The sequence below is a fragment of the Streptomyces sp. Q6 genome, assembly GCF_036967205.1.
GTDB classification, from domain to species: domain Bacteria; phylum Actinomycetota; class Actinomycetes; order Streptomycetales; family Streptomycetaceae; genus Streptomyces; species Streptomyces citrinus.
Genome location: NZ_CP146022.1, coordinates 4,657,778 through 4,884,379, shown reverse-complemented (window position 1 = coordinate 4,884,379; position 226,602 = coordinate 4,657,778). Strand labels below are relative to the sequence as shown.

214 protein-coding genes, 1 tRNA gene, 3 rRNA genes and 8 pseudogenes (2 of these 226 only partly in view) are annotated in these 226,602 nt (G+C 71.0%); 77 read left to right on the top strand and 149 right to left on the bottom strand.

Features of this window, described 5'->3' with window-relative positions:
- Positions 1–634, bottom strand: the 5' portion of a protein-coding gene (gene galU / locus V2W30_RS22945) for a UTP--glucose-1-phosphate uridylyltransferase GalU (protein WP_338699286.1). It extends 269 nt beyond the left edge of the window; the window shows 634 of its 903 coding nt (coding positions 1–634); the start codon lies at positions 632–634; the stop codon falls past the left edge of the window.
- A 93-nt stretch (positions 635–727) separates the two neighbouring features.
- Between galU and V2W30_RS22940 the strand changes: the two genes are divergently transcribed.
- Complete coding sequence (locus V2W30_RS22940) at positions 728–1,351, top strand: 5-formyltetrahydrofolate cyclo-ligase (protein WP_338699284.1); 624 nt, start codon at positions 728–730, stop codon at positions 1,349–1,351.
- A gap of 58 nt (positions 1,352–1,409) precedes the next feature.
- On the opposite strand, the gene V2W30_RS22935 is transcribed toward V2W30_RS22940, so the two are convergent.
- Positions 1,410–4,175 (bottom strand): penicillin acylase family protein, encoded by a 2,766-nt coding sequence (locus V2W30_RS22935; protein WP_338699282.1) that lies wholly within the window; start codon positions 4,173–4,175, stop codon positions 1,410–1,412.
- 297 nt (positions 4,176–4,472) lie between these two features.
- Here V2W30_RS22935 and V2W30_RS22930 point away from each other — a divergent pair, with 297 nt between their 5' ends.
- The 6 genes from V2W30_RS22930 (at position 4,473) to mscL (ending at position 10,303) form a co-directional block, all read left to right on the top strand.
- Positions 4,473–5,942 carry a potassium/proton antiporter gene (locus V2W30_RS22930; protein WP_338699280.1) on the top strand — a complete coding sequence of 490 codons (1,470 nt, stop codon included), beginning with the start codon at positions 4,473–4,475 and terminating at the stop codon, positions 5,940–5,942.
- A gap of 266 nt (positions 5,943–6,208) precedes the next feature.
- Positions 6,209–7,495, top strand: coding sequence for an MFS transporter (locus tag V2W30_RS22925; protein ID WP_338699278.1), 1,287 nt, complete (start codon positions 6,209–6,211; stop codon positions 7,493–7,495).
- A 69-nt stretch (positions 7,496–7,564) separates the two neighbouring features.
- Complete coding sequence (locus V2W30_RS22920) at positions 7,565–7,903, top strand: FmdB family zinc ribbon protein (protein WP_338699275.1); 339 nt, start codon at positions 7,565–7,567, stop codon at positions 7,901–7,903.
- Positions 7,904–7,991: 88 nt separating this feature from the next.
- Positions 7,992–8,846: an S-methyl-5'-thioadenosine phosphorylase gene (locus tag V2W30_RS22915; RefSeq protein ID WP_338699273.1), complete on the top strand. Its 855-nt coding sequence runs from the start codon at positions 7,992–7,994 to the stop codon at positions 8,844–8,846.
- A 425-nt stretch (positions 8,847–9,271) separates the two neighbouring features.
- Positions 9,272–9,709: an RcpC/CpaB family pilus assembly protein gene (locus V2W30_RS22910; protein ID WP_338699271.1), complete on the top strand. Its 438-nt coding sequence runs from the start codon at positions 9,272–9,274 to the stop codon at positions 9,707–9,709.
- Between the two features lie 114 nt (positions 9,710–9,823).
- Complete coding sequence (mscL, locus tag V2W30_RS22905; RefSeq protein ID WP_338703728.1) at positions 9,824–10,303, top strand: large conductance mechanosensitive channel protein MscL; 480 nt, start codon at positions 9,824–9,826, stop codon at positions 10,301–10,303.
- Between the two features lie 19 nt (positions 10,304–10,322).
- Here mscL and V2W30_RS22900 read toward each other — a convergent pair whose 3' ends face one another.
- From V2W30_RS22900 to V2W30_RS22885, 4 genes are all read right to left on the bottom strand, one after another.
- The gene (locus V2W30_RS22900; protein WP_338699269.1) at positions 10,323–10,520 is read right to left on the bottom strand and encodes a hypothetical protein; all 198 of its coding nucleotides are present in this window, start codon (positions 10,518–10,520) and stop codon (positions 10,323–10,325) included.
- Positions 10,521–10,545: 25 nt separating this feature from the next.
- Positions 10,546–11,349, bottom strand: coding sequence for a pyruvate formate-lyase-activating protein (gene pflA / locus V2W30_RS22895; protein WP_338699267.1), 804 nt, complete (start codon positions 11,347–11,349; stop codon positions 10,546–10,548).
- 48 nt (positions 11,350–11,397) lie between these two features.
- Positions 11,398–13,668 carry a formate C-acetyltransferase gene (gene pflB, locus V2W30_RS22890; protein ID WP_338699265.1) on the bottom strand — a complete coding sequence of 757 codons (2,271 nt, stop codon included), beginning with the start codon at positions 13,666–13,668 and terminating at the stop codon, positions 11,398–11,400.
- Positions 13,669–13,896: 228 nt separating this feature from the next.
- Positions 13,897–15,330 (bottom strand): NarK family nitrate/nitrite MFS transporter, encoded by a 1,434-nt coding sequence (locus V2W30_RS22885; RefSeq protein WP_338699264.1) that lies wholly within the window; start codon positions 15,328–15,330, stop codon positions 13,897–13,899.
- Positions 15,331–15,604: 274 nt separating this feature from the next.
- Between V2W30_RS22885 and V2W30_RS22880 the strand changes: the two genes are divergently transcribed.
- The 5 genes and pseudogenes from V2W30_RS22880 to V2W30_RS22860 all read left to right on the top strand — a co-directional run bounded on the left by V2W30_RS22880 (position 15,605) and on the right by V2W30_RS22860 (position 20,819).
- Complete coding sequence (locus tag V2W30_RS22880; protein WP_425244585.1) at positions 15,605–16,849, top strand: low temperature requirement protein A; 1,245 nt, start codon at positions 15,605–15,607, stop codon at positions 16,847–16,849.
- Positions 16,850–17,092: 243 nt separating this feature from the next.
- A pseudogene (locus tag V2W30_RS22875) lies at positions 17,093–17,622 on the top strand (P1 family peptidase); the annotation flags it as partial.
- A 3-nt stretch (positions 17,623–17,625) separates the two neighbouring features.
- Positions 17,626–18,570, top strand: a complete 945-nt coding sequence (locus V2W30_RS22870; protein ID WP_338699260.1) for a P1 family peptidase — start codon at positions 17,626–17,628, stop codon at positions 18,568–18,570.
- Positions 18,571–18,657: 87 nt separating this feature from the next.
- Complete coding sequence (locus V2W30_RS22865; RefSeq protein ID WP_338699258.1) at positions 18,658–19,878, top strand: L,D-transpeptidase; 1,221 nt, start codon at positions 18,658–18,660, stop codon at positions 19,876–19,878.
- A 176-nt stretch (positions 19,879–20,054) separates the two neighbouring features.
- On the top strand, positions 20,055–20,819 hold the full coding sequence (locus tag V2W30_RS22860) for a DUF6227 family protein (protein ID WP_338699256.1): 765 nt from the start codon (positions 20,055–20,057) through the stop codon (positions 20,817–20,819).
- A 99-nt stretch (positions 20,820–20,918) separates the two neighbouring features.
- Here the strand turns inward: V2W30_RS22860 and V2W30_RS22855 are convergent, their stop codons facing one another.
- The 6 genes and pseudogenes from V2W30_RS22855 to V2W30_RS22830 form a co-directional block, all read right to left on the bottom strand.
- Positions 20,919–21,176, bottom strand: coding sequence for a hypothetical protein (locus V2W30_RS22855; RefSeq protein ID WP_338699254.1), 258 nt, complete (start codon positions 21,174–21,176; stop codon positions 20,919–20,921).
- 130 nt (positions 21,177–21,306) lie between these two features.
- Complete coding sequence (locus tag V2W30_RS22850) at positions 21,307–23,418, bottom strand: fructose-specific PTS transporter subunit EIIC (protein ID WP_338699252.1); 2,112 nt, start codon at positions 23,416–23,418, stop codon at positions 21,307–21,309.
- Positions 23,419–23,761: 343 nt separating this feature from the next.
- Entirely contained in the window at positions 23,762–24,709 is a 948-nt protein-coding gene (pfkB, locus tag V2W30_RS22845; protein WP_338703726.1) for a 1-phosphofructokinase, read from the bottom strand.
- A gap of 68 nt (positions 24,710–24,777) precedes the next feature.
- Positions 24,778–25,539 (bottom strand): DeoR/GlpR family DNA-binding transcription regulator, encoded by a 762-nt coding sequence (locus V2W30_RS22840; RefSeq protein WP_338699250.1) that lies wholly within the window; start codon positions 25,537–25,539, stop codon positions 24,778–24,780.
- A 282-nt stretch (positions 25,540–25,821) separates the two neighbouring features.
- On the bottom strand, positions 25,822–26,586 hold the full coding sequence (locus tag V2W30_RS22835) for a glucose 1-dehydrogenase (RefSeq protein WP_338699248.1): 765 nt from the start codon (positions 26,584–26,586) through the stop codon (positions 25,822–25,824).
- Positions 26,587–26,903: 317 nt separating this feature from the next.
- A pseudogene (locus V2W30_RS22830) lies at positions 26,904–27,481 on the bottom strand (TetR family transcriptional regulator).
- A gap of 232 nt (positions 27,482–27,713) precedes the next feature.
- Here V2W30_RS22830 and V2W30_RS22825 point away from each other — a divergent pair.
- Positions 27,714–28,913 (top strand): extracellular solute-binding protein, encoded by a 1,200-nt coding sequence (locus V2W30_RS22825; protein WP_338699246.1) that lies wholly within the window; start codon positions 27,714–27,716, stop codon positions 28,911–28,913.
- Positions 28,914–29,046: 133 nt separating this feature from the next.
- On the opposite strand, the gene V2W30_RS22820 is transcribed toward V2W30_RS22825, so the two are convergent.
- Positions 29,047–30,555 (bottom strand): MFS transporter, encoded by a 1,509-nt coding sequence (locus tag V2W30_RS22820; RefSeq protein WP_338699244.1) that lies wholly within the window; start codon positions 30,553–30,555, stop codon positions 29,047–29,049.
- A 62-nt stretch (positions 30,556–30,617) separates the two neighbouring features.
- On the opposite strand from V2W30_RS22820, the gene V2W30_RS22815 reads away from it, so the two are divergent.
- Complete coding sequence (locus V2W30_RS22815) at positions 30,618–31,604, top strand: YafY family protein (RefSeq protein ID WP_338699242.1); 987 nt, start codon at positions 30,618–30,620, stop codon at positions 31,602–31,604.
- Between the two features lie 216 nt (positions 31,605–31,820).
- Here V2W30_RS22815 and V2W30_RS22810 read toward each other — a convergent pair whose 3' ends face one another.
- On the bottom strand, positions 31,821–32,831 hold the full coding sequence (locus V2W30_RS22810; protein WP_338699240.1) for a sigma-70 family RNA polymerase sigma factor: 1,011 nt from the start codon (positions 32,829–32,831) through the stop codon (positions 31,821–31,823).
- 163 nt (positions 32,832–32,994) lie between these two features.
- Between V2W30_RS22810 and V2W30_RS22805 the strand changes: the two genes are divergently transcribed.
- Positions 32,995–33,561: an N-acetyltransferase family protein gene (locus V2W30_RS22805; protein WP_338699238.1), complete on the top strand. Its 567-nt coding sequence runs from the start codon at positions 32,995–32,997 to the stop codon at positions 33,559–33,561.
- Positions 33,562–33,579: 18 nt separating this feature from the next.
- Here the strand turns inward: V2W30_RS22805 and V2W30_RS22800 are convergent, their stop codons facing one another.
- Positions 33,580–34,341 carry a class III extradiol ring-cleavage dioxygenase gene (locus tag V2W30_RS22800; RefSeq protein ID WP_338703725.1) on the bottom strand — a complete coding sequence of 254 codons (762 nt, stop codon included), beginning with the start codon at positions 34,339–34,341 and terminating at the stop codon, positions 33,580–33,582.
- A gap of 122 nt (positions 34,342–34,463) precedes the next feature.
- Between V2W30_RS22800 and V2W30_RS22795 the strand changes: the two genes are divergently transcribed.
- Positions 34,464–34,970, top strand: a complete 507-nt coding sequence (locus V2W30_RS22795) for a MarR family winged helix-turn-helix transcriptional regulator (RefSeq protein WP_338699236.1) — start codon at positions 34,464–34,466, stop codon at positions 34,968–34,970.
- A 38-nt stretch (positions 34,971–35,008) separates the two neighbouring features.
- Here the strand turns inward: V2W30_RS22795 and V2W30_RS22790 are convergent, their stop codons facing one another.
- Complete coding sequence (locus tag V2W30_RS22790) at positions 35,009–36,538, bottom strand: MFS transporter (RefSeq protein ID WP_338699234.1); 1,530 nt, start codon at positions 36,536–36,538, stop codon at positions 35,009–35,011.
- A 200-nt stretch (positions 36,539–36,738) separates the two neighbouring features.
- Positions 36,739–37,404 carry a TetR/AcrR family transcriptional regulator gene (locus V2W30_RS22785; protein ID WP_338699233.1) on the bottom strand — a complete coding sequence of 222 codons (666 nt, stop codon included), beginning with the start codon at positions 37,402–37,404 and terminating at the stop codon, positions 36,739–36,741.
- A gap of 237 nt (positions 37,405–37,641) precedes the next feature.
- On the opposite strand from V2W30_RS22785, the gene V2W30_RS22780 reads away from it, so the two are divergent.
- Entirely contained in the window at positions 37,642–38,916 is a 1,275-nt protein-coding gene (locus V2W30_RS22780; protein ID WP_338699232.1) for a M6 family metalloprotease domain-containing protein, read from the top strand.
- 18 nt (positions 38,917–38,934) lie between these two features.
- Here V2W30_RS22780 and V2W30_RS22775 read toward each other — a convergent pair whose 3' ends face one another.
- The gene (locus V2W30_RS22775; protein WP_338699231.1) at positions 38,935–40,659 is read right to left on the bottom strand and encodes a class I adenylate-forming enzyme family protein; all 1,725 of its coding nucleotides are present in this window, start codon (positions 40,657–40,659) and stop codon (positions 38,935–38,937) included.
- A gap of 262 nt (positions 40,660–40,921) precedes the next feature.
- Between V2W30_RS22775 and V2W30_RS22770 the strand changes: the two genes are divergently transcribed.
- A tRNA-Arg gene (locus V2W30_RS22770) sits at positions 40,922–40,994 on the top strand.
- Positions 40,995–41,650: 656 nt separating this feature from the next.
- Positions 41,651–41,884 (top strand): helix-turn-helix transcriptional regulator, encoded by a 234-nt coding sequence (locus V2W30_RS22765; RefSeq protein ID WP_338699230.1) that lies wholly within the window; start codon positions 41,651–41,653, stop codon positions 41,882–41,884.
- A gap of 81 nt (positions 41,885–41,965) precedes the next feature.
- On the opposite strand, the gene V2W30_RS22760 is transcribed toward V2W30_RS22765, so the two are convergent.
- Together V2W30_RS22760 and V2W30_RS22755 are read right to left on the bottom strand one after the other, a co-directional pair.
- Positions 41,966–42,124, bottom strand: a complete 159-nt coding sequence (locus V2W30_RS22760; RefSeq protein WP_338699228.1) for a hypothetical protein — start codon at positions 42,122–42,124, stop codon at positions 41,966–41,968.
- Positions 42,105–42,299, bottom strand: a complete 195-nt coding sequence (locus tag V2W30_RS22755) for a hypothetical protein (protein WP_338699226.1) — start codon at positions 42,297–42,299, stop codon at positions 42,105–42,107. The genes V2W30_RS22760 and V2W30_RS22755 overlap by 20 nt, the downstream gene beginning before the upstream one ends.
- Before the next feature lie 352 nt (positions 42,300–42,651).
- Here V2W30_RS22755 and V2W30_RS22750 point away from each other — a divergent pair, with 352 nt between their 5' ends.
- Positions 42,652–43,860 (top strand): helix-turn-helix transcriptional regulator, encoded by a 1,209-nt coding sequence (locus V2W30_RS22750; RefSeq protein ID WP_338699224.1) that lies wholly within the window; start codon positions 42,652–42,654, stop codon positions 43,858–43,860.
- A complete protein-coding gene (locus V2W30_RS22745; RefSeq protein ID WP_338699222.1) occupies positions 43,832–44,269 on the top strand; it encodes a GNAT family N-acetyltransferase in 438 nt (145 codons plus the stop codon). The genes V2W30_RS22750 and V2W30_RS22745 overlap by 29 nt, the downstream gene beginning before the upstream one ends.
- Before the next feature lie 40 nt (positions 44,270–44,309).
- Here V2W30_RS22745 and V2W30_RS22740 read toward each other — a convergent pair whose 3' ends face one another.
- The 28 genes from V2W30_RS22740 to V2W30_RS22600 all read right to left on the bottom strand — a co-directional run bounded on the left by V2W30_RS22740 (position 44,310) and on the right by V2W30_RS22600 (position 64,455).
- On the bottom strand, positions 44,310–44,675 hold the full coding sequence (locus V2W30_RS22740; RefSeq protein WP_338699220.1) for a hypothetical protein: 366 nt from the start codon (positions 44,673–44,675) through the stop codon (positions 44,310–44,312).
- A 1-nt stretch (position 44,676) separates the two neighbouring features.
- Positions 44,677–45,102, bottom strand: a complete 426-nt coding sequence (locus V2W30_RS22735) for a hypothetical protein (RefSeq protein ID WP_338699218.1) — start codon at positions 45,100–45,102, stop codon at positions 44,677–44,679.
- Entirely contained in the window at positions 45,102–45,329 is a 228-nt protein-coding gene (locus V2W30_RS22730) for a holin (protein ID WP_338699216.1), read from the bottom strand. The genes V2W30_RS22735 and V2W30_RS22730 overlap by 1 nt, the downstream gene beginning before the upstream one ends.
- Before the next feature lie 8 nt (positions 45,330–45,337).
- Positions 45,338–46,075 carry a LysM peptidoglycan-binding domain-containing protein gene (locus tag V2W30_RS22720; RefSeq protein WP_425244692.1) on the bottom strand — a complete coding sequence of 246 codons (738 nt, stop codon included), beginning with the start codon at positions 46,073–46,075 and terminating at the stop codon, positions 45,338–45,340.
- 14 nt (positions 46,076–46,089) lie between these two features.
- Positions 46,090–46,614, bottom strand: a complete 525-nt coding sequence (locus V2W30_RS22715; protein WP_425244584.1) for a hypothetical protein — start codon at positions 46,612–46,614, stop codon at positions 46,090–46,092.
- A 30-nt stretch (positions 46,615–46,644) separates the two neighbouring features.
- On the bottom strand, positions 46,645–47,178 hold the full coding sequence (locus V2W30_RS22710) for a hypothetical protein (RefSeq protein ID WP_338699212.1): 534 nt from the start codon (positions 47,176–47,178) through the stop codon (positions 46,645–46,647).
- Positions 47,175–47,636: a hypothetical protein gene (locus V2W30_RS22705; protein WP_338699211.1), complete on the bottom strand. Its 462-nt coding sequence runs from the start codon at positions 47,634–47,636 to the stop codon at positions 47,175–47,177. The genes V2W30_RS22710 and V2W30_RS22705 overlap by 4 nt, the downstream gene beginning before the upstream one ends.
- Before the next feature lie 12 nt (positions 47,637–47,648).
- On the bottom strand, positions 47,649–50,093 hold the full coding sequence (locus V2W30_RS22700; protein WP_338699209.1) for a LamG-like jellyroll fold domain-containing protein: 2,445 nt from the start codon (positions 50,091–50,093) through the stop codon (positions 47,649–47,651).
- Positions 50,094–50,103: 10 nt separating this feature from the next.
- Positions 50,104–53,331 carry a hypothetical protein gene (locus V2W30_RS22695; protein ID WP_338699207.1) on the bottom strand — a complete coding sequence of 1,076 codons (3,228 nt, stop codon included), beginning with the start codon at positions 53,329–53,331 and terminating at the stop codon, positions 50,104–50,106.
- A gap of 36 nt (positions 53,332–53,367) precedes the next feature.
- Positions 53,368–53,505 (bottom strand): hypothetical protein, encoded by a 138-nt coding sequence (locus V2W30_RS22690; RefSeq protein ID WP_338699205.1) that lies wholly within the window; start codon positions 53,503–53,505, stop codon positions 53,368–53,370.
- Between the two features lie 2 nt (positions 53,506–53,507).
- Positions 53,508–53,966, bottom strand: a complete 459-nt coding sequence (locus V2W30_RS22685; protein ID WP_338699203.1) for a hypothetical protein — start codon at positions 53,964–53,966, stop codon at positions 53,508–53,510.
- A gap of 13 nt (positions 53,967–53,979) precedes the next feature.
- Positions 53,980–54,486, bottom strand: a complete 507-nt coding sequence (locus V2W30_RS22680) for a hypothetical protein (RefSeq protein ID WP_338699201.1) — start codon at positions 54,484–54,486, stop codon at positions 53,980–53,982.
- A 7-nt stretch (positions 54,487–54,493) separates the two neighbouring features.
- Positions 54,494–55,480 (bottom strand): phage tail tube protein, encoded by a 987-nt coding sequence (locus V2W30_RS22675; protein WP_338699199.1) that lies wholly within the window; start codon positions 55,478–55,480, stop codon positions 54,494–54,496.
- 1 nt (position 55,481) lies between these two features.
- Complete coding sequence (locus V2W30_RS22670; protein ID WP_338699197.1) at positions 55,482–55,688, bottom strand: hypothetical protein; 207 nt, start codon at positions 55,686–55,688, stop codon at positions 55,482–55,484.
- Between the two features lie 30 nt (positions 55,689–55,718).
- Positions 55,719–56,186, bottom strand: coding sequence for a hypothetical protein (locus V2W30_RS22665; protein ID WP_338699196.1), 468 nt, complete (start codon positions 56,184–56,186; stop codon positions 55,719–55,721).
- On the bottom strand, positions 56,186–56,734 hold the full coding sequence (locus V2W30_RS22660) for a head-tail connector protein (RefSeq protein WP_338699195.1): 549 nt from the start codon (positions 56,732–56,734) through the stop codon (positions 56,186–56,188). Before V2W30_RS22660 ends, V2W30_RS22665 begins: the two co-directional genes overlap by 1 nt.
- A 12-nt stretch (positions 56,735–56,746) precedes the next feature.
- Entirely contained in the window at positions 56,747–57,211 is a 465-nt protein-coding gene (locus tag V2W30_RS22655; protein ID WP_338699194.1) for a hypothetical protein, read from the bottom strand.
- A 59-nt stretch (positions 57,212–57,270) separates the two neighbouring features.
- Entirely contained in the window at positions 57,271–58,515 is a 1,245-nt protein-coding gene (locus V2W30_RS22650) for a phage major capsid protein (RefSeq protein WP_338699193.1), read from the bottom strand.
- A 76-nt stretch (positions 58,516–58,591) separates the two neighbouring features.
- On the bottom strand, positions 58,592–59,359 hold the full coding sequence (locus V2W30_RS22645) for an HK97 family phage prohead protease (protein WP_338699192.1): 768 nt from the start codon (positions 59,357–59,359) through the stop codon (positions 58,592–58,594).
- Entirely contained in the window at positions 59,346–60,662 is a 1,317-nt protein-coding gene (locus V2W30_RS22640; protein ID WP_338699190.1) for a phage portal protein, read from the bottom strand. The genes V2W30_RS22645 and V2W30_RS22640 overlap by 14 nt, the downstream gene beginning before the upstream one ends.
- Positions 60,659–60,820 (bottom strand): hypothetical protein, encoded by a 162-nt coding sequence (locus V2W30_RS22635; RefSeq protein WP_338699188.1) that lies wholly within the window; start codon positions 60,818–60,820, stop codon positions 60,659–60,661. Before V2W30_RS22635 ends, V2W30_RS22640 begins: the two co-directional genes overlap by 4 nt.
- A gap of 11 nt (positions 60,821–60,831) precedes the next feature.
- Entirely contained in the window at positions 60,832–62,322 is a 1,491-nt protein-coding gene (locus tag V2W30_RS22630; protein WP_338699186.1) for a terminase, read from the bottom strand.
- The gene (locus V2W30_RS22625; RefSeq protein WP_338699184.1) at positions 62,300–62,566 is read right to left on the bottom strand and encodes a hypothetical protein; all 267 of its coding nucleotides are present in this window, start codon (positions 62,564–62,566) and stop codon (positions 62,300–62,302) included. Before V2W30_RS22625 ends, V2W30_RS22630 begins: the two co-directional genes overlap by 23 nt.
- A 271-nt stretch (positions 62,567–62,837) precedes the next feature.
- A complete protein-coding gene (locus tag V2W30_RS22620) occupies positions 62,838–63,275 on the bottom strand; it encodes an AAA family ATPase (protein WP_338699182.1) in 438 nt (145 codons plus the stop codon).
- Positions 63,276–63,281: 6 nt separating this feature from the next.
- On the bottom strand, positions 63,282–63,428 hold the full coding sequence (locus V2W30_RS22615; protein WP_338699181.1) for a hypothetical protein: 147 nt from the start codon (positions 63,426–63,428) through the stop codon (positions 63,282–63,284).
- Positions 63,429–63,432: 4 nt separating this feature from the next.
- Entirely contained in the window at positions 63,433–63,708 is a 276-nt protein-coding gene (locus V2W30_RS22610) for an HNH endonuclease (RefSeq protein WP_338699180.1), read from the bottom strand.
- A gap of 12 nt (positions 63,709–63,720) precedes the next feature.
- On the bottom strand, positions 63,721–64,059 hold the full coding sequence (locus V2W30_RS22605; protein WP_338699178.1) for a hypothetical protein: 339 nt from the start codon (positions 64,057–64,059) through the stop codon (positions 63,721–63,723).
- Between the two features lie 192 nt (positions 64,060–64,251).
- A complete protein-coding gene (locus V2W30_RS22600) occupies positions 64,252–64,455 on the bottom strand; it encodes a hypothetical protein (protein ID WP_338699176.1) in 204 nt (67 codons plus the stop codon).
- 57 nt (positions 64,456–64,512) lie between these two features.
- Here V2W30_RS22600 and V2W30_RS22595 point away from each other — a divergent pair, with 57 nt between their 5' ends.
- Entirely contained in the window at positions 64,513–64,740 is a 228-nt protein-coding gene (locus V2W30_RS22595; RefSeq protein ID WP_338699174.1) for a hypothetical protein, read from the top strand.
- Positions 64,741–64,746: 6 nt separating this feature from the next.
- Here the strand turns inward: V2W30_RS22595 and V2W30_RS22590 are convergent, their stop codons facing one another.
- The 21 genes and pseudogenes from V2W30_RS22590 to V2W30_RS41635 form a co-directional block, all read right to left on the bottom strand.
- The gene (locus V2W30_RS22590; RefSeq protein ID WP_338699172.1) at positions 64,747–65,142 is read right to left on the bottom strand and encodes a hypothetical protein; all 396 of its coding nucleotides are present in this window, start codon (positions 65,140–65,142) and stop codon (positions 64,747–64,749) included.
- The gene (locus V2W30_RS22585; protein WP_338699170.1) at positions 65,139–65,552 is read right to left on the bottom strand and encodes a DUF6221 family protein; all 414 of its coding nucleotides are present in this window, start codon (positions 65,550–65,552) and stop codon (positions 65,139–65,141) included. Before V2W30_RS22585 ends, V2W30_RS22590 begins: the two co-directional genes overlap by 4 nt.
- A gap of 107 nt (positions 65,553–65,659) precedes the next feature.
- Entirely contained in the window at positions 65,660–65,992 is a 333-nt protein-coding gene (locus tag V2W30_RS22580; protein WP_338699168.1) for a hypothetical protein, read from the bottom strand.
- Positions 65,989–66,498 (bottom strand): hypothetical protein, encoded by a 510-nt coding sequence (locus V2W30_RS22575; RefSeq protein WP_338699167.1) that lies wholly within the window; start codon positions 66,496–66,498, stop codon positions 65,989–65,991. The genes V2W30_RS22580 and V2W30_RS22575 overlap by 4 nt, the downstream gene beginning before the upstream one ends.
- 9 nt (positions 66,499–66,507) lie before the next feature.
- On the bottom strand, positions 66,508–66,651 hold the full coding sequence (locus V2W30_RS22570; RefSeq protein WP_338699165.1) for a hypothetical protein: 144 nt from the start codon (positions 66,649–66,651) through the stop codon (positions 66,508–66,510).
- A 5-nt stretch (positions 66,652–66,656) separates the two neighbouring features.
- Positions 66,657–66,791, bottom strand: a complete 135-nt coding sequence (locus tag V2W30_RS22565; RefSeq protein WP_338699163.1) for a hypothetical protein — start codon at positions 66,789–66,791, stop codon at positions 66,657–66,659.
- Positions 66,788–67,600 (bottom strand): hypothetical protein, encoded by an 813-nt coding sequence (locus V2W30_RS22560; protein WP_338699161.1) that lies wholly within the window; start codon positions 67,598–67,600, stop codon positions 66,788–66,790. The genes V2W30_RS22565 and V2W30_RS22560 overlap by 4 nt, the downstream gene beginning before the upstream one ends.
- 146 nt (positions 67,601–67,746) lie before the next feature.
- A complete protein-coding gene (locus V2W30_RS22555; RefSeq protein ID WP_338699159.1) occupies positions 67,747–68,406 on the bottom strand; it encodes a hypothetical protein in 660 nt (219 codons plus the stop codon).
- A 6-nt stretch (positions 68,407–68,412) separates the two neighbouring features.
- A complete protein-coding gene (locus V2W30_RS22550) occupies positions 68,413–68,658 on the bottom strand; it encodes a hypothetical protein (RefSeq protein WP_338699157.1) in 246 nt (81 codons plus the stop codon).
- Positions 68,655–69,008 (bottom strand): hypothetical protein, encoded by a 354-nt coding sequence (locus tag V2W30_RS22545; protein WP_338699155.1) that lies wholly within the window; start codon positions 69,006–69,008, stop codon positions 68,655–68,657. The genes V2W30_RS22550 and V2W30_RS22545 overlap by 4 nt, the downstream gene beginning before the upstream one ends.
- Positions 69,005–69,145, bottom strand: a complete 141-nt coding sequence (locus V2W30_RS22540; RefSeq protein ID WP_338699153.1) for a hypothetical protein — start codon at positions 69,143–69,145, stop codon at positions 69,005–69,007. The genes V2W30_RS22545 and V2W30_RS22540 overlap by 4 nt, the downstream gene beginning before the upstream one ends.
- Complete coding sequence (locus tag V2W30_RS22535; protein ID WP_338699151.1) at positions 69,142–70,095, bottom strand: hypothetical protein; 954 nt, start codon at positions 70,093–70,095, stop codon at positions 69,142–69,144. Before V2W30_RS22535 ends, V2W30_RS22540 begins: the two co-directional genes overlap by 4 nt.
- A 77-nt stretch (positions 70,096–70,172) precedes the next feature.
- On the bottom strand, positions 70,173–70,601 hold the full coding sequence (locus V2W30_RS22530) for a hypothetical protein (protein WP_338699149.1): 429 nt from the start codon (positions 70,599–70,601) through the stop codon (positions 70,173–70,175).
- Complete coding sequence (locus tag V2W30_RS22525) at positions 70,601–70,909, bottom strand: DUF6011 domain-containing protein (RefSeq protein ID WP_338699147.1); 309 nt, start codon at positions 70,907–70,909, stop codon at positions 70,601–70,603. Before V2W30_RS22525 ends, V2W30_RS22530 begins: the two co-directional genes overlap by 1 nt.
- Positions 70,909–71,115: a hypothetical protein gene (locus V2W30_RS22520; protein WP_338699145.1), complete on the bottom strand. Its 207-nt coding sequence runs from the start codon at positions 71,113–71,115 to the stop codon at positions 70,909–70,911. Before V2W30_RS22520 ends, V2W30_RS22525 begins: the two co-directional genes overlap by 1 nt.
- On the bottom strand, positions 71,112–71,318 hold the full coding sequence (locus V2W30_RS22515) for a hypothetical protein (RefSeq protein ID WP_338699143.1): 207 nt from the start codon (positions 71,316–71,318) through the stop codon (positions 71,112–71,114). Before V2W30_RS22515 ends, V2W30_RS22520 begins: the two co-directional genes overlap by 4 nt.
- A 956-nt stretch (positions 71,319–72,274) precedes the next feature.
- A complete protein-coding gene (locus tag V2W30_RS22510) occupies positions 72,275–72,844 on the bottom strand; it encodes an HNH endonuclease signature motif containing protein (RefSeq protein ID WP_338699141.1) in 570 nt (189 codons plus the stop codon).
- Positions 72,845–72,935: 91 nt separating this feature from the next.
- Positions 72,936–73,784, bottom strand: a complete 849-nt coding sequence (locus V2W30_RS22505) for a hypothetical protein (RefSeq protein ID WP_338699140.1) — start codon at positions 73,782–73,784, stop codon at positions 72,936–72,938.
- Positions 73,781–74,206, bottom strand: a complete 426-nt coding sequence (locus V2W30_RS22500; RefSeq protein WP_338699137.1) for a hypothetical protein — start codon at positions 74,204–74,206, stop codon at positions 73,781–73,783. The genes V2W30_RS22505 and V2W30_RS22500 overlap by 4 nt, the downstream gene beginning before the upstream one ends.
- 87 nt (positions 74,207–74,293) lie before the next feature.
- The gene (locus V2W30_RS22495; protein ID WP_338699135.1) at positions 74,294–74,524 is read right to left on the bottom strand and encodes a hypothetical protein; all 231 of its coding nucleotides are present in this window, start codon (positions 74,522–74,524) and stop codon (positions 74,294–74,296) included.
- 30 nt (positions 74,525–74,554) lie between these two features.
- Positions 74,555–74,731: pseudogene (locus V2W30_RS41635) on the bottom strand (helix-turn-helix domain-containing protein); the annotation flags it as partial.
- A gap of 214 nt (positions 74,732–74,945) precedes the next feature.
- On the opposite strand from V2W30_RS41635, the gene V2W30_RS22490 reads away from it, so the two are divergent.
- The 3 genes from V2W30_RS22490 (at position 74,946) to V2W30_RS22480 (ending at position 77,148) form a co-directional block, all read left to right on the top strand.
- Positions 74,946–75,464: a helix-turn-helix transcriptional regulator gene (locus V2W30_RS22490; RefSeq protein WP_338699133.1), complete on the top strand. Its 519-nt coding sequence runs from the start codon at positions 74,946–74,948 to the stop codon at positions 75,462–75,464.
- Positions 75,465–75,613: 149 nt separating this feature from the next.
- Entirely contained in the window at positions 75,614–75,814 is a 201-nt protein-coding gene (locus tag V2W30_RS22485) for a hypothetical protein (protein WP_338699131.1), read from the top strand.
- 38 nt (positions 75,815–75,852) lie between these two features.
- A complete protein-coding gene (locus tag V2W30_RS22480; RefSeq protein WP_338699129.1) occupies positions 75,853–77,148 on the top strand; it encodes a hypothetical protein in 1,296 nt (431 codons plus the stop codon).
- A gap of 439 nt (positions 77,149–77,587) precedes the next feature.
- Here the strand turns inward: V2W30_RS22480 and V2W30_RS22475 are convergent, their stop codons facing one another.
- Positions 77,588–78,664: a GNAT family N-acetyltransferase gene (locus V2W30_RS22475; RefSeq protein ID WP_338699127.1), complete on the bottom strand. Its 1,077-nt coding sequence runs from the start codon at positions 78,662–78,664 to the stop codon at positions 77,588–77,590.
- A 285-nt stretch (positions 78,665–78,949) separates the two neighbouring features.
- Here V2W30_RS22475 and V2W30_RS22470 point away from each other — a divergent pair, with 285 nt between their 5' ends.
- Positions 78,950–79,288, top strand: a complete 339-nt coding sequence (locus V2W30_RS22470) for a DoxX family protein (RefSeq protein ID WP_338699125.1) — start codon at positions 78,950–78,952, stop codon at positions 79,286–79,288.
- A 19-nt stretch (positions 79,289–79,307) separates the two neighbouring features.
- Here V2W30_RS22470 and V2W30_RS22465 read toward each other — a convergent pair whose 3' ends face one another.
- On the bottom strand, positions 79,308–79,889 hold the full coding sequence (locus V2W30_RS22465) for a GNAT family N-acetyltransferase (protein WP_338699123.1): 582 nt from the start codon (positions 79,887–79,889) through the stop codon (positions 79,308–79,310).
- 126 nt (positions 79,890–80,015) lie between these two features.
- On the opposite strand from V2W30_RS22465, the gene V2W30_RS22460 reads away from it, so the two are divergent.
- The 5 genes from V2W30_RS22460 (at position 80,016) to V2W30_RS22440 (ending at position 84,818) form a co-directional block, all read left to right on the top strand.
- Complete coding sequence (locus V2W30_RS22460; RefSeq protein ID WP_338699121.1) at positions 80,016–80,951, top strand: sugar kinase; 936 nt, start codon at positions 80,016–80,018, stop codon at positions 80,949–80,951.
- Between the two features lie 4 nt (positions 80,952–80,955).
- On the top strand, positions 80,956–81,702 hold the full coding sequence (locus V2W30_RS22455; RefSeq protein WP_338699119.1) for an IclR family transcriptional regulator: 747 nt from the start codon (positions 80,956–80,958) through the stop codon (positions 81,700–81,702).
- 50 nt (positions 81,703–81,752) lie between these two features.
- Positions 81,753–82,370, top strand: a complete 618-nt coding sequence (locus V2W30_RS22450; protein ID WP_338699117.1) for a bifunctional 4-hydroxy-2-oxoglutarate aldolase/2-dehydro-3-deoxy-phosphogluconate aldolase — start codon at positions 81,753–81,755, stop codon at positions 82,368–82,370.
- A 133-nt stretch (positions 82,371–82,503) separates the two neighbouring features.
- The gene (locus V2W30_RS22445; RefSeq protein WP_338699115.1) at positions 82,504–83,862 is read left to right on the top strand and encodes a serine/threonine-protein kinase; all 1,359 of its coding nucleotides are present in this window, start codon (positions 82,504–82,506) and stop codon (positions 83,860–83,862) included.
- Positions 83,838–84,818, top strand: coding sequence for a tetratricopeptide repeat protein (locus V2W30_RS22440; RefSeq protein WP_338699113.1), 981 nt, complete (start codon positions 83,838–83,840; stop codon positions 84,816–84,818). The genes V2W30_RS22445 and V2W30_RS22440 overlap by 25 nt, the downstream gene beginning before the upstream one ends.
- 448 nt (positions 84,819–85,266) lie before the next feature.
- Here the strand turns inward: V2W30_RS22440 and V2W30_RS22435 are convergent, their stop codons facing one another.
- On the bottom strand, positions 85,267–85,482 hold the full coding sequence (locus V2W30_RS22435; protein ID WP_338699111.1) for a hypothetical protein: 216 nt from the start codon (positions 85,480–85,482) through the stop codon (positions 85,267–85,269).
- Between the two features lie 35 nt (positions 85,483–85,517).
- On the opposite strand from V2W30_RS22435, the gene V2W30_RS22430 reads away from it, so the two are divergent.
- The gene (locus V2W30_RS22430) at positions 85,518–85,988 is read left to right on the top strand and encodes a hypothetical protein (protein WP_338699110.1); all 471 of its coding nucleotides are present in this window, start codon (positions 85,518–85,520) and stop codon (positions 85,986–85,988) included.
- Positions 85,985–87,304 carry an extracellular solute-binding protein gene (locus V2W30_RS22425; RefSeq protein ID WP_338699109.1) on the top strand — a complete coding sequence of 440 codons (1,320 nt, stop codon included), beginning with the start codon at positions 85,985–85,987 and terminating at the stop codon, positions 87,302–87,304. Before V2W30_RS22430 ends, V2W30_RS22425 begins: the two co-directional genes overlap by 4 nt.
- Before the next feature lie 10 nt (positions 87,305–87,314).
- On the opposite strand, the gene V2W30_RS22420 is transcribed toward V2W30_RS22425, so the two are convergent.
- Both V2W30_RS22420 and V2W30_RS22415 read right to left on the bottom strand, forming a co-directional pair.
- On the bottom strand, positions 87,315–89,165 hold the full coding sequence (locus V2W30_RS22420; RefSeq protein WP_338699107.1) for an MFS transporter: 1,851 nt from the start codon (positions 89,163–89,165) through the stop codon (positions 87,315–87,317).
- 134 nt (positions 89,166–89,299) lie between these two features.
- Complete coding sequence (locus V2W30_RS22415; RefSeq protein WP_338699105.1) at positions 89,300–90,790, bottom strand: D-alanyl-D-alanine carboxypeptidase; 1,491 nt, start codon at positions 90,788–90,790, stop codon at positions 89,300–89,302.
- Positions 90,791–92,029: 1,239 nt separating this feature from the next.
- Between V2W30_RS22415 and V2W30_RS22410 the strand changes: the two genes are divergently transcribed.
- The 3 genes from V2W30_RS22410 to V2W30_RS22400 all read left to right on the top strand — a co-directional run bounded on the left by V2W30_RS22410 (position 92,030) and on the right by V2W30_RS22400 (position 94,403).
- Positions 92,030–92,767: a GOLPH3/VPS74 family protein gene (locus V2W30_RS22410; protein ID WP_338699103.1), complete on the top strand. Its 738-nt coding sequence runs from the start codon at positions 92,030–92,032 to the stop codon at positions 92,765–92,767.
- 317 nt (positions 92,768–93,084) lie between these two features.
- Positions 93,085–93,942 carry a helix-turn-helix transcriptional regulator gene (locus V2W30_RS22405; RefSeq protein ID WP_338699101.1) on the top strand — a complete coding sequence of 286 codons (858 nt, stop codon included), beginning with the start codon at positions 93,085–93,087 and terminating at the stop codon, positions 93,940–93,942.
- A gap of 260 nt (positions 93,943–94,202) precedes the next feature.
- Entirely contained in the window at positions 94,203–94,403 is a 201-nt protein-coding gene (locus tag V2W30_RS22400; protein ID WP_338699099.1) for a DUF397 domain-containing protein, read from the top strand.
- Between the two features lie 110 nt (positions 94,404–94,513).
- Here the strand turns inward: V2W30_RS22400 and V2W30_RS22395 are convergent, their stop codons facing one another.
- Positions 94,514–95,359 carry a hypothetical protein gene (locus tag V2W30_RS22395; protein ID WP_425244582.1) on the bottom strand — a complete coding sequence of 282 codons (846 nt, stop codon included), beginning with the start codon at positions 95,357–95,359 and terminating at the stop codon, positions 94,514–94,516.
- An 83-nt stretch (positions 95,360–95,442) separates the two neighbouring features.
- On the opposite strand from V2W30_RS22395, the gene V2W30_RS22390 reads away from it, so the two are divergent.
- Positions 95,443–96,237, top strand: coding sequence for an SDR family oxidoreductase (locus V2W30_RS22390; RefSeq protein ID WP_338699097.1), 795 nt, complete (start codon positions 95,443–95,445; stop codon positions 96,235–96,237).
- 340 nt (positions 96,238–96,577) lie between these two features.
- Positions 96,578–98,149, top strand: a complete 1,572-nt coding sequence (locus V2W30_RS22385; protein WP_338699095.1) for a sodium:solute symporter family protein — start codon at positions 96,578–96,580, stop codon at positions 98,147–98,149.
- 106 nt (positions 98,150–98,255) lie between these two features.
- On the opposite strand, the gene V2W30_RS22380 is transcribed toward V2W30_RS22385, so the two are convergent.
- On the bottom strand, positions 98,256–99,386 hold the full coding sequence (locus V2W30_RS22380) for an ADP-ribosylglycohydrolase family protein (RefSeq protein WP_338699093.1): 1,131 nt from the start codon (positions 99,384–99,386) through the stop codon (positions 98,256–98,258).
- Positions 99,387–99,732: 346 nt separating this feature from the next.
- Here V2W30_RS22380 and V2W30_RS22375 point away from each other — a divergent pair, with 346 nt between their 5' ends.
- Positions 99,733–100,845 (top strand): tyrosine-protein phosphatase, encoded by a 1,113-nt coding sequence (locus tag V2W30_RS22375; protein ID WP_338699091.1) that lies wholly within the window; start codon positions 99,733–99,735, stop codon positions 100,843–100,845.
- Between the two features lie 13 nt (positions 100,846–100,858).
- On the opposite strand, the gene V2W30_RS22370 is transcribed toward V2W30_RS22375, so the two are convergent.
- Positions 100,859–101,374, bottom strand: coding sequence for an ATP-binding protein (locus tag V2W30_RS22370; protein WP_338699089.1), 516 nt, complete (start codon positions 101,372–101,374; stop codon positions 100,859–100,861).
- Between the two features lie 95 nt (positions 101,375–101,469).
- Between V2W30_RS22370 and V2W30_RS22365 the strand changes: the two genes are divergently transcribed.
- Together V2W30_RS22365 and V2W30_RS22360 are read left to right on the top strand one after the other, a co-directional pair.
- Entirely contained in the window at positions 101,470–102,279 is an 810-nt protein-coding gene (locus V2W30_RS22365; protein WP_338699087.1) for a helix-turn-helix transcriptional regulator, read from the top strand.
- Positions 102,276–102,512, top strand: a complete 237-nt coding sequence (locus V2W30_RS22360) for a DUF397 domain-containing protein (protein ID WP_338699085.1) — start codon at positions 102,276–102,278, stop codon at positions 102,510–102,512. Before V2W30_RS22365 ends, V2W30_RS22360 begins: the two co-directional genes overlap by 4 nt.
- A 14-nt stretch (positions 102,513–102,526) precedes the next feature.
- On the opposite strand, the gene V2W30_RS22355 is transcribed toward V2W30_RS22360, so the two are convergent.
- Positions 102,527–103,426, bottom strand: a complete 900-nt coding sequence (locus V2W30_RS22355) for an RNA polymerase sigma factor (protein WP_338699083.1) — start codon at positions 103,424–103,426, stop codon at positions 102,527–102,529.
- Entirely contained in the window at positions 103,423–104,349 is a 927-nt protein-coding gene (locus V2W30_RS22350) for a haloalkane dehalogenase (protein ID WP_338699081.1), read from the bottom strand. Before V2W30_RS22350 ends, V2W30_RS22355 begins: the two co-directional genes overlap by 4 nt.
- 247 nt (positions 104,350–104,596) lie before the next feature.
- On the opposite strand from V2W30_RS22350, the gene V2W30_RS22345 reads away from it, so the two are divergent.
- Complete coding sequence (locus V2W30_RS22345; RefSeq protein ID WP_338699079.1) at positions 104,597–105,607, top strand: AraC family transcriptional regulator; 1,011 nt, start codon at positions 104,597–104,599, stop codon at positions 105,605–105,607.
- A 231-nt stretch (positions 105,608–105,838) separates the two neighbouring features.
- On the opposite strand, the gene V2W30_RS22340 is transcribed toward V2W30_RS22345, so the two are convergent.
- Positions 105,839–108,448 carry a bifunctional FO biosynthesis protein CofGH gene (locus V2W30_RS22340; RefSeq protein ID WP_338699077.1) on the bottom strand — a complete coding sequence of 870 codons (2,610 nt, stop codon included), beginning with the start codon at positions 108,446–108,448 and terminating at the stop codon, positions 105,839–105,841.
- Between the two features lie 115 nt (positions 108,449–108,563).
- Between V2W30_RS22340 and V2W30_RS22335 the strand changes: the two genes are divergently transcribed.
- Together V2W30_RS22335 and V2W30_RS22330 are read left to right on the top strand one after the other, a co-directional pair.
- Positions 108,564–108,872: a hypothetical protein gene (locus V2W30_RS22335; RefSeq protein ID WP_338699075.1), complete on the top strand. Its 309-nt coding sequence runs from the start codon at positions 108,564–108,566 to the stop codon at positions 108,870–108,872.
- Positions 108,873–108,959: 87 nt separating this feature from the next.
- Positions 108,960–110,465 (top strand): CehA/McbA family metallohydrolase, encoded by a 1,506-nt coding sequence (locus V2W30_RS22330; RefSeq protein ID WP_338699073.1) that lies wholly within the window; start codon positions 108,960–108,962, stop codon positions 110,463–110,465.
- Positions 110,466–110,502: 37 nt separating this feature from the next.
- Here V2W30_RS22330 and V2W30_RS22325 read toward each other — a convergent pair whose 3' ends face one another.
- The 7 genes from V2W30_RS22325 to V2W30_RS22295 all read right to left on the bottom strand — a co-directional run bounded on the left by V2W30_RS22325 (position 110,503) and on the right by V2W30_RS22295 (position 120,066).
- Positions 110,503–112,038, bottom strand: a complete 1,536-nt coding sequence (locus V2W30_RS22325; protein WP_338699071.1) for an APC family permease — start codon at positions 112,036–112,038, stop codon at positions 110,503–110,505.
- A 282-nt stretch (positions 112,039–112,320) separates the two neighbouring features.
- The gene (locus V2W30_RS22320; protein ID WP_338699069.1) at positions 112,321–113,784 is read right to left on the bottom strand and encodes an aldehyde dehydrogenase family protein; all 1,464 of its coding nucleotides are present in this window, start codon (positions 113,782–113,784) and stop codon (positions 112,321–112,323) included.
- Positions 113,781–115,520 carry a D-aminoacylase gene (locus tag V2W30_RS22315; RefSeq protein ID WP_338699067.1) on the bottom strand — a complete coding sequence of 580 codons (1,740 nt, stop codon included), beginning with the start codon at positions 115,518–115,520 and terminating at the stop codon, positions 113,781–113,783. Before V2W30_RS22315 ends, V2W30_RS22320 begins: the two co-directional genes overlap by 4 nt.
- Before the next feature lie 170 nt (positions 115,521–115,690).
- Positions 115,691–116,815, bottom strand: coding sequence for an LLM class flavin-dependent oxidoreductase (locus V2W30_RS22310; RefSeq protein WP_338699065.1), 1,125 nt, complete (start codon positions 116,813–116,815; stop codon positions 115,691–115,693).
- A gap of 125 nt (positions 116,816–116,940) precedes the next feature.
- Positions 116,941–117,729, bottom strand: coding sequence for an SDR family NAD(P)-dependent oxidoreductase (locus tag V2W30_RS22305; protein WP_338699063.1), 789 nt, complete (start codon positions 117,727–117,729; stop codon positions 116,941–116,943).
- Positions 117,730–117,751: 22 nt separating this feature from the next.
- Positions 117,752–118,681, bottom strand: a complete 930-nt coding sequence (locus V2W30_RS22300) for a TIGR03619 family F420-dependent LLM class oxidoreductase (RefSeq protein WP_338699061.1) — start codon at positions 118,679–118,681, stop codon at positions 117,752–117,754.
- A 125-nt stretch (positions 118,682–118,806) separates the two neighbouring features.
- Positions 118,807–120,066 carry an amidohydrolase family protein gene (locus V2W30_RS22295; RefSeq protein WP_338699060.1) on the bottom strand — a complete coding sequence of 420 codons (1,260 nt, stop codon included), beginning with the start codon at positions 120,064–120,066 and terminating at the stop codon, positions 118,807–118,809.
- A 251-nt stretch (positions 120,067–120,317) separates the two neighbouring features.
- On the opposite strand from V2W30_RS22295, the pseudogene V2W30_RS22290 reads away from it, so the two are divergent.
- The 4 genes and pseudogenes from V2W30_RS22290 (at position 120,318) to V2W30_RS22275 (ending at position 125,665) form a co-directional block, all read left to right on the top strand.
- Positions 120,318–123,298: pseudogene (locus V2W30_RS22290) on the top strand (BTAD domain-containing putative transcriptional regulator).
- Between the two features lie 203 nt (positions 123,299–123,501).
- Entirely contained in the window at positions 123,502–123,678 is a 177-nt protein-coding gene (locus tag V2W30_RS22285; protein WP_338699059.1) for a hypothetical protein, read from the top strand.
- 680 nt (positions 123,679–124,358) lie between these two features.
- Positions 124,359–125,024, top strand: coding sequence for a DUF4232 domain-containing protein (locus tag V2W30_RS22280; protein WP_338699057.1), 666 nt, complete (start codon positions 124,359–124,361; stop codon positions 125,022–125,024).
- A 98-nt stretch (positions 125,025–125,122) separates the two neighbouring features.
- Entirely contained in the window at positions 125,123–125,665 is a 543-nt protein-coding gene (locus V2W30_RS22275; RefSeq protein WP_338699055.1) for a hypothetical protein, read from the top strand.
- A 1-nt stretch (position 125,666) separates the two neighbouring features.
- On the opposite strand, the gene V2W30_RS22270 is transcribed toward V2W30_RS22275, so the two are convergent.
- The 7 genes and pseudogenes from V2W30_RS22270 to V2W30_RS22240 form a co-directional block, all read right to left on the bottom strand.
- The gene (locus V2W30_RS22270) at positions 125,667–126,821 is read right to left on the bottom strand and encodes a winged helix DNA-binding domain-containing protein (protein WP_338699053.1); all 1,155 of its coding nucleotides are present in this window, start codon (positions 126,819–126,821) and stop codon (positions 125,667–125,669) included.
- Between the two features lie 24 nt (positions 126,822–126,845).
- Entirely contained in the window at positions 126,846–127,835 is a 990-nt protein-coding gene (gene hemB / locus V2W30_RS22265; protein WP_338699051.1) for a porphobilinogen synthase, read from the bottom strand.
- 88 nt (positions 127,836–127,923) lie between these two features.
- On the bottom strand, positions 127,924–129,600 hold the full coding sequence (locus tag V2W30_RS22260) for a bifunctional uroporphyrinogen-III C-methyltransferase/uroporphyrinogen-III synthase (protein WP_338699049.1): 1,677 nt from the start codon (positions 129,598–129,600) through the stop codon (positions 127,924–127,926).
- Positions 129,597–130,574, bottom strand: coding sequence for a hydroxymethylbilane synthase (hemC, locus tag V2W30_RS22255; RefSeq protein WP_338699047.1), 978 nt, complete (start codon positions 130,572–130,574; stop codon positions 129,597–129,599). The genes V2W30_RS22260 and hemC overlap by 4 nt, the downstream gene beginning before the upstream one ends.
- Positions 130,571–132,248: pseudogene (locus V2W30_RS22250) on the bottom strand (glutamyl-tRNA reductase). The gene hemC and the pseudogene V2W30_RS22250 overlap by 4 nt, the downstream one beginning before the upstream one ends.
- On the bottom strand, positions 132,245–133,039 hold the full coding sequence (locus tag V2W30_RS22245) for a redox-sensing transcriptional repressor Rex (RefSeq protein WP_338699045.1): 795 nt from the start codon (positions 133,037–133,039) through the stop codon (positions 132,245–132,247). The pseudogene V2W30_RS22250 and the gene V2W30_RS22245 overlap by 4 nt, the downstream one beginning before the upstream one ends.
- Before the next feature lie 310 nt (positions 133,040–133,349).
- The gene (locus V2W30_RS22240; protein WP_338699043.1) at positions 133,350–133,628 is read right to left on the bottom strand and encodes a glutaredoxin family protein; all 279 of its coding nucleotides are present in this window, start codon (positions 133,626–133,628) and stop codon (positions 133,350–133,352) included.
- Positions 133,629–133,755: 127 nt separating this feature from the next.
- On the opposite strand from V2W30_RS22240, the gene V2W30_RS22235 reads away from it, so the two are divergent.
- The 3 genes from V2W30_RS22235 (at position 133,756) to V2W30_RS22225 (ending at position 137,268) form a co-directional block, all read left to right on the top strand.
- On the top strand, positions 133,756–134,691 hold the full coding sequence (locus V2W30_RS22235; RefSeq protein WP_338699042.1) for an HAD-IB family hydrolase: 936 nt from the start codon (positions 133,756–133,758) through the stop codon (positions 134,689–134,691).
- A 310-nt stretch (positions 134,692–135,001) separates the two neighbouring features.
- On the top strand, positions 135,002–135,805 hold the full coding sequence (locus V2W30_RS22230) for an ECF subfamily RNA polymerase sigma factor, BldN family (RefSeq protein ID WP_338699041.1): 804 nt from the start codon (positions 135,002–135,004) through the stop codon (positions 135,803–135,805).
- Positions 135,806–136,059: 254 nt separating this feature from the next.
- Complete coding sequence (locus V2W30_RS22225) at positions 136,060–137,268, top strand: DUF5667 domain-containing protein (protein WP_338699040.1); 1,209 nt, start codon at positions 136,060–136,062, stop codon at positions 137,266–137,268.
- Positions 137,269–137,370: 102 nt separating this feature from the next.
- Here the strand turns inward: V2W30_RS22225 and V2W30_RS22220 are convergent, their stop codons facing one another.
- The 14 genes from V2W30_RS22220 to V2W30_RS22155 all read right to left on the bottom strand — a co-directional run bounded on the left by V2W30_RS22220 (position 137,371) and on the right by V2W30_RS22155 (position 152,782).
- The gene (locus tag V2W30_RS22220) at positions 137,371–138,417 is read right to left on the bottom strand and encodes a lysophospholipid acyltransferase family protein (protein ID WP_338699038.1); all 1,047 of its coding nucleotides are present in this window, start codon (positions 138,415–138,417) and stop codon (positions 137,371–137,373) included.
- Positions 138,418–138,431: 14 nt separating this feature from the next.
- The gene (locus V2W30_RS22215) at positions 138,432–139,505 is read right to left on the bottom strand and encodes an NAD-dependent epimerase/dehydratase family protein (RefSeq protein WP_338699036.1); all 1,074 of its coding nucleotides are present in this window, start codon (positions 139,503–139,505) and stop codon (positions 138,432–138,434) included.
- 257 nt (positions 139,506–139,762) lie between these two features.
- Entirely contained in the window at positions 139,763–139,861 is a 99-nt protein-coding gene (locus V2W30_RS22210; RefSeq protein WP_003948845.1) for a 30S ribosomal protein bS22, read from the bottom strand.
- 172 nt (positions 139,862–140,033) lie between these two features.
- Positions 140,034–140,246, bottom strand: coding sequence for a helix-turn-helix domain-containing protein (locus tag V2W30_RS22205; protein ID WP_338699034.1), 213 nt, complete (start codon positions 140,244–140,246; stop codon positions 140,034–140,036).
- 129 nt (positions 140,247–140,375) lie between these two features.
- On the bottom strand, positions 140,376–141,191 hold the full coding sequence (locus tag V2W30_RS22200; RefSeq protein ID WP_338699033.1) for a phosphatase: 816 nt from the start codon (positions 141,189–141,191) through the stop codon (positions 140,376–140,378).
- Positions 141,192–141,279: 88 nt separating this feature from the next.
- On the bottom strand, positions 141,280–142,455 hold the full coding sequence (locus tag V2W30_RS22195; RefSeq protein ID WP_338699031.1) for an acetoin utilization protein AcuC: 1,176 nt from the start codon (positions 142,453–142,455) through the stop codon (positions 141,280–141,282).
- Positions 142,406–143,641 (bottom strand): MFS transporter, encoded by a 1,236-nt coding sequence (locus V2W30_RS22190; protein WP_425244581.1) that lies wholly within the window; start codon positions 143,639–143,641, stop codon positions 142,406–142,408. The genes V2W30_RS22195 and V2W30_RS22190 overlap by 50 nt, the downstream gene beginning before the upstream one ends.
- Positions 143,642–143,697: 56 nt before the next feature.
- Entirely contained in the window at positions 143,698–144,345 is a 648-nt protein-coding gene (locus V2W30_RS22185) for an HAD family hydrolase (protein ID WP_338699029.1), read from the bottom strand.
- A gap of 82 nt (positions 144,346–144,427) precedes the next feature.
- Positions 144,428–144,544, bottom strand: a 5S ribosomal RNA gene (gene rrf / locus V2W30_RS22180).
- Positions 144,545–144,632: 88 nt separating this feature from the next.
- A 23S ribosomal RNA gene (locus V2W30_RS22175) occupies positions 144,633–147,755 on the bottom strand.
- Positions 147,756–148,058: 303 nt separating this feature from the next.
- Positions 148,059–149,584: ribosomal RNA gene (locus V2W30_RS22170) — 16S ribosomal RNA — on the bottom strand.
- Together the 16S, 23S and 5S rRNA genes form the textbook arrangement of a ribosomal RNA operon.
- A gap of 697 nt (positions 149,585–150,281) precedes the next feature.
- Positions 150,282–151,106, bottom strand: coding sequence for a pyrroline-5-carboxylate reductase (proC, locus tag V2W30_RS22165; protein ID WP_338699027.1), 825 nt, complete (start codon positions 151,104–151,106; stop codon positions 150,282–150,284).
- 102 nt (positions 151,107–151,208) lie between these two features.
- On the bottom strand, positions 151,209–151,952 hold the full coding sequence (locus tag V2W30_RS22160) for an ABC transporter permease (RefSeq protein WP_338699025.1): 744 nt from the start codon (positions 151,950–151,952) through the stop codon (positions 151,209–151,211).
- Between the two features lie 17 nt (positions 151,953–151,969).
- Positions 151,970–152,782 carry an ABC transporter ATP-binding protein gene (locus tag V2W30_RS22155; protein WP_338699024.1) on the bottom strand — a complete coding sequence of 271 codons (813 nt, stop codon included), beginning with the start codon at positions 152,780–152,782 and terminating at the stop codon, positions 151,970–151,972.
- Positions 152,783–153,004: 222 nt separating this feature from the next.
- Between V2W30_RS22155 and V2W30_RS22150 the strand changes: the two genes are divergently transcribed.
- Positions 153,005–154,465 carry a SulP family inorganic anion transporter gene (locus V2W30_RS22150; protein WP_338699022.1) on the top strand — a complete coding sequence of 487 codons (1,461 nt, stop codon included), beginning with the start codon at positions 153,005–153,007 and terminating at the stop codon, positions 154,463–154,465.
- Here the strand turns inward: V2W30_RS22150 and V2W30_RS22145 are convergent.
- The 3 genes from V2W30_RS22145 to V2W30_RS22135 all read right to left on the bottom strand — a co-directional run bounded on the left by V2W30_RS22145 (position 154,443) and on the right by V2W30_RS22135 (position 156,308).
- Positions 154,443–155,237 carry a class I SAM-dependent methyltransferase gene (locus V2W30_RS22145; RefSeq protein ID WP_338699020.1) on the bottom strand — a complete coding sequence of 265 codons (795 nt, stop codon included), beginning with the start codon at positions 155,235–155,237 and terminating at the stop codon, positions 154,443–154,445. The two genes, V2W30_RS22150 and V2W30_RS22145, sit on opposite strands and share 23 nt — an antisense overlap.
- A 112-nt stretch (positions 155,238–155,349) precedes the next feature.
- A complete protein-coding gene (locus V2W30_RS22140; RefSeq protein ID WP_338699018.1) occupies positions 155,350–155,865 on the bottom strand; it encodes an EamA/RhaT family transporter in 516 nt (171 codons plus the stop codon).
- Between the two features lie 56 nt (positions 155,866–155,921).
- On the bottom strand, positions 155,922–156,308 hold the full coding sequence (locus tag V2W30_RS22135) for a peptidase (protein ID WP_425244580.1): 387 nt from the start codon (positions 156,306–156,308) through the stop codon (positions 155,922–155,924).
- A 172-nt stretch (positions 156,309–156,480) separates the two neighbouring features.
- Between V2W30_RS22135 and V2W30_RS22130 the strand changes: the two genes are divergently transcribed.
- On the top strand, positions 156,481–158,652 hold the full coding sequence (locus V2W30_RS22130) for a serine/threonine-protein kinase (protein ID WP_338699017.1): 2,172 nt from the start codon (positions 156,481–156,483) through the stop codon (positions 158,650–158,652).
- 7 nt (positions 158,653–158,659) lie between these two features.
- Here the strand turns inward: V2W30_RS22130 and ilvD are convergent, their stop codons facing one another.
- The 4 genes from ilvD to V2W30_RS22110 all read right to left on the bottom strand — a co-directional run bounded on the left by ilvD (position 158,660) and on the right by V2W30_RS22110 (position 163,393).
- Positions 158,660–160,513: a dihydroxy-acid dehydratase gene (gene ilvD, locus V2W30_RS22125; protein ID WP_338699016.1), complete on the bottom strand. Its 1,854-nt coding sequence runs from the start codon at positions 160,511–160,513 to the stop codon at positions 158,660–158,662.
- 141 nt (positions 160,514–160,654) lie between these two features.
- Complete coding sequence (locus V2W30_RS22120; RefSeq protein WP_338699015.1) at positions 160,655–161,275, bottom strand: TetR family transcriptional regulator; 621 nt, start codon at positions 161,273–161,275, stop codon at positions 160,655–160,657.
- The gene (locus tag V2W30_RS22115) at positions 161,272–162,096 is read right to left on the bottom strand and encodes a sugar phosphate isomerase/epimerase family protein (RefSeq protein WP_338699013.1); all 825 of its coding nucleotides are present in this window, start codon (positions 162,094–162,096) and stop codon (positions 161,272–161,274) included. The genes V2W30_RS22120 and V2W30_RS22115 overlap by 4 nt, the downstream gene beginning before the upstream one ends.
- 364 nt (positions 162,097–162,460) lie before the next feature.
- The gene (locus V2W30_RS22110) at positions 162,461–163,393 is read right to left on the bottom strand and encodes a Ppx/GppA phosphatase family protein (RefSeq protein WP_338699011.1); all 933 of its coding nucleotides are present in this window, start codon (positions 163,391–163,393) and stop codon (positions 162,461–162,463) included.
- An 80-nt stretch (positions 163,394–163,473) separates the two neighbouring features.
- Between V2W30_RS22110 and V2W30_RS22105 the strand changes: the two genes are divergently transcribed.
- A complete protein-coding gene (locus V2W30_RS22105) occupies positions 163,474–164,337 on the top strand; it encodes a hypothetical protein (protein ID WP_338699009.1) in 864 nt (287 codons plus the stop codon).
- Positions 164,338–164,349: 12 nt separating this feature from the next.
- Here the strand turns inward: V2W30_RS22105 and V2W30_RS22100 are convergent.
- Positions 164,350–166,064: pseudogene (locus V2W30_RS22100) on the bottom strand (BACON domain-containing protein).
- A 221-nt stretch (positions 166,065–166,285) separates the two neighbouring features.
- Between V2W30_RS22100 and radA the strand changes: the two are divergent.
- Positions 166,286–167,695, top strand: coding sequence for a DNA repair protein RadA (radA, locus tag V2W30_RS22095; RefSeq protein ID WP_338699007.1), 1,410 nt, complete (start codon positions 166,286–166,288; stop codon positions 167,693–167,695).
- Between the two features lie 91 nt (positions 167,696–167,786).
- A complete protein-coding gene (gene disA / locus V2W30_RS22090; protein ID WP_338699005.1) occupies positions 167,787–168,908 on the top strand; it encodes a DNA integrity scanning diadenylate cyclase DisA in 1,122 nt (373 codons plus the stop codon).
- Between the two features lie 440 nt (positions 168,909–169,348).
- On the opposite strand, the gene V2W30_RS22085 is transcribed toward disA, so the two are convergent.
- Entirely contained in the window at positions 169,349–170,170 is an 822-nt protein-coding gene (locus tag V2W30_RS22085) for a hypothetical protein (protein ID WP_338699003.1), read from the bottom strand.
- Positions 170,171–170,358: 188 nt separating this feature from the next.
- Between V2W30_RS22085 and V2W30_RS22080 the strand changes: the two genes are divergently transcribed.
- Positions 170,359–171,021: a phosphatase PAP2 family protein gene (locus V2W30_RS22080; protein ID WP_338699001.1), complete on the top strand. Its 663-nt coding sequence runs from the start codon at positions 170,359–170,361 to the stop codon at positions 171,019–171,021.
- Between the two features lie 43 nt (positions 171,022–171,064).
- Here V2W30_RS22080 and V2W30_RS22075 read toward each other — a convergent pair whose 3' ends face one another.
- Positions 171,065–171,745, bottom strand: coding sequence for a response regulator transcription factor (locus tag V2W30_RS22075; protein ID WP_338698999.1), 681 nt, complete (start codon positions 171,743–171,745; stop codon positions 171,065–171,067).
- Positions 171,733–173,541 (bottom strand): sensor histidine kinase, encoded by a 1,809-nt coding sequence (locus tag V2W30_RS22070; protein ID WP_338698997.1) that lies wholly within the window; start codon positions 173,539–173,541, stop codon positions 171,733–171,735. Before V2W30_RS22070 ends, V2W30_RS22075 begins: the two co-directional genes overlap by 13 nt.
- A gap of 111 nt (positions 173,542–173,652) precedes the next feature.
- Between V2W30_RS22070 and V2W30_RS22065 the strand changes: the two genes are divergently transcribed.
- The 5 genes from V2W30_RS22065 to cseC all read left to right on the top strand — a co-directional run bounded on the left by V2W30_RS22065 (position 173,653) and on the right by cseC (position 178,205).
- Positions 173,653–174,552 carry an A/G-specific adenine glycosylase gene (locus tag V2W30_RS22065; protein WP_338698995.1) on the top strand — a complete coding sequence of 300 codons (900 nt, stop codon included), beginning with the start codon at positions 173,653–173,655 and terminating at the stop codon, positions 174,550–174,552.
- Positions 174,553–174,773: 221 nt separating this feature from the next.
- The gene (locus tag V2W30_RS22060; RefSeq protein ID WP_338698993.1) at positions 174,774–175,325 is read left to right on the top strand and encodes a SigE family RNA polymerase sigma factor; all 552 of its coding nucleotides are present in this window, start codon (positions 174,774–174,776) and stop codon (positions 175,323–175,325) included.
- A gap of 47 nt (positions 175,326–175,372) precedes the next feature.
- Positions 175,373–176,014 carry a hypothetical protein gene (locus V2W30_RS22055; RefSeq protein ID WP_338698991.1) on the top strand — a complete coding sequence of 214 codons (642 nt, stop codon included), beginning with the start codon at positions 175,373–175,375 and terminating at the stop codon, positions 176,012–176,014.
- 27 nt (positions 176,015–176,041) lie between these two features.
- Complete coding sequence (cseB, locus tag V2W30_RS22050; protein ID WP_338698989.1) at positions 176,042–176,782, top strand: two-component system response regulator CseB; 741 nt, start codon at positions 176,042–176,044, stop codon at positions 176,780–176,782.
- 82 nt (positions 176,783–176,864) lie between these two features.
- Positions 176,865–178,205 (top strand): two-component system sensor histidine kinase CseC, encoded by a 1,341-nt coding sequence (gene cseC, locus V2W30_RS22045; protein WP_338703721.1) that lies wholly within the window; start codon positions 176,865–176,867, stop codon positions 178,203–178,205.
- A 570-nt stretch (positions 178,206–178,775) separates the two neighbouring features.
- On the opposite strand, the gene V2W30_RS22040 is transcribed toward cseC, so the two are convergent.
- The gene (locus V2W30_RS22040) at positions 178,776–180,512 is read right to left on the bottom strand and encodes an MDR family MFS transporter (protein ID WP_338698987.1); all 1,737 of its coding nucleotides are present in this window, start codon (positions 180,510–180,512) and stop codon (positions 178,776–178,778) included.
- Between the two features lie 129 nt (positions 180,513–180,641).
- Here V2W30_RS22040 and V2W30_RS22035 point away from each other — a divergent pair, with 129 nt between their 5' ends.
- Positions 180,642–181,223, top strand: coding sequence for a helix-turn-helix domain-containing protein (locus tag V2W30_RS22035; RefSeq protein ID WP_338698985.1), 582 nt, complete (start codon positions 180,642–180,644; stop codon positions 181,221–181,223).
- A 21-nt stretch (positions 181,224–181,244) separates the two neighbouring features.
- On the opposite strand, the gene V2W30_RS22030 is transcribed toward V2W30_RS22035, so the two are convergent.
- A complete protein-coding gene (locus V2W30_RS22030) occupies positions 181,245–181,901 on the bottom strand; it encodes a M23 family metallopeptidase (protein WP_338698983.1) in 657 nt (218 codons plus the stop codon).
- A gap of 479 nt (positions 181,902–182,380) precedes the next feature.
- Between V2W30_RS22030 and V2W30_RS22025 the strand changes: the two genes are divergently transcribed.
- Positions 182,381–185,386 carry an NACHT domain-containing protein gene (locus V2W30_RS22025; RefSeq protein WP_338698981.1) on the top strand — a complete coding sequence of 1,002 codons (3,006 nt, stop codon included), beginning with the start codon at positions 182,381–182,383 and terminating at the stop codon, positions 185,384–185,386.
- A 99-nt stretch (positions 185,387–185,485) separates the two neighbouring features.
- On the opposite strand, the gene V2W30_RS22020 is transcribed toward V2W30_RS22025, so the two are convergent.
- On the bottom strand, positions 185,486–188,017 hold the full coding sequence (locus tag V2W30_RS22020; RefSeq protein WP_338698979.1) for an ATP-dependent Clp protease ATP-binding subunit: 2,532 nt from the start codon (positions 188,015–188,017) through the stop codon (positions 185,486–185,488).
- 430 nt (positions 188,018–188,447) lie between these two features.
- Here V2W30_RS22020 and V2W30_RS22015 point away from each other — a divergent pair, with 430 nt between their 5' ends.
- Positions 188,448–189,074 (top strand): SCO3374 family protein, encoded by a 627-nt coding sequence (locus V2W30_RS22015; protein WP_338698977.1) that lies wholly within the window; start codon positions 188,448–188,450, stop codon positions 189,072–189,074.
- Here V2W30_RS22015 and V2W30_RS22010 read toward each other — a convergent pair.
- The 11 genes and pseudogenes from V2W30_RS22010 to V2W30_RS21960 form a co-directional block, all read right to left on the bottom strand.
- Positions 189,053–189,388: an Lsr2 family protein gene (locus V2W30_RS22010; protein ID WP_338698975.1), complete on the bottom strand. Its 336-nt coding sequence runs from the start codon at positions 189,386–189,388 to the stop codon at positions 189,053–189,055. The genes V2W30_RS22015 and V2W30_RS22010 overlap by 22 nt on opposite strands.
- A 252-nt stretch (positions 189,389–189,640) precedes the next feature.
- On the bottom strand, positions 189,641–190,201 hold the full coding sequence (locus V2W30_RS22005; protein ID WP_338698973.1) for an amino-acid N-acetyltransferase: 561 nt from the start codon (positions 190,199–190,201) through the stop codon (positions 189,641–189,643).
- A 9-nt stretch (positions 190,202–190,210) separates the two neighbouring features.
- Complete coding sequence (locus V2W30_RS22000) at positions 190,211–190,615, bottom strand: BlaI/MecI/CopY family transcriptional regulator (protein ID WP_338698971.1); 405 nt, start codon at positions 190,613–190,615, stop codon at positions 190,211–190,213.
- A 124-nt stretch (positions 190,616–190,739) separates the two neighbouring features.
- A complete protein-coding gene (locus V2W30_RS21995; protein WP_338698970.1) occupies positions 190,740–190,928 on the bottom strand; it encodes a hypothetical protein in 189 nt (62 codons plus the stop codon).
- Positions 190,929–190,941: 13 nt separating this feature from the next.
- Positions 190,942–191,538, bottom strand: a complete 597-nt coding sequence (locus tag V2W30_RS21990; protein WP_338698969.1) for a hypothetical protein — start codon at positions 191,536–191,538, stop codon at positions 190,942–190,944.
- Between the two features lie 16 nt (positions 191,539–191,554).
- The gene (locus tag V2W30_RS21985; protein WP_338698967.1) at positions 191,555–193,120 is read right to left on the bottom strand and encodes a hypothetical protein; all 1,566 of its coding nucleotides are present in this window, start codon (positions 193,118–193,120) and stop codon (positions 191,555–191,557) included.
- A 26-nt stretch (positions 193,121–193,146) separates the two neighbouring features.
- Positions 193,147–193,944, bottom strand: a complete 798-nt coding sequence (locus V2W30_RS21980; protein WP_338698965.1) for a type III pantothenate kinase — start codon at positions 193,942–193,944, stop codon at positions 193,147–193,149.
- Positions 193,944–194,930, bottom strand: a complete 987-nt coding sequence (nadC, locus tag V2W30_RS21975) for a carboxylating nicotinate-nucleotide diphosphorylase (RefSeq protein ID WP_338698964.1) — start codon at positions 194,928–194,930, stop codon at positions 193,944–193,946. Before nadC ends, V2W30_RS21980 begins: the two co-directional genes overlap by 1 nt.
- Complete coding sequence (locus V2W30_RS21970; RefSeq protein ID WP_425244579.1) at positions 194,927–196,690, bottom strand: L-aspartate oxidase; 1,764 nt, start codon at positions 196,688–196,690, stop codon at positions 194,927–194,929. Before V2W30_RS21970 ends, nadC begins: the two co-directional genes overlap by 4 nt.
- Positions 196,687–197,675: pseudogene (gene panC / locus V2W30_RS21965) on the bottom strand (pantoate--beta-alanine ligase). The gene V2W30_RS21970 and the pseudogene panC overlap by 4 nt, the downstream one beginning before the upstream one ends.
- Positions 197,672–198,616: a Rossmann-like and DUF2520 domain-containing protein gene (locus V2W30_RS21960; RefSeq protein WP_425244578.1), complete on the bottom strand. Its 945-nt coding sequence runs from the start codon at positions 198,614–198,616 to the stop codon at positions 197,672–197,674. Before V2W30_RS21960 ends, panC begins: the two are co-directional and overlap by 4 nt.
- Before the next feature lie 134 nt (positions 198,617–198,750).
- Between V2W30_RS21960 and V2W30_RS21955 the strand changes: the two genes are divergently transcribed.
- Positions 198,751–199,902, top strand: a complete 1,152-nt coding sequence (locus V2W30_RS21955) for a threonine aldolase family protein (RefSeq protein ID WP_338698962.1) — start codon at positions 198,751–198,753, stop codon at positions 199,900–199,902.
- 67 nt (positions 199,903–199,969) lie between these two features.
- Here V2W30_RS21955 and V2W30_RS21950 read toward each other — a convergent pair whose 3' ends face one another.
- Positions 199,970–200,182, bottom strand: a complete 213-nt coding sequence (locus V2W30_RS21950) for a hypothetical protein (RefSeq protein ID WP_338698961.1) — start codon at positions 200,180–200,182, stop codon at positions 199,970–199,972.
- 189 nt (positions 200,183–200,371) lie between these two features.
- Between V2W30_RS21950 and V2W30_RS21945 the strand changes: the two genes are divergently transcribed.
- Positions 200,372–201,478, top strand: coding sequence for a DUF5937 family protein (locus V2W30_RS21945; protein WP_338698960.1), 1,107 nt, complete (start codon positions 200,372–200,374; stop codon positions 201,476–201,478).
- 44 nt (positions 201,479–201,522) lie between these two features.
- On the opposite strand, the gene V2W30_RS21940 is transcribed toward V2W30_RS21945, so the two are convergent.
- Genes V2W30_RS21940 through V2W30_RS21930 form a run of 3 tightly spaced genes read right to left on the bottom strand, consistent with a single transcriptional unit; the run spans position 201,523 to position 204,099 of the window.
- Positions 201,523–202,152, bottom strand: a complete 630-nt coding sequence (locus tag V2W30_RS21940; protein ID WP_338698958.1) for an AAA family ATPase — start codon at positions 202,150–202,152, stop codon at positions 201,523–201,525.
- A gap of 23 nt (positions 202,153–202,175) precedes the next feature.
- Complete coding sequence (locus V2W30_RS21935; RefSeq protein WP_338698956.1) at positions 202,176–202,847, bottom strand: response regulator transcription factor; 672 nt, start codon at positions 202,845–202,847, stop codon at positions 202,176–202,178.
- A gap of 55 nt (positions 202,848–202,902) precedes the next feature.
- Positions 202,903–204,099 (bottom strand): sensor histidine kinase, encoded by a 1,197-nt coding sequence (locus tag V2W30_RS21930; protein ID WP_338698954.1) that lies wholly within the window; start codon positions 204,097–204,099, stop codon positions 202,903–202,905.
- 163 nt (positions 204,100–204,262) lie between these two features.
- Between V2W30_RS21930 and V2W30_RS21925 the strand changes: the two genes are divergently transcribed.
- Positions 204,263–205,264, top strand: a complete 1,002-nt coding sequence (locus tag V2W30_RS21925) for an SAM-dependent methyltransferase (RefSeq protein WP_338703719.1) — start codon at positions 204,263–204,265, stop codon at positions 205,262–205,264.
- Here V2W30_RS21925 and V2W30_RS21920 read toward each other — a convergent pair.
- Positions 205,229–206,380, bottom strand: a complete 1,152-nt coding sequence (locus tag V2W30_RS21920; protein ID WP_338698952.1) for an NADH-quinone oxidoreductase subunit D — start codon at positions 206,378–206,380, stop codon at positions 205,229–205,231. The genes V2W30_RS21925 and V2W30_RS21920 overlap by 36 nt on opposite strands.
- A 31-nt stretch (positions 206,381–206,411) precedes the next feature.
- On the opposite strand from V2W30_RS21920, the gene V2W30_RS21915 reads away from it, so the two are divergent.
- On the top strand, positions 206,412–206,945 hold the full coding sequence (locus tag V2W30_RS21915; RefSeq protein WP_338698950.1) for a PH domain-containing protein: 534 nt from the start codon (positions 206,412–206,414) through the stop codon (positions 206,943–206,945).
- Positions 206,942–208,291 carry a PH domain-containing protein gene (locus V2W30_RS21910; RefSeq protein ID WP_338698948.1) on the top strand — a complete coding sequence of 450 codons (1,350 nt, stop codon included), beginning with the start codon at positions 206,942–206,944 and terminating at the stop codon, positions 208,289–208,291. Before V2W30_RS21915 ends, V2W30_RS21910 begins: the two co-directional genes overlap by 4 nt.
- A 49-nt stretch (positions 208,292–208,340) precedes the next feature.
- Here V2W30_RS21910 and V2W30_RS21905 read toward each other — a convergent pair.
- From V2W30_RS21905 to V2W30_RS21890, 4 genes and pseudogenes are all read right to left on the bottom strand, one after another.
- Positions 208,341–209,431: pseudogene (locus tag V2W30_RS21905) on the bottom strand (hypothetical protein).
- A 146-nt stretch (positions 209,432–209,577) separates the two neighbouring features.
- Positions 209,578–210,546 (bottom strand): ABC transporter substrate-binding protein, encoded by a 969-nt coding sequence (locus tag V2W30_RS21900; RefSeq protein ID WP_338698946.1) that lies wholly within the window; start codon positions 210,544–210,546, stop codon positions 209,578–209,580.
- A 131-nt stretch (positions 210,547–210,677) separates the two neighbouring features.
- The gene (locus V2W30_RS21895; RefSeq protein WP_338698944.1) at positions 210,678–211,346 is read right to left on the bottom strand and encodes an ABC transporter permease; all 669 of its coding nucleotides are present in this window, start codon (positions 211,344–211,346) and stop codon (positions 210,678–210,680) included.
- Positions 211,343–212,092, bottom strand: coding sequence for an ABC transporter permease (locus tag V2W30_RS21890; protein ID WP_338698943.1), 750 nt, complete (start codon positions 212,090–212,092; stop codon positions 211,343–211,345). The genes V2W30_RS21895 and V2W30_RS21890 overlap by 4 nt, the downstream gene beginning before the upstream one ends.
- Positions 212,093–212,288: 196 nt before the next feature.
- On the opposite strand from V2W30_RS21890, the gene V2W30_RS21885 reads away from it, so the two are divergent.
- Positions 212,289–213,452, top strand: coding sequence for a betaine/proline/choline family ABC transporter ATP-binding protein (locus V2W30_RS21885; protein ID WP_338698941.1), 1,164 nt, complete (start codon positions 212,289–212,291; stop codon positions 213,450–213,452).
- Here the strand turns inward: V2W30_RS21885 and V2W30_RS21880 are convergent.
- Complete coding sequence (locus V2W30_RS21880; RefSeq protein ID WP_338698939.1) at positions 213,445–214,548, bottom strand: alpha/beta hydrolase; 1,104 nt, start codon at positions 214,546–214,548, stop codon at positions 213,445–213,447. The genes V2W30_RS21885 and V2W30_RS21880 overlap by 8 nt on opposite strands.
- Positions 214,549–214,747: 199 nt before the next feature.
- On the opposite strand from V2W30_RS21880, the gene V2W30_RS21875 reads away from it, so the two are divergent.
- The 6 genes from V2W30_RS21875 (at position 214,748) to V2W30_RS21850 (ending at position 219,767) form a co-directional block, all read left to right on the top strand.
- Positions 214,748–216,634 carry a phosphatidylglycerol lysyltransferase domain-containing protein gene (locus V2W30_RS21875; RefSeq protein WP_425244577.1) on the top strand — a complete coding sequence of 629 codons (1,887 nt, stop codon included), beginning with the start codon at positions 214,748–214,750 and terminating at the stop codon, positions 216,632–216,634.
- Positions 216,635–216,683: 49 nt separating this feature from the next.
- Positions 216,684–217,547 carry a dihydropteroate synthase gene (gene folP, locus V2W30_RS21870; protein ID WP_338698935.1) on the top strand — a complete coding sequence of 288 codons (864 nt, stop codon included), beginning with the start codon at positions 216,684–216,686 and terminating at the stop codon, positions 217,545–217,547.
- Positions 217,544–218,065 carry a nuclear transport factor 2 family protein gene (locus tag V2W30_RS21865; RefSeq protein WP_425244576.1) on the top strand — a complete coding sequence of 174 codons (522 nt, stop codon included), beginning with the start codon at positions 217,544–217,546 and terminating at the stop codon, positions 218,063–218,065. Before folP ends, V2W30_RS21865 begins: the two co-directional genes overlap by 4 nt.
- 212 nt (positions 218,066–218,277) lie before the next feature.
- Positions 218,278–218,637, top strand: a complete 360-nt coding sequence (gene folB / locus V2W30_RS21860) for a dihydroneopterin aldolase (protein ID WP_338698934.1) — start codon at positions 218,278–218,280, stop codon at positions 218,635–218,637.
- Positions 218,634–219,233, top strand: coding sequence for a 2-amino-4-hydroxy-6-hydroxymethyldihydropteridine diphosphokinase (folK, locus tag V2W30_RS21855; protein ID WP_338698932.1), 600 nt, complete (start codon positions 218,634–218,636; stop codon positions 219,231–219,233). The genes folB and folK overlap by 4 nt, the downstream gene beginning before the upstream one ends.
- A 54-nt stretch (positions 219,234–219,287) precedes the next feature.
- Positions 219,288–219,767, top strand: coding sequence for a DUF3180 domain-containing protein (locus V2W30_RS21850; protein WP_338698930.1), 480 nt, complete (start codon positions 219,288–219,290; stop codon positions 219,765–219,767).
- A gap of 11 nt (positions 219,768–219,778) precedes the next feature.
- Here V2W30_RS21850 and folE read toward each other — a convergent pair whose 3' ends face one another.
- The 6 genes from folE to dacB all read right to left on the bottom strand — a co-directional run.
- Positions 219,779–220,384 carry a GTP cyclohydrolase I FolE gene (gene folE / locus V2W30_RS21845; protein WP_338698928.1) on the bottom strand — a complete coding sequence of 202 codons (606 nt, stop codon included), beginning with the start codon at positions 220,382–220,384 and terminating at the stop codon, positions 219,779–219,781.
- Between the two features lie 113 nt (positions 220,385–220,497).
- Positions 220,498–222,513: an ATP-dependent zinc metalloprotease FtsH gene (ftsH, locus tag V2W30_RS21840; RefSeq protein WP_338698926.1), complete on the bottom strand. Its 2,016-nt coding sequence runs from the start codon at positions 222,511–222,513 to the stop codon at positions 220,498–220,500.
- Positions 222,514–222,718: 205 nt separating this feature from the next.
- A complete protein-coding gene (gene hpt / locus V2W30_RS21835; protein ID WP_338698924.1) occupies positions 222,719–223,279 on the bottom strand; it encodes a hypoxanthine phosphoribosyltransferase in 561 nt (186 codons plus the stop codon).
- 44 nt (positions 223,280–223,323) lie between these two features.
- Positions 223,324–224,322 carry a tRNA lysidine(34) synthetase TilS gene (tilS, locus tag V2W30_RS21830; protein ID WP_338698922.1) on the bottom strand — a complete coding sequence of 333 codons (999 nt, stop codon included), beginning with the start codon at positions 224,320–224,322 and terminating at the stop codon, positions 223,324–223,326.
- A 207-nt stretch (positions 224,323–224,529) separates the two neighbouring features.
- Positions 224,530–225,678, bottom strand: coding sequence for a zinc-dependent metalloprotease (locus V2W30_RS21825; protein WP_338698921.1), 1,149 nt, complete (start codon positions 225,676–225,678; stop codon positions 224,530–224,532).
- A 64-nt stretch (positions 225,679–225,742) separates the two neighbouring features.
- Positions 225,743–226,602: the 3' portion of a D-alanyl-D-alanine carboxypeptidase/D-alanyl-D-alanine endopeptidase gene (gene dacB, locus V2W30_RS21820; protein ID WP_338698919.1), read on the bottom strand. It continues 631 nt past the right edge of the window; only the last 860 of its 1,491 coding nucleotides appear in the window; the start codon falls outside the window, past its right edge; it ends in the stop codon at positions 225,743–225,745.

The window sequence follows — 226,602 nt, the reverse complement described above, 5'->3', positions numbered from 1 at the left end:
AGCGGCCGATGATCGCGTAGTTCGACGGGGCGTCGGCCGGGTCCGGCTTCTCGACGAGGTCGGTGACCTTGACGACGTCGCTGTCGTCGGTGGTCTGCACCGCCGCGCATCCGTAGAGGTGGATCTGCGAGGGCTCGACCTCCATGAGCGCGACGACGCTGCCGCCGTGCCGCTCCTGGACCTCGACCATGCGCGCGAGCAGCGGGTCGCGCGGGTCGATCAGGTCGTCGCCGAGCAGGACCGCGAAGGGCTCGTCGCCCACGTGCGGGGCGGCGCACAGGACCGCGTGGCCCAGGCCCTTGGGGTCGCCCTGGCGGACGTAGTGCATGGTCGCGAGGTCGCTGGACTCCTGGACCTTCGCGAGCCGGTCGGCGTCGCCCTTCTTCTGAAGGGCCGACTCCAGCTCGTAGTTGCGGTCGAAGTGGTCTTCCAGCGGGCGCTTGTTGCGTCCCGTGATCATTAGTACGTCGTCGAGACCCGCGGAGGCGGCCTCTTCGACCACGTACTGGATCGCCGGCTTGTCGACGACCGGAAGCATCTCCTTGGGAGTCGCCTTCGTGGCCGGCAGGAACCGGGTGCCGAGGCCTGCGGCCGGAATGACAGCCTTGGTGATCCTGGTGTGCGAGTCAGTCATGCCCGTCACCTTATCCGGCGGCTATGGGCGGAATCTGTGGGTCCGCTTTGATCGCACATATATGTACGCACAAGAGAGGTTTGTGAGCCAGCCATGAGCCCGCACACAAGCGACCCGCACCACGCACACCCTGACAAGCGCACGTTGCGACGAGAGTTCCTCGCGGTGAGGAACACGTTGCTACACGATGACGTGCGGGCGACGGAAAAGGTTGTGGCGGAGCGGGCACTGGATCTTGCCGAGTTCGCGGACGCACGCACGGTCGCCGCGTACGTCTCTGTAGGCGGCGAGCCGGGAACGGGCGCCCTCCTGGACACCCTCCGCGCGCGCGGGACCCGGGTACTGCTGCCGGTGCTGCTGCCCGACAACGACCTCGACTGGGGGGCGTACGAGGGCGCAGCCTCGCTCGTCCGCGTGCAACACCCGGGGAAGATGGCCCTGTTGGAGCCCGGTGGACGGCGGCTCGGGCCCGACGCCGTCCTGGAGGCGGACGTCGTGCTGCTGCCGGGGCTCGCCGTGGACGCGCGCGGGATGCGGCTCGGCCGGGGCGGAGGCTCGTACGACAGAGTGCTGGCCCGCCTGGAGGCGGCCGGCGCGCACCCGGCCCGGGTGGTGCTGCTGTACGACAGCGAAGTCGTCGCGCACCTGCCGGAGGAGGCGCACGACAAGCCGGTGGACGCGGTCGTGACGCCGTCGGGCGTACGGCGCTTCGGATAGCCCAGAGGGCCCCACGCGCGCGTGGGGCCCCTCTGCGGTACTGCGCTGCGGTACTCCGCTACGGCTTCAGCTCCAGCGTGTCCGACGTGCTGTCGTCGACGGCCTTCTTACTGAAGTGCCACGACAGCAGCTCGCCGTTGACCCACTTGTCGGTCTGGTCCGTGTAGTGGGAGCTGTAGGTGTGGCCCGAGGCGCCGGTCAGGTTGATCCACTTGGACTTGTCGAGGTCCGCCAGGTTGACCACCATGCGCATCGACGGGACCCAGTCCACGCCGTAGCCGCCCGCCGCGTTCCAGCCGGTCGCGTTGACGGCCGCCTCGCCGCCGCCGAGCTTCCAGGGACCGCGGTTGAGGATGTACTGGAGCCAGCCGGGACCCTCGGTGCCGAGGGTCTGGTTCTTCAGCTCCAGCTTGTGCAGCCGACCCCAGGACCAGGTGTCGATGTCCTTGCCGAGCTTGGCGGTGAGGTCCCAGCGGGCGTCGTCCATGGCCCGCGCGAACAGCTGGTCGCGCGTGGTCGTGGCCTTGTCCGTGCGGGTCTTCGGCGCCTGCCACCAGGCGTTGTCCTCGTCGTCGATGATGTTGCGGACGACCTCGAACCAGCGGTCGCCGCCGTCCGGCTGCGCCGAGTGCGCGTCCCGCTCGCCGCACTCGCGCACCTTGCGGTCCTCGTCGGCGGGGCCGGTGTTGTCCACCGGCTCGACGTACAGGCACTGACCCTCGACGCGCAGCTCCTTGGGGAGCTTGTTGCCGAAGGCGAGCTTCAGGATGTTGCGCCACACGGAGTTGAAGTACGCGGCCGCGGCCGAGTCCGGGTTCTGCGTGTAGTCCCAGTTCTCCAGGAGCTGCTGCGCCTCACGGACGTACGAGTCCTTGGCGTCGATCTTCAGCAGCTTGGGCACGAGCAGCTTGGCGATCTCGCTGCTGTTGTCCATCTGCATGGTGCGCATGTCGTCGGTGGAGATCTTGCCGCCACCGTCGATCTTCGACTTGATCAGATCGGTGATGCGCTGGCTGCGGGTGCCGTAGCCCCAGTCCGTGGTGAGCGTGTACGGGTACTTGTCCTCGTCGATCACGGCCTGGTTGGCGGTGACGATGTAGCCGCGCTTCGGGTTGTACTCGTAGGGCAGTTCGGACGACTTGATGTAGCCGGTCCACTTGTACTTCGAGTCCCAGCCCGGCGACGGCAGCGAGCCGTCGCCCTCGCCGCGGATCGGGATGCGGCCGGGCAGCTGGTAGCCGATGTTGCCCTCGGTGTCGGCGTACGTGAGGTTCTGCGAGGGGACCTGGAAGTCCTCGGCGGCCTTGCGGAACTCGGTCCAGTTCTTCGCCTTGTCGATCTCGAAGACGGCGTCCATGGTCTTGCCGGGCGTCAGCGCGGTCCAGCGCAGCGCGACGCCGTAGCCGTCGCCGCGGTCGGGCGCCGTCGTGGTGCCTACAGGTGCCTTCTTGCCGACCTTGACGAGCTCGTCGTTGCGGTCGGACAGCAGCGGACCGTTGTTCGTCTCGCGGATCGTGATCGTCTTGTCGTCACCGCCGGCGACCTTGATGACTTCCTTGCGGGTCTTGAACGGCACCGTCTTGTCGTCGTACAGGTAACCGTCACCGCTGAACTTCTCCAGGTAGAGGTCCGTGACGTCGGCGCCGGAGTTCGTCAGGCCCCAGGAGATGTCCTGGTTGTGGCCGATGACGACGCCGGGCATGCCCGCGAAGGTGTAGCCCGTCACGTCGTACTGGCAGTCGCTGGAGACCGTCGTGCAGTGCAGGCCCATCTGGTACCAGACGGACGGCAGCTGCGGCGCCAGGTGCGGGTCGTTGGCGAGGAGCGGCTTGCTGGTGATGGTGTGGTCGCCGGAGACGACCCAGGAGTTGGAGCCGATGCCGTTTCCGTTGGGCCCGAGGCCCGCGGAGTCGGGGATCTGGTCCAGGACCTCGGCGAGGCCGCCGAGCTGGCTCTGAAGGCTGCTGGGGGCCTGTGCATCGCCCGTCAGGCCGGTGCCCGCCGCACCGCCGGTGCCCGACTGCGTCTGCGTGCTGCCCGAGGCCGAGGTGTCGTACGTCTTCGTGGCGCTGTTGTAGGCGCCCTCCTGCACGATCGCCTTGTTCCGGTCGTACGGGTAGTCCGGGTACAGGTCGGCGATCTGCTTCGGGCCGAGGCGGCTCGTCATCAGCGAGCGGTCGATCTCGTCCTGCATGTTGCCGCGCAGGTCCCAGGCCATCGCCTTCAGCCAGGCCACGGAGTCGACCGGAGTCCACTTCTGCGGCGTGTAGTCGTTCTCGAAGCCGAGCGCGACGTACTCGGCGGAGATCTCCTTGCCGCTCTTGCCCGCAAGGTAGGCGTTGACTCCCTTGGCGTACGCCTGGAGGTACTTCTTCGTCGCCGGCGAGAGCTTGGTGTCGTACTCCTGCTGCGCCACCCGGTGCCAGCCCAGGGTGCGCAGGAACTCATCGGTCTTGACCTGGCTCTTGCCGAACATCTCGGAGAGCCGCCCGGAGGTCGTATGGCGGCGCACGTCCATCTCGTAGAACCGGTCCTGCGCCTGCACATAGCCCTGCGCCATGAACAGGTCCTCGTCGGAGGACGCGTAGACCTGCGGGATCCCGTAGGAGTCCCGCTTGACCTGCACCTGGCCGTCGAGGCCGTCGATCCGCACGGAACCCGTGGTCTGCGGCAAGGAGGCGCGGACGCTGTCGACGCCCCAATAGGCGCCGTATCCGAGGCCCGCGACGACGGCAAGGACGAGGACGATCACGAGCAGTCGGGCTCTGCGCCCCTTCTTCTTACCGGGCTGGCTACCGGAAGAGGCGTTCGTAGTGGAGGGCATCGCGATCCTTGCTGTCCTTCGCAGACGACTCGGCGGGCTTGGAGGGCCCTCGTTCAAGAGAGGTGGTGGGCGACGGGCGGGAGGGCGAGAGCAACCATACGAGCAGTGCGGTGCGGCCCCGGACGCGGAGTCAGGAAGCGGCCCCCTACGGGGGTTGGCGAAATGGTCCGGCCGTCAAGAAAGCGTTAACCATTAGGTAAGGTAACGAAGTACCTCGGTGACGTACCTCGGTGAGGTACGTCCGCAACGCGGAAGGAACAGCCCCTGACTGTCCACCACCTCAACCAGCTCCTGCTCGTGAGCGCTCTTGTGCTGCTCATCGCGGTCGCCGCGGTGCGCGTCTCCTCGCGCAGCGGACTGCCCAGCCTGCTCCTGTACCTCGGCATCGGCGTCGCCATGGGCCAGGACGGCATCGGCAACGTCTCCTTCAGCAACGCCGAACTGACCCAGGTCATCGGGTACGCGGCCCTTGTCGTGATCCTGGCCGAGGGCGGTCTGGGCACGAAATGGAAGGAGATCAAACCCGCTCTGCCCGCGGCGGCCGCGCTGTCGCTGGTGGGTGTCGCGGTGAGCGTGGGCGTGACGGCGGCGGGTGCGCACTACTTGGTGGGCCTTGAATGGCGGCAGGCCCTCATCATCGGAGCGGTGGTGTCCTCCACGGACGCGGCGGCGGTCTTCTCCGTCCTGCGCAAGGTGCCGCTCCCGTCGCGCGTGACCGGCGTCCTGGAGGCGGAGTCCGGCTTCAACGACGCTCCGGTCGTCATCCTTGTCGTCGCGTTCTCCACGGCGGGCCCTGTGGACGCCTGGTACCTCCTCGTCGGCGAGATCGCCCTGGAGCTCGCCATCGGAGCCGCGATCGGGCTCGCGGTCGGCTGGCTCGGCTCCTTCGGGCTGCGGCACGTGGCACTGCCCGCCTCCGGCCTCTACCCGATCGCCGTGATGGCCATCGCCACCGTCGCCTACGCCGCGGGCGCCATGGCCCACGGCAGCGGGTTCCTCGCCGTCTACCTGGCCGCCATGGTCATGGGCAACGCGAAACTGCCGCACTGGCCCGCCACCCGCGGCTTCGCCGAAGGGCTCGGCTGGATCGCGCAGATCGGCATGTTCGTGCTGCTCGGCCTGCTCGTCACCCCGCACGACCTGGGCAACGACATCGTGCCCGCGCTGATCATCGGGCTCGTCCTGACGATGATCGCGCGCCCCCTGGAAGTCGTCATCAGCCTGGTGCCCTTCCGGATGCCGTGGCAGGAGAAGGCACTCATGTCGTGGGCGGGGCTGCGCGGCGCCGTGCCCATCATCCTGGCGACGATCCCGATGGTGACCGGCATCGAAGGCAGCCAGCGGATCTTCAATATCGTCTTCGTCCTGGTCGTCGTCTACACGCTCATCCAGGGCCCGACCCTGCCGTGGCTCGCCAGAAAGCTGCGCCTGGGCGGCCCCTCGGACGCCGCCGACCTCGGCATCGAGTCGGCGCCCCTGGAGCGGCTGCGCGGGCACCTGCTGTCCGTCTCCGTCCCGCAGGCCTCCCGTATGCACGGCGTGGAGGTCGGCGAGCTGCGGCTGCCCAAGGGCGCCGCCGTGACGCTCGTCGTCCGCGACGGGACGTCCTTCGTGCCCGGCCCCACGACCGTGCTGCGCCGCGGCGACGAACTCCTGGTCGTCGCCACCGACCCGGTGCGCGACGCCGCCGAGGCACGCCTGCGGGCCGTCGCCCTGGGCGGAAAGCTCGCCGGCTGGCTGGGCACGGGGAACGAAACCGCCCGTTAACATGGGTGGGTGCACCTGATTTCTCAGGTCCACCGATCCACTGACTCACCGATCCACTGATTCACCGTTTCACCGACTCTGCCTGACGTAGAGCCGGCGCGACCGCAAAGCGGCCGCGGTCCCCTTGCAGCACTTCTGCTTGGCCCAGGGCCTCTCCTGGCGCGGACCGTAGGTATCACTCGGTTCCCGGCGCATGAGGACGGCTCTCGGCGCGCTCCCCTCGACCAGGAGGCGGCGCGCTACCAGGCGGCAGAAAGGCGAGGGCCGTGCCAGACAAGGCCACGGTCACCGACACCCCCGGCGACAAGCGTCCCGGCTACGGGCAGCTCCTGCGCACCCGCGGGGCCTGGACGTTCCTGCTTCCCGGCTTCGCGGCGCGCCAGCCGTTCGCGATGCTGACCATCTCCATCGTGCTGCTCGTGCAGCACACCACGGGCTCCTACGGCACCGCCGGCGCGGTCTCCGCGGCGACCGGTGTCTCCATGGCGCTGTTCGCGCCCTACAGCGGCAAACTGGCCGACCGGTTCGGGCAGCGCGCCGTGCTGCTGCCGGGCGTCCTCGTGCACGCGGCCTCCGGGATCGCGCTGACCACGCTCGCGCTCTCCGGGGCACCTACCTGGACGCTGTTCGTCGCGGCCGTGCCGACGGGTGCCTCCACGCCCCAGATCGGGCCCATGGTGCGGGCGCGCTGGGGTGTGAAGCTCCAGGGTTCGCCGCTGATGCAGACCGCGGCCGCCTTCGAGTCGGTCACCGACGAGTTCACGTTCGTGCTCGGCCCGCTCTTCGCGACCGCGCTGTGCACCGGCGTCGACCCGGCCGCCGGTCTGATCACCGAGGCCGCGCTGACCCTCGTCGGCGGTCTGCTGTTCGCCGCGCAGAAGGGCACCCAGCCCTCGGTGCGCCCTGTCGACGGGCACGCGCGCGTGGAGCACGTCTCCGCGCTGCGGGTCCCCGGCGTACGGGTCCTGATCGTGACGTTCCTCGGCATCGGCTCGGTCTTCGGCGGCATGCAGGTCTCGCTGGCCGCGTACACCGAGGCGATCGGCGAGCCCGGCCTGAACGGCGTCCTGTACGGCGTCTTCGCCGCGGGCAACATGCTCTCGGGCATCGTCTGCGGCGCCATCGCCTGGAAGGTCGCCCCGCAGCGCCGCCTGCTCGTCGCCTACACGGCGCTGGCCCTGACCGCGTCGGGCCTGTGGGCGGCGCAGTCCGTGCCGCTGCTCGCCGGGCTCGGGCTGCTGGTCGGCGTGTGCATCGCGCCGGCCCTGATCACGGGCTACACGCTCGTCGAGTCGATCGTCCCCGCGCACTCCCGCACGGAGGCCTTCACGTGGCTCACCGGCGCGGTCGCGCTGGGCCAGGCGGCCGCCGTGACGGTGGCCGGACAGTTGGAGGACCGGTTCTGGGACGGCGCCGGATTCCTGGTGCCGATGGGCGGCACGGTGCTCGCCCTGGGAGTCATGTTCCTGATGCGTTCGCGGCTCGTTCCGCCCTCCCAGGGACGGACCGTGGCACGTGGCGTGGGTCACCGAGTGCCGGTGGCAGTGGACTGATCCCGTGGAATAGGCCACTATGGAGCGTCGTTAGCACTCATTGAGTGAGAGTGCCAGGAGGAAGACACAGTGCCGACTTACCAGTACCAGTGCACCGAGTGCGGCGAGGGCCTCGAGGCGGTGCAGAAGTTCACCGACGATGCCCTGACCGAGTGCCCGAACTGCGGTGGCCGCCTGAAGAAGGTGTTCTCGGCCGTCGGCATCGTGTTCAAGGGCTCCGGCTTCTACCGCAACGACAGCCGTGGTTCGTCGTCGAGCAGCAGCCCCGCTTCGACGCCGGCCGCCAAGTCGTCCTCGGACGCCAAGCCTTCCACCTCGTCGACCTCGTCGTCGTCGGACTCGAAGTCCTCGAGCTCGTCGACCTCGTCGTCCTCGACGTCGTCCTCCAGCTCCTCGTCCGCCGCATAGGCGCGAGCTGCCACGAGAGTCTTACGAGACCCTGTCGTCCCCGGACGACAGGGTCTTCGGCGTTCTCGCCTTGACTACTGTGTCGACCATGGCGACGAACACGAACACACGTCCTGACGCCGAGATCGGCGTGATCGGCGGCTCCGGTTTCTACTCGTTCCTCGACGACGTGACCGAGGTCCAGGTGGAGACCCCCTACGGGCCGCCGAGCGACTCGCTCTTCCTGGGCGAGGTCGCGGGGCGCCGGGTCGCCTTCCTGCCGCGGCACGGCCGCGGCCACCACCTGCCGCCGCACCGCATCAACTACCGCGCGAATCTGTGGGCGCTGCGGTCGGTGGGTGTACGCCAGGTCCTCGGGCCGTGCGCCGTGGGCGGGCTGCGGCCCGAGTACGGGCCGGGGACGCTGTTGGTCCCCGACCAGTTCGTCGACCGGACGAAGGCGCGGGCGCAGACCTACTTCGACGGGCATCCGCTGCCGGACGGTTCCGTGCCGAACGTCGTGCACGTCTCGCCCGCCGACCCGTACTGCCCGGTGGGGCGCAAGGTCGCGGTGGCGGCGGCGCGCGGCAAGGACTGGGAGCCGGTGGACGGCGGGACGCTCGTCGTCGTCGAGGGCCCGCGCTTCTCGACCCGCGCCGAGTCGCGGTGGCACCAGTCCATGGGCTGGTCGGTGGTCGGTATGACCGGGCACCCGGAGGCGATGCTCGCCCGTGAACTGGAGCTCTGCTACACGTCGTTGACCCTGGTCACGGACCTGGACGCGGGCGCGGAGAGCGGGGAGGGAGTCTCGCACGAGGAGGTCCTGAAGGTGTTCGCGGCGAACGTGGACCGGCTGCGGACGGTGCTGTTCGACGCGGTCGCGGGGCTGCCGGCGAGCGGCGAGCGGGACTGCCTGTGCGCGGGGGCGCTCGGCGGGATGGACCCGGGGATCCGGCTGCCCTGACGCGGGCTGCCGCGACGCGGCTGGGCAGGGGGCTCAAAGATCGGCTGAGCAGGGGGCTCAAAGGGGGGAGCTGCCCCTTCGGGTGAGGGAGTTGTCCACAACCGCTCGGTAGTACACGGGGCTCAGCACGATCGTGCGCGGAGGCGGATCGTGGTCGACGAGACGGGCGCGCTGCCCGGCTCGACCGATCGCAGGTCCCCTCCGAACCGCAGGCGGTGACGGCCATGCCCTCCTCCCCCTCCCCTTTCCCCTTCCCCTCACCCTCGCCCACCTCTTCCCCCTCTTCTCCCCCCTCTCCCCCCTCTCCCCCGGACCGGCTCAGCACGCCTCCGACGTCCGAGGTGCCGCCCTTCGCTCCCGTACGCGTGCGGGGCGGGCGTCTGCGGTCCGCGGGCCGGGGCGGTCGGCACCGGGGCCGGCCGACCGTGGCCGCCGGGCTCGCCCTGACCGCGGCGGCGCTGGTCGCCGCCGTTCCCTCGCCCGGCGCGGGGCATGGACACGGACACGAGCGGGCACCGGCCCCACCGGGGCAGCGGGCGCGCGGGCCCGCCGTGACGGTGTCGGCGCCGGTGCGGATCGCGGACGCGGGAGCGGTGCGGCTGCTGCGCCCCGGTGACCGGGTCGACGTGGTGGCGGGCCGGACCGACGGAAAGCCCGGGGCGCGGGTGCTCGCGTCGGGGGCGCGGGTCGCGTCCGTACCGAAGCGGGCGGCGGCCGCAGAGGGGCTTGGTGAGACCTTTGACGGGGGCGGCGAAACCCCGGACCTGGGCGGGGCGTTGGTGGTCCTGAGGGTGGAGCGCCGGACGGCCGCGCGCCTCGCGGGTGCGGGGGCCACGTCCAGGCTGGCGGTGACGCTGTGGTGACGTACGGCGCGTCAAGTCCCTCGTTCGAGTTACCTAATTGGACAGGTCTGACCCGAACTGTCGTAAGTTGCGGGGGCGTTTGCTCTGCAACCTGGACATGTGAAGAGAGGCCTTCTGGTGAGCGAGAAGAGTCAGCCGAGTCTGTGGGAGGGCTTCAAGGCCTTCCTGATGCGCGGCAATGTGATCGACCTGGCGGTCGCGGTGGTCATCGGCGCCGCGTTCACGAACATCGTGAACGCGGTGGTCAAGGGGGTCATCAACCCGCTGGTCGGCGCCCTCGGCACCAAGGACCTCGAGAGCTACAGCTCCTGCCTCAAGGGCCCGTGCGAGACGAACGACGCGGGCGATGTCGTCAGCGGCGTGCCGATCATGTGGGGCTCGGTGCTGAGCGCGATCCTCAGCTTCGTGATCACCGCGGCGGTCGTGTACTTCCTGATGGTGTTGCCGATGGCGAAGTACCTCGCCAAGAAGGCGGCCAGGGAGGCGGCGAAGGAAGGCGTCCAGGAGACGCTGGAGATCTCCGAGCTGGAGGTCCTCAAGGAGATCCGCGACGCGCTCGTGGCGCAGCGCGGCTCGGGTCACACCGAGTCGTAGCCGCGCTCTCCGCGGCGCTTCACAGGTGGTGGGGCGGCTTCTCGTCGAGGAAGCGGGCCAGGTCGGCGGCGCTGTTGTCACTCGCCGCCGGGCGGTCGCCCCAGCCACGGTCGCTGTCGTCCGCGGACTGCGCCGTCAGCGGGTCGTCGAAGATCAGCGCGGCCTTGGGGTCACGCGCTCGCGGCTCCCCGGGTTCCGGGTCAGGGGCGGTACTCATGCGTCCAGAGTACGTCGCCGGGCGGTCAGACGGCCTTGAGGCCGTGGGCCTCGAAGATCGACTTGGCGGTGGCGACCTGCTCGGGGGTGGGCGAGGGGGTGTCGTGCAGCGTGAAGGTCTTGCCGAGCGCCTGCCACTTCGCCTCGCCGAGCTTGTGGAAGGGCAGGACGTCGACCCGCGAGACGTTGCCCAGGGAGCCGGCGAAGGCGGCGACGCCCTCGATGTTGGCGGGGTCGTCGGTCAGGCCGGGGACGAGCACGAAGCGCACCCACACGTCCTTGCCGAGGTCGGCGAGGCGGTGCGCGAAGTCCAGCGTGGGCTGGAGCGGGCGTCCGGTGACCTTCTTGTAGGTGGCGCGGTCCCAGGACTTGATGTCGAGCAGGACCAGGTCGGCGTCGCGCAGCAGGGCGTCGGTGGCGCGCACCCCGAGGAAGCCCGAGGTGTCCAGCGCGGTGTGCAGGCCCAGCTCGTGCTTGAAGCGGTGCAGCAGTTCACCGGTGAAGACGGGCTGGAGGAGCGGTTCGCCGCCGCTGATGGTGGCGCCGCCGCCCGCGGCCTCGATGAACCGGGTGTACTTGGCCGCCTCCGCGACGATGTCGTCGGCCGAGGTCCGCTTGCCGTTGCGCATCCGCCAGGTGTCGGGGTTGTGGCAGTACAGGCAGGTGAGGGGGCAGCCCGAGAGGAACGTCACGAACCGTGTGCCCGGCCCGTCGACGCCGGTCGACAGGTCCCAGGAGTGCACCGAGCCCTCGGTGGGGCGGTGCGTCGCGGCGGCGGCCGGGGTGGCGGCGTCGTTCGCTGCGAGGTTCTGGGTGAGCATGACGGTCATGACGTTCCTCCTCGTGTCCTTCGGGCTGTCTCGGTCAGGAGGACCGGCTCACAGGGAGCCGTGGAAGGTGCGGTTGATGACGTCCAGCTGCTGCTCGCGCGTCAGACGGACGAAGTTCACCGCGTAGCCGGAGACCCTGATGGTCAACTGCCGGTAGTTCTCCGGGTGTTCCATGGCGTCCTCGAGGGTCGCCTTGTTCAGGACGTTCACGTTCATGTGGAAGCCGTCGCTGGCCATGAAGCCGTCGAGCACGCCGGAGAGGTTGCCGACGCGCTCCTCGGGGGTGCGGCCCAGCGCGTCCGGAGTGATCGTGTTGGTCAGCGAGATGCCGTCCTCGGCGTCGTCGTAGGGCAGCTTCGCGACCGACAGGGCGGAGGCGATGTAGCCGTGCTCGTCGCGCCCGTTCATCGGGTTGGCGCCGGGGGCGAAGGGGGCACCGGAGCGGCGGCCGTCCGGGGTGTTGCCGGTCTTCTTGCCGTAGACGACGTTCGAGGTGATGGTCAGCACCGACTGGGTGTGGACCGCGTCGCGGTACGTGGGGTGCTTGCGGACCTTCTCCATGAAGCCGTGCACGATCGACCTGGCGATGTCGTCGGCGCGGTCGTCGTTGTTGCCGTAGGCCGGGTAGTCGCCGTCGATCTCGTAGTCGACGGCCAGGCCGGTCTCGTCGCGGACGACCTTGACCTTCGCGTGCTTGATGGCCGAGAGGGAGTCGGCGGCCACCGACAGACCCGCGATGCCGCAGGCCATGGTGCGCAGGATGTCCCGGTCGTGCAGGGCCATCTCGATGCGCTCGTAGGCGTACTTGTCGTGCATGTAGTGGATGACGTTGAGCGCGTGGACGTACGTCTTGGCCAGCCAGTCGAGCATCGCGTCGTAGCGTGCGGCGACGGTCTCGTAGTCGAGGATGTCGCCCTCGATGGGCTCGAAGCCCTCGACGACCTGCTTGCCGGTCTTCTCGTCGCGGCCGCCGTTGATCGCGTAGAGGAGCGCCTTGGCGACGTTGACGCGGGCGCCGAAGAACTGCATCTGCTTGCCGACGGCCATCGCGGAGACGCAGCAGGCGATGGCGGTGTCGTCGCCGTACTTGGGGCGCATCAGCTCGTCGGACTCGAACTGGATGGCCGAGGTGTCGATGGCGACCTGGGAGGCGAAGTCCTTGAAGCCCTTGGGGAGATCGCGCGACCAGAAGACCGTGAGGTTCGGCTCGGGGGCCGGGCCGAGGTTGTAGAGGGTCTGGAGGGCGCGGAAGGTGGTGCGCGAGACGAGCGGGCGGCCGTCCTCGCCGATGCCGGCCATCGACCAGGTGACCCACGTCGGGTCGCCGGAGTAGAGGTCGTTGTACTCGGGGGTGCGCAGGAAGCGGACGATGCGGAGCTTGATGACGAAGTCGTCGATGAACTCCTGGGCCTCGGACTCGGTGATGCGGCCGGCCTCGATGTCGCGCTGGAGGTAGATGTCGAGGAAGTTGTCGATGCGGCCGATCGACATGGCCGCGCCGTTCTGCTCCTTCACGGCGGCGAGGTAGGCGAAGTACAGCCACTGGACGGCCTCGCGGCCGGTGGTGGCCGGGGCGGAGATGTCGTAGCCGTACGACAGGGCCATCGCCTTGAGCTCGTTCAGGGCCTTGATCTGCTCGGAGATCTCCTCGCGGTCCCTGATGACGTGCTCGGTGGGCCACTCGGCGGCCAGCGCGTCCTTGTCGGCCTGCTTGGCGGCGATCAGGTGGTCGACGCCGTAGAGGGCGACGCGGCGGTAGTCGCCGATGATGCGGCCGCGGCCGTAGGCGTCGGGCAGGCCGGTGATGATGCCGGAGGAGCGGCAGGCGCGGATCTCGGGGGTGTACGCGTCGAAGACGCCCTCGTTGTGGGTCTTGCGCAGGTGGGTGTAGATCTCGCGGACCTCGGGGTCGGCCTCGTAGCCGTAGGCGTTGAGGGCGCCCTCGACCATCCGCCAGCCGCCGTTCGGCATGATCGCGCGCTTGAGCGCGGCGTCCGTCTGGAGGCCGACGATGAGGTCCTTGTGGTCCTTGGCGTCACCGTCGATGTAGCCGGGCCTGAACGCGTCGATGCGGGACGGGGTCTTCACGTCCACGTCGTGGATGCCGCGCTCGATCTCCGTCGGGAACATCGAGAGGAGCTTGTCCCAGACGGCGGTGGTGCGCTCGGTCGGTCCGGCGAGGAAGGAGCCGTCGCCCTCGTAGGGCGTGTAGTTCTGCTGCACGAAGTCGCGGACGTCGATGGCGTCGCGCCACAGGCCTCCCTTGAAGCCGTTCCAGGCCTGGCCGTGCGTCGTCTTCTCCGCGGGCGTGGCAGTCATCTGCGGCACCTTCCCCATCTCTTCGAGCGGTTCGCTGCGTTCTTTGCTGCGTATTCATTGGACTCCCGTGAGGGCGGTCCGGCGGGCCGCAATGGTCCTGAGTTCAGGACCAAAGGACCCACTTTCACGCCGCCCTCGCCGGGCATTTCCCAGGTGACCTGGGGTTTTCTGCGGGACTTTCGACCCAAGTTCGCTTGTGAACGTATTCACAAGAAAGGGCTGCGAACGTCAGCTCGGGGACTCGGCGTTCTTGCGGGCGTAGAACCACCAGCAGACGACGACGCACGTCGCGTAGAAGCCGACGAAGCACCACAGGGCGCTGGTGACCGCGAAGTTGGCGAACATCGCCGGGATGAAGAAGAAGCCGTAGGCCGCGATCGCCGACGTGAAGCCGGTGACGGCACCGGACTCCATCTCCGCCTGCTTCAGCGCCTTCGTGTACGCGGGCGTGCCTTCGGTGAGGCCCTTCAGGTGCTGGCTGCGGAAGATCACGGGGATCTGGCGGAACGTGGAGCCGTTGCCGATGCCGCTGAAGAAGAACGCCAGGTAGAAGCAGGCGAGGAAGCCCCAGAAGTTGCCGCCGGCCCCGTTCGAGGGCATGAAGGCGATGACGCCGATGATCGAGGCGGCCATGCCGACGAACGAGAGGATCGTGACGCGGGCGCCGCCGAGCTTGTCGGCGATCCAGCCGCCGCCCCAGCGGGCGAGCGCGCCGATGGCCGGGCCGATCCAGGCGTATGTGGCGGCCGTGTAGGCGGCGTCGATCGGGGTCCAGGTGGTCTTGATCAGCATCGGCAGAGCGGCGGCGAAGCCGATGAAGGAGCCGAAGGTACCGACGTACAGCCAGGTCATCAGCCAGTTGTGCTTGCGCTTGAAGATGACCTTCTGCTGCTTGAAGGGGGTGGAGGCGACCTTGAGGTCGTTCTGGCCGAACCAGGCGACGGCGGCCAGGATCACCAGGACGGGCACCCAGATGAACGCGGCGTTCTGAAGGTAGACGGGGGTGCCGTCGGCCTTGTGCTGGGCGGAGCCGAGCGCGATGACCGAGCTGGTGATGACGATCGGGGTGAGCAGCTGGACGACGGAGACGCCGAGGTTGCCGAGGCCGCCGTTGATGCCGGTCGCGTTGCCCTTCTCGCGCTTGGGGAAGAAGAAGCCGATGTTCGCCAGCGAGGACGCGAAGTTGGCGCCGCCGAAGCCGCAGAGCGCGGCGATGGCGACCATCACGGCGTACGGGGTGCTGGTGTCCTGGACGGCGAAGCCGAGCCAGATCAGCGGGATCACCAGGACCAGCGTCGACAGCGCGGTGAAGCGGCGCTGTCCGATGCGCGGGCCGAGGAAGGTGTAGAAGATCCGGGCCGTGCCGCCGGTCAGACCCGGGACGGCGGTCAGCCAGAACAGCTGCGAGGTGCTGAAGCTGAAGCCGACGTCGGCGAGGTTCGTCGCGGTGACGCTCCACACCTGCCACACCACGAAGGCGACCAGGAGGGCGGGGACGGCGATCCACAGGTTGCGGGCGGCGACGCGCTTGCCGACCGACTTCCAGAAGAGCTCGTTCTCGGGCTCCCAGTCGGAGATGGTGCGACCCGGCCGGTACTGCTGGGGGTCGTAGGAACGGGTGACGTCGTCGACCGCGGCGGCGTCCCTGACGGCAGGACTCATGACGTGTTCCTGGTGGTGAGGAGGGTTTCCCTGGCCTCTCCAGATTCGCGCCGGGCTAAAAGGGGCGTAAGAGGACTTGGTCGCCCCGGGGGCGCGCCGAAGGGTCCCGATCCGGGGAGACCAAAGTCCCTGCGGGCGGCTCCCGTTGGGCGTCCGGCGGGTCGCGAGCCGGACGGGCGGGCCGCCCCGGCCTCGCCCGCACCGCCCGGGAGAGCACCGGCCGGTGGACGCGTGCCGGTTCGCCCGCCGTGGGCCGATCTGCTGTCCTGTGCGCATGACCTCCACGCCAGACACGCCCCACCCGCCCGGCGGACCCGGCTCGCCCGGCGCTCCTGCGGTTGCTCACCACCGCTCCCCCGTGCGCCGCATGGTCGAGCGCGGGCGCGACGAGGAGCATCGGGTCGCGTCGCCGCTGGAGCTCTTCTTCGACCTGTGTTTCGTCGTCGCCGTGGCGCAGGGCGGGGTGCAGTTGGTGCACGCCGTCGCCGAGGGGCACGCGGGCAGTGGGGTGATCGACTACGCGCGGATCTTCTTCGCGGTGTGGTGGGCGTGGATGAACTTCACGTGGTTCGCCTCCGCGTACGACAACGACGACGCGCTCTACCGAGTCGTCACGCTCGTGCAGATCGCGGGCGTGCTCGTCCTGGCGGCCGGGATCACGCAGGCCTTCGAGCACGACAACTTCACGGTCGTCTGGCTCGGTTACCTGATCATGCGGGTCGCGATGGCGGCGCACTGGCTGCGGGCCGCGGCGGCCTCCAGCGGCGCCGAGCGCAGGGTCGCGCTGCGGTACGCGGGCGGAGTGCTGGCGTGCCAGGTCGGCTGGCTGGCCCTGATGCTCGTGCCGACGGGCGCCGCGCAGAACTGGGTGTTCCTGGCGATGGCGGTCCTGGAGATGTGCGTTCCGGTGTACGCGGAGCGGGACCGGCAGACGTCCTGGCACGCGCACCACATCGCCGAGCGCTACGGCCTGTTCACGATCATCGTGCTCGGCGAGTCGATCGCCGCGGCGACGGTCGCGGTGAAGTCGGGCATCGAGGAGAACGACGCGCTGGGCGAGCTGCTGCCGATCGCGGCGGGCGGCCTGCTGATCGTGTTCGCGGCCTGGTGGATCTACTTCGCGGTGCCGATCCACGACCGGTTGCAGGACAACCGGCAGGCGTTCGTGTGGGGATACGGCCACTACTTCATCTTCGCGTCGGCGGCGGCGATCGGCGCGGGCATCGAGGTCGCCGTCGAGCAGTCGGTCGGCGAGGCCCACCTCTCGACGACGGCGGCGTCGGCGGCCGTGACGGTGCCGACGGCGGTGTTCCTGCTGATGGTGTGGGCGCTGCACGCGCGGTTCTTCAAGGCGGGCGTGGCGCAGCAGCTGACGTTGCCGGTGTGCGCGGTGCTGGTGCTCGCGACCACGTTCGCCGGGCACTGGGCGGTGCTCACGGCGGGGATCGTGATGGCGCTCGCGGTGGTGACCGGGGTGACGCTCTCCGCGCGTGAGGTGCGGGGGGCGCGGACGGCTTAGCGCTCCTGGTACGCGGGGCGCGGGCGGCTTAGCTCCACTGGTGTGGGCGGCATAGCTCCATCGGTGCGGGCGGCGCGGACGGCTTAGTTCCACCGGTGTGGGCGGCATAGCTCCATCGGTGCGGGCGGTGCGGACGGCTCAGCGCCCCTGGTGGAGGCCGCGCGGACGCGTAGTCCCCTGGTACGGGCGGCGCGGACGCCGTAGCCCCCGGGTGCGGGTCAACTGCCGTGGTACGCATGGGCCATGACAGCGACCTCCCCGCACCGCAACGACGCCCTCACCGACGTGGCCGGCCTGCGCGTCGGTCACGCCACCCGCACCGGCGACGGTCGGCTGACCGGCACCACGGTGGTGCTCGCCCCGCCGGGCGGCATCGTCACCGCCGTCGACGTGCGCGGCGGCGGCCCCGGCACCCGGGAGACCGACGCGCTCGATCCGCGCAATCTGGTGCAGCGCGTCGAGGCGGTCGTATTGACGGGCGGCAGCGCGTACGGGCTCGACGCGGCGTCGGGCGTGATGGCGTGGCTGGAGGAGCAGGGCCGGGGCGTCCCGGTGGGCGGCCCCGGGCAGGTCGTCCCGGTGGTGCCCGCGGCCTGCGTCTTCGACCTCGGCAGGGGCGGCGACTGGCGGGCCCGCCCCGACGCGTCGACGGGCCGCGCCGCGGTCGAGGCCGCGGCGGCGACCGGCCTGGGCGCCCCCGTCCAGGAGGGCAACACGGGCGCGGGCACCGGCGCCCTCGTAGGCCCCTGCGCGGCGGCATCGGCACCGCGTCCACCGTGCTCCCCTCCGGCATCACGGTCGCCGCGCTGGTCGTCGCCAACGCGGCGGGCTCGGTGGTGGACCCGGCGACCGGGGCGCTGTACGGGGAGTTCTTCGCGGGCACGGGACCGGTGACGTACCCCGCCCCCGAGGTGCACGAGGCGGCCCGCGCGCGACTGGCGGCGGCAGCGGCGACGAACGGGGTGGGACCGCTCGGTACGGATGCCGGGTACGCGGATGCCCCTCCCGGGGACGGCGGACACGCGGCCGCCCCGACCATCGACGTCCCGACCATCGACGCCCCGACCATCGATGCCCCGACCACCGACGCCCCGCGCACGGACACCGGGCGCGCGGATGCCCCGACCACGGACGCCCCTCCCGCGAACGCCGGGCGCGCGGATACCCCGACCACGGACGCCCCTCCCGCGAACGCCGGGCACGCGGATACCCCGCCCACGGACGCCCCTCCCGCGAACGCCGGGCACGCGGATACCCCGCCCACGGACGCCCCGACCACGGGCCCCCGGCCGCCGCACACCCCGACCACGAACGCCCCGCTCAACACCACCCTCGCCGTCGTCGCCACCGACGCCGAGCTCAGCCGTGCTCAGGCGCAGAAGGTCGCGGGGACCGCGCACGACGGCATCGCGCGCGCCGTCCGTCCCGTACATCTGCTGAACGACGGCGACACGGTCTTCGCACTCGCCACCGGCGACCGGCCGCTCGACGCCGCGGATCCGCTCGCGCTCAACGAGATCCTCGCGGCCGGCGCGGATCTGGTGACGCGGGCGATCGTCCGGGCCGTACGGGCGGCGCAGTCGCTGCACGGCCCCGCCGGGACGTATCCGGCGTACGGCGACCTCTACGGCCCGCCCAGCCCACATGACACACACGACACACAAGGCGCGCAGGACGCACCAGGCGCGCAGGATGCGCAGGAACGCCCCACAGGCGCGTAACAGGCGTCACGGAACTGTCCCTGTGTCTGCCTTCACATCAACCGGACGGAACCTCTCCGTCCCGCTCGGGCTCTCTCCCCGTACCGGATGATTCACGCGGAACAGGAGCAGACCGTGCGGAAGCAGAACATAGCCGTCGCGTGGGCCGCGCTCGCCATCGGCGCGCTCACCCTCACGGCCTGCGGCGGCGACGCGAGCGCCGAGGGGAACAAGGGCGGCAAGGACGGCGGCGGCAAGGACGCCCCGCGGATCACCATCTCCGCGAAGGACGGCTCGACCGGCGCGTCCATCAACGCCACGGGGGTCGAGGTCAGCGACGGCAAGCTGACCTCCGTGAAGATGACCGAGCCCGCCTCCGGCGAGCAGATCGCGGGCAGCATCACCGCGAACGGCGCGTCCTGGAAGCCCGCGAAGCAGCTGGAGCGCGGCACCAAGTACCGCATCTCCGCGACCGCCAAGGACGGCGAGGGCCACACGGCGGCCGCCAACTCCGTCTTCACGACCGTGTCGAGCGCGAACAGCTTCATCGGCACGTACACGCCGGACGGCGGCTCGACGGTCGGCGTCGGGATGCCGGTCTCCTTCACCTTCGACAAGGCGATCACGGACAAGAAGGCCGTCCAGTCGCACATCGCGGTCTCGTCCGACAGCGGTCAGCCGATCGTCGGCCACTGGTTCGGCTCGCAGCGCCTCGACTTCCGGCCCGAGCAGTACTGGAAGGCCGGATCCAAGGTCACGATGAAGATCGACCTCGACGGCGTCGAAGGGGCGAAGGGCGTGCACGGCGTGCAGAAGAAGACGGTCACCTTCACCGTCGGCCGCGCGCAGGTCTCCACCGTCGACGCGAACACGCAGCAGATGACGGTCGTGCGCGACGGGCAGACGATCAAGACCGTCCCGGTGTCGACGGGCAGCGACCAACACCCCACGTACAACGGCCAGATGGTGATCTCGGAGAAGTTCGTGCAGACGCGGATGAACGGCTCGACGGTCGGCTTCGGCGGCGAGTACGACATCGCGGACGTGCCGCACGCGATGCGCCTGTCGCAGTCCGGCACGTTCATCCACGGCAACTACTGGAGCTCCCCCGGCATCTTCGGCAGCCAGGGCACCAGCCACGGCTGCGTCGGCATGCGGGACGTGAAGGGCGCGGGCGGCGACACGACCGCCAAGTGGTTCTACGACCACTCGCTCGTCGGGGACGTCGTGGTCATGAAGAACTCGCACGACAAGACGATCGCCCCGGACAACGGCCTCAATGGCTGGAACATGTCATGGAGTCAGTGGACCGCTGGCAGCGCCGCCTGACCTGCGCGCCACCGCACGACGCACCGGCCGTGCGGGAACCTCCCGCGCGGCCGACGCGTTGTGCAGGCACGTTGCCCAATTGCCCTTCCCCGTTTGCGATTTCGAGGACATGATGTCGGACCCAGGGGCTACGGTATGCACCCACAAGGTGACATGCAGCGATGCCGGGAGGTGCCTTGAGCGTTCCGTACGACTTCGAGCCGACCACAGCTCCCGAAGCCGCGCCCGACGATGAACTCGCCCGTCTGCTCGGTCGTGCGCTGAACTCCTTCGAGCTGCCCGAGGAGACTCTGCGGCTGCTCGACACGGCACTCGCCTACGACACGTCGCTGCACTCGGCGCACCACAGCGCCGGCCTGCACCGCGAGACGTACCGGCACACCTGGCTGCTCGCCGACGGCAGTTCGCGCACGCTGTGGGAGCTCGTGCACAACACGGGACGCGACGGCCTGCCCCAGCACGAGGTGTACGTCACCGAGGACGAGCTCCATCTGGCGACGGGACGGCTGCCGCTGCCCCCGGAGGCGGCGCCCGCGTTCGACCTCCAGGCCCCGATCGCCCCGGTGCAGTTGGCGCCGGTCCCGCCACAGCGCCGCACGTTCGGCCCCGCCGACCCGGACAGCTCCGTCGACCACGCGCGCAGGCTGCTGCGCCGCGCGGAGAACCCGGACGCGACGACCCGCCCCGGGCCGGGCACGGCACGGCTGCTGCGGGAGGCGTGCGCACACCAGATCACGCAGGCGTTCGGCCGCCGTATAAGTCATGGCTTCGCGCTGTACGAGCACGCGTTCCTGCTGCGCGACGGGTGCGAGGTCAGCCTCTGGGAGGTCGAGCACACGGCGACACCGGACGGCCGGCACATGTGCGAGGTCTACCTGACGCAGCAGGCGGCACGCGCGGCGATCGAGCGCCGCACCGGATGCAGCCAGGGCCACCAGTAGGAGCCACCGGCCATCGACTACCGGTATGGCTACTGGCTAGCGGCTACCGGCTACCGGCTACCGGCCATTCGCTAGCGGCTACTGGCTATTCGCTACCGGCTACCGGCGGCTGAACTGCCGTACCAGGCCCGCGAAAGCGTCCTGTTCGTCGGCCGACAGCGGCACCGACTCCACGGCGGGAGCCTGCGATTGTCCGGGCAGCAGGCCCAGTGGCAGGGAGCGGGAGCGCGGCAGCGGCTCCGGCGGCGTGGCGGCGACGGCGCGCACCAGGCGGACGAGGCCGACCACCCATGCCACAGTGGCGACCGCGAGAATCGCCAGGCCTATCTGCTGAAGGATCGACACGTGCTCAGGCATGCGATCCAGTGAACACCACAGTCCGGGACTTTGGTCCCGGACCGTGACGTATATCGCAGGAACGGACAGTTCCCGTCATGCACGGCGTATAGGTGCCGTACGGGTGCCGGACAGATGCCGTACGAGGCTTTCAGGCGGCGGCCGTGACCTTCGACTCCCGTGCGGCGGGCGCCTCTTCGCCGGTGACCAGGGCCTCCGGAGCCGACTTGCGCATTCCCTTCAGTACGACGACCAGGGCGGCCGAGACGCAGACGCCCACCGCGATGGCGATCAGGTAGAGGAACGCGTTGCCGATCAGCGGGACCACGAAGATGCCGCCGTGCGGGGCGCGCAGGGTGCAGCCGAAGGCCATCGACAGGGCGCCGGTGACCGCACCGCCCGCCATGGAGGCGGGGATGACGCGCAGCGGGTCGGCCGCGGCGAACGGGATCGCGCCCTCGGTGATGAAGGACGCGCCGAGCACCCAGGCGGCCTTGCCGTTCTCCCGCTCGGCCTTGGTGAAGAGGCGGCCGCGCACGGTGGTGGCGAGGGCCATCGCCAGCGGCGGGACCATGCCGGCGGCCATCACGGCCGCCATGACCTTGAGCGAACCGTCGGTCGGATCGGCCAGCCCGCCGACCGCGAAGGCGTACGCGACCTTGTTGAGCGGACCGCCCAGGTCGAAGCACATCATCAGGCCGAGGATGACGCCGAGGATGACCGCGTTGGCGCCGGAGAGGGAGTTGAGCCAGTCCGTCAGCGCGCTCTGGAGCGAGGCGATGGGCTTGCCGATGACGACGAACATCAGGAAGCCGACGACGATCGAGGAGAGCAGCGGGATCACGACGACGGGCATGATGCCGCGCAGCACCGCCGGCACGTTCACCCGCTGGATCGCCATGACCACCGCGCCCGCGATGAGACCGGCGACGAGACCGCCGAGGAAGCCCGCGTTGACCGTCAGCGCGATCGAACCGCCGACGAATCCCGGCACGAGACCGGGCCGGTCCGCCATGCCGTACGCGATGTATCCGGCGAGCACCGGGACGAGGAAGGCGAACGCCGCCTGACCCGTGTAGAACAGCAGCGCCGCCCAACTGGTCGTGGAGCCCCAGTCGAAGCTGTTGAGGAGGGTCTCGACCTTGACGTCCGCGACCTCGTAGCCACCGATCGCGAAACCGAGCGCGATGAGCAGGCCACCGGCCGCGACGAAGGGCACCATGTAGCTGACGCCCGACATGAGCCACTTACGCAGCTTTGTCCCGTAACCGTCCTCGGATTCCCCGGAGTTGTCCACAGCTGTGGATGACGGCGAGGCGGCGGACACCTCGCCGCGGGCGGCCTTCTCGCGGACCTCGGCGATGAGTTCGGCGGGGCGGTTGATGCCCGCCTTCACGCCGACATCCACCGTCGGCTTTCCGGCGAAGCGTTCCTTCTCCCGTACGGGGACGTCGTGGGCGAAGATCACGGCGTCGGCGGCGGCGATCACGGCCGGGTCGAGGCGGGTGAAGCCCGAGGAGCCCTGGGTCTCGACGGTGAGCTCGACGCCGTCGGTGTCCCGGGCCGTGTTCTCCAGGGACTCGGCGGCCATGTAGGTGTGGGCGATGCCTGTGGGGCAGGACGTGACCGCGACGATCTTGAACGTGCCCTGATCGCCGGAGCGCTCAGTGAGCTCAGTGGATTGCTCGGCGGGCTGTTCGGTGGACTGTCCGGCGGGCTGTTCGGTGGACTGTCCGGCGGGCTGTTCGGTGGACTGTCCGGCGGGCTGTCCGGGCTCGGGAACGGCCGCCTCAGCCGCCGGGGCGGAGTCGGCGGGCTGCTCGTCGCCCCGGATGAGCGCGGCCGTCTGCTCGGCGTCGGTCGCCGCGCGCAGGGCCGCCTTGAAGTCCTCGTCCATCAACTGGCGGGCCAGGGCGGACAGGATCGTGAGGTGGGCGTCGTCCGCGCCCGCCGGGGCCGCGATCAGGAAGATCAGGTCGGCGGGTCCGTCCGGCGCACCGAAGTCGACGCCGTGCGCCGCGCGCCCGAACGCGAGGGTGGGCTCGGTGACGTGGGTGCTGCGGCAGTGCGGGATGCCGATGCCGCCGTCGAGGCCGGTCGGCATCTGGGCCTCCCTGGCCGCGACGTCCGCCAGGAAGCCCTCCAGGTCCGTCACTCGGCCCTGGGCGACCATGCGTGCGGCCAGCGAGCGGGCCGCCGCCTCTTTGGTGTCGGCGGACAGGTCGAGATCGACCAGGTCCGCGGTGATCATCTGGCCGGTCATCGCGGGCTCCTTTGCCTGTGCGTCTGGTGCTTGTGCGTCTGGTGCTCGTGCGTCTGGTGCTTGTGCGTCTGGTGCTCGTGCGTCTGGTGCTCGTGCCGCTGGTGCTCGTGCCGCTGGTGCTTGTGGGGCTGCTGCGTGCACGTCTGATGCCTGTGCGGCTGCTGCGTGTACGACTGCCGCGTGTACGTCTGATGCCTGTGCGGCTGCTGCGGGTGCGGCTGCGGGATCCGTCGTTCGTCTACGGGTGCGGGTGCGGGTGCGGGTGCGGGTGCGGGGCGTGGTGGGGTGCTCGCGCCCCGCGGCGGAGCCGCTGGAGGGCGCAGCGCCGGGCCCCTGGCGGCGGTCACCCGACCGGCTCCTTCAAGGCGCGGTCCAGCGGGATCTCGGCCGTCAGCGTCACCGCGTCGGGGCGGAGGTCCTGGGGCGTCGGCATCGCGCTGCCCGGGAGCTGGACGGCCGCGGCCCCATGGGCCACCGCCGAGGCGAGGGCCTTCGGTCCCGCGCCGCCCGCGATCAGGAATCCGGCGAGGGAGGAGTCCCCGGCGCCGACGTTCGAGCGGACGGTCTCCACGGGGGCCGAGGCGAACCACGAGCCCGTCGCGTCGACCAGGAGCTGGCCGTCCGCGCCGAGCGAGGCGAGGACGGACACCGCGCCCGCCTCCCGCAGCTCCTCGGCGGCCTTGACCGCGTCGCCGACCGTGGCGAGCGGGCGGCCGACGGCCTCGGCGAGCTCCTCGGCGTTCGGCTTGACGACGTCGGGGCGCATCCGCAGGGCCGCCAGGAGCGCGGGCCCCGAGGTATCGAGGGCGATCCGGGCCCCGGCCGCGTGCGCGCGGGCCACCAACTCGGCGTACCAGGAGGACGCGAGACCGCGCGGGAGGCTGCCGCAGCAGGCGATCCAGTCGGCGCCCGCCGACTGCGCGCCGACCGTCGAGAGCAGCGACTCCGCTTCCGCGGCCGAGAGTTCGGGGCCGGGGGCGTTGATCTTCGTCAGCGTTCCGTCGGGCTCCGCGAGGGCGATGTTCGAACGGGTCTGGCCCGCGACCGGGACCGGCGCGACCTCGATGCCCTGGGCGTCGAGGAGTTCGGCGACGAGCGCGCCGGGGGCGCCGCCGAGCGGGAGCACGGCCAGCGTGGGGGCGCCGGCCGCGGCGACGGCCCGCGAGACGTTGACACCCTTGCCGCCCGGGTCCATGCGCTCGCCACTGGCGCGCACGACCTCGCCGCGGTCGAGTCCGGGAACCTCGTAGGTGCGGTCGAGGGAGGGGTTGGGAGTGACGGTGAGGATCATGCCGCGGATCGCCGCTTTCGTGCTCGGGGTGGTGCCAGAGAGGCCAGGGGGCCGGTGGGGGTGGCTGGTCATGCGCGGATCACCTCCGTGCCGCTCGCCTCGATCGCCGCCGCGTCCTCGGGGTCGAATCCGGTGTCCGTGATCAGCAGATCGACGTCGTCGAGGTCGCCGAAGCGGGCGAAGTGCTCCTGGCCGTGCTTGCCGGAGTCGGCGAGCAGGACGACCCGGCGGGCGGCGGCGACGGCGGCCCGCTTCACGGCGGCCTCGGCGAGATCGGGGGTGGTCAGCCCCGCCTCGGCCGAGAATCCGTTGGCCGCGAGGAAGACGACGTCCGCGCGGATCTCGGCGTAGGCGCGCAGGGCCCAGGCGTCGACGGCGGCGCGGGTGCGGTGGCGGACCCGGCCGCCGACGAGGTGCAGTTGGACGCCGGGGTGGTCGGCGAGCCGGGCCGCGATGGGCAGCGAGTGGGTGACGACGGTCAGCTCGGACTCCAGCGGCAGCGCGGCCGCGAGCCGGGCGACCGTCGAACCGGCGTCGAGGACGACGCTGCCCTCGGCCGGCAGTTCGGCGAGGGCTGCACGGGCGATGCGGTCCTTCTCGTCGGCTGCGGTGGACTCGCGCTCGGCGAGGTCGGGCTCGAAGTCGAGCCGCCCGACCGGGATGGCGCCGCCGTGCACGCGCCGGACGAGCCCGGCCCGGTCCAGGGCCTTCAGGTCGCGCCGGATCGTCTCGGCGGTGACCTGGAACTCCTCGGCCAGCGACAGCACGTCGACCCGGCCGCCGTCGCGGGCGAGGCGGAGGATCTCCTGCTGGCGCTCTGGTGCGTACATGCCCGTTTACCTGTGCCTTCTTCGCCGCGCGTGCCCGAATGTGTTGCTCTATCGTGAGGCTACGACTGGATTTCCAGAAAGTAAACAGATTCAGGCACGCGACAGACACAAACGGGCATTGGTCCCTGCGCGCGCACGCCGAAGGGCCCGACCTCCGAAAAGGAGGCCGGGCCCTTCACCGCACATCTCGCCGGAGGTGGGCATCCCGCGCCGCGGATGCGTGTCCCGCCGGATCACGTCCCGCCGGATCACGTCACCCCGGATCACGTCGCGCCGGGCGGATCACTGCCCCATGACGTACCTCACCGTCGGACCCGTGGTCCAGCCGCCGTCGACCGCCAGTTCCGCACCGGTCACGTACGAGGAGTCGTCGGAGAGCAGGAAGACCACGGCCTTCGCGATCTCGTCGGCCTCGCCGACGCGGCCCATCGGGGTGTTCGGGTAGTTGCCGTCGCCCTGCTGGATACCGACCTGGGCGGTCATCGGGGTGTACGTCATGCCGGGGTGCACGGAGTTCACGCGGACCTTCGCCGTGCCCTGCTCCACCGCCGCGATCTTCGTCAGTCCGCGCACGCCCCACTTCGAGGCGCCGTACGAGGAGGTGAGCGCGAGGCCCATCAGTCCGGCCGCGGAGGAGATGTTGACGATGGAGCCGCCGCCGGCCTCCCGCATCGCGGGGACGACGGTCTTCATGCCGGCGAAGACGCCGACCAGGTTGACGTCGAGGACCTTGCGGAACCGCTCGACGCTCTCCGTCTCGAACGGCATGCCGGTGGAGATGCCGGCGTTGTTGACCAGGCCGTCGATCCGGCCGAACTCGGCGGTGGCGTACGCGGCCGCGGCCTGCCACTCCTCCTCGTCCGTGACGTCGAGGTGGACGTAGCGGGCGCGCTCGCCCAGCTCGCCGGCGAGGGCCTTGCCGTCGTCGTCCAGGACGTCGCCGATGACGACGTTCGCGCCGGCGGCGATGGCGGTACGGGCGACTTCGCCGCCGATCCCGCGCGCTCCGCCGGTGATCAGGACGGTCTTGCCGGTGAGGTCGTTCATGAGGGGGCTCCGCTTCATCGGGGATTCACAAGATGCAGAAGTCAAGATCAAGAAGCCCGGACCGGAAGGCCAGGACCGGAAGGTCAAGGCCAGGGAGTCCGGACCGGGAGGTCAGGACCGGAAGGCCAAGGCCAGGAGGTCAAGACCGGGAGGTCAGGACCGGAAGGCCAAGGCCAGGAGGTCAAGACCGGAAGATCAGGACCGGAAGGTCAAGACCGGAAGATCAGGACCGGGAGGTCACGGCCACGAGGTCGAGACCGGAAGATCAGGACCGGGAAGTCGGGACCTCCCGGAGAGCAGGATTCGGAAAGGCGGGTTCAGGAGGTCCGGGCGTTCTCCAGGCATCGGAGTGCCAGGGCCGCGGGTCCGCCGGGGCCCGCCGCCGGGGCATCGGAGGCGGCCCACGTCTCCACCGCCACCCGCACCGCCGTCGACGCGACGCCCGCCGTCAGCCGCAGGGCGAGCGAGCCGGGGTCGGCGGCAGCGGTGCCGTCGGCGGCCTGCCGGTCCGCGAGGATGCGCGCCAGCGTCGACTCCGAGACCCGGCACGTGTCCGCCCAGACGGCCCGCAGCGCCGGGGACTCGTGCGTCAGGCGCAGCAGGGCGCGCACCCACTCCAGGGAGGCCGCGTTCGCCGGGTCGTCCGCGGTGAGTGCGCGCCGGACGGCGTGCCGCAGCGCGTCCGGTACGGCGAGCTCGGCGGGAGCCTCGCGGACGGCCTCGGCCCACTCCTGCGCGCCGGCGGCGAAGAGGGCGCGACGGCCTCCTCCTTGGTCGCGAAGTAGCGGTAGAAGGTGCGCGGGGCGATACCCGCTGCCCGCGCGATGTCCTCGGCGCGGGTGGGCCGCAGCCCGTCCTCGGTGAAGAGCTGGGCCGCGGTGCGCGCGATGTCCAGACGGGTCGCGGCCTTGCGCCGCTCCGTCAGCGTCGCCGCCGCCCCTGCCCCACGTCGCTCGCCCGCACCTGCTGCGTCCGCTACCCCTGCCATGAAGTCAGAGTATGCCCATGTGGCACAATCTGCCACCGCCAGGCAATGATCATGTCAACGGGTGAGCGGGGCGAGCACGGTGCGGCGGCGACGGTTCCTACTTCGGACAGCGGGCCTGACGGGGGCGGGGGCCCTCGCGATGAGCGGCTGCGGCTCCGGCTCCGGTGACGGCGACAAGGTCACGCTGCGGCTCCTCGTCGCGAGCTACGACAAGAGCGTCGGCGCCGCCATCGGCGACCGGTGGGGCGACGCCGTGAAGGCGTTCGAGAAGAAGCACCCGAACATCACCGTCGAGGTGGAGCGGGTCCCGTTCCTCAAGATCGACGCGACGCTCGCGCGGCGGGTCAGGGACGGCCGCGCGCCGGACATCGCGCAGAGCAACATCTTCGCGCCGTACGCGGAGGCCGGCGAGCTCTATCCGGTCGACGAGCTCTTCGAGATCCCCACGCAGGCGGACTTCATCACGTCGTTCGCCGACGCGGGCCGGGCCGACTACGTCCAGTACGGCGTCCCGATCCTGGCCAGCACCCCGCGCCTGTTCTGGAACAAGGCGCTCTTCCGGGAGGCCGGTCTCGGCGGAGCGCCCACGTCGTGGGCCGAACTCCGTTCCTGCGCGCAGGCGTTGAAGGAGGCCGGGGTCCCCACCCCGTACGCGCTCCAGTTCGGCCCCGAGGCCGCCGAGGACGAACTCCTCGCCTGGCTCCTGGCCGGCGGTGGCGGCTACTCCGACGTCGGCGGCTACGACTTCGCCTCCACCGAGAACGTGGCCACCCTGACCTGGCTGCGCGACGAGCTCGTCGCCCCCGGGCTCGCGGGCGCCGACCCGTCGACGCTCACCAGGACGGAGGCGTACGCCCAGTTCCTCAAGGGCCGGGTCGGCATGCTCATCGCCCACCCGGTGCTGCTCGGCGCCGCCGACCAGGCGCGGATCTCGTACGGCCACGCGCCCTTCCCGCAGCGGGAGGGGGGCGCCGCGGCGCCGCCGGTCGGGCTCAACGACTGGATGATGGCGTTCCGCTCGGGCGGCCATGTCGAGGAGGCGGGCGCGTTCCTGACGTTCCTGTTCAGCACCGGGTCCGCGAAGACGTACGGCGGCGGGCAGGCCACGCTGCCGGTGACGATGTCGGCGTCGGACCAGTTGCGGGCGGACCGTTCGCAACGGCAGCTGTGGGAGTTCGTCGACCAGATGCCGAGTGCCGAGTTCCACCCGGTGGGGCTGAAGTCGTGGCCCACCGTGCGGAGCGCCGTGCGCCAGCGGATCGGCCGGGCGGTGGTCCGCGGCGGGCGGCCCGCGGACGTGCTTCAGGCGCTGGACGAAGTGGGACAGTCCAGCGCCTGAGGCACCCGCTCCTGGTCACCTGCTCAGGAGCACCCGCGCGTGAGCAGGTGACCAGGGCCCGCTCAAGAACAACCGCTCACGAGCACCCGCTCAAGAACAACCCCTGAGGAGCACCCGCTCCCGGGCCGACGGATCAGCCGACGAGTTCACGCTCCCGCTCGGTGGCGTCCTGCGCGGGGGCGTCGTCCCCGGGCTGGGAGACCACCGGGTGCTTCGGCAGCGCGAACATCAGCAGGAAGATGCCGACCAGGACCGCCGCCGCCCAGAGCAGCGCGTGGCGGAAGCCGTCGATGAAGGCGGCGCTGCCCGCGCCCTGGCGCAGGTGGTCCTCGACGACGTTGAAGAAGACGACCGAGACGAGGCTGAGGCCGAGCGCGTTGCCCATCTGCATCACGGTGTTGATCAGCCCCGAGGCCGAGCCCGCGTGCTCACGCGGCACCTCGGAGAGGATCGCGTCGGTCAGCGGAGCGACGATCAGGCCCATCCCGAGGCCCATCACGACCAGCGGGAGCGCCATCTGCCAGGAGGTGATGCCGAGGCCGTAGTGGCCCGCCTCCCACACGTAGATCAGCACGCCCGCCGCCAGGAGCAGCGCGCCCGCCTGGAGGACCTTGCGGCCGAAGACCGGCACCAGCTTCTGCACGGAGATTCCGGCGGCGACCGAGACGGCGATGGAGAACGGGACGCCCGTCAGACCCGCCCGCAGCGCGCTCCAGCCGAGGCCGAGCTGCATGTACAGCGTCCACGTGAGGAAGAAGATGCCCATCGCGAGGCCGAAGACGGTCTGCACGGCGATGCCGCCCGCGAAGCTCTTCACCTTGAACAGGGACAGCTCGATCAGCGGGGAGCCGTCGCGGCGGGCCTTCGACCTCTCGTACGCGACGAGGACGGCGACGATCACGACGGAGGCCGCCATCATCACGAAGCCCCAGACCGGCCAGCCGTTCTCGCGGCCCTGGGTCAGGGGGTAGACGAGCGCCAGCATGGCGAGGGTGACCAGGACGACGCCGACGAGGTCGAGCTTCAGGGCCTTGGGCGCCTTGGACTCGGTGATGACGCGCGAGCCGAGGACGAGCGCGGCGATGCCGACGGGCAGGTTGATGAGGAAGATCGGGCGCCATTCGAGGCCCGCGATGTTCCACTCGGTGAGCAGCGCTCCGAGCAGCGGCCCCGTCACCGCGCCGAGCCCGACGATCGCGCCGAAGAGGCCGAAGACCTTGCCGCGCTCGTGCGCGGGGAAGGTGGCGTGCACGATCGACAGGACCTGCGGCACCATCAGGGCCGCCATGCCGCCCTGGAGGATCCGGGACGCGACGAGCATCTCGGGGTTCGCCGCGAGACCGCACAGCGCGGACGCGATCGTGAACCCGGTGATGCCGAGGAGGAAGAGCCGCTTGCGGCCGAAGATGTCGCCGAGCCGGCCGCCGGTGATGAGCAGCGCGGCGAAGGCCAGCGCGTATCCGGCGGTGATCCACTGGATCTGACCGTCCGTCGCGCCCTCGTCGTGCCGGATGGTCGGCAGGGCGATGTTGACGATGGTGACGTCGACGAGGTCCATGAACGCGGCCGTCATCACGATGGCGAGGGCGAACCAGCGTCGCCGGTCGGCGACGTCCACTGACGGTGCTGCTGTTGAGGTCATACGGAAAAGCTAAAAGCCATCTAGGTCAGTTCATGTCCTAGATGGACGGCATCCTGGAAAACATGACGACGACCTCCGACACGACCCCGGGCAGGTTGCTCCAACTCCTCTCGCTCCTCCAGACGCCGCGGGAATGGCCGGGCGGCGAACTCGCCGACCGGCTCGGTGTCTCGCGCCGCACGGTCCGCAGGGACATCGACCGCCTGCGTGACCTGGGCTATCCCGTGCAGGCCACGCTGGGCACCGACGGCGGCTACCGCCTCGTCGCGGGCAAGGCACTGCCGCCGCTCGTCCTGGACGACGAGGAGGCGGTCGCGATCGCGGTGGGGCTGCGCGCCGGGGCCGGGCACGCGGTCGAGGGCGTGGAGGAGGCGTCGCTGCGGGCCCTGACCAAGCTGGAGCAGGTCCTGCCGTCGCGCCTGCGCCACCGCGTCGCGACGCTTCAGGCCGCGACGATCCCGCTGACGTCGGGCGACGGCGCCACGATCGCGACGGAGACGCTCACCGTGATCGCGTCCGCCACGGCGGGCACGGAGCGGCTGCGCTTCCACTACCAGGCCGCCGACGGCGCGGCCACGCGCCGCCTGGTGGAGCCGTGCCGGCTGGTGTCGACGGGGCGCCGCTGGTACCTCGTCGCGTACGACATCGATCGCGACGACTGGCGCACGTTCCGGGTCGACCGGGTGTCGGAGCCGTTCGCGACGGGGGCGCGGTTCGCGCCGCGAGAGGTGCCGGGCGGGGACGCGGCGGAGTACGTGCGGCACGCGGTGGCCACGCGGGGCGCGGCGACGTACGAGATGGACGTGGAGTTCGCGGCGCCGGTCGACGAGGTCACCGCGCGGGTGCCGGCGGTGGTGGGGGTCCCGGTGGCCCTGCCGTCGGGCGACGGCTGCCGGCTCCGGGCGACGGTGTCCCAGCCGGTGGAGTGGACGGCGGTCCGCCTGGCGATGACGGGCCTCGACTTCCGCGTGCGCGGTCCCGAGGAACTGGTCGTGGCGGTGCGGGAGCTGGGGGCGCGCCTGTCGGCGGCGGCGACGACGCGGGCGTAGAGCGGGCGTCCCGTCGCCGGGCCGGGTGGGTGGTCGCTCGCGCCCGTGAAACGCGAGCGCCGCGCCCCTGAAGGCTCAGCGGCGGGGCCGCAGGCTTTCAGGGGCGCGGCGAACCGCGCGCGGACGGACCACCGGCCCGCGGCCGCGAACGCGCAGGACCGGGGCGGACGCCGGGGCGCAGAACACCCCGGCCCTCTACCGCCCGGTCCGAGCCGGTCAGGCAGCCGCGTCGAAGCCCGTGTCCCGCGCCAGCTTCTTCAGCTCGAGGAGCGCGTGCTTCTCGATCTGCCGGATCCGCTCGCGGGTCAGACCGTGCTCCTTGCCGACCTCCGTGAGCGTCCGCTCCCGGCCGTCGACGATGCCGTAGCGCATCTTGATGATGGAGGCGGTGCGCTGGTCGAGCCGGCCGATCAGATCGTCCAGCTCCTCGCTGCGCAGCAGCGTCAGGACGGACTGCTCCGGGGACACCGCCGACGTGTCCTCCAGGAGGTCGCCGAACTGGGTGTCGCCGTCGTCGTCCACCGACATGTTCAGCGAGACCGGGTCACGGGCCCAGTCCAGGACGTCGACGACACGCTCCGGCGTCGTCTTGTCGAGCTGGGCGGCGATCTCCGCGGGCTCCGGGTCCCGCCCGTTCTCCCGGTTGAACTCGCGCTGGACGCGGCGGATGCGGCCCAGCTCCTCCACCAGGTGGACGGGGAGCCGGATGGTGCGGGACTGGTCGGCTATGGAGCGGGTGATGGCCTGGCGGATCCACCAGGTCGCGTACGTGGAGAACTTGAAGCCCTTGCGGTAGTCGAACTTCTCGACGGCGCGCACCAGGCCCGCGTTCCCCTCCTGGATCAGGTCGAGCAGGGGGAGGCCGGCGCGCGGGTAGCGGCGGGCGACCGCCACGACCAGGCGCAGGTTGGACTTGATGAAGATGTCCTTGGCCTTCTCGGACGCCTCGACCAGCGCTTCCAGCTCCTCGCGGGTCGCCTGACCCGCCGCGGTGCTGTCGGACACCTCACCGTCGAGGATCTGCCGGGCGTACACGCCCGCCTCGATGGTCTGGGACAGCTCGACTTCCTTGGCGGCGTCGAGCAGCGGTGTGCGCGCGATCTCGTCGAGGTACATGCCGACCAGGTCGCGGTCGGCGATCTCCCCGCCTACGGCGCGAACACTGCGTGCCGCGACAGTCTCGCCGGAGGTGGCGGACTTACGACGGGCTACGGCACGGGTTGCCATGCGTGCTCCCTTGCGGTGGTAGGTCGGCTCGTACACCCTCTCGGGTGCCCTGCTTCCGAAGGAAACAACGACTGGAATCCGGACAGAATTCCCAAGCCGCCCCATCTTTTTTGTGATCATGCAGTACCCTGTCGCGCCACGCCGCGCGAAGAAGGGGGACAGGATGCCGTCGGAGTTCACTGCGGTGCAGGTCAGGCCGGGAGTCGAGGGGGACCTCGTCGCACTCACGGACCTCTACAACCACTACGTCCGTGAGACGCCGATCACTTTCGACACGGCCGTCTTCACTCCCGAAGAGCGACGTCCTTGGCTGCTCTCCCATCCGGAAGACGGCCGGCACCGCCTCCTGGTTGCGCAGGAACGCGAGGACGGGACGTCCGGCCCGATCCTCGGGTACGCCACGTCCAGCCCGTTCCGCGCGAAGGCGGCGTACGACACGTCGGTCGAGGTCACCGTCTACTGCGCGCCCGGCGCGGGTGGGCGCGGTATCGGCACGCTCCTCTACAAGGCGCTCTTCGAGGCGCTCGCCGACGAGGACATCCACCGCGCCTACGCCGGCGTCACCCAGCCCAACGAGGCCTCCGTCCGCCTGCACGAACGCTTCGGCTTCAGCCACGTCGGCACGTACAGGGAAGTCGGCAGGAAGTTCGGGTCGTACTGGGACGTCGCCTGGTACGAGAAGTCCCTCGGCCAGGACGGTCCCGGCCGCGCAGCCGTCCAGTACCCCTAGGACCGCTCGGTACTCCGCTCAGCCGAACTGCACCGAGCGCTTGGCGAGCCCCATCCAGAACCCGTCGATCACCGACCGCTGGTTGTCCAGCTCACCGGCGGCGTCCGCCGCGCCCATCGTGACGAACAGCGGGGCGAAGTGCTCCGTGCGCGGGTGGGCGAGGGCGCCCGCCGGGGACTTGTGCGTGAAGTCGAGCAGTCCGTCCACGTCGCCCGCGTCCAGCGCCCGGTGTCCCCAGTCGTCGAACTCCGCCGACCACGCCGGGATGCCGCCCTGCCGGAGCGCGGCGAGGTTGTGCGTGAAGAAGCCGGAGCCGACGATCAGGACGCCCTCGTCCCGCAGCGGTGCGAGGCGGCGCCCGATGTCCATCAGCTTCTGCGGGTCGAGCGTCGGCATGGAGACCTGGAGGACCGGGATGTCGGCGCCCGGGTACATCTCGACGAGGGGGACGTACGCGCCGTGGTCGAGGCCGCGGTCCGGCACGTCCTGCACCGGCACGCCCGGGGCGCGCAGCAGCTTGCGTACGGAATCGGCGAGCTCGGGCGCGCCCGGGGCGGCGTACGTCACCTGGTAGTAGTGCTCGGGGAAGCCCCAGAAGTCGTAGACGAGCGGGATCGTGCGGGTGGCGCCGAGGGCGAGCGGGGCCTCCTCCCAGTGCGCGGAGACCATCAGGATCGCCTTCGGCCGGGGCAGGTCGGCGGACCAGGCGGCGAGCTGGCCGGGCCACAGGGCGTCGTCGGCGAGCGGCGGGGCACCGTGGGAGAGGTAGAGCGCGGGCATGCGCTCCGGCGCGGGTGCGGTGGACACGGTGACCAGCCTCCTTGAAGTTTCAAGTGTAAGTACTGACGAACGTACAACCGGTTTGTTTAATATTCAAGGAGGAGGTCTTTACGATGGTTGCCATGGAGCCCGAACACACCCCCGACGAGCCGCACTGGCTCACCGACGACGAGCAGCTGACCTGGCGCGCGTACCTCCACGCCACCACGCTGCTGGAGGATCACCTCGACCGCCAGTTGCAGCGCGACGCGAAGATGCCGCACGTCTACTTCGGGCTCCTGGTCGCACTCAGCGAGGCGCCGCGGCGGCGGCTGCGGATGACGGAGCTGGCGATCAACGCGAAGATCACCCGTTCCCGGCTGTCGCACGCGATCGCGCGCCTGGAGAAGAGCGGCTGGGTGCGGCGCGAGGACTGCCCCTCGGACAAGCGCGGGCAGTTCGCGGTCCTGACCGACGCCGGCCTCGACGTCCTGAAGCGGTCCGCGCCCGGCCATGTCACGGCCGTCCGCCAGGCCCTGTTCGACCGGCTCACCCCGGAACAGCAGAAGTCCCTCGGCGAGATCATGCGGATCGTCGCCGAGGGACTTCAGCCCAAGGAGGCCGGGGCGGACCTCCCCTGGCTCAGGTGAGAGCGGGGGCACGGCCGCCGTCACGGCCGTGCGCCGGATCAGTGCGCGATCACCGGGATCGGCACCTCGTCCTCGACACCCTCGGTGCTGCCGGACGCGGCGGCCGGACCGGAGCCCGGGACGCCGGTGTTGATGAGCGCGAACGCGATCGTCGCCGAGACGGCGAGGATGCCGACCGCCCACCAGATGGCGTGCGTGTAGCCGTCCACCATGGCCTGCGCCTGGAGCAGCTGCTGGTTCACGCTGCCGCCCGCGTGGTCCACCAGGTACGCGGTCGTGGCCGAGGCCGCGATCGTGTTCAGGAGGGCCGTGCCGATGGCGCCGCCGACCTGCTGCGAGGTGTTGACCATCGCGGAGGCGACACCCGCGTCCCGCGCCTCGACACCGATCGTGGCGAGCGACATGGCGGGCATGAACGCCGTACCCATGCCGAGGCCGAGCAGCAGCTGGGCGGGCAGGATCAGACCGGCGTACGAGGAGTCCACCTGGAGCTGCGTGAGGATCAGCATGCCGAAGGCGGCGAGCAGGAAGCCCGGACCCATCAGGAGGCGCGGGGGGACCCGCGTCATCAGGCGGGCGCCGATCTGGGTCGAGCCCGTGATCATGCCCGCGATCATCGGCAGGAACGCGAAGCCGGTCTTGACCGGCGAGAAGCCCTTCACGATCTGCAGGTAGTAGGTCAGGAAGAGGAACAGGCCGAACATGCTGATCACGGCGAGGCCGAGCGAGGCGTAGACACCGCCGCGGTTGCGGTCGGCGACGACGCGCAGCGGCAGCAGCGGGTGCTTCACCTTGGCCTCGGTGGCGACGAAGGCGAGGAGCAGGACCGCGGACGCGACGAACATGCCGATGGTGGTCGGGTCCGACCAGCCCTCGGACTCGGCGCGCGTGAAGCCGTAGACCAGGGAGACCAGGCCGAGGGTGGAGAGGACGACGCCGGGGATGTCGAGCGGCGAGCGGTTGCGGCCGCCGGCCGGCTCACGGATGACGAAGTACGCACCGGCGGCGGCGATGATCGCGAACGGGATGTTCACGAAGAACGTCCAGCGCCAGTTCAGGTACTCGGTGAGGAAACCGCCGAGGATCAGGCCCACGGCGCCACCGCCACCGGCGATCGCACCGTAGATGCCGAACGCCTTCGCGCGCTCCTTGGCGTCGGTGAACATGACGGCCAGCAGCGAGAGGGCGGCCGGGGCGAGCAGCGCCCCGAAGAGGCCCTGGAGCGCACGGGCGCCGAACATCATGGCCTCGTTCTGCGCGGCGCCGCCGAGCGCCGAGGCGAAGGCGAAGCCGAGCAGGCCGGTCACGAAGGTCTGCTTGCGGCCCCACAGGTCGGCGATGCGTCCGCCGAACAGGAGCAGGCCGCCGAAGGCGAGCGCGTAGGCCGTGATGACCCACTGCTTGTTGCCGTCGGAGATGCCGAGGTCGGTCTGGGCGGCGGGCAGGGCGATGTTCACGATGGTGGCGTCGAGGACGACCATCAGCTGAGCGAGCGCGATGAAGACCAGGGCCTTCCAGCGGCGCGCGTCGCCGTCGAGAGAAGCCGTTTCCGGCAAGGGGGTACCCACAGCGGGACTCCAAGTCGTGGTTAAGCGTGAGAAATCGGTTCTGTATGGATCCGCACGGACGCCGCGGGTGCGCCGCGTCGCGTGTTCCATGTCGTGGTCGTGCGAGGTCGGGGTCGTACGAGGTCGAGGTCGTCGTACGGGTTCGTGGTCGTACGAGGAGGTCGAGGTCGTACGAGGCGTGGTGGTACGAGGGCGGGGCCTCAGTCCTGGCGGAGGTCCTCCAAGGTCGCGGCCTCGCCCGGGAGTTCCGAGCGGGCGGGTGTCATCAGGCCGTCGAGGAACAGCTGGAGATGACGGTGTACGAAGCGGTCGAAGTCCAGGCACGCGGTGCCGGGCAGCGGCCGGGTGAGCTGGGAGAGGGCGACCATCAGGTCCCCGACGCCGACGTCGGTGCGCAGCTGGCCCGCCGTACGGGCCCGTCCGATGAGCTCCTCGATGCCGGCGGTGAGCCGGTCGAGCGCGGCGACGACGTCCGGGTGGTCCTTGTCGAAGGTGGCGTTCAGCATCGGGCAGAGCGCGCCGATGCGCTCGTCGGCGGCCAGGTGCACGAAGGTGCGCAGCGCCTCGAACGCGGTCTTCTCGCCGGCTTCCTCGGCGGCGAGCGCCTGCTCCGCGTGCTCGGTGACGTGATCGGTGACCGTGAGAACGACGTGGTGCATCAGTTCGCCGCGGTCCTTGAAGTTCCGGTACAGCGTGGCGTTGCCGACGCCGGCCCGGCGGGCGACCTCGTCGAGCGGGAGGTCGGTCCCGTGCTCGACGAGCAGCTCGCGTGCCGCCGCCACGATCCGCTCCCGGTTGCGCACGGCGTCGGCCCGCGGACGCGGGGCACGGCACTGCGGCTGCTCGGTGGCGGTGGCGGTGACCACGGCGGTCTCCTTCGGTCTCGGTTCACTGGGGTGCCGGCGCGTAACCGGGGAGCGAGTCCCCGCTTCACGCGGACACACGACTAAACGGGGAGAACGTCCCCGGTTATTTCCCGGCGCGCATGTGACCTGGCTCACACCCCCCGTGCGGCAGAAACCCACGATCGGCGCACCCAGCGCGCGGCCCGCCGCACCTCGACACAGGGTGATCGAAAAGGAGCCGAGCGTGAGGCGGGTCGAATGCGGCAGCAGCGGATACGCAGGGGCCGACGGGGCGCGATGCTCGCCGGAGCCACGGCGGTGGCCCTCGCGCTGACCATGACGGCGAGCACCGGCCGCCTCCTCGACGGCTCGACGAGCGCGGCGGGCCCCGTGGCCCAGGCGCGGGCGACGTCGCTCGGGCCCTGCATGATCCGCGGCGCGCTCGGCGTGCAGATGTCGGAGGGCGTGCCCACCTCTCCCGGCTACGCCCGGTCCACCGGCACCGTCCGCGCCCTGAACCTCATGATCGACTTCCCGGACGCGCCCGGTGAGGGCACGGCGATGGACCGGCTCGGCGAGTTCTTCCCGAAGACCCAGAAGTGGTTCGAGACCGGCTCGTACGGGCGCCTCGACTACCGGCCCGAGGCTCCCGTCCAGCACTGGCTGCGGATGCCGAAGCCGTTCGCCGCGTACGGGATAGAGCGCGGCGCCCCCTTCGAGCCCGGCTACCGCGAACTGGTCGACGACATCGTGGCGGCGGCCGACCAGGACGTGGACTTCCGCCAGTACGACCTGGTGAACATCCTGACCACGCCGAACGCGGGGCCGTCCGCCCTGGACACCGTGCTGTCCGTGACGTTCGCCGGGAACCACGAGGCGCCGGTCGCCGACGGCGCCCCGCTGTCGAACGTGTCGTTCGTGTACTCCCGCCAGGACGACGGCTCCGGCAGCTACGCGGAGACCGGCTACCGGGTCCTTCCGCACGAGAACGGGCACGTCTTCGGGCTGCCCGACCTCTACACCCAGGACGGCGGCGGGGCCGTCGGGCACTGGGACATCATGAGCGAGGACTGGGGTGTCGGGAACGACCTCCTCGGCTGGCACAAGTGGAAGCTGGGCTGGCTCGACGACTCCCAGATCGGCTGCGCCGCGCAGCCCGGCACCACCGAGCACCTGCTGACGCCGCTCGGGCGGGCCGGCGGGACGAAGATGGCGTTCGTGCCGCTGACCGAGAAGACCGGGTACGCGATCGAGGTGCGGACGCAGGAGGGCAACGACGAGGCGGTGTGCCGGCCCGGCGTGCTCGTCTACAAGGTCGACGCGGACGTGGACACCGGGCACGGCCCCGTCACCGTGGAGGACTCCACGCCGGACAGCGGCGGGTGCACGCGGCGGCCCAACGTGCACGCGGAGCTCTCCGACGCGCCGTTCCGCCCCGGGGAGGTCTTCCGGGACCGGAAGTCGGGCGTGCGGATCTCCGTGGGCGGGGCGGACTCGTCCGGGAACTACCGGGTGTACGTCACCCGCCGCTGAGGTCTTCGGGCTCCGCTCTCAATCGCCGGAGGGGCTCGGCCGAGGTCGCGCTCGCGTCACCGATGCGCGCACGTCCCGCTTGAGGACCTTCCCCGTCGCGTTGCGGGGGAGCTCCGTCTCCTGGAGGAGTACGTGGGCCGGGACCTTGAAGGCCGCCAGGGTCTTCGCCGCGAACGCGCGGACCGCCTCCGCGGTGAGGTCCGAGCCGGGGCGGGTGCGGATCAGGGCCGCCACCTCCTCGCCGAGCTCCGGGTGCGGGACGCCCACGACCGCGGCCTCCAGGACGTCCGGGTGGTCGTGGAGGCAGGACTCGACCTCGACGCAGTAGACGTTCTCGCCGCCCCTGATCACCATGTCCTTGATCCGGTCCACGACGCTGATCCGGCCGTCCGCCGAGGTCGCGAGATCGCCGGTGCGGAACCAGCCGTCCGGGGTGAACGCCGCCTCGGTCGCCGCCGGGTCCCGCCAGTAGCCGCGCACCAGGCACTGGCCGCGCAGCCACAGCTCGCCGATCTCCCCGTCGGGCAGGGGCGTGCCGTCCGGCCCGGCGATCCGGGTCTCCACGGCGGGCGCGGGCCGCCCCACGCTCGCGGGCCAACGGCGGTACTGGTCGCCGAAGTTGGCGGTGACGCCGCCGAGGGTCTCGGTCAGCCCGTAGCCGTTGCGGGGTTCGATGCGTTCGCCGTAGTGGTCGGTGAGCCGGCCGACGAGGTGGGCGGGGGCCGCGGCCCCGCCGGTGTTGAACATGGTCAACGTCGGTAGCGGATCCCCCAACTCCGCTGCCCTGGCCAACAGTTGCAGCGCGGTGGTCGGCACGCCGCCGAAGGCGGCGACACCGTGGTCACGGATCGCGGCGAGCGCCGCGTCCGGGTCCCACTTGCGCAGCAGTACGAGAGTGCCGCCCGCCGCCATGGCCCCGTAGAACCCGGTGAACGCGGCGACGTGGAAGAAGGGGAACGTGAGCAGCCCGACCGGCACCGGCCCCTGCCCGGGGATCTGGCCGCGCCCGAGACTGGAAAGCGCCGCGAAATAGCGGGGGTTGGCGATGGCGCCCATGTGGGCGTGGTGGGTGGCGACGGCACCCTTGGGCCGGCCCGTGGTCCCCGACGTGTAGAGGATCGTGGCGTCCCAGTCCGGCTGCACGTCGATGTCGGGCGGCCCGAGCTGCGGATCGGCGGGCGGCAGATCCACGTACCGCTCGACGCGCGCCCCACCCACGCTCCGCCCCCCGTCATGAAACACGAGCGTCCAGGGCCGCCGCCCTCCCTCTCCTCCCCGGCCCGCGGCATCGAGCCACGGGGCGACGCGCTCGTAGCGCTCACCGTCGACGAGCAGCACGCCGGGCTCGCAGTCGTCGAGGGCGTACGCGAACTCGTCGGCGGTCCACCACGAGTTCAGCGGCACGGCCACCAGACCCGCCAACTGCGCGGCCCAGAAGGCGACTTGCCATTCGGGGTGATTACGCATGGCGATGACGGCACGATCCCCCGGCCGCAGCCCGTAGCCACCCTCCCCCGGGTCGAGGAAACGCCGGGCGAGGGCGCAGGCCGCCGCGAAGAACTCGCCGTACGTCAGCCGTCCGGTCTCGGCGATCAGGAACGGCGTGTCACCGAACGCCCACGTCGTCTCGGCGAACTCCCGCAGCGTGCGCGGCCCTTCGGCGTACGCGAGGCCCCCGTCCTCACCCCGCTCGACGGCGAAGGGTGCACCCGGCGCGGTGAGCAACGCTTCCAGAGAGTCCATTGTGGGACGGTACGTCCGCGCAGCGGGTCCCCGTCAAGATACGTGCGGGCCACACCCCGCCCCGGGCCGACAGCCGCCGGCCCCGCCCCACGATCGCGCCGACCGCCCGCTCACCGCCCACCCGCTCACGCACGGTGCCGCCACGACCGCGAAGGGGCAGAAGTCTCACCCGACCTGCACGGAGGCACCCTCGGCAGGGGGCCACGCCCACCCGCTACACTGGCGCCGGTGTACAGCCGTCAACGGCGGCACACCGCGTCTGGCCTCCGTAGCTCAGGGGATAGAGCACAGCTCTCCTAAAGCTGGTGTCGCAGGTTCGAATCCTGCCGGGGGCACGTTCGTGATCAGGGGAAAGGCCCCGGAAACCGCAGGTCAAGCGGGGTCCGGGGTCTTTCTGTCTCCGCTTTGGGTACAGTCTCGGCACTGTGTCGCACATTCTCGATACACCCCTAGTACAGGGGCGCGGCTCCTAAATGACTCCTAAATGATCAAGCCGTCGTTGCAGGTCACGACACCCACAAAGCGTCCGGCCCCCCTCGCGGCATGAGGGGGGCCGGACTTGTGCGTCGTCGGCTGACCGGGCCACCAGTGGCGGACGACGCACGATCTTGGGGTGTTCCGCCGGGTACGACTTCCCACCATGTCTAACGGATGCCTTGGTTCCGAGTCATTCACCCTTTCGAGCGAACAAGCTTTCGAATTACAGAGACTACCCGTAGCTCTGCGGCGTCGTGGCATATGCCGCAGAGCTGTGCGTGCACTCTTCACGTTTTTCACCCGCCGGGCACGGCGACAGTGGCGCGAAGCCAGGGCTGGCGGCCGGTACTTACCCTCCCCTCTGTCGGCATATGCCGACAGTGTGCATCGTGCACTCGTTCTTGCATTCCGATCACGCCCCGTGTGAACCCCTCGCCGTACAGCGCGCTGTTCACTCCGCGATGTAGGCATACTCCTACAGACATTCGATCATGCACCCACAACGGTGGACAGAGTGCCGTCCGCCTACCCTCCGCCCGACTGGGTCCTCGCCCGTCGCCGGGCCGTGGGCGCCCGCATCCGTGCTCGGCGCCGAGAGGCCGGCATGACGCAGGAGATGGTCGCGCTCAACTCCGGAGTGGACCGGCCCTCGATCGTGAACATCGAGGCGGGGAAACAGAGCCCGTCCGTCGACACCCTGATCCGGATTGCTGCCGCGCTCGGCTGCGACCTCAGCGATCTTGTCTGATGTGGGCGGCGGGCCCGATTGCCGTCGACCGCCGCCCGCCCGCCGTCGTACGGGGTCCCGGTACGACGGCGGGGGCTCATGTCACCAGTGCGTGCCGCGGCGCCAGCCGTCGATGACCGGGCCCGAGTACGCGTGCTTGTGCTGGCCGCCGTGCCCCTTCGGCAGGGTGCAGCGGTAGACCTGGTTGGGGTGCCAGGCCCGGCACTCCGGGACCGTCTCGCTACGGGGCCGCGTGTTCACGGTCACCGCCCTTCACGGCCGGCGCCTCGGTCGCCTTCACGACGCACTCGTCGTGCAGTTCGATGTGCACGCGACTGGCGATGACCGGCGGCCGCGGTACGTACTGTGTCGTCGGCTGGCCGGGGAGCAGCTCGCGCGCGCAGTAGCTACAGCGACGGGCGGTCTCCGCTCTCACGACCGCACCTCGCGCCACGTCTCCGACAGGGCGCGCCTCGTCGGGCAGGCTCGCCAGTTCGCTGCGCAGCGGACGCACGAGGTGATGTGCGCCAGGAGCGCGCGGTACGCCAGGCTTGCCGCCGTATCTGCCACTGCCACTGCGCCGGGTGGCTCGGTATTGTCGGCCATGTCGACTCCATCCAGTCGGCCAACCCCGGGACCGTTTGCGCGGTCGCCGGGGTGCGCCATTTCCTGCGGCGCTTCAGCTCTCACCGGTAGCGTTGTGCATACGGACAGCGATCACTAGGACCGGGCTGTCCACACCCGTCCACAGCTGAGTGGACAGTGGACACTCCGAAGACGGAGGCACCGTGACGGAGTCCTTCGCTGAAGCTCTGCGCCGGTGGCGCGGCGAGCGCAGCCTGCGCGATGTCGCCGACCTCGCCTCGTGCAGCAAGAGCCTCATCTCCTACCTGGAGAAGGGCATACGCCAGCCCACCGCGCAGATCGCCCGCGCCCTCGATGACGCCCTCCGCGCGGGCGGGGAGCTGTCGGCGCTCGCTGGTGTCAGGACGGGCCAGTCACCCATCGAGCAGGCCGACGCCTTACAGGCCGGACTGCACGAGGTCCTCGCCGCAGGGCCGCTCGGCGACAGCAGCCTGGACGAGATCGACTGGACGATCGCCCGGCACGGCCGCGCCACCCGCTACCGGCCCGAGGCCGTGCACTTCCCCGAACTGCTCGCCGACTTCCAGGACTTACGCGTCCTGCTCACCCACCGGCACCCGCCAGCGGTCCGCCGTCGCCTCCTCGTCGGCGCGGCCCGCATGTCCGGCCTCACCGCCCTGACCCTCCTGAAGCTCGGGGACGACCGGGCCGCCTCCTGGTGGCGTACCGCGCGCACGGCGGCCGCATCCGCCGAGGACCGGACCACCCTGTCGTGGGCGTACGCACATGAGGCGTACCAGCTGTACTACACCGGCGACCTGTACGGCGCCGTCGAGTTGGCGATGCGCGCACAGCAGGTGGCGGGCGGCCTGCCGTGCGTCGGCCCGGCCCTTGCCGCTCCCCTTGAGGCCCGCGCCCATGCGCGGCTCGGCGACGGAGAGTCGGCTGCGCGCGCCCTCGTCTCCGCGGAGACTGCGCTCGGCCGGCTTCCCGAGGACGAGCAGATCGGCAGCGCGTTCGGGTACAACGAGTCCCAACTCCGCTTCCACGCGGGGAATGCGCTGACGCATCTCGGGGAGACAGGCCGTGCCCGGGAGGAACTCTCCCGTGCCGCCGAGCTGTACCCGACGGCGGAGCGGATGGACCGGGCTCTCGTCGCGCTCGACACCGCCATGTGCACGGTGATGGACGGCGATCCGGCCAACGCTGCCGACCAGGTCACGCGCACCCTGGTGGGCCTGCACCAGGAACATCGCACCGCACTGATCATCTACCGCGCGCAGCAGGTCGCCGATACCGTGCCTCCCGGTGCACATGGGGTGCATGAGGTGCGGGCGCTGCGCGAGATTCTCGCGCTGCCCCCAGGCGAGATGGAGCGCACGCGTGGAGATCAGCACGGCGACAGCGGCTGACACAGACGTCCTGTCGGTGATCCTCGGGGAGATCGAGGAGTACTACGGCGGCGAGTACACGCTCGGAGACCCTGACCAGATACGGGCCGCGCTCTTCAGCGAGCAGCCCGTCGCGACGGTGCTCCTCGCCCGCGACGGTGACGAGGTGCTCGGCATGGCGTCGTACTCGCGGCTGTGGCCCGCGGCCGGTGCCGACACCTCGCTGTACCTGAAGGAGTTGTTCGTGCGGGAGTCGGCACGGCGCCGCGGCGTGGCCCGCGCTCTGATGTCCGCGCTCCGCGAGGAAGCCGTGCGTCTCGGCTGCTCGCGTGTCGAGTGGACGGCCGACACCGACAACCCGCCCGCGCTGGCCCTGTACGAGGCGCTCGGCGTCCAGCCGCACCAGGGCAAGGTCTTCTACCGGGCATGACGAAAGGGCCCCGCCCTCCCGAAGGAGAGCGGGGCCCTGGTCAGTTGCTGAGATCGTGCATGTACGCGCGCGCCTCGTCGGGTACCGGCTGCGGCGGCGGTGGCGGTTCGAGCTGCGCCTGGCGCATGTAGGCGACGAGCGAGCGCGCCCACCCGGCGATGTACCGCAGCGCGAAGTCTTGCGCGGTGATCCTCGCGCGGTCGGCCTCAGCCTGTAGACGATCCTGTTCGGCGTCGCGCTCCAGGCGCGCGATGTGCTCGCCGAGCTTGTCGGTGACGGCAGTGAAGTCGTCTCGCCGTTCGGCGCCGCGCGGGCGGCGGGGCTGGCGCCGGCCGATGACCGCGGTGAGGATGCCGCCCGCCGCGGTGACGAGGGCGACGGCGAGGGCGCTCAGCGCAGTCAGCATCTCAGGTCTCACGCTGGGGCTCCTGTCGTGCAGGCTCGTCCCAGCCGATGGCCACGAGGCACACTGCGCCGAACGCGCCGAAGATCATGGCGATGATCCAGCCGCGGCTGAACTCGCCGAGTGGCCACCAAGAGACGAGGTAGGCCATGGCCCACGGGGTGGCGATCAGCCACACCGCGAGGAACCCGGGCCAGTCCCTGCGCGCAGGGAGCCATGCGGACGCCAGGGCGATGACCCCGGCGGCCACCCACGCCCACCCCCAGAACTCCAGAGGGCGCAGCTTCAGCAGCAGTGTCAGACCGTTGGAGTTGCCCGTGGGCTGGCTCGTCTGCCCGTATCCGTAGAGCACGGCCATGGTTCCCTTGAGGGTCAGCAGGGCGCCGCGGCGGCCCAGGCGCCGGGTGAGCTGCTGGACCGCCGGTCTCATCAGACGTCCGAGCGCGGAGTGTGCGGTGCCGCCCATCCGGCGATCCACGACGCGGCGGCCGGGACCAGGGCGAGGACGAACGGCTCCAGGGCGTCGGGCATGCCGGAGACGAGGGACGGGTTGTCGGTGACGGCGCCGAGGATCGCGAGCCCGGCGAGGCTCGCGAGGTAGGCAAGGGCGCTGGACGCCGTGACCTTCTTCTCGATCGGGGCGGAGGGGCTGGCCATGGTCGACCTCACTTCTTGGGGAGCTTGAGCGTCTGGCCGACGGAGATTTCGTCGGCATTCTTCAGGGAGTTGAGAGTGGCGATGTCGCGCCACCGGGCGGCGCTGCCGAGCTTGGCCGCGGCGATCGAGGAGAGGGTGTCGCCCGCGCGCACGGTGTAGGTGGTGCTCGGCTTGAGCCGGTCGCGGACGAGGCCGCGCAGCCAGGCCATGCCGAACCCGCGCGGGTCGACCTTCCCGGGCTGCCACTCCAGATGGCCGATGACGGAACGTTCCGACCAGCCGTGGTGGCGGCAGATCGCGGCGGCCACGCGCTCGATCGCCTCGATCTGCGCAGCGGGCCACGGGTCGCGGCCGTCGCCGAGGTTCTCGCACTCGAAGCCGTAGAAGCGGGCGTTGCCGTCGGTGTTCGCCTCGTTGTCGGCGGGCAGCGCGCGCTCGTCGATGACGGCCTGGAGGACGTCGTCGTCGCCGAGGCCTGCGTGGTTGGCGCGGCCGTAGCCGACGAGGTGGACGGTGCCGTTCTTGGCGATGACGCCGTGGCACAGCGGGCCGGGCAGGTCGGCGTGCCCGTCGCGGCAGATCCGCACCGTGGCCGCGGTGCCCGAGGTGACGGTGTGGTGGATCATCACGCCGTTCACGGGGCCCCAGGCGCCTTTGTGGTTGCGGTTGTGGTGGCGCCAGTCGCCGACCTCAACCACGGTCAGGCCCTCGGCCTTCAGTGCGGCGAGGAACTCGGCGGCGGTCATGGGTGGTGCCACGGTCAGATCCCTTCGGGGGTGATGGCGAGCTTGAACTCGGCGAGGGTGATGCGGACGTTCTTCGGCGCGGTGTGTCCGGCGAGCAGTGCCACCGGCGTGCCGACGGTGACGAACATCTGGTGCGTCTTGTGGAAGCACTGGATGCCGGGGCTGGGGGCGCGATGCTCGGTCGCGGTGGAGTCCGGGCCGCCCGCCAGGGAGAGCGGGTCGCGGACGTAGCGGTCGCGCAGCTCGTCGTAGTCGCCGGACTCCCAGTAGATGAGCGACGTGAGCGTGGCCCAGCCGCCGATGGTGGGCCAGATCAGCCCGGACCGGTCGTCGCGCTGCCAGTCGCGCACCTCGTAGCCGAGCGGGTCGACGGGGTCGTGCATGCCGTGCGGGTCGTAGGACTCGGCGCCCGCCGCATACGGGAACCGGACGATCGAGTAGGTGCCGCCGGGCGCGATGGCCTGCGGGGTGTCGGTCTTCAGCGAGCAGACGTACACGTTCGTCACGAGGCCTCCAGGAACGACGAACGCCCCGGCCATCAGGCGCGGGGCGGCGGGGTGTTGGGCAGATCAGGCGGCAGCCTCGTACCGGCCGGACGCGTAGAGGATGTCGCTGGCTGCCCAGACGAACGGGGCGGTGCTGTCCCAGATCGGAGCGTTGGCCGCGACGAGGCCGGTGCCGAGCTGGTCGACGAACGTCTTCACACAGCCGCTGTTGAGCGTGCTGTAGATGGCCGTTCCGGCGTAGTGCAGGGAGGCGCTGTTGTCGAACGCATCGGCCTGTACGATGCGCTGGCTGAAACCGGCGGCGGGCGCTGCGGGAAGTCCGAACCACCAGTTCTCACTGGACCCGCCGCCGCCGGCCGCCGAGGTCGACCCCCATGTCAGCTGAAGGACCCAGTCGACGGTGCGTCCGGTCTTGAGGTACCGGCCGGTCAATGATCCGTTCCCGAGCGTGGGGGCCGCGCCGCCGTCGGCTCCCCAACTGGGCGTGTACGTCGACCAGGCGCCGAAGAACGAGTTGAACTGATCTCTGATCTCGGTGTTGAACATGGCCGCGGTGGCTACCTCACCGGACGTCCAGGTGCGGGGTGAGAACGTCACTTCAGCACCTGCCCTACCCTGCTCGGCTCGGTCGGCGGGATCGGGGCATCGGTGGGCCGGTCCGGGTTGGCCGGATCGTTGGGATGCCACCAGAACCGCCGATTCGGGCGGGGCTGTTTGAGCAGCTGCGCCTCGATCGCGGCGACCTCGTCGGCGGTGGGCACGATGATCGACACCCAGCCGTAGCCGCAGGTGACGCAGGCCCAGCGTGGGTCGGCTGGGGAGATGATGTCGGCGCTGCCACACACGCACTGCACGAGCCAGCGGTTGGAGTCGACGCGGGCGTACAGGGCAGGCTCTCCATCGAGGACGCCGTCCGGCATGGTGACGCGTCGGCTCAGCCGGTACTCGGTCCAGACGAAGACCAGCTCTGCGGGCAGGGTGTCAGCCCACGCGTCGGCAGGCATGGGCGGCGGCGGCACGTAGTAGTTCTCGGCGCGCACAACGGCGATGGCCACAGGCTGCTCCTGTCAGTAGGCGAGGCGGGTGGTCGAACCGAGCACCCCGTACACGGGGTCGCCGAGGACCCACACAGAGTCGGTCGACGATGCGCTGGTGTGGAACGTGATCACGTGCGAGTTGTGCTTGATGGTCTCGGTGTAGCCCTCGACCGTGACGCGCATCGACGGCGCGGTCGCCTGCGCGGGCAGGTTGTAGACGGAGAAGTACGAGCCGATCTCGGCGTCGAGGATGTCCAGGTAGGTGGACATGGTGTGCGCCTCGATGGGCACCTCGCGCAGTTCCGGCATGGGGTTGGCGTAGCGGGACACCAGCCACGCCGCGGCGTCCAGCACCGAGTTGTCGGACGTCTTCAGGACGGTCAGGTCCTGCGGGTACTCGCCGAACGCCAGCACGCTCGCGGGCGCGGACACACGCTGCGTCGCCCCGCCGGGCCGGGACGCGTCGACGAGGTTGACCATCTTCTGGTCGTCGTCCGCCAGCTCGATGCCCGGCTCCAGGTCGGCGTAGTTGATGGTGAACGTTTCCGCGCTGGGCGACGGGTTGTAGCGCACATCCCGCGACTGGTACGCCAGTCCGTACCAGTCCCGTTCGGCCCACAGGCGGCCGGACTCGGTGGCCTCGACCTCCCGCATCCGTGCGACGACGGAGGAGCCGCCGGGCCCCTGGCTGGCGACCGGGTCGTGGGTGGTGCCCCAGATGGTGACGGAGTCCAGGCCCGCGTACCGGGCCAGCCGCATGATGCGCTGGTCTGCGTCCTCGCCCGCGAAGCCGGTGGCGCCGGCGGCGTAGTGCTGGGCGAGGTCGGCGCCGATCGACGTGTACGGGGCGTAGATCGCGACGTGCCCGATGCTGCCGTTGAACAGGCGGCCGCCGCGGTGGCTGCCCACCCACAGCAGTCGCAGGTCGGTCGCCGCGAACACGGGCACGGTGGAGTCGACGAGGACGCCGTCGACCCAGATGTCCGAGGCGGCCTCGTCGAAGACGACGTGATGCCACGATCCGTTGGCCATCGTCGTCGGGCCGGAGATGGTCTCCACGTTCAGGGTGCCGCCGGTGTCGGTCCACTCCAGCAGCAGCCCGCCGAGCGTGGAGACGGTGAGCGTGATCTGGTACTGAAGGTCAGCCGAGGCCAGGCCGAGAACGGCGCGCGTGGTGGTCGTGGTCTGGAACCAGCACTCGAACGCCAGATACCCGGCGGTCATCAGCTCGGCGACCACCGGCCCGAGGTCGCACGTCAGGTACTTGCCCGCGCTCGCGGTGGACGGCGTGAACTGCGGATGCTGGTCGCCGGTCTCCGCGGCCCCCGCGGTGGCCGCCATCTCCAGCGTGCCGCCGGATCCGGCCTGGGTGAGAGCGAGCGCGGTGGCCGCCTTCCCCGACAGGTCGCCGGCGCTCGTCGCCCCTGCGTCCTCGGTGAGCGGGTAGTAGGCGACCGGCCCGTCGGCGATGATCTCCTGCGCCACCATCGAGCGGAGCGGCGGCTGCTTGTTGAGCCGCTTGAACAGGTCCGTCGCCGAGATCTGGACCTTGGAGTACAGGCCCTCCCACTGCACCGGGAACTCGTTGACCATGCCGTAGAAGCGGGGCCTGATCTTCGCGCCCGCCAGGTCGAACTCCGCGAAGTCACCGGTGCCGTTGTTCGAGCGTGAGGCGCCGAGTTCGGCGGTGACCTGGTTGACGCCGACCCACGCGGGCGTGGCCAGCGAGCGGCGCACGGTCCACCCGAACCCGTCGCCGCTGGTCTCCCAGTAGACGACCCCGGACGCCTCGCGTACCCGCCACCACGCGTGATCGATGGGGTTGTACGTGAGCACGGTCGCGCTGCCGTCGAAGTAGCCGACGTCGTTGACCAGGCGCAACGCGCCCGTGACCGGGTTGTACGAGAACCCGATGCGGGTCCCGTCCGTCCCGCTGTTGATCATCATGGTGGCGGTGGCGGAGGACGACCCGTTCGCCTGCGGCAGCGTCACCGGCTTCACGCAGAAGCTGGTGCCCCACAGCCGCCAGTACCGCGTCGACTGGTACGCGGCGAACCCGTTCACGGCGGCCGGCACCCGGGCCCGGCCGCCGACCTCGGACACCCCGCCGTAACTGTTCACCCACAGCGACGTGTTCAGCTTCCCGTCGTCGAAGTCGTCGCCGAGCAGTTCCAGCGCGTAGGGCTGCGGCCCGGTGGGCGCCGTCGGGATGATGGCCTGCGAGATACGGATGGGCGCGTTGCGCCGCACGAACGGGTAGTAGGGCGACGACGTGTTGCCGGGTGTGAACCGGCCGTCCGAGTTGTCGAGCACGAGGGTGGCCGTGCCGGGCTGCGTCTCCGACAGTTCGTCGGATGCCCCCCGGGTGATAGTCACCCCCTGCACCACGTCGACGTACTGGGTGATGTCCGTCCACGTGATCGTGGACGGTGCCTGCACCAGGCCACCCCACCCCATTTCAACGAGCAGCGGCACGTAAACCCCCTCAGCTGGCGAACTGGAACCTGACGCCCTGATTGCGGCCGAGCTTGGTGAACAAGCGCTCCATCTCCCGGGCCACCGCGACCGGGTCCATGGCCTGCTCGACGGTGATGTAGACGTTCATGCCGCCGCTCGCACCGGCCGCGACCGCAGGCCGGCCGAGGACGGGGCGCGTCGCCGCGACCTTCCCGGCCACGACGCCGAGCGCGCGGTCGAGGACCGGGGTTCGCTCGGTGAGCCCGGCCGCCAGGCCCTCGGTGGAGTAGCGGCCCACCTGCGCCATCACGCGCGACGGCGACTTGATGCCGAGCGCCTTGCGGATGGCCTTGTCCATACCCTTGGCGATCTTCAGCATCTGCTTCTCGATCGCGTCCTGCTGCGACGACAGGCCCTTGAGGAAGCCCTTCCCCGCGTTCTTGCCCGAGTCGTACAGAGCATCGGCGCCAGAGCGGCCGAGGGTCTCGGCCTGCGCGTTCACCTTGTACTGCGTGGAGTTGATCTCCTTGAACAGCTTCGACGAGGACCCGGCCAGCGCGCTCGCATACGCGTAGCCCTCCTCCGGGCCCATCTCCAAGATCTCGCGCAGCATGGTCTTGTTGAGACCGCGCTTCTTCAAGGTGCTGACGTACGAGGTGAACGTCTTCATCTTGGCGAGCCGCTGTTGCAGCTTGCTGTTGATGCCGGACGCGGTGACCTGCTCCTCGCCCTCGAACATGCCACCCAGAGACGCCGACTTCTTCGCCCCGACCCGGGTCGACTCGGCGAAGTCCTTCGCCCTCTTGATCGTCGCGGCCAGGGCGTCGCGCTTGCTCGCCAGCGACAGCAGCTTGTTCGTCTGCCGGTTGACGTACGCGACGTAGAAGTTGTCCTTCTTGCCGGTGAACGCCTTCCAGATGTCGGCCGCCAGATCCTTCGCTGTGGCCTTGATCTTGTCCTTCGACCCGGTCAGGCCCTTGATCAGACCAGACCCGACGTCCCGGGCCAGGGCGGTGGTGCGCTTCGACGGCGAGGCGATCTGCAACTCCGTCTTCATCGCGGTGATGATCGCGCCCGCCACCGAGCGGGCCCCGCTGGTGACCGTGCTCAGCGACCCGGTCATGCCTGCGGCCAGGCCGCGGCCCACATCCCCGCCCAGCGCGCCGAGACCGTGCGGCACCCGGTCCTGGTTGATCGCCTCAACCAGACCGCGATGCTTGGCCGTCGACCGGGCGTTGATGACGTACTCGCCGTTCGACGCGAACATCGGAATGCTGTCGGAGCGGCCGGTGCCCGGCCCGGAGATCGGGCCGCCGCCGGCGCGCTTCTGGATGCCACCCCGCCACGGGAACGAGGGGGCGACGTTGCCGTCCCGGGTCTGCTTGTAGTGCGTCCACACGGTGACGTTCCGGTCGCGCAGCCCGGCGAGCAGACCGCGCACCATGCGGATGACGCCCGACGCCCGGTCCTTGCCGTTGACGGCGACGCTCCGGTCCTTGAGCGAAGCCAGCTGGCCCTTGCCCTCGCGGATCTTCGACTTCAGATCATCGATCTTCGCGAGGAGCGCGGACCGCTTCGACGGCGGCACCGACTTCAGCTGCTCCTTGGCCGTCCGAAGCTGCGCCTCCCACGAGTTGATGTTCAGCTGCAACTTGCCCGCGGCCAGCTTCGGCGCGGTCGCCGCGGCGAACCCGCGCGCCTTCTCCTCGGCCGTCTTCAGCCCGGAGATGTACGAGTCCTTGAACTCGGAGAACTTCCGGTCAGCGGTCTTCAGCTTGTCGCCGATGCCGGGCACCCACCCGAACGCGGTCGCCGCGGCGTGCAGGACACCGCCGAGCGCGGTGACCATGCCGCCCGTCACGGTGCGGAACACCGACAGCAGGGTCGGCAGGTTCTGCACGCCGACCTCAACCAGCGTCAGGAAGGCCGTACCGCCCTGCCGGGCGAACTCCTGGATGGAGCCCTTGTTCCGCTCGATCGTGTCCGAGAGGCGTTGCAGTGGGCCGCGCGCCTTGTCGACCTCGGCGAAGCTGGGCAGGAAGCTGCCGACCAGAGCGGAGCCCACGTCCTTCAGGGTGGGGCCGAGGATGCTCATGATCTGCATGATCGACTTGAGGCCGAAGCCCAGATCCTTGAAGACGGGCGACAGGGCCTTGATGCCCTTGCCCAGCCCGTCGAGGACGGTCTGCGTCGACAGCCCGGCGTTCTCGAATGCCTGGCCCAGCAGCGGCCCAAGGGCGCGCGCGGTCTCGCCTGCGAACCGGCCGATCGCGGGCAGTACCCGGTTGAGCATGGAGAACAGGCCGTTCAGGAACGAGGCGCTCCCGGAGATCCCGACCTTCAGCCCGTCGAACATGCCGGGCAGTCCCTTGCCCAGCACGTCTCGGATTCCGCCCGACAGCGCGGTCAGGGTCGGCTTCGACGCGGCACCGAAGTCGAGGAAGCTACGGCCGAGCCGGCCGACCCCCGTCGCCATGTCGCCGACGAACTGCTTGCCCAGGGTGAGGTTGGCCTGGAGGTCCCGCTGGAACCCGGACTCACGGAAGACGCTGCCTGCCCGCTTGGCCAGACCGCCGAACGTGCCGCCGAGGTCGACCATGTTCCGGCGCAGGATCTTGACCAGCGGCCCGGCATCCTTCACCGCGCGGGTGAAGCCGGGCAGCATCGCCTTCTGGACGTCCCGGCCGGCCCCGCTGAACTCCTTCTTCAGCGAGACGAGTTCCTTGGTGAAGCCGCGCGCCTCGGGGCTGAGCTTCTTCAGGGCCTTGTTGTACTCCTTGGTGCCCTTGGCCTGGGCCTCCATGGCGTCGCCGACCCCGGCGAACCCGAGCTTCAGGGTGCCGCCGGCCAGCGCTACGCCGGCCATCATCGGCACCAGCGCGCCGAGCGCGGGCAGCAGCGACAGGCCTGCCGCGGCGGCGATGCCCATCATGGCGCCGCCCGCGCCGCCGCCGCTCTTGCCGAGCGACTGGGCGACGTCCCCGCCCGCGTCGGCCACATCGCCGAGCCGGTTGGAGAGCGACGGCAGCCCGTCGCTGACGGAGCGGGCCGCGTCACCGAACGACGTGAGGCGGCCGCTCAGATCGCGTAGCCGTCCCTGAGCGTCACGGGTGAACCGCTGCACCGAGTTGGTGCTCTGGCGCATGGAGTCGTCCAGGCGCCGGTGCAGCCGGGCCGCACTGTCGCCCGCCCCATTGAGGGTGCGCGACAGATCGTCGCGGCCGCTCAGGATGAAGTTCAGACGCTGCGAGGACACAGCCCGCCCCCTCTGCTTGAGGCGGGGCGCGGCCCGCTATTCGGTTGTGGACGCCGCCTTCAAGCGGGCCTCGTGCTCATCGATCCACCCGGCGAGGTACTCGAACTCGTCGACCGTCAGGTCGTCGACGTCGCGCGCTGTGTAGTGCAGGTAGTACGCGAACAGCGGCAGCAAGGTCAGGCGGCGGTCGGCGAACCATCCGTCACCAGACTGGGCGGGACGGGGCCCGGATCTTTTGGGAGTTCCTCGGCCTGCTTGATGGCCAGCTCGCAGGCGTCCTTGTCGTGGGCTGCCTCCCGCAGTTCGTCCCACGCTGCGGCCAGTTCCTCCGGCTGGTCCCGGAACGAGGCGTACACCTGGAGGGCGAACGACTCGACCTCTCGTGCATCGAGGCGCACGATGAGCTCGTCGTCGAACGGGTCGAACTGCGCCAGCCGCAGCGCGGGTTCGTTGCGCCTCTTCAGCGCCCAGGCGACCGTGCGCACCGCAGTGACGTCGCCCTCGTGCAGGCCTTGGCGGACTTCGGCCCACTTCATGTCGGCGGCCTTCTCGATGGCCATCACCTCGGAGGCGCGCAGCCGCCGCGCGTCCAGGGTCTCGGGCTCGCCGCCCTCGGGCGTGTAGACGATGATCACGTGTTGCTCCGGTTCAGGTCAGGCGGCGGCGCACGTCGTCCAGGACGCGGCCGACCTCGCGCTCGATACGGGGGGTGTGGGCGCGCACCGTGCGGTCCCACCACAGGGGGGTCGCATCCTGCTGCACCCAGCGGCGCCGGTTGCCGTACACGGGGTGGCGGATCCGGCCGGTGTTGAGGGCTGCGGGCATGCCCCGCAGATCGGCGGGGAGGTGGGACCGGTCGATCCACACTCGGGCGCCGGCGGACCCGGCGGAGGTACGCACGCTGATACGGATGGCCTCGGCGATCGTGGCGCGCATCGGCCGCGTCGTCGGGGACGGGCCGCCCGGGGGCGTGCGCCGCGGCTGGGAAACGATCCGCAGTTCACGGATGGTCGACTGGAGGTCGTCCTTGAGCGGCTCGGCCGCACGCCGGATCCGGCGCTGCATGGATGAGCGGATGTTCTCGTTACCGGCAGCCCGCAGGCGCCTCTGGAGTTCCAGCAGGCTGCCGGTGTTGAGCAGGCGAACGTCACGCACGACGCACCTACAGGGTGATGTCGGTAGAGATGTACTCGATGGCGGGCTGGTTCGTCCCGTCGTACAGGCCCGTGAAGCTGATGGTGGGCTTGACGACGTCGAAACCTTCGACAGTCGGCGGGGCCTCGTCGATACGGATCGCGGGCAGCTTGATCCGGAACGTCTCATAGTAGGTGGTGGCGATGTTGGCGCCGGTGAACTCCCACAGGAAGGCGGTTGCCGCGTCGCTCGTGTGCAAGTCGTCGAGCGTGGTGGCCACGTAGTCCATCTCGATCGAGCCAGTGATCTTCACCTGGTCGTTGGAGATCGGCTCCTTCTTCAGCCCGGCCTGTCCGGCGTAGAAGCGGTCCACAGCCTGGGGACGCTCGATCTTCACGGACACCTTGCGGATGCCGTCCAGCGCCGCCTCGGAGGCGTAGACGCCGGACTTCAGCGCCATCTGCCCGAAGTGGAACGGAGACATCGTGGGGTACGAGGCGACCACGAGCGTCTGCGTCTCGTCACAGTCCTTCGCGTCGAACTCGAAGCTCGCGGTGAGCATGCCGCCCACCTCGCACGAGAACTCAGCGCTCGTGACCTTGCAGCCCAGAAAGGTCTTGTCGGTGACCGTGCCCGTGGTGAGGGGCACGCCCTTCTGGATCACCAGGGACTTGCCCGCCGTGTCAGCGAGCGTGTGCGTTTGCAGGTACGCCGCTCCCGCGCCCTGCTGCACTGGCGTGACCGTCGTGCCCATGAGCGCCTGGAGCAGCACGCCCATGCCCTTGTTGGTGACCTCCAGGTCCACGCTGCCGTTGGCCTCGCGCTGGGTGACCACACGCCGCCCCGACAGCGGCAGCAGACGGCCGGCTGCGATGCCCGCCGATTGCGCCGTGGTCTTCTTCAGGGCCAGCGATTCCTTGGTGAACTCGATGTGCTTGGACGGCGCCACGTAGGTGCCATACGCCGACTCCGCGCCGATGCTGAGCTGGGCGCCGAGCCCGGACCCGATCGCCATGTCAGACCTCGTCCTTCTGCGGCGACTTCGCCGCCGCCTTCTTCGGCTTGGAGCCCGGCTCCTCGATCGACTCCCACGTCGCCGTCTGGCACACGTAGGCCTCGAACCGCTCGTCGGGCACTTCGACAATCTCGTCGGGCTCCACCGTGCGACCGCCCAGCTCAGGCACGGTCACCGGCTCGGGCCCGACCAAGCGCACACGCGCCATGGGGAACTCCTTGAGGTGGGAATGGTTGGATTAGATACGGGCCCGGCAGGAGACCGTGAAGACGAGGCCCGCCTGGGCGCCGTCCGGGGTCTGCTCCTGCGTGAGACTGCCGGCCGTCAGGTGGGCCCACAGCACCGTCCCGTTCAGGGTGGGCGCCTCCGGCGCCGCGTCGGTGGCGCGCAGCGCGTCCTCGACTTGCGCGAGCAGCTCAAACACTGCGGCCCGCCGCAAGGCCATGTCCTTGTCGCCCGCCCGGACTTCGGCATGGCAGGTGATCGTGAAGTCCTCGTCCCGGGTGCGGGCGCCCACCGACGCGAACTCCTGCTGAATCTCGGCGGCCTGGTCGGCGCCCGGCGCCCACCCGATGTACAGGCGGCGCCGGGACGTGTAGTTCACCGCCGAGGGCCCATCGATGACCTCGGCATCCGACAGGCCCGGAGCAGCCCGCAGGATGGCCAGCAGCGCATCGATAGCCGCGCCCGCACGCGAGGTCGCCATCACGCCACCCCCGGCGGCAGCTTGAACGGTTCGAGCAACTGGAGAACCCGGTTGGGCACCGCGTACCCGAACCCGGGGATCGGCTCAGAGACCGAGTAGTCGTCGCTGCTGCTCTGCCCGCGCGCGCTGCCGTACTGCGTGCGCCACAGGTGCTGGATCAGGATGCGCGCGGCGAGCTTGATGGTGGGCGGGGTCTCGGCCCGGCCTGCGGTGTAGGTGACCGTCCACGGCCCGCCGTAGAACCGGCCGCCCGACAGTTGCCGCACGACGCCGGTCGCGCCGTCGAGGTGCAGCTGCGCGACGTCGAGCGACGCCCCGCCCGTCAACTGCGGTGTGACGGACACGAGAGCCAGGGCTGGCACCTTCAGCAGGCACAGCGTGCTGCCGGTGCCGTTGGCGGTCTCGGTGACGGTGCGTTCCTCGACTACGCCCACCAGGTTCTCGATGGGCGCGGTGATGCCGTCGATGTACGCCTGAAGCTCAAGGTCGTCGCCGCTGCTCTCGATGTCGAGCTGGGCCTTGGCCTCGGCCAGAGTGATGATGCCCATGCCGCCCCCTCGCTACTCGGTGCGGGTCTCGGGGTCCTCGGCTCGGCCTCCGCCGCGCGAGGTGTCGGCAGCCTTCTCGGCGGCCTGCTGCTCGGTGCCGCCCGCCGCCTCGGCGGCACGCTCGCGGGCTGCGGCAAGGATGGCGTCGCGCTCCTTGAGGACCGAGGCACGCGGCTTCTTCGCCGCTGCTTCGGCGTCCAGGACGCGCAGCGCCTCGTCCTCGTCGGCGGTGGAGAGGAAGGCCAGCACCTCGTCGACCTTGGCGGCCGTCGGATCGAACGGCTTGTCCGCCCCGTCGTCCTCGGCCTCGACCGTGCTCGGCGCGGCCACCGTGACCGGGGCATCGTCGGGTGCGGCCTCGGCGCGCTCGCCGTCGGCCCATCCCGCGGCCGCCTCGTCGTCGACCTCGACAACGTCGCCCACGACCCACGAGAAATCCAGTCCGGCGATGGACTGCAGAATCCGGATACGGGCCATGCCCGCCTCCTTTCGGAGCAGGCGGCCCCGACCATGCCGGGGCCGCGATGCGGGCAGGATCAGGTCGCCGAGTGGGCGTAGACGCGGAACGCCGAGGCGTCGTCCGGCTTGGCGTCCAGGCGCAGGAAGCCGAGGAATCCGACCTGGAGGTAGTCGGCGTACCGCTCGTCGAGGCGCATCATCTGGCCACCGGCCACCTGCCGGACCACGTAGCCCGCGTTGATGTCGCCGTAGCCGATCGACTTGGCGTTCGCGGCCGGGGCCGGGATCCCGTTGTCGATGAGCACGCCCTGGCCGAGCAGCAGCGACGGGGCGCCGGCCTGGACGGACGGCTCCCACAGCGGACGGGACTGGCCGTCCTTGAGCTTGCGCACGACCTTGAGCGCGGAGTCGGACATGGCCCACTGCGCGCTCGCCCGGTACGCCGGGTCGATGGAGTGCTGAAGGTCGATCAGGTCGTCGTAGGTGACCGACGTGGTCTGCCCGGTCTGACCGGTCTTGCCCGCGGTCGCGTTGGTGAACAGGCCCTCGGGCTGCGCGGTGCCCGTGCCGGTGGCGAGGTGCGCGGCGACGGCACGGCCGATGCGCTCGCCGAGCTTGCGCGTCAGCCACGACTCCACGCCGAACACGTCGTCCTGCAACAGTTGCAGCGACAGGCGCACCAGCTTGGAGGTGTAGGTGTAGGCGCCGAGGGTCTTCTGCCCGAGGGTCACATCCTGCTCGGTGACCTGAGAGTTCTCGGCGAGGATCGCGCCGATGTTCCCGGTGTCGTCGTTGGTCGGCCAGTTGAGCGGGTTGCCGGACGCGGTGGTGATGACGTTCGCGGCGCCGAGCAGACCGCCGTACGCCTTCATCACCTCAGTGATCCGGTTCAGGGTCTCGGTCGGGATGAAGTACCCGCCGGCCGTCCCCGGCGACGTCGCACCGGCGCGCACCTCTGCCTGGTTCGACATCATCAGCGTGCGCTGCTCATGGGACAGCCCGCCCATGCCGTGCCGCACGTACACGTCGAACGCGGCCCGGTACTGGGCGTCCTGGTCGATCTCGCCGCGGTCCTCGGCGTTCTCGCTCCCGGTGGCGATGACGGCCTGGTCGCGCTGCACCGTGTCGAGGCGGGCCGAGCGCTCCATGCGCTCGATGTCCTGCGACGTGGCGGTGAGGTCCGCCTCGGCGGCGTCCCACTTCTCGCGCTCCTCGGCGGTCAGCTCGCTGCGGCCCTCGGTCTCGGCGCGAGCCTGGATCTCCTGCATCTGGGACCAGACGTTGGCCCGCTTCTCGATCGCTCGGGTGAGCAGAGTGCTCATAGTGGCGGTGTCCTTTCACGGCACGCCAGACAGCCCCTGCGGCGACGCCGAGGGGCTGACGGAAGGTGGATAGGGATTACGTGCGCGGGAGCCCGTAGCGGGCGGCCAGCGCGCTCATGCGCATTGACAGCGGCAGGCCCTGGGGCTGAGTGGACACAACCGGCTCAGCAGGCACCTGCTCGTCGCGAGTGGACTCTCCCGGCTCGCGGTCGATGTGCACCAGGTCGAGCAGCTCGGGCCGGTGCCGGGCGGCGGCCTCGACCGCGGCGTAGTCGCCGCGCCGATCCAGCGCCCGCGCCACGGCCTTCAGCTCGGCCTCGGTCTCGGGGTAGGCAGGGAAGGTGACGGCGCTGACCTCGATGAGGCGTACCTCGCGGATCACGCGCACGTCGACGGGCACCGGATCGGCGCCCTCGACTTCGATCTCTTCCTGGTTCCACTCGTCCTTGACGACGTAGAACCCGAAGCTCATGCCGGTGACGTTGCGGTTCTCCAGGTTCACCGCCAGGTCCTGCACGTAGGACAGGCGGGTATCGAGGGCGGAGTCGACGGCCAGGCCGCGGCCGTCCTCGGACAGGCTGAGGGTGCCGGCCGACATGCGGGACACGACGTAGTACGAGTCGTGGTCGATGAGCATCCGGGCGTCACCCTCGGACAGCGTCTTGGTGAACGCGCCCTCGGCGATCTCCTCGTAGAACCCCCAGCGCAGCGGATTCCCGATCGCGGTCCGGGAGTTGAAGACGGCGGCGTACCCGGCGAACCGCTGCCCGCCCGTCTCGTCGGCGCGGAGCGTGACGTGCGCCGTGTCCAGGGACAGGCGCCGCCGCTCCTCACTGGTCGTCATCGTCGGCATCGTCCGCCTCCTTGTCGGCGTGGTCGGCCAGGAGGCGGCGCGCCTCGGCCATGAGCGCGGCGGCGCGCACCGGCGCCGGTGCGTCGTCCGGCGCGAACGGGTTGGAGCCGAGCGGCGCCATGTACGTGGGCTGCAAGTAGGTGTCGCCCTCCGGGCCCGGGATCGGCGGCAGTTCCTCCAGGTAGCGGATGTCGTTGGCAGACATCACGCCCGTGTCGCGCATCGCCCGGTAGAACGTGGCGCGCGACGAGGAGTCGCCGCGCAGCAGCCCCTGCAGTGCGTAGTGCGCGTACTCGCCGAGCGGCAGCAGCTCCTTGGTGATGCGCTGCTCGGTCGGCGCGAGCCACGTCGGACCGAGGTCGAACGTCACCCAGCCCTGCGCCTGCTGCTCAAGGCCCGTGCCCCAGCTCGTCGACTTCGCGGTCTCCATCAGCAGGAACAGCGGCACGCCGAACATGCGCGCCACCTCGGTGATCTGGAACTCGCGGGACTCCAGGAACTGGGCGTCCTTCAGCGGCATCGTCACCGGCTGAAAGCTCGCGCCCGAGTCGAGCACAGCCACCTGGTGCGCGTTCTCGATCCCGCCGACCTTGGCCTGCCACCGGGCCTTGAGCGCCGCGGCCTGCTCGGCGTCCAGGCGCTGCTCGGTCTGCAAGACGCCGGACACCATGTTGCCGCGGCCGAACAGCTGGCCCGCGCTCAGCTCTGCGGCCTGCGCAAGGCTGATGCCCCCGCGTGCCAGGGAGACCGGGGACAGGCCCTTGAGCCCGTCGTAGCCGAGCCCTGGCAGGTGCATCAGCTCACGCGGCGTCAGCCGGTGCACCTCGCCCCAGTCGTCCGTCGCATAGAAGAACTTGCCCGACGGGTTCGCCTCTGAGGGCCGCTCGCGGTCCACGGTCACCCGGTCCGACGACACCGGCCACAGCTCCTTGACCTGCCCGGATGGCGCCCTCAGCTTCTGGATGTAGGCGTTGCCCCACAGCACCTTGTGCACGTAGGCGAGCCGCCACAGTTCCAGCGGCGTCAGCTCCGGGTGCGGGTCGCCGAGCAGCAGGGACGTGGTCCGGTCCTTGGTGCCGGCCTTGTACGTGTGCAGCGGCAGCGCCGCCGACACCCCGGCAATGACGGCCACCGACCGCCACACGGCCGGCATGTGCAGCGCCGAGCGCTCGGAGACCTGCACACCGGCCTCGGTCTTGGGGCCGCCGAGCCAGTCGAGCAGCGACGAATCGGTGAGCGGCACCGCCGGATTCTCCGGCGAGGAGCGGCGGTCGAACAGGCCGAACAGGCTCATGACGGCGCCCCCTTACGGTGGGTAGATCGTCGCGGCGCCAGCTTCCGCTCCGCGGCGACAACGCCCATCAGCCCGGCCAGGATCAGCGCCGCAGGCACGTAGATCAACGCGACGCCGTACAGGATCGACAGCAGGGACACGACCTCGGCGACGGTCAACGCGACGGATCTCACCACAGGTTCGGCGCCCCTTCCTCTTCCACCTCAGCGCCGAGCCCCCACTTGGCGAGGGTCGCCGCGACCAGCGGGCTGATGTCCACGGACACGCCCCGACGGGCCCACGCCCACGCATCACCGAGCGGCCGCTGCTGCGCGCCCGCCAGGGCGGACGCGAGCGGCGCATCGTCGAAGTGCGTCAGCTCCTGCGCGGAAACCGCGTCGTAGAACTGGCCGCAGGCCGCCGCCATGTCCCGGCCCGTGGGCTTGACCACCTCAACGCCCAGCCCGTCGTCTGCGTCCTCCAGGGCGCCGATGAGCGACGCTGCCGGACTGGCCGGGTCGATCACCCAGCACCGCGGGTTCCACTTGGCGTGCAGCTCCTTGGCCCGCTCAACGATCCATCCCGCCCCGGGCCGGTGCTCGACAACCGTGACGTGGACGCCGCCGCGCCAGGGGAAGGCGGCGCAGATCGCCGCGTGCGACCGCTCCGGGGTCATGTCGATGGAGAACGACACCGTGCCGCTGCGCTTCGCGTCAGCGACCGCCAGGGCCCGCCACGCCTCCTCGCCGATGACCTGCCACGTGTCGGCCTCGTCCGACGGGTACTGGCCGACACCGAGCCGCTCCCGCTCGAAGATGCCCGACGAGCCGAGGGACGCCCGCTCGTTGCGCACGAACTCCGGAGTGATCAGGTAGCCCAGCGACGGGTTCGCCTTGGCCCACGACGCCAGGTCATCGGGGTCGTCGTGGTCGGTGCAGCCGGTCGGGCACTCGTCCACGTGCGGATCGATCGACCACTCGAAGTACGCCAGCGACGGGTCCGGGACGCCAGCCTCCAACGCGGCCAGCGCGCGGCGCCGCAGGCGGGCCAGCTGCACGGACGGCGCGCCGATGCCGGCGCTGCCCAGGTACCAGAGCTGCGGGTTCGGGACGGCGGACATGGTCGGCATGAGCGCGCCCATGGCGTCATCGCCGAGGATCATGTCCTCGTCGAGGATGTTGCAGTCCCCGGTCCAGCCACGGCCCGAGCCGCCCGAGCGCGCGATGAACTGCAAGCTCTCGCCGGTGGTCAGCGTGATCGACGTCTCGGTGGTGTTACACAACATCCGCTTCACGCGTTTGCGCAGGTCAGGGCACCCGAGGATGAGGGACTGGATCCTCTGGAACGCGACGCGGCTGGTCTTGAACTCGTGCGCCGAGTGGATGATCAGCCGCTCCTTCAGCAGGAACAGCCCGGCCAGCTCCCGCGCTTCGATGATCCCGCCCTTGCCGTTCTGCCGGGCAACGTTGACGGCGATCTCGAACGCGGTCCAGTTGCCGTCGGCACGCTCCCGCATCCCCACGTCGAGGACGCTCTGCTGCCACGGGAACAGGTCCAAGCCCGCCATCGCCGCCAGCTCGACAGCCTCCTGCCCCGCCGAGGACAGGTAGTTGGGCGGGGCGGTGAACAGGCGGGGCGTCTGTACGCCGTAGTCAGGGTCAGGCGCGGCGGGCTCGGACACGGCGTTCCTCCCGCTTCTGCGACAGCTGGTCGACCCTGTCGTCCTGGTCGGCCACGGGGGCCACCTTGCGCAGGCCCTCCAGTGCGGCGCGCAGCTCACGGCCCGCGTTCGCCTTGGCCGTCGCCCCGTCCTTGCCGTCCATCACCGCAGCGAGTGTCAGGGCGAGTTGGGCCAGGCCGGGCGCCGTGTCACCGACGCGCAGGTGCTCAATCTCGGCGGCGGTCGCTTCGACGTTCGTCGCCATGATCACCTCCGCCGGTCACGCATAGTCACCGCGCTAAATCGCTGGCGTCGGCTTCGGCGGATTAGGAGCGGCCACTAAATCGCTGGCGTTGAGGCCAGCGGATTAGCGAGTACAGGCCCCGTGTAAAAAATCGGGCGAGAAGGGCGTTTGGGTCGCCCAGGAGAGCCCTGAAGTTTTGATCCACTCTCCCCGCCCAGACGATGATCCACAGTGCGGTTCGGGTCCGCGCGGTCGCCTCCCGCCGGGCGCCGACACCCCCGGTGGCTTTGCGTTACCAGCGCAGCGGTGACTGGGTGACGGTCTGCTCTGCGCGCCGTCGGCGGTCGTTGTACCAGGCGGTGGCGACGCGCTTCATCTCTGGTGATCGCATCGCGTCGATGCGCTTCATGACCACGTCGCGGCCCGGGTCGACTGCCACGATGCGTGCGTCCAGCCTCTTGTACTGCGCGAGCGCCTTGGCCTTGGGCCTGGTGTGGATGAGGTAGACGTCGACCTTGTCGCGGTGCTTCACGGCCTCGTCGATGGCTGCGTAGCGGGCGCGCTGGGCGACGCGGACGACGGTCGCGTCCTGGTTCCACTGCGGTGCGCCAGGCCCGGTGAGCGCGAGCGTGATGCGGTCGAGGTCGATCACGATGTCGGTGGGCTTGGCATGCGACTCGATCCACGACGACTTGCCCGCGGCTGGCGGGCCGGTGATGACGTACAGCATCGTGCGTCACCGACGTCCTCGGCGCAGGTTCGCCTGAATCTCGGCTGCCTGCCTCTGCATCTCGGCTGCCTGCCGCTGCCACCGGGCCGCCAACGCGACCAGGGCCACTGCGGCTGACGCGAGGACGAGGGTGCCGATTTCGACTGTGCTCATGTGTTCACCACCTCAGTGCGGGTCGCTTCGGTCGCTTCACGGTCGGCCGGTTGCCGCGGGCGCTGTTGCACTTGCGGTGCGCGCTGCGGGCGTTGGCCGGGTCGAGGAGGTTGCCGCCCCGGGACAGTGGCTGCTCGTGGTCGAGGGTGAACGCCAGCGGGTGAGTCCGGCCGTCGACGTCGGTCGGGATGTTGTGGCCGCAGATCCAGCAGGGCAGGCCGAGCGCCTTCTGCCAGGCGCACAGGCGGCGGTAGGGGCGCCCGTTGCGGATGCCGGCCACGGGCGCCACCTCCTACGGCTCGATGTCTCCGAGCTGCTCGGTGACGATCTCGGTGGCGTAGCGCTGCACGGTGGCGTCGTCGACGCCTGCGCACTCGGCGGGCCTGTCGCTCGGGGTGGCGTTGCTGCCGGCGGCGGCCGCGCGCTTGAAGTCGGCGCGCATGGCGGCCTTGCAGGCGGCTGGGTCGGCGCTGGTGCTGCTGTCGTCGCGGAGGAGGTAGCCGAGGCCGCCGGCGAGGGCGAAGGCGAGGACGGCGGCTAAGGCCGTCCACAGCGCCCAGCGTGCCCAGTTGAAGCGGGGCGGCGGCTGTGGTGTCCAGGCGGGTGGTGCGGGCGTGTACGGCTGGCTCATGGTCCCCCCAGTGGTGCGCAGTGGAAGCTGCATCATCCGGGACGTGGGGGCGGCGTGAGGGCGGTGTGATGGGGCTGTGACACGACGAAGCCCCCGCCGGGGGGACCGGTGCGGGGGCTTCGTCGTGCGTCTGTGGTGCCGTCTGGGGGCACAGTTGTTCACCGAGATCGTGACACTGGGCTGACCTGCGCGTCAAGCAGCGGCGCGGGTGTGGCGGTTGGTGGCGTAGGCATGGACGTCGGCGAGGGCGAACCAGCGCTGCCGCGGGGTGCTGCCGGGGGCCGGGGTGAGGTGGCCGCGCTCGACAAGTTTGCGGACGCTGTCGAGGCCGATGCCGAGGGCGGTGGCGGTCTGGTGGGCGGTGAGGTAGCCGGGGCGCAGAAGCTGTGACTCCATGCCTCCATGGTGCGTTATGGCCTACTCCTGCACTGCGATCTGCGCGAGGATCGCCGCATGGCCTACGTCGAGATCACCGTTCATGGACCGATCACTTACGGAGCCGACTACGTCGTCGTGCAGTGTCCCGCCTGCGCCGCCACTCACTCGCACAGGGTCAGCGGCGATCTCGGTGACGACAGCGTTCCCGTGTCGCTCGCCTGCGTGAACGGGCATGCCGTTCCGATCCCAAGTGATCTTGATGCGCGGGAGGTTCTGTTCATCGTGGCGATGCGCGCGGAGTAACCGAAGCTACGGCCGCCCGAGTTCGCGCCAGTCCTCGGGGTACTGGGGGCGTTCCTTGCGGATCTCGGACCACGTCGCGTCCAGCTCGGCGGTGCGTTGCTCCTCGGCGGTCTGCGCCGCCCTGCGGCTCTCCTCCAGGGCGTGGCGTGCGCCCGGCGCGGCCGGGGTGGGACGGTGGCCGTAGAGGTAGGTGCCGTCGTCCTCGCGGCGGGGCCACCCGTTCTCGTGCATCAGCTCGTACTGCGCGACCGGGATCGGGGCTGGTGGGGCAAGAGGGTCGGCCCAGAGGTCGGTGAGCGGGGGCGGCTGGGGGATCAGGTAGAGCGGCGGGGGCTCGTTGTCCATGATCGTCATGGTGCGGCCGTCGTCGGGGCCGCCGACGAGCCTGATGGTGATGGTCACGGCCGCCACTCCTCGCGGTAGCCGGGCCGGTCCGCGTAGGGCAGGGCGAGCAGGCGCAGCGTCGGGCACGCCTCGGACTCCATGACCCAGGTGCAGTGGTCGATGTCGCCGCGCTCGTCCCGCGTCGAGCACTCGTGCCCACCTGTCGCGGCGTGCAGGGTGAGCATCTGCCGCTTGGCGTCGATCTCGCGCAGCACGCGCGCCGGATCATGGGCGGCGATGTGCTCGCCGACCTTCGGGTCCATGAAGTCCTGCGAGCCGACCGCCACCATGTCCCGCTCGGCGACGGCCACGACGTACTGCCCGTCATACCGCCACTCCGCACCCGGTGCCTCCTCGGCCGCAGCGACGGCGTGCGCCGCGTCCACGTCGAGCTGCTCGCCGAGCCACTGCGCCAGGTCGTCGGTCATGGGGTCATCCTCTCGTAGTCAGTTCTGGTGGGGGCATCCTTCGACCCACCAGCCGCACTTGCCGCAGTAGGTGGGGGCGGCGCGGAGGATCTTCAACAGGCTGTGGATCATTGGTCGTTCTCCATGTCGTCGCGCTTCGGGTACAAGATCAACAACCCCTCCCCCGGCCCCTTCTGGACCCGGGCGATTTCGTCGCTATGAGCTGCGTAAACGTCGTCTGCGGGAGGGGGCGGGGGAGGGGAGGACGAATCGGACATGCGGCGGCGGGCTGCCCACCACACCGCGGCGGTGGCGGCGAGCCAGACGGCGAGGATCCCGGCCTCTGTCGAGACGGCGAAGACGACCGCCAGGGCTCCGGCGCCGAGGGCGGCGAGTACGCATCCGCCGGCCAACCGGCTTGTCTCGCGCTCCTCTTCGGGCTCGTCGTCGTCCTGGCTCACTGCATGGCTCCGAAGATCGTGGTGCCGAGCCAGTTGGTGCCGATGGCGAGCGGGGCCGCGGCGAATCCGGCGATGCCCGCGCTCGTGCCGAGGCAGATTCCGCACCAGGCGCCGCGCTTGATGGCGTAGCCCCACCGGGACTTCTTCGCGGCGGCGACCATGGCGACGGTGAGGACGAGGACGACGGCGCCCCCGGCCTGGGTGAGCGGCAGGTAGGTGGGCGCGGCGCCGTGGGTCCCTGTGGTGCCGCCGACGCCCCAGACGAGGGCGACGTCGCCGAGCCAGTTGGAGATCCACAGCGTGGTCTTGGCGGCCCAGCCGATGAGTCCGCCGACGCCGAGGATGGTGAGCGCCCCGTAGGCCCACGCGAGCAGGAACGGGGCCAACTCGCCTGCCTGGCGGGCGGGGTCCTTCATGAGGGCCTTGCGGCCGGGCCACCACTGGATGAGGTGGTGGATGAGGATGCAGATTCCGACGGTGCAGCCGCCGAGGGTGACGACAGTCAAGGCAGGGTCCTACCGGTAGATGGCCACGGCGAGCGCGGCGAGGGTGACGATGAAGGCGCAGGTGCCGGTGATCGGGGGCACGGTGCGGATGTCGACCACGACGAGGCCGAACAGACCGAGGAGCGCGGCGAGCACGAAGAACGCGGCGAGCACCGGGGCTACTCGTCGACGGGGTGGCCGGCGAAGTAGTCGTCCCACGACCAGGCGGTGGTCGGGGTGGGCTCGTAGCCGGGCGGGAGGTCGCCGCGGGGCGGGAGCGCGGGCAGCTGCTCGTCGGGGGCGGGCTGCGTCATGACGCCACCGCCTCGCGGGCCGCCGGGACGGACGCGTCGTCGGCGAACCAGTTGCGTCCCCGGGCGTCCTTGGTGTGCACGTACAGCCGTCCAGAGGCGACCCAGCTGCGGATGGTCGACGGGTCGACCCCGTACCTGTCGGCGATCTCAGCGGTGCTCAGCAGGACGGGTGGGGGCGGCGGACGGTGCTCGTCGTCCTGGGCGTCCTTGTCGTCGTCCTGGCCGTCCGGCAGCCGGAGGTCGGCCGTGCAGATGACGAGTGGGGCCGCAGGGGCGGCCGGGACGCTCAAGACGGCGGGGGCCTCGGGTGCGTCCTGGGTGTCCTGGCGCGTGTCGGGCGGGGTGGCTGCGAGGTGCAGCAGGTGCCCGACGACCGCCGGGGGCACGAGGGACGTGACGGCGACGAGCCATCCCTGCTTGGCGGCGAGGTGGCCGGTGCCGATGAGGTGGGACACGACCTGTGCGGCCATCGCGAGGCCGAGGGCGAGGCAGGCGCCGAGGATTGCGGACCAGCGGCCTCGGTCGCCTCGGCGGCGGGTCGAGGCGACGGTCGCGGCGATGCCCGCGTAGGCGGAGAGGACGACCGGCATGCCGTACGCGAACTGAGTGTTCCAGCCTGCGGTGCGGGCGAGGTGGTACTCGCCGGGGGCGCACATGAGGAGTGCGACGGCGAGGACGATGGGGCGCCCGACGTCGGTGAGGATGCGGACCCAGAGGGGTGCGACGGGGCGAGTGGTGCGTGTGGGCGTGCGTCGGAAGATCCGACGCAGGACGCGGCGAGCGCGTCCGGGCATGGCACGATGAGCCATAGCCGTCTCCTTGCGTGATCAAGGGTGGCGGTCAGGCCCTCGCTCGGTGTTGGTAGCACCGGCGGGGGCCGTTCTGTTTTTGGTTGTACGGGCTACCTTGGCACAAGATCACCCGTTCTGTAAGTCTTTGTTGCGATTCTAGCGCCTCAACTTGCCAGCGTCCGGGGCGCGTTGAGGGCGTCCTGCTGTGCGCGGGCGAGGGCAAGCAGGCGCGACGGCGGCCAGGTCGTACCGCACCACGAGCACGTGATCGAGGTCTGGCCGGGACGCCGGAGCAGGACAGCGCCGCAGGGGGCGTCCTGGGCGTCTCGGGCGGTCGGGCAGTGGCCCATGCGGACGGGGCGTTCGGCGGGGTCGGTGGGGGCGATCACGGAGCGGACGTCCCGTTCGAGATCGCGGATCTCCTCGGCCATGGCGCCTGCGGCCGGCCAACTGGACGCGATCCACTCCAGGTTGATCGACAGGGCGCGAGCGGCGACGTGGACGCGGCGGGCGGTGTCGCCCTCAAGGACCGGCGTGCTCCATCCGCGGTCGGCCTGCATGGCCGAGCGCCAGTCCTCCAGGATGCCGACGATGCCGCCGGGCCCGCGCAGGACGAGGACGGGTTCTGAGAGGGGCAGCGGCGGCTCGGTGCGGCCGCCGGACCGTACGCCCTCGGCGGGGCCGGTGACGGCGGGCTGGAGGAACCCGGCGAGCGCCTCGTACCAGCGGGGGGCGGTGTCGAGGCGGCGGGCGGTGGCGAGGGTGCAGCCGGGGCACAGGTAGCCGTCGGTCAGCTGGGTCTCGCACAGGCCGCAGACGTTCATGTGGCGCTACTTCCGTCGTGCCGCGCGGGCGAGGGCGCGGCGAGTGGCTCGGTTCGGCGTCGGGGCGGGCGCGCTGTCTGCGGCCCGCTCGCCGCGGGTGGTGCTCGTGGCCCAGGCGGCCTCGGGGCTCGGCAGGGCCGTGAGGTCGTCGTCGGCGATGACGTGCTCCTCGTCCCAGACGACGCGGGTGTCCCATGTGGTCCCGGGGCGCGGGGCGTGCTCGCCGTGGGGCGTACTGCTCGGTCCGGTCATGCGGCCCACCGGTCCCGTCCACACGCGGCATCGTGGTCGGCGCCGGCCGACGTCCACCACATCTCGCAGCAGGCGGCGGCGAGTTCGATGCGGGCGATGCCGTCGATGGCTTCGGCTTCGGCCTCGGCGCGGGCCCGGAGGCGGGCGAGGCGGGCGGCCCCGGCGGCGATGGCGCGGCGCTCCTCGGCGGCGAGCCACTCGCGGATCGCGGCGACGAGCAGCAGTGCGTGGAGGGCGGCGAACCCGAGCGCGTACCCGAGGGCGTCGTGCTGGCCGCTGGTGACGGAGGCGTGCACGGCGAGTCCGGCGCCGAGCAGGTACAGCAGGGTCAGGGTCAGGGTGCGGGTCATGACTTCCTCCACATGCCGGTGATGGCCCCGGCGATGAGCACGATGGAGAGTGCGAGGGCGGCGGATCCGGCGGCGGTCCAGGCGAGGGCGCCGACGAGGATGTTCTGCGCGGCCGTGGCGAGGTCGTGGACGATCACGACTGCCGCCCTTCCGTGATCGCGCGGACTGCGGTGCGGTAGCGGCGGGCCTTGGCCACGGTGTCGGCGTCCCAGCCGTGCATGGCTGCCGTCTCCTCCAACGCGCCGTGCGTGCACCACTCGTCGTGGGTGGCCTGCTCGCAGTCCCAGCCGACGAGAACGGCGTAGAGCCACGCGTCGACTCGGTAGAGCTGCCAGTCGCGGCTGCTGGTGGCGAGCAGGCGGGCGAGGCCCTCGAACATCGGGGCCAGTTCGTTTGGGGCGGGCTCGGCCTGCTGCGCCTCGGCGGCGGCGCTCATGGCGGTGAGCAGGGCCTTGACGGTGACGGTGTGGTAGCCGGGGCGGCCCGAGCACAGGCGCTCAACGGCACGCAGGCGCTTCACCTCGGCCTCGGCGTCACCGAGTCGGTCGGACGTGGTGGTGAGCACCTTGCCCGCTGCCGCCGTATGGGCGCGCAGCTGCTCCAGCTCGCAGCGCGGGCAGACGGGCTGACCGTCGCGCATGGGGATGTCCATGCTGTCGCGGCCGTGCCAGTGGAAGCCGCAGGCCGGGTGCTCGTAGTAAGGCGACAACGGGCGTTCGGCGGTTTCCGGCTGCTGCGCCTCGTCGGCCATGCGGCGGAGGAGGTCGGCCCCGTAGCGCACGTAGCGGTCGTTGCCGGGGCCGGTGAACGTGGCGTCGATCGCGGCGGCGGCCTCCAGCAGCACGGCGGCCCGGTCGACGCGCAGCTGCTCCACCTCAGCCTCGGCGCGCTCGGCGCGGCGGCGCAGCGTCTCGGTACGCCGGGTGAGGAGTTCCTTGGTCTTGGCCGTGACATCGTCGGCGATCTCAGCCCGACGTTCAGCCTCGGCGGCTGGCGCGGCCGACCGCGGGGCGGGGTCGTGCGACTCGTCGGTGATGCAGGCGACGCAGAAGGTCTTGCACATGTCGGACGGGCGGTCGGTGGTCATGGTGGCTCCGGTGTGTCGTGTGATGGACTGGGCGGGCCGGCCGCCCCCGATACCAGCGGGGGCGGCCGTGCTCGTGGTCACTGGTCCTTGGCGGTGTTGGTCAACTGCACGGCGGTGATGAGCAGCTGCGTGACCGAACACACGTGGTCCTCAGGGCCCGCTGCAATCGACGCGTCGAACAGGGCGTTGACCTGGTCTCGGTCCTCGTTGGCGTAGGCGACGATGAACCGGACGGCGAACAGGTCGTGGGGGTCGGCGCCGGGCTGAAGAATGTCCATGGCCCACATGTCGCCGCGCTTGAGGTCGGGGGCCTGGTCGCCGTACAGCTTCGTCAGCGCGACCTTGCCGAGATGGGCGAACGCGCAGCAGGCCGCGTAAATGCCGCGGGAGTTGCCGCGGGTACCGATCTCGCTCAAGGCGCGCGCGGCTTCTTCAGCGTTGCGGTCCAACGTGGCGGCGATGGCCTGCATGGTGAGGTCAGAAAGCTCATCTCGGCCCATGGTCATCAGAGGCTCCAGAGGGTGGGTTGGTGCTCGGCGAGAGGAAGTTCGGTCTGTCCGTCGATGACGGGGGCGGGTGCTGCGGGTGGTGTGACCGGGGTCCGGCGGGTGGTTGTGTCGCCGCGTAGGCGCCGCCAGCACTTCGGCCCATAGCCGCGGGCCCGGGAGACGGGATCGCGCAGCTGGCGCCCGCACACGCAGCGCCGCGGGCCCAAGGCGGTCGGGGGCGGGGAGTCGCCGGGCAGCAGCACGGTGGCGATCGGCCGACCCCGGAGGGCGCCGAGCCTGCACGCGTAGTCGATGAACTCGGCCATCAGGCGGCCCTGCTTCCTGCTGCGAGGTGCGGGCAGGTGCCGACCTCGACGCGGGCAGCCAGCTGCTGTACGTCCGGCCGGCCGGTGGCGCGTTCGTGGTGGCCGCAAGAGCAGAGCCAGTCCGCGACCGGGGTCATGCCGCGATCGAGGCCGCGGACCTGAAGACCGGGGCGCAGGCCCTGCACGCGGATCGACGGAGTCTTCATGCGGCCTCGCCCTCGATGACGCGGAGGTGGGTGCGGCGTTTGCTGGCGCGCCGGTTGAGGTCGGCGAGCATGTCGGCGACGTGCTGCGCCTGCTCCTCGGCGGTCCACGTGGGGCCGGGGCGGGCGGGCTGGCGCGCGGATCGGGCGTGGCCGAACGTGCCGGTGGGGAACTCCTCGGCGGCGAGCCGCTCCTGTGGCGTCATGACGCGGTCCTCTCGGAGGAGACGACGGTGGGGCAGTCGCGGTGGGTGGTGCGGCCGGGGCGGGGGATCATCGGCCGGAGGCAGCTGGCGCAGCGGACGAAGTCGTCGGCGGCCTGCTTGTCGTGGGGCTTGTCCTCTTGGTCGGGCTCGGTCTTTTCAGACCTCGAGGTCCCATCCACCTGAGGTGGAAGGACCGGCCCCGCCCCCTCTTGGGAACCCTCTTGGGTACTCCCTGGGTTGTTCGGGGGTTGGACCCCCGAACCAAACGGGGGTTGGTCCCCCGAACTCGGTCGGGGGTTGGACCCCCGTTCTTTCTCCTCAGCCGGGCCCGAAAGTTCGGGGGTCGGTCCCCCGTTCTCAGGGCTCCGAAGTTCGGGGGTTGGACCCCCGTTCTTCTGGTCGGCCCAAGGCGCCGGCTTCTGGACGCGGACGCGCTTGGTGCTGTCGAGATGTGCGGCCGCCGCCGCCCAGTCAGGGAACGGAGAGAGCGTGATCGCGTACAGGGTCGACCGTCCCCGCCGCTGCTCACCGATGACGACGACCACACCCGCCCGCTGCGCGGCCTCGAGGTAGCGCCGCGCGTCCTTCTCGTCGGCCCCGGCAGCAGCGGCCAAGTCCTTGATGCGGATGGGCTTCCGGTCCCCGTGGAACCGCAACTCGCCCGATGCGTTGGCCATGGCACGCAGGGCGTAGAGCAGGGTCAGGAACCCGCCTCGGCGCAGAGAAGCGGGCATGGTGCGCACCCACTTCCACGCGAGCGCGTTCCCGAACGAGTTCGGGACGCTGCCGCCCGCCGACCCCTGCTCCTCTGTGCTCAACTCTCGGCTTCTCTCTATGGGGTGGTCGTCCCAGGGCGGGGGTGCGTGTGGTCACCCCGCCCCGGGGCCGTGTGCGGTGCGGCTACAAAGCCGAGGCGGCCAACGCGTCGCGGAGTCGGCGGCGCTCGAGGTGCTGCACTACGCCGCCACCGCCTTCGCCGCGTACCGGGCGCGCTGCGAGGCGTTGAAGCACTGGCGGCAGCGCCGGTGTCCGTCGCCCTTGGCGATCGTGTTCTCGGGCGTGAACTCGTGGCCGTTCGTGCACCGGTTCTCGCGGGCGGCAACAGCCGTGGGCGCCATGCCGCGACGTGTGTTCTCGGCGATCGTCACGACGTCGAGGTGGTGCGGGTTGACGCACGTCCGGGTGCGGCACAAGTGGTCGACGACGTGCCCGACGGGGACGGGCCCGTGCCGGTACACGACAGCGATGGTGTGCGCTCCGCGGATCGTGGCGCCGACGCGGAACTGCCCGTACCTGGTCTTGGGGTTGACGGCTGCGGTCCACGGCCAGCACTCGTCGGCCGTGCCGATCTGGACCTTGGCCCAGAACCGGTCGACGAGGTACGTACGGCGGCCGCTGCGGTCGCACCCGTGCAGGAACCCGTCGGCGGCGAGCGCCTTCAAGTCCTTGCGGACGGTGTTCCGGCCGGCCGTCGGCCACGGCGAGTCGGCGAGCAGGTAGCCGCGCCTGGTCTCGGTGCTGATCATCGGGAGCCCCCTTTGGTCAGGCGGCACACCGCGACGGAGCCGAGGGCGTACAGAGCCATGGCGGTGACGATGATGAGGAACACGTTCGTGATCACTCGTCGGCCTCCTCGTCGTACTCGGAGGCCAGCTCCAGCGCGGTGACGATGTAGCCGGTGGTCGACTCCTCGTTCTGGCCCGCGGTGACCACCAGCTCGGCGACTCGGTCCTCGTCGTCCTCGATCCAGTCGAAGGCGAGGTTCGTCCCCGTCGGCCAAGAGCGACGTTCCATGTCCTCGCAGTGCGCGCGGGCGGCGACCGCCGTGCCGTAGTGGCCGAGGGTGATCCCGGAGTCCGGGTGCTCCGCGCGGTACACCGTGGTCGGCGCGGCCTCCAGCTCCGTGACGCGGTCGAGCGCCCGGAACAAGGCCTGCTGCATGGCGGGCAGCCCCGCCTCCAGCTCGGCGACCCGAGCCCGCAGCCGGGCGTTCTCCTCGCGCAGCGACGCGACCTCGGTGCTCGTCTTCTCCCAACTGCCGTGGCTCACCTGCGCCGCGTGGTTGGCGACGCGGACGAACGCGTGCAGTCGACGGTTCTCCCGCTCCAGGTGGAAGATCAGTCCCTCGCGCTCGTGGGGCTGGCGCCGAGCAGCTCGGCGACGAGCCGACTGCCACGCGAGCCGCGTACGGGCGTGGTCCTGCTCCTCCTCCCACAGGGAGAGGTTCGCCCCCGCCAAGTCGTCGGCCAGGCGGTCAATCTCGCAGCGCCGCGAGCCGACCGGCATCGGCAGCACGTCCGCCGTGCCAGAGATGCCGTGCTCGGCCAGCTCGTCGTACGTCGCCATCACGGCGTCGGGGCAGGTCTTCACGTCGGCCATCGCGTACAGGGCCAGGCCGCCCCGAGTCGCGGTGCGTCGCGTCCAGCACGTGCCGTCGGTGGTGTTCACCACCAGCGGGGCGCTCACGCGGTCACCGCCGCAGCACCGGCCGGCGCCTGCGCAACGGGCGCCTTGCTGAGCGGGACCACGGGCCGGAACTCGGCCAGCTTCTCGGCGGCGGGCCGCATCTCCAAGCCGTGCTGCTCGGCCCACCGGCGCGCGTCGCGCTCGCTCTTGACGGCCAGGTGCTGGTCGAAGTCGACGTAGCCGAACGCCTCGTACGCGATCGGGCCGAAGCGGAGGATGCTGGTCGCGTTGCCCTCGTCGTCGTACCGCACGGGCAGCTCGAGCTGGCGGGCGAACTCCTCAACCGCGGACGTCGTGCGCAGGTTCAGCAACAAGGTCTCGGTGCTGCTGCACCTAACGCTGGGCGTCTGCTCGAGGAAGTCGGCGAGCGCGCGAAGTCCGGCGATGAACTCGCTGCGCTGGTCTGCGATGATGTCGGTCACGGTGACCTCTCTCTGGTGGGGTTGCCGGTCGTGGTCGCTCGGGCCGGGAAAGTCGCGGGCGGCCATCGGCGTTTCTGGGGGCCGCGCTCAGGCGGCGACGGGCGCGACCTGGCCGGCCTCGGTGTTCCGCCGGATGTCCTCGGCGGTGAACGTGATCCGGTTGTTGTCCCGGTGGTGCCAGATCTCGCGGCGGTGGCACTTCGCCTTGAGCGTCCGCACGCTGGCGTACGGCAGGAGCTGCAGGTCGACTACCTGCTGCGGCGTCCAGCGGCGCAGGCCGGTCGCGTCCATGGCGCGCGTCGTGTCCTTCGTGGGCACGTCGTCTCCTTGGTGGGTGATGGCGTCAATCTCGACACCGAGGGCGAGGGCGACCGCTCGGAGGCGGGCCGGATCAGGGCGCCTGACCTCCCCGTTTTCCAGCCGCAGCAGGTAACTGCGGTTGACTCCGGCGAGGGATTCGAGTGCGCGAAGACTCAGAGAACGCTTATTTCTGAGTTCCCGGATGCGGGTTCCGTTCGGTCTCACACTCAGAATCTAGGTGCAATCTGAGTACATAGTCAAGCACTTTGAGTGCAGAGCCTCAGATTCTGAGGCCTCAGCTGTCTCAAGAGGGGGCGCCAAAGTGCATATGCGGGGCGCATGAGGCGCTCGGCGCAAACAGAAAGCGCCACTAATGCGCAGGTCAAAGGCTCAGATCCGCCGTTCCGTCAGTCTCAGATATGAGGCATGATGGTGAACCATGGACCGTGACTGGGTACGCCTCGGCAACGCCTTCCGCACCGACCGGGAGCGCCAGAGCTTGAAGCAGAAGGATGTCGCCGCCGCCCTGGGCGCCGCTCTGACCTCGATCCAGGACATCGAGCGCGGGCACAAGTACACGAAGCCGACGCGGACCATCCGCGCGTACGCAACCTTGCTGGGCTGGTCACCAGATTCGGTGGACTCCGTCCTCGCCGGTGGAGACGTCAGCCGCGCAGCGGCAGCACCCGCCCCGGCCGACGAGAGGCCGGCCGACACCGACATCGACGGACGGCGCCTGCCGCTCCGAATCGTTCACGAGCTTGGCGACGAGGGAGAGCTGCTCGACACGGCCGTGCTCAAGGTCGGCGACAAGGGCAGAGCAATCATCGTCGTGAAGGGTGATCCCGGGGTGACGGCGGACGAGCTGATCGAGGAACTCCGGGCCTGGCAGCGGTCGCGCGCGCGACTCGAATCTGGGGACGACACCGGTACTTCCGAGAGCTCTGGTGGCTCATAACAGGCCGCGCGTCCCTGTACTCCAAAGGGATCACAACTGACCCGAAAGTGTGGAACTATGACCAGACGCTGACCAGGGGGCCACCATCGGACAGGGGTGGTGCTGTGGTGCGCGTTCAATTCTGTGTGCGTCTGATCTCTGTGGTGGCGATGCCCCGCAAGATCCTCGTGTGGGTCGACCGCGAGCACACCCCCGAACATCCCGCCGTCTACGTTCACACGTCGCTGTGCAACCGCGGCGCGCTGACGAGGAACGGCGCCCAGGCCGTCAACGAAGCACTCGCCGAGGTCGATCCGGACCTCAGCCTGAGCACCGCGCGCACCTGCGCGGCGCACGCCATGACGGTCTGATCCCACAGAAGCAGCGGGGAAGTTCAGGGGGCGACGCGATGGCGTACGCAGAGAAGGTCTACAAGGTCCGCAACGGCAGGACCACCAAGCAGTTCACGTGGCGGGCCTGCTACAAGAAGCCCGACGGAAGCAAGGGCACCGAGCCCGGGTTCGCCACCAAAACGCTGGCCGTGGAGTGGGGAGCCGAGCAGGAGCGTCTCATCAAGGTCGGCGCCTGGATCGACCCTGAGAAGCGGGCCGCCACGTTCGGCGAGTTCGCATCCATCTTCATGGCGTCGCGGCGCAAGCGCGGGCAGACCACCGCCACCCGGTGGGACAAGCTCGAACTGCGCATCCTGCCCCGGTGGAAGGACGTGCCGCTGGGCGCGATCACCTGGTTCGACGTCGACAGCTGGCAGCAGACAATGGACGTCGAGGACGTGAGCCGCGGCCACTGCGTCTCGCTGATGTCGACCATCATGACCGGGGCCGTCGACGCCGGGTACCTCACCGTGAACCCGCTCTTTGGCCGGCGCCGCACCAAGGACACGTCCGGCGACGCGGCCCGGCCGAAACCGCCAAAGATCAAACGAGATGGGGGCGTGCGCCCCGAGGACGTGATCCGCATCGCGGAGCGGCTCGGGCCCGCCCGCGGCATCCACGTCCTCACGACAGCCTTCACCGGGATGAACTGGGGTGAGGGGCTCGCAGTGCACCGGGACAACGCGCTGCTGTGGCGGCGCCAGCAGTGGGGGGCGGGTGAGTTCGCCTGCCGAGTGCTGCGCGTGGTCGAAGAGTTCGCCGAGTACCAGCTGCGCGACGAGAACGGCACGAAGCAGGGGTACGTCGTGCGACTTGAGCCGACGAAGAACGAGTGGCGGACCCGCGACATCGACGTGCCGCCGTTCCTGGGGCGCCTGCTCGACTGGCATTTGCAGGACTGGCCGCACGAGCGGCTGTTCGCGACGGACAGCGGCAAGCCGTGGCGCCGCGGGAACTGGTCCAAGATGTTCCGGCCCGTGTGCGACGGGCGGGACGAGCGGTCGGCGCGCCAGGGCGTCGCGGCGCGTGCGGCGTGGGAGCCGATCTGTGAGGGCCTCGACATGCGGTCGCTGCGCGCCCTGCACGACACGCTCCAGTCGGAGCTCGGCGTGAAGGAGCCGCTGGCGTTCGAGGCGGCCGGCCACAAGCGGCCCGGGATCAAGGCGCACTATCAGCGGCCGACGCCCGCGATGCGAGCCGCGCGCCTTGAGGGGCTGGAAGCCGTATTCTGGGAGGCGTTGGAGAACGTGGGGCTGAAAGCCTTGTGGGGCCGGGTCGACCTGGTGAAGCACCCCGAAGAGTTGATCTCCTAAATCGCTCCTAAATGATCTCCATTGGGCGAGCCATTGCCGCCCCCATCTGCACAGATGTCAGCGCGAAAAGCGGTTCTCCTAAAGCTGGTGTCGCAGGTTCGAATCCTGCCGGGGCACAGCACGAAGGGCCGGACCAGGGGCGTGATCCCCGGGTCCGGCCCTTCCGCGTGCGCGCGGCCTCGCCCGCAGGCGCCCCTGCCCGGAGCCGGAGGTGCCCCACCCGGGCGGTCCGGCGCGGCACGGGCGGGGGCTCGGAGCGGGCAGCGGGCAGCGGGCAGCGGGAAAGGGCCCCTCGGACGGCATACCGAGGGACCCTTCTCGCGCGATCGGCGGACGTCGGCTCAGTGGCCGTGGTCGTCCGTCAGTGGGGCGCCCGCCTTCTCGACCGTGCTCGCGCGTGCGGCGCGGGCTCGGGCAGGAGTCGGTGGACGCACCGGCCTCACCCGCGCAGCGCCCCCACCGTCTTCAGCAGGCGGTCCGCACGGTCGCGCAGTTCCGGGTGGGCCAGGACCGTGTTGCGCAGGCCCCGGACCGGGCGGCGCCACAGGCGGTGGGCCGCCGCCATCGGGTGGGGGCGGGACGCGAAGCCCTCCGCCACGCGCAGTTCGCGGGTCTTCAGCCAGTCCTTGTACTCCTTCTCGCCGCGGCCCCAGTCCATCACCCTGATCCCGTGCCGGCCCGCCGCCTCGGCCATCCGCAGATGCATCATCAGGCCCGGCGAGTAGTAGCCGAACTCCGGGTCGTACGCCGTGAACCAGGCCGCGAAGACCGTGCGGGACGTCGGCCCGAAGTGGGCCGCCACCGGGCGGTCGCCCGCGTAGACGACCGAGAGGACACCGGTGAGGTGGTCCTCGCGGGTCCGGAAGAGGTGCTCGGTCAGGTCGACGATCCACGGGCGGGCGAAGCGGTCCATCCGGCCCGTGCGCCGGTACTGGGCCGACTTCCAGCGCATGAGCCGGCGCAGCACCTGGGGGTCGCGCTCGTCGTAGACGAAGCGCATCTCCCCCACGTTGCGGGTCAGGCGCCGCTCCTTCTTCAGCATCGTCTTGGCCTGGCCGGGGTACGACGCCCGCAGCCACTCCTCGTACGAGTCATGGCCGCCGTCCTTCAGATCGAGGACCGGCGAGGCGAACGTCCCCGTGACATAACGGCTGAACGGCTTCTGCTCCTCGACCAGGTGGTCGAACTCGAAGACCGCGAGGCCGCACGCCCGCAGCAGCGCCCCGGTGTCCCAGGTGACGCCGGGCCGGTGCACCAGCGCCTGGCAGTCGGACAGGCCCAGGCCGATGGCCCGGCCCACCCCCAACGGGCCCCGCTCGTACGGGAAGAAGCCGACCGGTTCGCTCCCCTCGCGCAGCACCGCCACCTGCGCGCCGCCCCGGTGTTGGCCGACCCCGATCGCGAACTCCGGTGACAGGAAGGGGTTCTGGTAGTCAGGCGACCCTTCCATGGTCTCGTGCCACGCCCCGAGGAGCGCCTTGCTCAGCTCCTCGGGTCTATGGGTCGTGATCTTCACTTCAGACCAACCGCCCCTCGGCCAGGGTGCGTTGATCTGTCCGCCTTGCGTACATGGACCCCCCTATTCCCCCACGGGGCTCAAAGGTCGCGAAACAGTACGCACGCTGTCAAGAGTCCTTCGAGCAGTCGTCGCAGGTTCGGTACGTGGCCCGGACCGCGTGCGGGTCGCGGACATTCCTCTCACCGAGCTGTCACGTTCCCCGCGCGGCGCGGGTCAGTCAGGCAGCGGACCGATTCCGCGCAGCGAAGCACCAGCGATCGGGAAGAACCCCGGAGGGTTTTCATGTCTGTCGCCTACGTCGTCGTCACCGTGTTCGCCGCCGTCATGGCCGGTTTCTCCGCCGCCTCCGTCTTCCTGCGCGCCCCCTGGGTCGTGCGGCCCATCGCCGACTACGGCATCCCCGCCTCGTGGCTGCCGTTCCTCGGCACCGTGAAGGCGGCGGGCGCCGTGGGTCTGCTCGTCGGACTCGCCGTCCCGGCGATCGGCGTCGCCGCCGGGATCGGGCTCGTCCTGTACTTCGCCGGGGCCGTGATCACCGTCGTACGGGCCCGCTGGTTCGCGCACGTGCCGTTCCCGCTGATCTACGCCGCCCCGGTCGTCGCCGCTCTCCTCCTCGCGTGACCTTGAGCACGGGCGGCGGCTACGGATTCTGGAGGCGGACGTGGACGTGCATGTCGTGCCAGCCGTCGGTGTGCAGCGCCGAGCTGCGACGCGTCCCCTCCAGTGGGTAGCCGGTCTTCTCCGCCACCCGGCACGACGGCTCGTTCCGCGTCGAGTGCAGCAATTCGACGCGGTGGAAGCCGGCCGCCAGGGCCCAGTCGGTCACCGTGGCCAGGGCCCTGGGGGCGACGGCCCGGCCGCGGGCGGCGGGCAGCACCCAGTAGCCGATCTCGGCGAGGCCCTCCAGGAGGTCCATGGTGCGCAGGGCCATGCGGCCGAGCGGGGCCCCGTCGCCCGCCCGCGCCACGATCCACTGCGCGGCCCGCTCGCTCCGCCAGTCCTCGTGCGTCCCCTCGATCCAGGTGCGCGCCTCCTGCGGCGATTCCATGGTCCGCGCGTGCCAGAAGCGCAGCGCCGGATCCTGGAAGGCCTCGTAGATCGCCTGCGCGTCGCTCGACTCGGCAGGTCTCAGCTGTAGTTCGCCGTCGGCCGTGGTCAGGGTCGGCTGGGGCGTCGCGGCCAGGGTGCCCGGCGGGATCGTCGGCTTCAGCTCTGTCGGCATGCCCGGCATTCTTTCCGGATCGCGGAGGGGTCGCACCCGCGTTTTCGGGCTGTTGCAGCATGTGCACGCTCGTTGCGGAGGCCCTGCTAGCGTCGGTCGTGAGCCCGGCCGAGAGGAACCGACAGCATGCGACCGACCCCTGACGTGGTCTGCCTCGGCGAGACCATGGCCCAGGCCGCCCCGGCCGACGGGCGCGGCCTGGAGCACAGCCGGGAGATACGCCTCGCCGTCGCGGGCGCCGAGTCGACCGTCGCGCAGTACCTCGCCGATCTCGGACACCGGGCCGCCTGGGTCAGCCGGGTCGGCGACGACCCGTTCGGACGGCGGATCGTGGCCTCGGTCGCCGCGCGCGGCGTGGACGTCGGCGGCGTACGGAGCGATCCCGGCGCCCCCACCGGCGTCTACTTCAAGGACCCGGGACCCGACGGCACCCGCGTGCACTACTACCGGCGCGGTTCCGCGGCCTCCCGGATGACGCCCGCCGACGCCGACGCCATCCCCTTCGGGCCCGAGGGCGTCCGCCTGCTGCACCTGACCGGCATCACCCCGGCCCTGTCGGACGGGTGCGCCGCGCTCGTGGACCGGGTCATGGAGCGGGCCGCTGACGCCGGATCCCTCGTGTCGTTCGACGTCAACCACCGCCCCGCGCTGTGGAGTTCACCGGTTGTCGCCGCCGACACGCTGCTCGGCCTCGCCCGGCGCGCCGACGTCGTCCTCGTCGGGCGGGACGAGGGCGAGGCCCTGTGGGGCGCCGCCACCGCCGACGCGCTGCGCGAGGTGATCGCCCCGCGCGGGGTCCTCGTCGTCAAGGACGGGGCCGTCGGCGCCACCGAGTTCGACGGCGGAGCCGTGGAGTTCGTGGCCGCGCCCGCCGTCGACGTCGTCGAACCGGTCGGCGCGGGGGACGCCTTCGCCGCCGGATATCTGAGCGGACTCCTGAACGGCGCGGCCCCGCGTGAACGTCTCGCTCTCGGGCACCTGCTCGCCGGGCGGACCCTGCGCAGCGTCGAGGACTACGTGCCCGTCGATCCCATGAACTCCGCTCACGCGAAAGGCGTCTGACGTCGTGTCACAGACAGTCCGGCGGGCCATCGACATCCTTGAGTTCGTCGCCCGCAAGCCCCGCACCCAGACCGAGGTCGGCGAACACCTGGGGGTGCACCGGTCGACCGCGCTGCGCATCCTGGAGTCGCTGACCGACGGCGGGCTCGCGCGGCGGCTGCCCGACGGGCGGTACGCGGTCGGGCACCGGCTCGCCGGTCTCGCCCAACTCGCCCTGGAACAGTTCGGATTGAAGGACATCGCCCAGGAACGGCTGCGCGCGCTCGGCGAACGCTGCGGGCACACCGTGCACCTCGCCGCGCTCGAAGGCGGACAGATCCTGTACGTCGACAAGATCGACCCGGTGGACGGCGTGCGGCTGTACGCGCAGATCGGCCGGCCCGTACGGCCGCACACGGCCGCCGTCGCCAAGGCGATCCTCGCCCACATCCCGCGCGCACAGGCCGCCGAACTGCTCGCCACCTGCGACTTCAAGGCGTACACCGCCACGACGATCACGTCCCCCGACCGCTTCGGGACGGTCCTCGACGAGACGCGGGCGCGCGGCTTCGCCGTCGACGACGGCGAGTACGAGGACTACGTGAACTGCCTCGCCGTCCCCGTACGGGACAGCGGCGGGGACGTGGTCGCGGCCGTGTCCGTAACCGCGCTCAAGGCGAGGGCCGACCTGGCCGCCCTTGAGGCGGACGTGCTGCCGGATCTGCTGTCCACCGCCGCGACGATCTCCAAGGAGCTGGGATGGCGTCCCTGATACCCACGAGCCCCACTAGCCCCACGAGCCCCACTAGCCCCACTAGCCCTATGAGCCCCACGAGCCCCGTGAGCCGCACCTTCGACGAGTTGTTCGGCGCCGTGCCCGTCATGGCCATCCTGCGCGGCATGAGCGAGGAGAAGTCCGTCGAACTCGCCGTGCGGGCATGGGACGTGGGTGTGGAGTGCGTCGAGGTTCCCGTACAGGACGAGGAGGCCGCCCGGGTGCTGCGGGCCGTCGTCGCCGCGGGGGCCGAGCGCGGGAAGCCGGTCGGCGCGGGCACCGTGACGTCGGCGCGGCGCCTCGGGTGGGCGGTGTCTGCGGGGGCGGCGTTCACCGTGGCCCCGGGGCTCGACACGGAGGTGGCGCGGGACAGCGTCGCGGCCGGACTGCCGCATCTGCCCGGGGTCGCCACGCCCACGGAGGTGCAGGCCGCGCGGGGCCTCGGCCTCGACTGGCTGAAGGCGTTCCCGGCGAGCGTGCTGGGGACCGGGTGGTTCCGGGCCATGCGGGGGCCGTTCCCGGAGGTGCCGTTCGTCGCGACGGGAGGCATCGACGCGGAGAACGCCGGGGCCTACCTCGACGCCGGGGCCAGGGTCGTCGCCGTGGGCTCGGCACTGGAGGACCCCGACCAACTCCCGCTGCTGGCAGATCTGTTGAGGCGGTAGCCCCCGGCAGCCTGAACACCTCCGGGATCCGGCCGCCGCCGTCCGGGCATCGCCCGCCGTTCCGCTTTCGATGCCGAATCCTCACCGTGCGCACGGGGGCACTTGAGGGTCCACGCGCCTATCCTGGATCGCCATGGAGGGGGACTCCTCGGGGCCACTGATCGTCATGTCGCCATCGGGCGTGCCGCGTGACGCCGATGTCGTCCTGCCCGAGGAAGGGCCCGACGTCACGGCGCTCCCCGAGGTCAGGCCGCGCCAGTCGGTGGACACCGGCGAGGACGACGGAATGCCGGGACTCGTGGCCGGAGAGCTGCTCGCCGGACAGTACCGGGTCGTCCGGCGGCTCGGACTCGGCGGGATGGGCGACGTGTATCTCGCGCGCGACGAGAAGGTCGACGAGCGGGAGGTCGCCGTCAAGACGCTGCGGCCCGGCCAGGCCGCCTTCGCCGAGCGGGCGCTGCGCGAGGAACGGCAGGCGTTCGCCGACCTCAACCACGAGGGCATCATCCCCGTCTTCAACTACGGCACCCACGAGCGGGTGGGCGACTTCCTCGTCCTGCCCTACGTCGACGGGCTCAACCTGGACGAGGTGCGGGCCCTCGCCCGGACCGATCCGGAGCGGTTCGGCGGCGCCCGGTTCCACGAGTTCGTCCTCGCGTACGGGATCCGGATCCTGTCGGCCCTGGAGCATCTGCACGTACGACCGCCGGGCTCCGGAGTCCTCGTCTACGGCGATCTGAAGCCGCAGAACGTGATGCACGACGTCTCCGCGATCAAGGTCGTCGACGTCGGCTCCATCCGGCCCGCGGGCGCCCCCGGCCTGACGACGTACGGGTTCCGCGCGCCGAACGTGCCGCTCACGCCGCCCGAGGTGGCGGGCGCCGGCCAACCGCAGGACGACCTGTTCGGGCTCGGCGAGACCCTGCGGACCCTGTGCGGGCTCGGCGAGAACCACCGCGACCTCGCCGCGCTCGGCGCGCTCGGCCGGCTGCGCGAGGGCGACACCCTCGCGGCGCGGGCCGCCCTCCTGACGACGACACCCGCCCCGTCCGGCCTCGGCCTGGTCTCGCTGGCCCGGGTACTGCGCCGCGCCACCCGCTCGACACCGGCCGACCGGTTCGCCGACGCCCGCGAGATGGACGACCAACTGCGCGGCGTGTGGCGGGAGTTACGTTCGCTGCGCACCCGGGACGAGACGTTCGAGCCGTCGCCGCTGTTCCTCCAGTCCCCGTACGCGCTCGACGCCGGACTCGGCACCGCGCCCGCCCTGCCGCGCTGGGCCACGCCGGCCGGCGAGACCCCGCCGGGGCCGCTGCACGAACCGCCGGCCCCCGCCGACGCCGCCGCCCGGCTCCCGGTGCCGCGCCCCGACCCGGACGACGCCCACCACGCCGCGCTCAGCCGGCTCGCCGACGCCGACCCGGCGGCGCTCCTCCAGAACACCGCCGACTGGCGCGACTCCCCGAAGTGCACCTGCTGCGCTGCCGGTTGAGGCTGCGTGTCGCGCTGCGCACCGATCCGGACGACGCCGACCTGAAGCTCGCCGAGGAGGAGCTGCGCGGCGCCGTCGACGCCATCGGCCGCGAGCGCTCGCGGCACGACTGGCGCGTCGACTGGCACCAGGGCCTCCTCGCGCTCGCCCGCGACGACGTCGTCTCGGCACGCGACCACTTCGACCAGGTCTACGGCGCGATCCCCGGCGAGTACGCGCCCAAGCTCGCCCTCGGCTACTGCGCCGAGCACCTCGGCCACCGGGCGGAACGCCGGTCCGGCGGCGAGGCGGCCCTCGGGCACTGGCACGAGGCGCTCACCTTCTACGAGGCGGTACGACTGCGCAATCCGTCGCTCGGCAGCGCGGCGTTCGGCGCCGCCCGCACCCGTCTCGCGCTCGGCGGCGCGGGCGCCCGCGCCGCCGCCATCGACGCCCTGGACGCGGTGCCGCAGCACTCCCGGCACCGCACGGCCGCGCGGACCGCGACGGTGCGGATCGCCGTCGAGCACGTGGACGGCACCGACACCCTGGAGGAGGCGCTGGTGCGGCTCGGCCGGCTCTTCAACGAGCACGGGCTCACCGACGAGCAGGCCCGCGTCCGGATGAAGGCCGAGGTGTGGGAGGCGGCGCAGCGCCTGGTGGTGGCGGGCACCGTCGACGCGGCGGGCCTCGCCCACCTGTCCCGGGCCACCGCGGCCCGCGACGACGAGGCGCGCGACGCCGGAGGACGCCTCGAATTTCCCTCTCAGGGGCGTGAGTTGGGCACGCATCTCTCCGGGTTCTATCTGATGCTGGCCCGTCAGGCGGCCCGCTCCGAGGATCTGCCGCACGCCGACGAGATCGCCGAACGCCTCCTGGACCGCGCCTACTTGGTCCGCCCGATGGCGCTGCGGCACCACAGGGACCGGCGCCCGCTGCCCGCCCTGCTGCACCCCCTGCTGAGGCGAGGCGTGTGAGGCGGCCCCGGCTGCGCCGCCCCGTCCCCCGCTGGGCCCCGCCCCTGCGCCGCCTGCTGTGGCCGCCACCCGCCCGCGCCCACAGCGCGCCCCGCAACCGCACCTACCTGCGCGACCGTCTCGTCGCCCTGCCCCTGCTCGCGCTCGTCGGCTTCGCCGCGCTCGGCTGGGCGTACGCGGAGGTCCGCGCCGACTCGACGTACATCCGCACCCAACTCGCCCCGGCGCTCGGCGATCTGGCCGACGCGCGGACGTCGCTGCGGATCGCCCAGCGCGAGGCCGAGGTCGGCCTGGACGCGGGCAGCGCCGTCGAACTCTCCGGCCTCGGGCCGCGCTACGCCGCCCGCACCGGCGCCGCGGCCCAGGACATCGCCCGGCTCTCGCGCGGCGGCGCCTTCGGCGAGGCCCAGCGCCAGGAGCTCGACGTCGTCTCCGGACTCATCGACGGCTACGAGGAGTGGATCGCCTGGGCCAGGACCAACGTCGGCGACCCGGCGCTGCGCCGCGCCGGACTCGCGTACGCGGCGAGCATGCTCTGCCCCGACGCGACCGGCGAGACGGCCGTCGACCGGGACGCCCCTACCCGCGCTGCCGCCCCGCCGCCGAACCCGCCGACGCGACCACGGTCGTCGACCGCATCACCGCCCTCGAACGCGATCTGCACGGCCGCCTCGCCGCACGCGCCGCCCTCGGCCCCGGGTGATCGCCGCCGGAGCGGTCGCCGCGTGCTGCTTCGTCCTGCTCGCGGTGGGGCTGTGGCGCACGGTGTTCTTCCTGCGCCGCCGAATGCGGATCAGGCTGAGCGTGCCGCTGCTCGCCGCCGCGCTGCCGCTGCTCGTGGTGCCGTGGCTCGCGGCCGACGGCGTACGGGCCCAGCTCGCGCAGCACGACGCCGTGCCGTACGCGGATGTCCTGGCCCGCGACTCCTCCCCCGAGGTGGAGGTCAGCGCCGAACGGGACCCGCTGGCGGAGCCCGATCCGGCGGCGATCCGCCCGGCGGCCGCCCGCATGGAACAGGCCGTACGGGACGGGGAGCTGGGCGGCATCGACGTCCTGGCCGGCTGGGTGGCCCCCCTCGGTGTGCTGGTCGGCGCCGTGGCGGGCGGCGCGCTGCACGTGTACCGGCGGGAGTACCTGCTGGTCGGCCGCGGCGGCGGGGTGAGCGCGTGAGGAGCCCGCGCGGTCCCGTCCGGCTCGCCCTGGCCGCTGTCCTCCTGGCCCTCAGCGCGCTCACCGGAGGCTGCTCCTCCGGCGGCGGCTCCCCGGTCGTGGTGCTCGGCCCGTGGACCGGCGCGGAGGGCGAGGCGTTCACGTCCGTCCTGCGGCAGCTGTCGCGGGGGTCCGGGCACCGGTACGTCTACCAGGGCACCCGCTCGCTGCGCGAGACGCTCGTCGCCCAGCTCGCCGCCGACGCGCCCCCGGACGTCGCCATCCTCAACAGCATCGGCGAACTCACCGAGTACGCCGCGCAGAACAAGCTCAAGCCCCTCGACGAGGCGGCCGCCGAGCGCGCCTTCCCGCCCTGGTCCCCCACCCTCATGGTGGAGGGGCGCCGCCGCACCTACTGGGTGCCGCTCAAGGTCGACCTCAAGAGCCTGGTGTGGAGCAGGACGGGCTCCCCGGGCGGCGACCCCGCCTGGTGCGTGGGGATGGCGGCACAGGCCACGTCGGGCTGGCCGGGCACCGACTGGGTCGAGGACATCCTGCTGCACCAGGCGGGCCCGGCGACGTACACGCAGTGGGCGACGGGCCGCCTCGACTGGGCCGGGTCCCCCGCGGTGAAGCGGGCGTTCACCACGTGGGCCGGCCTCCTCGAAGCGCGCGGCAAGCGCTCGCAGCGCGCCATCGAGTCGTCCCTGACGATGTCGTTCTGGGGGACGCCCGACCCCGACCACCCGGACGGGGACGCGCGCGGTCTGCTCGGCGGCTCGCAGCCCGGGTGCACGCACGAGCACCAGGCGTCGTTCGTCCGCTACCTGTACGCGCCCCGGGACGACATCCGCGTGGAGCCCGCGGCCCGCTTCCTCGGGGGTTCGCCCACGTACAAGAAGGCCTTCGAGGTGTCCGGCGACATGGCGGCGGTCCTGACGGACAGCCCCGGCGCGCAGGAGCTGGTGCGGCGGCTGACCAGCGAGGAGGGGCGGCAGGAGTGGTCGAAGGCGGCCGAGCCGCACCTGCGGCCCTTCTTCCCCGACGCCACGGACCCGCAGCCCGACGACAACCCGGTGGCGCAGGAGATCGCCTCCTACCTCACGCACGACGCGGACACGCTCTGCTTCGACGCGTCGGACGTGATGCCGCCGGTGCTGCGGGACGCGTTCTACCGGGCGGTCCTGGAGTACTTCCGCTCTCCGACGGCCGCAACGCTGCGCACGATCCTGGCCCAGCTGGAGACGGTGCGGACGCAGATCGCGGCGACGGACACCCCTCGGGGCGTGCGGCGGCCGACGGACATCTGCCACCTCTCCGGCCCGGCCGGCGACTGAGCCGGCGGGCCTACCGCAGCTCGTCCGGGCAGGGCGTGCCCCGGGACCACCACTTGTAGGGCGCCGCCAGGTGGTACGTGCCGGCCCGCGGGGCGACGAGCTCGGTCCACTGGTCCCCCGACGCGTCCTCCGCCGTCTCGAACAGGCACCCGTGCACGTTGTCGAACCGCTTGGGGAGGCTGTCGTCGCCCTCCCGCGCCCGCTGCGACGCCTCCGTCTCGCGCGGCGCGTCCAGCGCCTTGCCGTCCTCGTCGACGACCGCGAGCCACGGCGAGTACGGGACGCGGATCAGGACGTGGCCCGGCTTGGTCACCTCGATGGTCAGCTCGCTCTGCTCGGCGGCGTCGACGCGTGCGTTCGGCTCGGCCATGGGCGTCGGGTCGGTGACGGCGAACAGCTGCCAGTTGGCGTCGCCCCAGACCTGCTTCAGATACGGCAGCCCGCGCTGCACCAGCTCCCGCTCGCGCTCGCTGCCCGCGCCGTCCGGCTCGCCCTTCGGCAGCACCACGTACCGCACGGCCCAGCGCTTGAGCCACTCGTGATAGTTCGCCGAGTTGAGGCTGTCGTCGTAGAAGAGCGGGTTGCGCTTCATGTCGGCCTGCCGGGTCCAGCCGCGCGCCAGGTTCACGTACGGGGCGAGCGCGGACGCCTCCCGGTGGGAGCGGGCGGGCACGACCTCGACGCGGCCGCGCTCGGCCCCGACGTCCTGCAACTCGTTGACGAGGGGCGCAAGCTCGCGCGCCCAGGACGCCTCCGGGGTCGTCCGGACGACGTCGTCGACGGACTTGAACCCGATCCAGCCATTCAACCCGACGAACGCGATGACGACGACGTACCACTTGCGCGAGCGCGGCACGGTGAACGGCAGCGCGGCGAGCAGCGCGACGCCCGCGAACAGCATCGGCAGGCGCGTGATGTTCGAGCCGATCTGCGAACTGATCAGCCACACCAGGAGCACGGACAGGGTGTAGACGGCGGACGTGATCCGCACCGTCACCCACTCCTTGGGCACCAGGAAGCAGACGAGCAGGCCGTACGCGATCGGCAGCAGCGTCGACCAGAACGACATCGGCTGCGTCCCGGAGAACGGGAACAGCCACGCCGACAGCCCGACGACGACGGTGGGCGCGATGCCCAGCGCGTACGCCCCGGGCCGTCGCTTCTGGAGGAAGAGCGCGACGGCGACGAGTCCCACGAACAGGCCCGCCACCGGCGAGCAGGCCGTGGCGAGCCCGGCGAGCGGCGCGGCGACGGCCGCCTTCGCCCATCGCCGGTGGCGCCAGCGGTAGGGCCAGCAGAAGACGGCGGCGACCGCGGCGAGCCCGAACATCATGCCGAGGCCGAAGGTGACGCGGCCCGACGCGGCGTTGCACAGCAGCGCGAAGACACCGGCGAGGGCGGGCCACAGCGGCCGGACGACGGCCCGCGGCCGGATCAGGATCAGGGCCAGGAGCGCCGCGGAGAGGGTCCCGGCGACCATCATCGTCGTCCGTACGCCGAGCACCGACATCAGATACGGCGACACGACGCTGTACGACACCGGGTGCATGCCGCCGTACCAGGCGAGGTTGTACGCGGAGTCGGGGTGCCGGCCGACGAACTCGGCCCACGCGTCCTGCGCGGCGAGGTCGCCGCCACTGTTCGCGAACGTGAAGAACCAGATGAGGTGCAGCACCGCGGCGACGGCGGTGGCGAGAGTGACGGGGTGCCGGGCGACACGCAGCCACCACGGCCGGCCCTGCGGTCCCGCTCCGGCGGTGGACGGTTCCCGGTCCTGCTGCGGCTGCGCGGGGACCCGTATTCGCACCTGCCCGGAACCCGGCTCGGCGTCGTCGGCGCGCGTCGGCTCCGCTGTGGTCACTGCTGACACTCCCGTACGTACCGTCCGAACGACCGAGGGAACGTCCCGGTCCTGCCCCGGTCTCGCGACGCTAGCACGGAGTCTGTGAACAGGCGCCGCGGGAGGCCGATGCCGACCGGCCTCCCGCGGAACCGTTATCCGACGCGCTTGATCTTCGCGCCGAGGCCCGGCTCGGCCAGATCCTCCTGGAGGGCGACGGGCACCTCGACGGCGTCGTTCTTGCCGTCGCCGACGCTGAGCACGCCGACCTCGGTGCCGGCCTTCGCCGCGTGCGGCACCGTCTCGCCCTTGCGGTCGTCCAGGGCGAGCCGGACGGTCAGGCCCGACCAGCCGACGGCGGAGACGTCCTTCGTGGCGACGACCGGGGTCGTGCCGCCCATGCCGTCGTCGACCTCGCCGACGACGTCGCCCTTCTTCACGATGGTCTTCGCGGTGAGCGCCTGCTGACCCGCCTCGATCAGCTTGCGGGTGGCCGAGGTGACCTCGTCGATGTTGGCGACGCCGTTGCTCCCGTACTGGCCGAGGACCGCGCCGATGATCGTCTGCGGCTTGCCGTCGACGGTCTTCTCCGCGGCGAAGAGGATGTTGCCGCCCGCCGCGGTGGTGGTGCCGGTCTTGATGCCGACGGCGACGGTCGGGACGAGTCCGAGGAAGTTCTTCTGCTCGTCCCCGTTGAGGTCCGTGTACTTGTTCTGCCGGGAGATCTCCTTGAAGACGGGGTTCTCCATCGCGGCGCGCCCCAGCTTCACCAGGTCCTCGGCGGTGGACACGGTCGTCTTGTCGAGCCCGCTGGGGTCGGTGTACGTCGTGTTCTTCATCCCCAGCTCCGCGGCCGTCTTGTTCATCTTCTCGACGAACGCGTCCTCGGAGGTCTCGCCGGTGTCCCAGCGGGCCAGCAGCTTGGCGATGTTGTTGGCGGACGGCAGCATGACCGCCTGGAGCGCCTCGTACTCGGAGATCTTCTGGCCCTCGGTGACCTTGACCACCGACTCGTTCTCGGCCTTGCCGGTCTCGTAGTGCTTCTGCGCGGCCGCGTCGACGGGGATCATCGGCCCCTTCGCACCGGTCTTGAGCGGGTGGTCGCGCAGGATGACGTAGACCGTCATGACCTTGGCGATGCTCGCGATCGGTACGGGCTTCTGGCTGCCGGACGTGCCGAACGTGCCGATGCCGTTCACGTCCATCGCCGCCTGTCCCTGGCCGGGCCAGGGCACGGACGGCTTGCCGCCCTCGAACGAGACGGTCTCCTGCGCGGTCAGGCTCAGGGTGGGCGTCGGCAGCGGGCGCACGGCCTGCACGATCGCGAACACGACGACCAGGAGCAGGACGACCGGCGTCCAGATCTTGAACCGCCGCACAGTGGTGCGGACCCGGGTCTCCGGGGGCGGCGGGGTGTTGGTCAGCTCCGCGAGCAGGTCGATCGGCGGCTTCGGCGGCAGCGGCTGCTGCGTGGTCCGCTCGGGCACGGCGGGCTCCACCGGGGTCCCGGTCGGCGCGCTCGCGTTCGGCTTTGCCTTCGCCTTCGCGTTCGCACTGTCGTCGAGCGGCTTCAGCGGGACGAACCGGCTCGTGCGCTCGACGTCGCTCTCCGGCGCGGAACCGCCGGCGACGGGCGACTTGAGCATGGTCGTCGGCTGATCGACCGGCGGCGCGACGGCCTTGAAGACGGCGGTGGGGTGGTCGACGGCGGGCGCGGCCTTGGGCTCATCGGTCTTGGGCGCGGCGGGCTTGGCGTCGTCGGGCTTGGGCGCGGTGCCGGGCTTGGGCGCGGCGAGCTTGGCGTCGGCGGCCTCGGGCTCGTCGGCCTTGAGCGCGGCGGGCTTGGCTTCGGCAGCCTTGGGCTCCGTGCCGGGCTTGGGCGCGGCGAGCTTGGCGTCGGCGGCCTCGGGCTCGTCGGCCTTGAGCGCGGCGGGCTTGGCGTCGGTTGCCTTGGGCTCGGCGTCGTCGGGCTTCGGCGTGGCAGCGGGCTTCGGGTCGGCTTCGGCCTCGGCCTCGGTGTCGCCCTTCGGCGCGGCAGCGGGCTCGGTCTCCGGGGCAGCCCCTCGGGCTCGGCGTCGGCCTCGGGCTCGGCCGGCTCGGGCGCCGCGTCCTGCGGCTCGGGCTCGGCGTCAGCCGTCGGCTCGGCGTCGGACGTCGGCTCGGCCGCGTCCTCCGGCTCGGCGTCGGACGTCGGCTCGGCGTCAGGCTCCGGCTCGGGATCGGGCCCAGCGGCGTCAGCCGTCGGCCCGGGCTCGGTCACCTCCGCCGTCGGCTCGGCGTCGGCGTCGGCGTCCACGGTGGCCTCCACCTCGGGCTCCGCCGGCTCCGCGCCGCCGTCCCGCTCCGGGGCGGCAGCCTCAGCCGCACCGCCGGACCCGGCAGAACCGCCCTCAGGGCCGTCCTGGGCGTCGCCCTCCGGCCCGTTCACCCACGCGGCCACAGCGGCCCGCAGACGGGCGTCACCGGGCTCTTCCGGGGCCGCGGCGTCGTCCGCCGCGTCCGACCCGGTCGCCCGGACCGAGAACACGGCCGTCGGCTGATCGACGCCGGCCGGGGCCGACCCCGATCCCGACGGAGTACTGCGCGCCACCGCGAGCCGCGGATCGCGTTCGTCCGGGGTCGTCCCGCCCGACGCCTTCTGCTCTCCCGACCTGTCGGGGGTCCCCGCCACCGATGCCTCCTCGACCGCTTACGACTGACGTGCCGGACAGTCTGCGCCTGTCTGACCCTGTCCGAACCATGTACCAGTGTCCTGTGTGGGGGCTTAACCCCCCCGGTAGACGAGAACGACATACCTGCCGGTTCCCGCCCAAAGCCCCCACGCACTCTCGACAGACCAATGTGAGAGGGGTCACCCTGTCATTCATCCACGCGGGGAGGCATGGATGGGCAGGAGCCGCAGAACACTTCCGGAGGAGCTTCTGCTGCTCGCTCTGGACCCGGCCACGGGTACCACAGCGCAGCCGCAGTCGCTCGACCTAGGTCTGGCCGGAGCACAGCTAGTAGAGCTGGCGCTGGCCGGACGGATAGCCCCAGACGGGGATCGTATCGCCGTGGTGGCACCACGGCCGACCGGAGATCCGACACTGGACTGCGCGTTGGAGTTGCTGCGAAGGCGCGGCGCTCCTGTGCGGGCGGTCCACTGGATTGGCGGGCCGCGCCTTGGCCTTCGCCAGACCTATCTCTCGCACCTGGAGCGGTGCGGCATGGTGCATGCCGTGGCGGGACAGATGTGCGGGGTGCTGCCGACGACTCGCTACCAGGCGACGGAGACAGCGATCAGCCGGGAGATCAGGTCCCGGCTGGACAGCGCGATCCGGACCGGCGTTCCGCCGGACCCCCGGACCGCGGCGCTCGCCGCACTGGCCCACGCGGTCGGACTCGGCAAGCACCTGTACCCGGGGAACGAGGGACGCTCGTCCCGATCCCGGCTGCGGGACCTGATCAGGCACGACCCGATGGGCGGCCTCGTGGCGCACGCCGTGATGGACGTCCAGAACGGGGTGGCCGCTCAGCCACGCCGTTCGCCCGCCGCACCGGCGGGCCGGCCCGCACCGGAGCCCGCCAGGGGCGTCCCGATGCAGCCGCGCCACGGTTCCATGGCTCGCGCCGTGGCTCACTAGGCGGGCAGCAGCACCCGTAACACCAGGCACGACACGCACCACACGCACAACACCCGCAACAGCGCCGCACCGCAGTCCCCACAGACCCGGTTCGGGAGCCGCAGTACCGCGCGGGGCGATGACCGGACGTCCGCACCTCAGGACGGTGCCCCGGCCATCGCCCCGCGCGGTCGCGTTCGCGCTGCGTACGCCATGGATATCCGCTGTTTGCCAGCGCCGGACGCACCAGGGTGGCAATCTGCTGAGCAGCAGATACACAACGTAGGCAGACCCGTACGCAGAACAAGAAAATGCACGCAGCCGGAGGTGCACGTCCCGTGGCGTCCAACGTCAATCCCACTGTCAGGCGACGCCGGTTGGGCCAGGAGCTGCGCAGGCTCCGCGAGCTCAAGGGCATGACCGCCGAGGAGGTCGCCGAGCGCCTGCTGGTGTCGCAGTCGAAGATCAGCCGCCTGGAGAACGGGCGGCGCAGCATCAGCCAGCGCGACGTCCGTGACCTGTGCGGGGTCTACGAGGTCGAGGACCACCGGATCGTCGACTCGCTGATGCAGATGGCCAAGGACTCGCGCCAGCAGGGCTGGTGGCACTCCTTCGGCGACATCCCGTACAGCGTCTACATCGGCCTGGAGACCGACGCGGCGTCGCTGCGCGTCTACGACCCGCAGGTGGTGCCCGGCCTGCTCCAGACCCGCGGCTACGCGGAGGCGCTCATCAACGGCGCGCTTCCGGAGACGACGGCGCAGGACATCGAGAAGCGCGTCCAGGTGCGGATGCGCCGCCAGGAGCGCATCCAGGCGCCCGACAACCCGCTGCGCCTGTGGACGGTGCTCGACGAGGCGGCGCTGCGCCGCGGTGTCGGCGGCAAGCACGTGATGCGCGAGCAGCTGGAGCACCTCGTCGAGCAGTCCCAACTGCCGCACGTGACGGTGCAGGTGATCCCGTTCGAGATGGGGGCGCACCCCGGGCTCAACGGGCAGTACGCGATCCTGGAGTTCCCCGACGCGGCGGATTCCAGCGTGGTCTACATCGAGGGCGTCACCAGCGATCTCTACCTGGAGAAGGCCAACGATGTGCAGAAGTACAGCGTCATGTACGAGCATCTGCGGGCACAAGCGCTGAATGTGGAGCAATCCCGACAGTTCATCTCGGAGATCGCCAAGGAACACGCCCGCTGACGTCCGGAGGAACGATCTCCGGAAGGCCGGATTCCGCGCTTTCATCGTGCCTCCGAGGCAAAGGCGCCGCACGGTACACCTTCGCCTCGGAAAAATGGAAGACCCCCATGGAATATGCCATCCGGTTGGGTGAATGGCCGCTTCATACACCCGAGTTGGCGAGTAGCGTCGATCACGCCATCAAGACAACATCGTTGGCGCGAACCGCTCTGATCCTCTGAGCGGGATGCAATTCGACAACTGGCTAGACCGGAGCAAACATGGCAATTCACCAGGGCGTTACGGATTCCTGGACCAAGTCCTCCTATTCCACGGGCAACGGCGCCTGCGTGGAGGTCAAGTCGCCTGTCCTTCAGGCGATCGCGGTCCGGGACTCGAAGGTCACGGAAGGCCCCTCGATCGACTTCACCCCCGACACGTGGAATGCGTTCGTGCACGAGGTGAGCACGGGTTCCTTCTGATCTGAGAACGGCACAACAACCACATATGCAACACAGAGCACCACGTAGGAGCCCTCTCGACTAGCCCGCCGTCCTGGCCGAGGGGGCTCGGCCCTTTCCGGATCATGAATTCAGCGGAGCTGATCCACATAGCGGTCCGTTCCCGGCACCGTCGGGACGAACGGCGCCATCAGCTCCACCCGCGCCCCGAGCCCGGCCCCCGCCAGCTGCTCCCCCAGCCCGGCGAAGTGTTCCTGCCAGCAGTCGCGCGGATCCGCCTCCAGGAACCACAGCAGCGTCAGCCGGGTGTCGACGCCCTCGACCTGCTTCACGTACGTCATCCGGTCGCCCGGCAGCGGCGTCGGCCGGAAGATCGTGACCAGCGCGGCCGGTGACCCGGCGAGCACCTTCGGCAGATGGCGCGAGCGCAGCCACTCCAGCACCGCCGCCCGCTGCTCGGCCCGCTCCACGTCGACGACCTCCAGCACCAGCCCGGCGTACGGGTGGTCGAGCGCGTGGTAGTCGCGCGGGCCGGCGGCCCCGTCCCGGTAGACCGTCGCCTCGTGGTCCTGGAACGCGGTGAAGACGTGCGTACGGTCCTGGTAGACCCGGCCGTCCCGGTTGAGCCGCTTGTTGATCCCGACGGTCCACTTCATGTGCTCGTCGTAGCGGCCCTCGGTGACCCAGTACGTGGAGAGGTAGCAGCCCGCGGTGACCGGCTCGGCGACCGCCGACTTCTCCGGGTAGCGCAGGAGTTGGAGGTCGCGGGTGGCGACCCAGCGGCGTCCCGCGTACATCCAGGGCATGGCCATGGCACCCGCGTAGTAGTGGTCGTCCTCGTACCAGCGGTTGTACGCGTACTCGTGGCCCGGGTGCGGTTCGACCATGGTGATCAGGGCGTGCCCGGGGCGCACCCCGTACGGTCCGACGGCCGCGAGTTCCGCGTACGTCCCGCTGTGCGTGTCACCTGTTTCCATGCCGCTCATCCCCTTCCAACCTCCGTCCGACGCCCATACTCTGACGCCCCGTCAGATAGATGGCCAGAGTCGGGAGGCACCCAATGGCGCAGGACGCACCGCTCGCCGGGAAAACCGTGATCGTCTCCGGTGTCGGCGCCGGGCTCGGCCACCAGGTCGCGGCGGCCGTGGTGCGCGACGGGGGCAACGCGGTGCTCGGCGCGCGCACGGAGGCCAACCTGGCCAAATCCGCGGCCGAGTTGGACCCGGCCGGCACCCGGACCGCGTACCGCTCCACCGACATCGGCGACGAGACGCAGTGCGAGGCACTGGTGGCGCTGGCGCGCGAGCGGTTCGGCGGGGTCGACGCGGTGGTCCATGTCGCCGCCTGGGACAGCTACTTCGGCGGCCTGGAGGACGCCGACCTCGACACCTGGCGCGAGGTGATCGACGTCAACCTGCTCGGCACCCTGCGGATGACACGGGCCTGCCTGCCCGCCCTCAAGGAACGCGGCGGCTCGGTCGTCATCATCGGCACCCAGTCGGCCGTGGCCGCGCCGACCCAGGTCCGACAGGCGGCGTACGCGGCGTCGAAGGGCGCGCTGACCAGCGCGATGTACTCCCTGGCGCGGGAGTTGGGGCCGTACCGGATCCGCGTGAACACGGTGCTGCCGGGCTGGATGTGGGGCCCGCCGGTGCAGGCGTACGTCCAGTTCACGGCGCACACCGAGGGCGCGTCGGAGGAGGAGGTGCTCGCCCGGCTGACCGAGCGGATGGCCCTGCCGGAGCTCGCCACCGACGGCGACGTGGCGGACGCGGCGGTCTTCTTCGCCTCGGACCGCTCCCGCGCCATCACCGGCCAGCAACTCCTGGTGAACGCGGGTGAGTTGATGCGCTGAGCGCACCACCCCCTTCACTGCTCTCACTACGCGACCGCACGGGACCCGCATCCCGTGCGGTCGTATCCGTATCTGCGGCCACCTGCGGGCACTGACGAAGTGCCCGCTCATCGTGTGGCCGACGTCACGTTCACGACAACTCCCCGCCTGGTCACGAAAATGCAAAATCGTTCGGCTTGCTGATCTCGGTTCACATCCGTGACCGTCGATGCCCTTGACCGACCGGCCGAACAGGCGGTTCAATCCCCGAAGTCCCCACTCCCGCACGGGGGCGCCCGCTGGAACGGACGTACTGACGAAGAGCCGCAACGTTCACAAGGCGGACCCCTGGAGGGGGCACATGAACAGTCTCGACTGGGCCGTGCTCATCGGCTACTTCGGTGTGATGGTCGCGATCGGCGTCTGGTCCCACAAGCGTGTGGACAACGTCTCCGACTTCTTCACGGCCGGCGGCAAGATGCCCTGGTGGCTTTCCGGCATCTCGCACCACATGTCCGGCTACAGCGCGGTGATGTTCACCGGATACGCCGGCATCGCGTACACGTACGGCGTGACGTCCTTCGTCACGTGGTCCTTCCCGATCGCGCTCGGCATCGCCATCGGCTCCACGCTCTTCGCGCCGCGCATCAACCGGCTGCGTTCGCGGCTGCACGTGGCCTCTCCCCTCGAGTACCTGAAGAACCGGTACAACCTGGGCACGCAGCAGGCGCTGGCCTGGTCCGGAATGCTGCTGAAGATCGTCGACGTGGGCGCGAAGTGGGCGGCGATCGCCACGCTCCTGTCGGTGTTCACGGGGATCTCCCTCAACCAGGGCATCCTCATCACCGGCGCCATCACCGCCGTCTACTGCACCATCGGCGGCCTGTGGGCGGACGCGCTCACCGAACTCGGCCAGTTCATCATCCAGTTGCTGGCCGGCGTCTCGATGTTCGTCGCCGTCGTGCTGAAGCTCGGCGACAAGAACATCGGCTTCCTCGACGCGTGGAGCCGGCCGGAGTTGCAGGGCCACGACAAACCGCTCGTGGGGCAGTACGGCACGGTCTTCCTGATCGCGTTCCTGTTCATCAAGCTCTTCGAGTACAACGGCGGCATGCTCAACCAGGCCCAGCGCTACATGGCCACGGCGAGCCCGCACGAGGCCAAGCGCTCCGCACGGCTCTCGGCGATCCTGTGGCTGGTGTGGCCGGTCGTCCTCTTCTTCCCTATGTGGATGTCGCCGCTCCTGGTCCAGGCACAGAAGCCGGACGGCTCGGACAGCTACGGCCTGATGACCGAACAGCTGCTGCCGCACGGCCTGTTGGGCCTGGTCATCGTCGGCTTCTTCTCCCACACGATGGCCATGTGCTCCTCCGACGCCAACGCCATCGCGGCCGTCTTCACCCGTGACGTCGCCCCGGCGCTCTCCGAGAAGGCGCGGAACTGGGGTGCCCGTACCGGGCTGGTCGCGGCGCGGCTGACGACCGTGATCTTCCTGGCCCTGTCGATGGCGGTGGCCACGCAGGTCAACTCGCCCACGTTCAAGGACATCATCACCGTCGTCATCAAGTGGGTCGCGGGCCTGATGGGTCCGATCGCGATCCCGATGATGCTGGGTCTGCTGCGCACGTTCCGCAAGTCGGGGCCGACCGCGGCGCTCACCAGCTGGGGCCTGGGTCTGCTGGCGTTCTGGCTGGTCAACTACCCGATCAACTGGAACGTCGAGGGCGGAGTGCCGCTCCAGTACCAGGTGTCGATCCCGCTGGCGGTCTCGCTGGTGCTCTACATCGTCATCGGCTTCATCAAGCCGGAGGACACCCCGGAGCGCGACGCGATCATCGAGCGCCTCAACACCGACGACGACGGCCCCGGGTCGGCCGGCGCGGCGGCGGTACCGGCGCCCGCGGGTGCCGCGGACGACGTGACGCGGCTGTAGCGCCGTGACGTGAGCGGGCCCGGGGGTGAGCGATCACCCGCGGGCCCGTACGCATACCCGTAGACCTGCCCGTACGCGTCCTCGTACGGGCAGGGGCGGGCGCCTCTCAGGCTCTCGGGTAGCGCGCCAGCCAGCCCGGTGCCGCCGTGCCGGGGCCGTGCAGGGCCGGGCCCTGGGTCATCTCCATCGCGAAGTCGTCGGCGAGTTCCAGGATCGTCGCGCGGCCCTCCAGCTCCGCCACCCAGGCGGGCGGCAGCGCCGTCTCGCCGTGCAGTGCGCCCAGCAGGCCGCCGCACAGGGCGCCGGTGTCCGACGAGGGGCCGTCGTGGTGCACGGCGAGGCCCAGGCCGTGCCGGATGTCCTCGCCGACGAGCGCGCAGTACACAGCGGCGGCCAGGGACCCCACGGCCCCCGACGTCTCGTCCAGGGCGACGAGCTCACCGACCCGGGCGGCGCTCGGCATGCCCTGGCGTACGGCGCCCAGCGCCTGCTTGAGCGCGTCGACCACGGGCGGGTGCCCGGGACGGGCGGCGAGCAGGACCATCGCGCGCTGCACGGCCGCGTCCAGCGAGTCGCCGCGCGCCAGGGCGTGCACGATCACGGCGTAGGCGCCCGCGGAGAGATAGGCCGCGGGCGCCCCGTGCGTGTGGACGGCGCACTCCACGGCCAGCTGGAGCACGAGCTGCGGCTCCCAGCCGACGAGCAGGCCGAAGGGCGCCGAGCGGGTCGCCGCCTCGGGGCCCGCCGCGTCCGGGTTCTTGGGGCGGTCGAGGGTGCCCATCACGTCGTTGCCGAGCCCGAGCAGACAGGCCTGGGAGGCGCCGCGCCGCGAGTACAGCCACTCCTCGCGGGCCAGCCAGCCGTCCTCCTTGCGCCGCTCGTCGGGCCCCCAGTCGCGCTGGGTCGCGGACCAGCGCAGATAGGCACGGTGCACGTCGGTGGGCGGGTGCCAGGCGCCGGTGTCCCTGCGGACCTGGGCACGGATGAGGCCGTCGACGGAGAAGAGCGCGAGCTGGGTCGCCGCCGTCACCGCGCCCATGCGCCCGTACGCGGGCACGAGCTGCGTGAGTCCTTCGGCGCCGTGCGCCTCCCGGATCGCGTCGAGCGTGAGGCCGGTGAGCGGGGCGCCGAGGGCGTCGCCGAGCGCGGATCCGAGCAGGGTGCCGCGCACCCGGCTGCGGAAGTCCTGCTGTTCGGCGCGGCCCCACACGGCAGCGCCGGCGGGCGGTGCACCCATGGGATCCCCTCACGTCACGTCGCGTCCTGTCACGACCGGCCGACGGCAGCACTCTATTCGACGGGGCCCCGCCAGGATCGTTCGCTTCAGCGACCCAAGCGGACTCAACTGGTATGCGAAAAGACGCCCTTGAGGTCACTTGAGCCCACATTTGCCCACTTCGCGAAGGCGCACACGAGGGCGCGCGTGAGGCCGCCCATGAAGGCATGCGTGAGGGCGCGCGAAGAAAGGCGCACAGCTCGTGCACGCCGCCGCCACGGCTCCCCGGCAGTTGGACGCCCGCGCTTCGCCCGCCGTTCACCACGGCGTCGCGCCCCGCTCCCCGGCACCCCGAAACATCCGCCCCATGAAGCCCCTGACTGTTCTGAAGGCCCTGGCGTCGCAGAAGTCCCTGACGTCGCGGCAGCACCTGCCGACCCGCGTCACCGTTCTCTCGGCCGCCGCCCTCCTCGTCGCGCTCGCCGCCCCCGCCGCCTCCGCCCACCCGGGCGGCGCGGCCCCCGCCCGCATCCCGTTCACGCAGGCCACGGTCACGGCCACGGCGACCCCCGGCACGTACGAGATCGCCTGGCAGGCGCCGGGCGTGCGGCACGTGACCGTCGAGGCGGGCGGCCGTACGGTCGCGGGCGGCGGATCGGCCGGCAGGGTCACCGTCACCGGGCTCCCGGCGGGCGCCGACCGGCAGTGGTTCGACCTGGTACCCGACCACGGGCGCGGACTGCACCTCGCCGACCGGCTCGTGAAGCTCGACGGCGCCGTCAACTTCCGCGACGCGGGCGGCTACCGGACCACCGACGGGCACTGGGTGAAGATGGGTGAGGTGTACCGCTCCGACTCGCTCGACCGGCTCACCGACGCCGACCTGGCGAAGCTGCGGCGACTCGGCATCCGCACGGACTACGACCTGCGCATGGCGTCCGAGCGGGCGGCGGCACCCGACCGCGTACCGGCGGGCACGACGTACGTGGTCGCGGACGTGCTGGCCGGCTCCGGCACCTTCACCGCGATGCCGACGACCGAGTCCGAGGCGGTCACGATGATGACCGAGGGCGAGAAGTTCATGGTCAGCGGCGACACCGCCCAGGCCGCCTACCGGCAGGTCTTCGCCGGTGCGGTCGGCGGCGACGGTGTCCTGTTCCACTGCACGGCGGGCAAGGACCGTACGGGCTGGGCGAACGCCGCGCTGCTCACGGCGCTCGGTGTGCCGCGCGAGACGGTGATGGCGGACTACCTCGCCTCGAACGACTACCGGGCGGCGGCCAACGCCGCGGCGCTCGCTTCGATGCCGCCCGCGCAGGCCAAGGTCTACAAGCCGCTCCTCGACGTCCGCGCCGCGTACCTGAACTCCGGGTTCGACGAGGTGCGCGAGAAGTTCAGCTCGTTCCGCACGTACGAGAAGCGGGCCCTGGGCCTGTCCCCGGCCGAACTGCGCACGCTGAAGGCCGAGTTGCTGGTCTGACGGGCCCGCCCCCTCAAGACGTCCTCGGCGCTCGTGCGGTAGTCCCACACTCACGGTGACCTCCGGGGCGGGCGGTTCGGTCCTCGTGCGGCACCGGCGGCGCCGCATGACCGAATGTCCGCGACCCGGCTTCCGGTGCGTCGAGTTCGGCCCAGACCGTCTTGTGGGGCGCCGCCGTATCACCGCTGGTCACGCCCCAGCGGTCCGCGTACGACGCGACGATCAGCAGGCCCCGGCCGCCCTCGTCGTCCGGCTGCCGACGACGCGGCACCCGGTCCGGTCGCGCGTCGGCGACCTCGATACGCAGCGTGCGCGCCGCGTCCAGGGTGAGCGTCAGCCGGAAGTCCCGGCCCGGCACCCGGCCGTGCCGCACCGCGTTCGCCGCGAGCTCGGCGACGACGTGTTCCGCCTCGGGCGACTGCCTCTTCCACTCGGCGAGCTGCCGCTCCGCGAGCAGCCGGGCCAGGCGGGCGCCGCGCCTTGTGGAGGAGAGCAGGATCGTGAAGTGCTTCTTTTCCGTGACGTTCATTGAGCCGTTCATGCTGCACAGCGTTCCGGGTCGTCACATACTGTGACCAGGGTTACGCAACGTCCGTGCGGGGCTGTGCACTTGGGGAGGCCGTTGTGCACTTCGGGGAACGCGGGTCGAAGGCATTCGGGGCGCTGTTGCGGTTCCACCGCGAGCGGGCCGGGATGACGATGGAGACCCTCGGCAGACACGTCGGGTACTCCAAGTCGCAGGTGGCGATGGTGGAGCGCGGGGAGCGTCCGCCGAAGGGCCGCCTCGTCGAACTGGCGGAGCAGGCGCTGGACGCGCAAGGCGCACTTCAGGCCGTGGCCGGCAAGGAGTTCGGGCAGGGCGGGCTGCGGCCGTGGACCGAGGACTACCTGGCGGAGGAGAAGAAGGCGCACGCGCTGTATGTGTTCCAGAACCACATCGTCCCCGGCTCGCTGCAAACGGAGGGGTACGCCCGCGCCGTCTACATCAGCAACCGCTGCCCGATGCTGGAAGACGACGAGATCGAGCAGCGGCTGGCCGAACGCCTGGCGCGCCAGGAGCTGTTCAGTCGCAAGCCGCAGGCGGCCGTCAGCTACGTGATCGAGGAGTCGGCACTCACCAAGCCCTTGGGCGGAACGGACGTCCTGCGGGAGCAGCTGCTCCACCTCCTGGACGTCGGTGGCCTGCGCAACGTCGAGATTCAGGTGATGCCGCATGCCCGTGAGAACCATGCGGGACTGAACGGCCCCATGATCCTCCTGGAAACGGCGAAGCGAACTCAACTCGCCTACATCGAAGGCCCAAGCGGCGGCTACTTCGTCACCGAACAGCCTGACCTGGGAGACCTGTTCGGCAAATATGGCATCCTGCGCACGCAGGCTCTCAACTCCGAGGAGTCCGCAACACTGATCGAAAAGGTGGCGCGGGAACTATGAGCACGGACCCCCACTGGTTCAAGTCCAGCTACAGCGGCGACCAGGGCGAATGCCTGGAAGCCGCCCTCCAGTGGACCAAGTCCAGCTACAGCGGCGGCGAAGGCGAATGCCTGGAGGCGGCCGCCACCCCCCACCACATCCACCTCCGCGACTCCAAGCACACGCCCGACACCAGCCCCACCTTCAAGGTCACCGCAGCCGCGTGGGCCGCCTTCCTCGGCTCACTGGCATAGAGCCCCCTGAGGCGCTACTCCCCCGGGCCCGTCAGGAGCGGGAAGCGGCCCGAGTCGAGCAGCGCCACGATCGCGTCCGTCCTGGCCCGGGGCGCCGCGTAGTCCGGGTGCGAGCGCAGGACCGTCGCCGCGTCGTGCAGGCGGCCCATCTGGGCGGACGCCTGGGACAGATCACGGCCGCCCGGGGTGACCGGATGGGTCGCGAGGGCGGGGCGGCGCGGGTCGACGCGGCCCGACGCCACCGCCGGGGCGACCCGGCGCGCGCACCGGCACGGCGCCTTCGGGTCGGCGAGCCCGCACGTGGCGTCCATGAAGGAGCGCAGTCGCGTACGGGCGCGTTCGAGTCGCTTGCGGTAGGAGGCCGGTGAGACGTCGAGGACCCAGGCGGCGTCCGCCGACGGGAGGCCGAAGACCTCGGCGAGGACGTAGGCGACGCGCTCGCCGCGCTCCAGGCACTGGAGCATCGCCTGGGTGCACGTCAACCGGACCTCGCGGGCGAGGAGTTCGGCGTCGGGGCCCGCGTAGTCCTGCGGGGCGAGCCCGGCGACGAGGTCCTCGCCGAACGCGTCGAGGCTCAGCCCCGCAGCCTCCTGCGGGGTGCGCCGCTTCAGGTTCAGAAGGTAGTTGACGCCGACGCGGTAGGCCCAGGTGAGCAGCCGCGCCTCGGCCCGCCAGGTGGCGAGCCGGGTGACGACGCGGATCAGGATCTCCTGCGCGGCGTCCTCGGCGTCGGCGGGCCGCCACGTCATGCGCAGGGCCAGCCGGTACAGGGGATCCTGGAGCCTCCGCACGACGTCCTCCAGGGCGCCCTTGTCACCGTCGACGGCCCGTGCCACCAACGCACGCTCCTCCGCGAGGAGTTCGGGGTCGGCCACCTGGGGCCGCGGCGCCTGCTCGGCGGTGTCGTCGCTCATGCGGACAGTGTGCGTGCGGCGGCGTGCCGGCGCAGCCAGTCGCGGACGGCGGCGCCGATCTCGTCCGGCCGGTCCTCCGGGGCGTGGTGCCCGGCGACGCCGATGCTCGCGGTCTCGACGTTCGTGAACGTCTCCCGCGCCCAGGCGACGGCGTCCGCCGAGCCCATGCCGATCCCGCCCTCGCCGTGCATCACCAGCTTCGGCACCCCGGCCGACTCGGGCGAGGAGAGCCACGCGCCGTACGCGACCATGCGGGCGTGCACGTCGGCGGGCTCGCCGTCGAACGGGATCTCGCGGGGCCACACGAGCAGCGGCTTGCGGGAGGCCTCGGTCGGGTACGGGGCGCGGTACACGTCGTGGTCCTCGGGGGACAGGTGGGCGATGCCGTGCGGCAGGTTGAACTCGATGAACATGTTGTCCCGCAGGATCATCTCCTCGCCCTTGCCGGGGGTGCGGAAGTCGCGGAACAACTGCTGACCGAGCGGCGGGAGTTCGGCCATCGTCAGCGGCCGCAGGAAGGTCTCGACGAGCGCCAGGCCGCGCACCCGCCCGGGGCGGCGCGCCGCGAGGTCCATGGCGAGGGCGCCGCCCCAGTCGTGCCCGACGAACACGGCGGCGTCGAGGCCGACCGCGTCGAGCCAGGCGTCCAGGTAGCGGGCGTGGTCCGCGAACCGGTAGTCGCTGTCGGGCTTGCCGGACGCGCCCATGCCGATGAGGTCGGGCGCGAGGACCCGGGTCTCCCCCGTGAGGTACGGCAGGACACCGCGCCACAGGTGGGAGGAGGTGGGGTTGCCGTGCAGGAGGACGACGGGCGGGGCGCCCGCGTCGGCCCGGCCCCCGTCCACGTAGGACATGAAGGAGTCGAGGACGGGGACGGTGCGGGTCGTGCGGGCGGCGTCGGTGTCACGGGGGCCGGTCGACATCTGCGTGCCTTTCGTCGGACGGGGGAAGGGCGCCCTGTCGCGCCTTCACCGGGGTTGGACACCGGCGGATCCCCGGCTGTGACAGCCCACCGACGACTTTCTTCGAACGGGCTCGCCTTCCGCACCGGGCACACCCCCGACGCCGGCCCCGGCATCACCGTCACCGCCCGGACGTTCCTGGACTCGATCAGGCAGAACTTGCCCTGAAACAATCCTGCCGCCCGGTCGTGCGGGGCATCCTTGCCTCATGGACGCGGACAAGGGACAGGGCCCTGCGACCGTGGTCAACCGCTTCGCCACCCGCTCGGTGGACGAGGCGCGAGCCGTGCTGTCGCAGCAGTTCTACGACATGGAGCTGGACACCCCGGCAGCGGCGGACTTCGCCCTCGACGCCGAGGTCGTACCGCTGGGCGGTGTGACGCTGGGGCGCATGTCGTTCGGCGCCTCCATCACGGCGTACATCCCTGAGCTGGGCGGCTACCACATCGTGGCGCCGACGACGGGCTCCTTCGGCATCGGCCAGGGCCCGGAGGTCCGCACCCAGGTGTCGGCCCGCACCGGGGGCATGCTCAACCCCACGGCCGATTTCCGGGTCGGCGACTTCTCGCCGGACTGCGACACCCTCACCATCAAGGTCGACAGGGCGGCGATGCACCGGCAGCTGGAGGCCATGCTCGGCAGACCGGTCCGCCGCGACATCGGCTTCCGCCGCTCCTTCCCCATCTCCGCCGGTACGGGCGGCAGTTGGGCCGCGCTGGCCCGCTGGACCGCACTCGACGCGAACAACCCGGGGGGCCTGTTGCAGAGCCCCATGATTCGCGGACGCCTCGAACAGACCCTGCTGGAGGGCCTGTTGCTGGCCACCGACCACCGGTACCGCGACGCCCTGGACGCACCGCCGACCGCCATGTCCACCACCGCCGTCCGCCGGGTCATGGACGCCGTGCGCGACAGTCCGGCCGAAGCGTGGGACGCGAACCGGCTCGCCGCCGTCGCCCAGGTCAGCCTGCGCACCCTGCAAGAGGCGTTCCGTACGCAGCTGAGGATGACGCCCATGGGATACGTGCACGAGGTGCGGCTCCAGCACGTACGGATGGTGCTGCGCACCGCCGCGCCCGGGGAGGTCACCGTCACCGAGGTCGCGTACCGCTGGGGCTTCGCCCACCTGGGCCGGTTCGCGCGGCGCTACCGGACCCGCTTCGGGGAGACCCCGTCCCGGACGCTGGCCGGCCCGCCGGGTGCCGCGCGAACCGGATAACGGCCGTGCGCGGAGCGGCGAGCCACGCCCCGGCGCCCACCGTATGGTCCTGGTGCCGCCCCTTGCACGGGAGGTGTGGCCGATGGGCAGTGTCGGCGCCGCCCATCCGCCGCCCCATCTCCCCGGTCGGATGCGGATGCGAGTGCGGGCGCACAGCGAGGCCCCGCACATCCCGAGCCCGGCGCCCGCCCACCCTGTCAGCGGCGCCGGCCCCGGGCCCGCACCCGCTCCTCAGCCCTCCAGTACCGGCAGCAGTTCCGGCAGGTGCCCGTCCGACGCCAGCGCCGCCCGGACCCGCTCGTCCGGGACGGACCCGTACAGCGTCGTCCGGGGCTTCGCCGGGCGGCCCGCCGCCTCGGCCACGGCGATCAGGTCCTTGACCGACTTGTACGAGCCGTACGAGGAGCCCGCCATCCGGGAGATGGTCTCCTCCATCAGCGTGCCGCCGAGGTCGTTGGCGCCCGAGCGGAGCATCTCGGCCGCGCCCTGCGTGCCGAGCTTCACCCAGCTGGTCTGGATGTTCGGGATGTGCGGGTGGAGCAGGACCCGCGCCATGGCGGTGACGGCCCGGTTGTCCCGGGACGTCGGGCCCGGCCGGGCGATGCCCGCGAGGTACACCGGCGCGTTCGTGTGGATGAACGGCAGCGTCACGAACTCCGTGAAGCCGCCGGTCTCCTGCTGGATCGCGGCGAGCGTACGGAAGTGGCCGAGCCAGTGGCGCGGCTGGTCCACATGCCCGTACATCATCGTCGAGGACGAACGGATGCCCAGCTCGTGGGCGGTCTTCACGACCTCGATCCAGGTCGCCGTGGGCAGCTTGCCCTTGGTGAGGACCCAGCGGACCTCGTCGTCGAGGATCTCGGCGGCCGTGCCGGGGATCGAGTCGAGGCCCGCCTCCTTGGCGGCGGTCAGCCACTCGCGGATCGACATCCCGGTGCGGGTCGCGCCGTTGACGACCTCCATCGGCGAGAAGGCGTGCACGTGCATACCGGGGACGCGCGCCTTCACGGCCTTCGCGATGTCGAAGTAGGCCGTGCCCGGCAGGTCCGGGTGGATGCCGCCCTGCATGCAGACCTCGACCGCGCCGACGTCCCAGGCCTGTTGGGCCCGGTCCGCGACCTGGTCGAGCGAGAGCGTGTACGCGTCGGCGTCCGTGCGGCGCTGCGCGAAGGCGCAGAAGCGGCAGCCGGTGTAGCAGACGTTCGTGAAGTTGATGTTCCGCGTGACGATGTACGTGACGTCGTCGCCGACCACCGACCTACGGATGTCGTCGGCGATACCGCACAGCGCGTCGAGGGCGGGCCCGTCCGCGTGCAGCAGGGCCAGGGCCTGCGGGTCGGTGAGCTTCGTCGGGTCGTCGGCGGCCTGCGCCAGCGCCTCGCGCACATCCGTGTCGATGCGCTCCGCGACCATGCCGGGCGCCGCCTGCTCGCGCAGCGCCTCCCAGTCGCCGTACACCTCGTCGAAGTCGTCGCGGCGATCCGACGTACGGCCCTCGGTGTCGATGGTGCGGTGCAGGTCGGTGCGGCCCGAGGCCGACGCGACGTACCCCTCGTCGGGCTCCTGCCAGGGCCGGCCGACGACCGGCGCGTCCGCGATCGCGAGACCGGTCTCCGGGTCGGCGAGCGCGCGGACGTGCGGGAGCAGCCTTGGGTCGAGCCACGGTTCGCCGCGCGTCACGAACTCCGGGTAGACGCACAGCCGTTCCCGCAGCTCGAAGCCGACGTCCCGCGACCGCCGCGCCAGCTCGTCCAGCCGGGGCCAGGGCTTCTCCGGGTTCACGTGGTCGATCGTCACCGGGGACACCCCGCCCCAGTCGTCGATGCCCGCGCCGATGAGCCGCGCGTACTCGCCGTCGACGAGGTTCGGCGGGGCCTGGAGGTTCCCCGACGGGCCCATGATGTGCCGGGCGACGGCGACCGTCGCGACGAGGTCGTCGAGGTCGGCGTCGGGCATGCCGCGCATCGCCGTGTCCGGCTTCGCGCGGAAGTTCTGGATGATCAGTTCCTGGACGCCGTGGTACGAGCGCGCGACGCGGCGCAGCGCGAACAGCGACTCGGCGCGCTCCTCGTAGGTCTCCCCGATCCCGATGAGCAGCCCGCTGGTGAAGGGGACCGACGAGCGGCCCGCGTCCTCCAGCACCCGCACCCGCACCGCCGGTTCCTTGTCGGGCGAGCCGTAGTGCGGCATGCCCGGCTCCGACCAGAGGCGCTCGGCGGTCGTCTCCAGCATCATGCCCATGCTGGGCGCGACCGGCTTCAGGCGCTGGAAGTCGGTCCAGGACAGGACCCCGGGGTTGAGGTGCGGCAGCAGCCCCGTCTCCTCCAGGATCCGGATCGATATGGCCCGCACGTACGCGATCGTGTCGTCGTAGCCGTGCGCGTCGAGCCACTCGCGGGCCTCGGGCCAGCGGTCCTCCGGCTTGTCGCCCAGGGTGATCAGGGCTTCCTTGCAGCCGAGTTCGGCGCCCTTGCGCGCGATGTCGAGGACCTCGTCCGGCGACATGAACATCCCGTGCCCGTCCCGGCGCAGCTTGCCGGGCACCGTCACGAACGTGCAGTAGTGGCACTTGTCGCGGCACAGCCGGGTGAGCGGGATGAACACGCTCTTGCTGTACGTGATGACGCCCGGCCTGCCCGCCGCCGCGAGGCCCGCGTCCCGCACCCGGGCGGCCGACGCGGTGAGGTCGTCCAGGTCGGTGCCGCGCGCCTGGAGGAGGACGGCGGCCTCGGTGACGTCGAGCGCGACACCGTCTCTGGCCCGTTTGAGCGCGCGGCGCATCGCGTTGGCGGTGGGACGGTCGGCCTGGGGCGTCTGGGGTACGGCGTCCGGATCACTCATGAACCGAGCATACGAGCGGATCTCTCCCGCGGGGCTTTCGGGAGCCGACCAGCGGTACTAGTCTCGCCGGGTCGTGACCAACGGGGGGTTTGTCATGTTTCTTCGCACGCGTCCCATGACCGTACTGCTGTTGCTCGGAGGCCTGTTGCTGGGCGGGGTCCCGGCGACGGCGTCGGCGACCGCACCGGCAGCGGTGTCCTCGGGGCCCTGGGGGTCCTCGAAGGCCACGGGCGCTCACACCTCCGCTGCCTCGGCGCCCAGGAACCCGGTGAAGAAGTCGTCCTCGGTGACCAGGAGCAAGCCGAAGAAGTCCAAGAAGAAGAAGAGCGGCTCGCTCGGCGTGCTGGGCTGGATCCTGATCCTCTTCGTCGTGGTCGTCGTCCTGGTCGTCGCCGGCCTGTTCCGCGGACGCCGCAAGTCGTAATCCGCCCCTCCCCTTCCCTTGGGAGGGAGTTCACGGCTCAATACCAGAGTTGCACGCGCCACATCCAACACTCTGGGGAGCCGCGACATGTGCACAGACGACGCACCCGAACACGCCCTGGGCAGACGCGCGTTGCTCGTGACCGGTACGGCCGCCGCGCTTACGCTCACCACCATGAGCTTCGCCAGCGCCGCCGACGGCTCGCAGTCCACCAAGACGCTCAAGGGCACCCTGCCGCCGGGCGCCCCCGACTTCGTGTACCTGCCGGTCGAAGTGCCGCGCGGGGTACGGGAGATCAGGGTCTCCTACACGTACACGAAGGCCACCGTCCCGGCCGGTACGCAGAACAACGCGCTGGACATCGGCCTCTTCGACGAGCGCGGCACGGCGCTCGGCGGCAAGGGCTTCCGCGGCTGGTCGGGCGGCGCCCGCACCGAGTTCTTCGTCCGCGCCGACGACGCGACGCCCGGCTACATCCCGGGCCCGGTGCGGGCCGGCACCTGGCACATCGCGCTCGGCCCGTACACGGTGGCGCCCGAGGGTCTGCCGTACGAGGTGACGGTGACGCTCACGCACGGGGCGTCCGGCGCGACGCCGCGCCCGAGCTATCCGCCGGAGCGGGCCCGCGGCCGGGGCCGCGCCTGGTACCGGGGCGACTGCCATCTGCACTCCTGGTACTCGGACGGGCGCCGCACCCCGGCCGAGATCGGCGCGCTCGCCCGCGCGGCGGGCCTGGACTTCATCAACACGTCCGACCACAACACGCATGCCTCGCAAGCCCACTGGGCGGACGTGGCGGGCGACGACCTCCTGGTCATGCTCGGCGAGGAGATCACGACCCGCAACGGCCACGTCGTCGCTCTCGGCACCGACCCCGGCACCTTCGTCGACTGGCGCTACCGGGCCCGCGACAACCGCTGGGCCAGATACGCCGACCAGATCCGCCGCGCGGGCGGCCTCGTCGTCCCCGCCCACCCGCACGCCACCTGCATCGGCTGCGGCTGGAAGTTCGGCTTCGGCGAGGCGGACGCGGTGGAGGTGTGGAACGGGCCGTACACCCCGGACGACGAGATCTCCCTCGCCGACTGGGACAACACCCTCGTCGCGTACGCCCGATCCCGGGGGACGGGGTCCTGGCTGCCGGCCATGGGCAACAGTGACGCCCACCGCGACCCGGACCGGATCGGCGGCCCCCAGACGGTGGTCCTGGCCGACGACCTGACGCGGGACGCGATCCAGGCGGGCATCAAGGCGGGCCGCTCGTACGTGGCGGAGTCCGCGGCCGTCGAGGTCACCCTGACCGCGACCGGCGGCAAGGGCGAGGTCGCGGGCCTCGGCGAGCGCCTCGCCGTCGCCCCCGACGCGCCCGTCACCGTGCGCCTGGAGGTCGCGGGCGCCCCCAACCGCACCCTGCACCTCGTCACGGACCAGGGCACCCTGTTCACGTCCGCGGCGGGCGCCACCTCGGCGACCTGGACGACGACCGCGTCCTACGCGGCGTACGTACGGGCGGAGGTCCGTCACGCGCCGACGGTGCCCGGCCTCCCCGGAGCCCTGACCGCGTTCACGAACCCGATCTTCCTGGGGGCCTGAGCCGCCGGCCGCATCACGACCGGAGCGGAACCGGGGGCTACTCCGCCACCACCAGGACGGCGGACTCCCGGTTCAGCACCTCGCCCCGGAAGAAGGCCGGGCTGCGCCGCTGCATCGCCACCATGATCACGACACCGACGAGCAGCAGCCCGACGCCGATCACGAACACCGAGCCGACGCCGAACACGGACGAGCCGCTGCCGTACGCCGGGTTCCACATGTCGACGAGGGTCTTGGCGAAGACCGCCGCCAGGAGCACGCCGCCGAGCAGCGGGAAAAGACCCTTGAAGGCGAAGTCCCGTACGGACCGGGTGAGCTCGGTGCGGAAGTACCAGGCGCAGGCGAACGCCGTCAGCGCGTAGTAGAAGCAGATCATGAGGCCGAGCGCGTAGATCGTGTCGACGAGGACGTGCTCGGAGACCAGCGTCATGACCGTGTAGAAGACGGCCGTCGCGACGCCCGCCGTGACGGTGGCGCGGCCCGGCGTCCGAAAGCGCGGGTGGACGCGGGCGTACGACGCCGGGAGCGCCTCGTACGTCGACATGGCGAGGACGGTGCGGGCGACCGGGATGAACGTGGTCTGGAGACTGGCCGCCGCCGAGGCGAGGACCGCGACGAAGAGGAGGATGCCGAGCGTCGGGCCCATCACCGGGCCCGCGAGCGCCGCGAAGACGTTGTCGGACGTCTCCGGGTTGGCGAGGCCGAGGCCCCGCCCGCCCGAGCCGACGATCATCTGGGCGGCCACGCCCGTGGCCAGGTACGAGCCGACGAGGACGACCATGGCGATGAGCGCCGCGCGCCCCGGTGTCTTCTCGCTGCCGATGGTCTCCTCGTTCGCGGTGAGGCAGGTGTCCCAGCCCCAGTACATGAAGATCGACAGGGAGAGTCCGGCGGTGAACGCGCCGAACGACTGCACCGCGAACGGGTTCAGCCACGACCAGGAGAAGTCCACGGACGTGGCGGCGAAGTCGGCGGAGCCCGCCTTGGCCACGGCCAGCGCGACGAAGACGGCGAGCACCACCAGCTGGAGCCCGACCAGCGTGTACTGCACGCCCTTCGTCGCGGTCATCCCGCGGTAGCTGATCGCCGTCGCGGCGGCGATCAGGGCCAGGCACGTGAGGATGTGGACGGCCTTGTTCCCGTCCAGGTCGGCGACCGCGGCACTGTTCGTGATCTCGCCCGCGAGCAGCCAGAAGTACGAGGTCGCGACCCCGGCCAGATTCGACAGGACGATGATCGTCGCGATCACCAGGCCCCAGCCGCACATCCAGCCGACCCGCGGCCCGAAGGCCTTCACGGTCCAGGTGAAGGACGTGCCGCAGTCCGGCATGACCTTGTTGAGCTCCCGGTAGGCGAAGGCGACGAGGAGCATCGGCAGGAACCCGGCGAGGAACACGGCGGGCATCTGGAGCCCCACCTCGCCGGCCGTGGAGCCGAGCGTGGAGGTCAGGCAGTAGACGGGCGCGACCGTGGAGACGCCGATGACGGCGCTGCCGAGCAGCCCGACGGAGTTCCCGCCCAGGCCCTTGCCGTTCCTCGCGCCGGTCTCGGGGCGCACGTCCAGCTGAGTCATGAACAGGACGTTAAATCCTGCGGTTTCCACATCTGGCGGGATTCGTCAGGACATCCACCGATCCGCAAGAGCTATGGATCGATGGGCAATTCGGGCAGCCGCCCGGCACTTCTTATGACGATGACAGGAGATCGCCATTCATTGCAAGGCGGGGCGGCCGGCGTCCGATATTCGGTAATCGAAGCTGGGTCCGTTTTGACCCGTTTCAAAATTTTCCGGTGACGGTTGCGTCACGTCGGCACCACACCGTCACCGCCGGTAACGGCCGCTGCCTCGGCACGCTCAGCCGGGCCACACGATCGACTGCCACTCGCTGTACGCGTGCAGCGCGTACGAGCCGACGTCGCGCCCCACGCCGCTCTTCTTGAACCCGCCGAACGGCGCCTCCATGTTCCGCCCGACGGTGTTCACGCCGACCCCGCCGGCCCGCAGCCGCCGGGCGACCCGGAAGGCGCGCGCCACGTCGCCCGACCACACGTAGTCGATGAGCCCGTAGTCGCTGTCGTCGGCGAGGGCGACGGCCTCGTCCTCGTCCCCGTCGAACGGCACGACGGTGACGACGGGGCCGAAGATCTCCTCGCGCACGACCCGCATGTCGTTGGTGCAGTCGGCGAGGAGCGTGGGCGCGACGTAGAACCCCTTCTCGTACGCGGGCCGCTCGCCGCCCGCGACGACGGTCGCCCCCTCCTTGCGCCCGAGTTCCACGTAGGACTCGATCCGTTCGCGGTGCGCCGCCGAGATGACGGGACCGACGACGGTGCCCTGCGCGCGCGGGTCGCCGACCTTCATGAAGCCGAGGTAGCCGGTGAGCTTCGCGACGAACGCGTCGTACACCGACCGGTGCACCAGCGCCCGCGTCGGCGCCGTACAGATCTGCCCGCTGTAGAAGGCGTACGTCGTCCCGATCCCGGCGACGGCGGAGTCGAGGTCGGCGTCGCCGAAGACGATCGCGGCGCCCTTCCCGCCCAGCTCCATCAGCTGGCGCTTCATGGACCGGCCGCACACCTCGCCGATGCGCTGCCCGACGGCCGTGGACCCGGTGAAGCTGACCATGTCGACGTCCGGCGCGTCGACGGCCGCCTCCCCCACCTCGACGGAGGCGCCGCTCACCACGTTCACCACGCCCGGCGGCACACCGGCCTCCTCCAGGGCGGCCGCCATCCGGTACACGGACAGCGGGTCCTGCGGCGCGGGCTTCACGACGACGGTGTTGCCCATGGCGAGGGCGGGCGCGACCTTGCCCGCCGGGTTGGCCCACGGGTTGTTGTACGAGGTGACGCAGGTGACGACGCCGACGGGCCGGCGCACCGCGAGGGCGCCCATCACCCCGGCCCTGCCCATCGGACCGGCCTCGTTGATCTGCGGCGGCAGCCCTTCCTCGACGGGTTCGAGCGCCCCCTTCGCGTACCGCCGGAACCGGGCCACGCCGACGGCGACCTGCATCCCGCGCGCGGTCCCGCTGGTGGCCCCGCTCTCGGCCTGCGCGAGCTCGGCGTTGGCCGCGAAGTCGCGCTGTATGACGTCGGCGGCCCGGTCGAGGATCGCGGCCCGCTCCTCGGGCCTCGTACGGGACCACGCCCCGAAGGCGTCGCGGGCGGCGCGCGCCGCGTCGTACACCTGCTGCCGCGTGGCCTCGGGTGCGTGCCCGACGACGTCCTCGCGGGCCGGATCGACGACGTCGTAGTGCCCGCCGCCGGGCTCGACCCACTCGCCTCCGATGAACAACTTCCCTTCTGTTGAGGTCACTTGGTGCTCACCGTCCGGGTGTCCCGCCCCGACCGGAGCACCTTCCCGGGTACGGCGCCGCTGACGACGTCACCGCGCATGGCCTCCACCCCGTTCACCCACACGGCGGTCACGCCGATGGCTTTCGAGTCGAGCCGGGGCGAGTCGCCCGGCAGATCGTGCACGAGCGTCGCCTTGCCGGCGTCGATGGCCTCGGGGTCGAACAGCACGAGGTCCGCGTGCCAGCCCTCCTCGATCCTGCCCCGCTCCCGCAGCCCGAACAGCTGCGCCGGATCGTCGGTCAGCATCTTCACGGCGGCCTCCAGGCCCAGCAGCTTCCGTCCGCGCAGACAGTCGCCGAGGAACCGCGTCGTGTACGGGGCGCCGCACATCCGGTCCAGGTGCGCGCCCGCGTCGGAGCCGCCCAGCATCACGTCCTCGTGGTTCCACGTCTCGGCGCGCAGCGCCCACGAGTCCGGATCGTTGTCGGTCGGCATCGGCCAGAGCACGGTCCGCAGGCGGTCGTTGGCGCAGATCTCCACCAGGCACTCGAAGGCCTCCTGCCCGCGCTCGGCGGCGATGTCCTTCACCACCCGCCCGGTCAGCCCCTCGTTCGCCTCGGAGTACGTGTCCCCGATGACGTACCGGCCGAAGTTCGCGAGCCGCCGGAAGACACCGGCCTCCTTGCTGTCGGCCCGCCGCAGCATCTCGGCGCGCACGTCGGGGTCGCGGAGCTTCGCGATCCGCTCGTCGACCGGCAGGCCCAGCACCTCGCCCCAGCCGGGGATGAGGTTGAGCGCGCAGAACGTGCCGAGGGACATGTTCATCGGGGTCAGGATCGGCATCGTCAGGGCGACGATCCGGCCGCCGGACTTGCGGGCGCGCTCGCTCGCCGTGAGCTGGCGCGGCACACGCTCGGGGACGGCGGCGTCGATGGTCAGCACGTTCCAGTTGAGCGGGCGCCCGGCGGCGGCGCTCATCTCCACGAACAGCTCGATCTCGTCGTCGCTGAACTGGTCGAGGCACCCGGCGACGATGGCCTCGATCTGGGTCCCCTCGTGCTCGCCGACCGCCTTGCTGAGCGCGAGCAGCTCGGCGGGCAGCGCGTGCCGCGAGGCGACCGGCCTGCCGTCCCCGTCCGAGTGCGTGGACGACTGGGTGGTGGACAGGCCCCAGGCCCCGGCGTCCATGGCTTCGTGGAACAGCGCCAGCATGGCGTCCAGCTGCTCCGGCGTCGGCTGCCCGCCGACGGCGTCCGCGCCCATCACGTACCGGCGCAGCGCGCAATGCCCCACCATGAAACCGGCGTTGACGGCGATCCGCCCGTCGAGCGCGTCGAGGTACTCGCCGAAGGAGTGCCACGACCAGGGCGCGCCCTCTTCCAGGGCGACCAGCGACATCCCCTCGACCTTGGACATCATCCGCCGCGTGTAGTCGGCGTCCTCGGGCCGCTCGGGGTTCAGCGGGGCGAGCGTGAAACCGCAGTTGCCCCCGGCGACCGTCGTCACCCCGTGGTTGAGCGAGGGCGTGGCGTACGGGTCCCAGAACAGCTGGGCGTCGTAGTGCGTGTGCGGATCGACGAACCCGGGCGCGAGCACGAGCCCCGAGGCGTCCTCACGGGACCGGGCCGGTTCGCTCACGGTGCCCGGCTCGGCGATGACGGCGATCCGTCCCGCCCGGATCCCGACATCGGCGACGTAGGCGGGGGCGCCGGTCCCGTCGACGACGGTGGCGCCCTGGATGAGGTGATCGAGCATGCCTTCCCCCAAACATTCAAGCTCAGCAGGTTCAAGCCCCTCAGGGGGCACCTCCCGGCGTCGGCCGGAAGCGATCGAGGCGCGGGGCCCGAGCCCCGGCCCCGCGACCTCGGCGCGCGAGGGCCCCGATCTTCCGGTCCGGGAGGAGGAAGATCGGGGCAGCTCAGCGGTCAGGCCCCGGCCTGCCCCCGGAACCTGGTGGTCCGGTGCACCGGATCCGTGTCGATCTTCGGAATGACGTGCTCCCCGATCAGCTTGATCGACGTCAGCGTGTCCTCGTGCGACACCCCGATCGGCAGCCCGAACGACAGCTGGTCGGCGCCCGCCTGCTCCCACCGCTTGCACTGCTGGAGCACCTCGTCGGGGTCACCGCAGATCATCAGTTCCTCGGCGATGAGCAGCTCGATGATCTCGGCGGAGTACTCGGGCAGGATCTCCGGCCACTCGGGTATGCCCTCGGGCCGCGGGAAGGTGTCGTGGTAGCGGAAGACGAGCGACTGGAGGTAGTTGAGCCCGCCGTTCACCGCGATGTCCACGGCCTTCTCATGGGTCTCCGCGCAGATGGCGGTCGAGGTCACCATGACGTTGTCGTTGACGAAGTCGCCGACGGGCTCGGCGTCCTGGATGGCGGTCTTGTACTGCTCCAGGACCCACTCCATGTCGGAGACCTTCTGGACGCTGAACCCGAGCACCCCGAGCCCCTTGCGGGCGGCCATGGCGTACGAGGGCGGGGACCCGGCCGCGTACCACATGGCCGGGTGCGACGTCCCGTACGGCTTCGGGAAGATCTTGCGCGGCGGCAGCGACCAGTGCTTGCCCTGGAAGCCGACGTACTCGTCCTGGAGCCACATCTTCGGGAACTCGGCGATGGTCTCTTCCCAGATCTCCTTGGTGTAGTTCATGTCCGTCACACCAGGGATGAACCCGAGGATCTCGTGGCTGCCGGCGCCGCGCCCGCTGCCGAACTCGAACCGGCCCTCGCTGAGGTGGTCGAGCATGGCCACCTTCTCGGCGACCTTGACCGGGTGGTTGACCTGGGCGAGCGGGTTGAAGATCCCGGAGCCCAGGTGGATCCGCTCCGTCGCGTGGGCGAGGTACCCGAGGTACACGTCGTTGGCGGAGAGGTGCGAGTACTCCTCCAGGAAGTGGTGCTCGGACGCCCAGGCGTACTTGAAGCCGGACTTGTCCGCCTGGATGACGTACTCGGTCTCGTTCATGAGCGCGCGGTGCTCGGCGGTCGGGTCCGTCAGCGCCTGCTTGCCCACGTATCCCTGTACAAAGAGCCCGAATTCCAAGGAGGTTCACCATCCTCGTCAGTTTCTGACGAACCGTCAGATTGGATGTGTCGACTGTTCCACCGGAGCAGGGGGGCGTCAATAGCTGACGCAGCGTCAGGAAAGGTGGTCGGGGCCGGGCCCGGTCACAGGACGGAGACCCCGGCGAGCCAGCCCCCGTCGATCACGAACGGCTGCCCGGTGATGTACGACGAGTCCTCCTCGGCGGTGAGGAACAGCGCGAGCCGCGCGACCTCCTCCGGCCGGCCGACCCGCCCGATCGGCACGAGCTTCCCGTACAGCTCGGCGAGCGCCTCGGTGGCCTCGTCGGTGTTCGCGGCGGGATCGAGCTGGGCGGGGTTGCTCATGGCGGTGTCGATGGCGCCGGGGCAGACGGCGTTGACGCGTATCCCCTTGCCGGCCAGCTCCAGGGCGGCGACCCGCGTCAGTCCGACGATGGCGTGCTTGGTGGCGGTGTACGCGCCCACGTACGCCATCCCGGTCACCCCGGTGTAGGAGGCGGTGTTGACGATGGTCCCGCCGCCCGCGGCCTCGATCTCGGGAGCCACGGACTTGATCCCGAGGAACGCCCCCACCTGGTTGACCTGCACGATCTGCTGGAACTCCGCCAGCGGCGTCGAGACGAGTTCGTTGAACCGCAGGATCCCCGCGTTGTTGACGAGCCCGTCGATCTTCCCGAACGCGCCCTTGGCGGCGCGCACGGCGGCGCCCCACTCCTCCTCCTCGCTCACGTCGAGATGGACGTAGACGGCGCTCGCGGCCCCGATGTCCTTGGCGACGGCCTCGCCCTGGTCGTCGAGCACGTCGGCGACGACGACCTTGGCGCCCTCCGCCGCGAACAGCCGCGCCTCCTGCTCGCCCTGCCCGCGCGCCGCACCGGTGATGAGTACGACCCGCCCGTCGAGCTTCCCCATGGGATCAGTCCCCTTCTGTTGCCTACTGGTTGAGGTGCGGAGCGACCTCGGCGGCGAACGCCGTGATCTGGTCGACGAGTTCGGCGCGCTCCCGGCTGCGGAAGCGGACCTGGATCTGATGGACACCCATCGCGGCGTACGCGCGCAGCGACTCGGCGATGGCCTCGGGGTCGCCGGACAGGGTGCGCCGCCCCACGTCCCAGGTGGGCGCGCCGACGTAGAGCGGCTCGGTGATGGCCCCGACGACGATCGGCGCCTCGACACCGGCCTCGGCGCGCAGCCGCCTGACCTTCTCGATCTGCCGCGGGAGCCGGTCGCGCGGGTCGCCCTGCGGCAGCCATCCGTCACCCTTGAGCGCGGCCCGGCGCACGGCGGGCGCGGAGGACCCGCCGACCCAGACCGGCACCCGCGCCTGCGCGGGCCTGGGCCGCTGCCCGAGCCCCTCGAAGGCGTAGAACTCGCCCTTGTGCGTGGGGAACTCGTCGGCGCCGAGCGCGGCCCGCAGCGCGTCGATCGTCTCGTCGAGCACCGCCCCGCGCCGCGCGAAGTCCGCCCCGACCGCCTCGAACTCCTCCTGGACGTGCCCGGCCCCGACCCCGAGGATCAGCCGCCCGCCGCTCAGGTGGTCGAGGGTCGCGTACTGCTTGGCGGAGATCAGCGGATGCCGCAGCCCGACGACCGCGACATGGCTCAGCAGCCGGACGCGCTCGGTGGCGGCGGCGAGGTAGGCGAGCGTGGCGACGGGGTCGTACCAGGTGGTCGACATGGCGTCGGCCAGCCGGCGCGGAATGGCGACGTGGTCGCAGCAGGCCACGTACGCGAAGCCGCCCCGGTCGGCGGCGCGGGCGATCTCGACGAGGTCGCCGGGCCCCGCGGCCGCCTCCCACGATTCGGCGTAGATGGTGCTCTGCGACTGGACCGGAAGCTGCATCCCATACGCGAGTGACGCCATGACAACCCCTTGCCCCTGTCCGGGCCTCACGCAGGCCCGTATCTGACGGTCCGTCACATCAGACGGCGACCCTCATCGTCGTAGCTGACGAACCGTCAGGCAAGGGGGTGCGCACGGCTGTTCCGTCACGGAGCCCAGAGCCCGTCGGCGTTCAGCCCGAGCAGCTCGATGGCGTTTCCGCGCACGATCCGCTCGACGAGGTCCGGCGCGAGGTGCCCCATCTGCGCCTCGCCGACCTCCTTGGACTTCGGCCAGGTGGAGTCGGAGTGCGGATAGTCGGTCTCGTAGAGGACGTTGGCGACCCCGATGGCGTCGAGGTTCTTCAGGCCGAAGGCGTCGTCGAAGAAGCAGCCGTAGACGTGGTCGGCGAAGTACTCGCTCGGCGGCTTCATGACCTTGTCGGCGACGCCGCCCCAGCCGCGGTTCTCCTCCCACACCACATCGGCGCGCTCCAGGATGTAGGGAATCCAGCCGATCTGCCCCTCGGCGTACATGATCCGCAGGTTCGGGAACCGCTCGAACTTGCCGCTCATGAGCCAGTCCACCATGGAGAAACAGCAGTTGGCGAAGGTGATGGTGGAGCCGACGGCGGGCGGCGCGTCGGGCGAGGTGCTCGGCATCTTGCTGCTGCTGCCGATGTGCATGGCGATGACGGTCCCGGTCTCGTCACAGGCGGCGAGGAACGGGTCCCAGGCGTCGGTGTGGACGCTGGGCAGCCCGAGGTGCGGCGGTATCTCGGAGAAGGCGACGGCGCGGACCCCCCGGGCGGCGTTCCTGCGCACCTCGGCGGCGGCGAGCTCGGCGTCCCACAGGGGGATGAGGGTGAGCGGGATCAGCCGCCCCCGGGCCTCGGGACCGCACCACTCCTCGACCATCCAGTCGTTGTAGGCGCGCACCCCGAGCAGCCCGAGCTCGCGGTCCGACGCCTCGGTGAAGGTCTGCCCGCAGAAGCGCGGGAAGGTGGGGAAGCACAGGGCGGACTGCACATGGTTGACGTCCATGTCGGCCAGCCGGGCGGGGACGTCGTACGACCCCTTCCGCATCTGCTCGTACGTGATCACCTCCAGCTTGATCTCGTCCCTGTCGTAGCCGACGGCGGTGTCCAGCCGGGTCAGCGGCCGGTGCAGATCCTCGTAGACCCACCAGTCGCCGATGGGCCCGTCGTCCCCGGGCTCGCCCATGACGGGTGCGAACTTTCCCCCGAGAAAGGTCATTTCCTTCAGGGGTGCGCGGACGATACGGGGACCGACGTCGAGGTACTTCTTCGGCAGCCGGTCGGACCACACGGTGGGCGGTTCGACGGTGTGGTCGTCGACGGAGATGATGCGCGGGAACTCGGTCGATTTCAGGGCGTTCTGGGCGTTGGCGGTCTCCGAAGTCTCCATACGGGCCACGGTAGCGCCGATCTGACGACCCGTCAGCTAGCGCGTCACGGGCGCGATACCGACGGGTGGTGAGGTACGGACACGTGAGATGTCTGTGATGGCTGTCTCCCGCGGCTGACGTATCCGCCATGAACAAGGCAAACTGACGGAGTTGTCCTCGACCGCGCGCCGCCGCGTCGGCGCGCCGTCTGGACGACGTACGAACGAGATGTGAGTGACGGGTGCTGTGCGGCGGCAGGGGGGCAGCGACGATGGACGGTGTACCGCGGGTGCCGGAGCAGCGACGGTCCGGCATGCCCGAGGACACCTCGGCGGAGTCGGCCGACCGGACCGCCGACCTGCGCTTCAGCGTGCTCGGCCCGGTACGGGCCTGGCGCGGGGGCGAACCGCTGGCGACGGGATCGCCGCAGCAGCGCGCCCTCCTGGCGGCACTGCTCCTGCGGGACGGCCGCACGGCGACCGCCGGTGAACTCATCGACGCGGTGTGGGGCGACGAGTCCCCCTCCCAGGCCCTCGCCGCCCTGCGCACGTACGCGTCGCGGCTGCGCAAGGTCCTCGGCCCCGACATCCTGGTCAGCGAGTCGGGCGGCTACGCGATCCGCTCGCTGAGCCGCGACGCGCTCGACCTGGCGGCGGCGGAGTTCCTGTGGTCGGACGCGGAGAAGGCCCGCCAGTCGAACGACCTCTGCCAGGCACGGCTCCTGGTGAACAAGGCGCTGGGCCTGTGGGACGGCGAACCCCTGGCGAACGTCCCGGGGCCGTACGCGGAGACCCAGCGCGCCCGCCTGGAGGAGTGGCGGCTCCAACTCCTCGAATCCCGCCTCGACATGGACCTGGAACAGGGCTGCCACGCGGAAGCGGTGTCGGAACTGACGGCCCTGACCGCGGCACACCCGCTGCGTGAGCGGCTGCGCGAACTGCTGATGCTGGCGCTGTACAGGAGCGGCCGCCAGGCGGAGGCCCTCGCGGTCTACGCGGACACGCGCCGCCTGCTGGCCGACGAGCTCGGCGTGGACCCGCGCCCCGGCCTGTCGGAGCTGCAACAGCGCATCCTCCAGGCGGACCCGGCCCTCGCGGAGCCCTCGGCCCCGGCCCCCAGGCCGCCGCCGCGCCGATCCGCCCCGCCCAACTCCCGGCCACCGTCCCGGACTTCACCGGCCGGGCCTCGTTCGTGACGGAACTGAGCGAGGTCCTGTCGTCGGCGTCGTCCGAGGAGGGCACGGGCTCGGTGATGGCCGTCTCCGCGGTGGCGGGCATCGGCGGCGTCGGCAAGACGACCCTCGCGGTGCACGTGGCCCACGCGGCCCGCGCGTCGTTCCCCGACGGCCAGCTGTACGTGGACCTCCAGGGCGCGGGTGCGCGGGCGGCCGAGCCGGAGACGGTCCTCGGCTCGTTCCTGAGAGCCCTGGGCACCCCCGACTCGGCGATCCCGGACTCCCTGGAGGAACGGGCGGCGCTCTACCGCTCCACCCTCGACGGCCGCCGCATCCTGGTCCTCCTCGACAACGCCCGCGACGCGGCCCAGGTCAGACCCCTGCTCCCCGGGACGGAGGGGTGCGCGGCACTGATCACGGGCCGGGTCCGCATGGTCGACCTGGCGGGCGCGCACCTGGTGGACCTGGACGTCATGTCACCGGAGGAGGCCCTCCTCCTCTTCACGCGCATCGTCGGCGAGGAGCGCGTCGCGTCGGAGCGCAAGGCGGCACTGGACGTGGTCGCGGCATGCGGCTTCCTCCCGCTCGCCATCCGCATCGCGGCCTCCCGCCTGGCGGCCCGCCGCACCTGGACGGTCTCGGTCCTGGCGGCGAAGCTGGCGGACGAACGCCGCCGCCTCGACGAACTCCAGGCCGGCGACCTCGCCGTGAAGGCCACCTTCGAACTCGGCTACGGCCAACTGGAACCGGCCCAGGCCCGAGCCTTCCGCCTCCTGGGCCTCGCGGACGGCCCCGACATCTCCCTCGCGGCGGCCGCGGCGGTCCTGGACCTGACCCCCGAGGACACCGAGGACGTCCTGGAATCCCTGGTCGACACGTCCCTCCTCGAGTCGGCGGCCCCGGGCAGATACCGCTACCACGACCTGGTCCGGCTCTACGCGCGTGCGTGCGCGGAACGCGACGAGATGCCGCCGGCGGAGCGGGGCGCGGCGATGTCCCGCCTGCTGGACTTCTATCTGGCCACGGCGGCCCGGGTCTATGCGATCGAGCGGCCGGGGGACCGCACGGTCGACCACCTGGAGACGACCTCCGTGCCGGGCCGGCAGTTCGCCGATGACACCAAGGCGCTCGACTGGCTGCATTCGGAGGCCGGCTGCATCCTGTCGTGCGTCCAGCAGTCCCTGAACTCCTTCCTGCGGCGGGCCGTCGACCTTCTCCTGGCCTCGAAGGATCTGGCCGAGTCCGGAGTCAGCTCGCTCCGCTACGAGGCCGTGGCGCGAGCCGCGCGGGACGCGGCCGCCGCCGCGGGCGAGCCCCATGCCGAAGGGCGCGCCCGCACCACCCTCGCCCAGGTGCTGAGCAGGGCCGGCCAGTTCGACCAGGCCCAGGTCGAGGCCACGCGCGCGGTCGAGCTCGGCCAGGCGTCGGGCGACCCCTGGACCCGGGGCAACGCGCCGAACGAGCAGGGCATCATCGCCAACCTCAGGAACCAGCGCGCGTCGAGCGAGGTCTACCTGCTCACGGCGGTGGAGGCCTTCCGGGCCGACGACAACCGCCCCGGCGAGGCCAGCGCCCTGTGCAATCTCTCACGCGTCCTCGTCGACATGGGACAGACCTCCCGCGCCGTGGAGCTGGCCCGCCAGGGCATCACGATCTACGACGAACTGGGCCTCACCTTCAGGCTCGCCAACGCCCGCTACGCCCTCGGGATCGCCTTGAGCCACAGCGGCCGGCACACAGAGGCCCTGGACCAGCTCTCCGAGGCGCTCCAGGTCTTCGTCGAGAGCCGTCAGCGGCTCTGGGAGGGCACGACGCACTACCGCATGGCCGAGGTGCTGCTCTCCGCGCGCATGCCGGCCCAGGCGGCCCAGCACGCCGAACAGGCGCTGGCCACCGGCTGCATCGGCGGTGAGTGGATGCGCGCCAACGTGCTGACCCTCCTGGGGCGCGCCCTCGCTTCCCTCGGCCAGACGGACCGGGCCAGAGCCTGCTGGCGGGAGGCCCTGGCCATCCATGACCTCGCGGGAACACACGAGGCCGCGGAGTTGCGCCGGCTGCTCAACCCGATCGCCGCCTGACATCAGCCACAGGCGTTCAGCGAACGTTTATGAGTACCTGGGACTCTCGGTCTGTCGAACCGTCGCGTCGGGGGGCAGACGGATCGCCAGGGGCCCCACAGATATGGTGAGCGGCCCTGGAACGCCCGTTCGGGGACCCTCGGGGGAGTCACCGAGCGGGCGTTTCCAACCCATAACGCCGTCCATACAGGGGAGTTATCGCGATGAGCGACGACAAGAAGAAGATCGAAGAGGCCACCACTCAGGACAGCCACATGCCGGCCCCTCCGAGCGATGACGCGATCGTCACCATGGACAGCCACATGCCTGCTCCGCCGAGCGACGACGCGATCGTCACCATGGACAGCCACATGCCCGCGCCGCCTGCCACGGGCGCATAGACCTTCTCTCCCGACGGGGATCGGCCGCGGCGGCGCGGAGGGGGAGCCGCCGCGGCCGAGGCATGTCCGACGCCGCTTCAGAACAATCGGTGGCGTGATCCGTTCGACCCTCCGACGGATCGGTCACCACCCTGGACAGCCACATGCCGGTCGCACCGCAGGACAGCCACATGCCGTAGGACCGACAAGCACACGACGCACCGGGGGCCGAGCCCAAGCTCGGCCCCCTCGCCCGTTCCTACGGCACACATCCCGCTCCCGCCCGCGCCCCAACGCCCTCCGGACACAGGGCACACGGCACACGGCACAGGGCACAGCACCCCGTACGGGATCAACAACCCCCCTGTCACGGAACCGTTCCAGCCGTCGACCACCGCACGCCTCCGCCACCCGCACCGGGAAACCACCACCCCGGCCCCGCCCCCGCAGCCGCCCCACACCCCCGTAGCCCCCCATTTCCCGGGGTCGAACAGGGGTCCGGAGCGCCTCGCGGCCGAGCATCCGGCGGCGTACGAGCAGCCTCCGCACCACCCTCACCGCCCCATCCCATGTAACGGCCATGTATGAGCACGCGGTCGAGCGGAACGGCTCCCCGCGCCCCGTGGGTCCTACGGGTCAGACGCACCGCACGACACCAAGCACCCACCCACCGCGCCGACCGCAAGGAAGAGACGACCACCATGCGTGCTCAGAAGACCGCCCTCGCCGCCCTGGCCCTCGTCGCGGGCCTCTCGCTCACCGCCTGCCAGGGCAACGACGACGCCGCCGGAAGCAGCGACTCCGGCTCCTCGGCACCCTCCTCCTCCACGCCGTCCTCCTCCGCCCCGTCCTCCTCCGCCCCGTCCGACGGCTCCGGCAGCGCCGGCGGCAGCAACGCCGCCGACCAGAGCTCCACGAGCGGCGGCGGCGACAGTGACGAGGGCAGCGGCGGCGGCCAGATCAACACCGGCCCCTGCAAGACCGCGAACCTCGCCTTCAGCACCTCCCACGGCATGGGCGAGGGCGACCTCCTGGTCAGCCTCAGGAACACCGGCGACGCCTGCTACCTCAAGGGCTTCCCGGGCGTCGACCTCAAGGCCGACAGCGGCCCCGGCGGCATCAGCGCCGCGCGCAGCGACGTCGCCGCCCCGAGCGTCGTCCTGAAGAACGGCGAGACGACCCGCTTCACTCTGCACACCCCGCGCAACGACACCGGCGGCTCCGGCCTGACGATCACCCAGATCGTCGTCACGCCGCCCAACGAGACGCACTCCAAGACCCTGCCGGTCACCCTCAACCTCCCCGTCACGAACTCCCCCTCCGAAGCGGGCGTCACCGTCGACCCCGTCGGCACGGGCAAGCAGTAACCGCGCGTTCGGCCTACCACCGCGCGCCCTCGCACCCCGCCTCTGCGTTCCATGGAGCCACCGGTCCGCCCGCCGCCCCATCGAAACGGAGCCCGCTGATGCGAGCCGCCGCCCGCCCCGCAGCCGTAGCCGTAGCCGCCCTCACCGTCCTGGCCGTCGCAGGCCCCGCCCACGCCGAGAACGAGCCCGGGTGGCCCGACAAGCCCTCGCTCTCCATCACGCCCGACCCCGCCGTCCCCGGCTCCACGGTCGTCGTCTCCGTCGCGGGAGGCTGCACGGCGACCTCGGCGACCGCCACCTCCACCGCGTTCTCGGAGTCCGTCCGGCTGTCGACCGGGTCGGCCGGTACGTACACGGGTACCGCCACCGTCTCCGAGTCGGCCACCGGCACCCACTCGGTGTCCGTGTCCTGCGAGGGCGGCAGCACGTCGACGCACCGCATCAAGGTCGGTCACGGCGGCAGCGGCGACCACGGCTGGACCGAGAACCCCACCGTCGACAAGGGCGTCAAGGCGGGCATCGGCGGCGACGACGGGATCTCCGCGACCGACACCGCGCAGCTCGTCCTCGGCGGCCTCCTCATGGCGGGAGCGGTCGGCGGCGCCCTCTACGTCGTACGCCGCCGGGCCGCCGACCGGTAGCTCAGGCGAACAGCCGCGTCTCCGCCACCGGCAGGCCCTTCGCCCACCAGTGGTCATAGCGCCGGTACGCCGTCTCGTCCCGCTCCCCGAGCAGCCGCCGCAACCCGCGCGCCTCCTCCTCCAGCGCCTCCCACACCGCGGCGGGCAGCGGCCGGAACGCCCCCACCTCCACACCGCCCCCGTCGACCGTGCGCCACACCCCGGCGACATACCCGTCCACCAGGACCGTCGGCAGCACGTCCCCGTTCACCCGGGTCACGTGCTTGCGGTACTCGGGCGGCACGACCCGGCCCCGGTCGGCGTACGCCAGGAGCACGCTGTCCCACATCGCCATCAGCCGGGGCGGCGCCGGCACGTCCTCGGCGGGGAGGTCCCTGCCGGGTACGTCGTAGAAGACCTGCCCTCCCGGCCCGGCCAGCTCCACCAGGTCCGCCCCGAGCGCCGCCCGCACCCGCCCCTTCTGTACGAGCCCGAACTGGGCCATGTCCGCCACCGACGCCGGGCCGAAGCCCTCCAGATAGCGGCGGATCAGCGCGCCGAGCCCCGCCTCCACGGCCCGCGCGTCCGCGAGGTCGGGCAGCGCGCCCCGCGCCGCCACGAACCCCTGCCGGCTGTCCGACGTGAAGCCCCAGGGCGCCCCCGCCACCGGCGCGTGCCACAGCGGCGCCCACTGCCGCAGCATCCGCCACGCGGGCCGCACCGCCACCGCGTCCACACCCGCGCGCCCGGCAAGCCACTCCCCCAACTCCCGAGCTCCACACGGGCGTTCGGCGAGCGACAGCAACTCGGGGAGCAGCGCCGCCGCGTCGGTCTCCGTCAGACCCGACGCCGTGAACCGGCGGTCCCGCAGCCGGGCCCCGCGCACCGTCGGCTCCACCGCCGCCCGGAACTCCCGGTAGTCGTCGGCGTGCACCGCGTGCAGCGTGATCCGCATCAGCGTCGACTTCACGACCCGGAAGTCCGCGTACAGCGCGTCCAGCGCCGCCGCCTCGAACCCCGCCACCCGGTTCCACAGGGCCACGTACGGCGAAGCGGGCTGCTGCGCCTGGAGCGCGACAACCCGCTTCACCACGTCCTCGACCGGCAGCGCGGCCCGTTCGAGGAGCAACTGCCGTGCCAGGGTTGACCTGTTGAGTGCCAGCGCGGTGATCTCCATACCGCGCATTGTGCCGCCCCGGGCTCAGAGCTGCCGCGCGACCTCGGTGGCCCAGTACGTCAGGATCATGCTCGCGCCGGCCCGCTTGATGCCGGTCAGCGACTCGAAGATCGCCTTGTCCCGGTCGATCCAGCCGCGCTGCGCCGCCGCCTCGATCATCGCGTACTCGCCACTGATCTGGTACGCGGCCACCGGCACGTCCGACTCGGCGGCCACCCGCGCCAGGATGTCGAGGTAGGGACCCGCCGGCTTGACCATGACCATGTCGGCGCCCTCCTCCAGGTCGAGCGCCAACTCCCGCAGCGACTCACGGGCGTTGGCCGGGTCCTGCTGGTACGTCTTGCGGTCGCCCCGCAGCGACGAGCCGACGGCCTCGCGGAACGGCCCGTAGAACGCCGACGAGTACTTCGCCGTGTAGGCGAGGACCGCGACGTCCTCACGGCCGATCTGGTCCAACGCGTCGCGGACGACGCCGATCTGACCGTCCATCATCCCCGAGGGACCCACCACGTGGGCGCCCGCGTCCGCCTGCACCTGCGCCATCTCGGCGTACCGCTCCAGGGTGGCGTCGTTGTCGACCCGGCCGTCCGCGTCCAGCACCCCACAGTGCCCGTGGTCGGTGAACTCGTCGAGGCACAGGTCCGACATGACGATGAGGTCGTCCCCGACCTCGGCCCGTACGTCGCGCAGCGCGACCTGGAGGATCCCGTCCGGGTCGGTGCCGTCCGTACCGGCCCCGTCCTTCTTCTCGTCCAGCGGCACGCCGAACAGCATGATCCCGGAGACCCCCGCCTCGACGGCCTCGACGGCCGCCTTCTTCAGCGAGTCACGGGTGTGCTGGTACACGCCCGGCATGGAACCGATCTCCACCGGCTCCGCGATCCCCTCCCGCACGAACGCCGGGAGGATCAGGTCGGCCGGATGCAGTCGCGTCTCGGCGACCATGCGCCGCATCACGGGAGTCGTGCGCAGCCGCCGGGGCCGCGAACCGGGGAAAGAGCCGTACCGAGTCACTGGTCTGTCACCTCGTACCTACACGTACCTACGAAAACGAAGCGGGGCGGGCATCCGGCCGAAACCGGGTGCCCGCCCCCACTCTCTCCTACGGAGCCGCCCTGCGGCGCCGCGCCCCCGGCCGGCGCTCGCTGGGCCGGGTCACCGGGTCGCCCGCCTCGATGGCGGCGTCCCTGCGCCGGGCACCGAAGTCGGCGAGCGCGGCGGCCAGCTTGTGCACCGAAGGCTCCGGAGCCATGACGTCGACCCGCAGGCCGTGCTCCTCGGCGGTCTTGGCGGTGGCCGGGCCGATGCAGGCGATGACCGTCACGTTGTGCGGCTTGCCGGCGATACCGACCAAGTTGCGCACCGTGCTCGACGACGTGAACAGCACGGCGTCGAAGCCACCGCCCTTGATCGCCTCACGGGTGTCCGCCGGCGGCGGCGAGGCGCGCACGGTCCGGTACGCCGTGACGTCGTCGACCTCCCAGCCCAGCTCGATGAGCCCGGCGACCAGGGTCTCGGTCGCGATGTCGGCACGCGGCAGGAAGACGCGGTCGATCGGGTCGAAGACCGGGTCGTACGGCGGCCAGTCCTCCAGCAGACCGGCGGCGCTCTGCTCACCGCTCGGCACCAGGTCCGGCTTGACGCCGAACGCGATCAGCGCGTTCGCCGTCTGCTCGCCCACCGCCGCGACCTTGATCCCGGCGAAGGCGCGGGCGTCGAGCCCGTACTCCTCGAACTTCTCGCGGACGGCCTTCACCGCGTTGACCGACGTGAAGGCGATCCACTCGTAGCGGCCGGTGACCAGGCCCTTGACCGCGCGCTCCATCTGCTGCGGCGTACGCGGCGGCTCGACGGCGATGGTCGGCACCTCGTGCGGCACCGCGCCGTACGAGCGCAGCTGGTCGGAGAGTGACTCCGCCTGCTCCTTGGTGCGCGGCACGAGCACCCGCCAGCCGAAGAGCGGCTTGGACTCGAACCAGGACAGCTGGTCGCGCCGGGCGGCGGCACTGCGCTCACCGACCACGGCTATCACCGGGCGGTTGCCCTCCGGCGACGGCAGCACCTTGGCCTGCTTCAGGGTCTGCGCGATCGTGCCGAGCGTCGCCGACCACGTCTTCTGCCGGGTCGTCGTACCGGCGACCGTGACGGAGAGCGGGGTGTCGGGCTTGCGGCCCGCCGTCACCAGCTCACCGGCGGCCGCGGCCACGGCGTCGAGCGTCGTCGAGACGACGACCGTGCCGTCGGAGGCCCCGACCTCGGTCCAGCAGCGGTCGGAGGCGGTCCGGGCGTCCACGAAACGGACATCCGCGCCCTGCGCGTCCCGCAGCGGGACACCGGCGTACGCGGGCACGCCCACGGCCGCCGCGACACCCGGGACGACCTCGAAGTCGATGCCCTCGGAGGCGCAGGCGAGCATCTCCTCGGCCGCGTACGTGTCGAGCCCGGGGTCCCCGGAGACCGCACGCACGACCCGCTTGCCGCCCCGCGCGGCCTCCATGACAAGATTGGCCCAGTCCCTCAGAGCCGGGACCGCGACGGCAGTTGACGCCTCGTCAGCAGCAGCCGTGAGCCCCGGCGTGTCCGCGTCCAGCACGGTCACGCCCGACTTGGCGTGCGTGCGTACGACGTCGAGCACTTCGGGCTCGGCGATCAGCACATCCGCTCGGGTCAGGGCCTCCACGGCCCGTAGGGTCAGCAGTCCTGGGTCACCGGGACCGGCACCCAGGAAGGTGACGTGCCCAGGTGCGCAGGCGGTCGATTCAGCGGTGGTGGGGCTCAAAGTGCTCGCTCCCCCATCAGACCGGCCGCACCCTTGGCCAGCATCTCGGCGGCGAGTTCGCGCCCGAGAGCCAGCGCCTCGTCCTCGGACGAGGGCACGGGACCGGTGGTGGACAGCTGCACGAGCTCGGAGCCGTCGGCGGAACCGACGACGCCGCGCAGGCGCATTTCCTTGACAATCTGCCCGTCGGCCAGCAGGTCGGCCAACGCACCCACAGGTGCGCTGCAGCCGGCCTCCAGGGCGGCGAGCAGGGCTCGCTCGGCGGTCACGGCGACCCGGGTGACCGGGTCGTCCAGCTCGGCGAGCGTGGCGGCGAGTTCACCGTTCCTGGCGGTGCACTCGACTGCCAGTGCCCCCTGACCGGGGGCGGGCAGGACGATGTCGGTGGAGAGGAAGTCGGTCACTTCTCCGCTCCGCCCGATGCGGTTGAGCCCGGCCGCCGCGAGAACGACGGCGTCCAGCTCCCCCTTGTGTACGTAACCGATGCGGGTGTCGATGTTCCCCCGGATCGGCACGGTCTCGATCCGCAGGCCGTGGCTCTTCGCGTACGCGTTGAGCTGCGCCATGCGCCGCAGCGAACCGGTGCCCACCCTGGCGGCCCCCGTCGGGGACTGGGCGGCCAGCTCGATGAACGTCAGTCCGTCGCGGGCGATCAGTACGTCGCGCGGGTCCTCGCGCTCCGGGATCGCGGCCAGCGTAAGACCGTCGGGCTGCGCGGTCGGCAGGTCCTTGAGGGAGTGCACCGCGAAGTCGATCTCACCGCTCTCCAGCGCGTCGCGCAGCGCGGTGACGAAGATCCCGGTGCCGCCGATCTGCGAGATGTGCGCGCGGTTCACGTCACCGTACGAGGTGATCTCCACGAGCTCGACCTCGCGGCCGGTCAACTGGCGTACGGCTTCGGCGACATGCCCGGACTGGGTCATGGCCAGCTTGCTGCGCCTGGTGCCCAGCCTCAGTGCTCTCTCGGCTGTCATGCCGGGCCTCGATTCTTACCTGCCGTGCCGGTTGCGGATTCACGGTCTTGGGGGGTGGCACGGGAGACGGAAGCCACCGTCTCCTGGTCCAGGTCGAACAGGGTCCGCAGAGCGTCCGCGTACCCGGCGCCGCCGGGCTCGGCCGCCAGCTGCTTGACCCGTACGGTCGGCGCGTGCAGGAGCTTGTCCACCACGCGTCGCACGGTCTGGGTGATCTCCGCGCGCTGCTTGTCGTCGAGGCCGGGCAGCCGGCCGTCGAGGCGCGCGATCTCGTTCGCCACCACGTCCGCGGCCATCGTGCGCAGCGCGACGACGGTCGGCGTGATGTGCGCGGCCCGCTGGGCGGCGCCGAACGCGGTGACCTCCTCGCCCACGATCGCCCGCACCATGTCCACGTCGGCGGCCATCGGAGCGTCGGCGGAGGCCTCGGCGAGGGACTCGATGTCGACGAGGCGGACCCCGTCGATACGGTGCGCGGCCGCGTCGATGTCACGCGGCATCGCCAGGTCGAGCAGGGCGAGCGCCACGTGGCGCACGGGCTCGGGGTGCGCTCGCGGCGCATCTCCGGCACACGTCCCGCGGCGGCGAGCGCGGCGATGGCGTCGGCCTCGGACGGCTCGGGGCGCGCACCCGCCGGCCCGGGGCGTTGTCCACCCAGGCGCCGTGCTGCTCCAGGGCCGCCGCGTCGAACCCGGCGACGGCGGCCTCGCCCTCGACGGAGAACCCGCCGCGCACGGCCTCGACCGGGCAGCTGTCGACAACACCCTTGCCGGAGGCGGGAGTCGAGGGGGCGGGCACCTCGGCGCCCGCGGTCGGCGTGCGGCCCGCGACGGCGGCGCGGACGACCTCGGCGGTGAGCACGAGACCGGTCGCGCCGGTACAGGAGATGACGACGTCGGCACGTGTCAGTTCGTCGGCCACGGCGTCCATGGCGACGGCACGGGCGGCGGTACCGGCCTCGCTCCGGCCGTGTCCGTAGTTCTCTTCGAGAAGGGCGACGAGGCGCTCGGCGCGCTCCGCGGTCCGGTTGGCGACGACGACCTCGGCCACTCCGGCCCGCGCGAGCGTGGCGGCGGCCAGCGAGGACATCGACCCGGCGCCGATGACGAGCGCGCGCTTGTCCCGCGCCCAGGCGTCCACGGACCGGCCCACGGCGAGCTGTTCGAGCCCGAAGGTGACCAGCGACTGACCGGCGCGGTCGATGCCCGTCTCGGAGTGGGCGCGCTTGCCCACCCGCAGCGCCTGCTGGAAGAGGTCGTTGAGGAGCTTGCCCGCGGAGTGCAGCTCCTGCGCCCGCGCCAGGGTGTCCTTGATCTGGCCGAGGATCTGGCCCTCGCCGACGACCATCGAGTCGAGCCCGCACGCCACCGAGAACAGGTGGTGCACCGCCCGGTCCTCGTAGTGCACATAAAGATAAGGAGTGAGCTCGTCCAGACCGACCCCGCTGTGCTGCGCGAGCAGCGTCGACAGCTCGGCGACACCGGCGTGGAACTTGTCGACGTCCGCGTACAGCTCGATGCGGTTGCAGGTGGCGAGGACGGCGGCCTCGGTGGCCGGCTCGGCCGCGAGAGTGTCCTGAAGGAGCTTGGCCTGGGTGTCCGCGTTGAGCGCGGCCCGCTCCAGAACGCTGACCGGGGCGCTGCGGTGGCTCAGCCCGACGACGAGGAGACTCATGCCGGCATCACGGCGGGCACGTCCCCGTCGGGTCCCTTGCGGTGGGTGCCGCCGCCGGCGGCGGGCTTGGTGACCTTGGCGGCGGGCCCCTCGACGCCGACGGCGCCCTCGGCGGCCTCGATCGCGCCCTCGCCGGCCTTGCGCTGCTCGTGGAAGGCGAGGATCTGGAGCTCGATGGAGAGGTCGACCTTGCGTACGTCGACACCGTCCGGCACGGACAGGACGGTCGGCGCGAAGTTCAGGATGGAGGTGACACCGGCGGCGACGAGCCGGTCGCAGACCTGCTGCGCGGCTCCGGCCGGAGTCGCGATGACGCCGATGGAGACGCCGTTGTCGTCGATGATCTTTTCCAGCTCATCGGTGTGCTGCACGGCCATGCCCGCGACGGGCTTGCCGGCCATGGCCGGATCCGCGTCTATGAGGGCCGCGACACGGAACCCGCGCGAGGCGAAACCACCGTAATTGGCAAGCGCCGCACCGAGGTTACCGATACCGACGATCACGACCGGCCAGTCCTGCGTGAGGCCGAGCTCGCGCGAGATCTGGTAGACGAGGTACTCGACGTCGTAGCCGACACCGCGCGTCCCGTACGACCCGAGGTAGGAGAAGTCCTTGCGCAGCTTCGCGGAGTTGACCCCCGCCGCGGCCGCGAGCTCCTCGGAGGAGACCGTGGGCACCGAGCGCTCCGACAGAGCGGTGAGGGCTCGGAGGTACAGCGGAAGCCGGGCGACGGTGGCCTCGGGAATGCCTCGGCTGCGGGTCGCCGGTCGGTGAGTTCGGCCAGTTGCCACGGTGCTCCTGCGGGTAGAGCGGGGCTGTGGGCGGCGATTCGTTCCAAGACCGCCCCGTCGAATGCAGGCTATGTCTTTGTGAACGCGTGCACAAAGATGGTGTCCGATTTGCCCGGCCAACGTGACCGGGGTCACGCGCCCCCGGCGCGCGGAAATGGAACCGGCGCGCAGGCAGCTTCGTTGCTCACCTGTGGGGGGCAAAACCGCACACCTTCCTTACGATCCACGCCCCCGAGACCAAAACCGCCCCCGATCCTAAGCGACTTTCGGGACCCACTTGGACTCATCGGTCAGTGACGTGTACGACGCCCTAGCCGATCAGCGCCCGCCGCAGCCGCTCCTCCTGCACCCGCCAGAAATCGTGCTGCGCGCCATCGATCAGGACGACCGGGATCTGCTCCCAGTACTTCCGGTACAGCTCCTCGTCCTCATTGATGTCCTTCTTCTCCCAGGGCGCGCCGACCTCGGCGCAGACCTTCTCGATCACCGCCTGTGCGTCGTCGCACAGATGGCACCCCGGCTTGCCGATCAGCGTGACGAGGCGCTCCTGCGGATTCTTCTTCTCGCTCCGGCGAAAAATGGGACTCATACCGGCCATTCTGGCCCCCTTCCCGCACCCCTTACGACGCCTTGCGTAGCCGGGATTTCACAACGTGACAGCTTCCCGAAATCCGCTCGACCCCGGAACCGGGGAACGGACTGGCTATGCTCACGACATGGCCGCTCTCGGATGGCTCACACCCCGTAGGCGCTCCGCCACCGCGCGGAGCGTGCTGGCAGGCGAGGCCTCGGCCGAGGCCGCCCGCAAGTCCTCCCAGGAGCTGGAGGAGCAGCAGGCGCTCGACCAGGCCGCCGAGGAACCGGAGTTCCCGGTCGTCGGCGACGACAAGGCCGCCGCCTTCTTCGACCTGGACAACACCGTCATGCAGGGCGCCGCGATCTTCCACTTCGGGCGCGGCCTCTACAAGCGGAAGTTCTTCCAGCGCCGTGAACTGACCAGGTTCGCCTGGCAGCAGGCCTGGTTCAGGCTCGCCGGTGTCGAGGACCCCGAGCACATGCAGGACGCCCGCGACAGCGCGCTGTCCATCGTCAAGGGCCACCGGGTCTCCGAGCTGATGTCCATCGGCGAGGAGATCTACGACGAGTACATGGCGGAGCGGATCTGGCCCGGCACCCGCGCCCTCGCCCAGGCCCACCTGGACGCGGGCCAGAAGGTCTGGCTGGTCACCGCCGCACCCGTGGAGATCGCCACGGTCATCGCCCGCCGCCTCGGCCTGACCGGCGCCCTCGGCACGGTCGCCGAGTCCATCGGCGGCGTCTACACGGGCAAGCTCGTCGGCGAGCCCCTGCACGGCCCCGCGAAGGCGGAGGCCGTCCGGGCGCTGGCGTCGGCGGAGGGCCTGGAGCTCGGCCGCTGCGCCGCGTACAGCGACTCCCACAACGACATCCCGATGCTCTCGCTCGTCGGGCACCCGTACGCCATCAACCCCGACGCGAAGCTGCGCAAGTACGCGCGCGAGCGGGAGTGGCGCCTGCGGGACTACCGCACCGGCCGCAAGGCCGCGAAGGTGGGCATCCCCGCCGCGGCCGGAGTCGGCGCGGTCGCGGGCGGCACGGCGGCGGCGATCGCCCTGCACCGCCGCCGGCGCTGACTCCCGGCGCCGATCGAAGGGTCTTACCCCGCACCGGCTCCCGCCAGTCACGCGGATACCACTCGGCCACAAGGCGTCACGAGCGCAACCGGAACATGACCTAATCCGATCAACAAGTGGTCACTCTCCGGTACTTGAAGCATCGCCGATCAGCTACAGAAGTGACGGAATCGATGATTTGAGCAACTGGGTGTAGCGCTCCCTGCACGAAGCGTTATTCTCCTCAGACGCAAACCGGTACCCACGCGTCAGTACGACGGGTGAACGGTCCCGCACTGCACGTGATGGAAGCTCTGCCTCTGGGAGTCCCGTGTTTCAACACGTCGGGGTTGACGCCTCGGGCCTGGCTACGCTGCGCGCAACGGTCGTAGACCGCTTGCGCGGCTTCGTCCCCACCGCGTACGCCGTCCCCGCCCTCGCCGTCGCCGCGCCTGCCGTGGCCGGCCCTGCCGGTCCGTGCTTCGCCATGGCCGACTCCGGTGCCGCCACGGTCGGCAGACGCGCACGCTCCGGGGCCGCCGGAGCCTCGAGCACGTCCACCGCCCGCCGGCCCGCCGCGGACAGCGACAGCGCCCGCATGATGGATCTGGTCGAGCGCGCCCAAGGCGGCGAAGCCGATGCCTTCGGGCGCCTGTACGACCAGTACAGCGACACCGTCTACCGCTACATCTACTACCGCGTCGGCGGGAAGGCGACGGCCGAGGACCTCACCAGCGAGACCTTTCTGCGTGCCCTGCGCCGCATCGGGACCTTCACCTGGCAGGGCCGTGACTTCGGCGCCTGGCTGGTCACGATCGCGCGCAACCTGGTCGCGGACCACTTCAAGTCGAGCCGCTTCCGTCTGGAAGTGACCACGGGCGAGATGCTCGACGCCAACGAGGTGGAGCGTTCCCCCGAGGACTCCGTCCTGGAGTCCCTGTCGAACGCGGCACTCCTCGACGCCGTACGCAGGCTGAATCCGCAGCAGCAGGAGTGCGTCACGCTGCGCTTCCTGCAAGGCCTGTCCGTCGCCGAGACCGCCCGCGTGATGGGCAAGAACGAAGGCGCGATCAAAACCCTTCAGTACCGGGCCGTGCGCACCCTGGCCCGACTGCTGCCGGAAGACACACGCTGACATCCCGGACACCACCCCCGCTTCACTCACCGACCGCTGTCGTCAACTCACCTTCCGTGAAGGCGAGATGGGATCGCGGTCGGATCATCTTTCGTCCGTAACCCAAGTGCCGCGCCGCTCGTTGTGCGGGATGCAGGCTCCCTGTGGTCACTCCCGACCTGGCTTGGCTCACTCGATCGTGTGCAAGCGGGCCGGGCGTGCAACCCCAGGACCCCCTGGGGAGTCGATCGTCATGACGAGAGGAGGTGCCGCCAGTGATCGCGAATGTCTCGGCACACCGGCGGGCGAACGCCTTCGCCCAGGCCCTGGAGGACGACTCCGACCAGGGCGCGGCGGCGCAGCAGCCGGAAGACCCGGCTGCTCGACAGGGCGACCAGGCCGAGCAAGGCAGGCTACTGTCCCTGGCCGCGGGCCTCGGCGAGCTGCCCAAGCCGGAGCTGGACCCCGAGGTCAAAGTGGTGCAGCGGGCACAGCTCGTGGCAGCCATGGAGGCCATGTTCAAGGAGGGCACGAGCCCGTCCGTGCCGGAGCAGCGCTCGAAGGGCGCCCACCGGGCGACTTCACTGCGCAAGCTGCGGCCCCGCTCCCGCCTGTCCAAGGGGATCGCGGCGGGCGGACTCACGGTCGGTGTGGCGGCGGGCGCGTTCAGCGGCGTGGCCGCGGCGAGCTCCGACGCCCTGCCGGGTGACCACCTCTACGGCCTCAAGCGCGGCATGGAGGACCTCAAGCTCGGCATGGCCGACGGGGACTCCGACCGCGGCCGGATCTTCCTGGACCAGGCGTCGACGCGGCTGAACGAAGCGCGCCGGCTCATGGACCGAGGCCGCGGCGGCCAGCTCGACCACGAGTCCGTGGGCGAGGTCAGGCGCGCGCTCTCCGGGATGCGGTACGACGCGTCGGAGGGCCACCGGCTGCTCAGCGAGGCGTACAAGCGCGACGGCTCGCTCGGCCCGATCCAGGCCCTGTCCGCGTTCTCCGAATCGCACCGGCAGAGCTGGACCGCGCTCAGCGACAAGCTCCCGGTCCAGCTCGGTGACGTACGGGACCAGGTGAGCTCGGTCTTCGACGCCATAGACCAAGAGGTCGACCCGCTGCGCTCGCTGCTGCCACAGCCCCCCGACCAGGGTGGTTCGCCCGGCACCGGCCGTCATCGGGCCACGTCACCAGGGACCTCCGATCCCGATCGCTCGGCCCCGTCCGGCTCCGCCGGCAGCGACCGCGGCGGCTCCACGTCCAGCAAGCCGAAGCCGTCGAGCTCCGGCTCGCGCGAGGACGACGGCGGCGGACTGCTCGGCGACACCACGGGCGGCCTCCTGGACCCGCCGGACGACGAGAAGTCGACCCCGACGCCGTCCCACGGCAGCTCCAGCGGCACCGGCACCACCGCACCGGACGTGACCCTGCCCCCGCTCCTGCCGGGCCTGCTGCCAGGCCTGGGCATCGACGGCGAGGACGCGAAGTAGCGAAGCGGCACGGAAGCGGAAAGGGGCCCGGGAAACCGGGCCCCTTTTCCCGTAGCCGCGCCCTCCAGCCGCACCCTCAGAGGAAGCCTTCGCAGGCCCGCCTCAGAAGAACACCGACCGCCGCTGCACCAGCAACTTGTACAGCGTGTGCTGGATCTGTTCGCGGACCTGGTCCGTCAGGTTGAACATCAGCATCGGGTCCTCCGCCGCCTCGGGCGGATAGCCGTCCGTCGGGATCGGCTCCCCGAACTGGATCGTCCACTTCGTCGGCAGCGGCACCGCCCCCAGCGGGCCCAGCCACGGGAACGTCGGCGTGATCGGGAAGTACGGGAAGCCGAGGACCCGGGCCAGCGTCTTCGCGTTGCCGATCATCGGGTAGATCTCCTCCGCCCCGACGATCGAGCACGGCACGATCGGCGTCCCCGCCCGCAGCGCCGTCGAGACGAACCCGCCCCGCCCGAACCGCTGCAACTTGTACCGCTCGCTGAACGGCTTCCCGATGCCCTTGAAGCCCTCCGGCATCACCCCGACCAGCTCGCCGCTCTCCAGGAGCCGCTGTGCGTCCTCCGCACAGGCCAGCGTGTGACCGGCCTTGCGCGCCAGCTCGTTCACCACCGGCAGCATGAACACCAAGTCGGCCGCCAGCAGCCGCACATGGCGCTCCGCCGGGTGATGGTCGTGCACGGCGACCTGCATCATCAGGCCGTCCAGCGGCAGCGTCCCCGAGTGGTTGGAGACGATCAGCGCCCCGCCCTCGGACGGGATGTTCTCCACGCCCTTCACCTCGACCCGGAAGTACTTCTCCGCGATCGGCCGCAGCAGCGACATCAGGACCTGGTCGGTGAGTTCCTTGTCGTAGCCGAACTCGTCGACGTCGTAGTCCCCGGTGATGCGCCGCCGCAGGAACGACAGACCGCCCGCGATCCGCCGGTCCCAGCCACCGCCCCGCTTCTCCGGTTCCCCGGCCTCACGCGGCTCGGCAGCGGGCTCCGCCTGCTGCTGCACGGGCAACGGCTTCACCTCGCGCACGGCGGCGGGCTCGCCCGTGCGCCGGCCGCCACCCGGGCCCCTGCGGCGCGCGGCCGCACCCTTGCCGACCGCCCCCCGCGACCTGTCGTCGTCGAACGGAATGACCTTGGCGTCCGCCATCGTTGATGCGCTCCTCAGTTGGCGCTCTGCGTCGGGGGGTGGCTGGGCGTGCGGTCGCCGCCCAGGAAGGGCAGCGCGGCGATCCGGTCCACGGCCCCCGCGAGGGCCTGCGGCGGCAGCAGTCCCGGACCTCGACCCCGTACGAAGTCCGCGAAGGTCTCCGCCGTCGTGTACTTGGGCCTGAACCCCAGTGTGTCGCGCATCTGGGCCGTCGACACCACCCGCCCGTGCGTGAGCAGCCTGATCTGCTCGGGCGAGAAGTCCGTCACCGCCAGCGTACGCAGCACCCCACCCACCCAGGTCACGGCAGGCAGCAGCACGGGGACGGTCGGCCGACCCAGCCGGCGCGAACACTGCGACAGCAGCAGGACGCCGTCCCCCGCGATGTTGAAGGTCCCGCTGTTGAGCGTGCCGCGGTCCGGATCGTGCGAGGCGATCCGCAGCACCTCGATCACATCGTCCTCGTGCACGAACTGAAGCCGCGGGTCGTAGCCGAACACCGTCGGCAGGACCGGCAGCGCGAAGTACTCGGCGAGCGGCGAATCCGCCGTGGGGCCGAGGATGTTCGCGAAGCGCAGCACGCAGACCGCGACATCGGGGCGGCGCCGGGCGAACCCGCGCACATACCCCTCGACCTCCACCGTGTCCTTGGCGAAGCCGCCGCTCGGCAGCGACTTCGGCGGCGTCGTCTCGGTGAAGACGGCCGGGTCGCGCGGCGCGGACCCGTACACGTTCGTACTCGACTTCACGACGAGGCGCTTCACGTTCGGCGCCTTCTGGCACGCGCCGAGGAGCTGCATCGTCCCGATGACGTTGGTCTCCTTGACCGAACCGCGGCCACCGCTGGCCAGCGGCGTCCCGGTCACGTCCATGTGCACGACGGTGTCCACGTGGTGCTCCGCGAGCACCCGCGCGATCGTCGGCTGCCGGATGTCCGCCTGGAGGAAATCGGCGCCGCCCAGATGATGCGCCGGCGGCACCGCGTCCACGCCGATCACCCGGTCGACCTCCGGGTCACGCTGGATCCGTCGTACGAACCGACCCCCCAGCTGCCGGGCCACCCCGGTCACGAGCACGACCTTGCCCAAGATCAGCGCCTACCTTCCGTCCCAGCCCCGCCGCGCTCCGCATCCACTGCTCGCGGCCCACGTTAGCGGGTCGGTGTTGCGCTGTGATGACCGCACGATGCAGGAAGTGACGACAGCCACAGACACACGTACAGGCCGTTGTCGCTTGAACTTCGCCGGTGAACCCGTGCCTGTTCAACGAACCGGCTCCTACGCACTGTGGCCCTCCCACCGAACGGTGAAAGGGCCACAGTGTGCGCGCTTGACGCAGCGATCGCTTACTTCTTGTTGCGACGCTGCACGCGGGTGCGCTTCAGCAGCTTGCGGTGCTTCTTCTTAGCCATCCGCTTACGCCGCTTCTTGATAACAGAGCCCACGACTACCCTCGCTCACTTCTCGGACGACCCCCGCGGTGCGGGGACAATCACTCGGTGCGGGGCTGCATTGGGGCCCACACGACCTACGGAGGGCCAGCCTACCCCGCCCGAGCGCCGAGCTTGAAATCGAGGGCTCCCCGAGATCTCCCGAAGGGTCTCCCGGGGGCGCCGATCAGGCTGTTTCCACCCCCACATAGGACTCGCGGAGGTACTCGTGAACCGCTTGCTCCGGGACTCGGAAGCTCCTCCCCACCCGGATCGCGGGCAGATGACCGCTGTGCACCAGTCGGTACACGGTCATCTTGGACACACGCATGACCGAGGCCACTTCCGCCACGGTCAGGAACTGCACCTCGTTCAGAGGCCTGTTGTCACCAGCAGCCATGACACACCTGAACCTTCCGCACTCGACGGCCACCGGCTTCCCCTTCCGGTGACTCAACGTCGTTGCGTGCTCACTCCCCAGACTAGGGGCGTGTGGTGCGAGTGGGGAAGAGGAGCAGCGATCGGCCGCCTACTGTGACAGACACGCTCGATTGAGTACATAGCGAGTAAGCGGTCGGTAGTAATCAGACCGCACAGCGTCATCAAGCGGAACGACGACGGACACCTGCCCCTCGGCCTCACCGACGAACAGTGCGGGATCATCCGTATCGGCCAGGCCGATGGCCTCGAACCCCAACTGACCTGCGCCGCAGACCCATCCGTGGTCCCCCACGACCAACCCCGGCAGGGGGTCGCCGGCCTCCGCGAGCGCGGCCAGGGCGACCCGAACCGGGAGTGGCGAGTGGGTGTGTGCGCCGGTCTCACTACCAGGGGGCCACGCGCCCGGTTCGCGCACCAGCGCGACTCCTCGTACGTAGTCAAGGTTGTACGTACGTAGACCAAACCGGGTCGTTATGTCGACACTGCGACCCTGCGCCGGGGTGAGGACAGGGCATCCCGCCGCCGACAAGGCGTCCGCCAACGCGGCGTAGAAACCAAGCAGTCGATGCGGATGACCCGTCCCGATCAGTACCGGGGAGCGACGGTCGAGGGCCCGGCCGAGCCGGTCCGCGAAGGCGTCGAGCGCCGTGAGCGTACGCTCGGGATCGATGACGTCGTACCCGGAGGTGTGGTCGGGGTCCGCCGAGACCCCGCACTTGTCGGCCATCAGCGCGAGCAGGTCCCGCCGGCCCCAGGCCCATTCGGGATCGAGCCCGAGCAGCACACGCGGATCACGCGCCTCGAACAGCCGGTAACTGCGCAGACTCTCCTCGCGGGAGGTCGCCACGGGCCCGGCAAGCCGAGCCGCCAACAGGTGCGCTCGCAGGGCGCCGGTGCTCAACACCCTTGTGATGCTGGTCCATTCAGAGACCAGGTGCCTACAAAACGTCCAAACACCCCACAGTCGGAGTAACGGCCGCCGTGGCGCCTTCCTAAGGAAGCAGCCCCCGCAGCGGGAACGCCGCCTTACGTGTCGCCAGGATCGCCTGGTCGAGCCGGTCGGCGGGGTCGTAGCCTGCCCCCCACTCCCGGAACTCGACGGGCCAGCGCCCGTCCGTCATCCGCGTCGGCGCCAACTGCCGTGTCCTTGCGAACACTTCCTGTCGCCATCCGTCGGGAATCACGGTCTCTGGCGTGATCTCCCGCCCCGCCGCGATCGCCACCAGATGCGTCCAGGACCGCGGCACCACATCGACCACGGCGTATCCGCCGCCGCCCAGCGCGATCCACTTCCCGTCCGCGTACTCGTGCGCCAGCTCGTGACAGGCGACCTGCACGGCCCGCTGCGCGTCGAGCGAGACGGCCAGGTGCGCGAGCGGGTCCTCGAAGTGCGTGTCGGCGCCGTGCTGCGTCACGAGCACCTGCGGCCGGAACTCCGCCAGCAACTCGGGTACGACGGCGTGGAACGCCCGCACCCAGCCCGCATCGCCGGTCCCCGCGGGCAGCGCGACGTTCACGGCCGTCCCCTCGGCGGGCCCGTCGGCCCCGGTCTCCTCGGGCCAGCCGGTCTGCGGGAACAGCGTGCGGGGGTGCTCGTGCAGGGACACGGTGAGCACCCGCGGGTCCTCCCAGAACGCGGCCTGCACCCCGTCGCCGTGGTGCACGTCCACATCCACGTACGCGACCCGCTCGACGCCCAGTTCGAGGAGTCGCGCGATGGCGAGGGCCGCGTCGTTGTAGACGCAGAACCCGGAGGCCGCCCCCGGCATCGCGTGATGCAGCCCGCCGGCGAAGTTCACGGCGTGCAGCGCGTCCCCGCGCCACACCGCCTCGGCCGCGCCCACGGACTGCCCCGCGATCAGCGCGGACACCTCGTGCATCCCGGCGAACGCCGGATCGTCGGTGGTACCGAGCCCGTACGCCTGGTCGGCCGCCTCCGGGTCCGCCGACGCGGCCTTGACCGCAGCGATGTAGTCCTCGCGGTGCACGAGGCGCAGCGTCGAGTCACCGGCCCGCTTGGCCGCGACGACCTCGATGTCCCGCTCAAGTCCGAAGGCTCCGACGAGACGCCGGGTCAGATCCAGTCTGACCGGGTCCATCGGGTGCCCGGATCCGAAGTCATACCCCGCTACCGCCGGGTCCCACATCAACTGCGCGCGGCCGCTCATGTCCGCCACCGTATCGGTCCTTCCCGCTCCCGAAGGCAGGGGCGTACACGAGCGTCACCAGCACCAACGCCATCGGCACGAGCATCGCCCCGCGATAGCTCCACGCATCGCCCAGAGCCCCCACAAGCGGCGAACCCACCAGAAAACCAACGTAATTGAAGATATTGAGCCGGGCGACGGCGGCGTCGGACGCGTTCGGGAACATCCGTCCCGCGGCCGCGAACGTCTGCGGCACGATCACACACAGCCCGAGCCCCAGCAGCGTGAACCCGAGCATCCCCACCCAGGCCCCCGGCGCCACGGCCACCACTCCGAACCCGGCGGCGGCCACCACGGTCCCGCACCGCACCACGGCCACGGCCCCGAACCGCCGCACCCCCACGTCCCCGACGGCCCGCCCCACGAGCGTCATCACCATGTAGACGTTGTACGGAACGGTCGACATCTGCTCCGAGCTGCCCAGCACGTCCTGGAGGTACTTCGCGCTCCAGTTGGAGACCGTCGAGTCACCGATGTACGCGAACGACATCACCAGGCACAGCGGCAACAGCATCTTGAAGACGACCCCGCCGGACTGCTGCCGTGCGACCTCGTCCTCGACGGCCGCGTTCCCGTCGACGTACCACCGGCTCCCCACCAGACACAGCGGCAACAGCACGGCGGCGACCGGCAGATACGAGACGAACAGCGACAGGTCCCAGTGCGCCCCGACCCAGGCGAGCGACGCCCCCACGATCCCGCCGAAGCTGTACGCGGCGTGGAACCCGAGCATGATGCTGCGCCCGTACGCCCGTTGCAGGCTCACCCCGAGCATGTTCATCGAGGCGTCCAGCGCCCCCACCGCGAGCCCGAACGCCCCGAGCGCCACGGCGACTTCGGCGAGGCTGTCCCCCGCTCCCACGCCGAGCAGCGCCAGGAGCACGACGGGCTGCGACCACCGCAGCACCTGGCTGGGCCGAACCCGCTTCACCAGCTGTTCGGTGCCTACGCTGCCGACCCCGGCCAGGATCGGCACGGCGGCCAGGAAGACGGGCAGCAGCCCGTCCGATATCCCGTACTGGTCCTGAATGGCGGGGATCCGGGTCACCAGCAGCGCGAACGCCGCCCCCTGCGCGAAGAAGCTGAAAGCCAGCGATCTCCGCCCCCACCGCAGCTCGCCCGCTATGCCATCGGTGCCATCGCTCATGGCGGCACAGCGTATGCCCCTCACCTACCGCTGGGTAGATGGATCAAGCTCCGAATTCACCGCGACAGCAGCCCCAGCAGCTCCCGCATGTCACCGAACAGTCCGGTGGCCCCTTCGAGGCGCTCGGCCGGCGTCATGCCCGTGAACCCGTAGACGTCCATCCCGGCGGCGACGGCCGCCCGTACCCCCAGCGGGCTGTCCTCGACGACGACGCACCGCTCCGGCGCCACCCCCATCCGCTCGGCCGCGTACAGAAACAGATCGGGCGCCGGCTTTCCTCGCCCGACATCCTGCGAGCTGAAGATCCGTTCGTCACTGAACCACTCGTCGAGCCCGGTCTTCCGGTGCCCGACCCGAATCCGTTCATGACTGCCCGATGACCCCACACAGAACGGCACCCCGTCGGCGGTCAGCTTCTCCAGCACGTCCACGACACCGTCGACGGGTTCCAGTTCCCGCTCGAACGCGGCGAACACTCGCGCGTGAAAGACGTCGTCGAAGTCCGCGGGCAGCCGCTCCCCGGTCCGCTCGTACACCACGTCGTGTACGCGGTGCATGGCGGCGCCCATGTAGTCCCGCAGGGAGTCCTCGTACGAGGTCGGGTGCCCGAGTTCGGTGAGATAGGCGGCCAGGAGCGTATTGGAGAGGGGCTCACTGTCGACGAGAACACCGTCGTTGTCGAAGATGACGAGGTCGTAGCGCATACACACGACACTAAACGACCGCTATTGCCCTGGAACGCAGAAAAGCCCCGTGCCAGAGGCACGGGGCTTTTCCCTAAAACTTGTTCGGCGGCGTCCTACTCTCCCACAGGGTCCCCCCTGCAGTACCATCGGCGCTGTGAGGCTTAGCTTCCGGGTTCGGAATGTAACCGGGCGTTTCCCTCACGCTATGACCACCGAAACACTATGAAACTGTCAACCGGAGTCGTGGCCTATGACTACGACGGTTGTTCATGGTTTCAGAACCAACACAGTGGACGCGAGCAACTGAGGACAAGCCCTCGGCCTATTAGTACCAGTCACCTCCACCCGTTACCGGGCTTCCAGATCTGGCCTATCAACCCAGTCGTCTACTGGGAGCCTTAACCCCTCAAAGGGGGTGGGAGTCCTCATCTTGAAGCAGGCTTCCCGCTTAGATGCTTTCAGCGGTTATCCTTTCCGAACGTAGCCAACCAGCCATGCCCTTGGCAGGACAACTGGCACACCAGAGGTTCGTCCGTCCCGGTCCTCTCGTACTAGGGACAGCCCTTCTCAAGACTCCTGCGCGCGCAGCGGATAGGGACCGAACTGTCTCACGACGTTCTAAACCCAGCTCGCGTACCGCTTTAATGGGCGAACAGCCCAACCCTTGGGACCGACTCCAGCCCCAGGATGCGACGAGCCGACATCGAGGTGCCAAACCATCCCGTCGATATGGACTCTTGGGGAAGATCAGCCTGTTATCCCCGGGGTACCTTTTATCCGTTGAGCGACGGCGCTTCCACAAGCCACCGCCGGATCACTAGTCCCGACTTTCGTCCCTGCTCGACCCGTCGGTCTCACAGTCAAGCTCCCTTGTGCACTTACACTCAACACCTGATTACCAACCAGGCTGAGGGAACCTTTGGGCGCCTCCGTTACTCTTTGGGAGGCAACCGCCCCAGTTAAACTACCCATCAGACACTGTCCCTGATCCGGATCACGGACCCAGGTTAGACATCCAGCACGACCAGAGTGGTATTTCAACGACGACTCCCCAACCACTGGCGTGGCTGGTTCAAAGTCTCCCACCTATCCTACACAAGCCGAACCGAACACCAATATCAAACTGTAGTAAAGGTCCCGGGGTCTTTCCGTCCTGCTGCGCGAAACGAGCATCTTTACTCGTAGTGCAATTTCACCGGGCCTATGGTTGAGACAGTCGAGAAGTCGTTACGCCATTCGTGCAGGTCGGAACTTACCCGACAAGGAATTTCGCTACCTTAGGATGGTTATAGTTACCACCGCCGTTTACTGGCGCTTAAGTTCTCAGCTTCGCACACCCGAAAGTGCACTAACCGGTCCCCTTAACGTTCCAGCACCGGGCAGGCGTCAGTCCGTATACATCGCCTTACGGCTTCGCACGGACCTGTGTTTTTAGTAAACAGTCGCTTCTCGCTGGTCTCTGCGGCCACCCCCAGCTCATGGAGTAAATCCAATCACCAGTGATGGCCCCCCTTCTCCCGAAGTTACGGGGGCATTTTGCCGAGTTCCTTAACCATAGTTCACCCGAACGCCTCGGTATTCTCTACCTGACCACCTGAGTCGGTTTAGGGTACGGGCCGCCATGAAACTCGCTAGAGGCTTTTCTCGACAGCATAGGATCATCCACTTCACCACAATCGGCTCGGCATCAGGTCTCACCCTCATGTGCGACGGATTTACCTATCACACGGGCTACACCCTTACCCCGGGACAACCACCGCCCGGGCTGGACTACCTTCCTGCGTCACCCCATCACTCACCTACTACCAACTTGGGCCGGCGGCTCCACCACTTTCCATTCCCCGAAGGGTCCGGAACGGCTTCACGGCCTTAGCATCACTGGATTCGATGTTTGACGCTTCACAGCGGGTACCGGAATATCAACCGGTTATCCATCGACTACGCCTGTCGGCCTCGCCTTAGGTCCCGACTTACCCTGGGCAGATCAGCTTGACCCAGGAACCCTTAGTCAATCGGCGCACACGTTTCTCACGTGTGTATCGCTACTCATGCCTGCATTCTCACTCGTGAACCGTCCACAACTCGCTTCCGCGGCTGCTTCACCCGGCACACGACGCTCCCCTACCCATCACGATCCCCGTTGGGGGTATATATCGCAATGACACGACTTCGGCGGTACGCTTGAGCCCCGCTACATTGTCGGCGCGGAATCACTAGACCAGTGAGCTATTACGCACTCTTTCAAGGGTGGCTGCTTCTAAGCCAACCTCCTGGTTGTCTCTGCGACTCCACATCCTTTCCCACTTAGCGTACGCTTAGGGGCCTTAGTCGATGCTCTGGGCTGTTTCCCTCTCGACCATGGAGCTTATCCCCCACAGTCTCACTGCCGTGCTCTCACTTACCGGCATTCGGAGTTTGGCTAAGGTCAGTAACCCGGTAGGGCCCATCGCCTATCCAGTGCTCTACCTCCGGCAAGAAACACACGACGCTGCACCTAAATGCATTTCGGGGAGAACCAGCTATCACGGAGTTTGATTGGCCTTTCACCCCTAACCACAGGTCATCCCCCAGGTTTTCAACCCTGGTGGGTTCGGTCCTCCACGAAGTCTTACCTCCGCTTCAACCTGCCCATGGCTAGATCACTCCGCTTCGGGTCTTGAGCGCGCTACTGAATCGCCCTATTCGGACTCGCTTTCGCTACGGCTTCCCCACACGGGTTAACCTCGCAACACACCGCAAACTCGCAGGCTCATTCTTCAAAAGGCACGCAGTCACGACGCAAGGAACAAGTTCCCTGCGCGACGCTCCCACGGCTTGTAGGCACACGGTTTCAGGTACTATTTCACTCCGCTCCCGCGGTACTTTTCACCATTCCCTCACGGTACTATCCGCTATCGGTCACCAGGGAATATTTAGGCTTAACGGGTGGTCCCGCCAGATTCACACGGGATTTCTCGGGCCCCGTGCTACTTGGGTGTCTCTTAAACGAGCCGCTGACGTTTCGACTACGGGGTCTTACCCTCTACGCCGGACCTTTCGCATGTCCTTCGTCTACATCAACGGTTTCTGACTCGTCTCACAGCCGGCAGACTGTGACAAAGAGATCCCACAACCCCCTGCATGCAACCCCTGCCGGGTCTCACACATACAAGGTTTGGCCTCATCCGGTTTCGCTCGCCACTACTCCCGGAATCACGGTTGTTTTCTCTTCCTGCGGGTACTGAGATGTTTCACTTCCCCGCGTTCCCTCCACATACCCTATGTGTTCAGGTATGGGTGACAGCCCATGACGACTGCCGGGTTTCCCCATTCGGAAACCCCCGGATCAAAGCCTGGTTGACGGCTCCCCGGGGACTATCGTGGCCTCCCACGTCCTTCATCGGTTCCTGGTGCCAAGGCATCCACCGTGCGCCCTTAAAAACTTGGCCACAGATGCTCGCGTCCACTGTGCAGTTCTCAAACAACGACCAACCACCCGTCACAACCCACCGAAGCAGATTTTTACCGGGGCCGGCATTGAGGTCGGGATCGAAATCCGTACCCTCAGATACCCAACAGCGTGCCCGACACCCTCGCCTGTCCTATTCGCTTTCCACGCCGAAGCAGTACTTACGACCAGAGCAGGTCAAGTGTGCCGAATAATCAACGTTCCACCCATGAGCAACCACCGTCGAACATTTGCCGACGTAATGGCCTCTGACCGAGCGAACCCGGTAAGAAGTGCTCCTTAGAAAGGAGGTGATCCAGCCGCACCTTCCGGTACGGCTACCTTGTTACGACTTCGTCCCAATCGCCAGTCCCACCTTCGACAGCTCCCTCCCACAAGGGGTTGGGCCACCGGCTTCGGGTGTTACCGACTTTCGTGACGTGACGGGCGGTGTGTACAAGGCCCGGGAACGTATTCACCGCAGCAATGCTGATCTGCGATTACTAGCAACTCCAACTTCATGGGGTCGAGTTGCAGACCCCAATCCGAACTGAGACCGACTTTTTGAGATTCGCTCCACCTTGCGGTATCGCAGCTCATTGTATCGGCCATTGTAGCACGTGTGCAGCCCAAGACATAAGGGGCATGATGACTTGACGTCGTCCCCACCTTCCTCCGAGTTGACCCCGGCGGTCTCCTGTGAGTCCCCATCACCCCGAAGGGCATGCTGGCAACACAGAACAAGGGTTGCGCTCGTTGCGGGACTTAACCCAACATCTCACGACACGAGCTGACGACAGCCATGCACCACCTGTACACCGACCACAAGGGGGGCACTATCTCTAATGCTTTCCGGTGTATGTCAAGCCTTGGTAAGGTTCTTCGCGTTGCGTCGAATTAAGCCACATGCTCCGCTGCTTGTGCGGGCCCCCGTCAATTCCTTTGAGTTTTAGCCTTGCGGCCGTACTCCCCAGGCGGGGAACTTAATGCGTTAGCTGCGGCACCGACGACGTGGAATGTCGCCAACACCTAGTTCCCACCGTTTACGGCGTGGACTACCAGGGTATCTAATCCTGTTCGCTCCCCACGCTTTCGCTCCTCAGCGTCAGTAATGGCCCAGAGATCCGCCTTCGCCACCGGTGTTCCTCCTGATATCTGCGCATTTCACCGCTACACCAGGAATTCCGATCTCCCCTACCACACTCTAGCCTGCCCGTATCGACTGCAGACCCGGGGTTAAGCCCCGGGCTTTCACAACCGACGTGACAAGCCGCCTACGAGCTCTTTACGCCCAATAATTCCGGACAACGCTTGCGCCCTACGTATTACCGCGGCTGCTGGCACGTAGTTAGCCGGCGCTTCTTCTGCAGGTACCGTCACTTTCGCTTCTTCCCTGCTGAAAGAGGTTTACAACCCGAAGGCCGTCATCCCTCACGCGGCGTCGCTGCATCAGGCTTTCGCCCATTGTGCAATATTCCCCACTGCTGCCTCCCGTAGGAGTCTGGGCCGTGTCTCAGTCCCAGTGTGGCCGGTCGCCCTCTCAGGCCGGCTACCCGTCGTCGCCTTGGTGAGCCACTACCTCACCAACAAGCTGATAGGCCGCGGGCTCATCCTTCACCGCCGGAGCTTTCAACCTCCCCCCATGCGAGGAGAGGTGGTATCCGGTATTAGACCCCGTTTCCAGGGCTTGTCCCAGAGTGAAGGGCAGATTGCCCACGTGTTACTCACCCGTTCGCCACTAATCCACCCCGAAGGGCTTCATCGTTCGACTTGCATGTGTTAAGCACGCCGCCAGCGTTCGTCCTGAGCCAGGATCAAACTCTCCGTGAATGTTTCCCCGTAATCGGGGTGACACCACGAGAGCGGAACAACCAGGAGGAATAATCCCGGTCGTTCACAGCGTCCTCGCTGTGCGCCTGCCAACCCACTAGAGGCCGACAGGACTTTTCCAAAGGAACCTCATCTTCGACCCGAAAAGGCCGGAGACGGGGTATCAACATATCTGGCGTTGATTTTTGGCACGCTGTTGAGTTCTCAAGGAACGGACGCTTCCTTTGTACTCACCCTCTCGGGCTTTCCTCCGGGCGCTTCCCTTCGGTCTTGCTGTCTTGCGTTTCCGACTCTATCAGATCTTTCCGATCCGATTTCCTCGGGGTCTTGCTGGTCCTGCTTTTTGCTTTCCGGCCTTTCGGCCTTCCTGCGGTGTTGACTCTATCAGATCCTTTCGGGCCTGATTCACAGCCAACCGGGTTTGTCTTTGCGGCTGTTGGGCCGTTCCGACTGGTGAGACTTTAGCGGATTCCTGGCTCCCGAGCTAATCGGGGTCCCGCTCTTTCGAACGTGGATTCCTCATTCCGTAAAAGCATGCGCAAACAGCACGACGACGAGTCGTCGAGCGTTTGTGATGGGTCCTGCGGAATGGCTGTCCGGGGACCGACCGGGGTCGGTGCTCACGTCGGACAACTCGGAGAACACTACGTAGGGGCCCGGGGCGTGTCAACTGCGTGCCCCGGGCCTGGGGCGCGGGTCAGCTGTTGTTGCCGGAGGCCAGTTCGCGGCTGCGGTCGCGGGCCGCTTCGAGGGCGGCGATGAGGGCGGCGCGTACGCCGTGGTTCTCGAGTTCGCGGATCGCGTTGATGGTGGTGCCCGCGGGGGAGGTGACGTTCTCGCGGAGCTTCACCGGGTGTTCGCCGCTGTCGCGGAGCATCGTGGCCGCGCCGATGGCGGACTGGACGATGAGGTCGTGGGCCTTGTCGCGCGGGAGGCCCAGGAGGATGCCGGCGTCCGTCATCGCCTCGACCAGATAGAAGAAGTACGCCGGGCCCGAGCCGGACAGGGCCGTGCAGGCGTCCTGCTGGGACTCGGGGACGCGGAGGGTCTTGCCGACCGAGCCGAAGATCTCCTCGGCGTGGGTGAGGTGCGCGGCGGTGGCGTGGGTGCCGGCCGAGATCACCGACATCGCCTCGTCGACCAGCGCCGGGGTGTTCGTCATGACACGGACGACCGGGGTGCCGGGCGGGAGCTTCTCCTCGAAGAAGGTGGTGGGGATGCCCGCCGCGCCGCTGATGATCAGGCGGTCCCCCGGCACGTGCGGGGCGAGCTCGTCGAGGAGCGTGCCCATGTCCTGGGGCTTCACCGTGAGGATCAGGGTGTCGGCCTGCTTCGCCGCCTCCTGGTTGGTGACCGGGGTAACGCCGTATCGGGTGCGGAGTTCTTCGGCGCGCTCCGGTCGGCGGGCCGTGACCAGGAGGTCGGCCGGGGCCCAGCCGCCGCGGATCATTCCGCTGAGCAGTGCTTCACCGATCTTGCCTGTGCCGAGTACGGCGACCTTGTGGCGTGTGTGCGGGCTCATGGGGCTGGCCTTCCCTGTGCTGGCTCGTCGTCCGCTCGCATCCTCGCATCGGGGCGGCACCGGTTCATGGGGGTGTCCGGTGGGCGGACGGGCGCGCGGCGGTCAGGGGGTGCGGCGGCGCAGGGTCGCGGCGCCCAGGACCAGGACCAGGAGGACGCAGCCCGCGACGATCAGGACGTCGCGGAGGTAGGTGGCGGTGAGGTCGGTGTGGCGCAGGACCTCGTTCATGCCGTCGACCGCGTACGACATGGGGAGGACGTCCGAGAGCGCTTCGAGGACCGGCTGCATGGTGGCGCGGGGAGCGAACAGGCCGCAGAGGAGGAGCTGGGGGAAGATCACCGCCGGCATGAACTGGACCGCCTGGAACTCCGAGGACGCGAAGGCCGAGACGAAGAGGCCGAGGGCCGTGCCGAGGAGGGCGTCGAGCAGGGCGACCAGGAGGAGGAGCCAGGCCGAGCCCGTGACGTCCAGGTCCAGGGCCCAGAGGGCCAGGCCCGTGGCGAGGGCGGACTGGATGATCGCGAGGAAGCCGAAGGCCAGGGCGTAGCCCGCGATGAGGTCGCCTTTGCCCAGGGGCATGGCCAGGAGGCGTTCCAGGGTGCCGCTCGTGCGTTCGCGCAGGGTGGCGATGGAGGTCACCAGGAACATCGTGATGAGCGGGAAGATGCCGAGGAGCGAGGCGCCGATGGAGTTGAAGGTGCGGGGGCTGCCGTCGAAGACGTAGCGGAGCAGGAACAGCATCACGCAGGGGACGAACAGCATGAGCGCGATGCTGCGCGGGTCGTGGCTGAGCTGGCGCAGGACGCGGGTGGCGGTGGCGGTGGCGGTGGTGCGGTACGGGTTCATGGCGGGTCCCGGGGCTGTCAGTGGGCGGAGCGGGCGGCGTTCGCCTCGTCGACCAGGTGGAGGAAGGCCTCTTCGACGGTGGCCGTGCGGGTACGGGTGCGCAGGCCGTCCGGGGAGTCGTCGGCGAGGATCTCGCCCTCGCGCATGAGGAGGAGGCGGTGGCAGCGCTCGGCCTCGTCCATGACGTGGGAGGAGACGAGGAGGGTGGTGCCCCGGTCGGCGGCCAGTGCGTGGAAGAGGTTCCACAGGTCACGGCGGAGGACCGGGTCGAGGCCGACCGTCGGTTCGTCGAGGACGAGGAGTTCCGGGGTGCCGAGGAGGGCCACGGCGAGGGAGACGCGGCCGAGCTGGCCGCCGGAGAGGTTCCCGGCGAGGGCGTCGGCGCGCGAGGTGAGGTCGACGGAGGTGAGGGCCTGCTCCACTTCCTCGTGGCGGCGGGCGGCGGCTGCGCGTCCGGGCAGCAGGACCGCCGCGAAGTAGTCGAGGTTCTGCCGGACGGTGAGGTCCAGGTAGACGGACGGGGCCTGGGTCACGTAGCCGACGCGGGAGCGCAGGGGCGGGGCGCCCGCCGGGTGGCCGAGGACCGTGAGGTCGCCGGTGACCTTGGCCTGGGTGCCGACGAGGGCGCGCAGCAGGGTGGACTTGCCGCAGCCGGAGGGACCGAGAAGGCCGGTGATCCGGCCGCGCGGGACGGTGAAGTCCAGGCCGTGCAGGACGGGGCCGGTGCCGCGGACGACGGTGAGACCTGTGGCCCGGACGGCGGGCGCGAGCGCGGACGGCGATGTCGGTGCCGCCGGTGGTGGCGATGAGGACTCTGACGGTTTATTCATCACACGATGAATATCCTCCGGTGCGGGTGGCTCCGTCAAGGTGCCGCGGGGCGCGGCGGCGTGCGGGCGGGGAGGGGCGTGCGTCGCGCGCCCGCGCCGCGCTTCGGTCGTGCTTCCGCCGACATCGAGCGGTAACGCGCGAGCACGCCGGGCCCAACTCCCTTACCTGACAATGGAATTCAGTGCGGGGTTGTCACTGTGCAGGCCGGAGGTACGCCTCTCATGCGTGTTCGTCTCAAGCCAGTCATGCGGGTCCGTCGAGCTGATCTGTTCGCTTCGATCGTTGTCTTCCTCGTCGCCCTGCCGTTGTGCGTGGGCGTCGCCGTGGCCTCCGGGGTGCCGGCCGAGCTGGGGCTGATCACCGGCATCGTCGGCGGGCTCGTGGCCGGGGTGCTGCCGGGGAGCCGGTTGCAGGTCAGTGGGCCCGCGGCCGGGCTGACCGTGCTCGTGTACGAGGCCGTGCGGGCGTACGGCGTCGGGGCGCTCGGTGTCTTCGTGCTGGCCGCCGGTGCGGTGCAGATGGGGCTCGGGGTGCTGCGGCTCGGGCGGTGGTTCCGGGCGGTGTCGGTGGCCGTGGTGCAGGGGATGCTCGCGGGGATCGGGCTCGTGCTGATCGCCGGGCAGCTGTACGCGCTCGGCGACGCCTCCATGGACGTACCGGGCAGTGGGGTGGGGAAGCTCGCCGGACTCGTGTCGCTGCCGGGCGCCGTCGATCCCGTGGCGCTGGCGCTCGGGGTAGGGACCATCGCCGTACTGGTGGCGTGGCCGCGGTGGCGGGCCGGTGCGCGGGTGCTGCCGGCGCCGCTGGTGGCGGTCGGCCTCGCGTCCGGCGTGACCGGGGTGGGCGGGCTCGACGTGCGGCGGGTCGAGGTGCGGGGGCTCGTGGACGCGGTGCGGGTGCCGGCGGCGGACGACTTCGGGCTGCTCATGGACGTCGGGGTGATCGGGACGGTGCTGGCCTTCGCCCTGATCGCGTCGGCCGAGACGCTGTTCAGCTCGGCGGCCGTGGACCGGATGCACTCCGGGCCGCGGACCGACTACGACAAGGAGCTGATCGCGCAGGGTGCGGGGAACGCCGTGTGCGGGGTGCTCGGCGCGCTGCCGATGACCGCGGTGATCGTGCGCAGCTCTGCGAACGTGCGCGCCGGGGCGCGGACCCGGGCGTCGCGGGTGCTGCACGGGGTGTGGCTGCTGCTGTTCGCGGCGCTGGTGCCCGCCGCGCTCGGGGTGCTGCCGGTGGCGGCGCTCGCGGGGCTGCTCGTGCACGCGGGCGCCAAGCTGGTTCCCGTACGGGAGGTGGGGTCGCTGTGGCGGGAGCATCGCGGGGAGGCCGTGGTGTTCGGGGTGACGGCGGTGGCCATCGTGGCGACGAATCTGTTCGAGGGGGTGCTGGTGGGGCTGGGGCTCGCGGTGGCCAAGACGGCGTGGGACATCAGCCAGGTGCACGTACAGGTGCAGGAGTCGCTGGAGGAGGACGCGCTGGTCGTCCGGGTGTCGGGGAACGCGACGTTCCTGCGGCTGCCGAAACTGCTGGACGCGCTGGAGGCGCTGCCCGCCGAGCGGGACGTGCGGCTCGATCTCGGCGGAGTGCGGCATCTGGATCACGCGTGCGCGGCGGCCCTTGCCGGGTGGGCCGCGGGGCATCAGCGGAAGGCGCAGGTCAGGGACGTCGTACGACCGTGAGGTCCAGGGCGTACGCGTCCTCGACGACGCCGTCGGGGAACCGGCGCAGCAGATGGGCCCGTTCGTCCTCCAGGACCGGGCGGGACTCCTGCGGGCCCATCACCGCGAAGTAGGAGCGGCTGCCGAGGTGGGCCAGGTGGAGGTCGACCGGGATGCGGCGGGTCCAGTGCAGCTGGCGGAAGACGGGCGTCGGGGCGGGGGTGAGGCCGAGGCCGGCGATGAGGCGCGGGGCGTCCGAGCTGATGCCGTGGGCGTGGTAGCCGGGGAGGCGGGCCTGGAGGCGGGCCTCCTGGGCGGCGGCCCATTCGACGTCCGGGTCGGGCACGTTCCACCACAGGGCGAGGGCGCCGCCCGGACGCAGGACGCGCAGCGCCTCGGGGACGGAGCGGGCCGGGTCGGTCCAGTGCCAGGACTGGGCGTACGTGACGAGGTCGACGCTCGCGTCGGCGAACGGGAGGGCGTCGCCCAGGGCGCGTACGAGGGGGACGTCGGGGAGGGTGCGGCGCAGCTCGGCGCCCATACCGGGGCCGGGTTCGACGGCGATGGCGCGGGCGCCGCGCTCGCGCAGGAGGCGGGTGGCTATGCCGGTGCCCGCGCCCACGTCGAGGGCGGTGGCGCCGCGCAGGCCGCCGGGGTCCAGGCCCGCCAACTGCTCGACGGTGTCGAGGAGTTCGGGCGGGTAGCTCGGGCGGGCCGTGGCGTACTGGGTGGCGACCGTGTCGAAGGAGAGCGCGAAGTCGGCGCCGCCTGCCGCGGTGGTGTCGTGCGTCATGGCGTCATGGTGCCGGGGCCCCGACGGTCTTGTCAGGAGGCCGGTCGGCCCTGGGGTGGGGTCGGGGGCGGGCTCCCGGGCGCGGAGATCCCTCGGGTGGGGTCCCGGGGGCTCAGGCCCTGCGCTTCTTCTTTGCCTGGGCCTTGCGGCTGGGGTTGCCCGTGCGGCGGGTGGTGCGGCGCTCGTACTGTTCGCGCGCCTCCTCGTACTCCTTCCTGCGGAGCTTCTCGCCGGGGGCCTCGGTCAGGCAGCGCAGGGCGTACGCGAGCAGGACGCCGACGAAGCCGATCGCCATGAAGCCGCGCAGCGACGCCTGCTTCTCGGGGTCGGGGCGCTCGGAGAAGCCGCTCAGGGTGCGGCTGAAGGCGAGGGCGCTGCAGACCGCGAACATGACGACGACCAGGACGTTCACGAAGGAGCCGACGTCCGCGACGGCGAGGCCCTCGTACGCGAAGCGCAGGACGAAGCAGCCCGCCGCGGCCGCCACGAGGGCGCCGACGGCCACGGCCGCGCGGCGCAGGCCGTAGTGGCCGCTGTGGTCGACCCAGGTCGTTCCGAAGAAACGGATCTCCTCGGGGCGGGGGCCAGGGGTGGGGCCGGGGGCGGGGGTGCCGGTTTCGTCGCTCACGGGTCGATTATCACCGGGGCGGCCCGCGGTGTGCGCGGGCCGCCCCGGTGGGCGGGTCACGCGCAGCGCGGGGCCACGTAGCCGTCGCTGCCGGTCTTCACGTAGGCGTCCGAGACGTACTGGCCGTTGCCGATGTTGTCCCAGAGGTTCGTCGTGCCGTACGTGCCCGTGATCCACTCGCCGGGCTTCTGGCAGTTGATCGGCACGGCGGCGTCGAGCGGCAGCACGCGCAGCAGCTGGTACTGGGTGCCGGGGCCGCTGCGCACCTTCAGGCGCACTCCCGGAGCGACCGGGTAGCGCTGGGCCACCGCTGTGGTGCTCAGCTCTGCCGCGGCCGACGCCTCCGTCATACCCGTCACAGCCGTCGCGTCCGTCGCGTCCGGCGTGCGCGTCGGGTCCGCGGCTCTGCCGCCGATCGTTTCCGTAGCGTTCTCAACGGCCATACAGGCCACCCCCGTTGATGTTCTGTGATGTTCTGTCCCGCCGCCGTCGATGTGCCGGCGGAGGCGTCGCCCCGTGCGACCCGCGCAGGCTAGCAAGCCCCTCCGGTATCGCACGCACCATCGACTAGGCTCCGTGCGTCGCGCTTGCGGACTCAGAACACGGGGGTGGACGATGCCGCCGCTGCGCAGCACCGGACCGGAGCCTGAAGCGGAACATCCGGGGTACGCCGGTCGCTACCGCCTTGAGGAACGTCTCGGATCGGGCGGCATGGGCGTGGTCCATCTGGCCACGTCCGCCTCGGGGTTGCGCCTGGCCGTGAAGGTCGTGCACGCCGAGTTCGCCGCGGATCCCGAGTTCAGGGCGCGCTTCCGGCAGGAGGTCAGCGCCGCGCGCCGGGTCAGTGGTGCCTTCACCGCGCCCGTGGTCGATGCGGACCCCGCCGCCGAACTGCCGTGGATGGCCACGCTGTTCATCCCCGGAGACACCCTCGCGGAACGGGTCAAGCGGAACGGCGCACTGGACTCCGCCGCGGTGCACAGGCTCGGGGCGGGGCTCGCCGAGGCGCTGCGCGACATCCATCGCGCCGGCGTGGTCCACCGCGATCTGAAGCCGAGCAATGTGCTGCTCGCGGCCGACGGGCCCAAGGTCATCGACTTCGGCATCTCGCGTCCGGCGGACAGCGATCTGCGGACGGAGACGGGGAAGCTGATCGGCTCGCCGCCGTTCATGGCGCCGGAGCAGTTCCAGCGGCCGCGCGAGGTCGGGCCCGCGGCGGACGTGTTCGCGATGGGCGCGGTCCTGGCGCACGCCGCGACCGGGCGCGGCCCGTTCGACTCGAACAGCCCTTACATCGTCGCGTACCAGGTGGTGCACAACGAGCCGGATCTGGCCGGGGTCCCGGCGGATCTGGTGCCGGTGATCCGGCGCTGCCTCGCCAAGGATCCCGCCGAGCGCCCTTCCCCCGCCGAGGTCATGGAGGCCCTGCGGCAGCCTTCCGCGGCGCCTCGGATACCGGCTCAGCGAGGGCCTTCGGGAGCGAGGACGTCCGCGGAGGCGGGCCCGTCCCCGGAGCCGCGTCCGGTTCCAGAAGCGCGTACGTCCTCGGACAGGCCGGCCACTTCTACGGTCACGCGGCGGCGCGGTCCGCGTTCCCGGGTGATTCTGGCGGCCGCCGTCGGCGTGCTGCTGATCGCCGGGGGCGCGGCGGTGGCCGTGGGCGCGCTGTCGTCGGGCGGCGACGGGTCCGCTCAGCAGAGTTCGCGGAGTCCCCGGAGCCAGGTCGCCCCGACGTCGAAGGGCACGGCGTCCTTCAAGCCCTGGAGCGTCCCGCTCGGCTCGTCCGACGGAGTTCCGCCCACGTGTGTGGCGGGCGCGGGCGCCCTGTACTGCGTGACCTCGGCGGGAGTCGCCGCGCGCCTCGACCCGGCGGACGGCAGGACGCTGTGGCGGCACCGGGCGAGCGCGGCGTCCGTCACCTCCGTGACCGTGTCCGGCGGGCTGCTGCACCTCGTGGCGGGACATCGTCTCGAAGCGCTCGATCCCCTGACGGGGACGGTCCGTTGGGCCACGGACACGCGGGACTACGCGGCCGTCGAGCACGGGCCGGGCACCACGCTTCTCGTGACGTCCGGCGGGCAGGTCAGGGCCCTGGACAGCGTGACGGGGCGGGCCCGGTGGACGGAGCGCGTCGGCGGGCTCGGGACGCAGTGGGTCGCCGGGGACGACGGGACCTTCTTCGCGGCCACGCCGACGGACGACGGCTCCGCCACGACCGTGAGCGCCGTCGCGGCGAGCGACGGCGAACCGCTGTGGTCCACCCGGGTCCGCGGTGAGCTGCACCCGTTCTCGGCCGGGGCCGCGGCGGTGCATCTGCTGTCCGTCGACGGCGGTCAGCTGACCGACGCGGTGGTCCGGATCGACACGAAGAGCCGGACGGCGCACCGCGTGGCCCTGCCCACCCCCGTCGACCAGGCGGAGGCCACGGAGAGCGGCGGAACGGTCTACGTCTACGCGGCCGGAGGCACGCTCCTCGCCGTCGACACCCGGCCGACGGCACCGGCGGCGGACGCGGTGCTCTGGCGGCAGGACACCGCGGTCAGCCGCCCGTCACGACCGGTGGCGGCACACGGCAGGGTCTACTACACGGCCCCCGACGGCCGCCTCCTCGCCACCTCGCCCCGCACCGGCACGCCCTTGGGGCAGACCGGGCCGCGCCCCGCCGCTCGGTCCGACCGGGTCGTGGCCGAGCTGGGGGCGCCGGTGGTGCTGGGCGAGCGGGTGTACGGGAGCGCGCCCGACGGAAGCGTCTTCGGGGTGAACGCGGTTCACCCCGAGGACTGGTGACGGTCGGTCAGCCGAGCTTGGAGACGTCGCGGACCGCGCCCTTGTCGGCACTGGTCGCCATCGCGGCGTACGCGCGCAGGGCCGCGGAGACCTTGCGCTCGCGCTTCTTCGGGGCGTAGACCCCGTTCAGAGCCTCGCGGCGAGTCGCCAACTCCTCGTCGGAGACCAGCAGTTCGATGGTGCGGTTCGGGATGTCGATACGGACGCGGTCGCCGTCCTCGACGAGCGCGATGGTGCCACCGGCGGCCGCCTCGGGCGAGGCGTGGCCGATGGACAGGCCCGACGTGCCGCCGGAGAACCGGCCGTCCGTGACGAGCGCACAGACCTTCCCGAGGCCGCGGCCCTTGAGGTACGAGGTCGGGTAGAGCATCTCCTGCATGCCGGGGCCGCCCTTGGGGCCCTCGTAGCGGATGACGACGACGTCACCCTCCTTGACCTGCTTGAGGAGGATCTTCTCGACCGCTTCCTCCTGGGACTCGCAGACGACCGCGGGGCCCTCGAAGGTCCAGATCGACTCGTCGACGCCCGCCGTCTTCACGACGCAGCCGTCCTCGGCCAGGTTGCCCTTGAGGACCGCGAGGCCGCCGTCCTTGGAGTAGGCGTGCGCGACGTCGCGGATGCAGCCACCGGCCGCGTCCGTGTCGAGGGTGTCCCAGCGCTCGGACGTCGAGAACGCCTCGGCGGAGCGGACGCAGCCGGGGGCCGCGTGCCACAGCTCGACGGCCTCGGGGGACGCGCTGCCGCCGCGGATGTCCCAGGCGTCCAGCCACTCCTTGATCGAGGGGCTGTGCACCGTGTGGACGTCCTCGTTCAGGAGGCCGCCGCGGTAGAGCTCGCCGAGGAGGGCCGGGATGCCGCCGGCGCGGTGCACGTCCTCCATGTAGTACGTGGTCGTGGGCGCCGCGTTCGGGGCGACCTTGGCCAGGCAGGGGACGCGGCGCGAGACCGCGTTGATGTGGTCGAGGTTGTAGTCGACCTCGGCCTCACGGGCGGCGGCCAGCAGGTGCAGGATCGTGTTCGTGGAGCCGCCCATGGCGATGTCGAGCGCCATGGCGTTCTCGAACGCCGCGTGCGTGGCGATGTTGCGCGGCAGGACGCTCTCGTCGTCCTCGCCGTAGTAGCGCTTCGTCAGCTCGACGACCGTGGCACCCGCGCGCTCGTACAGGGCCTTGCGGGCCGTGTGCGTGGCGAGCACCGAGCCGTTGCCCGGCAGCGAGAGGCCGATGGCCTCGGTCAGGCAGTTCATCGAGTTGGCCGTGAACATGCCGGAACAGGAGCCGCAGGTCGGGCAGGCGTTCTCCTCGATACGGAGGATGTCCTCGTCCGAGATGCTCTCGTCGACGGCGTCGCTGATCGCGTTGACCAGGTCGAGCTTGCGGACCGTGCCGTCGACCAGGGTGGCCTTGCCGGCCTCCATCGGGCCGCCGGAGACGAAGACCGTCGGGATGTTGAGGCGGAGCGCCGCCATCAGCATGCCGGGCGTGATCTTGTCGCAGTTCGAGATGCAGATCAGGGCGTCCGCGCAGTGCGCCTCGACCATGTACTCGACCGAGTCGGCGATCAGGTCGCGGGAGGGCAGGGAGTACAGCATGCCGCCGTGGCCCATCGCGATGCCGTCGTCGACGGCGATCGTGTTGAACTCGCGCGGGATGCCGCCGGCGGCCGTGACGGCCTCGCTGACGATGCGGCCGACCGGGGCCAGGTGCGTGTGTCCGGGCACGAACTCCGTGAAGGAGTTGGCCACCGCGATGATCGGCTTCCGGCCGATGTCCGCACCGGGTACACCGGAGGCGCGCATAAGGGCGCGTGCGCCCGCCATGTTGCGGCCGTGGGTGACTGTGCGGGACCTCAGCTCGGGCATCGTCGCTCGCTCCTTAGGGACCTTCGAGGACAGGGAAATTCAGGCAAGTACAGAAGAAATGCTGCTTGCGAGCCTACGCCGCGGCTCCAAGATCTGGACAGGCCGTCCGCATTCCGGGACGCCCGTCTCAGCGCAGACCCCTCACGTCCCGGTCAGATGCCCCTGCACGACCGGCGCGATCCGGGCGATGAGGTCCTCCGCCCCGGCCGAGGCCAGCGGCTCCACCTTGATCACGTAGCGGAGCATCGCGGTCCCCACCAGCTGCGCCGCGGCCAGCGAGGCACGCAGTTCGGCCTCCTCCTCCGGCAGGTCGAGCCGCTGGGCGATCCGGGCGAGCACCTGCGCGGCGACGAGCCTGCGGAAGACGCCGGCCGCCACGTCGTTGTTCACGGCGGACCGCACGATGGCCAGGAGCGGGGCCCGGGTCGCCGGGTTCTCCCACACCCCGAAGATGAACCGGGTCAGCCGCTCCCCGACCCCGTCGAGGGGCCCTTCCTCCACGGCGGCCGGTGCCTCGAAGGCCGGGGCGAACGCGACCTCGATCGAGGCGGCGAACACCTGCTCCTTGGTCCCGAAGTAGTGGTGCACCAGCGCCGGGTCGACCCCGGCGGCCTTGGCGATGCCGCGTACGGACGTCTTGTCGTAGCCCCGCGCGGCGAACTCCTCGCGGGCCGCGTCCAGGATCTGCTCCCGGGTGCCCGGTCCGTCCCCGCCGCCCGTACGGGAGGGGCGCCCTCGGCGCCGTACCGGCTCGGTCGTCATGAACGCGGCACCCGCACCGCCGAAGCGAGGTGCAGGCGCGTGAAGGCGAGGGCCTCCGCGAGGTCGGCCTCGCGTTCGGCGCTGGACATGGCACGCCGGGTGTTGACCTCGATGACCACGTGCCCGTCGAAGGAGCTCGTCGCGAGCCGCTCCAGGAGTTCGGCGCAGGGCTGTGTGCCGCGGCCGGGGACGAGGTGCTCGTCCTTGTTGGATCCGCCGCCGTCGGCCAGGTGCACGTGTCCGAGGCGGTCGCCCATGCGGTCGATCATCTGCATCGCGTCGGTCCGCGCGGTCGCGGTGTGGCTCAGATCGACGGTGAAGTGCCGGTAGTCGTCCTTCGTGACGTCCCAGTCGGGGGCGTACGCGAGCATCTCCCGGTCCCGGTAGCGCCAGGGATACATGTTCTCTACGGCGAACCGCACATCCGTCTCGTCGGCCATGCGCCACACCCCGGTGACGAAGTCCCTGGCGTACTGGCGCTGCCAGCGGAAGGGCGGGTGGACGACGACGGTGGACGCGCCGAGCTTCTCGGCGGCCGCCCGCGCCCGCTGGAGCTTGACCCACGGGTCGGTGGACCAGACCCGCTGCGTGATCAGCAGACACGGCGCGTGGACCGCGAGGATCGGCATGTGGTGGTAGTCGCTGAGGCGGCGCAGCGCCTCGATGTCCTGGCTGACGGGGTCGGTCCAGACCATGACCTCGACGCCGTCGTAACCCAGGCGTGCGGCGATCTCGAAGGCCGTCGCCGTCGACTCCGGATAGACCGAGGCCGTCGACAGGGCGACCTTCGCATCCGGGATGCGCACCACTGGTTCTGCCACGGAGACAGAGTACGGGCCCGTGCGACACCGCGGGGAGCGGGCCCCGGGGGTGCCGCGCCCACTGTGGCCGGAACCCGCCGCACGGGCGGAGCACGGCCCTGCGTGACCCGCCGCACGGGCGGAGCACGGCCCTGCGTGACCCGCCGCACGGGCGGAGCACGGCCCTGCGTGACCCGCCGCACGGGCGAACGGCGGACCCACGTGACCCGCCGCACAGACGGACCGCGGACCTCACGCGATGCGCCGCACAGACGGACTGCGGCCCTTACGCGATGCGCCGCACAGACGAACCGCGGACCCACGTGACCCGCCGCACAGACGAACCGCGACCCTTACGCGATCCGCCCCGCGCGCGCCGTGCGGTCTAGGTGCCCGGCAGGTGGTCGAGGCGGCGCAGGATCACGCCCTCGCGCAGTGCCCACGGGCAGACCTCCAGGGTCTCCACGCCGAACAGGTCCATCGCGCCCTCGGCCACCAGCGCCCCGGCGAGCAACTGCCCGGCCCTGCCCTCCGAGACGCCGGGCAGCTCCGCCCGCTCCGCCTCGGTCATCCCGGCGAGCCTGGGCACCCAGTCCTCCAGGGATCTGCGCTTCAACTCCCGCTGTACGTACAGCCCTTCGGTCGAGCGGGCCGCTCCCGCGAGCCGCGCGAGCTGCTTGAACGTCTTCGACGTGGCGACCACGTGGTCGGGCGCCCCGAATCGGCTGAACTCCCCCACCGTCCGCGCGATCTGGGCCCGTACGTGCCGGCGCAGCGCCTTCACGTCCGCCGGGTCCGCAGGGTCGCCGGGCAGCCACGCGGCGGAGAGCCGGCCCGCGCCGAGCGGCAGCGACACCGCGGCGTCCGGCTCCTCGTCGATGCCGTACGCGATCTCCAGGGAGCCGCCGCCGATGTCGAGGACGAGCAGCTTGCCCGCGGACCAGCCGAACCAGCGCCGGGCCGCGAGGAACGTGAGCCTCGCCTCCTCCTCGCCGCTGAGCACCCGCAGGCCGACGCCGGTCTCGTCCTTGACGCGGGCCAGGACCTCGTCGGCGTTGCTCGCCTCGCGCACCGCCGACGTGGCGAACGGCAGGAGGTCCTCGACGCCCTTGTCCTCGGCCGCAACCAGGGCGTCTCTGACCGTGTCGATCAGCCGCTCCACGCCGTCGGGACCGATCGCCCCGCGCTCGTCGAGGAGTTGGGCGAGCCGCAGCTCGGCCTTGTGCGAGTGCGCGGGCAGCGGGCGGGCGCCCGGGTGCGCGTCCACCACCAGCAGATGAACCGTATTCGAACCCACGTCGAGGACACCGAGTCTCATGTACGGAACGCTACTGCGCTGACGCGGCGGCCTGTCCTCCAAGGTGCCGGCAAGGCCCTCGACGCCCTTACTCTGGAGCGGTGCCAAAGACGAAAAAGGCCAAGGCCGACAAGAGCGACAAGAAGACCAAGTCGGCAAAGCAGAAGCAGCCGAAGCCTGCGCAGCCGATCCTGGACCGGGCGGGGCAGCCCGACGAGAAGCCGATCGACTTCCCGCGTGCCTGGGTCGAGTTCCCCGACCCCGCAGACGACGAGCAGATCTTCCGCTGCGATCTGACATGGCTGACCTCTCGTTGGTCCTGCATCTTCGGCAGCGGCTGCCAGGGCATCCAGGCGGGCCGCGCGGACGACGGCTGCTGCACGCTGGGCGCCCACTTCTCGGACGAGGACGACGAGAAGCGCGTGGCCGGGTACGTGGCACGGCTGACGCCCGACATCTGGCAGCACCACGACGTCGGTACGGAGACGGGGTGGGTGTCGAAGGACGAGGACGGGGAGCGTCAGACCCGCCCGTACAACGGGTCGTGCATCTTCCAGAACCGCCCCGGTTTCGAGGGCGGCGCCGGCTGCTCGCTGCACATCCTCGCGATCAAGGAAGGGCGCGAGCCGCTGGAGACGAAGCCGGACGTCTGCTGGCAGCTGCCGATCCGGCGGACCTACGAGTGGATCGACCGGCCCGACGACACGCGGGTGCTCCAGGTCTCGATCGGCGAGTACGACCGCCGCGGCTGGGGCCCCGGCGGCCACGACCTGCACTGGTGGTGCACGTCGGCGACGTCGGCGCACGGCGCGGGCGACCCGGTCTACGTCTCGTACCGCCCGGAGCTGACCGAGCTGATGGGCGCGGCCGGCTACGACAAGCTGGTCGAGCTGTGCGAGGAGCGCCTCGCCGCCCTGCCCAAGGGCCTGCCGCTGGTCGCCCCGCACCCGGCGGACCCCGCGTAGCACCGCGTCGGCTCACGGGGACTGCGTCGGTGACGTCGAGTCCCCGGGGCCCGACGGGTCGGCGGGCGCGGGCGAGGAGTCCGTGGGCGTCGGGTCGGGCTCCGAGGGCGTGGGGTCGCTGGGCGTCGGGTCGGGGTCCGTCGTCCCCGGGTCGCTCGGCGTCGGATCGGGGTCGGGACCGGGGTCCGTGGTGCCCGGGTCGCTCGGCGTCGGGTCCGGTCCCGGATGCTGACCGCCACCCGAACTGCCGTATCCCTCAAGGGAGATGACCGCACCGGACGGGTCGATGCCGATGCGTGCGGACCAGTGCCCCGCCGGCTCCCTGTCGTGATCGACGTACACCTGGATCGTGAACGACTCCCCCGGCCGCAGCGTGCCCGAGGTCTGGCTCAGGTAGAGCCAGGACGCCCCGGTGTACGCGGACCAGTGGACGGCCGAACTCCCGGACGCGGTCAGCGTGATGAGCGTCGCGCCGCCGCTGGGCTGCGCCTCCACGGTGAGCCGGCCGGGGCCCGTGCCCGCGCGCGTGGGCGGCGAGATCACTTCCACCGAGACGTCCGGTGAGCGGCTGCCCGCGGTGAAGCGGGGGTCGGGGGTGGTGCTCGCGTTCCCCGCGTTCTCGTACGCGTCCGGCCGCTCCTCGCCCGCGAGCCCGCCGGGGCCGCCCGCCTCGCCCGCGCTGATCGAGCGCCCGTCGGACCCTCGCCGGTCAGCGGCGCACCTCGGTACGCGGCCCACAGGGCGAGAACGGGGGCGGCGACCACGGTGGCGACGACCGTCGTGGTGACGGCACGCGCGCGGAGCCGGTCCCTGCGCGCGGCCCGGTCCTTGGGGTCCATCGGGAAACCACGCCGGTCGAAGCGCGGGGCGCCGGAGTGCGGGGCGTGCATCGCGTGGTGCAGGGCGGCGCGCGGGGCCTGCGCGAGGGGCAGCGCGGCGGGGGTCACGGTGGTGCCGGGCCAGGCGCCGGGGTGGCGCGCTCGGCGGTGCGGCGGCAGCGCGGGCAGTCGTCGACGTGCCGGACGAGCTCGCGGCGCAGGGCCGCGGACAGCAGCAGCTGATTGTCGCCGGTGAGGCGGGCGACGCTGGGGCAGGTGCCGGTCTCGACGACGGCGAGCGCGGCGCGGGTCCGCTCGACCTCGCAGGCGGCGGCGGAGAGCAGCTCGCGGGTGGCGCCGGGGTCGCTGCCGAGAACGGCGGCGACCTCGTGGGGCGACAGCTGGTGCCGCACCGCCAGTTCGAGCGCCTCGCGCTGCTCGGGGTCGTCCCGGCCGCCTCCGGCCAGGCCAGGAGGGCGAGTTGGCGCCGCCGCTCCTCCTGGAGGAGGCCGTCGTGCGGCACGTCCACGGAAGTGGCGTCGTCCGAGGACTCAGGGGCGCGCCGGTTGCTCGCGTGCGCCCCTGTCGCTTGCGCTTGGCCTCGGCGAGGCGGCGCAGACAGGACCAGCGGGCCAGCGCGTACAGCCAGGACCGGTGGTCGGCCTGCGCGTCCGGGCCGCGGGAGCCGCGCCGCTCGGCGAGCGCCAGGGCGTCCCCGAGGGCGGCGATCGCCTCGTCGTGGTCGCACAGGACGGAGAGGCAGTAGGTGAACAGGCCGTCCAGACAGGGCTCGTAGCGAGCGGGCGGGCGCTGCGCAACAGCGCGCGGCGACGGGCGCCTCGCCCCGGCGCGGTGCGCCCGGTGTGCGCCGGTGGTCTGTGTGGGGGGTTCCGGCCTGCTGCTCATCACCCGTGCGACCGTAGGCGGCGGGCAGGGCCCCTTCCGCCCCCTTGAGTACATTTAATCCTTACGGGTGAAACGATCCCTCAAAAGGGGACAGGAAGCTCATATTCCGTGGCCAGTGCGGCTACGCGGGGCGACGGATACCGATCGCTTCGGCGGGCTCGGCGGGCCTGGCGGGATTGGCGAGCTTGGCGGGATTGTCAGTGGGGCCGGTTACGGTTCGGTGCATGGCTGCCCGTACCAAATCCGCGAAGGACCGACCGTCGTACCGCTGCACCGAGTGCGGCTGGCAGACGGCCAAATGGCTGGGCCGCTGCGGCGAGTGCCAGGCGTGGGGGACGGTCGAGGAGTACGGCGCCCCCGCGGTGCGCACGACCGCCCCGGGACGCGTCACCACGTCCGCCGTGCCGATCGGCCAGGTGGACGGCAGGCAGGCGACGGCCCGCTCCACCGGCGTGCCCGAGCTCGACCGCGTCCTCGGCGGCGGTCTCGTACCGGGTGCGGTGGTCCTGCTCGCGGGCGAGCCCGGCGTCGGTAAGTCCACGCTGCTCCTCGATGTCGCGGCCAAGTCGGCGAGCGAGGAGCACAAGACCCTCTATGTGACGGGCGAGGAGTCGGCGTCCCAGGTGCGGCTGCGCGCCGACCGCATCAAGGCCATCGACGACCACCTGTACCTGGCGGCGGAGACCGACCTCTCCGCCGTCCTCGGCCACCTGGACGCCGTGAAGCCGTCGCTGCTGATCCTGGACTCGGTGCAGACGGTGGCGTCACCGGAGATCGACGGCGCGCCCGGCGGCATGGCACAGGTCCGCGAGGTCGCGGGCGCGCTGATCCGCGCCTCCAAGGAGCGCGGCATGTCGACGCTCCTCGTGGGCCACGTCACGAAGGACGGCGCGATCGCGGGACCACGGCTCCTGGAGCACCTGGTGGACGTCGTCCTCAGCTTCGAGGGCGACCGGCACGCGCGGCTGCGTCTCGTACGCGGCGTCAAGAACCGGTACGGCACGACGGACGAGGTCGGCTGCTTCGAGCTGCACGACGAGGGCATCACGGGCCTCGCCGACCCGAGCGGTCTGTTCCTGACGCGGCGCGCCGAGCCGGTCCCGGGCACCTGCCTGACCGTCACCCTGGAGGGCCGCCGCCCGCTGGTCGCCGAGGTCCAGGCGCTCACGGTCGACTCGCAGATCCCCTCCCCCCGGCGCACCACGTCCGGCCTGGAGACCTCCCGCGTCTCGATGATGCTGGCCGTGCTCGAACAGCGCGGCCGGATCAGCGCCTTGGGCAAAAGGGACATCTACTCCGCGACGGTCGGTGGCGTGAAGCTCTCCGAACCGGCCGCCGACCTGGCCATCGCGCTCGCCCTCGCGTCGGCCGCGAGCGACACCCCGCTGCCGAAGAACCTGGTCGCGATCGGAGAAGTAGGCCTCGCGGGCGAGGTCAGACGGGTCACGGGCGTGCAGCGACGGCTCGCGGAGGCGCACCGGCTCGGCTTCACGCACGCCCTCGTCCCGAGCGACCCGGGCAAGGTTCCGGCCGGTATGAAGGTCCTGGAAGTCGCCGATATAGGGGACGCGCTGCGGGTGCTGCCGAAGGGCCGTCGCCGAGAGGCCCCACGGGAGACGGAGGAGCGCCGGTAGACTTTGCCCTGGTCTCGCCCGTGCGTACGAACGCGACGAACTCCTGGGCACGAAGAGTCCGCGACCAGAGCCTGCGATCCGGAGGAGTCCAGTGGCAGCCAACGACCGGGCGGCAGCTCCCGGAAAGTCCGGCGGTTCCAGTGCGGACGGCCTCATGCGCGCCGCGCTGAGCGCGGTGGCGCCCGGCACGGGCCTGCGGGACGGTCTGGAGCGCATCCTCCGCGGCAACACGGGCGGGCTCATCGTCCTCGGCTCCGACAAGACGGTCGAGTCGATGTGTACCGGCGGCTTCATCCTCGACGTCGAGTTCACGGCGACGCGCCTGCGCGAGCTGTGCAAGCTGGACGGCGGCATCGTCGTCTCCTCGAACCTCGACAAGATCCTGCGGGCCGGCGTGCAGCTGGTGCCGGACCCGACGATCCCCACCGAGGAGACGGGCACGCGGCACCGCACGGCGGACCGCGTCAGCAAGCAGGTCAACTACCCGGTCGTCTCCGTGTCCCAGTCGATGCGGCTGATCGCCCTCTACGTGGACGGGCAGCGCCGCGTCCTGGAGGACTCGGCGGCGATCCTCTCCCGCGCCAACCAGGCCCTCGCGACCCTGGAGCGCTACAAGCTCCGTCTCGACGAGGTCGCGGGCACGCTCTCCGCCCTGGAGATCGAGGACCTGGTCACCGTCCGGGACGTCACAGCGGTCGCGCAGCGTCTGGAGATGGTGCGCCGCATCGCCACCGAGATCGCCGAGTACGTCGTCGAGTTGGGTACGGACGGGCGCCTGCTGGCCCTCCAGCTGGACGAGTTGATCGCGGGCGTCGAGCCCGAGCGCGAGCTCGTCGTACGGGACTATGTGCCCGAGCCGACGGCCAAGCGCTCGCGCACGGTCGACGAGGCGCTGGCCGAGCTGAACTCGCTGCATCACGGTGAGCTGCTCGAACTGCCCATCGTGGCGCGGGCGTTGGGGTACACGGGCTCGCCGGAGGCGCTGGACTCGGCGGTGTCGCCGCGCGGCTTCCGCCTCCTGGCGAAGGTTCCTCGGCTGCCGGGCGCCATCATCGACCGTCTCGTGGAGCACTTCGGCGGCTTGCAGAAGCTGCTCGCGGCGAGCGTCGACGACCTCCAGACGGTGGACGGGGTGGGCGAGGCGCGGGCCCGCAGCGTGCGCGAGGGCCTGTCACGGCTCGCGGAGTCGTCGATCCTGGAGCGGTACGTCTAGCGCTTGGCACTCGGCGCTGGGCGCTGGGCCTGGGCAGGGTTCTTCGGCCAGGGCGCGACTTCGAACCGGGCGGGGCGTCGGCCGGGGCGCTTCTTCAAGCACGGCGTGACGTCGGCCAGAGACTGACGTCCATGACGGGCCGCTTCTGCTCTTGGCAGGCTCTGGCCTCGGAATGGCGGCGGCCTCGGCCTGGCTGCGGCTGGGGGCCCGGCTTCGGCACCGGCGGGACGTCGATCAGAGCCTGGCCTGAGCCCGGGTACGGCATCGGACGGCGTCGGGGCTCGACCCCGGTCCGGCAACGGACGGCGCCGGAGCTCAGCCCCGATCCGGCATCGATCGGATCCTGCCTTCGGCCCGGGTCCGGCATCGGACAGCGTCGGAGCTCGACCCCGGTCCGGCAACGGACAGCGTCGGGGCTCGGCCGGCGCGGCCTGACGTGGTCAGTCGGCCTTCAGGACGAACGACGTCTGCGTTCCCGCCAGTTGCGCGGCCTTCACCTCGACCAGGTACGTCCCGGCGCCCGCGGATCCCGCCGAAGGCGTCGCGCACTGCGGTGCGCTCGGCTGCCTGTCCCACGTCAGCGTCTGCGAGACCTTGCCGCCCGCGGGGACCCGCAGGAGCACGCTGCCGGCGCCGGACGGGCAGTCCTCGGACGACCAGAACTTCTTGTCGCCGTCCGCCTTGGTGATCGTCACGACCGCGACCTTCGGTCCGAGATCGACCTTGCAGGACTTGTCCGTGGAGTTCTTCGCGATCAGCTCGATCTTCGGCTTCTCGCCCGGACTGTACGAGTTGTGGACGCTGCGCACGGTCAGCGAGACGCCTCCGGCCGTGCAGTCGGGCAGGCTGGAACCGGCCGGGACCTGGTCGCCGGAGGACGTGCCGGCGGCGGAGCCGCCACCGTCGCCGCCCGCCGAGTCGTCCGCACCGCCGGAGCCCGCGGAACCGTCACCGGCCCCGTCGCCCGATCCGTCACCGGAACCGTCGCCGGAGCCACCGCCCGATCCCGAGCCGCCCGACGTGTCGCGCCCGCCCGGATGTTCGCTGATCGCGGGACCGGAGCCCGAGGGTCCGGGCGTGATGGACTCCGTCGGGTGCTTGCCGTTCGACCCGCCGGCGCCGTTGTTCCCGCCCCCGCCACCCCAGTTGACGATCCATACGATCAGCAACGCGAGGAGCGCCACCGTGGACGCCAGAACCACCCTCCGGCGCCAATAGATGGAGGAGGGAAGCGGCCCGATCGGATTGCGCAGTGATCCCACGGCTCAAACCTTACGAGAGATCGGGCCGTTGTCCGGTGCCCACCCGCCGCCTCGTGCGGCGAGTTTTCCGGATCATCATCACGCGCGCGCGGTTTGACGCCGTTTCGGCACCCCTGTCTTTCGTCAGGTGGCGCTCCCGACCATCGCGGGATGTGACGAGGCCCGGGTATTACGTACTGTCCGTGACCATGGGAACCTTCGACTCCGATCTCTATCGTCACATCACCGATTTCGCCCACGACACTCCTTCGTGGTTCCAGCACCTGATGGAGGTGTGGACGGAACTCGGTCTGCTGCTGTTCGCCGTGCTCTTCGTCGTCGCCTGGTGGCGGGCGCGGCGCGGCGACCCGCGGGCCCTCGCCGTGGCGGTGCTCGCGCCGCTGGCCACGGCGGTGGCGTATGTGTGCAGCGAATTGATCAAGTCGGGGATCGACGAGGAGCGGCCCTGCCGGGCCGTGTCGGGGGCGCTGCCGTCGCTCGTCGACTGCCCTGTCTACGGGGACTGGTCGTTCCCGTCGAACCACGCGACGATCGCCGCCGCGGCGGCCGTGGGTCTCGCGCTCGCCTGGCCGGCGATCGGCTGGCTGACCGTGCCGATGGCGATCCTCATGGCGTTCTCGCGGGTCTTCGTGGGCGTGCACTACCCGCACGACGTCGCGGCCGGCCTGCTGCTCGGCACCCTGATGGCCTTCCTCGTCGTACGACTGCTGACGCGGCCGGGAGCGCGGGTGGCCGAGGCGATGCGCGGTTCGGGGAACGGGCTGGCCCGCTGGTTCGCGGGGCCGGGCCCCGCGGGAGCCGGGTACGGGGCGGCCGAGGGACGGTCGCGGCGCGGCTCGCACCGCCGCTGAACCCCTGCGCCCGCGGCGGGTCCTGACGGCAGCTCATGTGGCGCTACGTCAGCAGGCCCGCCTCGTAGGCCACGATCGCCGCCTGGACACGGTTCTTGACCTCCAGGCGGTCGAGGACCGCGCTGACGTACGCCTTCACCGTGCCCTCGACGAGGTGCAGGCGCGCGGCGATCTCCGGGTTGGACAGGCCCGCGCCGACCAGGCCGAGGACCTCGCGCTCGCGCGGGGTCAGCGCCGCCACGCGCTGCCGGGCGGCCGCCTCCCGGGAGAGGCGGCCGCCGCCGAGCCCGTCGATGACGTGCCGGGCCACCTTCGGCGACAGGAACGCGGCGCCGTCCGCCACGGCCCGTACGCCCGCCATCAGTTCGTGCGGGTCGCCTGACTTGAGCAGGAAGCCGGTCGCGCCGCCGCCGAGCGCCCGCGCCACGTACGCGTCCTCGGAGAACGTCGTCAGCATCGCGACCGCCGTGCCCGGCACCGTTGCCGTGATCTCCTCGGCCGCCGCCAGGCCGTCCAGGCGCGGCATGCGGATGTCGAGCAGCGCCACGTCCGGGCGGTGGGCACGGGCGAGGGTGACCGCCTCCCGGCCGTCCGCGGCCTCGGCGACGATCTCGAAGTCGCCGCCCGCGGCGAGGATCGCGCCGACCCCGGCCCTGACCATCGCCTCGTCGTCGGCGAGCAGGACCCTGATCCGGCGGCCGGCCGCGTCGTCTACCGCGCCCATTCGCGCTCCTCTTCCTGTACCTGGTCGGCGGTGCCCGCCTTGGGGATCACCGCCCGGCCGATGAGCGCGTGGCTTCCTTCGGTGGCGAAGCAGAGCCTGAAGTGCTCGACGGGCACGAACAGTTCGCCGCTCGCCCGGTAGTAGCGGCAGTCCGCGTGCGCGGGCGGCGGGGTGGGCGCGCGCTCGACGGGCGGGTCGCTGATCGTGCGCGCGGGCAGCCGGGACTCCACGTCGGCCAGGGGCGTGCCGATGCGCAGCTGCGCGTACGCCTGCGGGGTGAGGACGGCGTGCGTCTTCGTGTACGCGTACCAGGTGAACGAGCCGCCGATCAGCACGGTTCCCGCGACGGCGGCCGCGCCGAACGCGAGGCTGACGTGGCGTCGGGCCGTGCGGCGGGCGTGCGCGAACGCGGCGGCTCCCGGCCGTGGGGTGCCCGGGGCGGGCAGGTGGGCGGTGACGCGGAAGCCGTCGCCGTGCGGGCCCGCGTCGAACGTGCCGCCGAGCGCGGTGATCCGGGCGCGCAGGCCGAGCAGCCCGGTGCCGCTGCCGGGCGGGGCGGCGGGGGCGCGGGGCGGGCGTCCGTTGGTGACGGTGACCGTGACCGCGCCGCCGTCCTGCTCCGTCGCCACGGTGACGGGGGCGCCCGGCGCGTGCTTGGCGGCGTTCGTGAGGGCTTCCTGGACGACGCGGTAGAGGGTGCGGTCGTCGGCGGCGGGCGCGCTCAGGAGGCGTACGGGGAGGCCGGACTCGGCGGCCCGCTCGACCAGTTCGGCGACGGTCTCGCCGGGCGGGGTGAGCGGCGCGGGCTCGTCGTCCTCCTCGCGCAGCAGCCCGATGATGCTGTGCAGCCGGTCGGTGGCGTCGGAGGCGGCGGCGCGCAGTTCGGCGGCGGCCGTGCGGTGCGGGTCGGCGAGCCCCGGGGTGACCTGGAGGGCGCCCGCGCGCAGGGCGATGAGGCTGAGCTCGTGGCCGAGGGAGTCGTGCATGTCCTGCGCGATGCGGGCGCGTTCTCGCAGCCGCGCGCGGTCGGCGACGATGCGGTGCTCGCGCTCCAGCTGTTCGGCCCTGGCCCACCCGGCGGCGGTCAGCTCGCGGCTCTGTCGCCAGTAGCGGCCGATCAGCCACGGGAAGACCGCGCCGAACAGGAGCGTGCCCATGAGGACGAGCCACTCCGCGGCCGGGTCGACCTGCCGGATGGCGATCTTCACGGTGCCGGTGGCGGCGAGCGCGGCGAAGGCGAGCAGAGAGGGGCGCAGGGTGGAGGCCGGGGTGAACGGAGCGGCTTCTCTTGGCTCGGCTTCTCTTGGCTCAGCTTCAAGCCGCGTGGTTCTTAGCGGGGCACCTTCTAGCTGAGCACCTGCTGGCTGAGCGCCTTCTAGCTGAGCACCTGCTAGCGAGGCGGCTTCCAGCGGAGCGGCTTCCGGAGAAGGTGTGGAAGGGCGGGGCCGGGCGGTGGGTGGGCGCAGCCCCATCAGGTACGCGAAGGCGGCGAGCGCGCACCCGTACGAGAGTGTGAACAGGGACGACGCCACGGCGAGGCCCGGTGCGGCCGCGATCAGGAAGGCGACGGCGGGGCGGCGGCGGTGCAGGGCGGTGGCCACGCCGAGTGCGGCGATCCCGGCGAGCTGCTGCCAGGTGCTGTCGGGCTCGTGCAGGTGCAGTCCCTCGACGGCGAGCACGGGCACGGTGAGCGCCGCCCAGAGCGCCAGGTCGGCGAGGACGGTCCGGCGGCGGAGCGGCACCGCGCGGAGCGGCTTCCCCGAAAGAGCGGCGGCGAGTGACGGGCGGACGTTCACCTCATCGACGGTACAAGCGCGGGCAACGCCGCCGCCCCTGCCGATCGTCAGGGGTGGACGCCTCGGGGCTCCCGCGCCCCGACGTCCGTCCGTGGCAGGATCGGGAGTGCCATGACTGCGCCCACGAAGACCCCCACGCATCCCGATCTTCACGAACCCGTCATCGACTGGTTCGCCGAGCACGCCCGCGACCTGCCCTGGCGCCGCCCCGAGGCGGGCCCGTGGGGCGTGATGGTCAGCGAGTTCATGCTGCAACAGACGCCGGTGAGCCGGGTGCTGCCGGTGTACGAGCAGTGGCTCGCTCGCTGGCCGCGCCCCGCCGATCTCGCCAAGGAGGCGCCCGGTGAGGCCGTGCGCGCCTGGGGGCGGCTCGGGTATCCGCGGCGTGCGCTGCGGCTGCACGGCGCGGCCGTCGCCATAACGGAGCGGCACGGCGGCGACGTGCCCACCGGTCACGCCCAGCTGCTCGCGCTGCCGGGCATCGGCGAGTACACGGCCGCCGCGGTCGCCTCGTTCGCGTACGGGCAGCGGCACGCGGTGCTCGACACGAACGTGCGCCGCGTCTTCGCGCGCGCCGTGGGAGGCGTGCAGTACCCGCCGAACGCGACGACCGCCGCCGAGCGCAAGATGGCCCGGGCGCTGCTGCCCGAGGAGGACGAGACCGCCGCCAAGTGGGCCGCCGCCTCCATGGAGTTGGGTGCCCTCGTGTGCACCGCGAAGAACGAGAACTGCCACCGCTGCCCGATCGCGGCGATGTGCGCGTGGCGGCTCGCGGGGAAGCCGCCGCACGAGGGGCCGGCGCGGCGCGGGCAGACGTACGCGGGGACGGACCGTCAGGTGCGCGGCAAGCTCCTCGCCGTACTGCGCGAAGCGGTCGCCCCGGTTCCGCAGGCGGTGCTCGACCGGGTCTGGGACGAGCCCGTACAGCGGGCGAGGGCCCTGGACGGGCTGGTCGACGACGGTCTGGTGGAGCCGCTCCCGGGCGGTCTGTACCGGCTGCCCGCGAGCTGAGCGGCCGGTCCGGACCGGCCGCCGGCGAGTTGAGCCGAGCGCCCGCGGACCGGCTCGCCGTACCCGCCTTCCGGATCCGTTACACAACCGACGGACAGCCGTGCGTTCGTCGAAGGCTGGAACGGACAACGCCGTGACACGACCTCCGTAGCTTCTTCCTCGTACCGCACAGGACCAGTGCGGGAAACGGGGAACTGGCAGGGACCGGAAGGCGGTTGATCATGGCGCACGGCGGTGAGGTGCTCGAGTTCGAGGAGTACGTCAGGACGCGGCAGGACGCTCTGCTGCGCAGCGCCCGGCGCCTGGTGCCGGACCCGGTCGACGCGCAGGACCTGCTCCAGACCGCGCTCGTGCGGACGTACGGGCGGTGGGACGGCATAGCGGACAAGCGCCTCGCCGACGCCTACCTGCGCCGCGTCATGATCAACACGCGGACGGAGTGGTGGCGCGCCCGGAAGCTGGAAGAGGTCCCGACCGAGCAGCTCCCCGAGTCCCTCGTGGACGACTCGACCGAGCAGCACGCGGACCGTGCGCTTCTGATGGACGTCATGAAGGTCCTGGCACCGAAGCAGCGCAGCGTCGTGGTGCTGCGACACTGGGAGCAGATGTCCACAGAGGAGACGGCCGCCGCACTCGGAATGTCGGCCGGAACCGTGAAGAGCACGCTGCACCGGGCGCTCGCCCGGCTCCGCGAGGAGCTGGAGAGCCGCGACCGCGAGGAGCTGGTGTCCCGCGCGCTCGAACGTGAGGAGCGGGAGCGTTGCGCGGCCTAGGCCTACGTGCCTCTGGGATTCGCTCCGGGGTCCGAAGGGCCCTGGGTGTGGTGAAGGCGGGGAGTTCGGTGATCGCCGGGCTCGCCGCCCTCGGCCTTTTCATCGGCGCCCTCGCCGCCTGCTCGGCGGGCGGCACCGGGGCCCGTGACGAGGGCCCCGCCCGGACCGACCCGGTCGGTTCGACCGCGCCGGCGGCCACCGCGAGCCCCGCCCCCACCGCGTCGCCCTCCCCGTCACCGACGGCGGTGAACGCGGTGCGTCTGGTGAAGGCCGACCCGAAGGTCAGCACCGAGATCAAGCGCGACCTCCAGCCCTGTGTGGCGAACGAGTACCCGGTCGACGTGAGCTACGGCAACCTGACCGGCGGCACCGCGACCGACGTCGTGGTCAACGTGATGACCTGCGGTGACGCCGTCGGCATCGGCACGTACGTATATCGCGACGCGGGCGGAAAGTACCAGAATGTCTTCCAGGCCGAGGAACCCCCGGTCTACGCGGAGATAGACCGGGGTGATCTGGTGGTCACCAAGCAGGTGTACGAGAAGGGCGACTCGGTCGCCTCTCCGTCGGGCGAGGAGATCCTCACGTACCGGTGGAGCGGGGACCACTTCGCCCAGCAGAGCCGGACGCACAACGACTACAGCCACGCGGTGGACGGGGCCTCCCCGGCCCCCTCGGACGACGGCTGAGAGCGCTGGGATCGGATGGGAGACCATATGGGCGCCACGGGCGGCGAGCGCAAGGGTGAACAGACCCACGTCCTGTTCGTCGAGGACGACGACGTCATCCGCGAGGCCACCCAGCTCGCCCTGGAGCGCGACGGCTTCGTGGTGACGGCCATGCCCGACGGGGTCGCGGGCCTGGAGGCGTTCCGGGCGGACCGGCCGGACATCGCCCTGCTCGACGTGATGGTGCCGGGCCTCGACGGGGTGTCGCTGTGCCGCCGCATCCGCGACGAGTCGACGGTGCCGGTGATCATGCTGTCCGCGCGCGCGGACTCCATCGACGTCGTCCTGGGCCTGGAGGCCGGGGCCGACGACTACGTGACGAAGCCGTTCGACGGGGCGGTCCTGGTGGCCCGTATCCGCGCCGTGCTGCGCCGCTTCGGGCACGCGGGCGGACCGTCGGCGGCGGGCTCCGGCGCGGCCGACGAGCCCGCGGGGACCGGCGGCGCGGTGCTGCACTTCGGCGACCTGGAGATCGACACCGAGGGCATGGAGGTGCGCAAGGACGGCACCCCGGTGGCGCTCACGCCCACCGAGATGCGGCTGCTCCTGGAGTTCTCCTCCGCGCCCGGCACGGTCCTGTCCCGCGACAAGCTCCTGGAGCGCGTGTGGGACTACGGCTGGGGCGGCGACACCCGCGTCGTCGACGTCCACGTCCAGCGGCTGCGCACGAAGATCGGCCAGGACCGCATCGAGACCGTCCGTGGCTTCGGCTACAAACTGAAGGCCTGACCAGGCTGATGAGGAAGCGGATATGAGGGGGACGGCAGGCACCGGGGGGACCGCGGGCCCGCGGGCCGGGGCGGTGCGGCGCATGCTGCCCCGACGGCTGCGGCGGTCCCTGCGCACCGGCGTGCGCTGGAAGATCAGTGTCGCCATCGCGCTGGTCGGCGCGCTGGTCGCCCTGGCCCTCAGCCTCGTCGTGCACAACGCGGCGCGCGTCTCGATGCTGGACAACGCACGGGACGTACAGGACGAGCGCATCCAGTTCGTGCAGCGCCAGTACGAGGCCCGCGGCGGGAACCTGCCCGTCGGGTTCCGGGTCAACGACCCGACGATGCCGCGCGACCTGCGGCTCAAGGCGCTCAGCGGGCGCCGCGCCACCTTCGTCTCGGAGCCGTCGAACGGAGTGCCGGACATCTGGGCGGCGGTGCCGCTCAGCAACGGCGACCTGTTGTCGGTGCACACCCGTTTCACCGACCGCAGCGCCACCGTCATGAAGGACCTCGACCAGGCGCTCCTGATCGGCTCGATCGCGGTCGTCCTCGGCGGCAGCGCGCTCGGCGTGCTCATCGGCGGCCAGCTCTCCCGGCGGCTGCGCAAGGCGGCGAGCGCGGCCCGCGAGGTCGCGCAGGGGCGGACCGACGTACGGGTGCGGGAGGCGATCGGCGGTGTCGTCCGCGACGAGACCGACGATCTGGCGCAGGCCGTGGACGCCATGGCCGACGCCCTCAAGCAGCGTCTGGAGGCCGAGCGGCGGGTGACCGCCGACATCGCGCACGAGCTGCGCACCCCGGTCACGGGCCTGCTCACCGCGGCCGAACTGCTCCCGCCGGGGCGCCCGAGCGAGCTGGTCAAGGACCGCGCGCAGGCGATGCGCACCCTCGTCGAGGACGTGCTCGAGGTGGCCCGGCTGGACAGTGCGGCCGAGCGGGCCGAGTTGCAGGACATCATGCTCGGCGAGTTCGTCGGCCGGCGGATCGCGGCCCGCGCCTCGGACGGCGTCCGGGTCGACGTCATCCACGAGTCCGCGGTGACCACCGACCCGCGCCGCCTGGAGCGCATCCTCTTCAACCTCCTGGCCAACGCCACCAAGCACGCCCGGCCGCCGATCGAGGTCAGCGTCGAGGGCCGGGTCATACGCATCCGCGACCACGGCCCCGGTTTCCCCGAGGACCTCCTGGAGGAAGGCCCGAGCCGCTTCCGCACCGGCGCCGCGGACCGCGCGGGCCACGGTCACGGCCTGGGCCTGACGATCGCGGCGGGCCAGGCCCGGGTCCTCGGCGCCCGGCTCACGTTCCGCAACGTGAGACCACCGGGCAGCGACCCCGCCACCCCCGCGGAAGGCGCGGTGGCGGTGCTGTGGCTGCCCGAGCACGCACCGACGAACACGGGAAGCTTCCCGATGCTGCGGCTGCCTCAAGCCCGTAAGTGACGACGCGGGAGCCGGTCGACGGGGACGCGCTCCCGCCACCGCTGCCGTCACCGCCACCACTGCCGTCACCGACACCGGCACCGGCACCGGCACCGACTGATCGCCCCCGCCGCCTGCCGGCACCGGCGCCCGCACCCGTTCCGGGAAGCCGGGTGGAACCAGGTACGGGAGCGGGCGTACGGGGGCCTGCCGACCCCGGGCACCACAGTCGAGGACGACACTGACGCCACCACCGAACCGACCGGCCGCGCCATCCGCCATCCGCCATCCGGCACCCGGCACCCGGCACCCGGCACCCGCCACCCGGCACCCGGCACCCGCCACCCAGCACCCACCACGCCCGGACCCGCGCGCCGACACCCGTACCCCCGGTCCCGTACGGCCGCTCCGCACCCTGCCTCACCCGGAGTTCCGCCCCCCGCCGCACAGCAACGGCAACGGCCCCCGGTGCCGAAGCACCGGGGGCCGTTCGAACCGAGGGGGGCGAGGGAGCGGCCCGCTCAGAGGGATTCAGGTCCACTCAGACCGACTCGGGCCGGTGCCGACAGAGTCGGACCGGTCCTGTCGGAATCAGACGGACTCCGTCACCGTCTCACCGCTCCGCGCGACGTCCCCAGCCGCACCACCCTCGGCCGGCTCGGCATCCTTCGGAGCGTCCTTCGAGACCGAGGTCTTCGAGACCGCGTCCCTCGGAGCATCCTTCTGAACGTCCTCCTGGGCACCCTTGGCGCCCTTCGGAGCCGCCCCCGTAGAGGCCGCCTCCTCAGAAGCCGCCCCCTTGGGCGCGGGCGCCGCTCCCCGCAGCGCGACCTCCTTCACGAAGACCGCCGCGATCAGCGCGCCGATGGCCACGATCGACCCGAGGATGAACGCCGAGTGCGTACCGGAGGAGACCGCGACCTGGTACGCCTCCTTGACCGGCGCCGGCAGGCTCGCCATGGCGTCCGCCGTCAGCGTCGCCGACTGCTCGGTGGCCTTGCCGCCCAGGGCGCCGGCCTTCTGCGCCATGACTTCCTGGACCTTGTTGTTGAACAGCGCGCCCATGATGGCGACACCGAACGACGAACCGAGCGTGCGGAACAGGGTCGTGGACGACGAGGCGACGCCCATGTCCTTCATCTCGACGCTGTTCTGCGCGACCAGCATCGTGATCTGCATCAGGCAGCCCATACCGGCACCGAGCACCGCCATGTAGACGCCGGACGTGAACCGCGAGGTGCCGGTGTCCATCTGCGCGAGCAGGAACAGGCCGCTCACCATCAGCACGCTGCCGACGATGGGGAAGACCTTGTACTTGCCGGTGTTGGTGGTGACCCGCCCGGCGATCAGCGAGACGACCATCATCGCGAGCAGCATCGGGAGCAGCAGCAGACCGGAGTTGGTGGCCGAGGCGCCCTGCACCGACTGCTGGTACAGCGGCAGGAAGAGCACCGCGCCGAACATCACGAAGCCGGTGATGAAGCCGATGAGCGACATCAGTGTGAAGTTGAGGCTGCGGAAGATGTGCAGCGGCATGATCGGCTCGGCGGCGCGGGTCTGCGAGAACACGAACCCGACGAGCGCGGCGACGCCGATGCCGATGAGCTCCATGATCACGGCGGAGCCCCAGGCGTACTCGGAGCCGCCCCAGGTGGTGACGAGGACGATCGAGGTGATGCCGACGGTCAGGAGACCGGCGCCGAGGTAGTCGATCTTGCCGGTCGCGCGCTTCTTCGGCAGGTGCAGCACGGCGGTGATCGCGATCAGGGCGACCACGCCGATGGGCAGGTTGATGTAGAAGGCCCAGCGCCAGCCGAGGTGGTCGGTGATGGTGCCGCCGACGAGCGGTCCGCCGATCATCGCGAGCGCCATGACGCCGGCCATCATGCCCTGGTACTTGCCGCGTTCACGGGGCGGGATCAGGTCGCCGATGATCGCCATGACGCCGACCATCAGACCGCCGGCGCCGAGGCCCTGGACGGCCCGGAAGCCGATCAGCTGCCCCATGTCCTGGGCCATGCCGCTGAGCGCGGAGCCGATCAGGAAGATCACGATGGAGCTGAGGAAGGCGCCCTTGCGCCCGTACATGTCGCCGACCTTGCCCCAGATCGGGGTGGAGGCGGCGGTCGCGAGCGTATAGGCGGTGACCACCCACGACAGGTGCTCGATGCCGCCCAGGTCGCCGACGATGGTCGGCATCGCGGTGCCCACGATCATGTTGTCGAGCATCGCGAGCAGCATGGCGATCATCAGCGCCAGCAGCACGACGCGCACGCTGCGAGGCTGTTTCGCCTGTTGTTCTTCCACGGGTGTCGCTGTCTGCGCCATGGTCCCCACTCCCCCAGAGCCGGTCGAGATCCGGGACTTACTTGCCGCCCGGCTAGTTGCTTACAATAGGGGAAGGTAGAGCTCTAACTAGCCGGGCGTCAAGTAAGTTTTCTCCCAAGAGGCGGGCAGATGATCACGGGCACCAGCAAGCCGCACCAGCGCCGCGGGAACACTCGCCAGCGCATTCAGGACGTCGCCCTGGAACTCATCGCCGAGCAGGGGTACGAGAAGACCTCGCTGCGGGAGATCGCCGAGCGCCTCGACGTGACGAAGGCCGCGCTCTACTACCACTTCAAGACCAAGGAAGACATCGTCGTCAGCCTCTTCGACGACCTGATGACGCCGATCGACGCGCTGATCGCCTGGGCGAAGGAGCAGCCGCCGACCCTGGAGACCAAGCGGGAGATCCTCACCCGTTACAGCCTGGCGCTGGCGGACGCGGCGCCGCTGTTCCGGTTCATGCAGGAGAACCAGGCGCAGATGCGCGAGCTGAGCATCGGCGAGAACTTCAAGGACCGCATGAAGGACCTGCTCGGCACGCTGGTCCCCGAGGACGTCGAACTCACCGACCGGGTCCGCTGCTTCAGCGCGCTGTTCTCCATGCACGCCGGGATGTTCGTCCTCAAGGACGTCGAAGGCGACCCCGAGGAGAAGCGGTTGGCCATCCTCGAGGTCGCCACGGACCTGGTCACCCAGGCCCACAAGCACTGAGCGCGGTGCTCACCGGTCAGGTCAGACGGTGACGCCCTGCGACTTCAGGAAGGCGACGGGGTTGACGGCCGACCCGTAGTTCGCGGTCGTACGGATCTCGAAGTGCAGGTGCGGGCCGCTGGAGTTGCCGGTGTTGCCGGACAGCGCGATGTGCTGACCCGTGCTCACGGTCTGGCCGACCTTGACGTCGATCCGCGACAGGTGCGCGTACTGCGAGTACGTGCCGTCGCTGTGCTTGATCACGACGGCGTTGCCGTACGCGGGTCCGTCACCGGCACCGTTGGGGCCGGTCTTCACGACGGTGCCGCCGTGCACGGCCATGACGTTGGTGCCGACGGGGACCGCGAAGTCCTGGCCGGAGTGCTTGCCGGTGGACCACATGCTGCCGCCCTGCGCGTAGCCGGCGGACAGCGAGTAGTGCGTGACCGGGTCGACCCACGAGGAGGACTTCTTCGCGGCGGCTTCCTTGGCGGAGGAGGCGGCCTTGGCCTGGGCGGCGGCCTGGGCGTCGAGGGACGCGGCGGCGGCACCCGGGAGGGCGACGGTCTGGGCGGTGTCGGCGGCGAACGCGGCCCCGGTGCCCAGGACGGCGGAGACTCCGAATCCCGCGGCCATGACGGCGGCGCGCTTGCGGAGCTTCGACGTGCCGGGGTTCTGGGGCGTGGTGCGCTTCGACATACAGGAGACCTCTTCGAGCTTCGGGGACATTCGGGCCCTGACACCCGCCGGGGGTCGAGCGGACCTGACGGGCATGAAGGGACCCGGCACACGTCCTCGTGCTGCCGGGTCGGCCATCCCTTGGTAACCCCCGCCCCGCCCCGCCCCAAAAGCCCGATCTACTACGCCGCCTCGTACCGCGGGGGCGGAACGGAAGGCGCTTGACACCTCCGCACCCCGCTCGTCGGTCCGCCGGATTTATCCCCTGATCTCGCGTTTAAGCCCACTTCACGAACGCGCCCCCAGGCCGCACGCGCCCTCGGCCACCCCCGCTCCACCGAATCGGACAAATCACCAGAACCCGTCGACCGTGTAACAGCCCCCCTCGTACCGACCTGTCCACTATTTCCCCTAGTACCGGACAAATCGCCTGTGCGGCATGTCACCGGAGGGCAAGATCCAACCCGCGGGAGGTGTGACCGGGACTACGCTCCCGGGCCATGGATCCCGCTGTCCTCGGCACCCGGCTCGCATCGAGCGTGATCGCCCCCGCGCTCCGGAAACTGCTCGTCCAGGAAGGACCCGGCGCCGGCCTCACGGACCGCCCCGTCCGGCTCTCGGGGCTCGTCTCCTTCCGCGGCGAGAAACGCACGCTCACCGACACCGACCTGGCTCGGCTGGCCCGCAAGCTGGTCGGCGCCGCCGTGGACGGCCCCGGCGAACCCCCGTTCCCGTACGACGAGACGGAGGCGGTCGCCCACGCCCTGGCCCGCACGCTCGGCGCGCTCGGCGACCTCGCCATGGACGACGTGCAGGCCGTCCGGCTCGGCCACCGCGAACTGGCCCGCGCCCTGCGCCGCGCGGCCCCCGACCCGGGCCTGTCCGCCGACGCCTCGTACTTCCTCGACTCGCTCACCGAGTGGGCCTGCCTGCACCTGCTGCACTTCTTCACGCAGCGGTCGACCTTCGTCGCGCGCACGCTCGTCGAGCAGAGCCGCGGCCAGGCCGAGACGCTCGCCAAACTCGACGCCCTGCTCGCCCGCGACGACCGCCCGGCCCAGGACCGCACGTTCGAGGAGCGCTACCGGCGCTATCTGGCCCACCGCCACAACCGCCTCACGATCTTCGGCCTCGACGTCCGCGACACCGCCGAGACCTGGCCCCTCGACGTCGCCTACCTCGGCCTGGAGACCACCCACGACGAGACACCGGACCCCGGCGGCGACGGCACCCCCAGCACCGTCCGGCTCGCCGCGGAGGACATCCTCGTACGGCATCCGCGCGTGCTGCTGCGCGGCGCGGCCGGCTCCGGCAAGAGCACCCTGGTCCAGTGGCTGGCACTCACGGCACCGGACCGGCTCCCCTACGTGCTTCCCCTGCGCACCCTGATCCGCGCGGCCCGGCTGCCCGCCCCCGGCGACTTCCTGGCCGCGACGGACTGCCCGCACACCCCGCCCGACGGCTGGGCCGAGCGCGTCCTGACCGACGGCCGCGCCCTCGTCCTGATCGACGGCCTCGACGAGGTGCCGGCCGCCGACCGCGCCCGGGTCCGCGACTGGCTGCTCGCCCTGGTCCGCGGCTACCCCGGCAACCGCTGGCTGCTCACCGCGCGCCCCACCGCCGTACGCCCCGACTGGCTGGCCGCCGACGGCTTCGCCGACCTCACGCTCGCCCCGATGGACCGCGCCCGCGTCACGTCCTTCGTCCGGCGCTGGCACACCGCCGCCGACGCCCCCGAGCACGAGGAGCCGCTCCTCGACGCGCTGCGCACCAAGCCCGACCTGGCCCGGCTCGCCACCAACCCCCTGATGTGCGGTCTGATCTGCGCGCTGCACCGGGCCCGCCGCGGCTACCTCCCGCCGCGCCGCAAGGCCCTGTACGACGCCGCGCTCCAGCTGATCCTCACCGAGCGGGACCGGCAGCGGGGCATGAGCGGGCTCGACGGCATCGACCTGGAGACCGAGGACCAGATCGAACTGCTCCAGCGCCTCGCCTACTCCCTGGTCCTCGCGGGCCGCACCGAGATGGACGAGGAGACCGCCCTCGCCCTCCTCGAACGCGCCCTGCCGTCCGTGCCCGGCGCCGCCGCCCAGGGCGACGCCCCCGCGATCCTGCGCCACCTGCTGCTGCGCAGCGGCGTGCTGCGCAGCCCCGCGCCCGGCACCGTCGACTTCGCGCACCGCACGTTCCTCGACCATCTCGCCGCCCGGTACGCCGTCGAGGAGGGCCACCTCGACGTGCTGCTCGGCCACGCCGCCGACACCCAGTGGGAGGACGTCCTGCGGATGGCCGTCGCCCACGCCCGCACCCGGGAACGCGGCCGCCTGCTGCGCGGCCTCCTGTCGTCGCCGTCCGTCCGGCTGACGCTCCTCGCCCTCGCCTGCCTCCAGGACGCCACGTCGGTCGACCAGGAGGTCGTCGAGGAGGTACGGGCCCGAGCCGCGGCCCTGATCCCGCCCCGCACGGTCACCGAGGCGGAACAACTGGCCCAGGCGGGCCCCCTGGTCCTCGAACTCCTGCCGGGCCCCGAGGGCCTGTCGGAGGAGGAGGCCCACGCGGTGACGGTGACGGCCTCACGCCTCGGCGGCGAGGCGGCGCTCCCCGTACTGAAGAAGTTCCGCGGCCACCCGTCCCTCACCGTCCGCAGACAACTGGTCGGCACCTGGCACCGGTTCGACCCGCGGGAGTACGCCGACGAGGTCCTCGCCCACCTGGACCGCGACCGGCTCGACCTGACCGTACGCAACCGGGAGCAGTGGGACGTGACGCGCGCCCTGCCGCCCTGGCCGCGGCTCGACCTGACCGGCCCGTACAGCTGGGACGAGATCTTCGCCGGCACCGATCCGGCCCGGCTCACCTCTCTCGCCCTGGCCGACAACCCGGACGTACGGGACCTGCGCCCGGTCCGCGACCTGCCCGCCCTGCGCACCCTGTCCCTCACCCGCTGCCACCACGTCACGGACCTGACGCCGCTCGCCGACCTCGCCCTGACCCACCTCGGCGTACCTCAGCAGCCGCTCACCCGGGGCCTGCCGGCGCTGACCGGACTGGCCTCCCTGACGATCGGTCACGCCCTGCCCGGCGGCACGCTCACCGACCATCTGCCGCGGTCGGACCGGCTCCAGCGCCTCTACCTGACCCAGGGCGCGATCACCGAGACCGGCCTGATCGGCATCGGCGCCCTCACCGGCCTGACCTACCTCAGCCTGAGCGCGGGTCTCGGACTCCTGGAGGCGGAGGACTGGCACGAAATCGCCGCTCACCCCGCCCTCACCCGCCTCTACCTGGCCGCCGACATCCTCCCCGGCGGCCCGCTCCCCGCCCTCCCCCGCATCACGGACCTCGGCCTCTACCTCCCCGGCGGCCCGGACACGATCACCGCCCGCGCCGCCCTCTTCCCGAACGTCCGCACCGTCGACATCCACCCCGGCCGTCAGGCCCCCCAGGACCATGCCGCGTACGCCCCCCTCTTCCCGAACGCGGAGGTCACGGTCCACCGCCGCTGACCGACGCGGGCGGCAGGCACCGCAGGACAAACGGGTGGGCCCGGACCGTTCGTGAAGAACGGTCCGGGCCCACCCGTACACAGGCTCACCCCCGAGGGGTTACGCCTCCTTGCTCAGATTCGGCCCGGCGGAACCGCCCGCGGCCGCGTCCTCGATCGGGGGGACGTCGGGCAGTGCCGACTTCTCCTCGCCGCGGAAGGTGAAGGTCTTGTTCTCGCCCTCGCCCTCCGTGTCCACGACCACGATGTGGCCCGGACGCAGCTCGCCGAAGAGGATCTTCTCCGAGAGGGTGTCCTCGACCTCGCGCTGGATCGTGCGACGCAGCGGCCGCGCGCCCAGAACCGGGTCGTAACCCTTCTTGGAGAGGAGCTCCTTGGCGGACTGGGAGAGCTCGAGGCCCATGTCCCGGTCCTTCAGGCGCTCGTCCACCTTGCCGACCATCAGGTCGACGATCTGGAGGATGTCGTCCTGCGTGAGCTGCGGGAAGACGACGACGTCGTCGACACGGTTGAGGAACTCGGGACGGAAGTGCTGCTTGAGCTCGTCCGACACCTTGTTCTTCATGCGCTCGTAGTTGGTCTTCGTGTCACCCGTGGCCGCGAAGCCCAGGTTGAAGCCCTTCGAGATGTCACGGGTTCCCAGGTTGGTCGTCATGATGATGACCGTGTTCTTGAAGTCCACGACACGACCCTGGGAGTCGGTCAGTCGACCGTCCTCCAGGATCTGGAGAAGGCTGTTGAAGATGTCCGGGTGGGCCTTCTCCACCTCGTCGAAGAGGACGACGGAGAACGGCTTGCGGCGCACCTTCTCGGTCAGCTGACCGCCCTCTTCGTAGCCCACGTAACCGGGGGGCGAACCGAAGAGACGCGAGACCGTGTGCTTCTCGCTGAACTCCGACATGTCGAGGGAGATCAGCGCGTCCTCGTCACCGAAGAGGAACTCGGCGAGAGCCTTGCTGAGCTCCGTCTTACCGACACCGGACGGGCCCGCGAAGATGAACGAACCACCCGGACGCTTCGGGTCCTTCAGACCCGCACGCGTCCGACGGATCGCCTTCGAGAGCGCCTTGACGGCGTCCTTCTGGCCGATGACCCGCTTGTGGAGCTCGTCCTCCATGCGCAGCAGACGCGAGGACTCCTCCTCGGTGAGCTTGAAGACGGGAATGCCGGTCGCGGTCGCGAGGACCTCGGCGATCAGCTCGCCGTCGACCTCGGCGACGACGTCCATGTCGCCGGCCTTCCACTCCTTCTCGCGCTTGGCCTTCGCCGCCAGCAGCTGCTTCTCCTTGTCGCGGAGCGAAGCTGCCTTCTCGAAGTCCTGGGAGTCGATGGCCGACTCCTTGTCACGGCGCACGCCCGCGATCTTCTCGTCGAACTCGCGGAGGTCCGGCGGCGCGGTCATCCGGCGGATGCGCATCCGGGAACCGGCCTCGTCGATCAGGTCGATCGCCTTGTCCGGCAGGAAGCGGTCCGAGATGTACCGGTCGGCCAGGGTGGCCGCCTGCACGAGGGCCTCGTCCGTGATCGAGACACGGTGGTGGGCCTCGTAGCGGTCCCGCAGGCCCTTGAGGATCTCGATGGTGTGCGGCAGCGACGGCTCCGCGACCTGGATCGGCTGGAAGCGGCGCTCGAGCGCGGCGTCCTTCTCCAGGTGCTTGCGGTACTCGTCGAGCGTCGTGGCACCGATGGTCTGGAGCTCACCGCGGGCCAGCATCGGCTTCAGGATGGAAGCCGCGTCGATGGCGCCCTCGGCGGCACCCGCACCCACGAGCGTGTGCAGCTCGTCGATGAACAGGATGATGTCGCCGCGGGTGCGGATCTCCTTGAGGACCTTCTTGAGGCGCTCCTCGAAGTCACCGCGGTAGCGGGAACCGGCGACCAGCGCACCCAGGTCGAGGGTGTAGAGGTGCTTGTCCTTGAGGGTCTCGGGCACCTCGCCCTTGACGATGGCCTGGGCGAGGCCCTCGACGACGGCGGTCTTGCCGACGCCGGGCTCACCGATCAGGACCGGGTTGTTCTTGGTACGGCGCGACAGGACCTGCATCACGCGCTCGATCTCCTTCTCGCGCCCGATGACCGGGTCGAGCTTGGACTCACGAGCGGCCTGCGTCAGGTTGCGGCCGAACTGGTCGAGCACCAGGGACGTGGAGGGCGTGCCCTCCGCAGGACCGCCGGCGGTGGCGGTCTCCTTGCCCTGGTAACCGGAGAGCAGCTGGATGACCTGCTGCCGCACGCGGTTGAGGTCTGCGCCCAGCTTGACCAGGACCTGGGCGGCGACGCCCTCGCCCTCACGGATCAGGCCGAGCAGGATGTGCTCCGTGCCGATGTAGTTGTGACCCAGCTGAAGGGCCTCGCGGAGCGACAGCTCCAGGACCTTCTTGGCACGGGGGGTGAAGGGGATGTGACCGGACGGGGCCTGCTGCCCCTGGCCGATGATCTCCTCCACCTGCTGGCGGACCGCCTCGAGCGAAATCCCGAGGCTCTCCAGGGCCTTAGCGGCGACACCCTCGCCCTCGTGGATCAAGCCCAGGAGGATGTGCTCGGTGCCGATGTAGTTGTGGTTGAGCATCCGGGCTTCTTCCTGAGCCAGGACGACAACCCGCCGCGCGCGGTCGGTGAACCTCTCGAACATCGTTAATCGCTCCTCAGAGCGGTCAGGCAGTAAGGGGGCTGTCCCCTCCCTGTCCTTCCGCAGCTTAGTCCCGCAAGCGGGGACCGCTCATTCCAACTGCCGACACCCGTCGATGGCCTCCTGCCCCGAACGCCGACATCTGCTCCAACCCGATGGTGCGAGACGATGTTCCCGCAGGCCAGGCAGATACCCACACCGCCACTACGCCGATGGCGAACGCGGACTGCCCGGCCGGAGCGTGTCGCCCCTCCCACTAGGGATGTCTTACCCGCACGGACTGACACTCCATGCGGCGCGCGCCGGTTCCCTCCGCTATGGGCGAACACCTTTACGCCGCCGAACACGCCCGTACGCCCCCATTCTGGACACGCTACGCGATGGCGCGACGACAGCGCGTAACCACGAAGGGTTCCGAGCGGTTGCTCCTGGCATGGTCGCCCCCTCCGCTGCCGCCGGCTCCGGCACCACCGTCCCCACCCCCCGCCGCCCGCTGCCCGCGCCCGGTTCCAGAATTCAGCGCTGGTACGAGGACGAGCTCGGCTGGTCTGCCACGTCGGGGCCCGACGGCGTGCGGCTGCACACGGGGCTGCGCTTCGACGTGCTGGAGCTCCCCGCCGACGCGGGCTTCGCGATGCTGCGCAGGCTCGACCCGCGCTCGCCGGTGGCCGTGCGCGGGGAAACGATGCAGCTGCTGGTGGCCGCGGGCAGCGCGGAGGAGCTGCCGGGGCTGCTCGACTGGCTGGAGTGGGGGGCGCTCCCCCTGGACCTCGTCGCCCTCGGGGAGGACGCCTTCATCGAGGCGCCGACACCCCCGGGATGGGCCGGCTCACAGGAGGCCGCCGTGTGGGTGCGGCCCCCCGAGCCCGGACGCGAGGTGGAACCGGTACTGCCGGCTCTGACGAGCCTGACGGCCGTCTCGACCTGGTCGGTCGTGGGGGGCGGTGGGGGCGCCCCCGATCTCGTACGACTCGTGGACACGGCGGCGACTCAGTGCCACCGGGCCCGGCTGCGCCGCGCATCGACCGCGTCGACGGCTCAGCCGTTGGCCTTCTCGTAAGCCTCACGGATCGCCTGGGGAACGCGGCCGCGGTCGTTGACCTCGTGGCCGTTCTCCTTCGCCCAGGCGCGGATCAGCGCGGTGTCCTGGTTGCCGCCGGACGCGGCGCGCGCCTTGCCCCGACCGCCCGCTGCGCGGCCACCGGTGCGACGGCCGCCCTTGACGTACGCGTCGAGGAGACCACGGAGCTTGTCCGCGTTGGCGGTGGTGAGGTCGATCTCGTAGGTCTTGCCGTCGAGCGCGAACGTCACGGTCTCGTCCGCCTCGCCACCGTCGAGGTCATCGACAAGAAGGACCTGAACCTTCTGTGCCACCGGATTTCCTTTCATCGATATCTGAAGGGACGACCCCCCGCGACCACGGTCGCTGTTTCGTCGTCCCCTTGTTATATGCAGTACTGCAGTACCTCGGAAAGCAAACCGCTTTTGCCGGAAAAACACAAACCCCTGGCTGAGATCCGGGACGGATCCCGGATCTGAACGATGCCCATCAGGACCGAAAACATGCGCGTTTCGGACATAGGGAACCGGCCCCGGCGGCGTTGCCGAAATACCGGACCTCGGCGATCACAGATGCAGAAGCATCCGGCTGTTGCCCAAGGTGTTCGGTTTCACTCGTTCGAGACCGAGGAACTCGGCGACGCCCTCGTCATAGGAACGCAGCAGCTCGCTGTAGACATCGGTGTCAACCGTATCGACGGGTGTCTCGCCGATCTCCACGAAGCCGTGCTTGGTGAAGAACTCGACTTCGAAGGTGAGACAGAAAACGCGCCGAACGCCGATCCAGCGCGCGGTCTGAAGCAGCTTCTCCAGGACCTGATGTCCCACACCGGCACCCTTGACCTGTGGATTCACCGCGAGTGTGCGGACTTCCGCCAGGTCTTCCCACATGATGTGCAGTGCGCCGCAGCCGACGACCTCGGCGTTGTCATCGCGTTCCGCGACCCAGAACTCCTGGATGTCCTCGTAAAGCGTCACGGTGGCTTTGTCGAGCAGGATCCCCTGTCGGCTGTACGCGTCGAGGAGGCTGCGCACCGCGGGTACATCGGCGGTGCGTGCCCTGCGTACGGTGAGTGCTTTAGCGGCGGATTCGACGACCGGGCCGACTTCGGGGAGCTCTGCTGGCATGACCGGACGCTATCGCCCGGCCTCGCCGCCCGCTTCCCCGGGGGCCGACGGCACTTCGGGCTGAACGATACGCATGGCGTCCCTGAGCGCTTCGCGCTGCTGGGACGACATCATGCCGAAGAACGCGACGAGCGCGGCGGCGGGGTTGTCGCTCTGCGCCCAGGCCTCGTTCATCAGTGCCGCCGAGTAGGCGGCCCGGGTGGAGACGGCCTCATATCGATAGGCCCGGCCTTCCGCCTCGCGGCGTACCCAGCCCTTCTGATGGAGATTGTCCAATACGGTCATGACCGTCGTGTAGGCGATGGACCGTTCCTGCTGAAGGTCCTCCAGGACTTCTCTCACCGTCACCGGGCGGTTCCACTTCCACACCCGTGTCATCACTGCGTCTTCGAGTTCTCCCAAGGGGCGCGGCACGAGCAGCACAATAGTGGGAGAAGTCGGTAATTCAGCGTCGGACGTGGCGCCGACCGGTCAATCAATGACAAAAGGGGCGCCCGATGGGCGCCCCTTTCACTGTCCTCGCGCTGGTCGCGGCGGGTCAGGCCCCGGCCGGCCCCTGCTTCACGCCGCTCTGGCGGGCGGCCTCGGCGCGGGCGATCGCGGCGTCCACGGCCGCGTCCTCCTTGGCCTTGCGGTCGCCGCCCTGCGACTTCACGATCGTCACGATGAGGCCGATGAAGAACGCGGCCATCACTACCGGGGGCACGAGCGCGGAGACGTAGTCCATGGCTCCAGAGTAGCTACCCCGCCGCCCACTGCTGCGGTGGGGCCGGGGGCTGGACCGGGCGGCGCTTGGGCGGGAAGACCTCGGCCGGGGTGGGGACCGGGCGCGGCGGGGTGCCGGGGCGGGGCGCCGCCGGCTGGTCGGCGGCGTCGAGGAGGCCGCCGGGCAGCGCGAGCAGTCGCGTACGGGAGGCCGGGACGCGTGGGCGGTGGCGCGCCTCCAGTCGGTCCCTGACGCCCTGTTCGGCCAGGGCGCGGCAGCGGTCGAGGAGGGCCGCGGCCGCGGGGTTGCCGCGCAGGGCGCGCAGGGCCGAGAGGTCGTCGACGCCGGGCTGGTGGCCCGCCGCCAGAGCGTCCGTGAGGAGGCTCAGATAACCGGTGACGGAGCCGGGCAGGGCCCCTCGGTAGCGGTCGAGGTCGGCGAGCAGGAAGGCCCGCTGGCGGGCGGCCTCCCGCGTGGTCTCGTCGACCGACTCCGCGAGTCGCAGACAGTCCCGGACGTCCGTGTCCGAGGCGGGGGCGGGGTGGAGGGCGAGGGCGAGGGCGCGTCGGAGCACACGCAGCTCTTCTGCACCGAACGCCATGCCGCCGCGGTTTCCGTAGGGCGTGGGCATGAGGTGACAATACGGGCTAATCAGACAATTTCAATGAATTCCCGGATGCGCGGGCGCGGCGGCTTTTCACCCACCAGAGCAGGAATCCCGACAACACGACGAGAGCGAGCAGCGCGGCCGCCGCGATCGTGCCGCCGCCGGGGCCACCGCCGCGCGTGTCCGCCGCCGCGCCGGCCGCGGTCGGGAGCGGCGTGGGGTGCGTGGTGGGTTCGACCAGGGGGCCGCCGGTGGCGTCGATCCTGATCGGGACCACGTTGTCGCCGCGCTTCGGGTCGTTCGCCGGGCGCTTGGGGTCCTCGCGCACCTCCAGGCGGCCCTCGGCGGCGCGCACCCGCTCGACGATCCGGACCTGGAGGGTCGTCTCCCAGGTGTCGCCGGGTTCCAGGGCGCGGTCGGGATCGCAGTAGTGCGTGGTGTTCTTCCGGCCGGAGCACTCCCACTGCCATTCCAGCTCACCGTCCGGGTCCGGCGGCGGGGTCGGCTCGACGATCGTGGTGCCCTCCGGGGGCGTGACCGCCAGGTAGGCGCCGGCGACGCGGCCGGGGCCCGCGTTGTGCACGGCGACCTTCAGGTCGACCGTCTGCCCGGTCCGGCCCGTCAGGGTGCTCGTGGTCGCCCGCAGGTCGGCCGTCTGGGAGGTGCGGAGTTTCACGGTGCCCGGCTCGTACGCGTCGCCGTAGCCCCGCGCGCCGCCGTCGACCGGGCGGACCGACAGCTTCGGTCCCGTGCCGCGTGTCATGCCCTCGTCGTCGCCGGGGGCGGCTCCCATACCGGTCAGCGGGACGCCGGAGGGGTCGATCAGACGAGCCGAGTACGTGAAGGAACCGTTCAGCATCGAATCCGGTACGCCGACGCCGACCGGCCCGTCGAACGCGTAGGCCTGCCCCGGTTCGAGGGTCTCGTCGAACCGGCAGACGGCCCAGCGTTCGGGCGCGTACCGGCAATTGCTGTATTCCGTACGGAAATGCACGAAGGCGCTCTCGAACTGCACCACGAAGCCGCGGGCCGGGGAACGACCCGCGTTGCGCAGCCGCGGCGTGAAGTCGAAACTCCTCCCCGCGGTGACGGTCGTGCGGGGCTTCTCGACGCGCTCGCGCAGGTCGGGGCCCGCGACCTGGACGTCGGTCTCGAACGTGGCGTCCGCGCCGCCGGGGGCGCTGAAGGTGTAGCGGAGCGTGCCATGACTGCCCTTGGCGGCGCCCGGCGCGGCCTCGATGTAGAGGGCGTCCGGGTAGTTCCGCCCCCCGCTCGTGAGGGTGCCCAGGGCGCAGGTGAACACCTCGGTCGTCCAGGTGTGGTCGCCGCACTCGCGCCGGGTCCGCAGCCGCGCGACGCCCGCGAGGTCCGTGGCGTCGACGGTCAGCGTGACGTCGGCCTGTGACGACCGGCCCGCGCCCGGCCGCGGATCGAGCCAGACGCGGTAGCCGCCGGTCGGGCCGATGCCGCGCTGCGTGAGGTACCCGGTCCCCGGCACCTCCAGGTCGACCACCGGGTCGGCCGCTCCGGCCGCCGTGACCGGCGTACCGAGCAGCGTCGCGGCCAGGACGGCGACGACCGCGCCCCATCGGCGTAGGACCTGCATGTTCCCCCCGGAAGTCGGTGCGGCTGTCAGCTGCGCGACACGTTGCGCTCGTACACCAGGCGGAGTCCGATCAGGGTCAGCCACGGCTCGTGCTCGTCGATGACGGAGGCCTCGCCGAGGACCATGGGCGCGAGGCCGCCGGTCGCGATGACGGTGACGTCGTCCGGGTCGCTCGCGAGTTCGCGCGCCATCCGGTTCACGACGCCGTCGACCTGGCCCGCGAAGCCGTAGACGATGCCGGCCTGCATCGCCTCGACGGTGTTCTTGCCGATGACGCTGCGCGGCCGGGCCAGTTCGATCTTGCGCAGCTGGGCGCCGCGCACCCCGAGGGCCTCGACGGAGATCTCGATGCCGGGGGCGATCACGCCGCCCACGTACTCGCCGCGCGCGGAGACCGCGTCGAACGTCGTCGCCGTACCGAAGTCGACGACGATCGCCGGGCCGCCGTAGAGCTCGACGGCCGCGACCGCGTTGATGATGCGGTCCGCGCCGACCTCCTTGGGGTTGTCCATGAGGATCGGGACGCCGGTCTTGACACCGGGCTCGACCAGGACGGCGGGGACGTCGCCGTAGTAGCGGCGGGTCACCTCGCGCAGCTCGTGCAGGACGGAGGGCACGGTCGCGCAGATCGCGATGCCGTCGATGCCGTCGCCGAGTTCGTCGCCGAGCAGCGGGTGCATGCCCATCAGGCCCTGGAGCAGGACGGCGAGTTCGTCGGCGGTGCGGCGCGCGTCCGTGGAGATGCGCCAGTGCTCGATGATCTCCTCGCCGTCGAACAGGCCGAGGACCGTGTGGGTGTTGCCCACGTCGATGGTGAGCAGCATCAGAGCGCCGCCTCGCGCAGGTCGAGACCGATGTCGAGGATCGGCGAGGAGTGCGTCAGGGCCCCGACCGCGAGGAAGTCGACGCCGGTCTTCGCGTACGCCCGCGCGTTCTCCAGGGTGAGGCGGCCCGAGGACTCCAGGAGCGCGCGGCCGTCCGTGAGCGCCACGGCCTCCTCGGTCTCGCCGGGCGTGAAGTTGTCCAGGAGGATCAGGTCGGCGCCCGCGTCGAGGACCTCGCGCAGCTGGTGCAGCGTGTCGACCTCGACCTCGATCGCCAGGCCCGGGAAGCGGTCGCGCACGGCCTGGAAGGCCGCCGCGACGCCGCCCGCCGCGACGACGTGGTTGTCCTTGACCAGGGCCGCGTCCGACAGGGACATGCGGTGGTTGACGCCGCCGCCCATCCGGACCGCGTACTTCTCCAGGCTGCGCAGGCCCGGCGTCGTCTTGCGGGTGTCGCGGACCTTCGCCTTCGTCCCGTCCAGCGCGTCCGCCCACGCGCGCGTGGCCGTCGCGATGCCGGACAGGCGGCACAGCAGGTTGAGCGCGCTGCGCTCCGCGGTGAGCAGGTCGCGGGTGCGGGTGGTGACGGAGAGGAGCTTCTGCCCGGCCTCCACCGTGTCACCGTCCTCGGCGTGCCGCTCGACCTCGAACTCGTCGGTGGCCACTACGGAGATGATCGCCTCGGCGACGCGCAGGCCCGCCACGACGCCGCCCTCACGGGCCGTGAAGTCGGCGGTGGCGACGGCCTCCTCGGGGATCGTGGCGACCGTGGTGACGTCCACGCCGCCGTCGAGGTCCTCGGCGATCGCCATGTGGGCGATGTCCTCGATCTCGACCGGGTGCAGGCCCGCGTCGAGCAGGAGCTGGGCGAGCGACGGGTCGAGGCCGCACTCCATCGCGTCGTCGGCGCCCTCGGAGGCGCAGCCGCAGCCGTCGCCACAGGAGTTCGCCAGGGGGAGATCGGGGGTGGCGCTCACGTCGGTCACTGCTCCTGGGGTGTCTTTGCCGTTGCGGGGAAGTCTGCGGTCGATGTGGTGTGCGTGGCCAGAGTGCGGTCGGGATTGAGGCGTACGACGATGTGGCGGCGCCAGTCGGCGTCGTCGCGGTCGGGGTGGTCCTCGCGCCAGTGGCAGCCGCGGGTCTCCTCGCGGCGGCGCGCGGCGGCGACCAGGACGCGGGCCACGCACAGGAGGTTGGTGGCCTCCCAGGTGTCGACGCCCGGCTCGGCCGTCTTGCCGTTCTCCGCGAGGGAGTTGACCGCCTCCGCGTGGATGCGGCCCAGCTGGGCCGCGGCCTCGGCGAGGGAGTCGGCGGAGCGCAGGACGCCCGCGCCCCGCGTCATCACCCGCTGGATCGCGAAGCGGGCCTCGGCGGGCAGCAGGGGGTGGGTCGGGGTCCGCGGGTGCGCCACCGGAGCCGGCACGCGCGCGTGCAGGCCGTTCTCCGCGTACTGCCGCTGGATGTCGTCCGCGATGCGCTCCGCGTAGACCAGGCCCTCCAGAAGGGAGTTGGAGGCCAGCCGGTTCGCGCCGTGCACGCCGGTGCAGGCGACCTCGCCGCACGCGTACAGGCCCGGCACCGTGGTGCGGCCGTGCAGGTCGGTGCGGACGCCGCCGGAGGCGTAGTGCGCGGCCGGGGCGATCGGGATGGGCTCGGTGATCGGGTCCATGCCGTGCGCGCGGCAGGCGGCGAGGATCGTGGGGAAGCGCTTCTCCCACATCTCGGCGCCGAAGTGCCGCGCGTCGAGGTACATGTGCTCGGCGCCCAGCTCCTGCATGCGGCGCGTGATGCCCTTGGCGACGATGTCGCGGGGCGCGAGCTCGGCCAGTTCGTGCTGGCCCACCATGAAGCGCACGCCGTCCGCGTCCACCAGATGGGCGCCCTCGCCGCGCACGGCCTCGGAGACGAGCGGCTGCTGGCCCTCGGCGTCCGCGCCCAGGAAGAGCACGGTCGGGTGGAACTGGACGAATTCGAGGTCGCTGACCTCGGCGCCCGCGCGCAGGGCGAGCGCGACGCCGTCGCCGGTCGACACGGGCGGGTTCGTCGTCGCCGAGAAGACCTGGCCCATGCCGCCGGTCGCGAGGACCACGGCGGGGGCGAGGACGGCGCCGACGCCGTCGTGCTGGCCCTCGCCCATGACGTGCAGGGAGACGCCGGCGGTGCGCCCCTCGGCGTCCGTGAGGAGGTCCAGGACCAGCGCGTTCTCGACCGTACGGACACCGCGTGCGCGGACGGCCTCGACGAGTGCGCGGGAGATCTCCGCGCCGCTCGCGTCGCCGCCCGCGTGCGCGATGCGGCGCCGGTGGTGGCCGCCCTCGCGGGTCAGGTCGAGGGCGCCGTCGGCGGTCTCGTCGAAGCGGGCGCCGGTCTCGATGAGGCGGCGGACGGCGCCGGGGCCCTCGGTGACGAGGGTGCGCACCGCTTCCTCGTCGCACAGGCCCGCGCCCGCGACCAGGGTGTCGTCCAGGTGCTCCTCGGGGGTGTCGCCCTCGCCGAGCGCGGCCGCGATGCCGCCCTGCGCCCAGCGCGTGGAGCCGTCGTCGAGCCGGGCCTTGGTGACGACGACCGTGCGCAGGCCGGCCGCCTCGCAGCGCAGCGCCGCCGTGAGGCCCGCGACGCCGGAGCCGACGACCACGACGTCGGCCTCCAGGTTCCAGCCGGGGCTCGGGGCGGTGAGGAAGGGGCGCGCGCGGAGCTCTTCCGGCTGGTCGCCGTCGAGGGGCGGGCGTATGCCTGTGCTGGTCACAGGTGACCTCCGAAGGTCAGGGGCAGATTGTCGATCAGCCGGGTGGTGCCGACGCGCGCGGCGACGGCGAGGACGGCGTCGCCCTCGAACTCGTCGGTCACGTCGGTGAAGTCGGCCGGGTCGACCAGGGCCACGTAGTCGAGGACGACCGGCGGCGTGAGGCGCGCGGCCTCGTCGAGGACCTGGCGGGCGGCGGCCAGGACGGCCGAGGGAGCCCCGGCGCCGCCGTGGCGAGCGCGTGCGCGTCGGCGGCGGCGCGGGCCTCGCCGAGCGCGCCGAGCGCCTCGGCACGCGCGCGCGAGGTGGGGTTCTCGGCGGCACGCGCGCGCAGGGCCTCCTGTGCGGCCTGCCGGTCGCTGCCCGCGAACAGGGCGCGGGACAGGGCGAGCGCGGAGCGGCGCTCGTCCGGGGAGAGGTAGCGGTTGCGGGAGGAGAGCGCCAGGCCGTCGGCCTCGCGGACCGTGGGCACCGCCTCGATCTCCACATCGAAGTTCAGGTCGCGGACCATGCGCCGGATCAGGGCGAGCTGCTGCGCGTCCTTCTGGCCGAAGAGGGCCACGTCCGCGCGGGTGAGGTGCAGCAGCTTGGCGACCACGGTGAGCATGCCGTCGAAGTGGCCGGGGCGCGAGCCGCCTTCGAGGCGTTCGCCCATCGGGCCCGCCGTGATGCGCACGTGCGGCTGCCCGCCGGGGTAGACCTCGTCGGCCGAGGGGGCGAACACGGCGTCCGCGCCCGCCTGTTCGGCGATCTTGACGTCGGCGTCGAGGGTGCGCGGGTAGCGGTCGAGGTCCTCGCCCGCGCCGAACTGGAGCGGGTTCACGAAGACGGTGACGACGACCTCGCCGTCGGCGCCCGCGCGCTCGCGGGCCGTACGGATCAAGGTGGCGTGCCCCTCGTGGAGGGCGCCCATCGTCATGACGACGACGCGCTGCCCGCCACGCGTGCGTGCCCGCAGTTCCTCGCCCTGGTGCAGCAGCCGGGTCATCGGGTCTCCTCCGCGCCGGTCGCGAGGACACCGAGCAGGTCCTCGGCGAGCTCCGGCTTCAACAGGCCGTGCGCGAGAGCGCGGTCGGCGGTCGCGCGGGCCATCGCGAGATAGCCGGCGACGGTCTGCGGGGCGTGCTTGCGCAGCTCGCTCACGTGGGCGGCCACGGTGCCCGCGTCGCCGCGCGCGACCGGCCCGGTGAGGGCCGCGTCGCCGGACCTGAGCGCGTTGTCGAGGGCGGCGCCGAGCAGCGGGCCGAGCATCCGGTCGGGGGCGGCGACGCCCGCCGCACGGAGCAGCTCCATGGACTCGGCGACCAGGGTGACCAGGTGGTTCGCGCCGAGCGCGAGGGCCGCGTGGTAGAGCGGCCGCATCTCCTCGGCGATCCACTCGGGCTCGCCGCCCATCTCGATGACGAGGGCCTCGGCGGCGAGCCGCAGCTCCTCGGGCGCGGTGACGCCGAAGGAGCAGCCGGCCAGGCGCTGGACGTCGACGGCGGTGCCGGTGAAGGTCATCGCGGGGTGCAGCGCCAGCGGCAGGGCGCCCGCGCGCAGCAGCGGGTCGAGCACCCGGGTGCCGTACCGGCCCGAGGTGTGCACGATCAGCTGTCCTGGGCGGACGACGCCGGCCTCGGCGAAGCCCGCGACGAGCGTGGGCAGGACGTCGTCGGGGACGGTCAGGAGCACCAGTTCGGCCCGCGCGAGCACCTCGGCGGGCGGCACCAGGGGCACGTCGGGGAGCAGGGTCGCGGCCCGCCGCACCGAGGCGTCGGAGACGCCGGAGACGGCGACGGGTCGGTGCCCTGCCAGTTGCAGGGAGGCGGCGAGCGCGGGTCCGACCCGGCCCGCGCCGACGACACCCACGGTGAGACGCGCGGGGCGGTCACCGGGGTCGGTGGGCCTGAGGGGCTCAGGTCGGGGGAACTGCGAGGGTGAGGTCACTGGACGAGGGCCTTCCGTTCCAGTCCGCTCGGGGTACCGGACGATTTCTCGTCATGTTAACGCTATCTGGGCGGACGGGCCTCGGGCGTCCACAGGCTGTGGGCAAGCGCACGCGCGTGAGCCATGATCCCAGAATGACCGGAACGTACGAGAGCGACGAAAAGGCGCGGACGGCGCGGCGGATCGCGGCCTGGCGGCGCGCGGAGCGGACCCTGGCACGGCGGCCCGGCGAGGCGACGGTCGGGGAGCGACTCGCGCAGCTCGCCGAGGCGGTCGGCTCGGTGACCGACGCGGACGGCGACATCGACCTGTACGGCGGCGGGATCGTCGCCGAGCTGGAGACCAAGGTCGCGGCCCTGCTCGGCAAGGAGGCGGCCGCGTTCTTCCCGACCGGCACCATGGCGCAGCAGGTCGCCCTGCGCTGCTGGGCGGGGCGCACCGGCAACCCCACGGTGGCGCTGCACCCGCTGGGGCATCCGGAGGTCCACGAACGCGACGCCCTGACGACCCTCACCGGGCTGCGCACCGTGCACCCCACGTCGGCGGCGCGGCAGCCCACCCCCGGCGAGGTGCACGACCTGGACGAGCCGTTCGGCACGCTGATGCTCGAACTGCCGCTGCGGGACGCCGGATTCGTGCTGCCCTCCTGGGAGGAGCTGGAGGAGCTGTGCGAGGCGGCACGCGCGCGGGACGCCGTCGTGCACTTCGACGGGGCCCGGCTGTGGGAGTGCACGGAGCACTTCGGGCGCCCGCTGGACGAGATCGCGGGGCTCGCGGACAGCGTCTACGTGTCCTTCTACAAGACGCTCGGCGGACTGAGCGGCGCCGCGCTCGCGGGCCCGGCGTCGTTCATCGAGGAGGCCAGGGCCTGGCGGCACCGCTACGGGGGCCAGATCTTCCAGCAGTTCCCGCAGGTCGTCGCGGCGCTGGCCGGGATGGAGAGCGAACTGCCGCGGCTGCCGGAGTACGTGGCTCACGCGCGCGTGGTCGCCGAGGCGATGCGGGACGGCTTCGCGAAGGCCGGGGTGCCCTGGTCGCGCGTGCACCCCGAGGTGCCGCACACGCATCAGTTCCGGGTCTTCCTGCCCTACGCGGCCGACGTCCTCACGGAGGCGGCGGTGGCGCAGACGGAGGAGACGGGGACGTCGCTGTTCGGGCGCTGGTGGCCGGCGGACGAGGCGACGGGGCTCTCGCTCGTCGAGGTCACCGTCGCGGCGCCGGGCCTGGAGTGGAGTGCCGACGACGTCCGCGCGGCCGTCGCGGACTTCGTACGACGCCTGCCCTGACCGGCTGCCCTGACCGGCGGACCGGGCGCCGGGAGGCCCGGCACGCGGCGGCTCGCCGCCGGTCGGCTCAGCAACCGGCGGCGCGGCCGGAGAAGCGGCGGGCCAGGGCCGCGCGGATCCGGCCGTGTGCCGGGCGTCCGGCCAGGACCGCAGCGAACCGCTGATAGTCGCGCAGCTCGCGAACGGCGCTCCAGTCGTGCAGACCGGGCGCCGGACCCGCGGTCTCCCCGCGCTGTGCGGCGCGGTAGGCGTCGAGGGCGTACTGCTGGTTGACGGTCATCACAACCACCTCGCTCATCATCTCGATTGTCACGCCGAATGAAATAAGATGCCCTGGAATCAGCCTCTTTGCTGTGCTTCAGGGCCTATGGCTATGAGACTGCGCCCGCCGCCCGGCCCCGGTCACGTCGATTGACGGGACCCGTCAATCGACGACCCGGTTGTCGGTGGCTCCGTGCACCATGGGGTCATGAGCGTGAGCATCGACATCACGGGCCTGGCGCCCGAGCGCATTCGTGTCGTGCCCTCGCCCCTGGCCGAGATGGGCATGGCGCTGCACGCGCTGTCGGAGCCCGCGCACCACCCGGGGTTGCAGGGCTGGACGACGAGCGTGTCCACGCGCCTCGATCCGTGCCTGGCGGACCGGCTGTGCGAGGCGGACTTCCTGTGGCGCACGACGTTCTCGGACGTGTTCACCCCGGCGGCCGGGATCGCGGGCCGGCGCACGCTGCCCGGGGCCACGCTCACCGAGGAGCTCGACCTGCTCGACAAGCTCTCGGACGAGCAGTTCGTGGACGCCGCGCTGGAGTTCACCTGCCAGTCCACGTACGCGAGCCGGACCGTGGACCGGCTGGCCGACCCGCGCACCCGGGAGCGCGCCCTGGACCTCGCGGCCACGCGCGGGGTGCAGCAAGTCCGGTTCACGCAGCGCCTGCTGGACGATCCGCCCGCCATCAGGACGTGGTTCCGCGAGCTGCTCATGGAGTGCGACGAGGCGTTCTTCTCGGACGTGTGGGCGCGTGTCCAGCACCAGTTGGCGGCCGACGCCCGGCACAAGACGGAGCTGCTGCGCCGCAAGGGCCTGCGCGAGGCGCTCGGCGCGGTGTCCACGGCCGTCTCGCTCGACGAGACGGGCCGCACCATCTCCGTCGACAAGATCACGCAAGGGTTCGCGGAGACGGGCGACGGCTACCTGGTCCTCATCCCGACGAGCCTCGGCTGGCCGCACCTGTGGGTGCTGCACCGGGCCGGCTGGCAGCCCTCGATCATGTACCCGATCTCGTCACCGGGCCTCTCCGCGCCGCCCTCGGTCGAGCAGCTGACCCTGCGCATGTCGGCGCTGGCCCACCCGGTGCGGATGCGGCTGTGCCGGCACCTGGCCCGCGGCTCGTACACGACGAGCGAGCTGTCCGACGCGCACGGGATGTCGGCGCCGGAGATATCCCGGCACCTGTCGGTGCTGAAGAAGGCGGGGCTGATCACGACGCGGCGCCACGGGCGTTATATGCAGCACCAGTTGGACTTGAGCGTGGTGTCGCGGCTGGGCGGGGACTTCATCGAGGGCGTCCTGCGCTAGGGGGCGCCTCTGGGCACCCTCGGCCGTTGAACGCGCCGGGGGCGCTAGGCCCGGATGTGCCGCAGGCCCGTCCAGGCCCTGTGGACCCGGCCGGTCAGGGCGCCGCCGCGGTGCGGTGTCAGGGTCAGGCCGGACAGGACGCCGATCCGGTCCGCCGTCCTCGCCACCGTCGCCTCGTCCGTCCACAGGTGCTCGGCGAACTCCGGCTCCTTCAGGCGCTCCAGGCAGCGGGCGAGCTGCCGCTCGGCCCAGCTGTCGCCCGGAGCGGGCGCGTCCTGGCCCAGGGCGCGGCGGACGGTGTGTACGAGGCGCCGCTCCCGCAGCCGCCGCAGGACCGTCTCCCGAGAGGCGAGCAGCGTGAAGTGCCGTACGTCGTGGCCCTGTTCGCGCAGTCGGCCGAGGATCTCGTCGTGGTGCGTGAACTCCGTGAGCGTCATCGGCACGATGACATGCCCGTCGTGCCGGGTGAGGGTGAGGTCGAGGACCTCGTACACGCCCTCGCGCCACGCCTTCAAGTCCCGGAAGTCGTCGCGCAGTTCGCGCGGCAGCGTGCGGTGCAGGCCGAAGCCGATGTGCTCCGGGTCGCAGACGACGCTGCCCGGAACGCGGCGCCGGAGCTCATGGGCGGTCTGCGTCTTGCCGCCTCCGAAGGGGCCGTTGATCCAGAGGAGCATGCGCAGACCCTATGGGGTGGGGCTCAGCCCTGTCCGCCCGCTCGGACAAGTCCCGTCTCGTAGGCGAGGACGACGACCTGGACGCGGTCGCGCAGGTCCAGCTTGGTCAGGATGCGGCCCACGTGCGTCTTGACCGTGGCCTCGGACAGGACGAGCCGCGCCGCGATCTCGCCGTTCGACAAACCCTGCGCGACCAGGATCATGACCTCGCGCTCGCGCTCGGTGAGCCGCTCCAGGTGCTTGTGCTGCGGTTCCTTGGTGCTGCTGGGCAGCATCGGCGCGAACCGGTCGAGCAGGCGCCGCGTCGTGGACGGCGCGACCACCGCGTCGCCGCTGTGCACGGCGCGGATCGCGGTGAGCAGTTCGCCGGGCGGCACGTCCTTGAGCATGAACCCGGACGCGCCCGCCTTGAGCCCCGAGAACGCGTACTCGTCCAGATCGAACGTGGTCAGGATGAGGACCTTCGGCGGATTCGGGTCCGCGCAGATCCGCCGCGTCGTCTCGACCCCGTCGAGCTTCGGCATGCGTACGTCCATCAGGACCACGTCCACCGACGTCGCGCGCAGCACTTCGAGCGCCTCGACACCGTCGCCCGCCTCGGCGACGACCTCCATGTCCGGCTGGGCGGCGAGCACCATCCGGAAGCCGGTGCGCAGCAGCACCTGGTCGTCGACGAGCATGACCTTGATCGACATCGGGCGGGTCCTCACATCAGGTGGACGGCTGGTGGCGGTTCGTGGCTGGTACGTGTCAGTGGGCGGGCTTGAGAGGCAGCAGGACGCTGATACGGAATCCGCCGCCGGGGCGCGGGCCCGCGTCCAGCGTGCCGCCGACCATACCCACGCGCTCGCGCATCCCGATGAGCCCGTGCCCGCGGCCGTCGGCGCCGCCGTCCTCGTACAGCTCGTGCGGGGCGCCCTTCCCGTCGTCCTCGACGAGCAGGCCGAGCCCGTCGTCGAAGTAGACGAGGCGGACGCTCGCCCCCGCGTTCGGACCGCCGTGCTTGCGGGTGTTGGTGAGGGCTTCCTGGACGATGCGGTATGCGGTCAGCTCGACGCCGCTGGGCAGCTGGCGCGGGGTGCCCTCGACCTTGAAGTCGACCGGGAGGCCCGCCGTGCGCACCTGCTCGACGAGGTCCTCGATCTGCTCGACGTCGGGCTGCGGCACGTACTCACCGCCCTCCTCGGGCTCGCCGGTGCGCAGCACGCCGAGCAGCCGGCGCATCTCGGCGAGGGCCTGCCTGCCGGTGCCCGAGATGGTCTCCAGGGCCTTCTTGGCCTGGTCAGGCGCCTGGTCGAGGACGTAGGCGGCGCCGTCGGCCTGCACCACCATCACCGACACGTTGTGCGCGACGACGTCGTGCAGCTCGCGGGCGATACGCGCCCGCTCGGCGGCGACCGCGACCTTCGACTGGGCCTCGCGCTCCCGCTCCAGGCGGTTCGCGCGCTCCTCCAGCTGCGCCAGGTAGGCGCGGCGGGTGCGCAGCGAGTCGCCGAGGACCCAGGCGAGGGCGAAGGGCACCATCTGGAAGACGGTGACCGCGATCTGCCCCGCGCCGCTCGTCTCCTCGGTGGGCCAGCGCAGTTGGGACAGCGGCGCCGCGCACAGACCTATGGCCAGACCGAACCGGGACGCCCACTTCGCCCCGTCGGCGGCGACCGTGTAGACGATCACCAGCATCGCGAAGTCGGCCGGGTTCACCCGGGCGTCGAACACCAGCTGGCCCAGGCCCGCGGCCGCCGTGAGCAGGAGCATCCGCTCGGGCATGCGGCGGCGCAGCAGAACGACCACGGACAGCAGCGCGGCGAAGAACAGCGACGGGACGGTCGCGCGCTCCTCGACCCCCATGCCGACCAGACTCGCGCAGGAGATCCCGAAGAGGATCACGGCCCAGAAGCCGTCGACCCATGTCGGGTGTCTGCGGAGGAAGTCGTAGAGGCGCTGCACGTAACCCAGAGTAGGCAGGCGCGGGGTGCGCAGGGGTCAACCGGAGGGTCGATCCGCGCCCGGCGCGCGTACTCCCCAAGGTGGAGAGGCGTGCGCCCCCTGCGCTTAGCCTTCGGGTGTGGACGACGTACGGCAGGGCGCGGGACGCGGGTGGCGCGAGGCCATGGAGGAGGCGCTGTACGGGCCTGCCGGTTTCTATCGCAGGCCCGAGGGTCCGGCCGGGCATTTCCGCACGTCGGTGCATGCGTCGACGCTGTTCGCCGGTGCCGTCGCCGCGCTGTTGTGCCGGGTCGACGCGGCGCTCGGCGAGCCCGCCGAGCTGACGTTCGTGGACATGGCGGCGGGGCGCGGCGAGCTGATCTCCGCCGTTCTGCGCGCGCTGCCGGCGGGCGTGGCGGCACGCGCGCGTGCCTGCGCGGTGGAGAAGGCGGAGCGGCCCGCTGATCTCGACCACCGGATCGAGTGGCGGGCCGAGCCGCCCTCCGGGGTGACCGGGCTGCTGTTCGCGAACGAATGGCTCGACAACGTCCCCCTGGACGTCGTCGAGGCCGACGCGCACGGCACCGCGCGGCTGGTCCTCGTAGAGGGGGACGGGACGGAGACGCTCGCCCCCGGCCCGCTGGACGAGGTGGCGGCCCGCTGGCTGGAGACCTGGTGGCCGCCGCCGGCCGAGCCGGGGCTGCGCGCCGAGGTCGGGCTGCCCCGCGACGAGGCGTGGGCGGCGGCCGTACGCACCCTGGAGCGCGGCCTCGCGGTCGCCGTGGACTACGCGCACACGCGCGGCTCCCGGCCGTCCTTCGGCACGCTCACGGGCTTCCGGGAGGGCCGCGGGACGACACCGGTGCCCGACGGGTCCTGCGACATCACGGCCCATGTGGCGCTCGACGCGTGCGCGGCGACGCCCGGGGCCCGGCTCCTCACGCAGCGCGCCGCCCTGCACGCCCTCGGCGTCACCGGGGACCGCCCGCCCCTGTCCCTCGCGTCCCAGGACCCGGCGGCGTACGTACGGGCGCTCGCGCGGTCGGGCGAGGCCGCGGAGCTGACGGCGCGCGGCGGGCTCGGCGACTTCGCGTGGCTGGTCGAACCGGTCGGGATCGAGACGGATGGTCCGGGCGCCGGCCTCGGCGGCCTACTTGTCGATGTCGCCGACCACGAAGAACAGTGACCCGAGGATCGCGACCATGTCGGCGACCAGCGTGCCGGGCAGCAGCTCGGCCAGCGCCTGGATGTTGTTGTACGAGGCGGAACGCAGCTTGAGGCGGTACGGCGTCTTCTCGCCCTTCGAGACGAGGTAGTAGCCGTTGATACCGAGCGGGTTCTCCGTCCACGCGTACGTGTGGCCCTCGGGGGCCTTGAGGACCTTCGGGAGGCGCTGGTTGACCGGCCCCGGCGGCAGGTCGGCGAGACGGTCGAGGGCGGCGTCGGCGAGGTCGAGGGCGTTGTGGGTCTGTTCCAGAAGGCACTCGAAACGCGCCAGGCAGTCGCCTTCTTGTCGCGTGACGACCTTCAGGGTGTCCTGAAGGTCTCCATAGGCGAGGTACGGCTCGTCGCGCCGCAGGTCGAAGTCGACGCCGGAGGCGCGGGCGATCGGGCCGCTCACCCCGTACGCGTGGACCGCCTCGGCGGACAGGACGCCGACACCGCGCGTGCGGCCCCGGAAGATCTCGTTGCCGAGCACGAGCCGGTCGTAGACGTCCATCCGGGAGCGGACGTCCGCGACGGCCGCCCGCGCACGCGTGGTCCAGCCGAGCGGCAGGTCCTCCTTGAGGCCGCCGACGCGGTTGAACATGTAGTGCATGCGCCCGCCGGATACCTCCTCCATGACGGCCTGGAGTTCCTCGCGCTCACGGAAGGCATAGAAGACGGGAGTGATTCCGCCCAGTTCGAGCGGGTACGAACCCAGGAACATCAGATGGTTCAGCACACGGTTCAGCTCGGCGAGCAGCGTCCGCAGCCAGACGGCGCGCTCGGGGACCTCCATGCCCAGCATCCGTTCGACGGCGAGCACGACCCCGAGCTCGTTCGAGAAGGCGGACAGCCAGTCGTGGCGGTTGGCCAGCATCACGATCTGCCGGTAGTCCCGCGCTTCGAAGAGCTTCTCCGCACCGCGGTGCATGTAGCCGATGATCGGCTCCGCGTGCTGGATCCGCTCGCCGTCGAGCACGAGACGCAGGCGCAGCACACCGTGGGTGGAAGGGTGCTGCGGACCGATGTTGAGCACCATGTCGGTGCTCTCCGCGGCACCACCGATGCCGACCGTGGCCTGAGTCGTGGGCGTCATGGCGACAGTCTCTCCTACGTAGGGTGGGCGCATGGAAACAGGGGCGACGGGGATCACGGGGAATGCGGGGCCCGCGGACGGCGCCGAGGCGCCCTCCGACGCGGGACCCGACTGGACGGGGCTGCCACCGGGCCTGCTGAAGCTGCGCCGCCTGTTGCTGGCGATGTGGATGGTGCCGCTGGCGGTGGCGGTGGGCCTGGGGCTCGCGATCCTCGCGGGCCCGCCCTGGGCGGCGTTCGCGCTGCTGCCGCTGGCCGTGCTGGCCTGGGGCTGGCCGATGCTGGGCCGCAACTGGCGCTCGTGGCGGTACGCGGAACGCTCCGACGACCTGCTGATCAGCCGCGGCGTGCTGTGGCGTGAGGAAACGATCGTGCCGTACGGGCGCATGCAGTTGGTCGAGGTGACCTCGGGCCCGCTGGAGCGCAAGTTCGGCCTGGCCAGCCTGCAACTGCACACCGCGGCCGCGGCCAGCGACGCGACGATCCCCGGCCTGACGCCGGCCGAGGCCGAGCGGCTGCGCGACCGCCTCACCGAACTCGGCGAAGCCCGATCGGCGGGCCTGTGACGGCCTCCCGCGCCTCCGAGGGCGCGGGGGACCCGCTGGAGTCCCCGGGCACACGAGAGCGGCGCCTGCACCCCGTCACGCCCCTGCGCCGGGCGTGGGCGCCGATAGCGATCCTGCTCGGCTGGGCCGTCCACGACATGGACCAGGCGCAGCGCCAACTGGCCCGGCTGACCTCGACCACGCTCGCGATCGGCCTGGGCGTCCTCGTCCCCGCGGCGGCCCTGTACGGCTTCCTCACCTGGTGGTTCACGCACTTCGCGGTGACGGACACCGAACTGCGCATCCGGACGGGCCTGTTGTTCCGCCGCACCGCGCACATCCGGCTCGACCGCCTTCAGGCCGTCGACGTCACGCAGCCCCTCCTCGCCCGCTTCGTGGGCGTGGCCAAGCTGAAACTCGACGTGGTGGGCGCCGACAAGAAGGACGAGCTGTCCTACCTGGGCGAGAAGGAGGCGCGCGACCTCCGTGCGGAACTCCTCGCCCGCGCGGCGGGGTTCGCGCCCGAGTCGGCACGCGAGGTCGGCGAGGCACCGGCGCGGCAGATCCTGCACACACCACCGCGCACGCTCGCCGTCGCGCTGCTCCTGACGGGCGCGCCGTGGGCGATGCTGCTCGCCGCGGTCGTCGTCCCCGCGTTCCTGTGGTTCGCCACCCACAACCTGTGGACAGTGATCGCGGTCGGCGTGCCGCTGGTGGGCGGCGCGTTCACCAACAGCGCGGGCCGGTTCATCAAGGAGTACGACTGGACGGTCGCCGAGTCCCCCGACGGGCTCCGCATCGACCACGGGCTGCTCGACCGGGTGCACGAGACGGTGCCGCCGGGCCGCGTGCAGACCGTGCGCATCGTCGAACCGGTGCTGTGGCGGCGGCGCGGCTGGGTCCGCGTGGAGCTGCACGTCGCCGGGTCGTCCAACTCGGTCCTGGTCCCGGTGGCCCCGCGCGAGCAGGCCGAGGACGTCGTCGCGCGGATCCTGCCGGGGGTCGCGGTGCCCAAGCCCGCGGACTTCGTGGCACCGCCGCGGCGCGGCCACTGGTGCGTGCCGCTGTGGTGGCGGGGCTACGGCGTGGCCGTGACGGAGACGGTGTTCGCCGCACGCGCGGGGCTGCTGCAACGCCACCTCTCCCTCGTCCCGCACGCCAAGGTGCAGAGCGTGCGCCTCACCCAGGGCCCCTGGGAGCGCTACTGGGGGGTCGCCGACCTGCACCTCGACACCGGCGCCAACAAGACGGTGACGGCGCGCCTCAGGGACGTACAGGAGGCCACGGAGCTGCTGCGCGCGCAGGCGGACAGGTCGCGGACGGGCCGCAGGGACGCGCGCCCGGACCGGTGGATGGCGAAGTCGTAGCGGGGCGCACACCACGCGCGGCGCCCCTCCCCCGCCACCCGTCAGGGCATCAGGCCCGGAGGGCCGACCGCAGACCGCCCACGTCGATCTGCTCGGTCTCGTCGTGCGCGGTCAGGTCGATGACCTCGGTCGCCTCGGTCGCCTCGGCGGCCTCGGTGGTCTCCGTGGCCTCGGCGGCTTCCGTGACCTGTGGGGCTTCGGTGGCGTCCGCGGCTTTGACGGCCTGAGGGGCTTCGGTGGCCTGAGGAGCTTCGGTCCGCTCGGGCTCCTGCGCCCGGTCGCGCTCCCGCGAGGCGAGCGCCTCCTCGCCGACGACATCGGCCAGATCCGTGTTCGCCAGATCGGTGGACGCCAGGCCGGTGGACGCCAGGCCGGTGGACGCGGGCCCCGGGTTCGTCAGGTCCGTGTCCGGCTGCGCGGCGGGGGCCTGCGTGCCGAAGAAGTCGAAGCCGCCCTCAAGGCGCTTGCGTGCGGGCGCCGCGGGCACCACCGCCGCGGCGACCGGGACCGTGAAGTGGCCGGCCGCCGCCTGGGACTTCCCCGGGAATCGGTCTCCTCGGCCGCCACGGGGGCCTGGGGACGCGCGAGCCGGTCGAGCGCGGCGTTGGCGCGCAGGTACAGCGAGGGCGTGGGCGCGCCGCGGCGACCGGACGAACCGGCCGGGGGCAGCGCCTTCGCCGGGGCGGCAGCCTCTATCGCGAGCTGGCGGCGGCCTTCCAGCGCGCTGGCCCGCTCGGTCTCCGCGTTCGCGTACCGCCGCAGCAGCGCCGCGTGTTCATTGCGCAGCGCCGCCAGTTCGGACCGCTTGGCCCGCAGCTTGCCCTCCAGCTTGCCGCGCAGCTCGCGGGACTCCTCCAGGTCGCCCTCCAGCTCCGCCACGGCCTCCTCGTGCCGCCAGCGCTCGCTCGCGGCACCCCGGGTCAGATCGGCGACCTGTTTGCCCGCGAGCCGGTCCCAGCGGCGCATCACGACGGCGCCGACGACCGCGGCGGCCGCGGCGGCGGCGGTGACGCCCCGCAGCACGAGCGGATCACCGGACAGCCAGACGCCGCCCGCACAGACGAGCGGAACGCCGGCGATCACCGAGGGGGGCAGCAGGCGGTGCAGGGGTGGGGAATGGCGGTGACGTCCACGTGGCATGGCCAGAAACTTACCGCGCGTAGGCGAATCGCGAAGCCCCGCCCGGCAAATTTCGGGCACAGGCGTCACACATTCCACCGAACTCCCGTCAGATGACGCCTAGTTACTCGCATCACCACTCATATCCACCCCGGTCACGACCAAGATCACTTACCGATGAGCCCCTTGGACTCCAGGTACTCCTTCGCCACATCGGCTTCCTTCTGGCGCTCGGCGTCGACCTTGCGGTTCAACTCGACGAGATCGTCGGTCGTGAGCGTCTTGGTCAACTTCCCGAGGGCGTCGGCTATCCCCGCATCGCCCGCGTCCTTCGCATTCACAACCGGAATGATGTTGTCCGCGTTCTGGAGCTTCTTGTCGTCCTCCAGCAGGACGAGGCCGTAGTTCTTCAGCGTCGCGTCGGTCGTGGTGGTCAGGACCAGCTGGTCCGTGCCGTTCTTCACGGCCTGCTTGGCCTGCGTGGTGCCTACGCCCTTGGGGTCGATGCCCGTGACGTCGATGCCGTACGTCTTCTTCAGACCCGGAGCGCAGAAGGGGCGCTCCTCGCATTCGTCACCGGCCGCGATCTTCACCTTCTGACCCGAGGAACCGAGATCCGAAAGGGTCTTGAGGTTGTGCTTCTTCGCGAAGTCCTCGCTCACCGCGAACGCGTTCTGGTCGACGGCCTCTCCGGCGTCCAGAACCTTCAGACCTTCCGGCTCGGCGAGCTTGCGCAGTGCCGTCACGGTGGCGTCGACATCGCTGGAGGCGACGGCCTTCGCGTCGGCGCCGTTCTTCTTCAGGTTGAGGAATTCGGCGAGCGTCGCCGCGTATTCGGGCACCACGTCGATGGCGCCCTTGGCGAGCTGCGGTTCATAGATCTCGCGGTTCTTCACGGTCTTGACCGAGGCGTCATAGCCGGCGTCGTCCAATATCTGCCGGTACAGCTCACCGAGCACCTTGGCCTCGGTGAAACTCGCGGCGCCGACGACGACCTTGCCCTTTCCGCCGCCACCACCCGAACCGCCCGAATCGTCCTTGCCCTCAAGGCTGTCGCCGCCGCACGCGGTGAGTCCCGCGGTCAGTGCGCCCGCCGCCACGACCGCCAGGGCCATTCGACGCGTCCTGCTGTTCATCGCTCTCCTAGTTGCGCTGAGTGCACCGATTGCACGGGTTGAACGGGTTGAACGGGTTCCACGGGTTGAACGGGTGGAACGGAATCGAGGCGTGGCCCGGATCGACGGGGTCGGACGCGCCGCCACCGCGATCAGGCCCGTCCCCGCATCGGGTCGAGCAGCCGCCCCACCGCCACGAACACCACTTCCACGAGCAGCGCGAGCGCGGCCACGAGCACGGCGCCCGCGACGACCTGGGGCGTGTCCTGGAGGTTGAACCCGGCGGTGATGATCCGCCCGAGCCCGCCCTCCCCGGCCATCGCGGCCAGCGTCGCCGTCGCGATCACCTGGACCGCCGCCGAACGCAGCCCGGTCATCACCAGCGGGTACGCCAGCGGAAGCTCGACCCGGGCGAAGACCTGGCCGCCGCTCATGCCCATCCCTCGCGCGGCCTCCACCACCGACCGGTCGACCTCGCGCATGCCCACGTACGCGTTGGTCAGCAGCGGCGGCACCGCGAAGAGCACCAGCGCGATCAGCGTCGGGACGTCTCCGTGCCGGCCGAGCGGAGTGAGGGTCAGCAGCACCAGGACGGCGAGCGTCGGTACGGCACGGCCCACGTTCGAGAGGTTGATCGCGAGCGTGCCGCCCCGGCCGATGTGGCCGAGCCAGAGCGCGAGCGGCAGCGCGATGAGGCAGGCGACGCCGAGCGCGACACCGCTGAAGTACAGGTGCTCGGCGAGGCGGTGCCACACCCCCTTCTCGCCCTGCCAGTTGGCCCCCGTCGTCAGCCACTCGTACGCGCCCGATATCGCGCTCATGCCACCTTCTCCGGCGTCTCCCGCGCCTCGGCGGCGCCCGCGGCCTTGCGTATGCGGGTCCCGCGCGAGGCCCGTCCTGCCGCCACCCGCGTCCACGGCGTCAGCCACCGCTGGACGCCGAGCAGCAGCAGGTCGGCGAGGATCGCGAGGACCACGCAGAGCACCGAAGCGGTCAGCACCTGCGCCTTGAAGTCACTGTCGAGCCCGTCGAGGATCAGCGTGCCGAGGCCGCCGTAGTCGACGATCGCGCCGACCGTCGTCAGGGCCACCGTGGACACCGTGGCGATACGGACCCCGGCCAGCAACGCCGGGAGCGCCAAGGGAAGCTCGACCTCCCACAGCAGCCGCAGCGGCCCGTACCCCATGCCTCGCGCGGCCTCCGTGGCCTCCTCGGGCACCGCCTGGAGTCCCGCCAATATGTTGCGCACGAGAATCGTCAGCGAATACAGGACGAGCCCCGTGATCACCAACGTCACCGAAAGACCGAACAGGGGCAGCAGCAGCGAGAACATCGCGAGCGAGGGAATCGAATAGAACACGGTGGTCACACCGAGCACCGGCCCCGCGAAGGCGCGCCTGCGCCGTGCGAGCAGCGCGAGCGGCAGGGATATCAGCACGCCGATCGCGACCGACGCGGCCGTGATGCCGACATGCTGGACGGTGGCGTCGACCAATTCCTGGCTGCGGCTGCGCAGATACTCCCCGCACACCCAGTCATTGGCCACCAGGCAGTTCTGCTCGCTCACCCCGCCCCACCTCCCCCGGATCCCCGAACGTATGCCAGGCACCCGTACACACGCACACAGGTTTCCGACTGCCGACGACCCTAGCCGCCGCCACTGACAATGGCCGATACCCGCCCCCGCACCGCAACACTGCCTTTACACAACTGCCTTGTACGGCTGTCCCCAACACGGAGCCGGCCCGGCAGAATGGGGTCTCATGATCCGGTTCGAGCACGTCAGCAAGCGATACGCGGACGGCACCACCGCCGTCGACGACCTGTCCTTCGAGGTGGCCGAGGGTGAACTGGTCACGCTCGTCGGCCCCTCGGGCTGTGGCAAGACCACGACGATGAAGATGGTGAACCGGCTCATCGAACCCACCGAGGGCCGGATATTCCTCGACGGCGACGACATATCCACGATCGATCCGGTGCGGCTCCGGCGCCGTATCGGCTATGTCATCCAGCAGGTGGGCCTCTTCCCGCACAAGACGGTGCTCGACAACACCGCGACCGTGCCGCACCTGCTCGGCGTCAAGCGCGCCAAGGCCCGTGAGCGCGCCGCCGAGCTGCTCGACCTGGTGGGCCTCGACCCGGCGGTCTTCGGCGACCGGTACCCCGAGCAGCTCTCCGGCGGCCAGCGGCAGCGCGTGGGCGTGGCACGGGCGCTGGCGGCCGACCCGCCGGTCCTCCTGATGGACGAGCCGTTCGGCGCCGTCGACCCGGTCGTGCGCGACCACCTCCAGACCGAGTTCCTGCGCCTGCAACAGACGCTCGGCAAGACGGTCCTGTTCGTCACGCACGACATCGAGGAAGCCGTCCGCCTCGGCGACCGGATCGCCGTCTACGGGGCGGGCCGCATCGAGCAGTACGACACCCCGTCGGCCGTCCTGGGCGCCCCCGCCACCGACTACGTGGCCGATTTCGTCGGCGCCGACCGCGGACTCAAGCGCCTGTCGGTCACCCCGATCGAGGAGGACGACCTGGAGCAGCCGCCGGTCGTGCACCTCGACGACCCGCTGCCCCGGGAGCTCGACGCCCGCTGGGCCGTCGTCCTCGACCACGAGAACAACCTGCACGGCTGGATCTCCGCCGAGCACGCGCGCGTGGCCGCCAAGAAGGGCGACACCGTACGCGACCACGCACGCCGCATGGAGGCGTGGCTGCCGGTGGGCGCCTCGCTCAAGCAGGCGTTCGCGACGATGCTCCAGCACGACGCGGGCTGGATCGCGGTCATCGACGAGCGCAGCGAGGGCCGCTTCCTCGGCGTCCTGACCCCCGCCCGGCTGCACGAGGCGCTGCGCCGCTCCACCACGGCCGACGCCCGCGACATCCCGCGCGCGGACGTCGAGTTGGAGACCGTGGAACCGCTCGTCAGGTAAGGCGCTCGCTGAGCCACGCGAGCGTCGCGGGGATCTCCCGGCGCCACGTGTTGAAGTTGTGCCCACCGCTGTCGAGGATGATCGACGACACGCGCGTGGGCGCCTTCACGTGCGCGATGAACTTCCGCGTGCTGCGGTAGTTCCGCTCGCCCTGCCTGCTGCTGGTGACCAGGAGGGACGTCGCGGGCGGCGGCAGACGGTCCAGGCACCACATCAGGTCCGCCCGGTTCTCCGCCTCCCGGTCCCCGTGGAAGAGGTCACCGGTCGTCGGGTCCGACGGCGCCTTGTAGTACGCGGACAGACCGGCCGCCGCACCGTAGACGTCGGGGTGGTGCAGGGCCATCTTCAGGGCGCAGTAACCGCCGGTGGAGTCGCCGACGATGCCCCACTTCCCCGCGGTCCTGTAGTGGCGGCTCATCTCCTCGGGCAGGTCCGCGGCGAAGAACGTCTCCGCCTTCGGCCCGCCCGGCACGTCCACGCACTCGGTGTCGCGCGGCGGCGCCACGGTCGGCCGCATCATCACGAGGATCATCGGCCGCATCACGCCGGCCGCGGCCTGCGCCCGCGCGGTCCGCGGGTAGTGCAGCCGCTCGACGAGCGCCTCGGCGGTACCGGGATAGCCGGTCAGCACGACGGCCGCGGGGAACCTCGTACGGGCGTACCGCGCCTGGAAGTACTCCGACGGCACATAGACGTACGCGGACGCCGCGATGCGCGACGTCCGGCCGACGACGTCGACCTTCTGCACCTGTCCGCCCACGGCGGGCCGCGTCTCCCCGCGCCCGGTCGCGTCCTGCCGCGACACCAGGTGCACGGGCCCGCGCCGCGCCGCCGTGTCGTGGTCCGTCACCACGCCCTGGCCCCGCTCCTGGCCGAAGAGGTCGGCCCAGGTCGCGTAGAACCCGAAGGCCTGGTTCACGGCGAGGCCGACCGCGACGAAGATCGCCACCTGCGTCGCGAGCAGCAGCCCCACACGCCCGGTGACGGACCGCCAGGAACGGTGCGCCAGCCGCGGCCAGAGCACGACCGTGCCCAGGAAGAGCGCCACGGCGAACAGCACCGCGAGGACGAGCACTTGATGACTGGTGAGATCCACGGGACGCCCTTTCCCCACCCTTTGCGGTTCTTTTCCGGCCGGGAGTGAACCCGGTTCGCCGCCGCCTCGTCCTAGAGGGCGCAAGTCGCGGATGCCGGAAATGGCCCCGCGTTCACGTTTCTCGCGGAACTACGGGAATGCGATGTTCGTCAGGATAGATGCGGAAAGTTCGCGAGGGGTTCCGAGCCGGATGCGGCGCATGACGCGCGGTCCGCGACCGGAGTCCGTACCCGCCCTGATCGCCAGAGCCTGCGTTCTGGTCGGCTTCCTGGACATCGCGGCCGGTGTCTTCCCGCGGTTCCGGCACAGCCGGATGCACACCCTCGCCGAAGTGCTGCCGGGCGCGCTCGGCCCGTTCGCCGCGGCCCTCGCGCTGAGCAGCGGCGTCCTGCTGCTCCTGCTCGCGCACGGCCTGCGCCGCCGCAAGCGGCGCGCCTGGCGGGCGGCCGTGGTGCTGCTGCCGTTCGGCGCCTGCGCCCAGTTCGCGTACCGGCACTCCCTCACGGGCGTCGTCATCCCGCTGGTCCTGCTGTGGCTCCTGGCCCGGCACCGCGACCAGTTCGACGCGCTGCCCGACCCGCGCAGCCGCTGGCGCGCACTCGCCAACTTCGTCCTGATGAGCGCCGGTTCGGTCCTGATCGGCCTGGCCATCGTCAGCGTCCACCCGAACAAGCTCGTCGGCAGCCCGAGCCTCGCCGACCGCCTGGAGCACGTCCTGTACGGGCTCCTCGGCCTCGACGGACCCCTCGACTACGCGGGCCGCACCTCCCACACGGTCGCCCTCTCGCTCGGCGCCCTCGGCATGGTGACGGCGCTGACCACGGTCTACCTCGCGTTCCGGCCCGAGCATCCGGCCGCGCGCCTCACCTCGGACGACGAGGCCCGCCTGCGCGCCCTCCTCGACAAGCACGGCGCACGCGACTCGCTCGGCCACTTCGCGCTCCGCCGCGACAAGGGGGTCGTCTTCTCCCCGAGCGGCAAAGCGGCCGTCTGCTACCGCGTCGTCTCCGGGGTGATGCTCGCCGGCGGCGACCCCGTGGGGGACGTGGAGGCGTGGCCCGGCGCCATCGAGCGCTTCATGGACGAGGCCCGCGCCCACTCCTGGACCCCGGCCGTCATGGGCTGCTCCGAGACGGGCGGCGAGGTGTGGACCCGCGAGACCGGCCTCGACGCGCTCGAACTGGGCGACGAGGCGGTGGTGGACGTCGCGGATTTCTCCCTGACCGGGCGTGCGATGCGCAACGTACGCCAGATGGTCAAGCGCATCGAGCGCGCCGGTTACGAGACGCGGGTGCGGCGCGTCCGTGACCTCTCCCCCGGTGAACTGGCCCGCGTCCGCCACGCCGTCGACCACTGGCGCGGCACCGACACCGAGCGCGGCTTCTCCATGGCGCTCGGCCGCATCGGCGACGAGGCGGACGGCGCCTGTCTGATCGCGACGGCCTACAAGAGCGGCCCGCCCGCACAGGACCGGACGGCGGCACAGGCCCGGACGACCGCCCAGGACCAGACGATCACCCAGGCCCGGACGGCGGCACAGGACCGGACGACCGCACAAGACCGGACGACCGACCCGGGGCAGACTCCGAGCCCTTACGGAGACCTCAAAGCGGTCCTCCACTTCGTCCCCTGGGGCACGGACGGCGTCTCCCTCGACCTGATGCGCCGCGACCGCTCCGCCGACCCCGGCCTGAACGAACTGCTCATCGTGGCCGCCCTCCAGGCCGCCCCGAAGCTCGGCATCACCCATGTCTCGCTCAACTTCGCGATGTTCCGCGCGGCGCTCGCCCGCGGCGAGAAGATCGGCGCAGGACCGGTCCTGCGCGCCTGGCGCGGCCTCCTGGTGTTCCTCTCCCGCTGGTTCCAGATCGAGTCGCTCTACCGGTTCAACGCCAAGTTCCGCCCCCGCTGGGAACCCCGCTTCGTGGTCTACCGCTCCTCGAAGGACCTCCCGAGGATCGGCTGGGCGGCGATGCGGGCCGAGGGCTTCGTGACCCTGCGCCTGCCGCGCCCGCTGCGCCACCGGGCCCCCGAGCCCCGCCCGTGCGCCCACGACCGCCGGGAGCGGGAGGTGCGGACGGCATAGCGCCGCGGGGGCGGCGCGGGCATCCCTCCCGCGGCCCTACGCTGGAAGCATGAGCACGTCGCAGGCCTCCCGTGGCCACGTAGCCCACCTCCCCGTCTGGGACCGCTGCGCGGTCATGGGAGTCGTCAACGTGACACCCGACTCCTTCTCGGACGGCGGCCGGTGGTTCGACACCACGGCCGCGATCAAGCACGGCCTCGACCTGGTCGCCCAGGGCGCCGACCTGGTGGACGTCGGCGGCGAGTCGACCCGCCCCGGCGCCACCCGCGTCGACGAGGACGAGGAGCTCAAGCGCGTCATCCCCGTCGTACGGGGTCTCGCCTCCGAAGGCGTCACCGTCTCCGTCGACACCATGCGCGCCAGCGTCGCCGAGCAGTCGCTCGCGGCCGGCGGCGCGCTGGTCAACGACGTCAGCGGCGGCCTCGCCGACCCGGCGATGGTCCCCGTCGTCGCCGCCGCGGGCGCCCCCTTCGTCGTCATGCACTGGCGCGGCTTCCTGGAGGGCGGCAACGTCCGCGGGGTCTACGAGGACGTCGTCTCCGAAGTCGTCGGCGAGCTGCACGCGCGCGTGGAGGCCGTCGTCGCGGGCGGCATCGCCCCCGACCACATCGTCGTCGACCCGGGCCTCGGCTTCTCCAAGGAACCCGAGCACGACCTCGCTCTGCTCGCCCACCTCGACAAGCTCCGCGCCCTCGGTCACCCGGTCCTGGTCGCGGCCTCCCGCAAGCGGTTCCTCGGCCACGTCCTGGCCGCCGAGCAGGGCGCCCCGCCGCCCGCGCGCGAGCGCGACGCCGCCACCGCCGCCGTCTCCGCCCTCGCCGCGCACACGGGCGCCTGGGCGGTCCGCGTCCACGAGGTACGGGCCACCGCCGACGCCGTCCGCGTGGCCCGCGCGGTCGAGGGAGCCCAGTGACCAGCACCGACACCCAGGCCGTCGACACGGCCAACCGCTCCTTCTACGAAGCCATGGAGCGCGGCGACTTCGAGGAGCTCACCTCCCTGTGGCTGGCCCCCGAGGACGTCAGCTACGCGGAGGACGCCGACCCGGAGGACGCCGAGGACACGTCGATCAGCTGCGTGCACCCCGGCTGGCCCGCGCTCACCGGCCGCGGCGAGGTCCTGCGCTCGTACGCGCTGATCATGGCGAACACCGAGTACATCCAGTTCTTCCTGACCGACGTGCACATCAGCGTCGTCGCCGACACCGCCCTGGTGACGTGCACGGAGAACATCCTCAGCGGCGGCCCCGCCCCCGACGAGGGCGGCGAGCTCGGCCCGCTGGTCGGCCAGCGCGTCGTCGCCACCAACGTGTTCCGGCGCACCCGCGACGGCTGGAAGCTGTGGTCGCACCACGCCTCCCCGGTGCTCGCCGACGCGGACGACGATTCCGACCCCGACGGCAACCCGGACGACGACGGATCACCCGCCTGAGTGGGTAGGCGCCCCTGATCGGGCCGGAATTCCGGCCCGGGGGTTCGTTCCACGATCGTCCGGGTATAGGCGGCTACCAGCCTCGAGCCCTTCTGTCCATAGCCCCCGCGGGCGAGCGATGTCAGTGCTCGCAGGTAGATTCGATCGAGGCCGGTGCACCGACCGCACATCGGTGGGACCGGCCTTCACCGACGATTGCAGGAGTGATTCGCGTGGATCGTGTCGCGCTGCGCGGCCTCAAGGCCCGCGGGCACCATGGCGTCTTCCCCAAGGAGCGCGAGGAGGGCCAGACCTTCATCGTGGACCTGGTCCTCGGCCTGGACACCCGAGCGGCGGCGGCCGACGACGACCTGGCGAAGACCGTGCACTACGGCATCGTGGCGGAGGAGGTCGTGGCCGTCGTCGAAGGCGAGCCCGTCGACCTCATCGAGACGCTCGCCGAGCGCATCGCCCGGACGTGCCTCAAGCACGAGGGGGTGCTGGAGATCGAGGTCTGCGTCCACAAGCCGGACGCGCCGATCACCGTGCCCTTCGACGACGTGACCGTCACCATCACCCGGAGCCGAGCATGAACAAGACTCAGTTCGACCCGACCGTCCAGCCGGTTCCGTCCTCCGTGGTGGAACAGGTGGACGCGGCCGACACCACCCTCTCCAACCCCAAGCGCGCCGTCCTCTCCCTCGGCTCGAACCTGGGCAACCGCCTGGAGACCCTCCAGGGCGCCATCGACGCTCTGGAGGACACCCCCGGCGTCCGCGTCAAAGCCGTCTCCCCCGTCTACGAGACGGAGCCCTGGGGCGTCGACCCCGACAGCCAGCCCTCGTACTTCAACGCGGTGGTGGTCCTGAAGACGACCCTGCCCCCGTCGTCGCTCCTGGAGCGCGCGCACGCGGTCGAGGAGGCCTTCCACCGCGTACGGGACGAGCGCTGGGGCCCGCGCACCATCGATGTCGACATCGTTGCCTACGCGGACGTGGTCTCGGACGATCCGGTGCTCACGCTCCCGCACCCGCGGGCCCACGAGCGGGCCTTCGTGCTCGCTCCCTGGCACGACGTGGAGCCGGAGGCGCAGCTGCCCGGCCTGGGCGCCGTGGAGGCGCTGCTCACCGCCCTGACCCGGGACGGCGTCGCGCCGCGCACCGACCTGGAACTCCGGCTGCCCGAGTAGTCGTTAGGGTCTAGCGGGCAGATCCGAACACACCAAGAGGGGCGACCACCGGGGATGAAGCAACTGCGCATCAGGACACTGGCCGGCCTGTTCGTCGTCGCCGGAGTCCTGTCCTGGGCCGGCGCCCGCCTGTGGAACTCCGTCGGCACGCTGCCGCGGGTCCCGCTGGCCGCCCCCATCGTGCTCGCGGTGATCGCCGCCGTGCTGCTGGCGACGGCGCTGTCCATCCGCTCCCGGCTGCGCGCCCAGCGCGAGCGCCGCCCCGGCGCCAAGGGCGTCGACCCGATGATGGCGGCCCGTGCCCTCGTCTTCGGCCAGGCGAGTGCGCTGGTCGCCGCGCTGGTGGCGGGCATGTACGGCGGCACCGGCGCGTTCCTGCTCGAGTACCTGGACGTACCGGCCCGGCGTGATCAGGCGATCTACGCCGGGTTCTCGGTCCTCGCCGGCGTCGCGGTGATAGCGGCCGCCCTCTTCCTGGAGCGCGTCTGCAAGCTCCCGGAGGACGACGACACCGAGAGCACCGCGACCGCCTGAGGCGGGGCGCCTCAGCGCCCGATGATCAGGCTCATCGCCTCGTTGCGGGTGGCCGGGTCGCGCAGCTGCCCGCGCACCGCCGACGTGATGGTCTTCGCGCCGGGCTTGCGCACCCCGCGCATCGTCATGCACATGTGCTCGCACTCCACGACGACGATGACGCCGCGCGGCTCCAGGATCTCCATCAGGGAGTCCGCGATCTGCGTCGTCAGGCGCTCCTGCACCTGGGGGCGCCGGGCGTAGACGTCCACGAGCCGGGCCAGCTTCGAGAGCCCCGTGATCTTGCCGTCGGCGGACGGGATGTACCCGACGTGCGCGACGCCCACGAACGGCACCAGGTGGTGCTCACAGCTCGACTGCACCTCGATGTCCTTCACCAGGACCATCTCGTCGTGCCCCAGGTCGAACGTCGTCGTCAGCACGTCCTCGGGCTTCTGCCACAGGCCCGCGAATATCTCCCTGTACGCACGGGCCACACGGGCCGGCGTCTCCCGCAGGCCCTCGCGGTCCGGGTCCTCGCCGACCGCGATGAGCAGTTCGCGCACGGCGTTCTCGGCCCGCTTCTCGTCGAACTCGCCGATCGAGCCCTCGCCGTCCAGCGTCACCGGGTCGGTCATTCTGCTGCCTCTTCCTGTACGTACACCCGCGCGGCAGCAAAAACGCCGCGTCCCCCACACCGTAAAGCGTGGGGGACGCGGCATGCATTCCGGGTCTGACGGGACCCGGGGGGTCAGCTCTCGGGACGCTCTTCCTTCACCGTGTCCACCGGGGTGGTGGTCTCGATGGCGGGCGCCGATCCGTTCGCCCCGTTCGTCAGTGACAGCTCCTTGGGGGAGAGCACCGGCGGGCGGGTCGAGGGGGTGCGGCGGGAGGAGCCGGTCCACGCGGGGCGGGCCGGGCGCTTCACGATCGGAGTGAAGATCTCGGCGATCTGCTCCTTGTTCAGCGTCTCCTTCTCGAGCAGCGCGAGGACCAGGTTGTCGAGAACGTCGCGGTTCTCGACGAGGATCTCCCAGGCCTCGTTGTGCGCCGTCTCGATGAGCTTCTTGACCTCTTCGTCGACGAGCGCGGCGACCTCTTCCGAGTAGTCGCGCTGGTGACCCATCTCGCGGCCCAGGAACGGCTCGGTGTTGTCACCGCCGAACTTGATCGCGCCGAGCCGCTCGGTCATGCCGTACTGCGTGACCATCGCGCGGGCCGTACTGGTGGCCTTCTCGATGTCGTTCGCGGCACCCGTCGTCGGGTCGTGGAAGACGAGCTCCTCGGCCGCGCGGCCGCCCAGCATGTACGCGAGCTGGTCCAGCATCTCGTTGCGCGTGGTGGAGTACTTGTCCTCGTCCGGCAGGACCATCGTGTAGCCGAGAGCACGGCCCCGGGAGAGGATCGTGATCTTGTGCACCGGGTCGGAGTTCGGAGACGCCGCCGCGACCAGGGCGTGTCCGCCCTCGTGGTACGCGGTGATCTTCTTCTCCTTGTCCGACATGATCCGGGTCCGCTTCTGCGGGCCCGCGACCACACGGTCGATCGCCTCGTCCAGCATGTGGTTGTCGATCAGCTTCAGGTCCGAGCGGGCCGTGAGCAGCGCGGCCTCGTTCAGGACGTTGGAGAGATCGGCACCCGTGAAGCCGGGCGTACGGCGGGCGACGGCCGCCAGGTCGACGTCGGGCGCGACCGGCTTGCCCTTCTGGTGAACCTTGAGGATCTCCAGACGGCCCTGCATGTCCGGACGGTCGACCGCGATCTGGCGGTCGAAACGGCCGGGACGCAGCAGCGCCGGGTCGAGGATGTCGGGCCGGTTCGTGGCGGCGATCAGGATGACGCCACCCTTCACATCGAAGCCGTCCATCTCGACGAGCAGCTGGTTGAGCGTCTGCTCGCGCTCGTCGTGACCGCCGCCGAGGCCGGCGCCGCGATGGCGGCCGACCGCGTCGATCTCGTCGACGAAGACGATCGCCGGAGCGTTCGCCTTGGCCTGCTCGAAGAGGTCACGGACACGGGAGGCACCGACACCGACGAACATCTCGACGAAGTCGGAACCGGAGATCGAGTAGAACGGGACCCCGGCCTCACCGGCGACGGCGCGCGCGAGGAGCGTCTTACCGGTACCGGGCGGGCCGTAGAGCAGCACGCCCTTGGGAATCTTGGCGCCGACGGCCTGGAACTTGGCCGGCTCCTGGAGGAACTCCTTGATCTCGTGGAGCTCCTCGACGGCCTCGTCCGAACCGGCGACGTCGGCGAACGTCGTCTTCGGGGTGTCCTTGGTGATGAGCTTGGCCTTGGACTTCCCGAAGTTCATGACTCGGGAGCCGCCGCCCTGCATCTGGTTCATCAGGAACAAGAAGACGACGACGATGAGGACGAAGGGCAGCAGCGACAGCAGGATGCCGACGAAGGCGTTCTGCTTGGTCGGGGAGACGGTGTACCCGTCCGGGATCTGCTTGTCCTCGAACTTGGCCTGGAGATCCTTGGCCACCTCGACGCCCTGGTCGCCGATGTAGCTGGCCTGGATCTTGCTCGACCCGTCGACCTTCTGGCCGTCCTTGAGCTCGACCTTGATGGTGTTCTCATCGCCGGTGGTGAGCTTCGCCTGCTTCACCTTGTTGTCGTCGATGGCCTGAATGACCTGGCCGGTGTCCACCGTCTTGTAGCCGCCGGACGAACCGACGACCTGCATCAACACGACCACGGCAAGGACGGCCAGCACGATCCACATGACCGGCCCACGGAAGTATCGCTTCACGTCCATCCATACGGAGCGAAGTCGCCCCGTCCCTCCTGCCATAGTGAGTTTGATAAGGCTGTTTGAAGCTGTTTGAAGAACTGTTCTTCGGACGGTACCCCAGCATTGTGACCCGAAGCCGCAGGGGACGGCCGACAATCTGCCCTTCGCATGCTCCAACGGCGGGAATCCCCTGAGGGTTCCCGCCGGGGCGAGAGTGCCTGACGCGCCTTCAGCCGCCGTACACGTGCGGCGCGAGCGTGCCGACGAACGGCAGGTTCCGGTACTTCTCGGCGTAGTCGAGGCCGTACCCGACCACGAACTCGTTCGGGATGTCGAAGCCGACCCACTTCACGTCGATCGCGACCTTGGCCGCCTCCGGCTTGCGCAGCAGCGTGCACACCTCCAGCGAGGCGGGCTCGCGCGAGCCGAGGTTCGTCAGCAGCCAGGACAGCGTCAGACCGGAGTCGATGATGTCCTCGACGATCAGGACGTGCTTGCCCTTGATGTCGGTGTCGAGGTCCTTGAGGATCCGCACGACGCCGGACGACTGGGTGCCCGCGCCGTACGAGGACACCGCCATCCAGTCCATCGTGACGGGGGTGGACAGGGCCCGAGCCAGGTCCGCCATGACCATGACGGCGCCCTTGAGGACTCCGACGATGAGCAGGTCCTTGCCCGCGTATTCCGCATCGATCTTCGCGGCCAGCTCGGCCAGCTTCGCGTCGATCTCTTCCTTGGTGATGAGCACCGACTTGAGGTCGGTGCCCATGTCTTTCGCGTCCACCCGCATCACTTTCGGTCGTCACACCGGCCGCCGCGACGTGAGCCGCCGGATCAGCCTTGCCGGATGACCAGTCTGCCACCCTGCCGCTGGGCGACGACTTTGCCCGGGAGATTGATCTCCCCCTGACCCCGCCATCCGGTGATCAGACGGTCGACCTCTTCGATGTGCCGGGCGAACAGCGCGCCGGCCGGGGCACCGGCCTCGATGGCGGCTTTGCGCAGGATGCGGCGGCGTACGGCGGGCGGCAGCGCGTAGAGCTTGGCGCATTCCAGGAGCCCGGCCGCGTCCCGGACGGAATCGGCGGCCTGCTGCGCCCAGGTGTCCAACGCGTCGGCGTCGTCGCGGGACAACTGGGCCGTACGGGCGAGTGCCTCGACGACACCCTTGCCGAGCGCCTTCTCCAGGGCGGGCAGTCCCTCGTGGCGCAGTCGCGACCTCGTGTAGGCGGGATCGGTGTTGTGCGGGTCGTCCCAGACGGGCAGGTGCTGGACGAGGCACGCCTTGCGGGCGGTCTGCCGGTCGAGCGTGAGGAAGGGGCGGCGGTACCGGCCGCCGGCCCCCGAGATCGCGGCCATGCCCGACAGGGAGCGGATGCCGGAGCCGCGGGCGAGGCCGAGCAGGACGGTCTCGGCCTGGTCGTCGCGGGTGTGGCCGAGCAGGACGGCGGCGGCGCCGTGGCGCTCGGCGGCATCGTCCAGGGCGGCGTAGCGGGCGTCACGCGCGGCGGCCTCGGGGCCGCCCGCACGGCCCACGTCCACGGCGACGGACTCGGCGGGATCGAGGCCGAGGGCGGTCAGGCGCAGCACGACGTCCTCGGCACGGGTGTCGGAGCCGGGTTGCAGACCGTGGTCGACGGTGATGCCACCGGCGCGGATGCCGAGTTTGGGGGCTTCGAAGGCGAGGGCCGAGGCGAGCGCCATGGAGTCGGCGCCGCCGGAGCAGGCCACAAGGACCACAGGCTCAGAGGGGGCGGGGTGTTCGCTGAGGATGTCGTGGAGGACGCGGCGGACCGCCAGGCGTATCGCCGCGACCGCAGGATGGGGACCCATGTCCGGTTCCCTTCATTCCGTTGTCTGGGGGGTGGGCGCCAACTAGGAATCAACTAGAACGGCTTAGTCGCTCAACGGTGACTCGGTGACTTCGGTCACGCAGAGTGTGTCGATGGTGACAGAGCCGAGCCATTCCCTGAGCATTGCACGCCTACCCACGGCCTACGGTCCCTCGGATGGGTGATCCTGAGCAATTCCTGGCGTGGCTTACGGCGCCTCGTGAGCGCCGTCTGTCTTGTTGTGCACCCGCGCGACCCAGTCCGCCGGTTTCGCGATCTCCGCCTTGGTCGGCAGCGTGTTGGGCGAGGTCCACACACGGTTGAAGCCGTCCATGCCGACCTCGTCGACGACCGCGCGGACGAACTTCTCGCCGTCGCGGTACTGGCGCAGCTTGGCGTCGAGGCCGAGGAGCTTGCGCAGGGCGAGGTCGAGCCGGGAAGCGCCCTTCTGCCTGCGCTGTTGGAACTTCTCGCGGATCTCACCGACCGACGGCACGACCGCGGGGCCGACGCCGTCCATCACGTAGTCCGCGTGGCCCTCCAGCAGGGACATGACGGCGGTGAGGCGGGCCAGGATCTCGCGCTGGGCGGGCGACTGCACCAGTTCGACGAGCGACCGGCCGCCGTCGTCCTCCTCGCCCTCGGGGCGCCCGCCCGCGAGCGACTGGGCGGCTTCGCGGACGCGCTCCAGGAACGTCGTCGGGTCGACCTCGGTCTCGGCGAGGAACGACTGGATTTCGCCCTCCAGGTGGTCGCGCAGCCAGGGCACGGCCGTGAACTGGGTGCGGTGCGTCTCCTCGTGCAGGCAGACCCAGAGCCTGAAGTCGTGCGGGTCCACGTCGAGTTCGCGCTCCACGTGCACGATGTTCGGCGCGACGAGGAGGAGCCTGCCGCCTCCGTTCGGCGCGGCCGGGAGGTCGCGGGAGGCGGGGGCGAAGGTCTCGTACTGGCCGAGGACGCGGGAGGACAGGAACGACAGGAGCATGCCGAGTTCGACGCCGGTGACCTTGCCGCCGACGGCGCCGAGCATCGCGGGGCCCGGCCCCGAGCCGCGGCGCTCCTGCATCTTGTCGAGCAGGGGCTTGAGGAGTTCACGGAAGCCCGCGACGTTGGCCTTCACCCAGCCCGCCCGGTCCACGACGAGGATCGGGGTGTCGTGCGCGTCCTCCGTACCGAGGCGCGTGTAGGCGCGCACGTGCTCCTCGGAGGCCTTGGCGTGCCGGCGCAGCTCCGAGACGACGGCACGGGCCTCGTCCCGGCTCACCTCTGGGCCGGGTCGTACGAGTCGGGTCGCGGTCGCCACCGCGAGATTCCAGTCGACCATTCCCGAAGATGCAGCACCACCGAGGCTCGTCATGCGTCAACGGTACGTGACCCTTTGGGTACGCGGAGGGGGTTGAACCCGGAGTGAACCCTGACTCTCAGCGGCATCCGCAGTTGGCGACGGACGAGGCGAGCCGGTCGAGTCCGGCCTGGGCCGACGAGGGCACCGCGGCGCCCTCCGTCATGAACGCGAAGACGAGCAGCCGCCCGTCGGCGTCGACGACCGTCCCGGCGAGGGTGTTCACGCCGGTGAGGGTGCCGGTCTTGGCGCGCACCAGGCCCGTTCCCGAGGCGTCGGCCTCGTCCTCGTAGCGGCTGCTGAGCGTGCCCGTGAAGCCGGCGACGGGCAGGCCCGTGAGGACGGAGCGCAGTTCGGGGCGGGTGGTGTCGGCGGCCTTGGTGAGCAGTTCCGTGAGGAGTGCGGCGGAGACCTTGTCGGCGCGGTCGAGGCCGCTGCCGTCGGCGAAGTGGGCGCCGGAGAGCGGGAGTCCGAGCTTTTCCAGCTGCTTCTCGACGGCCTTGCCCGCGCCGTCGAAGTCGTGGCTCTCGTCGGAGGCGACGGCGACCTGGCGGGCGAGGGCCTCGGCGATGTCGTTGTCGCTGTGCGTCAGCATCCGCTCGACCAGGGCGGACAGCTGCGGCGACTCGACCTTCGCGACGTCCTCGGCCTGGCCGGATGCCTTGCTCGGACCGGGGGTGCCCTTGGTCTTGATGCCGCGGTCGTGGAGCAGGCCGGCGAACGTGGCCGCGGCGGCGGCCGCCGGGTCGGCCGCGCGCGGGGCCGGGCCGCTGCCGGAGCCGTCCGTGCGGGCCTCGTCGACCATCAGGGCGCTGACCTGGGCGAGGTTCTCGTTCGGGCCGATGGGGTGGGTGGCCGGCCCGGAGTAGAGCGAGGTGTCGTACGAGAGGGTGACCTCGGTGGTGCCGCCCCGCTTGAGGGACGCGGCGGTCTCGTCGG

Coding starts and splice junctions, on each gene's coding strand:
- V2W30_RS22740 (WP_338699220.1), bottom strand. CDS start 44,675: ATGCTGACTGCGCTGAGCGCCCTCGCCGTCGCCCTCGTCACCGCGGCG.
- ilvD (WP_338699016.1), bottom strand. CDS start 160,513: ATGCCCGAGCTGAGGTCCCGCACAGTCACCCACGGCCGCAACATGGCG.
- hemC (WP_338699047.1), bottom strand. CDS start 130,574: ATGACAGCCGAGAGAGCACTGAGGCTGGGCACCAGGCGCAGCAAGCTG.
- V2W30_RS22820 (WP_338699244.1), bottom strand. CDS start 30,555: ATGACCTCAACAGCAGCACCGTCAGTGGACGTCGCCGACCGGCGACGC.
- V2W30_RS21900 (WP_338698946.1), bottom strand. CDS start 210,546: ATGAACAGCAGGACGCGTCGAATGGCCCTGGCGGTCGTGGCGGCGGGC.
- V2W30_RS22345 (WP_338699079.1), top strand. CDS start 104,597: ATGGACGCGGACAAGGGACAGGGCCCTGCGACCGTGGTCAACCGCTTC.
- V2W30_RS22625 (WP_338699184.1), bottom strand. CDS start 62,566: ATGGCGACGAACGTCGAAGCGACCGCCGCCGAGATTGAGCACCTGCGC.
- V2W30_RS22300 (WP_338699061.1), bottom strand. CDS start 118,681: ATGGCGTCACTCGCGTATGGGATGCAGCTTCCGGTCCAGTCGCAGAGC.
- V2W30_RS22220 (WP_338699038.1), bottom strand. CDS start 138,417: ATGGCGGACGCCAAGGTCATTCCGTTCGACGACGACAGGTCGCGGGGG.
- V2W30_RS22460 (WP_338699121.1), top strand. CDS start 80,016: ATGCGACCGACCCCTGACGTGGTCTGCCTCGGCGAGACCATGGCCCAG.
- V2W30_RS22565 (WP_338699163.1), bottom strand. CDS start 66,791: ATGACGCAGCCCGCCCCCGACGAGCAGCTGCCCGCGCTCCCGCCCCGC.
- V2W30_RS21990 (WP_338698969.1), bottom strand. CDS start 191,538: ATGCCCACGCCCTACGGAAACCGCGGCGGCATGGCGTTCGGTGCAGAA.
- V2W30_RS22235 (WP_338699042.1), top strand. CDS start 133,756: ATGGCCGCTCTCGGATGGCTCACACCCCGTAGGCGCTCCGCCACCGCG.
- V2W30_RS22410 (WP_338699103.1), top strand. CDS start 92,030: ATGGGCAGGAGCCGCAGAACACTTCCGGAGGAGCTTCTGCTGCTCGCT.
- V2W30_RS22775 (WP_338699231.1), bottom strand. CDS start 40,659: ATGGACTCTCTGGAAGCGTTGCTCACCGCGCCGGGTGCACCCTTCGCC.
- V2W30_RS22640 (WP_338699190.1), bottom strand. CDS start 60,662: ATGAGCCTGTTCGGCCTGTTCGACCGCCGCTCCTCGCCGGAGAATCCG.
- V2W30_RS22795 (WP_338699236.1), top strand. CDS start 34,464: ATGGAGCCCGAACACACCCCCGACGAGCCGCACTGGCTCACCGACGAC.
- radA (WP_338699007.1), top strand. CDS start 166,286: ATGGCTGCCCGTACCAAATCCGCGAAGGACCGACCGTCGTACCGCTGC.
- V2W30_RS21950 (WP_338698961.1), bottom strand. CDS start 200,182: ATGACCGTCAACCAGCAGTACGCCCTCGACGCCTACCGCGCCGCACAG.
- V2W30_RS22900 (WP_338699269.1), bottom strand. CDS start 10,520: ATGAGTACCGCCCCTGACCCGGAACCCGGGGAGCCGCGAGCGCGTGAC.
- V2W30_RS22020 (WP_338698979.1), bottom strand. CDS start 188,017: ATGTTCGAGAGGTTCACCGACCGCGCGCGGCGGGTTGTCGTCCTGGCT.
- V2W30_RS22305 (WP_338699063.1), bottom strand. CDS start 117,729: ATGGGGAAGCTCGACGGGCGGGTCGTACTCATCACCGGTGCGGCGCGC.
- cseC (WP_338703721.1), top strand. CDS start 176,865: ATGCTGCCCCGACGGCTGCGGCGGTCCCTGCGCACCGGCGTGCGCTGG.
- V2W30_RS22840 (WP_338699250.1), bottom strand. CDS start 25,539: ATGTACGCACCAGAGCGCCAGCAGGAGATCCTCCGCCTCGCCCGCGAC.
- V2W30_RS22315 (WP_338699067.1), bottom strand. CDS start 115,520: ATGCTCGATCACCTCATCCAGGGCGCCACCGTCGTCGACGGGACCGGC.
- V2W30_RS22415 (WP_338699105.1), bottom strand. CDS start 90,790: ATGCTCAAGTCGCCCGTCGCCGGCGGTTCCGCGCCGGAGAGCGACGTC.
- V2W30_RS22660 (WP_338699195.1), bottom strand. CDS start 56,734: ATGGGCATCATCACTCTGGCCGAGGCCAAGGCCCAGCTCGACATCGAG.
- pfkB (WP_338703726.1), bottom strand. CDS start 24,709: ATGATCCTCACCGTCACTCCCAACCCCTCCCTCGACCGCACCTACGAG.
- V2W30_RS22545 (WP_338699155.1), bottom strand. CDS start 69,008: ATGACCCGCACCCTGACCCTGACCCTGCTGTACCTGCTCGGCGCCGGA.
- proC (WP_338699027.1), bottom strand. CDS start 151,106: ATGAGCCCGCACACACGCCACAAGGTCGCCGTACTCGGCACAGGCAAG.
- pflB (WP_338699265.1), bottom strand. CDS start 13,668: ATGACTGCCACGCCCGCGGAGAAGACGACGCACGGCCAGGCCTGGAAC.
- V2W30_RS22585 (WP_338699170.1), bottom strand. CDS start 65,552: ATGACCGACGACCTGGCGCAGTGGCTCGGCGAGCAGCTCGACGTGGAC.
- V2W30_RS22595 (WP_338699174.1), top strand. CDS start 64,513: ATGGCCTACGTCGAGATCACCGTTCATGGACCGATCACTTACGGAGCC.
- folP (WP_338698935.1), top strand. CDS start 216,684: ATGAGCACGTCGCAGGCCTCCCGTGGCCACGTAGCCCACCTCCCCGTC.
- V2W30_RS22880 (WP_425244585.1), top strand. CDS start 15,605: ATGACCTCCACGCCAGACACGCCCCACCCGCCCGGCGGACCCGGCTCG.
- V2W30_RS22030 (WP_338698983.1), bottom strand. CDS start 181,901: ATGTCGAAGCGCACCACGCCCCAGAACCCCGGCACGTCGAAGCTCCGC.
- V2W30_RS22450 (WP_338699117.1), top strand. CDS start 81,753: ATGAGCCCCACGAGCCCCGTGAGCCGCACCTTCGACGAGTTGTTCGGC.
- V2W30_RS21995 (WP_338698970.1), bottom strand. CDS start 190,928: ATGGACTACGTCTCCGCGCTCGTGCCCCCGGTAGTGATGGCCGCGTTC.
- V2W30_RS22350 (WP_338699081.1), bottom strand. CDS start 104,349: ATGTCGACCGGCCCCCGTGACACCGACGCCGCCCGCACGACCCGCACC.
- V2W30_RS22295 (WP_338699060.1), bottom strand. CDS start 120,066: ATGGAGACTTCGGAGACCGCCAACGCCCAGAACGCCCTGAAATCGACC.
- V2W30_RS21915 (WP_338698950.1), top strand. CDS start 206,412: ATGGAAACAGGGGCGACGGGGATCACGGGGAATGCGGGGCCCGCGGAC.
- V2W30_RS21955 (WP_338698962.1), top strand. CDS start 198,751: ATGACCGGAACGTACGAGAGCGACGAAAAGGCGCGGACGGCGCGGCGG.
- V2W30_RS22515 (WP_338699143.1), bottom strand. CDS start 71,318: ATGACGCCACAGGAGCGGCTCGCCGCCGAGGAGTTCCCCACCGGCACG.
- V2W30_RS22780 (WP_338699232.1), top strand. CDS start 37,642: ATGCGGCAGCAGCGGATACGCAGGGGCCGACGGGGCGCGATGCTCGCC.
- V2W30_RS21940 (WP_338698958.1), bottom strand. CDS start 202,152: ATGCTCCTCTGGATCAACGGCCCCTTCGGAGGCGGCAAGACGCAGACC.
- V2W30_RS22670 (WP_338699197.1), bottom strand. CDS start 55,688: ATGGCGCGTGTGCGCTTGGTCGGGCCCGAGCCGGTGACCGTGCCTGAG.
- V2W30_RS22400 (WP_338699099.1), top strand. CDS start 94,203: ATGGCAATTCACCAGGGCGTTACGGATTCCTGGACCAAGTCCTCCTAT.
- V2W30_RS22865 (WP_338699258.1), top strand. CDS start 18,658: ATGATTCACGCGGAACAGGAGCAGACCGTGCGGAAGCAGAACATAGCC.
- pflA (WP_338699267.1), bottom strand. CDS start 11,349: ATGACCGTCATGCTCACCCAGAACCTCGCAGCGAACGACGCCGCCACC.
- hpt (WP_338698924.1), bottom strand. CDS start 223,279: ATGCGGGTGGACGCGAAAGACATGGGCACCGACCTCAAGTCGGTGCTC.
- V2W30_RS22605 (WP_338699178.1), bottom strand. CDS start 64,059: ATGAGCCAGCCGTACACGCCCGCACCACCCGCCTGGACACCACAGCCG.
- V2W30_RS22800 (WP_338703725.1), bottom strand. CDS start 34,341: ATGCCCGCGCTCTACCTCTCCCACGGTGCCCCGCCGCTCGCCGACGAC.
- V2W30_RS22335 (WP_338699075.1), top strand. CDS start 108,564: ATGACCGTACTGCTGTTGCTCGGAGGCCTGTTGCTGGGCGGGGTCCCG.
- ftsH (WP_338698926.1), bottom strand. CDS start 222,513: ATGGACGTGAAGCGATACTTCCGTGGGCCGGTCATGTGGATCGTGCTG.
- V2W30_RS22815 (WP_338699242.1), top strand. CDS start 30,618: ATGACGACGACCTCCGACACGACCCCGGGCAGGTTGCTCCAACTCCTC.
- V2W30_RS22600 (WP_338699176.1), bottom strand. CDS start 64,455: ATGGAGTCACAGCTTCTGCGCCCCGGCTACCTCACCGCCCACCAGACC.
- tilS (WP_338698922.1), bottom strand. CDS start 224,322: ATGGGTCCCCATCCTGCGGTCGCGGCGATACGCCTGGCGGTCCGCCGC.
- V2W30_RS22360 (WP_338699085.1), top strand. CDS start 102,276: ATGAGCACGGACCCCCACTGGTTCAAGTCCAGCTACAGCGGCGACCAG.
- V2W30_RS22390 (WP_338699097.1), top strand. CDS start 95,443: ATGGCGCAGGACGCACCGCTCGCCGGGAAAACCGTGATCGTCTCCGGT.
- V2W30_RS22835 (WP_338699248.1), bottom strand. CDS start 26,586: ATGAACGACCTCACCGGCAAGACCGTCCTGATCACCGGCGGAGCGCGC.
- V2W30_RS22190 (WP_425244581.1), bottom strand. CDS start 143,641: ATGAGCGATGGCACCGATGGCATAGCGGGCGAGCTGCGGTGGGGGCGG.
- V2W30_RS22155 (WP_338699024.1), bottom strand. CDS start 152,782: ATGAATAAACCGTCAGAGTCCTCATCGCCACCACCGGCGGCACCGACA.
- V2W30_RS22330 (WP_338699073.1), top strand. CDS start 108,960: ATGTGCACAGACGACGCACCCGAACACGCCCTGGGCAGACGCGCGTTG.
- V2W30_RS22915 (WP_338699273.1), top strand. CDS start 7,992: ATGGCGACGAACACGAACACACGTCCTGACGCCGAGATCGGCGTGATC.
- V2W30_RS22715 (WP_425244584.1), bottom strand. CDS start 46,614: ATGGCCGGGGCGTTCGTCGTTCCTGGAGGCCTCGTGACGAACGTGTAC.
- V2W30_RS22185 (WP_338699029.1), bottom strand. CDS start 144,345: ATGCGCTACGACCTCGTCATCTTCGACAACGACGGTGTTCTCGTCGAC.
- V2W30_RS22805 (WP_338699238.1), top strand. CDS start 32,995: ATGCCGTCGGAGTTCACTGCGGTGCAGGTCAGGCCGGGAGTCGAGGGG.
- V2W30_RS22735 (WP_338699218.1), bottom strand. CDS start 45,102: ATGAGACCGGCGGTCCAGCAGCTCACCCGGCGCCTGGGCCGCCGCGGC.
- V2W30_RS22730 (WP_338699216.1), bottom strand. CDS start 45,329: ATGGCCAGCCCCTCCGCCCCGATCGAGAAGAAGGTCACGGCGTCCAGC.
- V2W30_RS22375 (WP_338699091.1), top strand. CDS start 99,733: ATGAAGCCCCTGACTGTTCTGAAGGCCCTGGCGTCGCAGAAGTCCCTG.
- V2W30_RS22615 (WP_338699181.1), bottom strand. CDS start 63,428: ATGAGCACAGTCGAAATCGGCACCCTCGTCCTCGCGTCAGCCGCAGTG.
- V2W30_RS22940 (WP_338699284.1), top strand. CDS start 728: ATGAGCCCGCACACAAGCGACCCGCACCACGCACACCCTGACAAGCGC.
- V2W30_RS22065 (WP_338698995.1), top strand. CDS start 173,653: ATGACTGCGCCCACGAAGACCCCCACGCATCCCGATCTTCACGAACCC.
- V2W30_RS22385 (WP_338699095.1), top strand. CDS start 96,578: ATGAACAGTCTCGACTGGGCCGTGCTCATCGGCTACTTCGGTGTGATG.
- V2W30_RS22145 (WP_338699020.1), bottom strand. CDS start 155,237: ATGACGCACGACACCACCGCGGCAGGCGGCGCCGACTTCGCGCTCTCC.
- V2W30_RS22130 (WP_338699017.1), top strand. CDS start 156,481: ATGCCGCCGCTGCGCAGCACCGGACCGGAGCCTGAAGCGGAACATCCG.
- V2W30_RS22240 (WP_338699043.1), bottom strand. CDS start 133,628: ATGAGTCCCATTTTTCGCCGGAGCGAGAAGAAGAATCCGCAGGAGCGC.
- V2W30_RS22005 (WP_338698973.1), bottom strand. CDS start 190,201: ATGCCAGCAGAGCTCCCCGAAGTCGGCCCGGTCGTCGAATCCGCCGCT.
- V2W30_RS21935 (WP_338698956.1), bottom strand. CDS start 202,847: ATGTCGATCAAGGTCATGCTCGTCGACGACCAGGTGCTGCTGCGCACC.
- V2W30_RS22885 (WP_338699264.1), bottom strand. CDS start 15,330: ATGAGTCCTGCCGTCAGGGACGCCGCCGCGGTCGACGACGTCACCCGT.
- V2W30_RS22485 (WP_338699131.1), top strand. CDS start 75,614: ATGCCCCGCAAGATCCTCGTGTGGGTCGACCGCGAGCACACCCCCGAA.
- V2W30_RS22040 (WP_338698987.1), bottom strand. CDS start 180,512: ATGGCGCAGACAGCGACACCCGTGGAAGAACAACAGGCGAAACAGCCT.
- V2W30_RS22035 (WP_338698985.1), top strand. CDS start 180,642: ATGATCACGGGCACCAGCAAGCCGCACCAGCGCCGCGGGAACACTCGC.
- V2W30_RS22150 (WP_338699022.1), top strand. CDS start 153,005: ATGCGTGTTCGTCTCAAGCCAGTCATGCGGGTCCGTCGAGCTGATCTG.
- V2W30_RS22850 (WP_338699252.1), bottom strand. CDS start 23,418: ATGACCGGCCAGATGATCACCGCGGACCTGGTCGATCTCGACCTGTCC.
- V2W30_RS22655 (WP_338699194.1), bottom strand. CDS start 57,211: ATGGCCCGTATCCGGATTCTGCAGTCCATCGCCGGACTGGATTTCTCG.
- V2W30_RS21875 (WP_425244577.1), top strand. CDS start 214,748: ATGACGCGCGGTCCGCGACCGGAGTCCGTACCCGCCCTGATCGCCAGA.
- V2W30_RS22135 (WP_425244580.1), bottom strand. CDS start 156,308: ATGGCCGTTGAGAACGCTACGGAAACGATCGGCGGCAGAGCCGCGGAC.
- V2W30_RS22560 (WP_338699161.1), bottom strand. CDS start 67,600: ATGGCTCATCGTGCCATGCCCGGACGCGCTCGCCGCGTCCTGCGTCGG.
- V2W30_RS22370 (WP_338699089.1), bottom strand. CDS start 101,374: ATGAACGTCACGGAAAAGAAGCACTTCACGATCCTGCTCTCCTCCACA.
- V2W30_RS22395 (WP_425244582.1), bottom strand. CDS start 95,359: ATGGAAACAGGTGACACGCACAGCGGGACGTACGCGGAACTCGCGGCC.
- folE (WP_338698928.1), bottom strand. CDS start 220,384: ATGACCGACCCGGTGACGCTGGACGGCGAGGGCTCGATCGGCGAGTTC.
- V2W30_RS21985 (WP_338698967.1), bottom strand. CDS start 193,120: ATGCAGGTCCTACGCCGATGGGGCGCGGTCGTCGCCGTCCTGGCCGCG.
- cseB (WP_338698989.1), top strand. CDS start 176,042: ATGGGCGCCACGGGCGGCGAGCGCAAGGGTGAACAGACCCACGTCCTG.
- V2W30_RS21920 (WP_338698952.1), bottom strand. CDS start 206,380: ATGACGCCCACGACTCAGGCCACGGTCGGCATCGGTGGTGCCGCGGAG.
- V2W30_RS22535 (WP_338699151.1), bottom strand. CDS start 70,095: ATGACCACCGACCGCCCGTCCGACATGTGCAAGACCTTCTGCGTCGCC.
- V2W30_RS22160 (WP_338699025.1), bottom strand. CDS start 151,952: ATGAACCCGTACCGCACCACCGCCACCGCCACCGCCACCCGCGTCCTG.
- V2W30_RS22490 (WP_338699133.1), top strand. CDS start 74,946: ATGGACCGTGACTGGGTACGCCTCGGCAACGCCTTCCGCACCGACCGG.
- V2W30_RS22480 (WP_338699129.1), top strand. CDS start 75,853: ATGGCGTACGCAGAGAAGGTCTACAAGGTCCGCAACGGCAGGACCACC.
- V2W30_RS22285 (WP_338699059.1), top strand. CDS start 123,502: ATGAGCGACGACAAGAAGAAGATCGAAGAGGCCACCACTCAGGACAGC.
- V2W30_RS22280 (WP_338699057.1), top strand. CDS start 124,359: ATGCGTGCTCAGAAGACCGCCCTCGCCGCCCTGGCCCTCGTCGCGGGC.
- V2W30_RS22015 (WP_338698977.1), top strand. CDS start 188,448: ATGGTCGCCCCCTCCGCTGCCGCCGGCTCCGGCACCACCGTCCCCACC.
- V2W30_RS22445 (WP_338699115.1), top strand. CDS start 82,504: ATGGAGGGGGACTCCTCGGGGCCACTGATCGTCATGTCGCCATCGGGC.
- V2W30_RS22935 (WP_338699282.1), bottom strand. CDS start 4,175: ATGCCCTCCACTACGAACGCCTCTTCCGGTAGCCAGCCCGGTAAGAAG.
- V2W30_RS22530 (WP_338699149.1), bottom strand. CDS start 70,601: ATGACCATGGGCCGAGATGAGCTTTCTGACCTCACCATGCAGGCCATC.
- V2W30_RS22110 (WP_338699011.1), bottom strand. CDS start 163,393: ATGAGACTCGGTGTCCTCGACGTGGGTTCGAATACGGTTCATCTGCTG.
- V2W30_RS22550 (WP_338699157.1), bottom strand. CDS start 68,658: ATGACCGGACCGAGCAGTACGCCCCACGGCGAGCACGCCCCGCGCCCC.
- V2W30_RS22855 (WP_338699254.1), bottom strand. CDS start 21,176: ATGCCTGAGCACGTGTCGATCCTTCAGCAGATAGGCCTGGCGATTCTC.
- V2W30_RS22620 (WP_338699182.1), bottom strand. CDS start 63,275: ATGCTGTACGTCATCACCGGCCCGCCAGCCGCGGGCAAGTCGTCGTGG.
- V2W30_RS21850 (WP_338698930.1), top strand. CDS start 219,288: ATGAAGCAACTGCGCATCAGGACACTGGCCGGCCTGTTCGTCGTCGCC.
- V2W30_RS22080 (WP_338699001.1), top strand. CDS start 170,359: ATGGGAACCTTCGACTCCGATCTCTATCGTCACATCACCGATTTCGCC.
- folK (WP_338698932.1), top strand. CDS start 218,634: ATGAACAAGACTCAGTTCGACCCGACCGTCCAGCCGGTTCCGTCCTCC.
- V2W30_RS22645 (WP_338699192.1), bottom strand. CDS start 59,359: ATGACGACCAGTGAGGAGCGGCGGCGCCTGTCCCTGGACACGGCGCAC.
- V2W30_RS21885 (WP_338698941.1), top strand. CDS start 212,289: ATGATCCGGTTCGAGCACGTCAGCAAGCGATACGCGGACGGCACCACC.
- V2W30_RS22270 (WP_338699053.1), bottom strand. CDS start 126,821: ATGGAGATCACCGCGCTGGCACTCAACAGGTCAACCCTGGCACGGCAG.
- V2W30_RS22325 (WP_338699071.1), bottom strand. CDS start 112,038: ATGACTCAGCTGGACGTGCGCCCCGAGACCGGCGCGAGGAACGGCAAG.
- V2W30_RS22025 (WP_338698981.1), top strand. CDS start 182,381: ATGGATCCCGCTGTCCTCGGCACCCGGCTCGCATCGAGCGTGATCGCC.
- V2W30_RS22675 (WP_338699199.1), bottom strand. CDS start 55,480: ATGGCGATCGGGTCCGGGCTCGGCGCCCAGCTCAGCATCGGCGCGGAG.
- V2W30_RS21895 (WP_338698944.1), bottom strand. CDS start 211,346: ATGAGCGCGATATCGGGCGCGTACGAGTGGCTGACGACGGGGGCCAAC.
- V2W30_RS22355 (WP_338699083.1), bottom strand. CDS start 103,426: ATGAGCGACGACACCGCCGAGCAGGCGCCGCGGCCCCAGGTGGCCGAC.
- V2W30_RS22470 (WP_338699125.1), top strand. CDS start 78,950: ATGTCTGTCGCCTACGTCGTCGTCACCGTGTTCGCCGCCGTCATGGCC.
- V2W30_RS22060 (WP_338698993.1), top strand. CDS start 174,774: ATGGCGCACGGCGGTGAGGTGCTCGAGTTCGAGGAGTACGTCAGGACG.
- V2W30_RS22465 (WP_338699123.1), bottom strand. CDS start 79,889: ATGCCGACAGAGCTGAAGCCGACGATCCCGCCGGGCACCCTGGCCGCG.
- V2W30_RS22825 (WP_338699246.1), top strand. CDS start 27,714: ATGAGCGGCTGCGGCTCCGGCTCCGGTGACGGCGACAAGGTCACGCTG.
- V2W30_RS22275 (WP_338699055.1), top strand. CDS start 125,123: ATGCGAGCCGCCGCCCGCCCCGCAGCCGTAGCCGTAGCCGCCCTCACC.
- V2W30_RS22665 (WP_338699196.1), bottom strand. CDS start 56,186: ATGGCGACCTCGCGTGCGGGCGCGGCTATCGATGCGCTGCTGGCCATC.
- V2W30_RS21945 (WP_338698960.1), top strand. CDS start 200,372: ATGAGCGTGAGCATCGACATCACGGGCCTGGCGCCCGAGCGCATTCGT.
- V2W30_RS22195 (WP_338699031.1), bottom strand. CDS start 142,455: ATGAGCGGCCGCGCGCAGTTGATGTGGGACCCGGCGGTAGCGGGGTAT.
- V2W30_RS21980 (WP_338698965.1), bottom strand. CDS start 193,944: ATGCTGCTCACCATCGACGTGGGCAACACCCACACGGTCCTCGGCCTG.
- V2W30_RS22810 (WP_338699240.1), bottom strand. CDS start 32,831: ATGGCAACCCGTGCCGTAGCCCGTCGTAAGTCCGCCACCTCCGGCGAG.
- V2W30_RS22380 (WP_338699093.1), bottom strand. CDS start 99,386: ATGGGTGCACCGCCCGCCGGCGCTGCCGTGTGGGGCCGCGCCGAACAG.
- V2W30_RS22650 (WP_338699193.1), bottom strand. CDS start 58,515: ATGAGCACTCTGCTCACCCGAGCGATCGAGAAGCGGGCCAACGTCTGG.
- V2W30_RS22520 (WP_338699145.1), bottom strand. CDS start 71,115: ATGAAGACTCCGTCGATCCGCGTGCAGGGCCTGCGCCCCGGTCTTCAG.
- V2W30_RS22120 (WP_338699015.1), bottom strand. CDS start 161,275: ATGACGACCGAGCCGGTACGGCGCCGAGGGCGCCCCTCCCGTACGGGC.
- V2W30_RS22510 (WP_338699141.1), bottom strand. CDS start 72,844: ATGATCAGCACCGAGACCAGGCGCGGCTACCTGCTCGCCGACTCGCCG.
- V2W30_RS22340 (WP_338699077.1), bottom strand. CDS start 108,448: ATGAGTGATCCGGACGCCGTACCCCAGACGCCCCAGGCCGACCGTCCC.
- V2W30_RS22555 (WP_338699159.1), bottom strand. CDS start 68,406: ATGAACGTCTGCGGCCTGTGCGAGACCCAGCTGACCGACGGCTACCTG.
- V2W30_RS22075 (WP_338698999.1), bottom strand. CDS start 171,745: ATGGGCGCGGTAGACGACGCGGCCGGCCGCCGGATCAGGGTCCTGCTC.
- V2W30_RS22720 (WP_425244692.1), bottom strand. CDS start 46,075: ATGACCGCCGCCGAGTTCCTCGCCGCACTGAAGGCCGAGGGCCTGACC.
- V2W30_RS21825 (WP_338698921.1), bottom strand. CDS start 225,678: ATGACGAGCCTCGGTGGTGCTGCATCTTCGGGAATGGTCGACTGGAAT.
- V2W30_RS22205 (WP_338699034.1), bottom strand. CDS start 140,246: ATGGCTGCTGGTGACAACAGGCCTCTGAACGAGGTGCAGTTCCTGACC.
- V2W30_RS22525 (WP_338699147.1), bottom strand. CDS start 70,909: ATGGCCGAGTTCATCGACTACGCGTGCAGGCTCGGCGCCCTCCGGGGT.
- V2W30_RS21925 (WP_338703719.1), top strand. CDS start 204,263: ATGGAGGAGGCGCTGTACGGGCCTGCCGGTTTCTATCGCAGGCCCGAG.